Genomic DNA, 228380 nt, shown 5'->3' with positions numbered 1-228380 from the left:
TCCGCTGAGGCACCAGGGCCGGCCTGCGGGCCGGCCCGTCGCCGAAGAATATTGAACACGGAAAGTTGATTTGAAATGAGTGCGGAAACTGAAGAATTGCAGGGGTTCTACGACAAGTCGGTCGCGGCTGCGAAGTCGGGCTACCCGGAAATTGACGCAGATCGGCTGGCAGCCTTCATTGCTGCGCAGCCCGGCATCGAAGGCCCCGTCACGCTCAGCAATTTCATTGTCCCGCAATCATCCGGTGCCAGCAACGGCATTCTGTTGTTCACGGCCGAGTTCGGGCGGAGCGGCGAGCGTCGCCGGGAAGACATGGTCGCGCGTTACGCGCCTGGCACGACCATGATCAAGCAGAAGAGCTTTTCTGACGAGTTCCTGACTCTCGTCGCGGCATACAAGCGCGGTCTGCCCGTGCCCGAGCCGCTATGGCTTGACGCGGACGGTTCGGCTGTCGGCTATCCGTCCTTCGTCATGGCGCGGATCGAGGGCACGCCTCCCGCGTCCGCAATGTACTCCAAGGGGCCGCTCGCCGACGTCAGTCCGGAAGCGCGCAAGGCGATGATGCTTGAAGCCGCTGGCTTTCATGGTCGCCTGCGCCGCGAGGCGATCGGTCGCGAGGAACTGCCGCATCTGCTCGCGCGCGGCAGCGGTGAAACCGATATCGAACGCGAACTCAACTGGTTCCTCGCGGAAGCAAAACTAAGCTCCGAGCCGGACGATCCGAAGCTCGACCCCATCGTCGAGGCTCACCGCTGGATGGTCGCGCACCAGCCAGCCGTTCGCGAGGGAACGCTTGTACAGGGCGATTCCCAGATCGCGAATGTGATGTTTCGCGACGGGCGGCTTGCGGCTGTGCTCGATTGGGAACTCGCCTATCTCGGCCATAATGAGGCCGACCTTGCGCTCATCGTCTTCCTCACCGAGACGATGAAACAGCTCGACAAGCATGTCGACGGGACACCGACCGAGGCAGAATATCTTGCTCGGTTCGAGGAAGAGGCCGGCGCTCCGGCGGAACATTATGACTTTTTCAAACTGTTTCCTCTCTTCAAGACGCAGTGCATCCTGCTATCGGGGCGGAGCTTCCAGCCAGCCTTCGAACAGGTCTGGACCTATTATCTCGCCCACCTTCATGCCGAACTCGCCAACGCGAAACGCATATACGGCGATTGACGCCGCGGATCGGGGCATGGCGGACAGCACCCGGCCCGAGAAGCAACACAATGGACAGGGGCCGCGCAGCTTGCCAGCTGCGCGGCCCCTCTATCATTAGCATCGGGTCCGGCACTTTCGCGCATTCTCAAACGCGATTGCCGGTTGGGCGTCGCCGTGCCGGCGCCTTTTCCGGGCGCCGGCAACCCACGTCGATTCAAATAATATAATCCTCGGCCTTGCTGAGCCCCTCGGCAATCGCAAGAAAACTGACGTCCGCCTGGTTCGGGATATATGAACCCCGGCCAGGGTTCGTGCACATTTCGAGATCGACGAACCCTGTTTTCCCGCCATATTCAAAGGTCGAGATATTGTCCTGCGAGAATGTGCCCATCGCCGGCAGAGGTGTGAGGAACCCCTGAACGACCTTGGATTCGATCCTGAGCTGCTCGCCGGACTCAAGCGTCATGATGCCGATGCTCCCGAGCGGAGTCAGGCCATCATAATCAAAAGTCACGGCAACCCGCAGGTTGGTGATCGCCTCCTGCTTGCCGTTGCGATCGACGAAGCCCATTGTCATCGGGGTCGTTTCGTTGAAATCGAGAAAGAAGCCCGCGAAGCTGAGTTCGGAACCACAGGTGCCGGTGTACATGCGATATCGATGCATCATGGGCGCGCTGTCGCTGCGCTTCCCCCATGACCGGTCGCGATGGGCAAGAGCGTCAATTTCATATTCATTGTCGCCAATTCGGACTTTCCCGCGAATGCGGCCGCCGCATTCGAGGTGACCATCGGAATTGGTAGCTTCTTCGAAATGCTCTGTATTCTTGCCCGACGGCCAGTTGCGCGGTGTATAGAAGCTCTCGTAGAATTCGATATCAGCCGAAGACTCAGGCTCGTCCCAAGTGTAGCGCATCCTGCCGTCGCCGAGAGCCTCGGCCGTGTGGCTGCCAACGACCTGCTTGCGGGACTGGCGCGCGTCCGCACCCAATTGTACCTCGTTGCGCGGGGCGCTGTTGAGGACAAATCGTTCACCGCCCGTCTTGAAGACGAACAGCATCAGCTGGCCCGTGCCCTTGTTCGGCTTCTGGCCGATGCGATGGAAGCCTCCCACGCCCAATTTGACATCATAGAACCAGTAGCAATCGCTCTCCTGCCAGCTAGGTTCGTCGCTGAACTGGTGCGGGCAATCCCAATGATCCGAGAACACGGCTTCCATTACCTCAATCCCTTCTTTTCTGTTTGTAATGACTAAAGATCACGCCCCCGCACCGGCCATACCATTGACCATCGCCATGAAACCTTCGCCCGGCGATGCGTCCGGCATACCGAGTTTGCGCGCCATCAGCATCGTCGCGGGATTGTTTGTCAGCACGTCCGTCCCCGCTGGCATCCGCCCTTCGCCGACGAGGCGATCCGAGAAGCGAATTCCCACGATGTTCATGCGGAACCAGGCGAGCATCGAATAATAGTCCAGATCGGCAACCGGCCGACCGCGTTCGGCTTCGTAATGGGCGATGATCTCGGCGCGGCTTGGCAGACCCTCGAGCCGCGCTACCCCCGACAGCGTCGAGAAATTTTCCTCGGCCTCGAGCCACCACGCGAGATCTGCTTCGCCGGGACCGAGGGAAGCCATTTCGAAGTCGATCAGGGCTGCTACGCTGAGGTCGGGTCCGAACATCATATTGGCAGGTGTCGGATCGCCCCAAAGGACGCTGACATCGGTGTCCCGGGGCTTGTTTGCCATGAGATAGTCGAGGGCGGCGTCGGCAACTTCGAGCCGGCGACCAGCTTTGGCCCAGATATACCAGTCTCTGGTCCAGGCAAGGAACTGATCGATGCCGGGTTCGCCCCGCTGGCGGTCGTCCAGAAAGGAAAAGCCTTGCCGCCAGTCGATCCGGTGGAGCCGCGCCAGCGTTCCGATCGCTCGCAGCCATATCTCGCGTCGCTGTTCGATCGGCAAATCGGCGAGCCACCCTTCGACGTTATAATTCGGCACCTGGTCAACGACCCGTCCTTCGATCGCCTCCATCACGAGGAAGGGGCTCCCGATCGGCGCCGGGTCGGGTTCGACACCGAGCGCGCGCGGGGCAGGAATATGGGGGTGGAGCGCGAGCGCCTCCATCATCCGGTGCGGCAGCCTGATATCGGCGTCAAGGAAAAGGTCCGTCCCAGCGAGTTGTCGCCTGATGACGAGTGCGCGTTCACGATGTTCGCCATCGGCTTCATAAGCCATGGTAGCGAACATCGTTTCAGCGGAGTTACCCGTGCCGCTGGGAAAACGCAGGGGCGACAAGGTCAGGTCGCCCAGTTCGGCGAATTTCTGCCGCAGCCAGGCCTGAAGGCCTGTCCGCATCGCCTCGCGGTCGATCGTCTGCGCGCCGCTCATGGATGATTCAACCCGGCCCGGCTGCGGTAAAGACCGTTGTCGAGTCTGCCGCTCGCCACGAAGGTCGGACGATCGGTTCCATTGCGTGGGTTCAAGATCGTGTCGATGAGGCCACCGCCCGTGCGATTGCCGCAACGTATTGTGCATGGCATCGCCATCTCGAAATGCTTCTGACCAAGTTCAAGCCAGACATTGCCATATCCTTCGGCCTCGAACGTCAGCCGGCCAAATTTTTCCGAAACGGCCACGACGGTTCCGCCCCGATTGGATAGCCCGTCAAATGCCATCAGCACGGACGCATCCTCGATCACGGCGGTGTCCACTTCGCCATCCTTTACGATATAGCCGAAAAGACTTTCGAGCCCGGAGCGCATGCGCCCGCCGCCGAAGCCAAAAGAAAAATCCTCACCAAGCGAGCCCACGAGCCACCAGGCGGCATACATGTCGGCATTGGGGTTATCCATGTGCCGTGGGCCCCAGCTATGGTCGCGATAAGTAAAGCCCGAAATGGCGCGCTCGGGCTCATCGCCGATTCGAACGGACCCCGAAAAAGTGCCGCCGGCCTGGAGATGATTGGCTGCCATCACGCGGCTCGTTTCGTTCCGCATGCCAGTGAGGTCCCAGAAATCATAGGGTGCGTGCACATCGCGGACCTGGATATCGAGATCGACATTCTCGTCGCTGGCACGCCACCGGCTTGAGCGGACGCCGAATGTGGCGGACTGGAAACCATCGGCATGGAACGTGTCGACGGTCCGGTCGGCTTCGCGAAGAGGAAGCCCTTCAGCTGTGCGGGAATAGTTGAGCCCGTTACGCGAGGTCACGCCAAAGCAGGACCGGGTAAGGCCGAGGATCGGTTGATGGCCGATCCGGATGAAGCCGCCGATTTCCTGGGAGGGATCGGCCCAGCCAAGGACAATGCTTTCCTGCCATTGCGGATCTTCCCCAGGATCGTGCGGAAGCTCGACATCATCCGGCAGCGGTGACAGTTTCGAAATTTCCATGGCCTCCTCCCTTCATTGCGCATTGCGCGCGATTCCTCGAAACCCGGGAATCGTTCGTTCATTAATTACGCAGCTAATTATATTTTCTTTCCGCCGTCAACAGGGCTGCTGCTGCGGCGGGTTTAACGGTGCGTTGCGGCGGAGGAGCGGGCAGCGGGCACGCGCCACGAATTTTTTAGGTATTCAATTAATTATCCGTTGACTTTCGCTGCTCAATGGGCCCGATGGTGCTTCGCCCTCGTTGCGGGAGCGTCGTCTGCGGTCACGAAACATGGCACAATCGTTCGAGCACCGCGGATGATCGCCCGAGGATCCCGCCTGGGCGATGGGCGCCAACCTGCGGTCGAGAGCCGGCCGCGCGGCAGAACAGAAACGGGAGAGTCATGTCGGAACTCGATGTCGATCAGATTGGCGCAGCTATCGTCAAGCATCAGCGTGGTGCGCGGTTCGCCGAAACCACTCCCGATCAATGGGGCGACCGGCTCATGCAGTTTATCGGCGCGCAGGCGGGAGTCTCGGACGTCCGAGTCGCCAACGTGCGCGAAGTCGGCACAGCTGCGGGTGGTTCGAACGGAACTCTTCTGTTCGAGGCAAGCTGGACCGAAGACGGCGAGCCGCGCTCGTCGGGTCTCGTCTTGCGTTTCATGCCGACGCGCGGCCTGTTCCACGCCTATGACGTCACCGCGCAGTTCAACCTGCAGCGCGCGCTTGAAGCCACCGATGTGCCGGTTCCGCCACAGATCTGGCTCGATCCGGACGGCAACCTTCTCGGTCGCCCGGGCTATGTGATGGGAATGGTCGAGGGGGCGAGCGCGCCGATGACCTGGATGACTTCGGGCATCATCGCCGACGCTGAGCCGGCAGCGCGGCGCGAGATGCAACTGGGCTATCTCGAAGCGCTCGCGCGCGTGCATGCGCTGGACTGGCGGGCGCTCGGGCTCGAATGGCTGGAAAAGCGCGCGGCGGGTGCGCGTCCGATCGAGCGCGAGGTAAATTGGTATTGGGATTCGCTCGAATATGCCGACTGCAAGCCCTATCTCGAAGCGCTGCGACCGCTCCGGGATTGGCTTGTCGCAAATGAGCCGGCCGACATTGATACGGTCCTGTGTCATGGCGACGCGAACTTCGGCAATTATCTCTATCTCGGGACTGCGGTGTCGGCCGTGGTCGATTGGGAGATGAGCTTTCTCGGGACGCCCGAATGCGATGTCTGTTTCACGCATATGGGCGACCAGATCATCCAGAATGATGTCCCGGCTCTGGAAGGGACGCTGAGTTATCAGCAGCGGATTGCAGAATATGAGCGACTGTCGGGGCGCAAGCTTCGCAACATGCCCTATTTCGAGCTGTTTACGGCCTATCGGCTGGCGGTCATCAACGTGCTGACGTTCCGGCATTTCCCGGAGCCCATATTGCGCCAGTTGTTGCCAGTCATCGAACGCGGGCCGAAGATCGCCGCGGATTTGGCCGCCAGGGTCGGACTGGAGATTTTGCTGCCGCCGTCGGGCACGATCGACTGAAATTTAGGGTCCACTTGTTCGCTCGACCCCGAGCGTCCTCTCCGCACTGCGACGCTCGCGAGATCGCGAGTCCTTGCGGCTGCGGCGACCGCAGCAGTTACATATGCGGTCGCCTGCCTTTTTTAGCGGAGCCAGGAGGGGTCAAATCCCCGCTGGGAAATTCCGTCGTTCGTGTTGGCGAGAAAGAGGTGCGACACCGCCTGATTGCCGCGATGGGCATTATCGATCATGTTGAAATCGCACACGCCCTCCAGGCCTTGCCACCTGGGGATAGACAGAACTTCGATCCCTGCCGGAGAAGAGTTCGGACCGCCATTGTTGAGGTCTGTGGAAGTCACGACGCCATCGACAGCTTCGACGTCGATACGAAGGGTCTGGCCGTTCTCGAGCTGCGCCACAGTCCAGCCGCCGATCGACGAGAGGCCGTCGCCCAGCGTGCAATTGACGGTATGGAAATCCCGGATAGGCTCGCGCTTTCCATCGAGCATCACATAGCCCATCTTGGCGAAGGCGCCATCCTCGGCCTGCATCGTGAGCAGCGAGTAGCTCAGCTTCTCGCCCACCGTGCCGGCATGCCAGCGCGCCGAGCGAAACATCGGTAGCGGGCGCGGTCCGTAGCCATGATCGCGGTAGCCGATGCCATTCTCGATCGTGACCACCCGGTCGCCGATCCGGACGCGGCCTTCCACCCGGCCGGCGCTTTCCGGGTGGCCATGATCGTCGCCTCCCGAAGTCAATGTTCCATGACCCGGTCCTCCGACCACCTCCCATTCCTGCGAAGGATACCAATCATAGATGCGCAGGTCCGCTTCCGCATCGTCGTCGAACGCCTCGAAGCGACAATATTCCATATCGGGAATCGTGAATCGCATCGTTCCGGAACTGGCCATGACATCGGTTCGATCGCCTGCCTCCAGAGGACGGTCGAGCAGGTGGCGACGGAAGCGGGTTCCGTCGGGGAATGCCATCCCCCAATGCGTCTGCGTGGTCTTCTGATTCACATAGGATCCCGTGCGCAGGAAGCCGACGAGGCCAGTGTCCGGATCACGAAACACCAATACCCAGGATTCCTGCCAGAACGGATGATTTCCAGGGTGATGGGGCAAATCAATCGCAGAATACAGGCTCATCGGTCTCTCCACTATTTTTGACCTTCAACATCTCGAGGCCTCAGGATTCGGGATCAAAACCCGATCTTCGCAGGATCGAGCCGGCCGCGGTCCGAGCCTAGAATTACTCGATTAATTAAATGATGACAAGTTTGCATCTCGGCGGTGCGGTCATTCCGCGCGCCAAGGGCTCCAGGTGTGTCAATCGGCGTGCAAACGGGGCTCTGACTCACTTTTGGTGCAATACAGAGGGATGATCGCGAGGTGGCATCAGCCTCGCCCGCAGCAAATCGAGCTTGGCGCGTCCATACATCTGGCGTTTGACGAGCTTCAACTTCGTGATCTGTCCTTCCGTTTGCCCGTTGGACCAGGGCTCCACGATAGCGGCCTTCACGGCATTCCAGTCGTCGCTCAAGCCATTCGCAAACGAACGAAGCGGAGTTTTCCGGGCTTCGTCGATCCATGTGGCGAGCTCGAAGTCTTTCTGTTGCCTGATGATCCGGTGGAATCGGTCGGCAAGATTTCGAACGACGACGAGCGCCGGCACGGCGGCTTCAATCGTCGCGATAAGCGTGGCTTCTGATTTCGAGAGTTGATCGCGGGCCATCGTCATAAGCCGGGCAATCACACGGGCTGATGGAATGACGCGCGACACGTTGTTCGGAGCTGCCTCGTTGCGCCTCCGCCGCGTCGCCCATTCTGCAACGACACGCAGGCTTCCGTTAAAGCCGATGATTTTGAGCCGCCGCCAGAGTTCGGCACCATTCCGGCAACCGGAACGCCATTCGGCATCGAGCGTCCCGAGCCACGGGTCGAGAGAGCTAAGCCGGGTGCGGAACATATCGGATCGTCCGCCACGAGCGACCTGGCGTACGGTCTTGCGGGCATAGCCGGTCGCGCGAACAACCGCCTTGATGGACGCCCCTTTCCCAAGCAGCGAGCGGATCGTATCATCGGCATCCTGACGCCGCTTGAAGCCTTCGTATTGAAGCCGCTCAGCGCAGGTGAGGAGTTCTGGATCGGGTTCGGCGGATTGAAGTGCCTGGCGAATGGCGCGCATAGATTTACGGACAGCGTCGAGGAACGCCTGGCTGGCATTCTCCATCAAATGCCAGCGATCGGCAATCTGCAGGGCGCCAGGCAAGGCCCGCGCGGCCGCATGGCGGTACCCGCCACCGCGATCACGCGAGATAATGCAGATCTCCGGCCGGGCCTTGAGCCACGCTTCCACGGTGGCGACGCCACGATCGGGGAGGAGGTCGATAATCTGTCGGCGCTCCAGATCACAGACGATCGTGCCATATCGCTGTCCGCGCTTCCACGCCCAGTCGTCGATGCCGATGATCGTCGGCTTCACCTGAGCGCCCTTGAAGCGCCGACGCACAGTTCGAAGCAATGTGTCCTTGCTGACCGGCATCAGAAGGCGGCGCGCCAAGCTGGCCGCCGGACGCCCACCCAGCGCCAGCCCAAGGTGATGTACGATAGAATCCAGGCGGGCCGTACGCCGGGCAAATGTTGCAGCCACATCCGGAGGAAAGCGTTCAACGAAGATACGCGTGGCGCACCGAGATGTGGCGCAACGAAAACGCCGGGCGACAAGAGTAATCCGAACCGGCCGGCCATGAGATGGTAGATCGGCGAGTGTACGGTGATATCGACTGTGGACACGCGCAGATGGGCGGCAGCAGTTCGGGCAGATCGAAACTCGAAATCGGGATCGCCCGGTGATCAGTATCTGATTGGCGGCATACTCGACCTTGTCGATCACCAATCCTATTGGCGCAATGGCTTCGCGAAAACCTCTCCCATGCATGGCGATGTCCTCCTTCGGGGAAACTCGCCACTATCAACGCACTTGCACCAAAAGTGAGTCAGAGCCCTTTTTGCACGCCGATCCACACTCCAGGTGGGCAATCTTGCGATGTGGCGCAAAGCGAGGACGGAGCGGCTCGGGGAACCGCTGATACAGAGCATGAGATGTTTTTATCGCCTCAAGCCATTTTCGAGCCTGGTCTACCTGCGAGACTGCGCCGCGGTCTCCAAGTGCAATACTGGCATCGCCGCGCGGCCCAGGCGGTCGCTATGCCATTGTTAAAGCCGGTGCGGCTGGTATGCTTGAGTCCTGTCGGCACGACAGGACCGAATTCAGGAAGCGCTGGGGAGATCGATGAGGGCGCCTGCGATGAAACCAAGAGGCCGACGGGCCAAGACAGCCGAGCCGGAAACCCCGCCGCGCGATCGGCTGGTTGAGGCAACGGCCAATCTCATGGTTGAGCGAGGATCAATTGATGTTTCGCTCGCCGATATTGCACGGCGGGCCGATCTCAATTCTGCTCTGATCAGCTACTATTTCGGCAACAAGGCGGGGCTGATGATGGAGTTGCTTCGCTCGGTTCTGGGCGGCGACATATCAAAGCTCGATGCCTTCTCGCAGCGACAATTGTCGCCTGAAGAGAAGCTGTCGGGCTTCGTTCGCGGGATGATCGACAGCTATTTCACTTACCCGTTCATCAACCCGCTGACCCACCAACTCGTCACCGAAGAGCCCGAAACCTACGGTCCGCTGATCGCGGAGGAGTTCAGCAAGCGGGCGGCAACGATTCTCCGGAACATCCTCGCCGAAGGGCAGGCCTCGGGAGTTTTCGCAAAGGTCGATCCGCTTCATCTTTATTTTCACATCGTCGGTGCCTGCGATCAATTCTTCCATGGCCGTTATCAAATGCAGCATATCTTCGGCATCGGCGCGATCGACGAGCCCATGAAGCAAGGATATTCGAATTATCTCGCCAACGCCGTGGTGAAGAGCCTGCGTCCCGCAACTTAGCCGACTGCCGGTCAGCACTGGCCCGATCGATATCGAAGGCGTCGGCCGTGCCGTACGTCTCCTTTTGCCATGCCCGGAACAGCAAGGCGCAGGAACGCGCCGCGGGAGAAGCTTGCCCCAACCCCTGATGGCGCTCTAAGGTCGAATTATAACTATATGGACGATCGTATATATATTTTGCGTTGACATTAATCCTAATGATGCCACCACTATGAAGCTCGCGAACCTTCGGGGTCGCGAATGCACGGAGGCAATCTCCGGCGGTCAATGGGAGGAGGCTGACAATGCGCTACGGCAAGAGACCGGATGGGCAGATGCATCGATCGGCGCGCGCTATCGCGGATGGCCTCATCCCCTCATCATCGCGTCTCAGGCTCCATCGACGCGGCAGCAGCGCTGCCGACGGCGAGCCGCGAGACGGCTTCCTGGAGGGAATTGGAATGCGGAGCAAGGCACTGGCACTTTGTGCGTCGATCGGCGTGTTGGCATGGGCTGGGGCAGCGCGGGCCCAAACGGCGCCCGAAGCGCCTGCGGCCGACGAATCGTCGCAGCTGGGCGAAATCATCGTCACGGCCCAGAAGCGAAGCGAGTCGCTCCAGCGCACGCCCGTTGCGGTCAGCGCCTTCACATCCGAGACGCTGGAGCAGCAGCAGATCAACGGCGTTCAGCAGTTGCAGTACAATGTTCCGTCGCTGGTGTTCGCCCAGCTTACCGGCTACTCGCAACTTTCGATGCGCGGCATCGGCTCCGACCTGACGGTTACGGCCGGCGAGCCGACGGTCGCGACGTTCCAGGACGGCGTCTACATGGGTCAGCTCTTTGCCCAGAGCGTCCCCAGCTTCGACCTCGAGCGCATCGAAGTTCTGCGTGGCCCGCAAGGTACCCTGTACGGTCGCAATTCGACCGGCGGGACGATCAATTACATCACCAAGCCGCCGTCCTACGACACGGCTGCCAATCTTGCCTTCACTTATGGAAATTACGATCGCGTCGCGGTGGAAGCCGGGGCAACCGGTGCGATCGTGCCGGACAAGGTGGCAGCACGGGTCTCGGTGAAATATGACCGGAGAGACGGCTACCGCTTCAATGTCTTCGACGGCAAGCGGTACGATGCCAACGACCATCTGAGCGGCCAGGCTGCGCTGCTTATCGAGCCGTCGAGCGACATCAAGCTGACCTTGCGCGGCGACATGTCACGGCAGGTTACGTCCGCGGTACAGCAGTTCATCGATGCGCTCCCGACGCCGTCGAGCATCTCACCCGAAACGCCGACCGGAATTTTCTCCCTTCCGGGAACCGCGCTCGCCGGAATTCCCGGCCTCCTGTCGCCCTCGGACCTCGCGCTGCTGGGGAATCGAAGCATCTCCGACCTGTTTGGCCTCTCGGAGCCCGGGCTGCGTGGAGGCGATCCCACCAAATCGACCCGCATTGCCAATGACTTTCCGTCGCGGACCGAAGTCAATCTTCGCGGGGCCAGTGCGACACTCGACTGGGACATCGGGAATGTATCGCTGAAGTCGATCACGGCTTATCGGTTCAGCAAATTGTTCATCCAGACCGACAATGACGGCAGCAGTGCGGCCATTCTCTACGAGGATCCGATCCAGCAAACCTCGAAGCAGTTCACGCAGGAAGTGAATATCTCGGGGAAGGCGTTCGACGACCGGCTGGACTGGCTCGCAGGAGTCTTTTACCTGCACGATCGCGCAAGTCTGAAAGCGGACATCTATCTGCCCTCGCTCGGCGATCTCATCATTGCCTCCGCCAGCCTGGGCACCGCGGCACCGCCACCGGTCTTCGACCTGTCGCAGCCTCTCATCCCCAATCTCCTCCTCCTCGGGTCCGATCCGCTGCTCGGCAATACCCTTTATGGCGGGCAACCGACGCCCGTCGCCTTTCTGGGCTTCGGTGCCGAGCAGAAAAGCTCCTCGCTGGCGGGCTTCGGTCAAGTCACCTACCGGATCGCGGATCGGTTGCGGGTGACCGCGGGCCTTCGCTACACGCGCGATGAAAAGGACGTCTTCCGGCGGCTCCACTCCAACTTCGTACCGACTGCGGCCTTGTGCGAAACCCAGTCGAAGAAGAGCTGGACCGCGTGGACCGGAACGGCCGGGGTGGATTTCGACCTCTCGGATCGCGCGATGCTCTACGGAAAGGTGTCGCGGGGCTACAAGGCCGGGGGGTTCAATCCGGCGGAATGCACGGGGAGTTTCAACCCCGAAATCCTCTGGTCCTACGAAGCCGGGCTCAAGTCGACGCTCGCCGACAATCAGCTGCGCGTCAATTTGGCGGGCTTCTATTATGATTTCAGCGACATCCAGTTCACGACCTATCTCAACAATTCCTCGACGATCAGGAATGCCGCCGATGCGACGCTTTACGGCATCGAGGCCGAGTATATGCTCGCGCCGCGCGGCCTTGCCGGATTCTCGCTCGATGGGTCCGGTTCGTGGATCCACAGCGAATATGGCAGCCAGCTTCTCCAGGACCCGCTCGGCCTTGCGACGCTCGACATCAAAGGGAACCGCCTTATCCGGGCCCCCGAATGGAAGCTCAACTTCGGAGCGCAGCAGCGGATAGAGACCGCGAACGCCGGCGCCTTCACCCTCCGGGGCGAAGCGGCCTACACCAGCCAAATCTTCCATGATGTGTTCAATGGGGAGGCGCCCTTCCAATCGCAAACCCGCGAAGCGCCTTATTGGATCTTGAATGCCCGCCTGAGCTGGTCGTCGCCGGGCGATCGGTTCCAGGCGCAATTGTTCGCCGAGAATATCACGAACAAGCTTTATGCCTACAGCCGCGTCGCAGCGGCAACGGGGGCCTATGTTTCCGGACAATTCTCGCCGCCACGGACCTATGGCATCCGCCTGTCGATGAAGCTCGGCGCGAACTGAGGCGCGCGATGGCGGAGACACCGAAACCGGACGTTATCGCGAGCGTGATGCGGGCGACCAAGCCGGACTTTACCGATATAGACCCGGCGGACATTGCCCGCTTCCTGGCACAGCAGCCGGACATCGCGGGGCCGGTGGAAATCGCCAATGTTCGCGGTGGCGGCGCCAATGCGGGCGCGTCGAGCGGCGTTGTCGTGTTTGATGCAATATTGGAGGGCAAGGTCGAGCCGCTCGTGTTGCGCTATGCGCCGCTCCGCAACGAGGGCCGCATATTCTTCGACTATGGCATCAGGCAGCAATATGAACTGCAGGCGCGTCTGGCCGATGCCGGGCTTGCGGTTCCGCGCGCGCGCTGGATCGATCCCGACGGCGCCGTGCTCGGGCTGCCGGGCTTCATCATGGAGAAGGTCGAAGGCGATGTCGCGCACGCGTCGCCCTTCAGCGCCGGGCTGATCGGCGACGCGGCGCCCGATGTGCGCGAGCGGCGGATCGCATCGATTTTCCGGGCCCTGGGCAGCGTGCATGGCGCCGCCTGGCAGGGCAGCGCGGTCGCGTCCTGCGTTCGGCAGGCTGCGGGCCGGACCCATTTCGAACGCTATATCAACTGGTATTGGGAAACCGTCGAGTGGGTGCAGCCGCCGCATCGCGAGCGGCTCGAGCGGTTGCGGTCCTGGCTGTTTGCGAACCAGCCCGATATTCATCATGATGACCTGGCGCTGATCCATGGCGATCCAAGTCTCGGCAATTACATGCTCGAAGGCGACGAGGTACGCGCGATCATCGACTGGGAACTCGCGGGTATCGTTGCTCCGGCTTACGACATTGCCATGCAATGTATGGCAAATTCCTATTATCGAGCCGTGTCGGCGCCCGAAGTCGCCGCCAGGATTCCCGATGACGCGAGCTGGGTGGCCCATTATGAAAGCGTGACGGGTCGCAGGGTCGAGCATTTCGAGTTTTTCCGCAGGGCGGTGACGCTGCCGCTTCTGGTCGTCCAACTGTCGATGTCGCGCAATTTTCCCGATGGTCTGCGCGATGAATTCCTCGCTGGTATGGAAGCGATTTGGGCGGTTGGGGAGGGCCGTTAAGCCGGAGCCGCCCAAGTCCGTGCTCGGCTCCGGGAATTGCGAGCAAACTTCCGGGCTGGCGTGCTGCGCTGACAACCGATACGGAGACGTGGCCGGCATCCGCCGGAGCGGGCTAACTGGAAACGGGCGATATCCATGAGCAGCGACATCCTCGACGATCTCAATCGGGCGATCATTGCCGCGCTTCAGGAAAATCCGAGCAGAACGAACAAGGACATCGGGGAAACACTCGGCGTTTCCGAACCTACTGTGGCGAACCGGATCCGGGCGCTCGAAGATGCCAATATCCTGCGCGTCATGATGCAGCGCGATATGCACGCTCTGGGTTATTCGGTGTTCGCTTTGGTCGATCTCAATGTTGAAGGCCGCACGCCCGAAAATGTCGCTGAAGACCTCGCCAAGCTCGATGCATGCACCAGTGTTTCGGTGGCGATGAGCAGCCCGGACATCTTCGCCAATATAAATGCGCCCGATGGCGCTGCGCTCCAGCGGATCGTCGACGAGCAGATTGCGAAGATCGAAGGCATCGCCTCCTACGAGGTCAATACGGCGCTGGAGATCGTGAAACTGGATCCCCGCTTTGGCAAGCTGGGATCCGAATGATGCGCCTCGATGATCTGGACCAGCGTATCATTGGCCTCCTCGCCGAAGATGCGCGCATCAGTAACCGCGAAGCGGCGCGCCTGTTGGGTATCTCGGACACTGCGGTCCGTAAACGCCTGAAGAAGCTGTCCGATTCGGGCGCTGCGAAGATCACGGCGGTGGCTGATTCAGCCGCGTTGGGAATGACCACCGCTGTTCTGGTGCGGGTTCAGACATCTCCCGAAACGGCGCGCGACGTGGTCGAGGCGATGGCCAGTTTCGACGAAGTGAGTTTTGCTGCCTTGATGACAGGACGCTTCAATATCGTTCTGCTCGTGGCGGCGCAAAGTCGTCAGGCCGTGGCAGATATTATTCACATGCATTTACGGCGGCGATCCGGCGTACACCGGGTAGAAACGGTCGAGATCGTCTCGGTCGCCAAGCACAATCTCGATATCGCCCTGGTCTCCAGAAAACGCTGACCCCACCCGGCCGAGGTGCCGGGACTCGGGCTCACGGGCTCCGCACTAGCGACCCTGTGGAAGGGGACGGCCTGCGCCCCCTTCCGGAGATTCACTATCATTCTGCGGCGATCGCCATTGGATGCATCAGCTGCTCATCCATGTCGGCACCGCCCGACCCGACCAGTCGGCCCGGTGTCGCACCAGTGCACTCGGTGCCATTGACGAAGGTCGTCTCGCCATTCACCATCACCCGCTCGATGCCCTGGGGCTTGCAGACGCGCCGCCAGTCGCCATCGGGAAGATCATGGGCGATCTCATATTTGAGCCGCGGATAGTCGAGCGCCTCATAGTCGTAGATGAAAAGATCGGCCGCTTGCCCCGCTGCCAGCGTGCCCCGGTTGTGGAGTCCGAGCACTTCTGCCGGAACCGCGCTGAGCTTGTAGTGCATTTCCTCAAGCGTCATCAACCCGGTCTCGCGAACCATCCAGATGATCGCGTCCGTCGAATATTGACCGCCAGCCCAGAATTTCACATGCGCTCCGCCGTCCGAGGTTCCCGGAATGGTGAACGGATGTTTGAGAACCTGTGCGACTTTCTCGTCGTCAAAGCTCATGCCTTCGGCCACGAGGAAATCGCTGTCGGCATTGGTATCGACCACGATATCCATAAACACGTCGATCGTGGGCCGATTGCCAACGGCGGCCGCGATTTCGCCGACCGACTTGCCTTCATACTGGTTCCATGGGGCGACGCCGCAAGCGTCGTTCAGGACATAATGCTCGAGCGGTCCGCCGGCCGGTGCGAGCAGTTCAGGCCTGTACACGTTGCGCAAGCGCGTGCGATAATCCTCGTCCGCCGCTTTTGCGACTTTTGCCGCGCGATCGCCCGCGAAGGTGAATTCGCGGAACTCGGGGATGATGTTCCAGATATCCCAGTCCATCGGTTTGAATTCGTTCCAGCCGCGCGTGGTCAGGGTCTGGGTGAAGATTTCCAGCCCCTCTTCCCGCGCCTTGTCGACCAGAGCGAGGACTTCCTCATGATAAGTGGGCAGAAAGTCGTTGACGATGACGACATTGTGGAGGACGGGCCGGCCCGACACCCGTGCAACCTCTAGCGCGATCTCACCGAAGCGCGCACCCGGGGTATCGACGAGGGCCTGGATCGAGCCTTCGCCGCGCTCGCGAAGCACTTCCGCGAGCGCCAGAATGTCCTCGCGGCTCATCGTGTCGCTCGGCATCGGGGTGCCGTCACAGTCGATGTGGGTGTTATGCTCGCCCTGGTAGGAAAAGCCGAAGCCGATTGCGCCCGCGTCCATGGCGGCGTGCAGTTCCTGCTTCATGCGCTCCCGCTCTTCCGCAGTTGCCGGACGGCTTTTCGCTGCTTCGAGGCCCATCACATAGATTAGGAGCGGATTGAGGGGAACATAGCTGGCGACGTTGACCCCCTTGGGCACCCGCTTGAGATGCTCGATCCATTCGGGGAAGCTGACCCAGTCCCAGCCGAGCGCTGTCCGCATCGCATTTACGGGAACCTGTTCGGTGGTCTCCATCATCTGCATGTAGCGCTCCCGGTCCTGCGGATGGCAGGGGGCAAAGCCAAAACCGCAATTTCCCACGCCGATTGTCGTGGTGCCATGCCAGCCAGAGTTTGTGGCATAGGGATCCCAGTGCAGTTGAGCGTCATAATGCGTATGGGCGTCGATCACCCCCGGCGCGACGATCTTCCCGGTGCCGTCGATGACATCGCTCGCGTCGCCGCTGATCCCGGCGCCAATGTCCGTTATGATCCCGTCTTTGATTCCGATATCGCCCACGAACCGCGGCGAGCCCGTGCCATCGACGATCGTGCCACCTTTGATGAGCGTGTCAAACTTAGGCATCCCATTCTCCCATCTCTCTGTGTTGCTCGACATTATGGTCGGCATTTGGTTCTCAAATTCGACAAAAATGATGCAAGTATCTATATTATGCGATCCACCATTGAGTCAAATATAATGGGAAATGATGTCATGGCCGGTCTGGACTGTCTTGATGGCGTTTCGACCCTCCCTTTGCGCGAAAGGGGCAGGCCGATGCGCCGACGGGATGCTCAAACCGCGGTGTAGCCACCATCGACGATGAACTCGGAACCCGTGATGTAGCGTGCGCCGTCGCTTGCCAAGAACGCGACCAACGGCGCGATGTCATCGACATTGCCCATCCGGCCCACGGGAATCTTGCTGTTCCATGCGGCAACAACCCGCTCCACCGACGCTGGTTCGCCGTTCGCGGCGGTAGGTCTCTCGTGATGGGCGCCGAGCCTGGTTGCCGTCGGACCCGGCAACACTGTATTCACTCTTACGGCACGCTCGGCCAGTTCGACCGCGACAGCCTTGCTCAACATACGGATTGCGCCCTTGCTCGCGCTATAAGCGGCATAACGGTCCCCTGCCACCGTCCCATAGATTGATGAGATATTGACGATGGCGGCGGTTGACGTGCCGTCCGCCTGACGACGCATCGACAAAAGCGGCAGTGCCATCTGCATCCCCATGAACGGACCCTCGACATTGATCCGATATTGCCTTCTCAGATCGTCGAGAGGAGCGGTCGCAAAAGGCGTGTCGAGCATGATGCCGGCGTTGTTCACGAGAATGTCGAGCCGGCCGAGCTTTTCGGCGAAGCCGATCGCCGTCTCCCAATCGGCTTCGCTTGTCACGTCATGCCGGCAGGCGTGCGTTCCCTTGGTGCCATCGCACCACTCAAGGCGAGAGGCATCGATATCGGTCGCAAGTACCTCGGCGCCGGCGGCAAGCAATTGCTTTGCCACGGCAAGGCCTATCCCGCTTCCCGCGCCCGTCACGATCGCAACGCGGCCCTCCAATTCGATCGAATTCACCATCACCTCCATGATCGAAAACTGAGAAGCGCCATCGAGCCAATCGACGGCGTCGCGCAAATTGCGCGCGCGCTTCCGTGCTTCGCCGCCATTCGCGCCTCCGGATTGGCATTGACATGCGCGGCCGTCAAATGCGATTATACAAGCAATTAATTAAATATCGGAGGGCGCGGTGGAGGGTGTCGATCTTGTTTCGCTTGATCGCTGGATGGAAGCCCGGAGCCTTGGAAGTGGCTCGATTTCCGGCGTCCGGCTTCTGGCTGGCGGAACCCAGAATATTCTCCTCCGCTTCCATCGCGGGCCGTCCGAATTTGTTCTCCGCCGGCCGCCGCCGGTCCTGCGCGCGGGATCCAATGAGACGATGCGCCGCGAAATGCGCGTCCTCGAGGCACTGCGCGGTAGCGATGTTCCTCACCCTGGCTTCATCGCCGGATCTAGCGACGAGACGATCCTTGGCGCTGCTTTCTATCTCATGCAGCCGGTCGATGGCTTCAACCCGATGTCCGGGCTCCCCGCCTTGCACGCTCGCGAGCCGCTGCTGCGCCGCCGCATGGGCCTCGCCGTGGTCGGGGCGATCGCCGCACTCGGCGCGCTCGATTATCGGGCGGTCGGCCTCGCGGATTTTGGAAAGCCCGAGAATTTCCTGGAACGCCAGGTGGGGCGTTGGCGCCGCCAGCTTGAAAGCTATGCCGATCTAGCCGGGTGGCCGGGGCCTGGCGCCATCCCGGGGGTGGACGCGGTGGCGGCCTGGCTCGATCGCCATCGCCCAAGCTCATTTCAACCGGGGATCATCCACGGAGATGCGCATCTTGCAAATGTGATGATCCGGCCGGACAGCGGGGAACTCGCAGCCCTCGTTGATTGGGAATTGAGCACGATTGGCGACCCCCTGCTCGACCTCGGCTGGCTGATCGCGACATGGCCGACCGATGGCTCATCCTTCGCCACGGACGCCATGGCAAATCAGCTCACCGATCTTGCATCTCCTGCCGACCTCGCGGCGCATTACGCAGCGTCAAGCGGCCGGGATCTCGCGGCTCTCGACTGGTACATCGTGCTCGCCTGCTACAAGTTGGGCATCATTCTGGAAGGGAGCTTTGCGCGGGCCTGTGCCGGAAAGGCGCCGCGAGAAACCGGCGAACGGCTTCACGCGCACACGCTCGCTCTGTTCGAGCGCGCCCTCAGCATCATTCGTTGAAAAGGAAAGATGATGATCGACGATACCGATTTTAGCGGACGCAATATTCTCGTCGTCGGCGGATCGAGCGGGATCGGCAACGGCATAGCCCAAGGGTTTCGCGCCCGCGGCGCCAATGTTCATATCTGGGGGACGCGCGCCTCTGCGTCCGACTACAGCGCCGATGAAGGGTCCGACCTTGAAGGACTGGGCTATCATTGCGTCGATGTCGGGACGCCCGAGGCTATCGAGACGGCGGAGATTCCCTTCGACACGCTGGACTCCCTCATTTTGTCGCAGGGAACCGTATTATATCGGCGCCAGGAGTTCGAGCGCGAAGGGTGGGATCGTGTCATGGCGGTCAATATCGACAGCCTGATGCATTGCGCGCGCAAGTTCCGGCCACTGCTTTCGGCGTCCGGCGGGTCGATTATTATCGTGAGCTCGACGTCCGGCTTGCGCGGCAATATCGGAAACCCGGCTTATGCCGCGTCCAAAGCGGCCGCGATCAGTCTGACCAAAACGCTGGGCCAGGCTTTTGCCGGTGACGGGATTCGGGTGAATGGTCTCGCTCCGGGGCTCGTCGATACCAAATTGACACGGATCACGACCCAGAATTCCGCTCGTCTCGACGGCGCGCTCGCCACGATCGCGCAGCGACGCATGGGGACGCCCGCCGATATGGCGGGTGCCGCCATATTCCTCGCATCCCCGCTCGCTTCCTACGTCACCGGCCACACGCTGGTCGTCGATGGTGGCCTGACGCTCTGATTTGCCATTCTGACAGGAGATACACATGCAGTTCGAACATAGCGAAAAGGTCCGTGACCTCCTGCAGAGGGTCGAAACGTTCATGGATGCGCATATCTACCCCAATGAGGAAGAGTATTACCACTTCATCCACGACCAGAGGAATCTGTGGCAGGAGTGGCCTGGAATGCCCGCCCTCAAGGCCGAGGCGCGTGCTCAGGGCTTGTGGAACCTCTTCCTCCCACACGAATATGGCCGCTTCTCGCCCGGGCTCAGCAATCTTGAATATGCTCCACTTGCCGAGGTGATGGGCCGATCGCCGTGGTCGAGCCAGGTGTTCAATTGCTCCGCGCCCGACACGGGCAATATGGAAGTGCTCGCGAAATTCGGGACCCCCGATCAGCAGCAGCAGTGGCTTCAGCCCCTGCTCGACGGGGAGATTCGCTCGGCCTATGTGATGACCGAGCCGCAGGTCGCCTCATCCGATGCCACCAATCTTGAGCTGTCCATCAAGCCCGACGGCGACGACTATGTCATCAACGGCCGGAAGTGGTGGATTTCGAATGCGATGCACCCCGATTGCGCGATCTTCATCGTGATGGGAAAGACCGACTTCGATGCTCCCCGCCATGCCCAACATTCGCAGATCCTCGTGCCGCGAGATACGGCAGGGATCACGGTCGTGCGCAACCAGACCGTCTTCGGATCGATGAACTCGCCGGGCGGCGAGTGCGAACTGCGCTTCGACAATGTACGCGTACCGAAGGAAAATCTCATTCTTGGTGAGGGGCGGGGGTTCGAGATCGCGCAAGGGCGTCTCGGGCCGGGACGTATTCACCACTGCATGCGTTCGATCGGCCAGGCGCAGCGCGCGCTCGAGATCATGGCGCGCCGCGCGAACAGCCGCGTCGCTTTTGGAAAGAAGCTCGCCGATCAAAGTAGCATCCGCCAGGACGTCGCACGCAGCTTCTGTGAAATCGAGATGTCGCGCCTGCTCACGCTCAAGGCTGCCGACGCCATGGACCGCTATGGCAACAAGGTTGCCAAGGATCTGATCGCGGCCATCAAGGTGATCGCTCCGCAAATGGCGCAAACCGTCGCGGATCGGGCCATCCAGGTTCATGGCGGAATGGGCGTAAGCGACGACACCCCGATCGCCTACTTCTTCACCCTCAATCGCTATCTGCGCATCGCGGACGGTCCCGACGAGGTGCACATGTCGCAGCTCGGGAAGCAGAAGATCGCCGAATATTCGGCGATGGCGAAGTAGGAGGCCGGCATGAAGGCGCTGCTTTATCACGGGGCAGGGGATATCCGCTACGAAAGCATGGCCGATCCGATGCCGGTCGAGGCGGGCGACGCCATCGTTCGGGTCACCGCCTGCTCGATCTGCGGAAGCGACCTACACATTTATCATGGTCACGGATTTTCCGAGGATCGGGGCTTTTGTGTCGGTCACGAAGCGGTCGGCGAAGTGGTCGAAACCGGACGCGCCGTCTCGCGGCTCCGCGTCGGTGACCGGGTCATGATCCCCGCAGCAGCGGGCTGCGGCGCCTGCCGACCCTGCCTGTCGGGCAATGTGATCGGGTGCGAGAATGGCGCAGCGGCCTGCTACGGGTTGTCCGCCGCGCTTCAAGGTTCGCAGGCCGAGGCCGTTCGCGTCCCCAGCGCGGACGCCAATGCGGTGCTGATCCCGGAAGGGATATCGGAAGAGCAGGCGCTGCTGATGACAGACGCCCTTTCGACCGCCTGGTTCGGTGCGCGCAGCGCCGATATCGCCCCGGGGAGCAGCGTCGCCGTAATTGGTTTGGGGCCGATCGGCCTCATGACGGTCGACTCCGCCTTCGTGCTGGGCGCCCATATCGTATATGCCATCGATCCCGTTCCAGAAAGGCGCGCGCTGGCGGCAGCGGCGGGCGCCGTCGCTCTGCACCCTGACGAAGCCGTCGCCGTGATCCGGGAGGCGACGAAAGGACGTAAACTCGATTCCGTCGTCGAGGTGGTCGGGAGCGACGCGACGGTCGATATGGCATTACGCTTGGTAAGGGCGCGCGGCACCGTCTCGGTAATCGGTGTGCAGCAATCGCGCCGTTTCGCCTTTCCGCTCGAACGCGCGTTCGCGGCAGGGCTCACATTCCGGGTCGGGACCTGCTCGGTCCCCGAAGAATTGCCGACCCTTTTTCCACTTGTCCAGGCGGGGCGTCTCAAGCCGGAAACCTATGTCTCCAATCGGCTGCCGCTGCGAGACGGCGCCGAAGCCTATGCGATGTTCGACCGCCGGGAGGCGGGAACCCTGAAGATCATCCTCGAGCCCTGAAGACGCAACTGGCTGGATCTGAGTCCGGCGCGCCCCTGCTGACCGCACGCGGAAAGGGGGGGCGACACGGCAAAAAATGCGCGCCTCTGCTTGCGGCGCTTCGCCGGCAAAACCGTTCGCATTGACCGCAGAGCTATGCAGTTGATCGGGCGAACGCATTTGTGTATCTAATAATCGAGCAATTAATTAATTGTCGAATCGCTCGCGGAGAGGACGCCATGGCATCGGGATTGTCGGTAGAGTTGCGGGTCGACGGGCCAACCGCACATATCATCCTCAACCGTGAGGACCGGCTCAACGCGATCAACAACGACATGTTTCGGCGGCTTGAAGATCATGTCGCGCGGCTCGCGGGCGAGGCCGAAACTGTTCGCAGCGTCATCGTGCGTGGCGCGGGAAAATGTTTTTCTGCGGGGCATGATCTGCAGGACATCGCGTCTGGCGATGCAGCGCATGATGTCTCTTTTCAATCTTCGGTGCTCGAGCGTCTCGCGAATCTGCCCCAGGCGGTTATCGCGGCGGTGCACGGTCATTGTTACACCGGCGCGCTCGAGTTGGCGCTGGCCAGTGATTTCATTCTCGCCGCCCGGAGCGCGCGGTTCGCGGACACGCACGCCAAATGGGCGCTCACGCCTGTGTGGGGAATGAGCCAGCGGCTGCCCCGTCTGGTGGGCCAGGCCAAGGCGCGCGAGATGATGTTCACCGCACGCACGATCGATGGCCGGGAGGCGGCGGAGATCGGACTGGCGGCGTCCTGCTTCGAGGATACTGAGTTTCTGGAGCGGGTCGATGCGATCGCGTCGATGATCGCTGAAAATTCGGCTTTCAGCATTGCCGCCTATAAGCGACTGCTCGCTGAAACGGACAATGTCCCGCTGCATCTCGGCCTCGCACACGAAGTCCGCAACAGCGCAGGCGTCGGACCCGACATGGGCGAACGTATCGCGGCCTTTTCAAAACGCAAAGCATGACCGCGCCATCTGGAGCGCTGGTCGATCGGGAGTGAGTGACGATGAGCAATGAAACCCAAGACCTGGCCGCGCCAGCCGAAATGGCGGCCCGGCTTGTGAACCCGGCGTCGTTCGGCGACCCCGCGACCCTGCACGCCGACCTTGCCTGGCTTCGTGGCCACCAGCCCGTTTCGCTTGTCGATACCGCCGGTGTCGATCCCTTCTGGCTCGTGAGCCGACATGGCGACATCATGGACATAGAGCGCCAGCCCGACATTTTCCGCAACGGCGATCTTTCGACGGTTCTCATCGGAAGTCCGATGCTCAAGGCGGTGGAGAATGCGACCGGCTGTCCGCACCTCACCCGTAACATGGTCAACATGGACGGAGCAGAGCATCGTGCCTATCGATCGCTGGTCCAATCCTGGTTCATGCCAGGCAATGTCAAGAAGCTCACGGACGACATTCGCGAGATCGCGCGCGCGCATGTCGATCGGATGATGGGGCTCGGCGGCGAATGCGACTTTGTCGCCGATGTGGCCCTGCATTATCCGTTGCACGTCATCATGAGCATCCTTGGCGTTCCCGAAGAGGACGAACAGCGCATGCTGATGCTGACCCAGCAACTTTTCGGCGCCCGCGATCCGGAACTCAGTCGAAAAGCCGATGCCATGGCGGATCCGGATACCGCCATAAAGGTGTTCGGGGCCGTCGTGGCGGACTTCCACGCCTATTTCTCCAATATCACGGCGAGCCGCCGCGCCGAGCCGCGCGACGATCTAGCGACCATCATCGCGAACGCCATGATCGACGGCAAGCCGATCGACGAGCGCGCTGCCAACGACTTTTACATCCTGGTCGCGACCGCCGGGCACGACACCACCTCCGCCTCGACGGCCGGTGCGATCTGGGCCCTCGCGGAGCGGCCCGCCTTGCTCGCCGAGGTGAAGGCCAATCCCGACCTGATCCCGGCTCTCGTCGATGAGGCGATTCGCTGGGTCACGCCGGTGAAGCATTTCATGCGCGCCGTTGCCCGGGATCATGAGGTGAATGGCCACCAGTATAAGGCCGGGGACTGGGTCATGCTGTCCTATATGTCGGCAAACCGTGACGAGGCGGTGTTCGACGATCCGTTCGAGTTCCGGCTCGACCGCCCGGCAAACAAGCAGATCGCATTCGGTTACGGGCCCCATCTATGTGTCGGCCAGCATCTCGCGCGCCTCGAGATGAAGACCCTGTTCGAGGAACTTCTGCCCCGGATCGAATCGCTCGAAATCGCCGGCGAACCGGCCTGGACCCAGGCGACGCTGGTCAGCGGGCCGAAACGCCTTCCGATCCGCTTCACTCAGAGTTGATCGGCGGGTCGACGCGCGGCGGCGTGGCAGAGAGACGACAGCATATTCGCAGGACGGATACGGGAATGGGAATCAGAACACGCATAACCGACTTGCTCGGGATCGAGCATCCGATCGTCCAGGGCGGCATGATGTGGGTGGGAACCGCAGAGATGGCTGCGGCGGTTTCCAATGCCGGTGGCCTCGGAATCATCACCGCGCTCACCCAGCCGTCTCCCGATGCGCTGCGCGCCGAGATCGAGAGATGCCGGGAGCTTACCGACAAGCCATTCGGCGTCAATTTGACGATCCTGCCGTCGATTAATCCCCCGCCCTATGCCGACTATCGCAAGGCGATCATCGACAGCGGCACCAGGATCGTCGAAACCGCAGGCTACAAGCCACAAGAGCATGTCGACGATTTCAAGGCGCATGGCATCATCGTGCTCCATAAGTGCACGGCTGTCCGGCACGCCCTCTCCGCCGAACGCATGGGCGTCGATGCCATTTCGATCGATGGCTTCGAATGCGCCGGGCATCCGGGCGAGGATGATATTCCCGGGCTTATCCTGATTCCCGCCGCTGCCGACAAGATCAAGGTTCCTATGCTCGCATCGGGCGGATTCGGCGATGGGCGCGGGCTGGTGGCAGCCTTGGCGCTCGGCGCTGACGGTATCAACATGGGGACGCGCTTCTGTGCGACCAAGGAAGCCCCCATCCACGACGATATCAAGCGCGCCATGGTCGATAACGACGAGAGGGGGACCGACCTGATCTTCCGCAGCTATCGCAACACCGCGCGCGTCGCAAAGAACAGCGTTTCAGCCGAAGTCATTGCGGCCGAACGGGAAGGAAAGCCCTTCGAAGCGATCGCGCATCTCGTCAAGGGCGCGCGCGGGAAGGAAGGGCTGGACCGCGGCGATCCCGATCATGGGATATGGACGGCTGGCATGGTTCAGGGTCTCATCCATGATATCCCGACGTGTCACGAACTCATCGACCGGATCATGGGCGAGGCCGAGTCGATCATCGCGAAGCGGCTGGCGGCGATGATGCCTGGAGCGCTCACGTCATGAACGTCGATTTCGATCCATCGCTCGAAGCGTTTCGCGAGGAAGTCTGCGCGTTTCTCGATACGGCACCCACCGACGCGATCCGCGAGGCGGGGCGGAAGACCACAAGCGTTTTCGCGCCGTTCGAGGCGACAATGGAATGGCACCGCCTTCTATATGCGCGCGGCTGGGCCGCCCCGGCCTGGCCCGTCGAATATGGCGGGACCGGTTGGTCGCTTGAGCAACGCTATATTTTCTCCGAGGAGCATTGGAAGCGCGATCTGCCGCCGCTCCTGCCCAACGGCCTGATCATGGTCGGCCCCCTGCTCATGGAGCTTGGCACGCCCGAACAAAAGCGCCAGCATCTCCCCGGGATCCTTTCGGGCAAGGATTACTGGACCCAGGGCTATTCCGAACCGAGTGCCGGTTCTGATCTTGCCGCCCTGTCATGCTCGGCCCTGGCCGACGGTGACGATTATATCATCAACGGCCAGAAGACATGGACGACCCTCGCCCACAAGGCCAACAAGATGTTCATGCTCGTGCGCACGAACCGGGACGGCAAGAAGCAGCAGGGCATTACCTTTCTCCTCCTCGACCGGACCGACTATCCCGGCATGCACATCCGTCCCATCATCGGCCTCGATGGTGTGGCCGAGCAATGCGAAGTATTTTTCGATAACGTCCGCGTCCCCCAGGCGGGCCGCGTGGGCGCCGAGAATGAAGGCTGGAGCGTCGCCAAGGCGCTGCTCAAGCATGAGCGGGGCGGCGCTGCGCATAGCCCGGCGATCAGGCGCAAACTCGATGCGATCCGGGCCGCGGCGAGGGATGCAACGGCGTCCTTTGGCGGACCCCTCAGCGAGGATCCGGTATTCCAGCGCGACCTTGGGGAACTCGAAGCCGAAGTCGCGTCCTTCGAGCATGTCGAGAAGCTGGTGCTAAGCGGCCACGCCCTCGCCGACGATCCCGCGATGCCGTCGCTCAACAAGGTGATGAGTTCGGAACTCTCGCAGCTGCTGTCGATCATGATGACGCGTGTTGCCGGGATCGACGCGCTGCCGTTGCAATTGGAAGCCCTTGAGGTCGGGTCCGGCGTTCAACCCCTGGGCGATCCCTTCAGCCTCGTGGCGATGCCCTATTATCTGAATACCCGGGCCGCTTCCATCTATGCCGGCAGCAACGAGGTCCAGCGGGACCTCATCTCCCGCAATCTCCAGACCCTTCGCGCCTGAGGCAGAGGCCATGAATTTCGAATTCTCCGATGAGCAGGTCATGCTCCGCGACAGCCTCTCCCGGCTGCTCGATCAGCGTTACGCCTTTGAATTGCGCCGACGCATCATGGCTGGTCAGGCGGAAACCGGAATCTGGAGCGAACTCGTCGATATGGGGATTGTCGCGATGCCGCTTCCCGAAGCCTGCGGGGGACTGGGCGGTTCGGCCTCCGACATTGTGGCGATATCGGAGCTCTTCGGTCGCCATCTGGTCATCGAGCCTTTGCTTCCCTCGGTGATCCTCACGGGCCGGGCGCTCGCTCGCTTCGATCCCGCGGGACCGGTGCCGCAATGGATTGCCGATATTGGCACCGGAGCTTTGCGCGGCGCCTTCGCCCATGAGGAAGGTAGCGGCACCGGCGCCTCTTCGACGCTGTCGACCAAACTCTATGAAGGTGAGGCCGGTCCGCGCATCCGGGGTAGCAAAAAACTCGTTCTTGGAGGCGGAGAAGCAGGGGTGCTGCTCATCTCGGCGCTCTCGGAGACGAAGGCGGTCTGCCTGGCCGCAGTGCCCGCCGATGCCGAAGGCATCGAAGTGCGGCGATATCGCGCGCTCGATGGCAGGCCCGTTGCGGATATCCTGCTCCATGACGTCGCGGTCGACAGGGCTGCCATCATGGCGGGCGCCGATGCGGAGCTGGAGGCCTTGCTCGCGGATGCCCGGCTCGCACTCGCCGCCGAAGCCGTCGGGGCCATGGCCGTCCTGATGGCAACCACCGCAGACTTCGCGGGCACGCGCGAGCAATTCGGTCGGCCGATCGGAAGCTTTCAAGCGATCGCGCACCGGCTCGCCGATATGAAGATTGCCTATGTCAAGGCGCGAGCGTCGCTTCTCTATATCGCGGCGCTGGCCGACAGCGGACGGGCAACGAGCCGGGATATTTCGGTATTGAAGGCGCAGGTTGGCAGGCTGGGGCGCGAGATCGCGCAGGGGGCCGTACAGATCCACGGCGGCATCGGCATGACCGACGAGCTTCCGGTCGGTCATTATCTCAAACATATTCTCACGATCGACGGTCTGTTCGGCAACACGGACTATCATCTGCGTGAAATCGGCAGGGTAGTCGCCGCTGCGTGAACAGGGGGGAAGCGTCAGCTTCCCGTTTCAGAAGCTATGGAAGGTACCAAAAATGACCAAGAGCTTACGCGCTGACACGATGGCCACCGATAGCGCTGCTCTCGAGCAGTTGCTACAGCGTCAGCGCAAGGCCCATATTGCGGACGGTCAGGCGAGCGCGGATTTGCGAATTGACCGGCTCGATCGCTGTGCTGCCTTGCTTCGCGACTATTCCGCGCGGTTCGAAGAGGCAATCAATGCCGATTTCGGCAACCGGTCGCGCCACGCATCGGCTATCACCGACATCATGAGTCCGCTTGGCGCGCTGCGCGACTGTCGGGCCAATCTGCGCAAATGGATGCGCAGCGAACGACGGCCGGTCGAACCGAGGTTGCTCGGCCTCTTCGGCGCCCGGTCGGAAATCCGGTTCCAGCCCAAAGGCGTGATCGGCATCATCGCGCCGTGGAACTTTCCGGTGGGTCTCGTCTTCTCTCCGCTTGCCGGCGTTCTGGCTGCCGGGAACCGGGCGCTGATCAAGCCGTCGGAATTCACGCCGCGAACGTCGGATCTGCTCCAGCAATCGATCGCCGAATATTTCGCGCCTGACGAGGTCGCGGTCGTGACAGGCGGTGCCGATGTGGGGGCCGCCTTCGCGGCGTTGCCCTTCGATCACCTGATATTCACCGGCGCCGGCTCGGTCGCAAAGCATGTGATGCGCGCTGCCGCGGAGAATCTCGTGCCCCTGACGCTCGAGCTTGGCGGGAAGAGCCCTGTGATCCTCGGTGCGAGCGTGGACATGCCCGTCGCCGCAGCGCGGATCATGGCCGGAAAAACCCTGAACGCCGGTCAAATATGCCTGGCGCCTGATCATATATTCGTGCCTCGTGGGCTACGCGACAGCTTTGTCACCGAGGCACGGCAGGCGACCGAGGCGATGTTCGGCTCCCTCAAGGATAATCCTGACTACACGGCCATGATATCGGACAGGCACTTCGAGCGCGTGCGCGGCTATGTCGCGGACGCGCGTGAGAAGGGTGCCACGATCGTCGAGATCAACCCCGCTGGCGAGACGTTCGAACAGCAGGAGCATCGCCGGATACCTCCGACACTCATTCTCGATGCGACCCGCGACATGGCGGTGATGCAGGACGAGATATTCGGGCCGCTTCTGCCGGTCGTTGCATATGACAGCGCCGAGGAGGTTGTGGCGGAGATCAATGCGCACGACCGGCCGCTTGCGCTTTACTATTTTGGATCGGAAGCGGGCGAACGCGATCGCATCATCGATGCCACGACCTCGGGCGGTGTGTGCGTCAATGACGTGATCATGCATTGCGCGCAGGAAAATCTGCCTTTCGGCGGCATCGGGCCTTCGGGTATGGGTGCCTATCACGGGATCGACGGCTTTCGCGAATTCAGCCATCGCAAGGCGATCCACACTCAGCTCGGCAGGGATCTGGGGCCGATGAAGCTTTTCAGGCCGCCCTATGGCGCCAAGCTTCGCGCCTTCGTCGACAAGCAGATCGGAGCGGGCGCCCGGTAGAAGGAGCTAGCCGTCGAATTTGAACACGCTGTCCGCGCGCGCCAGACCAATCGACTGATCGGGGACGCATTGGTACATGAGATATTCGACGGCCCTCCCGTCCCCCCGACCCTCGGCGACCGCCATCACATGGTTCAGCCAGGAATAGCGCGCGTGGCTGGTTTCGAAGCGGGGCTGCGTCGCAAAATAGGTCTCGCCGAAATCGACCGTCTCGCCGGCCTTGTATTTGGCCGCAGCCTGCGGCGTCGTGTTGGCGACCCCGAAATATTGGACGAAGATGTTCGCCATGTCGTGGGTGACGATGACGAGCCGAACGTCGATGTGAAAGACGCCCTCCTGGTCGATCAACTCGAACTCGCCTCCGACAGGCGCGACCGTGCCCTTGATACGTGGGCCTTCGACGGTGCCGCCGCCCAGCTGCCACACGTTGCGGCGACCCTTTGGTATCGGTCCGATCGGATAGCGGTTGCCCAGATCGACGCGCATGCGCAGCAGGGGTTCAAGGTGCATGCTCTTCTCCATCAAGTTGGAATGCTCGGCTGCTACGGGCTGTCGTTTGGAAGCGGGCAGCGTCGTATCCTAAGACGGGCCGCGATAATAATCAATTGACCAATTAACTTGCCACCTGACGTCCGCTTGCCTATCGATCGGTTTTAGGAAGACGCTGCGCGCGCAAGTGGCGAGCCGGACGTATAAGGATGGGAGACAGCTGAGATGAAAGGGACAGCAGCAGCGCAGACGCCCGTGATCATCGCCGTCGGCGAGATTGTGGATCGCCCGGATGACCCGGGCAAGGCGCTCGAACCTGTGGCGCTGATGGCAGAAGCGCTGCGCCGCGCGGCGGCGGAAACGCCGGCCGTTCTCGGCGCGCTGGACTCGATGGATCTCGTCGGACAGGTCACCTGGCGCTACCGCGACCCCGTAGCTCTTCTTTGCGAGAAGCTCTCGATCGGCCCCGCCCGTGCCCAAAATGCCAGCATGGGCGGCGAAACGCCTATTCGCCTCCTGCACGAGGCAGCACTCCGTATCGCGCGGGGTGACAGCGCCGTTGCCGCGATCGTGGGCGGTGAGGCCGTCAATGCGATGGGCAAGGCGCGCAAGGCCAAGGCGAAGCTCGACTGGACCCCGCTCGCTCCCAAAGAGGAAACCGTCGCGGTCGACTTCGCCTCGCTTCCGATGCGCAAGGCCTCGAAAAAGCTCGGAATGACTGCGCCCGTTCATATCTACCCGCTCTATGAGAACGCCTTCCAGGCCGCCCGCGGGCAGACCCCGGCCGAGGGCCGCGCCGCTGCCGCCGAACTCTGGGCGGACTATGCCAAGGTAGCCGCGTCCAATGAAACCGCATGGTTGCGTTCCGCGCCGGGAGCGGCAGAGATCGGCACGCCTTCGGAGAGCAACCGGCTGGTGGCCTTTCCCTATCCCAAGCTCATGGTCGCGAACCCTTCGGTCAACCAGGCGGCCGCGATCGTCGTGGCAAGCCTCGAATGGGCCCTCGCCAACGGGATTCCCGAAGAGCGGCTGATCTATATCTGGGATGGCGCGGCAGCGCAGGAGCCCGGGGATTATCTGGAACGCGACCGCTATGACCAGTCGACCGCGCAGCGCGTGGTTCTGGAGCAGGCAGTCGAGATCGCTGGCGGCGATGCCTCCGCGATCGATCTGGCGGAACTGTACAGCTGCTTTCCGATTGTGCCCAAGATGGCGCTCAAGACGCTGAAGCTGCGGCCGGACGTCAAGCCGACGGTGACCGGCGGGCTGACCTTCTTTGGCGGCCCGATGAACAATTATATGAGCCACGGCGTCTGCGCGATGGTCCGGGAGCTGCGGGCCGGAAAGGGAACCACAGGCCTTCTCTACGGCCAGGGTGGCGTCGTATCCAAACATCATGCGCTGTTGATCTCGACGCGGCCCCCGGAAAAGACTTTGAGCCCGGACTATTCGGTTCAGGCCAGGGCGGACGCGTTGCGCGGCTCCGTGCCCGAATTTACAGAGACCTATGAGGGCGCTGCCACCGTCGAAACGCACACGATCATTTATACGCCGAAGGGCGAGGTCCTCCACGGCGTCGTGATCGCGCGCACCGCAGATGGCCAGCGAACGATCGCGAAGGTGCGGCGTGACGATGATCGATCGATCTTGGTCCTCTCCTCGCTCGACGCCAATCCCATCGGCACGTCCGGCCATATCCGCACCGATGCCTTTGGCGCCCGGATATGGGAGGCAGGCGAGAAGCGCGACCGGCGCGCGGCACCGCGCCGCTTCTGTCTCGTCGAGCGCGACGGGCCGATCACTCTGGTCACGATCAACCGCCCCGACGCGATGAATGCGTTGACGCCATATGCGAACGAGGAGCTGGCCGAGGTTTTCGACGACTTCCAGGCTGATCCCGATCAGTGGGTGGCCATCCTGACGGGGGCCGGTGACAAGGCCTTTTCGTCGGGTAATGACCTCAAGTTCACCGCGCAGTCGATGGCTGCGGGGTTGCCGCTCGAGACACCGACCAAGGGATTTGCCGGCCTCACCGCGCGCTGGGACAACAACAAGCCCGTCATCGCCGCGGTAAATGGTATTGCCATGGGTGGCGGCTTCGAGATTGCATTGGCCTGCGACCTCATCATCGCGGCCGAAGGCGCCGTTTTCGCTCTTCCCGAGCCCAAGGTTGGCCTCGCCGCTCTTGCGGGGGGGCTCCACCGTCTGCCTCGGCAGATCGGCCTCAAGCAGGCCATGGGCATGATCCTCACCGCCCGCCGCGTATCGGCCGCTGAAGGTCTGTCGCTTGGCTTCGTCAATGAAGTGGTGCCGCAAGACGAACTGCTCGCAGCGGCGCGGCGTTGGGCCGATGACATCGCCGCGTGCAGCCCGATGTCGATCCGGGCTTCGAAGGAGGCCGTCATGAAAGGCTTGGACGAAAGCGACCTCGCGGCCGCCTATGGGAACCAGACGCGATATCCGGCGATCGGAGCGCTCTTCCGGTCGGACGATGTGCGCGAGGGGCCGCTCGCGTTCGCCCAGAAGCGGCCACCGGTCTGGAAGGGCCGATAGGTTTCTCGGGGTCTGCCGGGAAGGAGAGGGGGAATGGGTGTGGCGACAGCTTTTGATCTGACCGGGCGCGTGGCGCTCGTGACCGGCGCTTCGTCCGGACTTGGCGCGGGCTTTGCGCGCGTGCTCGCTGAGGCCGGCGCTAAGGTGGTCCTTGCGGCGCGGCGTGTCGACCGGCTCGAGGCAGAGGTCGATGCGATCAGGGGGCAGGGCGGCGAGGCGCTCGCCGTGGCCCTCGATGTCACGGACGAAGCCTCGACAATAGCGGCCTATGATGCAGCCGAGGCAGCTTTCGGAACTGTCGACACGATTGTCGCCAATGCGGGTATCGCGAGCGATAACGCGGCCCTGCACCTCACCGCCTCGCATGTCGACGATCTGCTCGCTGTCAACGTCCGGGGCGCCTTCCTGACCGCCACCGAAGGAGCGCGGCGGCTCGTGGCAGCGGGAAGCCGCGAGCGCGAGCATGGCCGAGTCGTCATCATCGGCTCCATTACGGCCGAGCGGGCGCTGCCCGCGGCGTCCGTTTACGGCGCGACCAAGGCCGCTGCGCGCCATATGGCCAAGGCATTTGCGCGCGAATGGGCGCGGCGCGGCATCAATGTGAATGTCATCCAGCCTGGCTATTTTGAGTCCGAGATGACGGCGGAGATGGTCGGAAGCGAAGCGGGGCAGGCATATATCGCTTCCTTTCCGCGCGCCCGCTTGCGCCCGGCGAGCGATCTCCACGCGCCGTTGCTGTTTCTCTGCTCGGACGCATCGCTCGGGATAACCGGTACGGTCATCACCGTCGATGATGGACAATCGCTATGAGACATCCTTGCGACTTGCCTCTCCCGCTTTGGCTCCGGAGGTCGTTAAGCATGCGGTCAGCGCAGGAACTGGCCGTCGTCGACCTTGAGGATCGTCCCGGTGACCGCTTCCGAGGCGGGCGACACCAAATAGAGCAAGCTTGAGTCAAGTTGCTCCGGCAAACCCAGCCGCTTGCGCGGAAAGGTGCCGATAAAGGCGTCGCCGGTCCGGGACCGCATCCCGTCCATCATCTCGGAATCGAACGAGCCCGGGGCAATGCAATTGACGTTGATATGAAAGCGCGCCCATTCGATCGCCAGGGCTTCGCTCATCCGCACGACCGCAGCCTTGCTCGTCGCGTAAAGGGCGGCGCCCTGCCTGGGCGCCACAAAGGCCGCTATCGAGGCTATATTGACGATCCGCCCATGTTGCCTGGCCTCGATGAGCCGCGTTGCAACCTCGCGCGCGAAGAGGAAGGGCGCACGCACGTTCACGTCGAGCACGCGATCGATGAGATCGAGCGGCATGCGCGTTGCGAGCTGCGCATCGGGAATGCCGGCGTTGTTGATGAGGATCCCGGTTGGTCCGAACGCCGCCTGCGCCTTGTCGACCGCCTCGACGATTTGCCCCGGGTCAGCGACATCGGCTGCGACGGCGGTCGCTCTGCCGCCCGCCGTCTCTATCTCGGCGACCAGCGCTTCGAGGCGTTCGATACGTCGGCCGACGACCGTAACGGCGGCACCCGCCGCTGCGAGCGTTTTGGCAAAGCGGTAGCCGAGCCCCGACGAGGCCCCGGTGACGATAGCAGACTGGCCCGCGAGAAGCGAGGCATCCTTCGGAGCGGCGGTCATCGCGATGCGGCTCCGGCAGCCTTGTCCCTAGCCCAATATTCGTCGCGGATGAGGCGTTTGTAGAGCTTGCCGGTGTCGAGCCGGGGGAGCGCTTTCGAGAAGTCGATCTGACGAGGTGCCTTGACGTGACTGAGCTTCTCGCGCGCGAGCGCCATGAGTTCGGCCGCAAGCGCGTCACCGGCGTCGGACCAATGGACGGGCTGAACGACCGCGATCACGCGCTCGCCCATCTCTTCGTCCGGTCCGCCGATCACGGCGACGTCCGCGACCTTTGGATGTGTCACCAGCAGATTCTCGATCTCCTGTGGATAGATGTTCACCCCACCCGAGATGATCATGAAGCTCTTGCGGTCGGTGAGATAGAGATAGCCTTCCTCGTCGACCCAGCCGATGTCGCCGAGCGTCGTCCATCCCTCCGCATGCCGCGACTCGTCGGTCTTGGCCGCGTCGTTGTGATACTCGAACCGCGGCCCGCCGCTGAAATAGATCGTGCCTTCCTGCCGAGGCGGAAGCTCCCGCCCTTCTTCGTCGCAAATGTGGAGCTTCGTCGTCAGGGGCCTGCCGACCGAGCCCTTGTGAGCGAGCCACTCCTGAGGCCCGATGAAGGTCCCGCCATTGCCTTCGGATCCACTGTAATATTCATGAATGATCGGACCGAACCAGTCCATCATCGCTTCCTTGACCGGGACCGGGCAGGGGGCGGCGGCGTGGACCACGGTGCTCAGCGACGAGACGTCATGGGCGGCGCGCTCGCCCTCCGGCATCTTGAGCATGCGGATGAAATGGGTCGGCACGAATTGCGCAATCGTCACCTTGTATCGCGCGATGGCGGCGAGCGCCGTCTCGGGTGCAAAGCGCTCCATGAGAACGACGGTGGCGCCAAGGCGCATCATCGCCATCGTCCAGCGGAGCGGTGCCGCATGATAAATGGGTGCAGGGCAGAGATAGATGCTGTCCGCCGACGCGCCGTAGAGTTGCGTCGCCACCATGACGACCGAGTCCGGCTTGTCGATGGCCTCGCCGCAGATCGGGCTCGGCTTGATGCCTTTCGGCCGTCCCGTCGTGCCCGACGAATAGAGCATGTCATAGCCCGCCTGTTCGTCGGCGACCGGGACTGGGGGCATTGCACTGCGCTCGGACTCGAAATCGAGATAGCCTGCGATCCGGCCGCCTGTTGCGAACAGGTCGATATCGAGGTCGCGTCGCGCGATTTCCGCCGCGACCTCGCCTTGCGCGGCCGAAATGATGAAGATCCGGGCGCCGCTGTCGCGCAATATATATTCGACTTCGTCAGCCTGGAGCTTGTTGGAGATGGTGACGAAGTAGAGGCCTGCACGCTGGGCAGCCCAGGCGATCTCGTAAAAAGCGGGCGAATTGGGAAGGCACATCGCGATCGTCGAGCCGGGAGCCAGTCCGAGGGCCCTAAATAGCTGCGCGCCCTGGTTCGAGCGGCGGTCGAGATCGGAATAGCGCAGCGCCTCGCCCGTTTCGGCCATGATCAGGGCGGGCTTGTGGGGCGTCGAGCGGGCATGGATCGAGGGATGCATAGTGTCCGTCCTCTCAGGGGATCATCACGGCCTTCACGCACCGTCCGGCGTGCTGGTCGGCAATGGCTTCGTTGATCTGCGATAGCGGATATCTGCGAACGAGACGGTCGAAAGGCAGCTCTCCCGCCTTGTAGAGCTCGATCATGCGCGGGATGAACATATCGGGTAGGCTATCGCCTTCGATGATGCCCATCACGATATGACCCGCACCGACCAGTTGGTTGATCGAAAGACCCAGCCGATCGTCGGCGGGGCTTGCGATTCCGACAAGTCCGAAGGTCGCGCGCGGCGCCAATGCAGTCATCGCGGATTCGATGACCTCTCGCCGGCCTGTCGTGTCGAACGCATAATCGACCCCGACCGGGACGATTTCGCGGATTGCCGTCGCAAAGTCGGCGGAGGCCGGATCGATGACGTGCGTCGCACCAAGTTCGAGCGCCAGGGCCCGGCGTTCCTCCCGCGGCTCGACAACGAGGATGGTGGCACATTCCTGGACCTTGGCGCCGAGGACCGCACTCAGCCCCACCGCGCCGGCGCCGATCACAAGAAGCGACGAGCCTTTGGGGCAGGCGAGCGAGTTCATCACCGCGCCCACGCCCGTCTGGACACCGCAACCCAGCGGGCCAAGCAACTCGATCGGCAGCGCTGGGTCGACGCGGACGGTGTTGCGTTCATTGGCAAGTGCATAGGATGCGAATGACGACTGGCCGAAGAAGTTCGCACTTGCGGGTTCTTCGCCGACACAGAGCGTCCGGCTTCCGTCCACTCGGCAGCCGCCATAGTTCATTTGTGCGAAGCGAACACAATAGGCCGGCCGGCCCTCATCGCACCGGGGGCATTCGCCGCAGCTGTTGAAGGTCAGTACGACATGATCGCCAGGGCGCACCTTCGACACCCCCTCGCCGACGCGCTCGACGATACCCGACCCTTCATGGCCAAGCACCGCCGGCGCCTTCATGATCTGGAGACTTCCGCCAAAGGCAAGGTCGGTATGGCAGAGGCCGACGCCCGCTATGCGGACCAATATCTCGCCCGGCCGCGGATCTTCGAGCATGATATCCTCGATATCCCACCGGCCTCCCGGGGTGCGGGCTACCGCGGCGACTGCTTGCTTGGCCATGCTCCATCTCCCACGCGCCGTCGCCGTTCGTCCATTGTCGAAAGGGGCGGCGGCGATCATTATTCGCGTGGAATTATCAATTGGCAAAAAAATAATCAATCAACTAATGAAATTCTCTGATGCTCGTGATGGGGCGCTGACGCGAAGAGTGTGAGGGAGACTGACGGTGGCCGGGGACGCGTTTCGTGAGGATATTTTCAAGAACAGGACATTGTTCGTCGCCGGAGGGTCAGGCGGCATCAATCTCGCGATTGCTGGGCGATTCGCCGAACTCGGGGCGAACATAAGCCTCATAAGCCGCGATGCCGAGCGGGTGAGTGCAGCCGCCAGGAGCATTTCCGGGTGGTGCGCGGGCAATGGGGCTCGCCGCCGATGTTCGCGATTTCGAGGCGGTGGACGCAGCCTTCGCTGCGACGGTCGAACGGTTCGGGGAGATCGACTTCGTCGTTTCCGGTGCCGCTGGAAATTTTCTGGCACCGGTGATTGGCATGTCCGCAAACGCGTTCAAGACGGTCATAGACATCGACCTTCTGGGCACTTTCAACGTGATGCGCGCCGCGTTCGACCATTTGCGCAAACCTGGCGCGTCGCTCATCGCGATTACGGCGGGGCAAGCCGTTCGCCCGACGATGTTCCAGGCGCATGCCGGCGCGGCAAAGGCAGGGATCAACAATCTGACCCAGACGCTCGCGATGGAGTGGGGGCCAGCCGGCGTTCGCGTAAACGCCATCGCTCCGGGGCCAATCGGCCATACCGAAGGCATGCGCAGGCTGACCCCATCGGAGGCTGCGACCGCGGCGTTGAAGAAACGGATTCCGCTGCGCGACTATGGCGTCAAGCGCGACATCGCCGATCTCGCGGTATTTCTTTGCACCCCCAATGCAAAATATATCACCGGAGCAATTCTCGATTGTGACGGAGGTTCTGTGCTCGGTGACGCGTCGGCAGACGCCCTCACTGTCCCGCCGCGATAGGCAAGGACCGGTCAGCCTTCGAGGAGGTTGTCCTGTAGCCGGCCAAGATCGCTATCCGAGAGGCCGAGGACGTCCTTCGCGAAGCTGGATATCGAGCCATGCCGCCACTCCAGTTCGCGAAAGGCAGCCTCGATATAGCTGCGATCGGCGCGCATAAGGATTTCGAGCGCATCGGGCGCCAGGCGTTCCATCCACTTTCCTTGCATGCCCGCCGCCGCCGCACTCGCGGTCAGGCGTTTCCAGTCGAGCAGTTCGGCCGTCTTGCAATAGTCCGCGATGATATATTCCCGGCGAATTCCGATGAGATCGAGCAATAGTGCGATGGCGATGCCGGTGCGGTCCTTCCCGGCCGAGCAGTGGATGAGCACCGGCAGGCTGCCTGCGGCGATATGGCGATACAGGCTGGCGAGATGCGTCGCGTGCCTGTCGGCCAGGCTTCGGTAGAAATGCCGCACTGCTTCGGCATAATCATCGGGCTTGAGGTCGCGCGCAAACAACCGCTGATCGCCTGAAAGATCGATATCGCCCTCGTCCCAGACCAAGGTAGTGCGCTTTTCCGCAAAAGCCGGAACGGTCGGATGGAGCGCGCGCTCGCTGGCCAGGCGCAGGTCTGCGATCGTGGAAATCGCGTCGAGCGATTCGTTGCGGATATCGTCGCTCGTCAACTCGTCCAGCCGGGCGGACCGCCATATCAGCCGTCGCTTCAAAACCCTGCCATCGCGGGCCGGATAGCCGCCGACCTCCCGAAAGTTCTGGCCGCCGGCAAGTGCGACCAGCCGGTCCTCTTCGATCACGACAGTCTCGGTCATATGATATCCCACAAAAAGGTGCGCCCGTGCGCCGCGTTTATCAACCAGTCTCGGGTTTCCAATATGTGACGCCATTCCCTTCGACTTTGGCGTCATCGCCCGGTGCCCGGGCTCCATCCCCGCTCATGCCAGACCGGAAGAACCCGCCCCAGCCTTATTATGTGATTGATTAATTGATTGTGCAACCCGGTCGGGGGATGCTAGCTCACCGGATCAGCAATGGAAAAGGTCCGCGGATGACAGGCAAGCCGCTTCGCGTTCAGGTCGAAAGCGCCGAAGACGTAGCCGTCGTGCGCTTCGCCAATCCGCCGCACGGCACCATCTCGAACGGCGGTGCGGCGGACCTTGTCGCGGCGATCAGGCCCCTCCTCGCGGCGGCCGAAACACGAGCGATCATTCTCACAGGCGGTCAGGACGGCATCTTCATCCGCCACGCCGACGTCCGGCAAATTGCAACTTCGCTTGAACGCGTAGGCATGGGAAGCGTCGATCCGCAAGCCTTTGCGACCAGCGCATTCGCCGAACTCGGCGCGATGCTCGACGCCGCCGAAAAGCCGGTGATCGCCGCGATTGACGGCCTGTGCATGGGCGGCGGCTTCGAAATTGCACTCGCCTGCACCATGCGGATCGCATCGCCCGCCGCCACCGCGATCGGCCTTCCCGAAATTCGCCTCGACATCTTCCCCGGCGGAGGGGGAACGCAGCGGCTGTCGCGACTGGTCGGACGCCATCGGGCCCGCCTGTTCATGCTCCGCGGCGACGTCATGACGGCCAGCCAGGCGCTGGCGGCCGGCCTTGTCGATGAAGTGGTCCCCTGTGCGCTCGATCGTGCCCTCGAATTGGCCGGCATGTTCGCCGGCCGTTCGACCGCCGCGGTGTCCGCGATCCTGCGCCTGACGGCCACTGACGAAGACCGGGAGAGGCTGGCCGCGGAAGCTTGCCGGTTTGGCGAGCTTGGCCTCACCGGCGAGGCGCTGCCGGAGGCGCTCTTCCAGTTCGCAGAAGGCGATGTCGGACTTGAAACGATGCGATGAAGGGGCTGTGCGCAGCGTCAGGCGTCAGGCGTCAGGCGTCAGGCGTCAGGCGTCAGGGCTCCGGCGAAACTCTGACGACGAGCTTTCCGTCGTTGCCCCCTGTAAACAGCAGGTCGAGCGCGGCCACCGCCTCCTCGAGCCCGTCGACGACATGATCCTTCCAGGCAAGCCGGCCCTCGGCAATCCACGACGAGAGGTCGGCGAATGCTCCAGGCGCCTGGCGAAGATAATCGATCACGATGAAGCCTCGAACGGTCAGGCGCTGCATGAGGATTCGCCCGAAGTCGCGCGGCCCCGGCATTGGCCCGTCCTCATTGTAGGCGGAGATCATTCCGCACAGCGCCATGCGGCCATCCTTGCGGAGACGCGAGAAAACGGCATCCATGATCGGACCGCCGACATTTTCGAAATTCATGTCGATACCTGTCGGGTACAGCCGGTCGAGCGCGACACCGACATCCTCGTTGCGATAGTCGATCGCCGAATCAAACCCCAGCGTCTCGGTAAGCCAGCCGCATTTTTCCGGGCCGCCGGCAATCCCGACCACTTGCGCGCCCTTGATGCGGCCGATTTGACCGACGATCGAGCCGACGGCACCCGCCGCCGCGGACACCGCCAGGACTTCGCCTTCCCGAGGCTTGCAGATGTCCAGCAGCCCGAAATAGGCCGTCAGTCCCGTCGCCCCGAGGACCGACAAATAGGCCGTCAGCGGAACTCCAGCCTGCGGCGCGATACGACGCGATCCGCGCTCATTCGCTATCGAGTAAAGCTCCCAACCGCCGGTCGATGGCAGGACGAGGTCCCCGACGCGAAAGCGGTCCGAGCGCGAAGCCTCGACGACCCCGATCGTGCCGCCGCGCATGACGTCGCCCACACCGACCGGAGGCAGATATTGGGCGCGATCGCTCATCCAGAGCCGGTTCGTCGGATCAAGCGAAAGATAGAGGTTGCGAACCAATATCTCTCCGTCCGCGAGCGGGCCTATGGGCGTTTCCCGCAGTTCCAGGTCCGCAGCGCCAGGCGCGCCTTGCGGACGGCGCTTCAATATCCATTGGCGGTTCTTCATATCCTATCTCCTTAAGCGCGGGACAGCGACCAGAGCCAATTCCCATCCGGGGCGCGCGGCGACCCTTTCACAAGAAAGTCTGACCATGATTGCCATCAAATTCTGCCTGCGGCGGTTGCCCGCTCTCACATTGTCCGAATTTCAGGACTATTGGCTCAATCAACATGCACCGCTTGTTCGCAGCGTTGCCGAGACGCTTGGCATCCGCCGCTATGTCCAGTCGCACGCCCTTGACGACGACGGGCTTACCCGTGCTTTGGCTGGCCGCGGCTGCGAGCTTCCGCCCTACGACGGTATTGCCGAGCTTTGGTACGATAGCGCGGCTGCCGTGCGAGCGGCGGGTATGACCGAGGCAGGACGCGCCGCAGGCAGGCTGCTGCTCGCCGACGAGAAAAGGTTCATCGACCTTCCCAACTCGCCCATCTTCTGGGTTCAGGGGCACGACATCATCAGCAATGGATAGCGGCGGGCGAATGCGCCGCCCGCCGCTATTTGTCATCGGCTCCAATCCGTCAGCCAAAGCTCCGACGTCAAAGCCTTTCGATGATGATCGCCGGCGCCATGCCGCCGGCGGCGCACATGGTGACCAGGCCATAGCGGCCGCCCGAGCGTTCGAGTTCGTCGAGCGCGGTGCCGATCAGGATCGAGCCGGTCGCGCCGATCGGGTGACCGAGCGCCATCGAACCGCCGTTGATGTTGACCTTTTCACGATCCAGATCCAGGTCGCGGATGAACTTCTCGGCAACGACCGAGAAGGCCTCGTTGATTTCCCAGACGTCGATGTCGTCCTTGGTCAGCCCCGCCTTTTCGAGCACCTTCTTCGCCGCCGGGGCCGGGGCGTTGAGCATCAGCGTCGGGTCGTCGCCGATATTGGCATAAGCGACGATGCGCGCGCGCGGGGTCAGGCCGTTCTTCTCGGCATAGGCTTGCGACGTGAGCAGGATCGCCGCGGCGCCGTCGACGACGCCCGACGAATTGCCCGCATGATGGAAATGCTGGATTTCGAGGTCGGGATAGCGGCGGTTGATCTGCTTGCGGAAGGTCACCCCGCCGCCAAGATCGAAATCGGCCAGGCCGCTGAAGCTGGGCTTCAGCGCGGCAAGCCCTTCGGCGGTCGTTTCGGGGCGCGGAAACTCCTCGCGGTCGAGCGCAACGCTGCCGTCTGGGTTAAGGACGGGGACGACCGACTTGCTGAAACGGCCTTCCTTGATCGCCTTGTCGGCGCGCTGCTGGCTGACGAGCGCGAGCGCATCGAGAGCCTCGCGGCTGATGCCGTCCATCGTCGCGATCGCGTCGCCGCAAATTCCCTGGTGCGATTGCGGGTGGAGCGTGTCGAGCGCTTCATGACCCGATCCCATCATCTGGGGGGCAAGGCCGGCGTTGGCCTGCTCAGCGGCGTGGCTGGCGGTAAAGCTCATCATTTCGGTGCCGCCGGCGATCACGCAATCTTCCATACCCGACATCACCGACGCCGCCGCGAAGTTCACCGAACTGATGCCGCCGCCGCAGAAGCGGTCGAGCGTCGTGCCGCTCGCCTTGATGTCATAGCCCGCCGAAAGCGCCGCCATGCGGCCGAGGTCACCGCCCTGCTTGCCGACCTGGCTCGACGTCGACCAGACGATGTCGTCGACCGTTGATGTGTCGAGATTATTGCGGTCGCGGATCGCAGCGAGCACCGTCGCGGCAAGATGCTGCGGGTGAAGGTGCGAAAGCGCGCCCTTGCCGGGCTTGCCGATCCCGCGCGGGGTGCGGACGGCGTCGATGATATAGGCTTCAGTCATGAAAGCATCCTTGCAAGAAGTTGGTCCGATCCAGAATTAGTCGAGCGATTAATTTAATCCCTCGCTTCGATCAAGCGAATTGGTCGGTGCGGACGGAGGGCTCGGGAGCCCGACCGGCAGCGAGGCTGCATGCAAAAAACGCTTGCCTCGTCGCATAATCAATTGAATGATTAAATAGAGCCAATTGTTTGCGGCCACCTGATGGGAGAAAATCCGGATGAGCTTTTTCGATAGCTTCACGATGACGATCGGCGGCAAGGCCGTCTCGTCGAGCGAGACGATCGATGTCATCAATCCGGCAACCGAGGAGATCGTTGCCAAAGCTCCCGACTGCTCGGAAAAGCAGTTGGATGACGCCGTGGCCGCCGCCCGCGCGGCCTTTCCCGGCTGGCGTGCTACACCGATCGAGGAGCGGCGGCGCGCGGTGGCCAGGATTGGCGAGGTTCTGACCGAGCACCAGGCCGACTTCGCCCGTCTGTTTACGCTTGAGCAGGGACGCCCGCTCGACGGCGCGGCGCAGGAGATCGCCTTCGCCGCCTATTGGGCCAATGAGGTATCGAAGCAGGACATTCCGGTTACCGTCACCGAGGATAGCGCTTCAAAACGGTCCGAAACGCGCCACGTCCCGCTCGGGGTGGTCGCGGGCATCGTACCCTGGAACTTCCCGGTCAATCTCGCCGTATGGAAGATCGCACCGGCGCTGCTTACCGGCAATACCCTGGTGCTCAAGCCTTCGCCCTTTACACCGCTCACGATGCTCAAGTTGGCCGAGCTTCTTCGCGAGCATCTTCCGCCAGGCGTGTTCAACGTGATCAGCGGCGGCGATCGCCTTGGCCCTTGGCTGACCGCGCATGAGGGCATCGACAAGATCAGTTTCACAGGCTCGACCGCGACTGGCAAGCGCGTCATGGAAACCGCGTCCAAAGGCCTCAAGCGGGTGACCCTTGAGCTCGGGGGCAATGATGCGGCAATTGTCATGCCCGATGTGGCGCTGGATGAGGTGGCCGACAAGCTCTTCTTCTCGGCCTTCGCGAACAGCGGCCAGATCTGCATCGCGACGAAGCGGATGTATGTGCACGAAGATGTGTATGACAAGGTGGCGGATGCACTTGTCGCGCGCGCGCGCGCCGCGAAGGTCGGCGACGGGCTCGACCAGGGAAGCAATTTCGGACCGATCCAGAACCGCCCCCAGTTCGAACGTGTCAAGAATCTCATCGAGGACGCCAAGCAGCAGGGGCTGCGCTTCCTTGCCGGCGGCGACGTTCCCGAAGGAACTGGCTTCTTCGTACCACTCGCGATCGTCGACAACCCACCCGAGGATAGCCGCGTGGTGCAGGAGGAGGCTTTTGGCCCGGTCCTCCCGCTGCTGAAGTTCCGCGACATCGACGAGGTGGTCGCTCGTGCCAACGCCTGCGAATATGGTCTCGGCGGCTCGATCTGGTCAGCCGACACGGAGGCCGCAGCGGACATCGCGTCGCGTCTCGAGACGGGAACCGTGTGGATCAACGACACGCTCTACATCATGCCCTGGACGCCCTTCGCGGGTCACAAGCAATCGGGGATCGGCGTCGAGAACGGCAAGGAGGGACTGCTCGAGTTCACGGTGCCCCAGACGATTACGATCGCCAAATAGGTCCAGCGGAGCTTGGCGTCGGTCTCGGCGCGAGGGGGCAGAATCGTGCGGCTGCGGCTGGAGGCGCCACGCCTGGGCCGCGGCGCCTTGCGTCCTTCCCGCGGAGCTCAACCGGGGCGGCGCGCCGTCAGTTCGCGCGCGGGTCGGCCGAGATTCCCCTGATAAGGTTGTTGCAGAGCTCCGATACGTAGCGGCGTTTGAGATCGTCGTTGATCTCCTCAAGGCCGAACACATGTCGCGCCTGGTGGCGTGAATGGAACAGCTGGTCGCAGGCCCCGACGATCATGAAATAGAAGACCAGAGGATCGACCTCGCGGAAGATGCCCTTGGCCCGGCCTTCTTCCAGAATCGCGCGCTGCGCCTTGGCGACCGGCAGGCTGATTTCCTCGGCGATCTGCTTGCCATAATCGCCCGACGGCTCGTTGGCCAGCTCGTGCATCAGCCGGTTGACATAGGGATATTGATAATAGGTGTTGACCATGCCGCTGATGTGGATGCGCAACTTGTCCTGCGGCGAAATATCCATTTTCAGCAGCTGCTGCAGGTCCGCCATTCCCTGACCCAGGCGGCGGCGAAGCAGCGCCATCAGCATGCCCGCCTTGTTGCCGAAATAATATTTGACCAGCGCAGAATTGACCCCGCTCCGCGCAGCAATTTCGCTCAACGAAATATCGGTCGTACCCCGCTCGGCCATCAATTGTCCCGCCGCTTCCAGCAGTCGCTCGCGAGACTCCGCTGTCGACGAACCGCCTTCCGCCTCGATCTGCACCTTCATTCGTCACTCCCTGTGGTCGTCCCGGCACGACCATCCCCTGCAATCGGCCCGCCGCAGCTTGCGGCTAGCCGTTCGGATATGGCGTAAATTAATTGATCGAACAATATATTCACACGCCCTGTGGCGGCGGCGCTGGTCCTATTTGCCAGCCGGTCCAGGCGATAACCTCCACAGCGTTCGCCAGATATAGATGGGCTGCGCGACGCTTGCCTGAAATTATCTATGCGATTAATTGCTGGTCCATCGCAATTGAAAAAGTGAGGAGAGTGAGGCCATGGACCTGAAGTTCAGCCGCGCCGACAGGGCGTTCCAGGCCGAGGTTCGCCGCTTCTTCGAAACCGAGTTCCCGCCTTCTGTCCTGAACAAGGTTCGCACCGGTCAGTTTCTCGGCCGTCAGGATTATGAAGCCGCACAGCAGGCGCTCCAGGCCCGTGGCTGGTTGGCTGCCAGCTGGCCCCGCGAGTTCGGAGGCACGGGATGGACGCCGGTCGAACGCTATCTGTTCGAAGAGGAAATGGAGCTGGCGGGCGCGCCGAACCTGGTTCCGATGGGCCTCATCTATATCGGGCCGATCATCTGTGCGTTCGGCACGCCCGAACAACAGCAGCGCTGGCTGCCCGACATCCTCTCGTCGCGCTCCTTCTGGGCGCAAGGCTATTCGGAACCCGACGCGGGGTCCGACCTCGCCAGTCTCGCCTTTTCGGCGGTACGCGATGGCGACGATTATATTCTGAATGGCTCCAAGATATGGACAAGCGGCGCCCACATCGCGGACTGGATTTTCTGCCTCTGCCGGACCTCGCACGAAGAAAGAAAGCAGGACGGCATATCGCTCATCTGCGCCCCGATGAATTGCGAAGGCATCAGCGTGCGGCCGATCGTTTCGATCGATGGCGCGCATGAGCTGAACCAGGTCTTCTTTACCGACGTCCGTGTTCCCGCCGCAAACCGCATCGGGGAGGAGGGGCGCGCGTGGCATTATGCAAACGTCCTTCTCAAGAATGAGCGCCTCTCTTACGCGCATGTTGGCCGCAAGAAGCGCGACCTTGCGACCCTCCGCACGATGGTCGCGGGCGACCGCGCCTTCGCCCGGCGGCTTGCCGATGCAGAATTTACGGTGATGGTGCTCGAACAGCAGGTTCTGAAGGCACTTGTGCATGGAAGCGATGCCGCCACCGTCGCAAGTCTGAAGATCGGTTGCACGCAGGCCGCGCAGTTGATCACCGAGCTGTATATCGACCGGGCAGGGGAATATGCGGCGCCCTTTTTCGATCGCTCTCGTTCCGACTGGCATGAGGCGACGCCGCTCATTCCCGAGTTTGCCGCGGTCGCCACGGCTTCCTATTTCTTCGAGCGCGCGCAAACGATCTACGGGGGGACCACGGAAATTCAGAAGAATCTGGTCTGGCGCGCCATCGACTCCGCTCGCTGAGCGTCGGTCGCGCTCCGTGCCGTCATGTTTCGGCGCATGTCACGCCGGGAGGCGCGACGGTTCAGCTTGATCGCGCATCATTAATTGGGTAATTAAAATGCTGTGACTTTACGGTATGGCAGCGAGAATAGCATATGATGGGAATGGCGGACGGCAAGGCGATGCTTACGGGCTTGAAGGTCGTCGATCTCACAACCGTCGTCTTCGGACCCTATTGCACCCATATTCTCGCTGAGCTCGGCGCCGACGTCATCAAGGTCGAAGTGCCGGGAAGCGGGGACTCTTTTCGCTGGTCGGGCAAGGCGGCCGCGACCCACGGCATGGCGCCTGCTTTCATGGCAATCAACGGCAGCAAGCAATCGATCGCCCTCGATCTCAAGACCGCTGCCGACCTCGAGACGATGAAGAAGCTTCTGTCGGATGCGGATGTGTTCGTTCTCAATGTCAGAGGCAAAGCCGCCGAACGTCTCGGCTTGGACTATGAAGCGGTAAAGGCGATCAAGCCCGATATCATTTATGCGCATTGCGTCGGCTTCGGTCAGGATGGCCCCTATGCCGATCTACAGGCCTATGACGACGTCATCCAGGCAGCGTCGGGGACGGCAACGCTTCTCCCCCGCGTCGATGGCGATCCGCGCGCGCGCTATCTGCCCTCGCTGATCGCCGACAAGGTCGCCGGTCTTCATGGGGCGCACGCGGTGCTCGCCGCCATTATCCATCACATGCGGACTGGCGAGGGTCAGCTCGTTGAAATTCCGATGTTCGAGGTCTTCACCAATTTCATGCTGCTTGAGCATCTCGGCGGTCTGGCCTTCGACCCTCCCAATGCTCCGGTTGGCTATTTTCGCCAGATCGATCCCGATCGCCAGCCTTTCCCGACCTCCGACGGCTACGTGAGCATCGTCGCTTACACCGACGAAAGCTGGTCGCGGATATTCGAACTGCTTGGCAATCCGGGCTTCCTCGATCAGGACGCGTTCGCAACCCGCAAGGCGCGGGGGCGCAATCTCCCGCTCCTTTACCGCGAAATAGCAAGGTTGACGCCAGGCTTCACGACCGCCGACCTCGTTGCGCGCTGCCATGCCGCGCAAATCCCGGCTCAGCCTGTCCGTGACCTCGCCGACATCATGAATGATCCGCATCTTGCCGCCACCGGCTTCTTCGAAGCCTATGAGCATCCCACCGAAGGACGGTGCTTCCGGATGGGGCATCCTGTCCGCTTTGGCGTATCGCTGGGAGGAGCCGGCAAGGTCGCCCCGGCGATAGGCGAACAGAGCGAAGAAATCCGCCGATCCATCTCCGGATGACCGCTTTTGGTGCGGGCCTCGAATCCCGCATCCGAAGCCAGATTCCGCGCGATGACGGCATTGTGTGAAGCCACCGCCCGAAACAAGGGCGGGGCAAGGAGCAGGAGAGAAGATCATGCGCGCCAGACTGCGCCAAGAGGCTGACTGTATTGCGGTTTACGCCGTCACCTTCCTCGTTTGGGGCGCCATTTTGATGACGATCGCCGCCAAGCTCTGACCTTGCCGCGCAAGGCTCGCACTCCCGGCAAGATCGATGCGGCTTGATCGCGCCGCTGCGCCGGCCAAACCGGCACACCGCCGTGCGATTGGCTCATTGCCCCATGGAGAGTTTGAGCTGGGCTCCGGTAATGCTCGCCGCCTCGTCTGAAAGCAGAAAGGCGACGACGCGAGCGGCCGCCTGGGGCGAAATCCAGTCGCTCAGGTCAGCATCCGGCATGTCCGCCCGGTTCGCCGGCGTACCGATGATGGACGGCAGCACTGCGTTCTTTGCCATCGTCGGTAGTCAGAAAGGACGCGCGCAACTGGCCGTTGTCAAAACGGGCCTGTGCCGAAATCATGCTTCCTTTGATGATCGCAGAGGCGTTTTCGGGACCGAGGTTCGATGCGCGCCTCGGCGTTTGTACGTAACCCTGTGCGGCAAAGATACATCCAGTTCCGGTGCCAGTTGGAGTTGCACATCTCCCGATCAAACGCATGATCGCGGTCACGCCACATTTGCAGGCGTGTGACCGGGTTCCGCTACGTATGTCCAGGCGCAAGCTAAAGGTAGCGGTTCGTGCCCCGATGTGCGTTTCCTTTGCGCGGTCACTCTTTTTTTGAAAACGATGCTCGATTATTTTCAGATTATTAAATAGCGGCCGGAATTTCCGAGGCATAACTTCCCAAGTGCGACTCATTTCGGTCGCGATTTCGGAAGGAAGATGTGATGAAACAGCAGGACAGCAGTGACCTGATCGACCTCGGCGCCGTCGGCGTCGAGACCCGAGGCATCGAACCGGTCGGTCCCCGCGATGAAGATACCAACGAGCACTTCCTGCTCGTCGGCGGCATCACCGCTGAAGACTGACCCTCAGGGCGGCGCGCCGCGCTGCGGCGCGCCGTACCTCTGGCACAGCCATCGCATGGACCCATCTTACGACATCCGGCCAGGGCTGCACTTTTGCCGCTTCGAAAGCGAATATGTGTTTCTGGACTTGCCTGCTGGCCGCTATTTCCTGATCCAGGGGCGGACGTCGCAAGCTTTTGCGCATTTCCTCGACCAGCGCGCCAGCGACGACGAACAGGCTGTTCTGCTTGATCAGCAGCTCATCGGTCCCGCTGGCGGATTGGCTATCGGGAATCTGCCCCTGCCGCCGGCCGTCACAGCGAGCCTCATCGACCAGCCTCTCCCCGATACGCCTTGGCTCGATACCCTCAGGGCGATTGCGGCCCAAAGGCGAGCGCGCTTTGACATTGGCCGTATTCCGGTTTTCGAGATCACGCGGCGGATGGGTGAGCGCCTCGAAAAACATTCTCCCGAGAGTCGGCAAGAGACCTATATTCGTGTCGCCGCCGCGTTTCACCGTGCCCGGCGTTACGCGCTTGCCACGGATCGGTGCCTCGAGCGGGGCATTGCGATGCGCCGGATCCTTGCGCGCGCGAGGTGCGACGCCCGTCTTGTCTTTGGCGTGACATTGCCCTTTGCTGCCCATTGCTGGGTTCAGGCTGGCGAAGCGGTGCTGACCGACCCGCTCGATGTCATCCTTCGCTACAAGCCGATCTTGGCGGTCTGATGACCGGTGGATTTCGCATCGAGATCGCTTTCGCAGAGGATGGTTTGCGTCGTCGCTCGCAAGCTCGCGGTGCGGCTGATTTCAGTTGCGGAAATGTGGCGGTTTGGTCGCGCGAGCCGCTGCAGCACGTGGATGCGCGGAGCATCATCATTGGTCGCCTGTTCGAAAAATTTAGCGCGGTGCCGCCTGCCATTGAGTGCCCCGGCCAAGTCCTCACGGCCGAAAAAGGACGAAAGCTGCTGACGGATTTTTGGGGCGGCTATGTTTTTGTTCATATCGGCCGGAACGGGGCGGTGACGATATTCCGGGACCCGTCCGGCGCGCTGCCCTGCTACGTAAAACGGGAGGCCGACGGAATAAGCATCGCCGGCGATATCACGGAGCTCGCTTCGCCGGGTTCCGGCGCCGTCGATTTGGGCGAAGTCGCGCGCGTGCTTTCAAGCGGCGACGCGCGCGGGCGTCGCACATGTATCGAGGGGATCGAGGAACTGATAGCCGGCGAATGCCTTGCCGTTGCCGATGGCAAGGTGGCACTCGAGAGCTGGTGGACCCCATGGGACCATGTCACGCCGCGCGCGAACAAGGACTTCGAGACTTTCGCTGAGGACCTGCGCAACATCGTTTGCGGGGTCGCGGGGACATGGTCGCGCTGCTTCTCGTCGATATTGCTGGGCGTATCCGGAGGTCTCGACTCATCGATCGTCGCCGCCGGCGCCGCACCTGCCGCGCGCGGGCTGACGTGTCTGACCCTGTTCGGGCCCGATGCCGATGGCGACGAACGACGATATGCGCTGGCCATGGCGACGCATCTCGGGCTCAATATTCGCGAAGTGCAGCGCGAAATTGGCGATATCGACGTCGGCCGCGCCTCCGCGCCCAATCATCCCTGGCCGATCGTGCCGATCGGGCGCCAGACGAACGAGGCGATCCACGAACGGTTAGCCAGAGAAATGCCGGTAGATGCTTATTTTACCGGCAATGGCGGCGACGCTGTTCTGTGCAGCCTGCGGAGCACCATTCCCCTTCTCGATCGCGTCCTGGCGGAGGGCCCGTCCGCACGGCTCGGAACCACGCTGCGCGACATATGCCTGCTGACCGGCGCCGACCGACGCACGGTCCTGCGCCATGCCTGGGATCGCCATCGCCGCCACGGGGGACGGCATCAGATCCGGTTCAACGCAGCGGGGCTGCAGCCGGACGCCGCGAGGGTGGCACGGGCCGCCGGGGCCACGCACCCTTGGCTCCGGCCGCCGCGTGACATTCTGCCCGGAAAGACCGTTCATGCAGCCTATCTGATGCGAACCCAAAAGAGCATCGAGCTCTATCCGCGCGCGGTGTCGCCGCCCCATGTCGCGCCGCTCATATCGCAGCCCCTGATGGAACTCTGTCTGTCGATTCCGACCTGGATGTGGGTATCCGGCGGACGGAATCGCGCGGTCGCGCGCCGCGCCTTCGACAGCGCGCTTACGTCGCTTGTCACCGCCCGCACCAGCAAGGGCGGTCCCGGCGGGTTTGATCTCCTGATATACCGCCGCAACAGGGACCGCCTTCACGACCGCCTCCGCAACGGCCTATTGGCTTCCGAGGGTATTTTCGATCCCGCGCTTCTCGATCGCGCCGAGGATCCCACCTGGCGCGGCGTCGAGCGAATTCAGCGTATCCTCGAATTCGCCGCCGCCGAAAATTGGGTGCGCTGGTGGAGCGGATCCTAACCGGGCCCGTTCGCCGCGCGGCAACGATCGGGCCGATCGCGCGCGAGCTTGCCCCAGCTTTCGGCCTGTTTCGGGAAGGGGCCGTCGGTATCATTTTTGTCCAGAAGCCAATAGTTAAACCAGGCGATATTCTCCCGCATCGCGAGCGACCGGTTCGACGGCCGGTAGAAGACATGGGTTTCGTCAGACGCTGCCGTAGCGCCGGAATAATGACTGATCTGCGTCGGCGCTTTCGCCGCGCGCAACGCTTCGAACAATTCGATCTGCGACGGCGATGCCGAGGCAACCTGCTGTAGCAGGGCTGCGCAAACTCTGTTGGCGTTCAGCGACGGAGCGAAACGGCGATAGCTGATTATGGCGTCGCTCAGCGGTGCGCCGCCATAAACCGCATCATAGCTCGAGCCGGCGGTCGCATATCCCGCCGGTTCGAGATAGCCGCCATCGCCGCTCGATGCGGCGCGAAACAGGGGCGACCGGGTCACCGCGACATTGACCATCTGCGAGCCGCGGCTGTAGCCGGCGATGCCCACCCGATCCCGATCGACGAGACCCTCGATGGCCATTTCGTCGACGGCATCCTCGAAGATGTGGACGCCTTCGATCCACAGCAACCGCTGCAGAGTCTCTGAATCCGGCGGCCCGCTGCCGCGAACCCATGCCTTGCTGGCCGCCATCAGCTCCTCCGATTGCAGGGGGGAGGGGTCATTGATCAGCAGCACCACATAACCTCTCTCGGCGAGCAGCTGGACCGGGTAGTTCCATTGGAAACCGGGCGCGGCGAACCGGTCGTCGGCATCGGACCCATGGGTAACGATGACGGCCGGGTAGGGCTTTCCCTTTTGGTAGCCGCGGGGGAGGACGACAAAGCCGCGGGCTTCATACCCATCGCGGTTGGTCCAGACCCGGGGAAGGATGGTGAGGGGAGCGATCGCGTCATGCTCCGCCGAGACCGACAGGAGCCGGAAGATGCGGCCATCCCTCAGGTCGATTTTCACAAGCCTCGGCGGTGTGGCGATTCCCTCTTCGACGCAGACCGCGAAAAGAAGCGCGTTATCATAGGCGCAGCGAGTGAGGCTGTGTTCGCTCTCCACCCTTCGCACGTCATCGCTCGAGACGACGGCCAGCCCGTAGCGGGCCGCATCGAGATCGCGGGTTCCGAGAACCAGCTTTTTTCCGTCGCGGCTCGCCTGGGGCGCAGCCGCGCGGGGATCGCCTATGGTGAATGCGACCGCACCGTAGCTGTGCCGTTCCCCGTCCGGGCCCGTTTCCACGAGGTCCAGCGTTTTCGCCAGGCCGCTCGTCGCGAGTTCGCCGCCGCGCGGTCCCCTGAGGAGCGCGATTGTCTCCAGATTATGCTCGACACCCAGCGTGCGTATCGTTCCGCTCAGCCGATTCCAGGCGCGCATCTCGAACCGACCGCCTTCCGAGCCATCGGGTGTCTCCACCCGGAATTGAACCTCATCGCCGCGCCAGAGAATCTGCCCCCCGCCACGCGTCGCCATCCGGTCCTTCGATGGCCTGCTCAGCATCAGGGTGGTTTTCCCGTCGGGTCCGCGCAGGAAATAGTCGATCTCGACGTCTATCGTAGACCGGCGCCGGCTTTTCAGAGCGCTGACCTCCGCGTCGAATCGGACGCGAGGCGCGTTCGGCAATGCTCTGAGCTGCGAATACCAGAGCCAGGCGCCGCCGGGGGACCAGTCATAGTCTAGAACGCCTACCGATGACGGGCGCACACCGCCGCCGATCGGAAAAGACATGTCCGCTTTCCCGACAGGAACGGTCGCCGGGTTCACGATCAGCGGCTGCACCATGCCGCCGGGCGTAATCCGATAGAGCTGCAGGCCCGCCCCGAGGTCGAGGAGGGCGCTCCAGTCCGCTGTGCCGGGGATGCGCCGCAGCGACTTGGCGCTGTCGACGGTCACTATGGTTCTTTGCCGGGTGGCAGCGATGTCGAGGATGCGGATATGGGATCGCGGCTTGTCGGCAGCGAGGTCGGCAATCTCGACCGCGTAGATGGCAAGCTTGCCATCTCCCGACAGGGCGATGTCCTTCACCTCCGGGACGGTGAGGATGTCCTCGAGAGTCCAGGGCCTGCCCTTGCTCTCCCCTGCCGGGGCGACAGGGGAGAGCACCGCGACGGCAAGGATCGCCGCGGCCGGGAGGCCGGCTCGGAGGCTATTCCGCATGGACATCCTCCTCACCAGTCGCGGCTGATCGTGATGCCGAGGAAACGCCCCACCGCCGAATAATTTGTCGAATCGAAGGGGGTGTCGCTCGGCGATGCCACTGCCGTCATCTCGGGTTTTGCATTGAAGATATTGAGGGCGTTGACGCTGATCTCGCCCAATGCGCCGATTTTGACACGCGCCGAAAGGTCAAGCGTCGCGACCGACGCCACCTTGACGGGAATTGTGCGGCGCCGATCGGTGACGCCGCCGGTGAAGCTGACGAAGGAGGCGAGAGTGAAGTCCTCATTTCCGAAGGTTGCGCCACCCCGCGCGCGAAAGTGCGGCGAATTGAAGATGGTGCCGGCCAGATCGGTCACCGGAAGGCCCGGCAACAATTGCTGCCGACTGTCGAGCCAGGTGCCGCTTGCGATCAGTGTCAGCATCTGCGCACCGATCGGTGCGCGGTAGCGCAGCGACAGGTCCGCGCCCTGATAGCGCTGCGAGGCGATATTGAGGTCGCGCCCGTCGATCAGCGCGATGACATTGGCCGGGTCATAGGGTCCGGTGGTGGCATTGCCGAGCGGGTCCGAGGCCCCCGCGATCGCGGCGGCCAGCAACGTCGGCGACGGATTGAAGGTGACGAGATCGGCAAACAGCGGATTGGTGAGAACCCCGAGTGGCGATCCGAATGGCGGCGCGACCCGGTCGCGATAGTCGATCCGGAAGAGGCTTGTCACGATCTGCAACCGGCTCGACGGGCGGAAGGTCGCGCTCAATGTCACATTCTCGGATCGCTCGGGGCCGACATCCGGATTGGGACCGCCGAGATAGACATAGGTCGATCCGGCCGGAAACATCGATCCATAGCCGGTCACGGACAGGAGGACCGGCGTATATCCGCTATACTGCTGGTTGAGCGTCGGCATCTTGAACGACTTGCCCCACGAAATGCCGAGGCTGAGCTCCGGGACCGGCGCATAGACGAAGCCGAGCTTGGGCACGACGATGCTCCCGGAATCGGAATAATCCTCGAAGCGCATTGCTGCCGTGATCGAGGCGCGGTGCGCGAAGGGCAGCTTTTGATCGGGACTGGCGAGCGGGACGAAGAGCTCGCCATAGGCATAGCGGTTCTCGCGCGTGGGTGCGAAGGCCCGGCCCGCGATCAGGGCGTTAAGGTGATTGCTGCGCCAGCCGCCGCCTGCCGCGAGGCGGACATCGCCCGCCGGCAGCGCGAAAAGCGGGCCTTCGACCCCCGCCTCGATACTCAGACTGCGATTGTTGAAGATCCGGATCGAAGGGGGCGCAACGCCATTGGTGAAATTCTGCGTGACCCCATAGGTCTTGTCCGTGCCGTAGAAGCCCGAAACGCGCGTGCTCCAGCCGCCGCCAAGATAAGCTTCGAGCGTCGGCGCGACGCCGAAGGTCTCGAACTCATTATGCACCACGATCCCGCGCGTCGTGATCGGCCGGTCGGCGAACAGTCCGCGCACCGAGGTCATGTCGCCGCGCTTGTAGATCAGGTCGGCCTTGATGCCGAGGCCGGGTGCGAGGTCCTGATGGCCGCTGAACAAGGCGCTATGGCGCCGCAGTTCGGGATAGAAAGTAGAGAGCGGATTGCTGGTCACGGCATAGCTGCGGTCCCGCGCCAGGATCGCGCTGTTGTCGAAAAAATCATAGGTGGCGAGAAAGCCCCCGCCCGACCATTTGGCCCCGCCGACGATATTATATTGTTGCTGGAAATTGCCGCCGTCGGTCGACCCGCCGATCCGCGCGCTCGTTGTGATGCCCTCATAATCCTTGCGGAGGAGGATGTTGACGACGCCGGCGACCGCGTCGGCGCCATAAATGGCCGACGCGCCGTCGGTGACGACCTCGATCCGCTCGACCGCTGCCGTCGGGATCGCGCTGATGTCGATCACGCTCTGTGTACCGCTATAGGCAAAACGGTTTCCGTTCAGCAAAGTCAGCGTGGCGCTGGGACCGATACCCCGAAGGTTGAAGGTCGACGCGCCGTTGACGTTGACATTCTGGTTCTGGACTCCTTGCCCCGACCCGATCCCTGGGTTCTGGCCGCCCCCGAAATTCTGCGGCAGGCTGCGCGCAACCTCGCCGAGATCGGCATGGCCGGCGTTGCGGATATCCTCCGCCGTCACTTCGATAACGGGCGCCGGCGCAGGCGCGCCTGCGATGCGCGAGCCGGTGACGATGATGGTTTCCGGCTCGGCCGAAGACGGGATTTCAGCCGAAAAGCCATTGCGGATGATAACCGCGCGGTCGTCGAAGCGTGCGATGAGCCCGCTTCCCGCAAGGAGGGTCTCGACGGCTTCGCGCGGCGTGAACTGGCCCTTCAAGGCAGGAGCGGTCTTCCCTTCAAGGTCGCGCGAAGAGGCATAGAGTTCGATGTCGGCGAGATCGGCGGCTCGGCGCAGAGCCTCGCCCAGATCCTGCGCGGGCATATCGTAAGACTGGCGCTCTTGCTCTGTCGCCATCGCGGCGATTGGCGAACAACAGGCAGCAACACCGGCGAGTAGCGCGGCCAGCGAACGAGACTTGATCAACATAGTCACTCCCCCAAAAATTCCGCCGTGCATCGGGCAAGGCGGTCAGTTGGGGGTGAGTTGACGGGACGAAGGAGGTGCCCTTAGCCAGTCGGTGAAAAAATTATCGGCGGCGGAGGTAGAGTGCGTCCGCTCGGCGCTCGACCCGCAGATCTAAGAGGGTCGCTATGCGCTCCGCGAATGGCTCGGTCTTGCTGATCTGGAAGCGCCCCGATACCTCGCGCGCCGCGATCGCGCTGTCTTCGATCATGATCGGAACCGCGGCGTAGCGATTGGCTTCGGCGACAAGCCGGTCGAGCCGGATCGAGCGATATTCGGCCCAGCCATCGGGCCAGTGTGCCGGAAGGGCCGGCGGAGGTCCGGCTTTTGGCGCCAATGTTCCGTCGGACCGATAGGCCAGCGCCGCGCCTTCGCGAAGCGGCGTGACCTGGTCCGCCACCGCATCGGTGCGGACCTCGGCCGCACCGCGCCGCAGCATTGCGGTGACCGTGCCGGCCTCGTCGAGACTGAGGTCGATCTCGGCATCATTCGCGCTTGCGGTGCCGCGTCCGGCGTCAATGCGCAGGGGGACGTCCTGCCCGGCCACCGAGAGACGAACCCGGCCCCTGACCAGACGCACTCTTCGCGCGTCTGTCCCCACGGCGACGTCGAGCCGGCTGTCGGTGTCGAGCGTCGCGCTCGACCCGTCGGCAAGCCGGAAGGTCCGTATTTCGCCGCGCCGTGTCTCCAGCGGCTCGGCGGCAAAGGCGGCCGAGCTGCCGCCCCGCTGACCGGGAAGCGGAGCGCCCCCGGCACCGATCGCGACGATCAGGAGCGCGAGCGCCGTCGCTGCTGCGCCCCACGGCAGCCACTTTTTGATCCGGCCGCGCCGCGCCTCGGCATGCGCGCTCCCGTGACGCTCCGATGTCTTGAGAATGGCGAGCGCCGCCATGCGCTGCTCGGCGCGCCGATAGGCCTCGCGGTTTTCGGCCGACCCGTTCAGCCAGGCATCGAACTCGCCGCGGAGCGCGGCTGCATCTTCGCCGCGCATCTTGATCAGCCATGCGCGCGCGATCTCGTCGAGCGAATAGTCGCCGTCACCTGCTTTGGTCATTGACCCTCGTCCACCACCTTCGAGATCTGAGCGAGCGCTCTCATCATATGATATTCCACCGTCGCGATGCTGATGCCGAGCGCCTCATGTATCTCGCGATAAGAGAGCTCGTCCACCCGGTGCATGAGGAAGACGCGGCGGGTCTTTGGCGGCAGGGCATCAACGGCCGCTTCATAGAGCCGAAGCAGATCGGCGGCTTCGAGATCCCACTCCTGACCGGCGGGCGTGGCGCCTTCACTCTCATCGCGCAGCGGAAAGAAGGTCGCGCGCGACGATTTCTGGCGCCTGGCGCGATCGATAAGCAGGTTCTGGGCGATACGACGCAGGAAACCGCCCGGATTGGCGAGCTGGTACCGCTGCTCGCTGCCCGCCGCGCGCGCAAAGACTTCCTGAACAAGATCGGGCGCTTCCTCGGCGCCCGCCTTGCGGCGCAGGAAATGAAAGAGCGACGTGCGGTGCGCTCGATAGGCCGCCTCGAGATCCTGGCCGGCCTCTGGCCGCTGTCTGCACTGCGGCGGCCGGTCGGCCGGATGCACATGGCAGGCCGAGGACGGTGAAAAGGGGTGACGCGGCGGCGCACGGTCGCGGCAGGTACAGGAAGACAAGGCGGTAGTCCCGGCCGGCACGAGCGAAAGCGTCCGGCCGCGGCCGGGCTTGCTCTTCCAGTGCTGTGCCGCCGTCTGGCCGCTCGCGCGGGCCATGGTCCGGTTGGGCCGCCGGTCCGGTCAGGGACTGGCGTGATTGATGACTGGCGAAATATTCCGCGAAGGAGCTGCCAGACATGCTCCTCCGCTCTGGAATCATGTCAATTTCGGGCGGTGCTGACAAGCAAAAGGATCGGGCGATGGCTCCGACTGCTCAAACATCGCGCCCCGGATGGTTGCCGAGCGCGCGAGCATAGCGTGCCGATTCGTGCGCTCGCCTTTCATGATAGCCGAGCAGCAGGCCCCGAAGCTCGGCTTGCGGTGCGGCTTCGGCGACCGCGGTCTCGATCCGCTGATATTCGGCTTCGACTTCCGAAAGGATCGCCGCGTCGAATTGCCTCGAAAACTGCAACCGGTCGCCGATCGCCGCGATACTCGCGACGATTTCGCCGTTCGACGATCGTTCGGCGATGGCGAGGAACAGGTCAGCGAACCGGTCGGGATAGGGCTGGTCGGCCGACACCGAGGCTGCAAAGCCTTTGGGCGTGGTCGCGACGGCGGCGAGCAGCAGGATCAGGTGAAGCTCGAGCAGGTCGCGAAACTCTGTCTCGGCAAGATAATGGACGTGAAATCCCTCTCCCGGCCTGAAATCGACCATGCGTTCGCCATCCAGCCGAAAGAGGCTGTCGCGCACCGGTGTGAGGCTGACGCCAAGCTCGTCGGCCACCCGCGCGGCTTCGATCCGCGCGCCTGTGGGCCATATACCCCCCATCAGGCGCCGCTTGATTGCTTCATAGGTCGGCTCGAATACGTGCGCGGGACTCATCGGCCGCTCCTTTCGGTCGCAGCGAAATCGGCGACGGCATCGGCCTGGTCGGGACGCAGCGCGTCGACCGCGCCTATCGGGCCGGACGGTTCGCCTTGCAGGAGGATCGAGGGGCACTGGCCTTCATAGTTGCCGAGGTTGGGGCGGTGCTGCGCACAGCCTGCGAGCGCCGCGAGCTCCGGCGGGAAGTGCCGCGCGACGTCGGGCGGGTAGGTCAGCCACAGATTTTCATAGGGTTTGAGCCAGCCAAGGCTGTAGCTGACGAGCACGCCGCGCCGGACATTCTTGCTACGGTTCGCGCCGGCGCCGTGCGCGGTCGATCCGAGAAAGCAGATCGCCGCGCCGGGTTCGCATTCGGCATATATAGGAGGGCCGGGATCCTCTTTCGCCATGCCGGTGACGCCTTGGCTTTCGGGGAAAATCTGTGTCGCGCCATTCTCCTTCGTGAAGGAGGTCAGCGGCCAGAGGATGTTGACGAGATATTCCTGGGTTCCGTCTGCGCCGCGCCACATGTCCTGGTCGCGGTGCGGGAACTGCCGCACTTCGCCGGGGTGAATCTCGATCGCCTGGGCGAGGTTCAGCTGCATGCGCTCGCATCCCGGCCCGAGGATTGCTTCGACGGCGGAAAGGATGACGGGGTCGAGCACCAGATCGGCCACGTGCCGCGAGCGCCGCAGCAGGCTGCCGAACCGCTTCGTTCGCCGGCCGTAGAAGTCGCCCTCGCAAAAGGGCGTCTCGGCAAAGACCGGATCGAGATCGCTGGCGAGGGCGTGTACGGTCGCGCTCGCCCGCTCATGCAGGATGCAAAAGCCGTTGCCGCGAAGTTCGCCGACGAGGCGGGTGGAAAGGTCGGCCTGGGTGAGATCCGCCGTCATGGTGCAAGTTCCCCACCTTCGAGCTTGAGCCCGAGCGGCGTCCATGTCCCCGTTCGTTGCAGGCCGGGAAGCGTGTCGGCGTCGATCCGGATGCCGAACGCGAGGATCGGGCCGGCGCTGCCCGGGAGAGCGGGACCGAGCGCGCGGCAGGACCAGCCGAAACCGCTGATCTTCGCGAACCAGCGCGCCTCCGCGATCCCGACATATTCGCGGATGCCATTGTGGAGGGCATGGTCCGCAAGCGCGCTGACGAGCTGGTTGCGGGCGTCGAGACGCTCGGCGGCCGATTGCGCGGGGTCGAGGCAGAAGCGGCTGATTTCCCAGACCGCCTCGCCGGATGGCGCGCCGTCGGGGCAGAGATGGGGATAGAGATCGCCGAGGAGATGCGGTGCGGTCGTCGGCAGCAACCGCGCCGATGCCCGGTGGCGCAGATCGTCCGGATCAAGCAGAATCAGATATCGAGCATGCGGATTATCGAACTGGTCGAGCTCGAAACGCCCATCGAGAGCGGGAAGATCCCACTTCAGAAGATCGATGAAAACCTGCTTTCGGGCTGCGAACATGGCGCGCAGCGCCGCGTCGCCGGGCGCAGCCTGCGCCCGCGTGGATTGATCGGTCATAGGTCATCCTTGGTTGCTGGATGCCCGAGTCAGACCATCAATCTCGCGGGTCGGCTATGCCCATTTCTGGGCAAGCCTTTCGCCTTTTGGCGCTCGCCTCAGTCGGGACGCCACCAGTCATAGACGTCTGAAAAGCCGATCAGGCCGTCGTACAGAGCGCAGAGGATCAGCATCGAGCGGCAGTGGACCGAATAGCGGTCGCGGGCCATCTTGAGGTGGCGGACCACCGTTTCCTGGCTGATCCCGAGAATGTCGGCGATTTCGCCCGCCGTCTTGCCGCGCGCCGACCAGAGCACACATTCGCGCTGGCGCTCGGTGAGGACCGATCGCGGCCGCGGGGCTGCCGCACCCATGAAGTCGCGCGCTCTCGCGATCGCAATCGCGCCGATGATTTCGGCGACGTTGAGCATATGGCACGGCAGATCGGTGTGCGGGCCGACCGCGAAGGAGCAGGAGCCCATGGCTTCGCCCGGCAGGTGTCGCGGAACGGTGAAGCCGTCGCCGACACCGCTCGCTCGCGCGACATTCATCAACTGCCGGTCGCTGCGCGAGAGGGGGATATAGTGCTCGACGTTGCGCCACGCGAACCCGGTGACCGCACGTTCACCGGCCCGGCGGATCGGGTCTGTCGCACTGAGGTCGAGGCCGATGTAGATCTTGGCCCAGGCTTCGGGATAATTATGGACGAGCATCGATGCGGCCTCGCCGCCGCGCCGGTCGAAGGCGAGAGCGAAATGGTCGAAACCCATGCGCTCGGCCGCGTTCGCCAGCGCTGCAAAAAGTTGTTCCTGCTGTCCCGCGCCTGAAATTTCGTGGGCGAGCTCCTCCGTCAGATGAAAATGCTTCACATCGATCATCGGCCGCTGACGCGTTCCCGACCCGGCTGTCCGCGGTCCGCTCCCTTGGGTCGCGCGCCAGCGGTTCCTCTCCGCGGCGCACGAGGTTCGACAATGGTCCGACGGGTCCTGACATTGCGCGGCGGGTCGCTGTTTTCGCGGCCTCGGCGCTACAATCGATCGGCGTAGATGGTCTAACATCCAGATAAGCCGCGTAAAGCTTCGAGGCCCGAGAGATGGATCCAGTCTGACACTTCATGTGCCATACTGCCGACCGGGGCGCGCTAGTGAACCGGGTTCAATTACGGGCGACTGCCCGGATCGCGCCGACGATCCCGGCGACGAACGATCCCGCGACGAGCGTCGTCAGCAGCCAGAACTCGATCGCGATGGCGCGGTGCTTCCATTTGGGTTCGCGAGGCATCGGGACGGCATGGCAGCGATGCGCATTGTAGGACAGACGAAAAAGGCCTCGCCTTTCGGCGAGGCCCTCCCGGCTTTCGATGGCAAGGAGCCGCATCGAAAATCGTCCCCCCCTCGAATCGTCTTGGGTCGCAGTCGACGATTCGAAAGTTGGTGGGTGCTAGCCGGTAATCCGGAAGAGTCAACATGCGGTTTACGCTACGCCTTCCATGATAAAATAGCCTATTCTTAGCCCGCTAGAAGAGCGTGGGTGAGCCGGTCGGCGGCTTCCGGCTGAACCAGGGAATGTCGGTGCGTTCTACGGGAAGCCGCTCTGCGGGATATTGGGTGACGAGCATCATGGCGTCTGCGGGTTCCGCGCGCAGCCATCGGTCATGATCGGAGGCCTGCAGGATGACCGGCATCCGGTCGTGGACATCGAAAAGCTCCTTCGTCGCATCGACCATCACCATCGTGTAGCAATCGCCCCATTCGTCGCTCGGGCGCCAGAGACCGGCGCAGGCAGCGAGTGGCTGGTCGGTGGGGCTGATCCATGTCTGCGTCATCCGGCCCTTTTCGCCTTCGGCCTCGGCGAAGGCGGTGAAGGGGATGAGGCAGCGCTGCGCCGGGTTGGTGAACCAGGTACGCCAGAAGCTCATCAGTTTGTCGTCGCGCGCATTGTTTACGGGCTTCGGCTTGCTGGTCGCCTTCATATGCTTGAGCCGGACCGGAAACCCCCAGGTCATCGCCTCGAGCGCGCGCGCGCCGCCATCCTCGCGCACGACGAACCCCTGCCCGCCGGGATAGACGTCGCCGGGCTGCGCGTTGGTGAGCGGGCGGCGCGCACCGAAGGCCGACGCGACCTCGTCGACCGAGGCCTTGAGCGTCACCAGATTGCACATGATCGCGCCTCCTTGCCGTGTTTCCGGTCAGGCCGCTCCTAAGAGCTCGTCGAAATTCTGCTGAATCGGCGGCATGATGCTGAAGCTGTTCTTGGGGAAGGGCTGCAATATGTCCAGCGGCGGCCGCGTCCCCATCAGCCAATCGAACCAGTCCTCGGGGCGCACCACGGCAACATGCCGGTCCTTGTGCGGCGCCAGATCGTCATAGGCCGGAACGGTGAGCGCGGCGAAACTTTCTGGCCAAAGGCGGTGCGCTGGCCGCCAGACCGCCGCGATGCAGAAGAAGGGCTCGTCGGTGATCAGGCTGGCCGCATATATCGTCTTGCCACGCTTCACGAGGCCGAACGCATTGGCGAGCAGCAGGCAGGGCCGGTCGATGATCGCGGTCTCGGACTTGAGCAGCGGAATCTGGAAGATGTCGGCGTCGCGCGAGTGCAGGCCCCAGAGCATTTCCTTCTCGCGCTCGCGCTGGCCGTCCCACACCATCACCCGGTGTATCTTGCCGATGCCGACGAGTGCGTCATCGCTTTCGATATCCATGGGTTTTAATCCTCATGCACGGAAGCGGCTGAGCGCCCGCTTCCATTCGCGTTCGTCGGGCATGGGCAAGGCGATATCGTCGGGACCGGGATCGACCAGCTCGATCCGCACCGGGCGAACGCGCTTGCCGGTCCGGGCGCCGCAGCGAACGCACCAGAATTTCTCACGTGCCTTGCCGAGATCATCGTCCCACATCTTGCACTGGAAGCGCCACCAGATTCCATAGGGGTTGAAGGTCGCGCTGTGTCCGCAGCGGCAGACGGGCTTGATCGCCCGAAACCAGGCGGCCGCCTCGAAGATGTGCGTTGCTCGGGGCTGCCCCTCTTTGGTCCAGCCGCCCACGTCACAGCGAAAGCCCGAGCTGGTCGGGACTCGCGGGCTCCGCGCCCGCGCGAACGCTCTCGACGATTGCGCGGGCAAGTTCGAACGCCGCCTCGACCCGGATATGGCTCGTCGGTGCGGTAATCCCGACGCGCGCCCAGCCGGGGGCGGCAAGAATGGTTTCGGCGACTCGGGCGGTATCGATTTTATCCATGCCGCAAAGAGAACATAGGAAGAACATTTTGGCAAGGCTGCGAGCGATGCACGGTCGGGCAGCGTCGGCGTGCGTCGGCCGTGCGGCGGCGATGCCGCCGCACGCGAGCCCGAGGGGAGCCCGGACGCCGGGACGGATCGGGCGCGGCGAGAGAGGCTCGCCGCCGGTCCGCCGCGGAGAACCGATATGTCTTGTTCTGTCAAACCATCGCGCCAGCGCGGCGCGCGCGCGACCCTCTACGAAGAGATCACCAGCCGGATCATCGCCGAGCTCGAAGCCGGGCGGTTGCCCTGGGTTCAGCCTTGGGATGCGGGCCGGGCCGCGGCCGGTCTCCCCTATAATGTGGTGAGCGACCGGCGCTACAGCGGCATCAACATCCTCACCCTCTGGCATGCGGTTATGAGCCGGGGCTTTCGGGGCCATGGTTTCCTGACTTTTCGTCAAGCGCTCGCGCTGGGGGGCAGTGTCCGCCGCGGCGAGCGCGGGATCGGGGTCATCTATACCCGGCGCGCGGCAGCCGACGCGTCCGAGCCCGGCGGCGGCGGGGCGGGCGAATGCAAGGGCGGCTTTTCTTTCCTGAAGCAGTTCACTGTTTTTTCGGTCGACCAGTGCGATGGCCTGCCCGACAAATATCATGTTGCCGCGCCGCCCGTGCCCGAAGGCTTGATCCTTCCGCAGGCAGCCGAGCTGATTGCAGCCACCGGGGCCGAAGTCCGCATCGGCGGCGCATCGGCCTATTACAGCCCGCGCCACGATTTCGTCGCGGTGCCGCATCCGCAGGATTTCTACGCGCCGGTTGATTGGCACCGGACCGCCTTTCACGAACTCGGTCACTGGACGGGCCATGAGAGCCGCCTGGCCCGCGATCAGAGCGGCAGTTTCGGCTCGAAGCCTTATGGTCATGAAGAACTCATCGCCGAAATGGCGGGCGCGTTCGTCTGCGCCGCGCTCGGTATCAGCCCGAGCGTGCGCCACGCCGACTATATCGGCTCCTGGCTTGCGATCATCCGCGAGGATCATCGCGCAATCCTGCGTACCGCCAGTGCTGCGTCGAAGGCCGCCGACTATCTGCTCGCCTTCCGCGCTGGCCCGCCGGCTCATCGCGCTGCCGCGTCGACAGCCACACCGTCCGTCCTTCCAGACGGGGTCGAGAGCCGCATGGTCAGCGGAAGGATCGCGGCATGAGCCTCCTCACGCCCGACATCGCCGCCCGGCTCACCGCCAACGCCCGCACCCGCATCGACGCGGTCCGGCGCGGCCTGCGCGAGCCCGACCCGAGGCCCGTGGTCCGCTTCTTCAATCCGGTCGGCGCCGCGACCTGGCTGGCCACCGAGTTGGACCCCGACGGCATATTGTTCGGCCTTGCCGATCTCGGCTTCGGTTGCCCCGAACTCGGAAGTTTCTCGCTCGCCGAACTCGAGGCGGTCCGGCTCCCGTTCGGGCTCGGCATCGAGCGCGATCTCCTGTTCGAGGCCCAGCATCCGCTGTCGGTCTACGCCGCGGCGGCCCGCGCCGCGGGTTCGGTCGTGCTGGGCGAGCGGCGCCTCGCTGCCGCGGAGCGCCGCCTCTCGGGGCGCGCGTGACGCGGATGATCTTCGGGTCCGCCGGTGGCGGACCCGCGAGGAAGAGGAAGGCCGGGGCCTCGTGACGGGCTTGACAGCCGAGGGAGTGTCCCGCGGCGGCCCGTCATGGAGAATGGCCATGGCCAGTGCAAAACGAAAGATCACCCTCAGCCCGTCGCGCGATATCCCGTTCGACCGGCTTGTCCTCAGCCAGGCGAACGTCCGGCGCGTAAAGGCGGGCGTGTCGATCGGCGAACTTGCCGACGACATCGCGCGCCGCACCCTGCTGCAGAGCCTCAATGTGCGCCCGCAGCGGACCGATGAAGGCGCGGAGACCGGCTTCTTCGAAATCCCGGCGGGCGGCCGCCGCTATCGCGCGCTCGAACTGCTCGTGAAGCAGAAGCGGCTCGCGAAGGATGCGCCGGTCCCCTGCATCGTCCAGCAGACCGCCGGCATTCTCGCCGAGGAGGACAGCTATGCCGAAAACGCCGTTCGCGAGGCGCTGCATCCGCTCGACCAGTTCCGCGCGATGCAGGCGATGGTGGACAAGGGCGCCGAAGTCGAGGCGATCGCGGCGTATTTTATGACGACGCCCGCCGTCGTTCGCCAGCGTCTCAAGCTCGCCTCGGTCGCCCCGGCGCTGCACGAGCTCTATGCCGAGGATGAAATGACCCTGGATCAGTTGATGGCCTTCACGGTATCGGACGACCATGAGCGGCAGGTCCAGACCTGGGAACTGCTCGCGCACAGCTTCAACAAGTCCCCGGCCTTCATTCGCAGCAAGCTGACCGAGAACAGCGTGCGCGCCGCCGACAAACGCGTTCGCTTCGTGTCCGCCGACGCCTATGTTGCGGCAGGCGGCAGTATCGTGCGCGATCTCTTCGAGGCGGACGATGGCGGCTGGCTGACCGACCCCGCGCTGCTCGACCGGCTCGTGTCCGAAAAGCTCGCGGCCATCGCCGAGCGCATCGGCGGCGAAGGCTGGAAGTGGGTCGAGGCTCTCGTCGATTTTCCCTATGGCGCGACCCGGGGCCTGCGCGCTCTGGGCAGCAGCGAGGTGCCGATGACGGAGGAGGAAGCGGCGCAGGTCGTCGCGCTCGAAGCGGAGGCGGACGCGCTGTCGCACAAATGGGCCGACGAGCCCGACGTTCCCGAGGAGGTGCATGCGCGCCTCGAGGCGATCGAATGCGAGATCGGTGCGCTCGCCGATCGGCCGCAGATCTTCGACGACGCCGAGGTGGCGCTCGCCGGCGCATTCGTCTCGATCGACTATGACGGGACGATCCGGGTCGACCGCGGCTTCGTGCGGGCCGAAGATGAGCCTGCCGCCGAGGAGGAAGAGGTTGCGGATGCGGCCGAGCCGAGCAACGATAACGAGCCCGATCGCGAAGCCGGCGCCGATGCAGGCGGCGAGGAGTGCGATGGGTCGGGCGCGGATGCGGAAGAAGACACGCTGAAACCGCTGCCCGAGCGGATCGTGTCGGACCTGACGGCCTGGCGGACGCTCGCGCTGCAGGATGCCTTTGCGGCCAGCCCGCAGGCCGCCTTCGCCGCGGTGCTCCACGCGCTCGTCCTGTCGATCTTCTACCGGACCAGCCACGAGACCTGCCTCAAGCTGTCGGTATCGACGGTCTATTTCACCAACGAGCCCGCCGGGCTGCGCGACTGCGCCCCCGCCCGGTCGATCGAGGCCCGGCACGCCGCCTGGCGCGAGAAGCTGCCGACCGGGGACGCCGACCTCTGGGACGCCTTGCTTGCCCTCGATGCCAATGAGCAGGCGATGCTGTTCGCGCATTGCGCTTCGCTCGGCGTCAATGCGCAGGCCGAGATCCTGCCCAAATATCCGAACGGGCGCATCTCGGCGCACGGCGTCGAGCGCCGGATCGTCCACAGCCATGTGCTCGCGCGCGTGGTGAACCTCGATGTCGTCGCGGCCGGCTGGCGCCCGACCGCCGACGGTTATTTCCGGGGTGTGACGAAGGCGCGGCTTCTCGCCGACGTCGCCGAAGCGCGCGGGCCCGAGTTCGCCGGCATGATCGACCATCTCAAGAAGCCGGACATGGCCCGCGAAGCCGAAAAGCTGCTCGAGGACTCGGGCTGGGTCCCCGAGCCGATGCGGACCCCCGCCCTCGAAGCGGTTGGCGGTGACGCGGATGCGGGCCACGCCGATGCCGTTCCTGGAACGGACGAGGCGGTGACCGGGACCGAAGCCCTGGGTGGGGAAGGCGACGGTGACGGCGACTGGGATGAGATGCCCGTGGCCGCCGAATGAGCGTTGGGCGGGGCGGCTTCGGTCGTCCCGCCCTTTTTTCGTTCGCGGCGATCGGCGCGTGCCGCGCGTCGCGGCATATTGTTGAAACGGGCGGGCGCTCTGTGCCATCCTCCGCTCTGCCGGCAGGGGCTGCCGGCGCCGTTTGCGAGGATCGGTCGTTGCTGGCGACCGCCGTCCCGCGCTCGTCGCCGGAGAGCCTTATGGACAGCATTTCCGATATCGTCGTCCGCCTTGCCGACAATGCCGAGGCCGTCTGCCGCCGCTATCTTCCGAACGGCCGCCGCGAAGGCCGCTACTGGCTCGTCGGCGATATCCGCGGCACGCCGGGTCGCAGCCTCTATGTGCTCCTGTCCGGTGAGAGCGGTGCGCGCGGTCGGGCCGGCAAATGGACCGATGCCGCGAGCGGCGAGCATGGCGATCTCCTCGACATCATCGCCGCGAGCTGCGACCACGCTTCGATGCGTGATACGCTTACCGAGGCGCGGCGCTTTCTGAGCCTGCCCATGCCGCTGCCGGATAGCGCTGCGCTGCGCGCTCGCAAGGTCCGGCAGGGAACGGAAGCGGCGGCGCGGCGGCTCTGGGCGGCATCGAAAACGGCCGAGGGCACGCTGGCCTCGGCCTATCTGGCGTCGCGCGGCCTTGGCATTGAATCCGCGGCGGGATCGCTGCGCTATCATCCGCGCTGCTATTATCGCGCCTCGCGCGACGATGCTGCCAACGTGCCGTCGGCCTGGCCGGCGATGATCGCCGCGGTGACCGATGATCTGGGCGTCGTCGTCGGTGTCCATCGCACCTGGCTGGCGCCTTCGGGCGGCAAGGCGCTCGTCGCCGATCCGCGCCGCGCCTTGGGCCATCTTCTCGGGCACGGCGTTCGCTTCGGCGCTGCCGGCGAGGTCATGGCTGCCGGCGAGGGTATCGAAACCATCCTGTCGCTGCGCGAAGCGCTGCCCGAAATGCCGATGATCGCGGGGCTGTCGGCGGCACATCTCGCTGCCATCGAATTTCCGGAATCGCTGCGCCGCCTCTATGTCGCCCGCGACAGGGACCCGGCTGGGGCGGCTGCGTTGGCAACGCTCGGCGCACGCGCGGCCTCGGCAGGCGTCGCGGTCCTGCCGCTCGATCCGCGCCACGGCGATTTCAACGAGGACCTCATGGCGGTTGGTATCATGGGCCTTGTTGTCGGCGTGAGGGAGCAACTCGCGCCCGAGGATAGGGGGCTTCTGACATGATCCCGTCCTTGCGGCCGTCTGCCTCGGGGTGGCAACGCCTCTAGGTAGCAACCTTCCTGTGTGTCGCGCGATCGATCGGCCTGCCGGGCGTGAGCCGTCAGCTCGAAGCCGGCTCGCGGAGATGGGGCGGTGCGATATTCCCGATCGGGAATTATATAGGCCCCATTCGCTTTCAAAGTCATAATATTCCCGATCGGTAAAATTACTTGAAGAGACGGTCCTCCTCTGCTACAAAATTCCCGAACGGGAAGATTTATGGATATCGGTAGCATAGGGCAGATGGTGCGCCGCGTGCGCAAGCGGGCAGGGCTCCGCCAAGACGAACTCGCGGGCGCGGCGGGCGTCGGCATCCGCTTCATCGTCGATCTCGAAGCCGGCAAGCCGACTCTCCAGGTCGGCAAGGTGCTGCATGTCCTCGACGCGCTCGGCATCGTCGTTGCGCTGACCACGCGTAGCGAAGGCCTGACGGGATGAGTGTCCTCATCATTTATTGGGATGGCGTGCGGGTCGGCAATCTGGCCCGCAATGGCGAGGGCACCATGTTGTTCCGCTATGACGACGAATGGCTCGCCGATCCGGCGTTTCGCTCCATTTCGGCATCGCTTCCCCGGCAAGAGGGGGCCTTTACCCGCGCCCAAACCCGGCCCTTTTTCGCTGGCCTTCTCCCCGACGAGGGGCAGCGCGAGGCCGCCGCCCGGGCCGCGGGCGTCTCGCGGCAGAATGACTATGCGCTGCTCGACGCCCTTGGCGGCGATGTCGCCGGTGCGCTCGTCATTCTGCCGGAAGCGGAGGCGGTGCCCGCGCCGTCGGCCGCGGCACCCGAAGCTCTCGATCAGGACGCGCTGGCGGCGCTTCTGGAAGAGCTTCCGCGCCGTCCCTTTCTCGTCGGCGACGAGGGCATCCGCATGTCGCTCGCCGGCGCGCAGCCGAAGCTTCCCGTCATATTGGTCGATGGCGCGCCGGCCTTGCCGCCGCCGGGGCAGCCGACGACACATATCGTCAAGCCCGCGATCGCCCGCTTCGAGAATAGCGTCGAAACCGAGGCCTTCGCGATGCGTCTCGCGGCGGCGGTCGATCTTGACGTTGCCCGGGTCGAGCCGCGGCGGGCGGGCGCGATCGCCTACCTCCTCGTCGAACGCTTCGACCGGCGCCTTGAGGGCGGCATCATTCGCCGTATCCACCAGGAAGACTTCTGCCAGGCGCTCGGTATCGCGCCCGAGAATAAATATGCGATCGAGGGCGGGCCGGGCTTTGCCGCCTGCTTCGACCTCGTCCGCCGGACCTGCACGACGCCCGCGCGCGACCTGCTGCGTCTGCTCGACGCCGCCATCTTCAATGCGGTCATCGGCAACGCCGACGCGCATGGCAAGAATTTCAGCCTTCTCTACGCAGATGATGAAGGCGACGCGGCGACGCATCTGGCACCGCTCTACGACCTGATGGTCACCGCTTATTATCCCGAAGTGGCGACCCGCTTCGCCATGCCCATCGGACGCGCGAACCAGCTCGAAAATCTCGATGCGGACGCATGGGCGCGCTTCGCTGCCGACATGCAGCTTGGCGTCCCCTTCGTCCGCCGCCGCGTATACACACTCGCAGGCCGTATACGCGACGCTGCGCCCGCTGTTGCCGCGACCCTTGCCGCTGAGGGCTGCGAAGCGTCGGTGCTGGACAACCTCGCCGCACTCGTCGCCGCGCGCGCCGACAGGATCGGCGGCGCGCTCTAGCCGGGCGCGCGCAGCGAGCTCTTGAAGACGACTTCCGGCTGTCCGGACGATCCACTCCATAGCAGCGAATGCTCGCGCTCATGAGGGTCGACGTCGCTTTGATCATCGGCATCATCGCGCGATCACGGCATCGCCATATAATCGCGATCACCGCGATCACCGCGATCATCGCAATCATCGTCCCGCCATCATGGCCCCTTTTCCGCCGATCACCCGAAGCCTGCCGATCGCCGGGAACGGTGACGGCGCCGCGATCGGGGACATCATGGTAGCGGCATGATCGCCCTGTGCCGGACCGCGCCTTCGGCCTTCGCTGGAGGGCGACTGCGGCACGCGGGGGCGGGCGCCGCAATGTCTTGCCGGGCGGCTATTTTCCGCCGGGGCTCGCGCCCCTTTGCATCGCGAAACAAAATAGCCTTCGGCCGCCATCCTCCGCTGGCGCTTCGGCCGCGCGGGGGCTCGCCCCCTTGCGGTGCGGGCCCGCCCCGCGTGCCGCGAGGCGTCGCCGCGAAGGCCGCGAAAGGCGCGGCCGCAACCGGAGACCAAGCGCCATGACCGACGATGCCGACCATCCCTATCCCGACACGTCCTTCGAACCCGGCGCGAGCGCGCATCTTCTCGAGGAAATGCAGCTCCATGGTTATCGCCCCTTCGAGGACGAACCCGACGGTCGCCCCCTTCCCGACGATCGGCTCGCGAGCGGTGCCGTCGCCGACATCTTCGATGCGCTCGCGGGCTGTCTTGTTGATACACGGATCGAACCCGATCTCGAGGATCTGCTCTGGGGCGTCGTCAATCTCTTCCATGGCGCAGGCACCCGCATCGAACGCGACCTCGACCGCAACGAGGCGGCGCAGCGCGAACTCCAGCGCGGCCAGGACGGCAGCGAAATCCGCTCGGTCGAACTCGAGCGTGCGATCGCCGAAGGCATCACCCTCATCGAGCGGCGCGACGCGATGGAATTTTTCCGCGAATGCGCCGCCGAGCAATATCGCATCCATGCCCGCAAAGCCTGGGTCCCGCGCACCGGTTCGCGCATCCGTCACCAGACGATGACCGCGGCGGTGATCGACAGCCGCGACTTCATGGACAAGAGGCTCCGCGAAAAGGCCAGGGCTTTGATCCCCGAGGGCACGCGCATCGCTTTTTCGGGCGGTCCTTCCTGCAACGATCATCAGCATATCTGGTCGGCGCTCGACCGGGTGCATGCCCGCCATGCCGACATGGTCCTTCTCCACGGCGCGACCCCGACCGGCGCCGAGCGCGCCGCCGCCTGCTGGGCCGACGCGCGCAAGGTTCCGCAGGTCGCGTTCCGCCCCGACTGGAACCGCGACAAAAAGGCCGCGCCCTTCAAGCGCAACGAGCGGCTGATCGACGCCATGCCCGCCGGGCTCATCGTTTTCTCGGGCACCGGCATCCAGGACAATCTCGTCGACAAGGCGCGCGCGTTCGGCATCCCGGTCTGGGATTTCCGTATCCGCGAGGCACCATGAGGTGCCGAATTGGACCTGACCGCGCTTGCCATCGGGCGAGCATGTGACCACAGAAGGAACGAGCGATGCGTACCGATCTCGATCATCTCCCGGCCAACAAGCAGCGCGAGCTCGAGCGCGTGAAGGCGATCATCTTCGAAGAATTCGAGGATGCCTTGGCGCTCGGCACGATGAGCTGGAAGAAGAAGGGCCGGATCGACAAGATCATCCTCTACGGCAGTTATGCGCGCGGCGGCTGGGTCGACGAGCCGCACACCGCCAAGGGCTATCGCTCGGACTTCGATCTCCTCATCATCGTCAACGACAAAAGGCTGACCGACAAGGTCGACTTCTGGGCCAAGCTCGACGACCGGCTGACCCGCGAGCTCGCGATCGACAAGACGCTGCACACGCCGGTGAACTTCATCGTCCACACGCTACAGGAGGTGAACGACGGGCTCGCGCACGGGCGCTATTTCTTCATGGATGTCGCGCGCGACGGGATCGCGCTCTACGAATATGACGACAAGGAATTGCACAAACCGAAGCCGAAGACGCCCGAGCAGGCATTGGCGATGGCACGGGAGTATTTTGAGGAGTGGTTTCCAGCGGCTATGCGTCGCCAGGATTTCGTAAAGTTCGGCATCGAGCGGGGGCATCTGAAAGAGACAGCCTTTGAGCTGCATCAGACGGCGGAAACTTTGTACCACTGTGTTTTGCTGGTCTGCACCTTTTACACACCGCACGTGCACAATCTTGGCTTTTTGCGGACGCAGGCTGAACGCATCGACATGCGTCTCGTCGATGCCTGGCCGCGCGACCTGAAGGCTGACCGGGCGCGGTTCGAAAAGCTGAAGGAAGCCTATGTGAAGGCGCGCTATTCGAAACATTATCGGATCAGCGAGGAAGATTTGCTCTGGCTCGCCGGGCGTGTTGAGGAGCTTGGCCAGGCAGTGCATGCCATTTGCGCGGAACGTATCGCAGAGATGGAAGCTCGTGCCGGCGCGTAGCGGCTTCCGGGCTCTATCTTTTTCCTTTGCGAAATCGCTTTACAGCAGGTCGATATTTTCGCGCAGCATCGAGGCGAGCTTGGGTAGGCCTTTCTTCTGCAGATCGAAGATGAACTCGCTCGGCGTGAAGGGCGGCCGGGCGCAGCAGCGCCGCATCGTCGCAAGCGCGGACAGGGCCTCGGTCGGATAAAGTTCGAATGTGCTCGCGAGGAAATCGTCGGCCGAGACCGCGCTGATCCCATATCCCTTGAGCTTCACGTCCGGGAAATCTTTCAGATTCTCGGTCACGATATGCTCGGCACCGGCTCGGATCGCCGTCGCCAGGACATGACGATCGTCCGCGTCTGGCAGATCGAGACTGTCGATCAGGTCCGCGCCGCCGGTCACGCACCCTTCGGGAAAGGCGATCCGCATCGCCGTGATTTGTGCATCGATGCTGGCCTCATAACCGGGCTTCTGGCCAAGGAGGTTGCGGCGCCATTCGTCGAGGATTGTTGGCGACCAACGCGCGCGAAACAGCCCTGCCTCGGCGAACCGAAGCGGGGCGTCCCTTACCCTGAACGGATAGAGCACATTGGCGTCGAGAACGACGACGAAGCGATCGGCTATGCACCTCAATCCGCATCGAACTCCTGGCCAAGGCGCTGAAGATCGGAAAGTGCGCCGCTTCGCTCCGTATCGCGCTGCGCTCGAAACGCGAGCACGTCGCTCGCCCGCACGCGTCGGTGCGATCCGACCTTGTGGAACGGTATCTTCCCGTCGCTCAGCATCGACACCAAGAAGGGACGCGACACGTTCAACAGGTCGGCCGCTTCCTTCGTCGTCAATTCCGCTCCATATGGAACGAACGTGACCATTTCGCCGCGGGCAACATGTGTCAGCACATCGAGAATCAGTTGTCCGAGGGCCGGCGACAGATCCACCTCGGTCCGGTTCCCGTTTCGTTGTACGGAGAAGGGAAGGCCCTTGGGCGTGAGTGCCTTGGCAAGCGCACGCGCAGCCTCCGAGGCCTGCCGCACTTCCGTTTCGGTAGGGGGCCGCTGGGAAAGCTCCTGATCGCTCGTATCATTCTCCTCGCTGCCGGGGCCGACTATATATATAGCCGGATCAGCAAACGCAATAAGTGAAATATGTGCAATAAACGTAAACGTGTGTGAATGGTTGCTGAAGCGCCTGTTATGGCAGGTCTGGGCCAGTCGATGTCCGAAGCGTGAGGGGGCTGCAAGGGCAAGACGGGGTCGGCTATGCGCCTCATGTCGGCCGATTGGCACCTGCGGCTTACAACCTAAAAGCAGACGTTGCCAGAACGAGACGTAAGCAATGGCTCGCCGGCAAAAATGCCAACGAGCTACGGCGCAGATCGGACGATCGTGGGTAAGATTAGTGGGGCCTCTGATTAAATCCTACCGCCGCCCTGGATCCAAATATTGTTGATGATCGCGGCTCGACCCCTCAATGTGGGCCAAAGCGCCTTTTGGGAGCGCGGGGGAGGGCAATGGTAGCGATCCGCGAGGTAGAAATTCGGAATTTTCGTGGGATATTCTATCTCAAATGGTGGCCGAGGCATGGACTAAACTGCCTCATAGGACCAGGAGACGCCGGGAAGTCGACCATCCTTGACGCGATCGAGCTGACGCTCGGAGCAAGGCAATCCTTCACCTTCTCGGATGCCGATTTCCATCGCTGCAACATCGGCGAGCCGATTGTCATTGATATCACGCTTGGCGCACTGTCCGACGAGCTGAAAAATCTGGAAGCTTATGGGCATTTTCTCCGCGGCTGGAATCCGGTCAACGGTATCTTGGAAGATGAGACCGCTTCTCATCTCGAGACGGTGCTGACGCTGCGCCTAGTGGTTCGCGACGATCTCGAGCCGCAATGGCTCCTGTATTCTGAAGGGGCAGGTGCTGAGGGTCGCGAGCGAAACCTCCAGTGGAAACATCGTCAGCTGGTTTCCCCTGTACGGCTTGGCACGGTTGCGGCACACCATATGGCACTTGGCCCGCGTTCCATCCTCGGGAAACTGTCGGCAGACGCCACACAAGCGGCGGCCGCGCTCGCAGGCGCGTCGAGACAGGCGCGACAAGCTTTCGCCGATCGTGGTTGCGAAGGCGTGGAGCCGATCCTGGAGGCCTCCAAGCGCATTGCGGATACAATGGGGATCCGGGTCGATGAAGTCAGAGCGCTTCTCGATGTTAGGGGCGTCACGCTGTCGGGTGGGGCAATCGCGCTGCATGACGAGGACCATGTCCCGATGAAGAGCCTTGGATCCGGATCGATGCGGCTGCTCGTCGCCGGACTGCAGAAGGAAGTGGGCCGTTCGTCCATCTTCATCATCGACGAAGTCGAGTTCGGCCTCGAGCCGTACCGCATCGTGAGGCTTCTGGATTCCTTGGGCGCGAAAACCGACGACGGGGGTCAGCAGGTCTTTATGACGACGCACTCCCCGATCGTCCTGCGGGAACTTTCCGCGCCCCAACTTTTCGCGGTCCGCACAGAGCGGAAGGTAACGCCCGCAACGACTTTCGACGATCTGATGCTCTCCCCTGAAGCCAAAGTCACGACGAACTTCGTTCGCCACCTCGGCGTGAGCGAACAGGCTCAGAAGACGTTGCGGGCTTGCGCGGAGGCGTTTCTCGCGCCGAGCGTCATCGTATGCGAAGGCAAGACGGAAATCGGCCTGGTGCGCGGGATGGACCTTTGGCTTCAGGACAGCGGCCACAGGAGTCTTCTCGCGCGAGGATGTCATTGGGCCGATGGCGCGGGCTCGTCGATGATCGAGCGGGCACAGCTGTTCGCGTCGATGGGTTACCGCACGGCGCTCTTCATGGATTCCGACGTACCATATGCTGCGGAAACCTATGCAGCCCTGACGCAAGCCGGGGTCGATGTCATTCGCTGGCAGGATGGTTTTTCTACCGAGGCGGCCATCTTTGCCGCGGCGCCCGCGACGAAGATCTCCGATCTGCTCCAGATCGCGGTTGATTGGCGCGGCGAGGATGCGGTGGATGCGAAGATTCAGAAGCTGAGTGGCAATCGCTACACGTTGAATCTTTGCCGCACCGCATTCGCCGAAGACATGCGTGGCATGCTGGGTCAATGTGCTGGCGAAGGAAAATGGTTCAAGGATATTGAGCCAGCGGAGCGGGTTTCGAGAGCCGTCTTTGCGCAGGCTTGGTTCGACACCGGCGCCGCCTACACCGCTCCGGTCACGAGATTGATGCAGTGGGCTGGAGCTTGGGCTGTTCCCGGCGCGCCCACCGCGGCAGGGACGGCTGCCGGCTAGTGGCGGACGTTTCGCTGATCCTTGCGTCGCGCCGCGGCCATGTCGTCGCGCCTGCTGGCTGCGGCAAGACCGAGTTGATCGCACGCTCGGTTGCCTCCCCGGTTGAGAAGCCGACGCTGATACTCACCCATACGACGGCCGGGGTCGCAGCCCTCCGCCAACGGCTGAAGCGCGACGGAGTGCCGGCCAGCCATTACCGGCTCAATACGATCGCGGGCTGGGCGCTCTGGTTGATATCGATGTTCCCCACTCGGGCCGGATTCCGGCAGGACCCGCTCGCGGCACCGAACTACTCCGAGGTTCAGGCGGCGATCGGACGATTATGCCAGTCGGGTCATATCACCAAGGAATTGCAGGCGAGCTACGGGCGCTTGCTTGTCGATGAGTATCAGGATTGTTCGGTCACGCAGCATTCTATTGTGTCCGGCATTGCCAATGCTATCCCCACCGTCATCTTCGGCGACCCGATGCAGGCGATTTTCGGGTTCGGTGGAGATCCTCTCTCCGACTGGCATTCCGAAGTCGTTGCGGCATTCCCCGAGATCGGTCGCCTGTCGACCCCTTGGCGTTGGTCTAACGCTGGCGCTGATGATCTGGGGCAATGGTTGCTCGGGGCTAGAGACGCGCTGTCGCAAGGCTTGTCCATCGATCTTCGGTCATGCCCCAACCGGATATTCTGGCACCCGATCGGGGCGGACATCAATGCGACGATCACCGAACAGGTCCGCGTCCAGTTCGACATCTCGCGCAATAGCCCGAACGAGAGCATCCTAATCGTCGGCGATCCTATCCGAGCAGGATCGCGGCATGACTATGCAAGTCGTGCAGCCGGTGTGAGCGTCGTAGAGCCAGTGGACTTCCGGGATATTGTGAACGCCGCCGAGAATATGGATGGCCTCAGCGGCGACGCGCTGCTGCAAGCCTGCATCGCGTTCCTGATTCAGGTCATGACGAATGTGTATGGTGATCGGCTGCAACAAAGAATTCAGTCGATCCAGGCCGGTCGCAATCGAACGCCGCCGACACCGCAGGAGCTAGCCGCCATCGCGCTGTTCAATCATGGGGGCTATCCGCAAGCGATCGCATTTCTGAAGAGCATGGCTTCCGATCGCGAGCGCCGGGTCTATCGACACAGCGCGTTCAACATCATGATCGAAGCACTGACGATGGCTGCAGGGGGCAGTACTGAACTCCGCTCTGCAATCGCCCTGCTTCGCGAACGGAACCGGCAAGCGGGACGCATCGTACCTTCCAAGGCGGTCGGTTCAACGCTGCTGCTGAAGGGGCTTGAGGCGCAACACGTCGTCATACTCGATGCCGATCAGCCCGGGTCGGCGATGTCCCGGCAACATCTTTATGTTGCTTTGACGCGCGGAGCTCGATCGGTTCACATTTTTTCGCGCCGCCCTACATTGCCTGCATAGACGGTCCGGAGCGCGGAAATGCGGGATCATGCTGGGGGGTTGGAAGAATGACTTGGCCTGCAGCGATTACGTTGGCGATAGCCGTTCTGGGTGCCGTGCTCGGAATGTTGAACACCTGGAACAGCATCAATGACAGGCGGGTCCGGATTCGTGTCGTTCCCAAATGGAGCATAGCGCCGGGCTTCAGCGGAATGGCGATCGAAGTCGTCAATCTGAGCGCCTTCGCCATAACCATTTCGGAGATCGGATTCACGATCGGACGCAGCCGCGGGCCGTTGCCTCGGCGAGCACCGATACCGGGTCAGATGTTCGTCGACGGAACGGACCTGCCAATCAAGCTCGATCGTCACGGCTCCTTTAGCGGCACATTTTACACAAATGGCTTAGAAGACCTCGATATCGGAAAGGCCTATGCCCTGACGACTTCCGGGGTCATCCGCTACGGTAAAAGTCCAGCGCTTAAACAGTGGATTGCAGGCTTAAAAAGAGGCGCCTAGCGCGTGGCAACGGTATGGCGCCGGGTGCTAGGACCCGGCATCCAACTAGAGTTTGAAGCTTCCGCGATCGGCATAGCCATTCGGTTCGATCGTGAGCGCCGCTACTTCGGCAAGCCTGTGTTTGCGGCAAGCGAACTGATGTGCACTCAGTTCACGCCCAACCTGAAGCCACGCGCCATCACGCCGTTCCAGCCAACCTGACGCGAACACCTCCCCAGCCAGGAAGCAGGCATTCGAACTCTGGATCCAGCGCGCGGCGTCTTCGGTTGGCCAAAGTGCTGCGTGCAGGGACAATTCATCGTAGCCGGCGTCGTTGACGGACGCGATCCCCGAGAGGCCGCCGATCGAGAAGGGATATACGAAGCAAACAAGATGACCGCGCTCGTCTCGATCGGCCCCCGGCCAGCGGTTGTCACCCGGACGGATAGTGAAGGCGCGGAGCCTGATCCCTTCGTTGATCGCCGCGATCATCAAGTTGCGCCATGCACGGCGCCGGATCGACTTGCCATATTTAACCCTTTCCCATCCCTTCGACCTTGTGCGAACGATGGGAACAGGCTCCGGATAGCGAAGGTTATCGAAGTTGAGGCTGCGGTCGGCGCTCGTGAACTTGCGATCGGACAACTGAGCCAGCCTGCTCAGGAATTGTCTCTCGTCCGCCATGACATAATCGGGGTCCTGCCGGTCAGTTTGCCGGATCGTTTCTACGAGCGACATGCTCGTCTTGAAACTGAGGGCCGCCGCGAGCGCCTCGGACAAATGCGAGGACTTGTCCTTCGGGAAACGGTGACGGAGCGTTTGCTTGACGCTGTAGACGGCCTCTTCGGTGAGCGGAATCGCTGCCATGGATCAATCCTTCCAACTGGTCGATGGCCACAGTTTAAGCATCGACCTCGATGTGAAGGTCGATCCGGTATCTAGAGATAGTCCGCTTTAACTCTATGGCAGGTCGGGCGGGACGGCCTGCAATGTTTTTCGCTCAGTGTCCGATGATTCGTCAAGGCTTCAGTTAAGCGGAAGGTAGTTTCCAAATCGGCACAAGAGACCGCTGTCGAGCGGATAAAAGGGCGAAGGGCTCAGCGTCAGTCCTTCGGCTGCAAATCTTCCGGAAAGGGCGCGCGGGTAACTAGTGCCCACGAATCGCTATTGCTGAGCGACTGGCGGGCATCTATTTCGATGAGTAGGCTAGCCGTCTTCTCATTGTCTGCCCCGATCGCCGAACTGAGTGCACCAATGCTTCGCCATACATACTGTTCTCCAGATAGCATCGTTCGAAGGCGGGCTTTCCGTTTTCCATCGAGCTTTTCGCTTCTTCGGTTGGAGAGCCAATGGGTAACAATATTGCCAACTATTGTCGAAGCTCCGCCGATTGCTGCACCGACCAGCGCGGCGCCTTCGGCTGTAAGGCTGCTGCAGCTCAAAATATTTCCTCCCCTGGAAAGTCACTACTGGCGACGAAGCCAATAGCTAACGCGTGAGGGCTCCGCCGAGCCATCAATCTTACGGCCGCCCTCCTATGATCATCAAAACCATATTGCCGACGATCTCAAGCGGTTGCTTCTAGTCGAAGCCACTCGGTAGAAATGAATTACAGCTTCCTTAGATTGTTACGTGCAAGCCACCGGTCTCAAGTGGGCTTTCGATCTGCAAACGGTGCACGGTAAGATAGAAAGTTCTCACGGTCATGAATCGCCCCTCCACTCTCTATCGATTTCGGCCGCTGGGGGCATATTCCGAGCGCGAGATGGAGGCGCTTTCCGCAAGCTATCTTTTCGCTCCGCCATTCTCGGCGATGAACGATCCGATGGAGGCATTCTACGAAACCGGAGGTCCGGGAGACCAAATGGTCGACGCTATCTTGGGCGCGAGCGGCAAAGATATCGCTGAAATCTATGCATTGGTTTCGCAGATGATCGAGCGCTTTGCCTTGGTGTCATTTGCCGGGACAGTCGAAGATCTTCCGATGTGGGCTTATTATGGGAGCAACTTTGGCGGCATGTGCCTCGAGTTCGACACCCAGCGCTTGGCAATTGGCGATTTTCACGGCGAAGAGCTCCGCCCGGTAACATATGCCCGCAAAGCGCTTCCACCGTTGACCGTCGCCGATGTCGCTTCGGATGGCGGTCGCGAGGCCGTTCTGGCGCGCATCACTCGTAAGCGGAGCGAATGGTCGCACGAAAAGGAATGGCGGTATGTTGTCGGAGAGGTCGGCCCAAAGCATTATCTCGATGACGCACTCAAGCGCGTCTATATCGGGCCGCGCGCTCAACCGGAGGAAATTGAACGTATCTGTGCCATCCTCGACCAACGACCGGTCGAAGTTTTGCTTGGCCAGACTCGTGGCTTCGATCTGACGTTCGAAACGATCAAGCCGGCGCGGACCTTCGCAGATTGCGAGGGCGTCGGGGGCGATGAGTTTGATCGCGACGAGGCGCTCTATGCGGAAGACGAGCTCAGGGACTTCCTCCGCGTTCCCTTTGAGAATCTCGTCCGGTTGATTGAAGAGGCGGCGCTTCATCCGAACTTCGTGGGATTTGCCTCAATCGACACGTCTACCACGGTAACGGAAGCGATCTATATGACAACGATCTACAAGTTGCGGAACAATCGTGAGGTGTATCACCAGCGCTTCTTTGACCGAAAGCTTCGGCCACTGGCGCCAAGATTGTAAACGCGCGCCTTACGGATCTATCGTATAGCAAGGGCAAGCGCGTGTGCCTATGCTCGGCGTTTGTATATATGTCGTATGCTTCGTGATTCGCTGTTTCACGACCACTGGCCGAACGAAGCGATCTTCTTGCACTCGCCAATCGTCGAGGCTGGCGCTGATTGCAATTCTCTCCGGTCGACAAATTGAGCCCGGCTATACTTGATTGACGGAAACGCTAAGGTCCAGCGATGGTCCTCAGCCGCGACAATCATTATGTGCCCGAGTGGCATCAGCGACATTTTATCGAGCCAAGGCGCGACGAACTTTACTATCTCGACCTCAATCCCGAGAAATTTGTTCGACGCGACGGCAGTATCGTGCTCGGGCGATCACTCTTCCGCGCGCCGGTCTCTCGCTGCTTCGTCCAGCGCGATCTCTATTCCACCTTCTTCGGCGGCGTGATTGACGAGATCGAGCGCAAGCTGTTCGGCGCGATAGATACTCGCGGCTCGAAGGCGATACCGGCCTTCATGGCAACAGAGGAAGCCGAACGGTCCCGTCATTTCGAGACGCTGTTTGAATATATCGACATTCAGAAAATCCGCACGCCGAAAGGATTAGATTGGCTGCGAAGCCAATATCCGGGGCTCGACCAGAATGAGCTGATGATGGAGATGCAGGCCATTCGAATGCTCCACGGCGGCATCTGGGCGAACGGTGTGCGCGAAGTCGTTTCGGCCGAGCAAAGCGCGGTCAAATTCATTCTCACCGATCACCCCGTGACAATCTATAACCACGGTGCGCCGCCCGGCAGTACGCTTACCCGCTATCCCGAAGACCCATCGATCGCGCTCAAGGGGTCACAGACAATCTTTCCGCTGAGCCGGAACTTTTGTCTCATCCTTACCAATCTCGAATATGCCCGGGATCCCGCCTGTCGCGCGCTTGAGAAACGGACTTTCGCGCGCAATTTTCACGACGCCTTGGTGAACACCATGGCCTTGATCCACGAACGCCATCTCATCGAGCCCGATGTCGTGCGGATAAACCGCATTCTGAAGCTCCGCGCCCGCAGGTTTGTCGCGGCCGGGTGTGAGGAGTGGCTCTTTCCCGAGAAGCAGAATGACGAGCCTTGGTCGGCCCTCGGCGAGCCCTTGAAGCCGCCAGCCGACCAGCTTCATGAATTCGGCGGCGAGATATATGTGCGCTACACGGATGGGCGCGTTCATTATCAGGATGAATTCGGCCGCACCGAGAAGGAGCGTAGTTTCCTCCTGAAGCCGCTATCCGACGGCGCGTTGCGGCCAGGTGACGCATGTGGCTGCGGTTCGGGAGAGACATTCCGGGACTGTTGCCGCTCGCGTCCCGAAGCCCTGCGTCCCGCGTGGGATGAACTGAGCATCCGCGAGCGGAACCTCCGCTTCTATCAAGGCATATTGAACATTCTCGGGCTCTCCGAAGGCAAGAGCTGGACCGACGTGCGCCGGACCCTAACTGAGGAGCAAATTCGCCAAGTCTATACGCTGTTCGCCGCGCTCTGGCCGCTCGAAACCGACCTGCTCAAGCTCCTTCCAAAGCCCGACGGTCGCCCCCGCGCGGTATACACGGGGAGCACTCACCCGTTCCTGATCGACGAATTTGCAACGGGCGCGCCACTTTATTTCGGCGAACTGATCATAGAGAATCCTTTTGCGCATCCGGGCGTGCTGGCCAAGGCATATAGTCCGCTCGAGCAGCCCGGAAGCTACCACCATGAGTTCCTAAAATCGGTGGTCTTCATTCTGAACATCATGCCTCTCGTCGATGCCGGCCTCGTCAATCTTATCCCGGATCCGTGCATCTTCGATACGCATTTGCGTCGCCAGATGATGAAAATGGCCGAAGATCGCGCAAGGCTCGTTGGTTTCGAGGTCGACGAGGATCCGCGACTCAAGAAACTGGCGATTGAGGGGCTCAAGCGTGACCTTCTTGCACTTCCCGACGAGGCAATCATTGCCGAATTGCGGCGCGACAAGCCCGGCATTGGGGCCGAGGAAATTTCGGATTTGCTTGTCGGCCGCCGAATATTGCGCGAGCGGGATCCCCTGGCAGTGCTTCAGGATGGCATCGTCGGCGCTTCGGACCGGGGTCAGCTGCACATAATGAAGCTAGCGCCGAACTTCGAGATCGCAATGTATCTGGCTCAGGCGACAGGCGCTGCGATCGTAACCGACAGCCCGCACCGCTGGCAGGAGCTGAAGCTCGCAATCCGTCCGCGGTTCGGTCCCTTGGTTGCAGCTCTTGACGGTCTCGCGGCCGTGATCAGCCGTGAGACTTTTCTCTTCTCGCGCGACCCCGTGATGACTGCAAAAATCGGTATCGCTGGCGCGCATGCAAATTACCCAGCGCTGTTTAAGGATAGCTTTCGTTACCTCGCCAAGCTTCGAGATTCAGATCGAAAGACAAATTGGGAAGCGTCCGCCGCGGCGCGCTTTACGCGCCTCCACCGTAGTCAAGGAGAGCTGGAAAAAGCGGGGGTGCCAATTGGCCGCGCACGGATTAGCTGCGCGTTCCCGGCGCGTGGCATTCAGGACAATACCATCAATCGACTGCTGCTGATGTCGAGCTCAGAACAGCATCTGCCAAGCGTACCCATGGCTTTCTTCATCGAGCCGTTCACAGCCGTAAGACAATAGCGCTATGCCAGCCCGATGGCGAAGGTGGGCACTACTCGTCCAATAGACGCCGTAATATTGCTGGGTTGTGTCTGCTTCTAAAGATCGCTTCCGAAAAGCGGCCTGACCGCTACCGTTGAGAGTTTCGGACGCCGCCAGGCGTCGGAAAGTCTTCGGTGCCCGAACCGCGGTGGTCATGGTCTGAGCTATGGGGAAAGCTGTTTTGCGCCGATGGTGGGGTAGCTAGGTGCCGCCCAAAAGCAGACGCATGTGAGAACGGACCGTCCGAATTTAGATCGCAAAAGCGGACGTTCAAAAGCGGACGGGCCGATTTTGATATGGCGACGTCTGCTTTTGGGCAGCGCCGTCGCGAGCGGGGTCGCTTCCAGGCGCGGGTGCGCGCTGGATCGTGTCTGCGCCAGGCCGTGCCGGGTCACGGCGCAGGTGTCCCGGATGAGACCGCAAGCTGGGGCGGCGCGCGGGGCTGATAGCGGCGCTCGAAGACCTCGATGATGATCATGGTACCGCCGCAGCACGGGCAGGTCGGTCGGGGCTCTGCATCGTCGGTCGGTTCCTCGGACGGGGGAGGCGCGACATCGAGCAGACGTCGCGCGCGTTCGAGATGATCCTTGCGGCGTGCGCTGGCGAGGAGGCCATAGTGGCGGATCCGATGGAACCCGCGCGGCAGGGCGTGGAGGAGGAAGCGGCGGATGAACTCGTCGACGGCGAGGGTCATGACCTGCTGCCGTCCGGCGCCGGCTTTGCGGTAATCCTTGTAGCGGAAGGTGACGCCTTCCTCGTCGAACCGGAGAAGGCGGCTGTTCGAGATCGCGACCCGGTGGGTGTAGCGCGCGAGGTAAGCGAGCACCGCCTCGGGCCCAGCGAACGGCGGCTTGGCATAGACCACCCAGCGCTTCTTCCTGACGGGCGAGAGGTGCCGCAGGAATGCGCGTCGTTCCGCGAGATGCGTGAGGCTGCCAAAGAAGGCGAGCTTGCCGGCGTCGTGCAGCGCGCGCAGCCGGGTGAGGAACAGGCGGCGGAACAGCGCGCCGAGCACGCGGACCGGGAGCAGGAAGGCGGGGCGAGCCGATATCCAGCGCGTTCCATCGCGGGAGATGCCGCCGCCGGGCACGATCATGTGGATGTGGGGATGATGGGTCAGCGCCGAGCCCCATGTGTGGAGGACGGCGGTGATGCCGATCCGGGCGCCGAGGTGCCTGGGGTCGGCGGCGATGGTCAGCATCGTATCGGCGGCGGTCTTGAACAGGAGGTCGTAGACGAGCGCCTTGTTGTGAAAGGCGATCGCGGCGACCTCGGCGGGGAGCGTGAACACGACATGGAAATAGCCGACCGGGAGGAGATCGGCCTGGCGCGCCTCGAGCCAGGTCCGCGCGGCGGCGCCCTGGCACCTTGGGCAGTGCCGGTTGCGGCAGCTGTTATAGGCGATCCGCCAGTGCCCGCAGTCGGTGCAGGCCTCGACATGCCCGCCGAGCGCGGCGGTGCGGCAATGTTCGATCGCCGACATGATCTTGAGCTGGTGCAGGCTCAGATGCCCGGCATGGGCGGCGCGGTAGGTTGGCCCGGCAGCGCGGAAGATGTCGGCGACCTCGAGCGAGGCGCGCATCGGCCTCAGCCGTCGGGCGCCTCTTCGCTCGGCGATGCGAGCGCGAGCCTGTCGAGCGGGCTGACGACCGAGCGAACGGTCTTGGTGGCAACCTGCGTGTAGAAGGCGGTGGTGTTTAGCTTGGCGTGACCGAGCAGCGCCTGGATGACGCGGATATCGACGCCGTCCTCGAGCAGGTGGGTGGCAAAGCTGTGGCGCAGGGTGTGCGGTCCGACGCGCTTGTCGATGTCCGCGGCCTCCGCGGCTTCGACGACGACACGGTAGAGCTGGCGCGTGCTGATCGGCGCCGCGGCGCTCTGTCCGGGGAACAGCCATCCGTCGGGAACGAGGATGCCCTGTTGCCGCCCCGCGCGCCACCAGTCGCGCAGCAGCAGGAGTAGGCCTTCGGGCAGCATAGCGTTGCGGTAGCGGCCGCCTTTGCCGCGCTCGATCCGCAGCAGCATCCGCTTGCTGTCGACATCGCTGACCTTCAGCGCCGATACCTCGGCGACGCGCAAGCCTGCGCCATAGGCGACCGACAGCGCGGCCTGGTGCTTGAGGGAGCGTGTGGCATCGAGCAGCCGCTTCACCTCGGCCATGGTCAGAACGACTGGGATCTTGCGAACCTGCCTGGTCCGGACGAGCTTACGCGCGAGATCGGGGCGGTCGAGCGTATGCGTGAAGAAGAACCTCAGCGCGCCGACGATGCTGTTCATGGTCGGCGCCGGGACGCCCGCCTGTTGCTGCTCGATCTGAAACTGCCGGACATCCTCCGCGCTCGCGGTGTGGGGCGAGCGCCCTAGCCAGGTCGCGAACCGTCCGACGTCGCGAAGATAATTACGCTGCGTCTCCTTCGAGAAGCGGCGCATGGTCATGTCGTCGATCAGCCGCTGGCGCAGCGGGCTGATCGGGCCAATCTGGATAAGCTCGTTCATCGTTCGACTCCTCAGGTAAAGGAGTCGAAAGGGTCTGCCTCTGGCCGCGGACCTTCAATCAGGCGCGGCGCTAGAAGGACCGCCTTGCATCGCCGCTAGCACCAGTCCGCGCAGCGGTTCGTGCACCGGCCATCTGCGTTATCTATCGGGAGCGGATTCCCGGAGAACGAGGTTCACCGGCAGCGTCGACGAATAGGTGCCTTCGCCATCCAGCCGTCGAAACAGATGATCGACTATCGTTGCCGCGATACCGGGGACGTCTTGCCGAACGGTGGTTAGCGCCGGGTGGGATTGCGAGGCGAGATCGCTGTCGTCGAAGCCAACGACCGAGACATCTGCAGGGCAGCGCTTGCCTGCACTCTCAAGCGCGCGGATCGCGGACAGCGCGATGCCGTCAGAGGCCGCAAAGATACCGTCGAATTCCACCCCCCGCGCGAGAAGATCGCGCACCGCGTCATGGGCCGAGGGTCCCGTAAAATGCGCGGGCAGGACGAAGCTCTCGTCGACCGACAGGCCATGATCGCCGATCGCCTGCCGGTAACCGTCCAGCCGGAGGTCGATCTGCGGCAGTTCGGCGGGACCGAGGAACAGGATGCGCCTGCGGCCGGATCGGAGCAAATGGTCCGTGGCAAGCCGGCCGCCCTCGAAATTGTCGGAGCCGACGGAGCAATAGATTTGATCTGGCAGTTCTGAACCGAAGACGACCAGCGGGCGGTAGTCGCGGGCCGCAAGGTTAAGGGCCTGATGCTGGTCGCTCTGCCCGACGATGATGAAGCCGTCGGCGCGCTGCGACTGAACGAGGCGCCCTAGCCAATGCGCGTCGGGCGAGGGCTCGCGCACGAGCAGGATGTCGTAGCGCCGCTGCGAAATCTCGTCGGCGAGATGTCCGAACAGGCGCAGGAAGAAGGGGTCTGAAATCAGCTGCTCGCGCTCGTGGCCAAGCGGGACCGCGACGGCGATCGTCTGCGTCTGGCTCTGGCGCAGGTTCCGCGCGGCGCGGTTCACGACATAGCCATGCTCTCTCGCCAGCGCCTGGATCGTATTTCGCGTCGCCTCGGGAATGGTGGGATGATCGGCAAGCGCCCGCGACACGGTCGACGAGGATACCCCCGCGATCCGCGCAATGTCCGTCATCTTGACTGCCCGGCCCGACTTTGGGCGCACCTTTTCCAGTTCCATTCCACTCGCCCGTCTGCGTTACGCCATCGATTGCACCGCCGATCAGGCCTGCGCAAGGTCCGGCGTCAAATTCGGTGCCGTGTTGTGATCGGCGTTGCGCGCCGCAAGGCTTTCGAGGACCGCCGCATGATGCGACCGATCGATCCTGTATCGCCGAAGAAAGGGGATGGCCGCGAGCACGACCAGCGCGCCGCCGAGGCCCCATAGGAGACCCACCGACGTGGCGATATCCGGCGGGACGATCCCGCTCGCTTTCGCCGGCGCCACGAACCCGATGAGTTGGAGACCGAGTCCGGAAAGGAAGGCACCGAGACCGGTGGCAGCCTTGGCTCCGACCATCAGCGCCGCGGCATAGAGGGCCTCGCGGCGCACGCCGAAGAGGTGATCATGCTCATCGACCGCGTCGGCGATCATCGAGTAGAAGCAGACGAAGCAGAGCGCGCCGCAGCCGCCGAAGAGCAAGCCGCTGATCGCGACGAGAACGACCGCGATCATCGACCCCGCGGGAATGACGCCGGTGACGGCGAGCAGGGTGATGACGATCTGGTAGACGCCGAGCAGCGTGATCGCGCCGACGACGCCGTCGCGCTTTTCGATGCGCCGCAGCAAGAGGCCTGCGGCGAGGGTTCCGAGCAGCATGCCGAGCGGCAGAACGAGCAGCGGCAGCTGCATATAGGCGGTCGGCAGCTCCCAGAAATAGCGGTACGCGTGAAGGTTGAGCGCCGTCGTCGCGCCCTGGCCGACCAGCACCAGCACCGCGCCGCCGAACATCGGCACGAAGGACGGATTGCGAAACAGCTGTGCCATGTCCGACAGGAAGCCGGTGCCCGTCGCCTCGCCGGGCGGCATCGGCAGCCTGCGCACGGTCTTGAAGATCCCCCCCACGCAGACCGACCCGAACCCGCCGATCAGGCAGGCGGTCATGAGCCCGAGCCACTGGTAGGGCGGCCGGGTCTGGAGCGCGCCGTCTTCGGCGAACAGGAAGCCGAAGGCGGGGAGAAGCGCGGCCGCGGTGCCCAGCACGATGAACAGGGCCCGGTAGGTGCTGATAATCGAGCGCTCGCCATAATCGTCGCTGAGTTCGGCGGTCAGCGCCGAATGAGGGAGCGCGAAAACCGACAGGCCGACACGCAGGACGATGTTGAGCGCCAGCACATAAGCGAAGAGGGCGCCGCCGGCGAGATTGGCGGGGAGCGTGAACAGCAGCGCCGAGGCGATCATCATGGGCGGAAGCGCGATCGTCATGAAGGGGAGGCGGCGGCCCCAGCGCGACCGCCAATTGTCCGAGAGCCGCCCGATGAACGGATCGAGCAACCCGTCGACGCCAAGCGAGATCAGGAAAATGCTGCCGGCGGCAGCCCCCGACATCCCGCATACGGCGGTGAGATAGAAGAGGAGGAAGGTGTTGACGATCGCCTGGACGATGGCGTCGACGGCTTGACCGCTCCCGTAATAAAGCTTCGTCGAAGTGCCGACTTTGGCGCCTTTCGGAAGGTCGGTCGGTCCTGTCATGCGTGCTCTCCACCTACATTCGTTGCCGCCGGGTAACAGAGAGTTGACAACTGCGCAATCGATTGCGTAAACCGCACGCAATCGATTGCGTATTCCATCGCGGATTCGCAGCTTATGGGGAGAGGACCTATGACACGCCGCCTGACCGCCGCCGCCTTTACCGGCATTGCACATATCGCATTGATCACTCCGGTGATGGCGCAAGATGCAGCTTCCACGACGGAAAGCAGTGACAGCGACATCGTCGTGACGGCGTCGCGCCAGGGCTCGCAGTCGCTGATCGACACGCCGCTCGCGATCCAGGCCTTCAGCGGCGAGCAGCTCGAAGAGCGCGGAATCCGCGAGACGACCGATCTTGTGAACTCGATCCCGGGTGCTTCGCCGGGCGAACAGGTCGGCTCGGTGATCAAGACCTTCTCGCTGCGCGGCGTGGGAGCCGCGGGCGGCATCGGCGACTCGCCGATCGGCTACTATATCGACGACGTTCCCTTCGCGATTCCCAATTCGCCGATCGCGCCGCCGCTCCGCTTCATCGATATCGACCGCATCGAGGTCCTGCGCGGGCCGCAGGGTACACTCTATGGGCAGGGTTCGGCAGGGGGCACGATCATCTACCATACGCGCGAGCCCGATCTCGACAATTTCGAGATGCGCGGCGAGGCGACGATCGCGAAGATGGATGATGCGAGCGCGCTGAACTACGGGGTGTCGGCAGCGATCTCGGTGCCGCTGATCAAGGATCGGCTCGCGATCCGCATCAGCGGCGGCTATGACAAGCGTGCCGGCTATGTCGATATCTTCAGCGAGACGCCGGCGACCGGTGGGCCGTCGTTCAAGAATGCCAACGACGTCACCAACCGCGACGTGCGGGCGGTCCTGCTCTGGCAGCCGACCGACGCGCTGCGCATCCGGGCGCAGGCCGCGCACTGGGAACCGCGCCAGAATTATACGCAGAGCATCAACCAGCTTGAGCCTGCCCAGCAGTGGTTCAGCGGAACCACGCGCGGATATGAGAACGGGAATTTCGATCTCTACAGCGTGTCGGTCGAATATGACGCCGGCGCCGCGATCCTCAGCAGTTCGACCAGCTATCTCGATGCCGAATATGGCTATCTGACCGGACAGACCTTCGGACCGCTCGGCACCGGCGCGCTCTTCAACGGTTATGATGCGCGCAGCTTCGCGCAGGAAATCCAGCTTCGCTCGAACGGCGATGGTCCGTTCCACTGGCTGGTCGGCGGTTTCTACCAGAATGCTAAGGCGCTCTTCAGCTTCGATGCCAACTTGACCGCGCTCACCATCAGTGGGTTCAACGATACGCGGACCCGCAACTATTCCGCTTTCGGCGAAATCAGCTACGATCTGTTCGGCGGCAAGCTCGTGCCGCTGGTCGGCATCCGCTATTACAAGGACAATCGACGCTTCGATGCGGACTCGATCCTGACCGGCACGGGCTCGGGGCAAACCAAACCCGACAAGGTGACGTGGCGCGCGAACCTTTCCTGGTTCCCGACCGACGATCTGACCGCCTTCGTGACGGTCAGCACGGGATTCCGGAGCGGCATTACCCAGACGCCGTTCCAGGCCTCGCTGGTCGAGGCCTCGGGAATTCCGTCCTCGATCGCGCTCGCTCCCGATACGCTCACCAACTATGAGGCGGGCATCAAGGCGAAGCTCGCCGACGGCCGCGTCCAGCTCGGGCTCAACGTCTACCGCATCGACTTCAAGGATCTGCAATTCGGTCTCACGCCGTTCGGCGTTTCCGCGTTCGCGAACGTCGGCAAAGCCCGCACGACGGGGGTCGATCTCGAAGCGCGGTGGCGCACCCCGATCGATGGCCTCAATCTCGGCGCGGTCGCCAACTGGAACGACAGCGAATTCCGCGACATCTATCCCGCCGTCACCGCCTCGCTTCCCAACGTCGCCAATGGCGAGCGCCTCTCGAGCACAGCGAAGTATAATTATCGTCTCGATGCCGATTTCGAGCGGCCGCTCGGCAGCGGCGACCTGCGCTTCTTCCTCAACGGTGCGGCCAGCCGCACCAGCAGCCGGGTCATGTACGACGGCTATGTCGTCCGGCCCTACTCGCTCTACAATGCCAGTGCGGGAATCCGCACGGACCGCTGGGAACTTTCGATCTTCGGCGAGAATCTCGCCGACGAACGCGGTCCGTCTTTCGTTCGCAACAGTCTGCTGCTCGCCGGACCTTATCCGCGCACCATCGGCCTGCGCTTGCGCACCACCATCGATTGATCAGGAGGGGCGAGCGCAGCGGCGCTCGCCCCCTCATTTGATTCCGATGTTCGACGGCGCGTCCGTCCGGTTTTCGAATATTTGAGAGTGAAATTATCATGATGGTTCCGGCTCGCTGGACGGGTGATCATATCGAGGCGATCGACGCAGCGCCCGTTCTGCGGGCGCCGCTGCTCAGCGAGGAAGATTTCGCACCGATCGCTCCCGATCTCGGCGTCTGGGACGCCTGGCCTGTGCAGGACGAGGCCGGAAAGCCGATCATCCTGGCCGGTGGCAGGCAGCTGTGGATGGCACTCGGCGCGCCGCGCTTCGCCGACCCGGACGAGCGCCACGGGCATGCACGCATCCACCTGCTGCTGCACAGCGCGGAAGGATGGCGGCACCTCGGGCCGGCCATGCCAGACGGCTTTTCACCCGGTAGCCGCGAATGGTCGGGGTCGGCCGTCGCTTCCGCGGACCTTGCGACCGTCGCCCTATATTTTACCGCTACCGGGCGTCGCGGCGAGCAGATTTTGACCTTCGAGCAGCGTTTATTTTCAGCGTTGGCGACGCTCGACCTGTCGGGCGAGGCACCCAGGCTTGGCGATTGGCGCGAGCTGGAAGAAATCGTCCCGATCGACCTCGAGCATTATATGTCCACCTGCGGCGGCCCGAGCGAGGTCGGGAAGATCAAGGCGTTCCGCGATCCGGCCTTCTTCCGTGATCCGGCGGGAGGCGATGATTATCTGCTGTTCGCGGGATCGCAGGCGCGCTCGCGGTCCGAATATAACGGCGTCATCGGAATTGTTCGCCGACAATGCGGCGAGCAGGGCTGGACCCTCCTTCCGCCGATCGTCAGCGCAGACACGCTCAACAACGAACTCGAGCGACCGCACATCATTTTCCACGCCGGCCTTTATTATCTCTTCTGGTCGACGCAGCGTCATGTTTTTGCGCCGTCGGGGCCTGCCGGCCCGACCGGGCTCTACGCAATGGTATCCCCCGCGCTCTTCGAGGGCTGGCGCCCGGTCAATGGTAGCGGGCTGGTGTTCGCCAATCCCGAAGCCGCGCCGGCGCAGGCCTATAGCTGGTTCGTACTGCCCGACTTGTCCGTCACGAGCTTTGTCGATGACTGGAGCGGCGGCGATGACCGGAACTTCGGCGGCGCGTTTGCGCCGTTCGTTCATCTGTGGCTGGCAGGCGACAAGGCAGGGATCGCGCGATAGCTATGGTCCCTATGAAGACAATCGCCGGCATCGAACTGGGGGGGACGAAAGCGCTGGCTGTCCTTGCCCGCGGGAGCGAGATTCTGGCGAGCGCGCGATTTGCGACGACGACGCCAAATGAAACGCTCGGCGCCCTCGTCGACACGCTCGAAGGGTGGAAGCGGCGCGAAGGATTTGCCGCGCTCGGAATAGCTTCTTTCGGTCCGCTGCGGCTTGATCCGGGTGCAACGGATTTTGGCACAATGCTCGCCACGCCCAAGGCAGGCTGGAGCGGAGCCGATATCGCGGGTGCGCTGGGCGCGGTCGCGGATTGCCCGTGGCGTATCGATACCGACGTCAATGCCGCGGCCCTTGCCGAATGGCGCTGGGGCGCTGGACAGGGCCTCGACAGCCTCTGCTATCTGACGCTCGGCACCGGCGTCGGCGGGGGCTTGCTGCTCGGAGGGCGCCCCGTGCACGGGGCGCTCCATCCCGAGATCGGGCATCTCCGATTGCGGCGCGCAAACGGCGACGAGTTTTCGGGTAGCTGCCCGTTTCATGGCGACTGCATCGAGGGCCTGTTGTCGGGTCCTGCGCTGCAGGCGCGGTTCGGCAGGGCGGGCGAGGAAATACGGGCAGATGATCCGCGCTGGTCGTTTGTCGCGCACGACCTGGCCCAGCTGATCGGTGCTCTTCTGCTGGTAACGAGCCCGCAGAAAATCCTGATAGGCGGCGGGATCGGCATGGGCCGCTCCTTTCTGCTCGAACGCGCCTGGCAGCATGTCGTCGCGGACCTGGCTGGCTATCTTCCCTTCGTCCCGGGCGACGCGGCCGAAGATCTGGTCACGCTTCCGGCGCTCGGAGACCGGGCCGGGCCGCTTGGCGCCGTCGCGCTCGGCGAAGCCGTGTTGATCGATGCCCGAACCAAGGAGGGAAAATTTTGACCAACCGTTCCCAAATTCAGGGCACCGTCGATCCGCAATTCGCGGCGTGCCGCGACGCATTCGAAGCGAACTTCCAGGAGGGCGGCGAACGCGGGGCCGCCTGCGCCATCTATCGTGACGGCCAGCCGGTGCTCGATCTCTGGGGCGGCTCGGCAGATGCCAGCGATCAAACCCCCTGGTATCGCAATACCGCCGTCCCCGTTTTCTCGGTCACCAAGGGAATATCGGCACTGTGCGTCCTGTCGCAGGTCTCGAACGGCAGGATCGATCTCGATCTGCCGCTCGCGCACTACTGGCCCGAGTTCGCGGCGCACGGCAAGGGCGATATCAGTGTCCGCAAGGCGCTCGCACATCAGGCTGGCGTTCCCCTGATAAGCGGACCGATCACGATCGCAGGCCTGGCCGATATAGCCGCGATGGCAGCAAGGCTTGCGGCGGAAGCTCCGCTGTTCGAACCGGGCACGGCACACGCCTATCATGCGATCACCGTGGGCTGGATCACGTCGGAACTGATGCGGCGGGTGACCGGCCAGACCATCGGAGAATGGTTCCGCGCCAATCTTGCTGGGCCGTTGGAACTCAACATACAGATTGGCCGCAGCGGCGACGCGCAGTCGCCCATTGCCGCCGTCGAGGTTCCGGCCGAATATGACACGCCCGAACTTGACCCGTCATCGATCGCAGCGCGCGCGATATCGCTGAATGGCCTTTTCCCCGCGCGGATGAGCGGTCTCGCCGACGCCATGAACGATCCCGCCGTGCAGCGCGTCGAACTGGCGGGCGCAAATGGTGTCGCCGACGCGCGCTCGCTCGCGCGGCTCTATTCGAAGGCGATCGGTAGCGTCGGTCAGGCTCCGCTTGTTTCGGAGGATTGCCTTCGCGACGCCTGTCGTACCGTGTCTTCGGGAACGCCTTTCGGTCAGGACTTCGCCGGTCCGACCTGGGGCGCGGGCCTCATGCTGCCATGGGCGATCCAGCCGATGCTCGGCGAGGGATCGTTCGGCCATGACGGGGCGGGGGGCTCGCTCGCCTTTGCCCACCCATCCTCGGGTGTCAGCTTTGCCTATGTCCGCAACCGCACCGGCCAACCCGGCGTCAGGGACCCACAAGTGTACCGCGTCGTCGATGCGCTGGCGCGCATCCTCGGCCTTTCCATTCCAACTTATTGACGGAGTTTATCGTGGCGCTCGACCCAGTATTGCAGCAACTTGTCGACCAACTGCCTTCCGTGCCGCCGGGGCCCGTCGACTATCCGACGCTTCGGGCGCAGGCTGCCGCGATGATCCCGATGATCGTTGGGCCGGGCGGCCGCATAGACGTTGCTTCGATCGAAGACCGGCAGATCGAAACGCGCGACGCCAAGGTCCCACTCCGGATTTACCGTCCATCGACCGAGCCGACGGGGACGCTGCACTATATTCACGGCGGCGGCTGGGCCATCGGCGACCTCGACACCGTCGATCATACCATCCGCCGGCTATGCCGGGATCTCTCGATGGTGGTGGTGGCCAGCAGCTATCGTCTCGCCCCCGAGCATCCCTTCCCGGCGGGATTTGACGACAGCCTCGCGGCCGCGCGCTGGATTGCCGCCAATCGGTCGTCCCTCGGCGGTGATAGTCTGCCTGCGATCATCGGCGGCGATAGCGCCGGCGGCAATCTAGCGGCCGCAATCTGCATCGCTATGCGCGACGAGCCCCAAGAGGGACGGCCCTTTGATGCACAGCTCCTGCTCTACCCGGCCGTCGACCTCGACGCCGGCGAGAATGACTATCCGTCCCGCGTTCGCGACGCTGATCCGACGCTCCGCCGCGCGAGTCTGACGGTGTGTGTCGCCGATTATGCGCAGGGCGCCGACACCGCCGATCCGCGCCTTTCGCCTCTCAAGGCAGACGATCTCTCGCGCTTGCCGCGTGCGTTGACGGTCGTCCTATCGGTCGATCCGCTGCGCGACGAGGCCGTTGCCTACGCCGGACGCCTGCGAGATGCGGGGGTTCGCTCCGAACTCCTGGAGTTCGATCATCTGACGCATGGTTTCGTGCATTTTGCCGGGATCATACCGGCTGCCGCCGAGGCGACCGATGAGGTCGTCGCGCGGCTGCAAGCTTTGCTGGCGAATGGGTAGACTGCGGCTGGCCGCGATCAGGTTGAGGACATGCTAGATGACAATCCCGGGTTTGATGCAGAACCTGCCGCTCAACATTTCGCAGATATTGCGCTTTGCAGCGACAGCGCACGGCGATCGCGAGATCGTATCGAAGGACTGCGACGGCAAGCTCTTTCGTTACGATTATGCGGGTGCGCTCTCGCGAGCGGCGGCGGGGGCCGAGTGGCTCATGAGCCTCGGGCTCGAACCGGGGGACCGGATCAGCTCGCTCGCTTGGAATACGCACCGGCATTTCGAACTGTTTTTTGCTGCGCCCGGGAAGGGGCTTGTTCTCCACACCGCCAATCCGAGGCTCCCGGACGAACATATCGCATTTACGATCAACCATGCCGAAAGCCGGGTGCTTCTCTATGACGCCAATCTGCACGAGATCGTCGAGCGGCTGAAACCCGCGCTCCATACGATCGAGCATTTCGTGATGCTGACCGGGGATGACTATGATCGGCGCATCGCTGAATTTTCCGGGACAACCCTTTGGCCCGACCTCGAGGAGAACAGCGGGGCCTTTCTCTGCTACACATCGGGCACCACCGGCGATCCGAAGGGCGTGCTCTACTCGCACCGCTCGGTGGTGCTGCACGCGCTTGTCGCCGGCCTGTCGGGCGCGCTCGGTTTCTCTGCCTTCGACGTGATCTTGCCGTGCCAGTCGCTCTATCACGCGACGGCCTGGGGCCTCCCATTCGCGGGAGCGATTAACGGAGCGAAGTTCGTATTTCCGTGCGACAAATTCGACGGAGCGAGCCTGCAAGAGCTGATCAAGTCCGAGGGCGTCACCTTCTCGGGCGGCGTGCCGACAATCTGGACCATGTATCTCGATCACCTCGCCCGCACGGGCGAGGACACGGGGACGCTCGAGCGTCTCGTGATTGGCGGGTCGGCCGTGCCGCGCGCGATGGCGGAGACGTTCGAGACCCAATATGGCGTCAAGGTTCGCCAGATCTGGGGCATGACCGAGATGTCGCCGCTCGGCGTGCTCGCAACGCCGACGCCCAAGGTTGCAGCGCTAGGCCATGATGAAATGAACGACATCATCTGGACGCGGCAAGGCCGGCTCCAGTTCGGCGTCGAGCTCAAGATTGTCGACGATGATGATCAGGACTTGCCGCACGACGGTGTCGCGGCAGGCAACGTGCTCGTCCGTGGGCCTTGGGTTCTGGAACGGTATTACCGGCAGTCGGTCAGTGCGCTCGACGCCGACGGATGGTTCGATACCGGCGACATCGCCACTGTAGATGCGAATGGCTTTATGCGCATCACCGACCGGAAGAAGGACGTCATCAAATCGGGCGGCGAATGGATCAGTTCGATTGACATCGAAAATGTCGCCGTCGCTTGCCCCGGCGTCAAAATCGCGGCCGTTGTCGGCGTGTTTCATCCCAAGTGGGAGGAACGGCCGCTCCTCGTCATCGAGCGCATGCCCGAATCCGTCTTGGATGAGGAGGCTGTTCGGGCCTGGCTCGAGCCCAGGCTTGTGCGCTGGTGGCTGCCCGACCGGGTCATTTTCGACGACATTCCGCTCACCGCTACGGGCAAAATCGACAAGAAGGCTTTGCGCGGACGTTACGCGGAGTGTCTTTCGGTCGCTCCGCTATCAGCAGCCTAGGCGCGTCCGAGGTCGCCGTCGCACGTGTCGCGCCGCCCTATGACGAACGAACATCCGGTATTGGCGAAATAACCGAGCATGCCCCGCGGTCTGAAACGATCGATTGTTGGAGCGGCGTTGTTACTCGCGCTGGGCGCGACGGCGGTCCTTGGGATCATGATGTATCAAGGCCATCGCAAGCCGGTCGGAAACCCTGAATATGTCGCCTTGGGAAGTTCGTTCGCCGCGGGACTCGGTCTGGGCGAGTTGGCGCCGGGCGCTCCGTTAGCATGCCAGCGGAGTGTCAACGGCTATCCCCAACAGCTTGCGCGGTCTGCCGGTCTATCGCTCGTCGACATGAGCTGTTCGGGCGCGACCGTCAAACATCTGGTGGGTGGCGGACAGTTTTTCCAAGGCCCGCAGATCGCGCCGATCAACGCAAACACCCGGCTGGTAACCCTCACCGTCGGCGGAAACGACATTGGCTACATCGGAAGTCTCGGCTCGGCCGGCTACCGCAATCGCGGCGGTATCATGCGCTGGCTCACAGCCATGTCGGGTGGCGAAACATACCCCGAGCAACAAGATTTCATTGCCGTGCAAAACGAAATCGTGGCGACCATTGCGGCGATACGCCGGCGGTCGCCCAAAGCGCTGGCCGTTGTGGTCACCTATCCACCGGTTTTGCCTGAAAATGGCACGTGCGACGCACTGCACCTCACGCAGCAGCAAGTCAGGTCGTCGCTCGGAGTGGCCGCGAGATTGGCAGAAGCGACGAGGAAAACCGCTCACCAGAGCGGCGCAGTGTTGGTTGACATGGCGACGATCGGAAGCGGCCATGATGCATGCTCAGCGCAACCTTGGACCTACGATCTCGCCCCGCCGGAAGGCGCATCCTTTCATCCGACCAGGGCTGGAGCAGCGGCGACGGCGGAGCAGATAGAGCATATACTGACATCGCGTATGTAGTCAGGACAGTGCGCCGCAAGAGCGTCGTTCAACCGCTAGATGCCGACTAATTCCTGTCCGAAAAAGCGTTTTGCGGATGTCGGTTACACAGGACCGCTTGCATTATTCATTGCCATCATTTGTCGATGTTGTGCGTCAGCTAAGCCAAGCTTCCTCTTCAAAGCAGACCGTCTCCTTCCGGCCACTAGCAGTCGCACGCTCGTGGCTTTCGCGAATCCCGATACATCTCTACGGCACACGCATGGCTACAAGATCAACAACGGCAGAACGTGTCGAGGCGCTGGTCCGGCGCATGGACGGAACGCCACTCTGCGACGAATGCATCGCGGATCGGCTCGATCTCTCGTCCGTTGCGCAGGCCGGCACCGCAACGCAGGCTGCCGGCGGTGCTCGCGGCTTCGAATTGTTGAAAGCCCCATGCGGCCTGTGCGGCGAACCGCGACACGTCATTCGCTCCAAGAGTTGAACGCCGGGCAGTTGCCGCTGCCGGATCGAGCGCGGCTCGATTGGGCGTGCTCTGGCGCCGGCACGCGGCGCCAGGGGCCGCGCGATGTTCTGGCCGCGCAGCGCACTTGGCTCGCCATCCTTGCCGGGCGGCGGCTGGCCCCCAAGCCCGCGCGCACGCCGCCCGGCGGCGGGCTCGCCAAGAGCGCGTTTCTTGTGGGCGCTTCGCGCCATCCTTTGGCGCTTGGGTCGGTTTGGGCGTTTGAATCGGTCGATCCTCAGCGTTAGGGCGGGTTGATGTTCGCTCTGTTCCTGCTCGCCTCGGTCGTTCCGTCCGGCCAGTCCTTCACATGTACTCCGCTCGCAGTGTGGGACGGCGACGGGCCGATCTGGTGCGCCGAAGGGCCGCATGTCCGTCTCTCGGGCGTCGCGGCGCGCGAGATGGATGGCAGCTGCAGCGCAGGCCATCCCTGTCCCGATGCCGACCCCATAGCGGCGCGCGATCATCTCGCCCGTCTGCTGGGGGAGCCGCAGGGGCGGAACCGGACGGGCCATATTCTTGTTCGCGGGCCGGCCATGCGCTGTGTGTCGCGCGGCGGGGCCGGCGGCACCCGTACCGCCGCCTTCTGCACGTCGCCCCGCTCGGGCGATGTCTCCTGCGCGATGGTCCGCAGCGGTCTCACGGCGCAGTGGGCCAAATATTGGGGCTCGCATCGCTGCGACTGATCGAACGGAATCGGGAGCGGTAGTTGGGAGTGGCCCGCCAATTCTGTCGGTGCCCGTCCCTCGATGGCCGTGAGGGCATTTGTCTCCGTCGCTCGAGGCCTGTCCCTTCCTGTCGCCCTTCTGCGGGCCCGGCTCGCCTCTGGCCGTCAACCCCATGCGGGGTTCGCCCTCGCGTGCCGCTCGGTGACGGCAGCTCGCGGTCCCTTCTTCCGGCGCCATCGGGAAAGTCCCCGAGCAACCGAAGGAGAAAGTTCATGCCCACCATCGCCAATCTCAACGTCAAGGCCGACGGCAGCTTCGAAGGTACGCTGGCCACCCTCAACGTCACCGCGCCGATCGCGATCGTGCCGAATGGCCGCAAGATCAAGGAAAACGAGCCTGATTATCGCATCCTCAGCCGCAAGAACGGATTCGAACTGGGCGCCGGTTGGAAGCGCTTCTCGCAGAGCAACGGCGCCGAATATGTGTCGGTGACGATGTCGGCCCCCGAATTCGGGACCATCTACGGCAATGTCGCCAACGCCCCTGGCGACGACCCGATGAAAAAGGTCATCATCTGGAACCCGCCGGCCTGACGGGATCCCCGGCTCCGCCTTCGGGCGGAGCCGATCGCTGCAAGACATCGAAGGGCGGTCCGACGGGCCGTCCTTTTTGTGCTGCCATAAGGCGGGGGGTACCGGGCTTCCTTCCCGTGTATTCGTTCCTGCGCTTTTCGTTCCGGTCGGTTGGAACAGGACGGACGGTGCGCCGCGCTATGGCGCCATTGGAAGCTCGGTGGGGCCGGGACGGGGCCGTGCGGCTGGGGCGGGGAAGGCGTGGGGCTCTGCCGCATGGGAGCGGGCCATTCCCGCTCTCGATTGCCGCTGATCCCTTGGCCGAGGCCAGGCCTCCTTCAATCAACCCGCTTCGGGGTCCCCACGCTTCGCTCGGGCCGCGGCTGCGCTCGCGGTGATTGCGGCCTGTCCCCGTCCGGCGGGGCGCCTGTCGAGCGGGAATGGCCCGCTCCCAAGGACAGGAGTTGATCCCATGCCGCTTACCACCGCCCAATCGCTCGGCTGGAACCTCGCCCGGACGATGATGACCGTAATCATCCTCGTCGAGACCGGCGCCGGCTATTCGGTCATGCCGCTCGACGAGTTCGACGGCGACCCCGAAACGATCGTCTGCGAATATGACCCGTTCGCCCGCTAACCTCCGGGGATTACGTCCAACTTGGTTCCGGTTCGGGTTCAACCCCGAGCCGGCCTTTGCTATGTCCTTATTGCAGGTTGCGCTGAGGAGGTGGTGGCGGGCGCGTCCGGATGGAGGACGGTCATGACTCTGATGCTGATCCTGGGCGGCGTAGCCATAGTCTACGCCCTGCTCCTGCTCCTTCGCTGTGCGAAATACGCGTTGCCGCTCTTTACCGGCCTCGCGCTTGCCTTCTATCTGCGCGATCATGGCTTTGGCTGAATGACGATATTGGCCGCGGGATTGCTGGCGGGGTTTTCGGTCCATGCGTTCGGTCGGTACGTCGCTGGCAGTAGTGCGCCCTTCGCTGTTCGCTTCTGCGTCGTCCTGCTGTTCGCCGGCACGGCCGCGGCTGCAGGATATCAGGCGGGCGGCGCGCTTGCGGAGCTGGCCGACCTCGAGCCATGGGCTGATCGCGGCATTTCCGTCCTTGTCGCCATCCTCACCGGGCTCGCCAGTTGGCGCGATCTGGTGCTGCCGGGGAATGGCATCGCGCGAGCGGAGTTGCAGGCCTAGGTCTTCATTGCCCTTCGCTATCGCCGACTTGCTTGTCGACCGGGCGACACATCCCTCCGCCGAGCCGCATCATCACGGCCTCTCGAAATGCGCCATCTGTCGGCGGGCCGCTTCGCTGATCCGGCCTCGCGCAACCGCGCCGGTCGCGACTTTCTTCCCCCGGCGTGCCGCCGTTCCTCGCGAAACAAGAAAGACGCGCCGGCGCGGTCCTCCGCTTCGCTGCGGGCCTGCGGCTGCCCGCCCGGCCCCCCGCCGACGGTCGATGCGCATCGAGGCCGCGATGGTGCGGCCCGAGCCAAGGAAGGAATGCATCATGGCCAGGATCGGCACGTTCAAGAAAGTCTCCGGCGAATATCGGGGTCAGATCACCACCCTGTCGGTGCAGGCGAAATCGGTTCGCATCACGCCCGAGAAAGACCCCAGCGGCAATGCTCCGAGCCACCGTGTCTTCATCGGCGATGTCGAGGTCGGTGCGGCCTGGGAGAAGCTGACGCAGGATCAGCGCCCCTACCTCTCGGTCAAGCTCGACGATCCGAGCTTCACCGCGCCGATCTTCGCACAGCTCTTCGCGGGCGAAGATGGCGAGCACGACCTCGTCTGGAGCCGCCAGACGCGGCGCGGCGACTGAGCCGCAGGACCCGCCCGGCGCCGCCGGGCGGGATACCCATTTATGGGGATGGGGATTCCCGCCTCTTGGAATTGGCGGTCGTGGCTCGCTCGCCAATTCTGCTGCCTCGGACGGAGGCGGTCATGGCGCGGAAAGGGAGGCAAGACGATGACCGGCGGCCGCGCCTCGACTTTCCCGGCTACGCGCAGGAATTTCTGCGTCGCAGCCCGGATTATCGCCGCGACTATGAGAGCGTGATGACGGACCCTGACGCGGGTCCGGCGTTGCAGGAGGTGATGGCCCGGCGATGGGCCCTCTGCTTTCCCGGTCGACCCGCGCCTGCCGGCGCTCGAGGCACCGGCCTTTTGGGAGGCGGCCGCCTGTCCCTATGTCGTCATCGTCGATGCCGCGCATTCCGCCCTCCCAGATGCGCCGGTCTTCGGCTGCGGACTGGGTTCGTGCATCGTCGAGCGGCGTGTCGCTCACCGGGCCGTGGCGGGCGGGCGCCATTACATTCTCGCGCATGAGGGCGCGCTTCACCGGATCTGGCTGCGCGGCGATCCGGAACGCGCTTCTTTCGCCGCCGTCATCCCGCTCGATGGCATGACCGGGACGCGGCTCCGAGCGGTTCAGGATCTCGATCGATGGCTGCGCGGGGCGGCTCCTTCACCCTCCGCAGCGTCGCCGACTTTCTACCAGGCGCAGCGGCTCGACCTGCTGCTCGCGATACTCGACCTCCGCGAAGGCGCCCGCGTCACGAGCCATGAGGTCGCCTGCCGCCTCGTCTATCCGCGCATGACCATCGGCCGCGGCGCGGCCTGGAAAGCCTCGCCCGAACGGCGCCGGACCCAGCGCCTGATCCGCGAAGCCGAGGCGCTGGCCGCCGGCGGCTACCGCGCGCTGCTCGCGGGTATGCCGGGGCGACAAAAACAACGTCGGAATTGAGCCGCTCCCCTGTGCGTCCTGCGCCGCGCCATGACGCGACATCGCCCGCCGACCCGCTCTCGAAGGTCCGGCGGCTGGAAGGAGCACCCCATGACGACCGGTCACCCGCCACGCTTTCTCACCACGCCCGAGGCGGCAAGGCGCGTCGGCCTTTCGCACCGGACGCTCGAGAAGCATCGCGTCTATGGAACGGGGCCAGTCTATCGCAAGCTCGGGGGCCGCGTCGTCTACGCGATCGACGAACTCGACGCCTGGGTCGAGCTCGGCCGCCGCACCTCAACGTCCGATCCCGGCAGCGGCATCGTGCGTCCCGCGCGGCGAGAGCCGCGCTGATGCGCCGCATCGATTTCGATGCGGCGCTCGGGTCGCCGGGGCTTTCGCCGCGCAGCGGTCGCGCGATTGCGGCGCCGCCGCAGGGTGCGTCGACCGAGGTCGAACTGACTTGGATCGAAGGCCGGCACGAACAATGGATCCGCTTCGGCCGCGTTGCTGCCGAGCGCATCCTGAGCCGCCGGACACGCGTCGCGGCCTTCCGTCCCGGCGCGGTCTTCGCTTTCGTCCGCTGGACGTCGAACGACTTCGGCACCATCCATTCGAACATCGCCATCGCCCTCGCCGTCGCGCCGGGCGAGTCCCATTCGACGCTGCCGTTCGTCAGACCCGGCGCCGAGATACTGGCGCGGATCGACGGCTGGCCGAAGGTCCAGAAGGCGCTCGAGGCGATCGATGCGGTCGAGGCCGTCGGCATCGACGCCTGCGATGCGGCGCCCGACCATTGGCGCCACATCGGCAACCGGATTGCAGCCGGCCTGCCGTTCCGGCCCTATTCGCTCGAACGCCACACGGCGTGGCTGCGCCGCCGGGCGGTCGAATCATGAACCGGCGAATCCTGTCCTTCACGGCGGCGACCGTCTCGCTTTTCGGCACGCTCTTCGTCGCGGTCGAATGGGCGAAGCCCGCGCCGCGCCTGCTCTGGAATGCGAGCGCCAGCGCGCCAATCGGCCTCTACCGGATCGACGCGGATGCCGCGCCGCGGGTCGGCGAACTCGTCGCCATCGACCCGCCGCCGGCGCTCGCTGGCTTCCTCGGCGCGCGCGGCTATCTGCCGCGCGGCGTGCCGCTCCTGAAGCGCGTCGCCGCTCTTCCCGGCGCGCTCGTCTGCCGTTCGGGCACCTTCGTCACCGTCGACGGAGCGGGGGCTGCCCGCGCGCTGGCGCGCGACCGCGCGAACCGCTCGCTGCCCGTCTGGACCGGCTGCCGGACCGTCGGGCGCGGCGAGATCTTTCTCCTCAACGCGGCGCCCGACAGCCTCGACGGCCGCTATTTCGGGCCGCTGCCCGCTGCCGGGCTGATCGGCACCGCGCATCCGCTTTTCACCCGCTCGAAAGCTGCCGCGCCGCTTCGCAGGCGCGGTGGAGACACCTCTGACGATTCTGCCAACGGCAAAAGGGAGCGCGAAAAATGATCATCGGAACGCTGACCGGAAGCGCTTCGCACGGGTTCTCGGGGATGATCGAGACCGTCGCGTACCAAGCTCATATCACCCTTGAGAGCCTGCCCGACTTCGGCGGCGAAGACGATCCCGATTGGCGCATCCTGGTCGGCAATCCGGCCAACGAAGCCGAAATTGGCGCGGGTTGGAACCGCACTCTCGCGGGCCATCCCTACATCGAGATCATGATCGACGACCCGGGCCTCCCGGCTCCGCTCTACGCTCATCTGACCCAGAGACTTCCCGATAAGCGCAAATATTCGATCCGGTGGATCCGCGGCGATGACGGCGAGTGAGCGCATGCGCCGCCTGCGCGGCAATCGACCCGCATGGCATTGCGCTGCGCTTGTCGGCGCCTTCGTCGTGCAGCCCTTATGCACGCCGGCTGTCGCCGCGGTGCAGCCGGGCGAGCATCCCTATGCCGCGCCGGTCGCCGAAGCGGCGCAGCGTTTCGCCATTCCCGAACTCTGGATCTGGCGCGTGATGCACGCCGAAAGCCGGGGCAGGGCGGGCGCGGTTTCGCATGCGGGAGCGATGGGGCTGATGCAGATCATGCCCGGAACCTGGGCGTCGCTGACCGCCCGCCACCGGCTCGGCCCGGACCCCTTCGACCCCCGCGCGAACATCCTTGCGGGTGCGGCCTATCTGCGCGCGATGTGGGACCGCTATGGCGACATCGCGCTGATGCTCGCCGCCTATAATGCAGGACCTGGGCGCGCCGATGCCTATGCATCGGGCCGCCGCGGCTTGCCCGCCGAAACCGTCGCCTATGTCGCGAAGATCGCCCCCGAACTACATGGCGCCGACAGCGTCAACGGCGTTGGAAATGCCGCCGCGGCGCCAAGGCCTTCGCATGGCTGGCGGGATGCGGCGATCTTCGCCGGGCGCCGCGACGACCTCGAGGGTGCGCATTCCGCATCGGCGCCCGAAGCCGCCGCGCCGTCTTCCGCGCCGGCTGCGTCGCTCTTCATTTCGCTCTCCACCGCGCGGGACCGCTGATGTCTCGCCGGTGGATCAGCCTTGCTGGATGCCGCGGTTCGGGAGCAGCAGGATCTTGCTGGAAGGGAAATGGGGGATCGCAAGATAAAAGACGTGCCAGCTTCGTGCACGCGATGGTCGGTTTTCTGCGGATTTGCGCGTATGGCACTGCCGAAATCTGCCATATCTTCGGGTTGAACTCGCCCTCTTTCGCTGCGTTTTCGTATGGCACCACCCCCGATGCGCGGTGACGACCATGATTTCCGGATCAGGCCGGGCCGGATCCGCGATCGCGGATCCGGGTCGGCAGGCAAGGGCAAGCGGCTCGCCGCACAGGTGCGCAAGGCGGCCGCCCGATCGGGCTATACCCGCTCGCGGCCCGGGCGCGGCGCCGGCGGCGGGACCGGCACGCATGGAAGGGGCCGGCGCGCCATGGCGGCGATGCGGCATCAGCCCGGTGCCCGGCGCGTAACGGTCATGGCGCGTGTCGTCCGCCACCAGGGCGCGCGGTTTCGGGCCGCACCGATGGCGCGCCATATCTCCTATCTTGAGCGCGAGGGCGTGACCCGCGATGGGCGCGACGCGAGCATGTTCGATGCAGGCGGCGACGCGGTCGATCGCGACGCCTTCGCCGCGCGCTGCGAGGACGACCGGCATCACTTCCGGCTGATCGTCAGCCCGGAGGATGCCGCCGATCTCGGCGATCTCCGTACTTTCACGCGCGACCTCATGACGGACATGGAACGCGATCTCCACACCCGCCTCGACTGGGTCGCGGTCGATCATTGGAACACCGACAATCCGCATATCCATATCCTCGTGCGCGGCGTTGCTGACGATGGCGCGGATCTGGTTATCGACCGCGGCTATATCGCTTCAGGCATCCGTGGCCGCGCCGAATCTCTTGCAACGCTCGAGCTCGGTCCGCGCAGTGAGCTCGACATGCAGAGCGCGCTCGCGCGTGAAGTCGATGCCGAACGCTGGACGAGCCTCGATGTCCGGCTGCAGAGGCTCGCCGACGAAGCGGGCGGGGTTATCGATCTGCGGCCCGCAGCGAACGAAGACCGGCACATGCACGGCCTGCTGGTCGGCCGCGCCGCACGGCTCGAGCAGATGGGTCTCGCCGAGCGGCAGGGCGCCGGCCTTTGGGCGCTCGGGGCCGGCGCCGAGCCGGCGCTGCGCGAGGTCGCGGTGCGCGGCGATATCATCAAGACGATGCACCGCGCGCTGTCGCGCGGCGGGCGCCGCTTCGATCCCGCCGCGCTCGCGCTTCACGACGGCGCGCCCGAGACCGCGATCGTGGGCCGCCTTGTCGAGCGGGGGTTGCATGACGAACTTGCCGGCAGCGCCTATGCGATCGTCGACGGCGCCGACGGGCGAACCCATCACATCCGCTTCAACGACATGGAGATGACCGGTGATGCCAGGCCGGGCTCGATCGTCGAGCTCCGCAGTTGGGAGGATGGCAAGGGGCGCGCGCATATGTCGCTTGCGACGCGCTCGGACCTCCCGCTCGCGTCGCAGGTCACCGCGCCCGGCGCGACCTGGCTCGACCGCCAACTCGTCGCCCGTGAACCGGTCGCGTGCGGGAATGGCTTCGGTCTCGAAATCCGCCAGGCGATGGAGAAGCGGGCGCGCTATCTCGTCGAGCAGGGATTGGCGTCGCGCGCCGGGGACCGGCTGACCCTGTCATCCGGGCTCATCGACAAGCTCGCTTCGCGCGAACTGGAAGCCGCGACCGCATCGATTGCCGAGCGGACCGGCCTTGCCCACAAATCGTCGGCTGCCGGCGACTATGTGAGCGGCGTCTACCGCGAGCGCGTGACGCTCGCATCGGGGCGCTTCGCCATGATCGACGACGGGCTGGGTTTCCAGCTCGTCCCCTGGCGCCCCGCGCTCGACCGCCATCTCGGCCAGCACATCACCGGCACCATGTCCCCCGGCGGCTCGGTCGATTGGGCGCTGGGCCGGGGCATCGGCATCTAGAAAGGCATTTTGCAATGAACGACAAGATCCTCTGGGGACAGATTACTGCGGTCGGTTCGATCGTGATCTTCGCGGTCTGGGCAGCAACGCAGTGGACCGCGGGCGCGCTTGGATTTCAGCCGGCGCTCGGCGCGCCCTGGTTCCGCATCGGTGACTATCCGGTCTATCCGCCGCCCGCCTTCTTCTGGTGGTGGTTTGCCTATGATGCCTATGCGCCGCCGATTTTCTACCGCGGCGCCATGATCGCGGCGTCGGGCGGCTTCGCCTCGATCATTGTCGCGATTTCCATGTCGGTGTGGAGGGCCCGTGAGCGGCAGCGCGCCGAGACCTATGGTTCAGCGCGCTGGGCCGAGGCTGGCGATATCCGCCGCGCAGGCATGCTCGACGAGGCTGGGGTCATCTTGGGGCGCTTTGGTCGGAGCTATCTTCGCCATGACGGCGCCGAACATATCCTATGCTTCGCGCCGACACGGTCGGGCAAGGGCGTCGGGCTTGTCGTGCCGACGCTGCTCACCTGGCCGGGCAGCTGCATCGTGCATGACATCAAGGGCGAGAATTGGCAGCTGACGTCGGGGTTCCGGGCCCAGCATGGGCGCGTCCTGCTCTTCGATCCCACCAATATCGCGTCGGCCGCTTACAATCCTCTCCTCGAAGTGCGGCGCGGCGCGTGGGAGGTGCGCGACGTCCAGAATGTCGCCGACGTACTTGTCGATCCGGAAGGCAGCCTCGAGAAGCGCAACCATTGGGAGAAAACGAGCCACTCGCTTCTCGTCGGAGCCATCCTGCATGTTCTTTATGCCGAAGAGGATAAATCGCTCGCAGGCGTCGCGGCCTTCCTCTCCGATCCGCGGCGCGGTATCGCCTCGACCCTGCGCATCATGCAGTCGACGGCACATCTCGGCGAGAAGGGTATCCATCCCGTCGTCGCGGCGGCGGCGCAGGATCTGCTCAACAAGTCGGCCAATGAGCGGTCGGGCGTCCTTTCGACCGCCATGTCCTTTCTAGGGCTTTACCGCGACCCCGTCATCGCTGCGGTGACGCGGCGGTCGGACTGGCGCATCGCCGACCTTGTGGCGGGGGAGACGGCGACCTCGCTCTATCTCGTCGTGCCGCCCGGCGACATCAGCCGCACCAAGCCGCTCATTCGACTGATCCTCAATCAGATCGGGCGGCGGCTCACCGAGGAACTTAATCCGCGTGCGCGGTCGCAGCGCCTTCTTCTCATGCTCGATGAATTTCCGGCGCTGGGGCGGCTCGATTTCTTCGAGAGCGCGCTCGCCTTCATGGCCGGCTATGGGATCAAGGCGTTTCTGATCGCCCAGTCCTTGAATCAGATCGAGAAGGCTTACGGCCAGAACAACGCCATCCTCGACAATTGTCACGTCCGAGTCAGCTTCGCGACAAACGACGAGCGGACGGCCAAGCGGATCTCGGACGCGCTCGGCACCGCCACCGAAATGCGCGCAATGAAAAATTATGCCGGGCACCGGCTATCGCCCTGGCTTGGCCATCTGATGGTCTCGCGGACCGAGACGGCCCGCGCCTTGCTGACGCCCGGCGAGGTCATGCAACTGCCGCCCGATCAGGAAATCGTCATGGTCGCCGGCGTCGCGCCGATCCGGGCGAGCAAGGCCAAATACTATGCCGACCCCCGATTGATGGCGCGGATCCTGCCGCCGCCCGCGCCGCCGCAAGTCGGCGAAAGCCGTCCCGACGACTGGAGCGCGTTGGAACGACCGAAAGACCTGTCCGGCGGGAAGGTCGAGATCGCAGTTCATGATGAGATCCCCGATGCGAGCGACGGCGAGGAGGACGATAGCGACGCCAACAGCGGTATCCGGCAGGAGCCGGCGATGGCCGACCATGAGAATATCGTATCTGAGGCTCGCCCGGATGTCAGCGAGTTCGATTTCGCAACCGAGGAACGAGAGGATGACCCCGTCCGCGAGCGCAAGGCGATCGACGGTGCGATGCGCCGCGGCGCCCGCCTGGCGTCGCAGGATCCGGACGACGGGATCGAACTATGAGGAAGTCGTCGGTCAAGCGGACCTTCCGGATCGATAGCGTGCTGGCGCGCCAGCTCGACGAACGCGCGAGCAGCCGCCGCATCACGCGCACCGACATCGTCGAGGCCGCGCTCGCATCTTTGCTCACTCCCGATCATGAGGAGCGACTTGAGGCCGTGCTGACGCGGCGGCTCGATCGGCTGTCGCGGCAACTCGACCGGCTCGAATGGCATGTCGAATTGTCGAACGAAGGCTTCGCGCTGTTCGTCCGCTCCTGGCTGATCAACAATCCCCCGCTCCCTGACGCGGCACTCCGGGCGGCGCAAGTGACTGGCAAGAAACGGTGGGAGGCCTTTGTCGATTCGCTGAGCCGCCGGATGGAGCTCGGGCCGAAGCTTGGTGACGAATTGTCCCGCGACGTGGACGGCGATCATTCGTCGCCCGCCGCGAAATAGGCCAGGAGGCGTTGCGCGAGATCGGGGGCCAGCCGGATGAAATTGCGTCTTCCGTCGTGGCGATCCGGCTCCCGCGCCAACAGTCCCTCGTCGCAAAGGCGCTGCAGCAGCCTGAGGGCCGTCGTTCTCGGAAGGCCCGACGCGATACAAAGCGAGCTGGTCGATACTGATTTCGCCGCTGCCTCATGGATGAAGAGATCGATGAGCATATCCCAAGCCGGTTCGCCGAACAGGCCTTTCGCGCCGACAAGTTGTCGGCGCAGAAGGCGCCGCCGCCATACGCGCTGCGCGTTGGCGAGCGCCAACTCGGCATCGGGTGAGTTCCGCCAATCGGCAATTCTGTCGCGAAGTAGCGTGCCGGGCGAAGACGTCGAACCAGAGGTGGATCGCCCCCGGAGGATCATCCGATGCCCCCGGAGCGCGACAATGATATGTTCCAGCACCTCGACGTCGAGCGCTTGTCCTATCGTAGCCAGGCGCTCGGTCGCCTCGATATCGCACCGGCTGGGCGCTGGATCGCCGCTCGGATGGTTATGGACGAGAATAATCGCGGCAGCGCCGAGTTCGATCGCCCGCCGAAATATCGTGCGGGGATAGATTGCGAGATGGCCAAGCGTTCCGCGCTGCAATTGTTCATCGGCGATCAGGCGGTGCGACGGGTCGAGGAACAGCACGCGCAGCGCCTCATCGGGAAGCCCCCCCATCGATGCCCTGAGATAACGCAGCAATTTGGGATTGTCGGGGTCGATGCCGCGACCGCGCAGCTCTTCGCGCATGGCCCCCAATGTCGCGCGCTGCGCGGCGACGAGCATCGCGCCGACCGGGCTGTCCTTGCCGAGCGTTCGCGCCAGCGCTTCGGGGGACTGGGCGAAAAGGCGTGCGAGTGTCCGATGTTCCGCGAGCAGTCGCTCGGCTAGGGACTCGCAATGCTCGGGATCGATGGCCGCGACGAGATCTGCCAGCATGGCTCGTTGGCGCCGCGCGCCAGCCGACGCTGGTGGCGCCAGGTTGCGAGGATGAGGATCGCCGGCACCGGCCAGGACGTCGCCACCTGCATCGCGAGATAGGCTGCCGGATGCAGCGCCACGTCGAGAATCCGGCTCGAGTGCGCAAGGAGCGGGACCATGTGCAAGACGGCGATGCACATGGGCCAGAAGCGATGCGCAAACAGCGCGAGCGTGACGGTGGATGCGGCTCCAAACAGGTCGATCGCGAGATGACCGGTGTCGAGTGAAGCGAAGGTCGGCGGAACGAACAGGTGGAGCAATTGATCCAAGCCCACCATCGTTGCTGCGATCGCCGCCATCGTCCGTTCCGGCCCGCCGCCCTTCCAGGCGGCATAGCCGACAGCAACAGCCAAGAAAGCGAGAAACAAGGCGATGCGCATGCCCTGAAACTTTCACGGCTGTCGCTCCCGGTCAACCGGCGTCAGGCTGCGGCCGCCCGCACGCTCGTTCCCGCCTCCGCGATCGACGGGCATTCATGGAGGTCATAACCCGCCGTCTCGCGCCCGATATCGGCGAGTTCGCCATGAACCCGCAGAATATCGCCGCTGACATCGACCAGCGCCATTTGCGCCTTCATCAATCGGCGGATCGTTGCCTGCCCTCTGGTCGCCGGCACCCCGGCGGTGTCGCGCCGCGCGGTGACGACGCTGGTCATCAGCGAAGACACTGCGATGAGTGCATCGTCGATTCTGACTTCGGCGGCGGGTACGTCGCGGATCAGACGGGCTGCCGTGATTGTAAGTGCTTGGGACATGACTTCTCCTCTGCCGGAAGCATCGCTCCGGCCTATTGGTGACAGACAGGATGAAAGGATCAGCCGGAAATCAGACGGGTGAGCGTTTCACCGATCGTCACCCCCGCCAGCGTCAGCAGGATCAATCCGGCGAACATCGCCGCCATGATCCAGACTTTGCTCGAACGCGCGTGATCGCGCCTCCAGAGACCCTTGAACGGCGGGTCGACCGCATTGGGATGCTTGGCGAGCGATGCATGATCGTTCAGCGCCAATGCGGCCGGCTCTCCGTCCGGGAAATCGGATGGCATCAGTCTGGCCTGCGGCGGTAGTATGATCGGATCCCATGGTATTCGGTCATAGGTCCGTTTGAGACGCGCATAGCGGACGGCCGCCTCGGCTCTACTGTCCGCTCCCAGAATATCGCGCGCGGTCGTGAGCCTGAGATCGACGGCCTGTTTCGAGATGTCGAGCCGCCGCGCAATCTGCTTTGAGGTCTGATGCTCAAGCACAAGATCGAGACAAGCGCGCTGCTTGTCCGTGAGCCGCGCCCAGCACAATTCATCCTCTGACGGCTGCGACCCCGAATCAGTCATTGTTACACTGTTGTCAAAATCGGGCGTTTCACAAGTTCCACCATGATTTTTATCCGTTCCGATGCGGATCGACCTACGCCACGGCCTGTCTTTCTACGAGACGGTACGACGGCGCGAAAACCTTGTTGAATTTGGGTTTTCTCTGCGTCTCTTACTCATCCCCGTCGAGCCGGGCATCATCGCCAAGGCTCATGAAACGGGGTTCCCGATGGGCGCAGAACCAATCCGGCTGGAGGCACGTCACCGCAGCGCGCGCATGCTGCGCACCGCGATGGGCGGTGCGATCGCGGATTGGCTCGCCGACCGCGAGGTCATCGAAATCATGCTCAATCCCGACGGTCGGCTGTGGGTCGACCGCCTCGGCCAAGGGATCGAGGACAGCGGTGAAACACTGAGCGCCGCCGATGGCGAGCGCATCATTCGTCTCGTCGCGCATCATGTCGGCGCCGAAGTGCATGGCAGCGCGCCGCGCGTATCGGCCGAGCTGCCCGAAGGAGGCGAGCGTTTCGAGGGATTGTTGCCGCCGGTCGTTGCCGCGCCGACCTTTGCGATCCGCAAACCGGCAATCGCGGTCTTCACGCTCGGCGATTATGTGAACTCGGGCATCATGTCGGCGGATGCTGCGGACATACTTCGCTGCGGCGTGCGTGACCGGCTCAACATCCTCGTTGCGGGCGGCACCGGGACCGGCAAGACGACGCTGACCAACGCGTTGCTCGCCGAGATTGCGGGCAGCCGCGACCGGATCGTGTTGATCGAGGACACGCGCGAACTGCAGTGCGCGGCGCCCAATCTCGTCGCGATGCGCACCAAGGACGGTGTCGCATCGCTGTCCGATCTCGTCCGCTCTTCGCTGCGCCTCCGGCCCGACCGCATTCCGATCGGCGAGGTGCGCGGCGCCGAAGCGCTGGATCTCCTGAAAGCATGGGGCACCGGTCATCCCGGCGGTGTCGGAACGATCCATGCCGGAAGTGCACTTGGCGCGCTCCGCCGCATGGAGCAGCTCATCCAGGAAGCCGTGATCACGGTCCCGCGTGCTCTGCTCGCCGAAACAATCAATCTGGTCGCCGTGCTCGTCCGCGACGGAACGGGCCGGCGCCTCGCCGAACTCGCCCGCATCGACGGGTTCGACCGGCTGAACCTCGAATATCGGCTGACCCCGCTCATCACCCCTGAAGGAGAAAATCGATGATCCATGCCCTCCGGCATGGCGCGCGCCGCGCCATGCTCTGCTCCACCGCGCTCTTCGTCGCGCTTGCGGTGTCGGTTCCCGCCCATGCCGGCGGCTCGTCGATGCCGTGGGAAGCGCCGCTCCAGTCGATCCTCGAAAGCATCGAGGGACCGGTGGCGAAGATCGTCGCGGTGATCATCATCATCGTCACGGGGCTCAGCCTAGCGTTTGGCGACACCTCGGGCGGCTTCCGCCGGCTCGTCCAGATCGTCTTCGGCCTGTCGATCGCCTTCGCTGCCTCGAGTTTCTTCCTGTCCTTCTTCTCCTTCGGCGGCGGAGCGCTCGTCTGATGAGCCGGGAAGGGGAAGTGCCGGGCTTCTTTGCGCCGGTCCACCGGGCGCTGGCCGAGCCCATCCTGCTCGGCGGCGCGCCGCGTAGCCTCGCGATCGTCAATGGCACGCTTGCCGGGGCAATTGGTCTCGGCCTGCGCCTCTGGCTCGCCGGGCTCGCGATCTGGGCGATCGGCCACGCCCTCTCGGTCTGGGCCGCGCGCCATGACCCGCAGTTTGTTGACGTCGCCCGGCGTCACCTCAAATATCCCGTCTGGATGCGCTCATGATGAATCTCTCCGAATATCGCACGAAATCCGCCCGCCTCGCCGATTTTCTCCCTTGGGTCTGCCTGGTGGCGGAGGGCGTGGTGCTGAACAAGGACGGCGCGTTCCAGCGCACGGCGCGCTTCCGCGGCCCCGACCTCGACAGCGCCACGCCCGCCGAACTCGTGGCGGTCACCGCGCGCCTCAACAGCGCGCTGCGGCGCCTCGGGTCGGGCTGGGCAGTCTTCGTCGAAGCCCAGCGTGTGCCCGCGGTGACCTATCCGGTGTCCGAGTTCCCCGATGCGGTGTCCGAGCTGGTCGATGTCGAACGCCGCGAGCAGTTCCGCGAGGAAGGCGCCCATTTCGAGAGCTTCTATTATCTGACCCTCTTGTGGATGCCGCCGGCAGAGGAAGCGGCGCGCGCCGAGTACTGGCTCTATGAGGGCCGCTCGAAGACCGGCGTCGACCCCAAGGAATTGCTGAAAAGCTTCGTCGATCGCACGGGGCGCATGCTCCATCTCGTCGAGGGCTTCATGCCCGAGGCCGAATGGCTGGATGACGGCGAGACATTAACCTACCTCCACAGCTGTGTCTCGACCAAGGTCCAGCACGTCCGGGTGCCCGAGACGCCTGCCTATCTCGACGCGCTGCTCGCCGACGAAGCGCTCGTCGGCGGGCTCGAGCCGCGGCTCGGCGATCATCATCTGCGCACCCTCACCATCACCGGCTTCCCGAGCGTCACCTTCCCGGGCCTGCTCGACGAATTGAACCGCCAAGCGTTCGCCTATCGCTGGTCCTCGCGCGCCATCATGCTCGACAAGACCGACGCGACCAAGCTGCTGACCAAGATCCGGCGGCAATGGTTCGCCAAGCGCAAGTCGGTCGCCGCGATCCTCAAGGAGGTGATGACCAACGAGGCCTCTGTCCTGATGGACAGCGATGCCTCGAACAAGGCGGCCGACGCCGACATGGCACTGCAGGAGCTTGGCGCCGACGAGGCGGGCATCGCCTATGTCACCGCGACGATCACCGTCTGGGATCGCGATCCGGCGCTCGCGGCCGAGAAGCTGCGCCTCGTCGAGAAAATCGTTCAGAGCCGCGACTTCACCTGCACGGTGGAAGGCGTCAATGCGCTCGAGGCCTGGTTCGGGAGCCTCCCCGGCCATGTCTATGCCAATGTTCGCCAGCCCCCGATTTCCACCCTTAATCTTGCCCATCTCATTCCCTTGTCGGCGGTGTGGGCGGGGGCGGAACGGGACGAGCATTTCGGTGATGCCCCCTTGCTTTACGGCAAGACCGAAGGCTCGACCCCGTTCCGCTTTTCGCTGCACGTCGGCGACGTCGGTCATTGCCTCGTCGTCGGCCCGACGGGTGCGGGCAAGTCGGTCCTGCTCGCGCTGATGGCGCTCCAGTTCCGCCGCTACGAGGGCAACCAGATATTCGCCTTCGATTATGGCGGTTCGATCCGCGCCGCGGCGATTGCCATGCGCGGCGATTGGCAGGATCTTGGCGGCGCGCTGCACGATGCCGGCAGCGCCGGGTCGGTCGCTCTGCAACCGCTGGCGCGCATCGACGAGGCCGCGGAGCGCGCCTGGGCAGCCGAATGGCTCGCCGCCTTGCTCGCGGGCGAAGGGGTCGACGTCGATCCGGCCGCGAAGGAGCATCTCTGGTCGGCGCTCACGTCGCTCGCGACGGCGCCAATCCGCGAGCGCACGCTGACCGGTCTTGCCGTCCTGCTCCAATCGCAAGAGCTGAAGCTCGCGCTTTCGCCCTATCTCGTGGGCGGTCCCTGGGGACGGCTGCTCGACGCCGAGGCCGAGCATCTTGGCGATGCGCGTGTTCAGGCGCTCGAAACCGAAGGGCTGGTCGGCGCCTCGTCGGCGGCCTCGGTCCTCGCCTATCTGTTCCACCGCATCGAGGGCCGCCTCGACGGCTCACCGACGCTGATCATCATCGACGAAGGCTGGCTCGTGCTCGACAGCCCCGCCTTCGCGGCGCAGCTGCGCGAGTGGCTGAAGACGCTCCGCAAGAAAAATGCGAGCGTGATCTTCGCGACGCAAAGCCTCGCCGATATCGAGGGCTCGCGCATTGCGCCGGCGATCATCGAGAGCTGCCCGACACGCATTTTCCTGCCCAACGAACGCGCCGCCGAGCCTCAGATCGCGCGGGTCTATGAACGCTTCGGGCTCAACGATCGCCAGATCGAGATATTGAGCCGCGCAACGCCGAAGCGCGACTATTATTGCCAGTCGCGACGCGGCAACCGGCTGTTCGAACTCGGCCTCGGCGACATCGCACTCGCTTTCACCGCCGCCTCTTCAAAGACCGATCAGATCAAGATCGGCGAGTTGATCGAGACGCGCGGCCATGCCGATTTCGCCGAATTCTGGCTCCGCCACCGCGGACTTCATTGGGCCGCCGATCTGCTTGCGAACCTCGAAACCCCCGACCAGCCGAAGGAGTGATTGCCATGAAATGTGTGAAGAACCGCGTGCTGCTTGCTGCCCTGCTCACCGGAACGACCTTGATCGCGAGCGGGGTAACCGTCCCCGCCGCGGCGCAGATCGGCGGTATCGTCCACGATCCGCGCAATTATGCACAGAATATCCTGACCGCCGCGCGCACCCTCGAGCAGATCAATAATCAGATCAGCATGTTGCAGAATCAGGCGACGTCGCTGGCGAACGAGGCGCGCAATCTGACGGGCCTGCCCGTCTCGACGCTGCAGGAATTGCAGGGCCAGGTCGATCGCACCCGCCAATTGCTGAGCGATGCGCAGCGCGTGGCTTATGACGTCGGCGATATCCAGACCGCCTTCAATGCCCGCTACAAGGGCGCAGCCTTGTCGGGGCCGCAGGCCGCGATGGTCGCCAACGCCGAGGCGCGTTGGAACGACAGCGTCGGCGCGTTCCAGGATGCGATGAAGGTGCAGGCTGGCGTCGTCACCAACATCGGCGGCACGCGCCAGTCGATCGGAACCCTCGTCTCGGCGAGCCAGTCGGCGACCGGCGCCTTGCAGGCGGCGCAGGCGGGCAACCAGATCCTCGCCGTCCAGTCGCAGCAGCTCTCCGACCTTACCGCCGCGCTCGCCGCGCAGGGCCGCGCGCAGATGCTCGACGCTGCGCGCAGCGCCGCCGCCGAGGCCGAAGGCCGCGAGCGCTTCCGCCGCTTCCGCAAAGGCAATTGAGATGGGCCGGGCGGCGAAGATAGCGGCGGTCGCGGTGCTGGGCGGCCTGCTCATGACGCTGGCAATTCTGCATGCGTCTTCGCCGCCTACGCCTCGTGGGCCCGTCCCCCCGATCTCCAGGGCGGGCGCACACCCGGCAGCCGCCGACGTGGCGGAGCGCTGCCGCACGGTCACGGTCGCCGATGCGGACTGTGAAGCGGCTTGGGACGCCAAGCGCCGCCATTTCTTTGGCCAGAAGGACTAATCGCCATGGAAGATACCGGCGTCATCGACCAGTTTCTGTCAGTCTTTTCGACCTATATCGACAGCGGCTTCGGCCTGCTTGGCGGCGAGGTCGGCTTCCTGTCCTCGACGCTCATCGTGGTCGATGTGACGATTGCCGCGCTCTTCTGGGCGTGGGGCACCGACGAGGACATCATCCAGCGGCTCGTCAAGAAGACGCTCTATATCGGCGTCTTCGCCTTCATCATCGGCAACTTCCAGGCGCTTGCCGTCATCATGCTCGAAAGCTTCGCTGGCCTCGGCCTCAAGGCGAGCGGCGGCGCGATGGCGATCGGCGACTTCATGCGTCCGGGCGTGGTCGCCGCGACCGGCATAGATGCGGCGCAGCCCCTGCTCGATGCGTCGGCGGACCTCGTCGGCCCGGTCGGTCTCTTCACCAACTTCGTGCAGATCATGATCCTGCTGATCGCCTGGGTGATCGTCGTCCTCGCCTTCTTCATCCTCGCGGTGCAGGTTTTCGTCACCATTTTGGAATTCAAGCTGGTGACGCTCGCGGGCTTCGTGTTGCTGCCGTTCGCCTTCTTCGGCCGCACCGCCTTCATGGCCGAACGCGTGCTTGGCCACATCATATCCTCGGGCATCAAGGTGCTCGTCCTCGCGGTGATCACCGGCATCGGGGTGACCCTGTTCGACCGCTTCATGCAAGCCGGCCTCGGTCCGGAGCCTGACATCGAACAGGTCATGGCGATCGCGCTCGGCGCACTGACGCTGCTCGGCCTCGGCATCTTCGGCCCCTCGATCGCCAACGGCATTGTCGCCGGCGGTCCGCAACTCGGAGCAGGGGCCGCCGCCGGCACCGCAGTCGCCGCAGGCGCAACGCTTGCCGCCGGGGCGGCTGGCGCGACCCTGGCCACCGGCGCGGCTGCAGCGGCGGCGCGCGGCACCGCTGCTGCTGGTGCCCGCGGAGCGGGGAGCGCGTCGACAGCTTATGCGGCGGGCGCGGCCGGGAAGAGCGGAGCGAAGGCCATCGGCGGGGGACTTGCGAATGTGGCACGTACGGCAGCCAGCGGCGCAGCTTCACCTATTCGCAGCATGGCCGAACGGGTTCGCGCGAATTTCGCGGCGGGCCGCGACGGTCCGACCGATAGCGCGGCGCCAGCGCAAGCCGCGAGCGCGCCTCCGGCCTGGGCGGCTGCAATGCGTAGGCGCCAGACCATGACGCATGGCGCGACCATCGGCGCGCAGACTCTCAAGAGCGGCGACAGCCACGGGGCCGGCTCGGCGCCGAACATCACCGAAAAGGACTGATCCCATGTTCAAAAGACCCACCAATCATTATGGCCGCGCGCCCGAGCCGGTCACGCCTTACCAGCGCGCCGCGCAAGTGTGGGACGATCGGATCGGTTCGGCGCGCGTCCAGGCAAAGAACTGGCGGCTCGCCTTCTTCGGCTCGCTCATCATCTCCGGTGGTCTTGCCGGCGGCCTCGTCTGGCAGTCCGCCCGCGGGACGATCACGCCCTGGGTCGTCGAGGTCGACAAGCTCGGTGAAGCGCGCGCGGTCGCGCCCGCCGACGGCGATTATCAGCCGACCGATCCGCAGGTCGCGTTCCATCTCGCGCGCTTCATCGAACATGTTCGTAGCATTCCCGCCGATCCGGTCGTGCTGCGGGCCGACTGGCTCAGCGCTTATGATTTTACGACCGCGACCGGAGCGCAGGCGCTCAATGATTATGCCCGCACCAACGATCCCTTTGCCGAGGTCGGCAAGGTCCAGGTCGCAGTCGACGTGTCGAGCGTCATTCGGGCTTCGAAGGACAGCTTCCGCATCGCTTGGAGCGAGCGCCGCTATCAGGATGGCAGTCTCGTCGAGCACTCGCGCTGGTCGGCGATCGTGACCGTCGCGATTCGGCCGCCGCGCACGCCCGACGCGCTTCGCCGCAACCCGATCGGGCTTTTTGTCAATGCTATCAACTGGTCGAAGGAACTCAGCCAATGAGGAAATTTCATTCGTTTTCCGTCGCGGTCGCGGCCGCCTTCTTGCTGACGGCGTGGCCGGCCAAAGCGGGCGATGCCGCCGGTCCCCGCCAGCGGGTCGGCCGCGCTAACGCCGAAGCGCGCGTGCAGCCCGACCGCCAAGGCTATCGCAATGCGATCCAGCAATATCCTTGGTCGGAAGGAGCGTTGTTTCAGGTCTACACTGCGCCCGGCCAGGTCACCGATATCGTGCTGCAGGAAGGCGAGCAGCTTGTCGGCCCGGGACCGGTGGCTTCGGGAGACACGGTGCGCTGGATCATCGGCGACACGGTGAGCGGCGCCGGAGCCAAGCGCCGGGTTCATATCCTCGTGAAGCCAACGCGGACCGACATCACCACCAATATGATCATCAACACCGACCGGCGCACCTATCATGTCGAACTCCGCGCGACGGCCGCCGCCTATATGGCGTCAGTCTCCTGGACCTATCCCGCCGATGATCTCATCGCCTTGCAGGCCGCAGCAGCGGAAGCGGCCAGAGCTGCGCCCGTGGCCGGAGGCATCGATTTGGCGGCGCTTAATTTTCGCTATCGCATCGCGGGCGACAAGGTCGCCTGGCGGCCCGTGCGCGCGTTCGACGACACGCGCCAGCTGTTTATCGAGTTCGGCGAGGGCGTTGCAACAGGCGACATGCCGCCGCTTTTCGTGATCGGCGGGAGTGGCGAGGCGGAGCTTGTGAACTACCGGGTACAGGGGCGCTACATGATCGTCGACCGCCTTTTAGAGCGCGGCGAACTCCGGCTGGGCGCCGGCAAGCAGGCGCGTGTCGTCCGCATCGAGCGTGAAATGCCGCGCCGCCGGGTGCGGTCGTGACCGGGCCGGAAAGCGAGGCGGTGGCGCCAGCCGACGCGCCGGAAGCGGGCGAGCGCACGGCGCCCGGCCCGGAGCTCGATCCTTTTCGGCTACGCGGCGACACGCCGCGGGTCATGCGGCTTTCGCGCAAGACGCTCGCGATGATCGGCGCTGCCGGCTGCACCGCGATCGGCGGCGCTCTGCTCTGGGCGCTGCAACCCGTAGCCCCGAAGACCGCCGAGAACCTCTACACGCCCGATGGAGCGAACCGCGCCGAAGTCGTCACCGGTGCGCCCGCCGACTATGGCAAGGTGCCGAAGCTCGGACCGCCGCTACCCGGCGATCTCGGGCGGCCGATCGTCTCGGCGCAGCAGAACGGCGAAACGATTCCGGTGCCGCCGATGGGAAATCCGCCCGCCGACGAGGCGCGCGATCGGGCGCGGCTGGAGCGCGAGGCCGCCACGGCGAGCCGGATATTCCTTGGAGGAGGGGCCTCGGGCGCGCCGGTGGCGGACGCGCAGCGTGGATCGATCGAACCGTCCGCCGCGACCATGTCGGCACCCGAAGGTGGCGCGCGGACTCCGGCGGCGGCGCGGCGCGCCTTTCTCGCGGGCGGCTCCGCCGAACCGTTCGAGAGTGCCGAGCGCGTTCATGCGCCTGCTTCGCCATACATCCTCCAGGCGGGAAGTCTCATTCCGGCCGCACTGATCACTGGGATCAGGTCCGACCTTCCCGGACAGGTCACGGCGCAGGTGACCCAGAATGTCTATGATAGCCCGACGGGTCGCATTCTCCTCATTCCGCAGGGTGCCCGGCTGATCGGCGACTATGAGAGCGAAATATCCGTGGGGCAGGAGCGCGTCTTGCTGGCCTGGAACCGGTTGATCCTGCCCGGTGGCCGATCGATCCGGCTCGATCGTCAGCCCGGCGCCGATGCGCGGGGCATGGCGGGGCTTGCCGATCGCACCGACCATCATTGGGGGTCGATGCTGCGCGCGGCGCTCGTCTCTACGTTGCTCGGCGTCGGAGCCGAACTTGGCTCGGACGGGGATGATGCGCTCGTGCGGGCGCTTCGCGACGGGCCGCAGGATACAGTCAACCAGTCGGGACGGCGGCTCGTCGAGCGTCAGATGAACATCTCGCCAACCCTCACGATCCGCCCCGGCTTCGCTTTGCGGGTCCTTGTCACACGCGATCTGATACTCGAACCGCCGGCAGGTGCGGCCCCATGAGCAAGCTGCGCCTAGGCCCCATCGCCGACGACAAGCCCGTGAAGCTGTCGATCGAATTGCCGGGATCCCTCCATCGCGAATTGCTAGTCTATGCCGAGGTGCATGCGAAGGCCAATGGCCTCTCGGCGCCTATGGCGCCGGAAAAGATCGCGGTGCCGATGATCGAGCGCTTTATCGCGACCGATCGTGGATTTGCGACGGAACGGCGGCGGCGCTGAGTGTCTGCGGCGTCATCCTCACGTCGGTCAGGCGTGATCACCCATATGTGTTCGTTCAAACCGCTGGCGGCGGTGCGCCAAAGAAAAGACGCCCGCGCGATCGAAACCGTGCGGGCGTCAGATGAAGATCTCTGTTTCCTGAAAGGAAGAGCTCTTCTGGGTCGCACCGCGCGGATAGCGTCGCGAGCCGACCGATAATTGTACGGCAGCGCCAAAAGATACCCTGGAGCTCAAACCGTTGTCGGCTTTCGGTTAGTTTCAGTCAGAAACCCGGCGATCTCCGATCGGCCAAGACCAGCGATTCCCCTGAGTAGCGAACATTCCGGGGAGAGGGGGTCATTTCTTGCCCTATTTGCTCAAAGAATTCCTGTGTCCTTTAGCCAATCTTCCACGAGCGTCGGCCATCGCTCAACGGGATGACGCAGCGGGCGCATGGCGAAGGCGTGCCCTCCCTTGGCAAAGAGATGGACTTCCGCTGGAACACCTGCCTCGTCCAGCGCTCGCGCATAGACTATGCTATTGCAAATCGGATCGACGGGATCGTCCCAAGCCTGAAGAAGAAATGTTGGCGGGGTCATCTTGGTAACTTTGATACCAGGATCAAGCGAGCCCCCCGATCTGCACAGGTGGCCTGGGAACATTGCGATGGCAAAATCGGGCCGGCTGCTCACTTTGTCTATTTCGTCGACCGGCTCATAAGCAGGTTCGAATATATTGCTGGTCTGCGCGACCAGATACCCTCCGGCTGAGAAGCCTATGACACCGATCTTGCGGGGGTTGATCTTGAGCTCGCTGGCGCGCGAGCGCACCAGGCGTATCGCACGCTGGGCGACCTGCAACGCAAGGAGGTGCTTGGGCGTCACTGCACAATGGCAGTCTTCATCATAATGGTGGCCGCTTTTGGGAACATGGTATTTGACGAGCACGCAAGTGGTGCCTCTTGAAGTCAGCCAGTCGCGAACTTCACTACCTTCCAGATCGATCGCGAGCTTGGAGAATCCTCCGCCGGGAAAAACCAGCATCGCTGTGCCATTGCCTGGTTGTTGGGCGGGAAACACCGTGAGAGTGGGCACAGTGACGTTGAAGGCGCCGGTAACCGGACGTCCGGCGAAGCGTTTCGGATTCGTTGCCGTTTCGCTATACTCTGGAGGAAGTTTGACATCCTCCATGTTCGGCGCCGCTCCAGGCCACGGTGGCGTCTGCTGATGGCCCGCTGGGGTTGCCACACGCCCTCCTCCCTGCCCTCAACGCTTGCCGTCTCGGGCATCTTTGTCGGGCCCTTAGCGTCAGGATCACGCGTCTCGGCCTCGCTGCAGCCAACAACGAAGCCTTGAAAGCACAAAAGGCCTGCTGGAATCACGCTTCGCTGCAATGAAATTCCGAACCGCCCCACATTCCGCATTTTCCTGCTTCCTCACCTCGGATCGCCACCGGAAAAATTTCTCCTGACGACATCCAACCCTTAATTGACCGGGTGACCAAAGGATGATTTCTCGGGCCAGCGTCCAATTTTTTTACGGACATGCCGTGGGTCGGCGATCAATCTCGCTAAACACGCGCCGCGCCTTTGAAGCCGCAGCGCGGTTGTCTGAACAACCTGAATAGGTCGATCGGGCAAGCACTGCTCGCGTCTCAGGCAGGGTGCGATACGGCGCGTCTGGGAGCTTCATCTCTTACCCCGAGCGATCGAAATCCTGCCCCAGCTGCGCGCCGAAGCCGACCTGATCTACGCGCGGCTGCTCCATATGATTTCACCGACTGAAATACGCGCGGTCCGCGCATTGCTGACGAAAATGTCAGGCAATCTCGAAAGCGGATCGGAAGACATGCCTCCTCGATAGAAGCACTGAAAGATTTGAAATGGCCGACGCCATTCATCGTCAGCAAGCCGATTTCCCCAATTGGCGCCGCTCGCGTTTGCGGCGGCGCACCGCCGCCGTTCTGCCCCCTCTGCACCAAATCGCCAGCACTGACGACTAACGAATTGCGAATATGGCGGCAGGGAGCCCTACCTACCTCTTGTCGTGTCAGCAAAATCGTCCGACCGAGCCGGCGATCTTTCGGCGGTGAGGGCCCTTCCTCGAGGCAGACCGCTCTTGGCTTCGCATGCCAACGCCAATTGACCGACGAGCCATTTTGTGCAACGTGTTGTCTACTAGGAAACGAATCTCTGCTTGGAGACCGACGTGGCTCAACCCGAGCGCTTCATGCGAGGACAGAGTGCCGGTGGCTGCGCTTGTGGCGACGGGCCGGTCTTTGAAGTGAGGCTGGGCGCCGACGGTCAGCCTCTGGCATTCGCCGACGCCTATCCCAACGCGCTTCCAATCCTGAAGAGGCTCGCACGCGGTCGGGTACCGAACAAGCTAGTGCTTCCCCTTTCGGCGGATCGCCCGACACGACACGTCTGATATCGGGGCAGCGGGGACTACCAGATCGCTCTCGACGGGCTCGCCGAAGCCGGCCGCTCTTTGCCTCGGGCCCTGCGCGTTGAAGGATCGAACGTTCGCGACGAGCGGGCGATAACAACCCTATGCTGCCGGATGCCGCTCAGCACATCGCCCCGGTCATGACGACACCCCTCTCGGGACTCGCGATAAGGCTTGCTTCGAATCAAAACAAACAGTACAGACTGACTGATTAGTGGATTTGAGGTGGCAAATGCTGGAGCAGCTACGGTTCGTACGGATCCCGGTTCAGTCGCTTAGCGAAGCCACGCGGCTCGCCGTTGATACCGTCGGCCTGCAGCACAGCGAACGGTTGCCGGAAGCCGAACGGTTCCGTTCTGACTCTCGGTCCTATTGCCTGGAGTTCGACGGTTCCGGGAGCAGCCTCCGGCCCAGCGTGGCGGTGTCGCTGAGAACCGTCGAGCAGCTGCAGGAAGTCTCCGGGAAACTCAGGGAGCGAAATTGGGATGTCGAGGCGATCCCTCACGATCTGTGTCGAAGCCGCCGCTATCACGCGGGGCTCGCCTGTCGCGACCTAAGCGGCAATCTCATCGAGCTGGTCGTTCGGGCCGAGGAGAGCGGCGAGCGATATTTTCCATCGCGCGATGCGGGAATTGTCGGCCTGTCACACGTGATCCTCGGCAGCCGGGACCCGGCGTCTGACGCCGCTGTGTGGGTGGACATCCTCGGAGCGCGGATCACCGATCGGGTGGGCGACGCAATCTACCTCGGCTGGGACGATCAGCATCACAGGATCATGATTGTGCCGAGCAAGCGCGAGAGCTTCCTCGTCGTGGGGTTTGAGGTCGAGAGCATCGACGCCGTGATGCAGTCGAAATATTTTCTCCTTGACCGGCAGGTCGGCATTGTCCGCGGCCCAGGCAAGGAACCCGCGAGCGGTGAAGTGTTTCTGACCTTCAGCGGGCCCTCGCCCGACAGCTATTTCACCTATTCGACCCGATCGGATCCGTCGCCCGTCGGACGCCGGCCACGGCAGTTTGCCGATTCTCCCGCCTCGCTATGCAGTTGGGGTTCGACCTCCAACCTCGAAGAATTGGGAGGAACGTTGCCATGACCATCAACATCATTGACATCGCTTATACTCGTCTCAAGACACCAGATGTCGCGGCCGCTACCGATTTCGCCACGCGAATACTTGGCCTGGAGCCTGTCGATCGCGCGGTTGATCGCCTGTCGTTTCGCTCCGACAGTCGCATGAGCACGCTGAGCTACGAGATCGGCGACCCGTCCGAAACGATTGTCGGCTTCGAATTGGCGAATGGGGAGGATCTCCTCAATGCGGCGAAAACGCTCGAAGCATTGGGGTATGAGGTGCGTCACGGATCGCATGAGGAACGCGAGCAGCGTCACGTTTCCGAATTCATAGCATTTCGTGACCCCAGTGGGGGTCGCATCGAATTCGCGGTTTCGCCGCAGATCGGTGGCAATGGCGCGCAGCTGTCTCGCGACGCGGGAATTACGGGTTTCAGTCATGTTGGTCTGTTCAGTCGGGATCCCGGTCGCGATGAGCATTTCTGGACGCAAATTTGCAATGCACGCGTCAGTGACCGGGTAGGCGAGCTCCCGCTGCTCCGTCTGAGCCAGATTCACCACAGCATCGCGCTCGTCCCCGCAGACCGGTGCGGTATCCAGCACATCAACCACCAGGTTCAGTCGATCGACGATGTGCAGCGCAGCTACGCGCTGCTTAGCCAGCATAAGGTTCCCATCGTCTTCGGGCCCGGCCGGCATCCGACTTCGGGCGCGCGGTTCGTATATTTCGAGGGTCCCGACGGGATGGTCTTTGAATATTCCGTCGGCGTGCGCGAGGTCGACGAAGAGACCTACAGGGAACGCCAGTTCGGCTTTGAACCGAAGAGCTTCTGCATGTGGGGCGCAACCCCGAAAATCAAGGAGTTGTCCACATAGACTTGGGCCCCGGTGGGCAGCGGGCATGGGATGAATGTGACCGCATCGCGAGGTGACGCGGGCGGCGAAATAGCAAAGAGAAAGGATGGGAGATGACGGTTCCGGAGGCTTATCTTCAAGACATTGTCTGGCCGGCAAATTTTAACGAAATCCCCAAGGAGATTTTCGTCCGGCAAGACCTCTACCAAGCCGAGATCGACCGGATTTTCCGTGGAGCCGAGTGGCATCCCGTTGCGCACGAAAGCGAAGTGCCGCACCCGGGGGACTTCAAAACCTGCAATCTTGCGGACGTCCCCCTGCTCATCATCCGCGGCGACGACGGACGGGTCAGGGCATCTTCAACGCCTGCTCACATCGCAGCACCCAGATCGAGGTAAAGCCTTCGGGCAATCGAGCCGAATTTGAATGCCCCTATCATCGGTGGCTGTTCAACAAAGAGGGCGAGTTGGTCGGCTGCCCCAATCAGCGCGAATTCATCCCCGGTTTCGACAAGAAAGACTATCCGCTGACCCAGCCGCGGCAGGAATCGGTCGGCGGCCTCCTGTTCGTGACGCTGTCGCCGGACACCGAAAGCCTCGACGACTTCCTGCAGGAAGCGAAAGGGTCGTTGCTGGACATCATGGCCGGTGACGGACGCCTCAAGCTGATTGGCTATCATCGGGTCCGGTATCTGACCAACTGGAAAGCCTATAGCGACAACGACGGCTATCATCCGCCGCTCCTGCACCAGGCGTTCACGATGCTCAACTGGCAGGGCGGCGCAGGCCGCCAGTATGCGACCACCGGACGTGGCCATTATTGCATCGAAACCGAGTTGACCGTTCCCCAGCCCACGAGCGTAATCCGCGATGCTTCGGTCATCGAGTTTCGCGACGAGGGGCGGCCAAAAAATGCCAGCGTGCTCGCTCTCTTTCCGATGCTCGTCGCCTCAAATTACCTGAACGTCATCAGCATCCGTTTCGCTACGCCTGTCGCAATCGACGAGGTGGAAGTCACCTACGCCTATTTCGCGCATCAGGACGACGATGAGGCGATGGTTTTGCACCGAATAAGGCAAAGCTCCAACGCGATCGGCCCGTCCGGCCTGATCAGTATGGAAGACGCCTCGGTTTTCCACCGGGTCCAGATCGGCAATCGCACCCCCGGCAAGGCCATCTTCCAAAAAGGCGTCACCGATCCATCCCGGCTCGGGTTCGAATTCCGTCAGAACGACGAGAGCGGCAATCTTCCGCACTGGGAATATTATCGCGCCGCCATGGGCTTCCGGAGGAGGGAGGCATGACGCGCTTGACGCTCGACGAGCTCGCGCGGCTCGATGAACTCCAGTCGGCATATATGTCGGCACTGGACGGGAAGAAAATGCGGTCGTGGCTCGACACGTTCGAAGATGATCCGAGCGCGAGTTACATCTGCATCGCGCGCAACGATGTAGAGAGCGGCCTGCGCGTGGCGATGATGCTCGACGACTGCCGCGACAGGTTAATCGATCGCTGCACCTTCATCGAAGACATATGGGCGGGTACATTCCAGGACTATCGTACCCGGCATTTCGTTCAGCGCGTGCACGCCGGCCGCCGCGCGGATGGTCTCGTCGACATGGTCTCGAACTTCTCCGTGATCTTTACCCCCGACGATACCGGGCTGCCGCAGCAGCTGGCCGCCGGGACCTACGAGGACATTATTCGAATGGAAGACGATCAATGTCGCTTTCTGTCGCGGAACGCGGTGACCGACAACGCGGTCGTGCCGCGGTATCTGGTGTTTCCTTTGTGAGTGGTGACAGAATAACCTTATAAATCAATGACTAAATAATCGGGAGGGAGACCGAAAATGAAAGGCCTTTTTGCATCCAAAGCGCTGCTGATGATGACGGCAGCCGTGACCGCCGCGCCATCCATGGCGCAAACGGCGCCCGTTGGCGGTTTGTCCGCGCCCAGCCCGTCGGCCCCAGCCGAGGATCAGGATCAAACCTCGACGCAGAGCGGCCTCGTAGATATCGTCGTGACCGCGACGCGCCGGGAACAGAAGTTGCAGGATGTGCCGGTCGCGGTGACCGCCGTGACTTCGGAATCGCTTGGCCGTTCGGGTGCGGCCGACATCCGGAATCTCACTCAGGTCGTGCCCGGCTTCTTCGGTGGCCGCGCTGCGGGCGTGTTCCTGCCCGTTATCCGCGGGGTGGGGTCGAGCAGTATTTCGGTCGGGGACGAGTCAAACGTCGCAACCTATGTCGATGGAATCTACCAGGGAGACCCATTTTCCACCTGGACCGATCTCGTCAAGGTCGACCGCGTCGAGGTCCTGCGCGGGCCGCAGGGGACAATATTCGGTCGGAACGCGACGGGCGGGTTGATCAATGTCATTACGCCTGATCCCAGTTTCGACTTCAGCGGCATGGTTTCGGCGCGCGCGGCCGCCCTCGAGACGGGCGACGGAGACTATAATGTGCGCGGCTATCTGACTGGTGGCCTGTCCGATACGATTGCAGCCGATATCGCCGGAATTTACCGCAAAACGGACAGTTTTGTCGACGATCTCGTGCGCGGTGGGAAAGCTGGCGGCTATCAGGTTGTCGATGTCCGCAGCAAGCTGATGTACCGCGGCGAGAACGGAACCAAGATCGTCCTCACGGGAGAATATTTCGATCGCAAGGGCTCGGAGAATGTCTACCAGCCCTATGAGAATAACACGGCAGGTCGAGCCTTTCCCGGCGCGATCCTCCCGTTGAAACCCTGGCAGCTGTCCGCCGATCTGCGCCCCTCGCTCGCCACCCGGCGATACAGTGTCGCCTTGCAGACACGCTTCGATCTAGGCGGGGTCAATCTGGAGACGACCGGGGCATATGCCTCCAACCGAACCTCTCAGGCGACGGATTCGGATTCGTCGAATATCTTGCTCGCGACTTTTGTGGCCCCCAAAATCGCTTCGGAATATTATAGTCAGGAAGTGCGCCTGCTCTCGTCCGGCTCCGGGCCGCTTCAATGGATCGCTGGTTTATATGCCTTCCACCTCTCCGGCGACGCCAACTTCATTCTGAGCAGTCGCGCTGATCCGAGCCAGCCACTGCTCGTGCGCACATTCGACCCCGTCCTGAAGACGACCTCCTATGCCGGATTCGCCGAGGCGACGCTTGAGGTCGTCCCGCGCCTGTTCGTGACGGGCGGCATTCGCTACACCCATGAGAAAAGAAGTTTCGATCAGATCGTAAACGGCGTCGCCCTTTTTCCGCAGACAGCGGAAAAATCCTTTAACAGGGTCACGTATAAAGGCACGGTCCGGTTCGAAATCGGACCGGACACGAATATCTACGCGACCTACAGCACCGGCTTCAAAAGCGGTGTGTTCAACATGACTGGCGTGTCGCCTCTCGCGGTCGATCCCGAGACGCTCAAAGCCCTCGAAGGCGGTATCAAGTCTGACATCACGCCCTGGCTGCGCGCCAATCTCGCCTTGTATCGTTATGATTATAAGGATTTGCAGGTCACTGCCCGCGATCCGTTGGGTCCCGGTTATGTCCTGCAGAACGCCGCGAACGCCACTCTTTACGGCGGCGAACTCGAAACCACTTTGGCGCCAACCGATCATTTCCGGGTCAACGCGGCGGTCGCCTACGCCCATGCGGAATATGACGATTTTCCGCTCGCGCAAGTTTTCATTCCCCGGCCAACGGGAGGCAATATCGTGTCGCAAGCGGATGTGTCGGGCAACCGCCTACCGCGGGCACCTCGCTGGACCTTTAACATCGCTCCAAGTCTCGACGTACCGCTCGCATCGGGAATGTTGAACATCAACGGCACCCTGTTCCGCAGTTCGGTCGTCTATTTCGACTTCCTGAATTCCGTGAAGCAGGATCCCTATACGGCGATCAACAGCGAAATTTCGTGGCGAACGGATGACGAAAAGTTTCGGTTCTCGATCTGGGCGACGAATTTGACCAATGAGAAGATCATCCAGGAAGTTCGGCCCGGCGCGCTTGGCACCGATCTCAGGTACGAGCTCCCCCGGCGTATCGGCGCCGGCGTCGAAGTGAAATTCTGATGCGATCGCCGGTCATAGGCTGGCTCGCCCCTCCAGTATTGAGAGCATAGATGGCAATTCCAGATCAGTACGACCTTTACTATGATGGCGGGTGGCATGCACCGACGGCGGGCGGGTACAGCCCCTCGCACAATCCGGCCAACGGCTCGCTCATCGCACATGTCGCGCAGGCAGAAAGCGAGGATGTCGACCGGGCAGTCCTCGCTGCCGCCGTCGGATCGAGGGTCTGGCGCGATGTGCCACCCCTCGAACGTGCCCGGCTGCTGCGCGAAGTAGCGGCAGTCATTCGCCAGAATGCAAAGGAATTGGCGCAACTCGATGCTCTCGATTGCGGCAACCCAGTCCGCGAACTGGCGGCCGACTCCCATGTGGCAGCCGCGCTCATCGACTATTTCGCCGGGCTGGTGACGGAGATGAAAGGTGCTTCGGTCCCCGTCGGACCCGATGCGGTCAACTTCTCCGTCAGGCAGCCATTTGGCGTCGTCGCCCGCATTCTGGCCTTCAATCATCCGTTTCTGTTCTGCGCCGGCAAGGTTGCCGCTCCCCTCGCTGCCGGCAATGCGGTAATCGTCAAGCCATCCGAACAGGCTCCCCTTTCAGCACTCCGCTTCGCCGAGCTGATCGACGGTTTGTTGCCGTCGGGTACGTTCAGCGTCCTTACGGGAGGAGCCGAAACGGGGGCGGCGTTAGCGGCCCACCCCAAGGTGGCGATGATCAGCCTGGTGGGGAGCGCGGCTGCAGGTCGCGCTCTAATGCGCGAGGCCAGTCCCACGCTCAAGCCAGTCTTGCTCGAACTTGGCGGCAAAAATGCCCTGATCGCCTATGGCGATGCCGATCCCGCCGAAGTAGCAAAAGCCTTAATCCAGGGGATGAATTTTGCGTGGTGCGGTCAATCGTGCGGGTCGACGAGCCGGGCACTCATACATGAGGATATCTACGACGCGGTTCTGGCTCGCATCGAGGAGGAAGCCCGGCGGTTTCAGCCGGGCGATCCGTCCAACGAGGCGACTTCGATGGGCGCGATCATTAGCGCGAAACAGCATGAGCGCATAGTCGGATTCATCGATAGCGCCCAGGCGGAAGGCGCTCGCCTGATATGCGGCGGGGGGCCACCAGCCGACCAAGCTCTTGCGCGCGGCCTGTACATCGAGCCGACGGTGTTTGCCGACGTTACCCCTGACATGCGCTTGGCCCGCGAAGAGGTTTTCGGGCCGGTGCTCGGAATCCTGCGATGGTCCGACGAGCCGACGATGATCGAGGTCGTCAACGAACTGGAGTATGGATTGACCTGCTCCATCTGGACACGAGATCTCGAACGCGCGCACCGCACCGCCATGGCCGTCGACGTAGGCTATGTCTGGATCAACGAGACCTCACGCCACATTCTTGGAGCCCCTTTCGGCGGAATGAAACAGTCGGGCATCGGCCGTGAGGAATGCCTCGGCGAACTGCTGGCGTTCACCCAGGAGAAAAATATCTTCATCTCGTTGGGATCAGGCAACCGGTGACGGGCGGGGGCGCGCCTCCTGTGCTGCAACCGGCGCTCGGCACAGCACGCACGCCGCCTGGCGAGGGCGAAGCCGCGCTGGCTGTGGCGGGGGCGGCTTTCCGCCGCCGCATCGCCATGTTTTTCCTGACCTTTGCTCTCACACTCAACTTTGTTGACCGGCAGATCGTCAACATTCTAGCCGAACCGATCCGGGAAGAGTTGCAGCTGGCGGACTGGCAAATCGGGCTGATGTCGGGCCTTGCCTTTGCCTTGCTTTATAGCGTCGCCGGAATCCCGCTCGCGCGCTGGGCGGATCGCGGCAACCGGCCAAAGATCATGGCATTTTCCGTTCTCGTCTGGAGCGGGTTCACCATCGCCTGCAGCCTCGCGCGAAGCTTTCCCCAACTTTTGGTGGGGCGTGTCGGAGTGGGGATTGGCGAGGCCGGCCTGACACCTGCCGCAAATTCGCTCATCGTCGATTATTACCCACCCGAGCGGCGCGCGTCGGCGCTTTCGCTCTACTATCTTGGCGTGCCGTTGGGAACGTTGGCGGGGATGGCATTGGGAGGGCTGGTTGCCGATGCCTATGGCTGGCGCACCGCCTTTCTGGTGGCCGGCATACCAGGTGTCGTCCTTGCCCCCTTTTTGCTGCTGGTTTTGCGCGAACCGCGCAAGGCGCACGCCGCTCTGTTGCGAACGGCGCCGCCGGGCGCTCTCGCGGCGGTAAAGACGCTTTGGGCGGTTCGCACCTACCGGCTCATCGTGATCGCGACTGCGCTGCAAGCCGCGGTAGGATATGGCTTCGGACCTTTCATCGCATCTTTTTTTATCCGCAATCATGGCCCGGAGATCGTCGCCATGGCCACCCAGGCCGGGATGGGGGTTTCGGGGTTCCTGGGCCTGACGCTCGGTCTTTCCACAGGTCTCGCAGGCGCCGCCGGCGTGTGGCTCGGTGGGTTGCTGGCCGATCGGTTCGGCCGGAGCGACGTCCGAGCCTATGTAACCATCCCTGCGTTTGCGTCGCTGGCGGCCCTTCCCTGTTATGCCGTCATCTTCAGCATCGACAGTGGCGCGCTGGCGCTTGCGGGCCTTGCGCTTCCCAACATGCTAGGGGCCATGTGGATGGGCCCGGTCCACAGTACCCAGCAAAGCGTCTCACCGCCGGAGATCCGTGGCGGCGCGACCGCCCTCTTCCTTCTGGTCTTGAACCTGGTCGGCGTGGGTTTGGGACCGCTGTTCGTCGGGACGGCCAGCGACGCGATCTCGTGGCAGTTCGATCAAGATTCCGGCAGGAGTTTGCGTGCCGCCCTCATCCTTACAAGCCTGGTCGCACCATTCTCCGCATTTCTTTTCTGGCGCGCGCGGTCGTCGATCGGGCGCGACATGACCAGGTGGAAGGCCGTCAATCCAGTGTGACACAAATTGTTCATCATCATTGTCTGGAGAATGAAATTGTCAGCGGAAAATCATCTAGCAATGGGCGCCGGCGGCACCTTGCCGGCCGGCAAGGGCGATCGCGCGCCGTCAGGACCGCACCGCATGCCGGACCGCCTCGACATACGCGGCCGCGACTATGACGCGGCAGGCCTGCGATCGCTTGTGGCACCGGGCTGGATTCATTCGGCGGTGTATACCGACGCGAAGATTTTCAATCTTGAACTCGAGCGGATTTTCCACACCGGTTGGCTGTTCATCGGCCATGAGAGCGAGATTGCAAAAACGGGCGAGTTCAAGCGTCGGCAGATGGGCCGTCAACCGGTCATTTTTGTTCGCGGCCAGGATGGCGAGATCCGCGTTTTCCTGAACCGCTGCCGACACAGGGGCGCAATCGTCTGCGAGGTGGACGAAGGCAGGGACAGCTTTTTCCGCTGCTGGTATCACGGCTGGACCTATTCCAATGCTGGCGAACTGGTCAGCGTTTCCGGGCCCGACGGCTATGGGCCGAGTTTCGACGCCAGCGAAAACGGTCTCACGCCGGTGCCGCGGGTCGAAAATTATCGCGGCTTCATATTCGCGGCTTTGAGCGAAAAGGTCCTTCCGCTCGAGGACTATCTCGGCAACGCAGCCAAGGTGATCGACATCCTGGTCGACGCGGCGCCGGGCGGAGAGTTGAGCGTGCGAGCCGGATCGAACCGGACGATCTATAAAGGAAATTGGAAGCAGGTCGGGATGGATGGATATCATCCGTTGTTCGTCCATGCCTCGGTGCTGGCGACATGGGAACGACACACCGATTCGGGTCACAGCCTCGGTGCCACGCACAGTGCGAACCCCTTCGACTTCGACGGAATCTCGGAAACGCGCGACTTCGGTCATGGCCACACGATGCTCGATTTCCGTAAGCATCGGCTCAAGCACTCGGGAAAATATCGCGCGCTTCTGGAAAACACGCCGGGAGGGGCAGACTATATCGACGCGCTCTATGCAGAGCATGATGTTGCCTGGGCGGACATGCTGCTTGCCATGGCGGGCGATCCTCACGTCGGCGTTTTTCCAAACCTGCAACTGATCAACAACCAGATCCGGATCGTTAATCCCCTGTCTGTCGACGAGACCGAGGTCGTGATGTTCCCTGTGCTGTTCTCCAACGTCAGCACCGAAATCAATGCGCTGCGACTTCGCCAGCATGAATCCTTTTATGGACCCGCAGGATCCGGATCGACAGACGACGCCGAGATTTTCGAGCGGGTGCAACTCGGCCTGGAGGCTAATCTCGATCCGTGGATCAATATATCGCGCGGGATGGAGCGCGAGTGGGTTGATGAAGATGGGACGATCGTCGGACATGTTTCCGACGAGGTTCCGCAGCGCGCTCAGATCCGGCAATGGCTGGCGATGATGGCCGAAGAATCGCCCGATGGGAGGCGTTAGGATGAACATGGTAGCAGCAGATCTTTGCGATATCACCGTCTTCTCGGAATTGAAGGAGAGCCGGGCAATCCTGCCCGGGAGCGACATTTTCGGCAAAATCGAAGCATTTTTGTATTTTGAGGCCGAGTTGATGGACAGCCACGCCTATGACGATTGGCTCGCGCTCTGGGAGCCGGGCGGACTCTACTGGGTTCCCTCCAATCAGGCCGACCTCGACCCGGATCGGTCCGTCTCGATCATCTACGAGCATTATGACCAGATCTCGGATCGAATATTCCGCCTGAAGGATAAGCGGATGCATTCGCAAAGTCCGAAGTCGCGTCTGATCCGCATCGTCTCGAACATTACGGTCACCGCATCCGGCGGATCCGATGTCCTTGTCAGTTCAAACTTCATCCTGGGCGAGGCGCGCTCCGGTCAGCATCAATCCTTGTTCGCGCGCGCGACCCACCTCCTGAAACAGGGGGCCGATGGCTTCAAAATCTTGGGCAAGAAGGTCTATCTGATCAACAATGATGCGCCCATGCGCAATGTGACCTTCCTGCTATGAGAGGTGCAGGCGAAGGAGCGGGCAAGCCGCGCCGTGAGCAGCCACTCATCGCTACCGTCATTGGCGATCCGGCGGGTATCGGTCCAGAGGTCTGTGTCAAGGCACTCGCCGCCGGCAACCACGCGGCGCGGCACCTATTGATCGGAAGCATCGACGCTGTCCGGTTCGCGGCCGCGGCGAGCGGGATTAGCCCTCCCATCTACCAGGTGGAAACGCCGGATGAGGTGTCCGATGCGGTTGGCGAAATCGCCGTTCTCGACCACGGCTCGCTGGCGAGGGGGGCATGGGATATCGGACAGTCGGGCGCCGCTTCGGGCCGGGCGGTGATAGAATGGATCCGCTTGGCCGAGCAATTGGCTCGCAATGGAGAGATCGATGGCTGGATCATGGCCCCGGTCGACTCGCAATCACTCAAGGCGTCTGGCGAAATATCGTCCATCGACGATCTTCAGCCGGCTGGAACCTATCTATTGCGAGTCAGCCCCTCGTTGCGGATCGTTCCAATCACCGAGCATATCAGCATCGCCGAGGTCCCGGGCACTGTCTCTGCCGCGGCGGTGTCGTCGCTGATCGGTCTCGTTGACGAGACTTTCAGGCGTTGGGGCGTCAATGCCCCCAGGATCGGCGTCGCCGGCCTGAATCCGCACGCGATGGGAACTGAAGAAGTGCGCGAGATCGCGCCGGCGGTCGAACGGGAGCGCGCGGCGGGGCGCCGCGTCGAGGGGCCGGTGTCGCCCGATTCGATATTTCGTCTTGCCATGGAGGGACGATACGACGTTGTTGTCTCAATGTATCATGACCAGGGCCAGATTGCGCTCAAGACGGCTGCCTTCGAAGGCGCGTGCACCATCTATATCGGCCTCGATTATGTTCATCTGACCGTACCGCACGGATCTGCCATGGAAATTGCGGGACAGGGCATCGCCCAGCACGCCAGCATGGCCTCCGCGATGAAGATGGCCGAATCACTCTGCTTCGGGAGAGGGTTTTATGCCGGCGACGATTGACCCCGGACTTCAGATGCAGGTGCGCATGGCGGCGCGCGGCCTGGCGCACGCCGGGCTCGTGCACGCGTTCGGCCATTGCAGTGCGCGCATCGATGCGCGGCACTTTCTTGTCTGTGCCGCAATGCCCATGGGGCTTATCAAGGACGAACCCGGTACTATTGTCTCGGTCGATGGCGCCCTTCCCCAAAAAGTGCTTGGCGAAGTGCGCGCGCACCAGGCGATTTATGCCGCGCGGTCCGATGTCGGCGGCATTTGTCGCATCATGCCCGCCGCCACCATGTCGTTGTCGACGCTCGGGATCACACCGGCGGCGCGGCACGGCCTAGGCGCCTATTTCGCTCCCCGGCCGCCGCTTTGGGACGATCCCAGGCTCCTGCGCGACGACGCTTCAGCGAGAAATCTTGCAATTGCCCTTGGCGAGGCTCGTGCGATCGTCATGCGAGGAAATGGAGCGATTACGGTCGGGCAAGATCTGAAGGAAGCTGCGACTTTTGCCTTCTTCCTCGAAGACGCCGCGCGGGTAGAGCGCGACGTGCGCTCGATGGGGTTCGGCCCTCAACACGGGCTTCTCGATGAAGACGAGATACGCGCGCGCCAGACCCTGGCCGGCGGCGTCGTTGAGCGGATGTGGAGTTGGCTGACGGCGATGGACGTGACCGAAGGTCGAGGAGCAAGCGGCGGATGACGTCAGGCGCGGTGCTCGCATATGCGCCGTTGCCTCGCCCGAATACCAGCAAGAAAGAGGAAACGATATGACCGACATGACCAAGACAGACACCTTCGCGGGGCGCGTCGCGCTCATCACGGGCGCGGGACAAGGAATCGGGCGGGTTTTCGCCAAAGGCTTCGCGCGCGCCGGTGCGAAAATCGCCATCGTCGAACTGAACGAAGACAGCGGACGGTCGGTAGCGGCCGAGGTCGAAGCGGCATGTGGCGCCGGCACCGTTATCGCCATTCGGGCCGATGTGGCCGATCCGGCAGCCGTCGACGCCGCCATAGCGGAGACATTGGAGGCCTTTGGCCGCATTGACATCGCCATCAACAATGCGGCGATCTTCTCGACGCTGAAAATGCGGCCCTTCGAGGAAATCCCGTTTGACGAGTGGAGACAGGTCATGCGCGTGAACGTCGATGGCGTAATGCTGGTGTCCAAGGCGTGCGCGCCGGTAATGCGAGGTAATCGTCATGGGCGCATCATCAACATCTCGTCCGGGGTGGTGACTATGGGCCGACCGCACTATTTACATTATGTGGCTTCCAAAGCGGCGGTGGTCGGTATGACGCGCGCCATGGCGCGTGAACTCGGCGCCGACGGGATCACGGTGAATGCGCTGCTTCCGGGCGCAACCTTCACGGAGATCGAGCGCGAGACGGTGACGCCCGCGCAAAAGACCCAGATATTGAACATGCAGTGCATCAAGCGCCACGAGACCGCAGACGACTTGCTCGCCGCAGCGCTTTACCTCGCGTCCGACGGCGCAGAATTTGTGACGGGCCAGTCGATAGCCGTCGATGGCGGTACGACGTTTCGCTGAACAGGCCCGCAACGAGGCGGGCGGAATGGCCAGCCGGGTGCGGACGGCATCTTGTTGCATCTCGCAGCTATGACTTTGACAAGCCCGATAGGAAAGCTATGCCATCTGTACGTTCGGCCGCATGAGGGTCTCGGCAAGAGGTGTAGCAGACGCAGTGGCGGACATTTCCCCAGCTCACGACAATTCGCACAAGCCACAAGGCGAACGCAGTAGAAAGATGCGGGCTCGAATCCTTTCGGCCGCTATCAATCTGTTGCGCGAGAAAGGTTATTCGGCGTTTCGCGTCGCAGACGTTGCCGAAAGCGCAGGCGTCTCTCGCGGAGCGCAGCTTCACCATTTTCCGACAAAGGACCAACTAGTCGCCGCCTGCCTGGAGCAGGTTTTTTCGGCAGCCCTGGAGAAGGCGACCGCTGCCGCGGGTAAGGCTATCGAAGATGACGGCCTCCTCGAGGCTGCATGCGACGATGCAGAGGCATTCTTCTACGGTGAAGATTTTTTGATCGCGCTCGACCTCGTCATCTCGGGAAACAAGCTTCGGGCCCTCGCCGACGATGTTCGCGGTATGTCGCAGCAACGACGCGTCGGGGCCGAGCAAGTCTGGGTCAGCCGTTTTGCCAAGACCGGCCTGTCTCCGTCTGACGCCGAAGACATATTGTGGCTGCTGTGGAGCGTGCTCCGCGGATTGGCGGTGCGAGCCCAAATCGGAAAGGACCCCGAGCGGGCAAGGCGCGTCACCGAGCTGACAATTGCCTTGCTGTCCGGCTATGCGCAGTCGCTGCGGGAGCGGAACGACGGGACGGGCGGCCCAGACGCTATTGGTTGAAGCTTGCGATGACAAGCTTCTCGCCGCGCAGTGATCGCTGCCCAACCATGGGGTCCCGTTCCCTCAAGCCGCGTAGACATTACCAGAGCGTTCGCGCAGTTGCTTCTTGTCGATTTTCCCTGTTGCCGTAAGTGGCACCGCGCCGACGAGGATGCGATCGGGCAGCTGCCATTTCGCGAATTCCGCGGATAGGGTTGATAGAATTTCCTTTTCGTCGGGAAGGATTCCATCATGAGGCTCGACGATCAAGAGCGGGCGCTCTTCCCATTTAGGGTGCGGAATGCCGACGACCGCGGCGATTTTGACCCCGCTGCACCCAGCGGCAACATTCTCAAGGTCGATTGAGCTGATCCACTCTCCTCCCGACTTGATGACATCTTTGGTGCGGTCTGTGATTCGCATGAACCCCTGGGCGTCGAGTGTCGCAACGTCGCCGGTATCGAACCACCCGCCGACATCGGTGCAATCCGCCGGCTGACGAAAATAGCGCTGAACCACCCACGGACCCCGCACCTGTAGCGCGCCTGCCGTCGCCCCATCGTGGGGGCAGGGGCGCCCGTCTTCGCCCAAGATGCGCATCTCGACGCCGAACTGGAGCCGTCCCTGCCGCGTCCACAATATATCCTGCATCGCTGCCTCGCCGAGGTCCGCGACGGCCGGCGTCGGTGTTGCGATCACACCGAGCGGGCAGGTCTCGGTCATTCCCCAGAGCTGAAGGACATCGACATCATGGTCGGCCTTGAAGCTTTCTGCCATCGCGCGAGGTACGGCGGAGCCCCCGATCATAATCCGCTTGAGCGTTCCCGTGTCGCCGCCGGTTGCCTCGAGGTGGGCGAGATACATGGTCCAGATCGTGGGCACCCCACCGGTAAAAGAAACCGCCTCCCCTCGGATTAGGGCCTGGAGGCTAGGACCGTCCATGCGGTCGCCAGGAAGAACGAGCTTGGCGCCGCAGAGCGGCGCCACGAACGGAAGGCCCCAGGCGGTGGCGTGATAGAGCGAGGAGCAAGGCATCACGCAATCGAACGACGTGAGGCCGAACGCGCTCGCCAAGCCCGCTCCCATCGCATGCAGAACGACTGCCCGGTGGCTGTAGAGCACCCCCTTGGGATCGCCTGTAGTCCCCGAGGTGTAACAAAGAAACGCCCCGGAATTTTCATCGATTTCGGACCAGGTGATCGAGACCGGTGCCGCCGCGAGCAAGGCCTCATAGGCCAGCGCCTCGAACCTCTCGCCGATGCCGACGCCCTCGTCGGAAAGTACGATGAATTTTTCGATGTGCGGGAGGTTGGGCGCAATCCGCTCGACGAGCGCGGCGAGGTTGGGCTCGAACGCCAATATGCGACTCTCGGCATGGTTCAAGGTGAAGATCAGCTGATCGTCGGGGAGCCGGGGGTTGGCCGTGTGAAGCACTGCCCCAAGGCCCGGGACCGCGTAGAAGAGTTCCAGATGCCGGTGCGTGTTCCAGGCGAGCGACGATACCCGGTCACCGCTCCCAATCCCGGCAAGGGTGAACATGTTGGCAGCCTGCGCTACGCGGCGGGCGAGCGCTGCATAATCATAACGCCACAACCGATCGCTGCCGATCTCGCGCGACACCACTTCCCGGGTTGCGTGCGCGGCGGCGGCATATGTCAGGATCGTGCCGATCGCCAGCTGCGCAGGCTGCATTTGTCCCGTGATCGTCATCCATCCATCCTTCGACCAGTTTCGGTTGAACGGCCCGTCTTTGCGCGACAGCAAACAAAGTCCGCCAGCACAAGCCACCGAGGCTCATGCTGGCGGACACGGCGGCAGCCCGGCCGCACGCGATCCTTGGGAACAAGCCCTTGGACCGCGTTTGGGCGCGTCAGAACCGGAGTTCGGCGCTGACGCCCACTTTTCTTGGTTGTTCGTAAAAGCCGTCAGTCGCCTGCGCCCCGACACGAATGGTCTGGAAGACCTTTTCGTTGGTGAGGTTGGTCGCCCAGAGGCTGAACTTCCAGCGATCACCGGTTGGGGCAAAGGATATCGACGCATTGGTAAGGGTATAGCTCGGCTGGGAGAAAATATTCTGGAAGTCATAATAGAGCCGGGTCGAGTAGAAGGTGTTGACCGAGACCCCAAGGCGCCCTGCATCGAGCTCATGGCCCCAATCGACCCCCAGGTTGAACGTCCACTTCGGGGCGCGGGTCATCACGTTACCCGACGCGTCCGCCGGGGCAACAGTGTTGCCTCCGTCGGGGCGCGGGAAAAAGCTCTGCGCGAGCGTAAAATCACGATAGCGCGCGTGGCTGTAGGCCGCCGAGCCGCGGATGTTGAGATCGTCAATCGGTTGGATAATCGCCTCGAACTCGCCACCATAGATTTTGGCGCTCGCTGCGTTCTGCAGGACGTAGCTCGGACCCGACGCGTCTTTCGCCTGAACTTGCAGATCGTCGTAGGTGTAATGGTAAACAGCCAAGTTTGTTCGTAGCCAATCGACGGGATCAACCTTGATGCCTGCTTCCCATGCCTTGATATTTTCCGGGTTGACCGGGTTCGGCGACGTACTGGCCATATTGTAGACGCCGCTCTTGAACGCGGTGCCATAGCTTGCGTAAATGCTACCGTCGGGTGCGAACTGGTAGCGGATCGCGCCGCGGTAGTTGAACTTGTTGAAGGACTTTGCGGTCTTTGGAACGACCAGGTTTCCGTTCACGACCTGTTCGAAGGTCCGCCGTTCGGTCGTATAGCGCGCTCCCACCGTGACGAACAAATTGTCGACGATCTCATATGTCCCTTCGGCGAAGCCCGCGAACGAGCGACCCGACAGTGCAGGATCGAGATTTAGCGTGGTCGGAGGGACGCCGGGTCCCGGCGACGTGACGAGATCCAACCCAGAATGGCCGCCGAACTGGTAGAAATAGCCGCCCAGGAGCCACTGGAATCGGCCGGGGTCGGCAGACGTGAACTTGATTTCCTGGCTCCCCGATTCCGTCGCAAATGTTGCAGGGAAATTACCGAGGAAGATGTTCGAGGCATCCGAATCGGTTTCCTGGTACCAGCGCAGATTCATGAAGCCGCTCGTCGCCTCGAGGTTGAAGCCGTCGAACTCGAGTTTTACATGCAGCGCCGCACTCCAGCGCCGTAAGTCCAACGTCGGAATGCTGGTCAATGACGCCTGCCAGGCGTCGGTCGGGAGAATGACGCCCGGGAAGCGACGGCCCGCCGTATTCCCATTGACCGGCTGGGGCGAATTGGTCGTGCTGTTCTGGTCGAAGAATTCGCCGGTCAGGATGACCTTGGCATTGTCGGAAGGCTGCCACAGCAGCTTGCTGCGAAAGTTGATCACTTGCTGGTCGCCGAGCGTGCCGCCGCGCACCAGATCGTCGATATAGCCGTCATTCTTGCGATAGAGGGCGGCAAAGTCGGCAGCCAATTTATCGCTAAGGCCGCCGGTGATATAGAAGCGGGCGTCATAATCGCCCGCGTCCCTGCGCATGCGGCCGTAACGCAGCGACGCCTTGCCGCGCAGGTCGAAACTGGGGTCAGGGGTAATCACGTTGATGAGGCCGCCGGTGGCGTTGCGGCCAAATGTCGTGCCTTGCGGTCCGCGCAGCACTTCCACGCGCTCGACCTCGACGAGATCGATCCAGTTGGCAGCCGACTCTGGCTGGTAAACGCCATCGACATAGGTCGCGATGTTTGGCTCGTCGCCGATCGAGATGCCGGTCGAACCGACACCGCGAATGACGGGCTGGAACACGCCCATGTTGCGGCTTCCGATGAATCCGGGAACCACCTGAGTCAACGAGCGCACCGTCGAAACATCTGCAGCCGAGAGCGAATCGCCGGTGATCGCCGTGACGGCGACAGCAACGTCCTGAAGTCGTTCCTCGCGGCGCGTAGCCGTCACGATGATGTCGGAGATGCCCGAACTCGACTGCGCCTCGGGCTCGGGTTCGGCAGCCGGGACCGTGTCCTGGGCTTGGCCGGCCGCGCTCCAGGCCAGTGCGAAAAGTGCGATACCGCCTGCGAGGGCGCGCCCGCTATTATTTCTGTTGGTCGTCATGTCCATTCTCCCTCTCCCTGATTCTTTTTTCAATTCGTCCGCACATGCTCTTCAAGAAAATCCAGCCGATCGTTTCCCCAGAATATCTGGTCGTCGACAAACATAAGGGGCGCGCCGAATACGCCACGGGCGTAAGCTTTCGACCGCGCTTCGCGATAGTCGCGCTTGCCCTCTTCCGAGTCAGCAAAGGCGAGGGCGGCATCGGCTTCGAGACCCGCCGATGCCGCCGAGGCGCGCAATTCGTCCCGGTCTCGCGGATCGATTCCGAGGCCCCAGATGCGCCGATAGGCATCCCGCACGAAGCCTTCGGCGGCACCATGACGGGCCGCGAAGATTGCGACTGTGTTCCAGGCTCCGCACTCGAAGCTCGCTGGAAAGGTAAGCGGCACGTCGTACCGCCGAGCCCAACGCTGCAGATCCGCGGTCAGAACCTTTATCTTCGCCGGCACCTCGCGGTTGGACGGGCCGTAATTGCCCGCCGCAATCTTTGCTTCGGGGATGTCGATGGGATGATAGGCAAGCGCCCGGCCGTGCCGGCGCGCAATCTCCGGCAGTCGCAACTGTGCGAGATAGCTGAACGGGCTGATGAAATCGAAGTAGAAATCGATGGTGGCGGTCATGAGACCCTCTCTTCGATGCCCACCATCTCGCGGTAATTTTGCCAGAAGCCGATGATGGCCCCTTCCGTGACAAGATGATCCGCGTCATCGGCGCCGCCGCCGCCCATCGCGATATAGGATCTTGCCTTTCTGTCCGAGCTGACCGCCTGCTGCACGATCTCGACCGCCTCGCCATCCTCCATCGAGATCATGCCCGCCGGTCCGATGAGATTCGATTGCTTGAGGCGGATCGCGTCCATCTCCGCATCATCGTCCGCATAGCCAAATTGGGTCCACACGAGTTCGAACGAATTCGGTCCGTGGGTGACGATCTGGCGAACCGCGAGCGTGTTCGAGATCTGCTGCAAAATCAGGTTGGGATAAAGGGCCAGGATGACGAGGGTGATGCCGTCCGGAAACTCACTCCGGCCCGCGAGCAGCGAAGGATCCTGGAGCGAGAAGCTCGTGTCGAAGCTGCGCGAGTCCTGATAGACTTCGCTATCGCGCGCCGCGTCGTTGCTGCCTGCCTTCGAATAAAGAAACGAATGCCGCTTGCTCTCGTCCATCAGGCATTCGCCCGTTTGCGTCGAACGATAGAGGCCGAAAGTATTGTGAAACAGATGGAGGAGGCTTGCGTGATAGGGGTCGCGCGTATTTTCGGCGTATAGCTTCCAGTTGCCGTGGATGAACTGGCGTTGATTGCCCAATATCTTGATCGGGCGGCACATGATCCGCTCGACATGCTTGGTGATGAGCGGACCGAGATAGTCCGTGAGTGGCTCCACCTCTTGCGAAAATGTCGCGAAAACCAGCCCATTCAACGCTTCGACGCGCAGCTTGACCAGGCCATGTTGCTTGAGATCGAAATCCGCCGGCATCCCCCCCTTGCCCTTGATCCCGCGGCGGAACGGGACGCCCATGAGGTCTCCGTTCAATTCATAAGCCCATTGATGATAAACGCATTCGAGATGCGGCACATTGCCCTGGCGTGCGCGGCATACCGTAGCGCCGCGATGCGCGCAGCGGTTCACAACGACATGCAGGCTCTGGTCCTTGTCCCGCGTCACAACGACCGGCGTGTCGCCGATAAAGGTCGACTTGAAATCACCGGGGTTCGGGACTTCGGCCTCGAGCGCAACGAAGTTCCAGGTGGGGCCGCGGAAGAGATGCTCCTGTTCGGCCTTGTAAAAGGCATCATCCGTGAACACGGAATAAGGTATCCGGCAGCCAACGGGCTCCTCGGTGTCGGTCGACACTTTACCTGCGGCCGTATCTTTAACATTGAGCATATCGCAACCTCGAAAAGGGCTAAATGGGGCGGACCATCAAAGTGTCGATCAGGTCCGTGTCGAAAATCGCCTTCTTTGACCGAAAAAGAAATTTCCCGGATGAAAACACTATCTCATCGACATATTTACCAGCATTATACACAAATGATCGGCCGGTGTTTCTTGTCTGGAGCACCAGATAGTTTGTATGGGCCACAATCGCATCTGAACGAACCTCGTGAATTCGGCTGGTGCTGATGATGTGTCGATAGTGATGGACCGGAAAAATGTTGGCGCGCCGGAGCGAGACGATGCGGTCTACAAGCATGCCCCTGCTGTCACAGAAGATCGTCGCAACCGGCAATCCGCGGTCGGCATTCTCTCGCGGCAATACGGAATAATGGCAGTCCTCGACGAACAGATCGGGCCACGCTTCGAGCTGATCGTCGTCAATCAGCTCGGCGTGCAGGGCAATAAGGTCCGTCACTTCCCGGAGGAGCTCGGTGCGAGGCAGAGTGGAAAGGTCCATAGCCTCAGCTCTCCGGCGCACCGGGAGCGTCGATCGTCACCCAGCCGTCCTCGATCGTCACTTCATAGGTCTTGAGCGGGATCTGGCAGGGATAAGTTGTCGCGGCTCCGCTCGGAATGTCGAAGGCACCGCCATGATAGGGGCATTCGATCGTCGCACCATCCTGATAGCCATCGGTAAGCTGCGCGTTGCCGTGGGTACATGTGTTGGCCGTGACATAATACTGGCCGTCGACATTATACACTGCGAGCGGCGGATAGGTGCCTGCCGGTATCGCAACCGGTTCGCCATCCTGGGGGTCGCCGATCGGGCAGAGGCGAAGTCTCTCCATTGCAATCACATCCATCTATTAAAAATTTCCTTGGGTGGTCAGCCGAGGGGGATGTCCATTCCGTAACCCTCGGCTTCATTTCCATGGCCGAAGAGGTCGCGCAGATAATGTTCCTGCTGCGGACCCGCCTTTTTCGCTCCCCAGCCAAATTCCCACAGCCACCCCGACGGATTTGCGCAGTAGAATGTCAGCGCTTCGTCGTTCGCGTGCTTTCCGAGCTGGAGTGCGACATCGATCTCTCGTTCGCGCACCGAGTCGTGGGCAAGGCCGAGATCATCGAGCTCGCTGTACTCGAGCATCAAATGGTTGATCCGCTTGTCCATCGGACCGAGGCCGAAAGCCACGGAATGTTGCCGGTCGTTGCAATGCATGAAATAGGGGGCGGCGACCTCACCGTTCGGCAAAGCGAGGTGGTACTCGACCGAGCCCCGCAGCCCGAGCAGCTGATAGAAGCGAACCGCCGCGGCGACGTCATCCTGACGCAGGATGCAATGGCCGATCCCTTCGGCACCGGTAACGAAACGACCGAACATCGGGCGGCCGGGATGAAACGGGCGGTAATTGTCGACCTGGGGGCCGAAGAAGATTTCGGTGGGATTACCGCCCGGATCCTTGAGCTTGGCCAAGCCGAGGACCCGGCGCTCGCGCGCCGCTTCGTCGCTCGCTATTTCGACTTCGATATTCTGGACTGTCAGCTTCTCGACAATTTCGTCGAACTCTACCGGACCCGCAACGCGCCAGCCAAGATAGGCAAGATCGTCACCGCCATCAGCATGCAGCGTGATGCGGTGATGCCATTTGTCCATTCGCAGATACGCGCGGTCGCCTTCGCCTTCATCGACATATTCCATGCCGCCGACGCCGCATGCGAAGCTCTGCCATGCATCCAGATCAGATACCGACAAGCCTAGATAACCCAGCTCGGTCACGCCCGCCATATTTCGCACTCCCAAATCTCAAGCCATTTTTGGCTTTTATACGCCTGAACCAGCCTGTGTTGACGTGTCGCACATGATGCAACGCGATTCGAATAGTGCAATTCAGATCATTGTGCAACCCATTGCACAATGAGCCACGCATGCTATGTTGGGTCAATCGGGATCGGAAGAGTCCAAAGAGTTGAGCCGAAAATCGTTGATCCAATAGTTGACCTTCGAATCTCGGTGGCCGGAAATGGAGGAGAGGATGTTGCAACCTGACGGAAACGGCGCAGCCGTGGCAGAGCTTGAATCACTGCGTTCGCGTATCGATGCATGGCTCGTAAAAGACGAGGGAAGCGGCCGCTTTCAGATCGACCGGGAGGCCTTTACCGACGCGGACGTGTTCGCTCTCGAGCTGAAATATATCTTCGAGCGCAACTGGGTCTTCATTGCGCACGAGAGCCAAGTCGCAAAGCCGAACGACTTTCTCACGACTTTTATCGGCCGCCAGCCCGTCATCCTGACCCGCGACCGGGCCGGGGAATTGCATTGTCTGATCAATGCCTGCGCGCACCGCGGCGCGCGCGTTTGCCGCGAGAAGAGCGGAAACCGCCGCAACTTCACCTGCCCCTTCCACGGTTGGACCTATAATCCCGCGGGCCAACTCCTCGACGTGACAGATGAGGCTGGGGGTGGCTACGCGCCGGGCTTCAAGCGGGAAGACTATGGTCTAGAACATGTTGCGCGCATCGAGATTTACCGGGGCTTCATTTTCGCCAGTCTCAACCCCGAGGTCGTTCCTCTTCAGGACTATCTCGCGGGCGCGAAGACATTCATCGATCTCATGGTTGACCAGTCGGTCGAAGAGAAGCTCGAAGTACTTCCAGGCGCTACGCGCTACCGCTATCGAGGGAACTGGAAGCTGCAGGTCGAAAATGGCCTCGACGGCTATCATATCGGCACGGTGCACGCGAATTACTTCATGACGGTCGCACGCCGGGTCGACGGGACATCGAAGAACGATACCAGGGCGTTCGATTTCGGTCGCTGGGCTCAGCTCGAGGGCGGCTCTTTCTCCTTCGACAACGGCCATTGCGTGCTCTGGAATGACTATGCAAACTATCAGGACCGGCCGAATTACGAAATCCTGGACTGGTTGAAGCGCGAGCGCGGCGAAGAGCGCGCTACCTGGATGAACGGCCGGATACGCAATCTGGAGCTGTTCCCTAACGTCTTCCTCATGGACCAGACGAGCACCCAGATCCGTATCATCCGGCCCATCTCGGTGGATGAGACCGAGGTGACAACCTACTGCATAGCTCCGGTGGGTGAGAGTGACGACGCCCGCGCCTTGCGCATCCGCCAGTATGAAGATTTCTTCAATGCAAGCGGCATGGCTACGCCGGACGACCTGACCGAGTTCAACAATTGTCAGGTCGGTTTCGGTGGCGGGGCTGGCCGGATGAACGACATGTCGCGGGGATCGACACGGTGGGTGCAAGGCGTCAGCAGCCACGGCGAAGCCCTGGGCGTCGACGCCATCCTTAGCGGCACGGCGGTGGCCGACGAAGGGCTCTACGTCGCGATCCACGACGAATGGATATTGCGCATGCGCGGAGCCATTGCGAGCGAAGAGGCCGAGCGCGCGTTACCCGCGAAGCCGGAGATGGCGAAATGAGCAGCGAAGTTGCGCAATGGACCGCGATCCAGCGATTTCTCGGGCGCGAAGCGGCCGCTCTCGATGCCAAGGATTGGGATAGCTGGATCGATCTATATCATCCCGATGCCGAATATTGGGTCCCCGCGTGGGATGACAGCGGCCGATTGACCGAGGACCCAAGGCGCGAGATTTCGCTGATCTATTATCCGACCCGGGCAGGGCTCGAGGACCGCGTCTATCGCATTCGGACGGGCCGGTCGTCGGCCAGTTCGCCGGCCCCGCGCACTTCCCATATCTTTAGCCTGCTCGCGGTCGACCATGAGGACGACATCATTCGGGCGCGGACGAATTGGTCGGTGACCTCGGTCTTGGAGGATCGGCCGACCGTCTACAGTGGGTCGGCCATTTACGATCTCGAACCGATGGGCGACGCCTTTGTGATAAAACGCAAATATACCGTCGTCATCAACGACCTCGCGCAGACGATGCTCGATGTCTACAGCATTTGAGGTCGGCGTAGCGTCGCAGCAGGCCGGATCCCGGCCCTGCATCGGTACCATGGTCGGCGAGCCGGCAGGCATCGGACCCGAGGTTACCGTTCGCGCCTGGGCGTCAGGCCGCGTGCATGAGGTGTCGGTTCCCCTATTAGTGGGGTCGGCGGCCTCGGTCGAACGAGCGCTTGACCTGACTAAAGTGTCGGCCCGCCTGCGTGTCATGCGTTCGCTCGAGCCGCTCAGCGACGACCCGGCAGTCATCGATATCCTGGATACAGGTGCGCTGGACGACCGCGCGCTCCCCTTCGCGAAAGATACGCTCGAATCGGGCATTGCGACCGCCAAATGGCTAGCCGAACTCGATGCGCTCGCGCGCGACGGGGTCTTCGCCGGCACAGTGATGGGTCCGATCAGCACCGGATCGCTTAAACTGGCGGGAAAGCTGGATATGGTGATCAGCCCGACGCCGGGCGAGAGTTATCTGCTCCTCCTCACCGGACCGCTCCGTGTCGCCCACCTCACCGATCATATGTCGATTCGGGCGGTCTGCGACCTCATCACGCCCGAGTTGATCGATACCGCCCTACAGCAAATCGACGCGGCGCTTCGAAGCTGGGGCGTCGCCAACCCCAGGATCGTGGTCGCGGGTCTCAATCCTCATGCCATCGGCGATGAGGAAGATCGTGCCATCGGTCCAGGAGTCGCGCGCGCGCGCGCGCGCGGCATCAATGTCGATGGACCATCCGCGCCCGATACCGTCTTTCGCCAATGTATCGAAGGCCGATACGATCTCGTGCTAGCGATGTTTCACGACCAAGGCCACATAGCCGTCAAGACATGGGGATTCTCGGGAAACTGCGTGATCATGATGGGGCCGCCCTATCTCCATATGTCGGTCGCACACGGCACGGCATATGACATTGTGGGAACGGGCAAAGCCGATCCATCGATGATGCTGAGTGCCATGCGGACTTGTGGGGTGCTGACCGCGGGAAAGGGCTTTTCCGAGGTTGATCGCTGACGCGCCGGCCCAACTCCGGCGTGAAGCACGGCCATTCGCGCGCTGTGCTCCAAGTCGTCCATAAGGAAATGAGATGCTCCTTTACTATGCGCCTGGCCTTTGCTCGCTGGCACCGCACATCGCGCTGCGCCGGATAGGGGCAGCGTTCGATATTGAAAAAGTCGACATGCCCACGCGCAGAACCGAGCATGGGGCCGACTTCCGGTCGATAAAGCCTTCGGGAAAAATCCCTGCTCTCCTTCTGGATTCGGGCGAGCTTCTCACAGAGACGATAGCGATCCTTCTCTATGTTGCCGACTTGGCACCGCGCGCGGGGCTCGCCCCGCCGGCCGGAACAATCGCTCGCTACACGCTGACGGACAGCCTGAGCTTCATCGCCTCCGAGCTGCACAAGAGCTTCGTGCCGCTCTTCTCCAAAACCGCGGGGCCGGAGATCCGCGCTGAGGCAAAGCGGGACGTCATGCACCATCTCCAAGCGCTCGACCTGGAATTGACCGACAAGGATTATTGCTTCGGGGACGCCTTCACCGTGGCCGACGCCTATCTCTATTGCATCCTCGGGTGGCCCTCTCGAGTGGAGATCGGTCTCGCGGGCTTCCCCGCTTTGACGCGCTACCGCGCCCGCATGGAAGAGGAGCCCGGTGTCCTCGAAGCCGTGCGAGCCGAGAGCCTGAAGTGACCGCATCAGAGGCGCCGGTTTCATTTACCGGTTGCAAACGCGTTTCTCATGGTGCAAACCATTGTCCCAAGAGGGCTGCGACATGATGGCCCGTGGAACGGAGATTGAGTGATGCTTGAAGCCGTTTGGGGGCAGGTCGCCCGACATGATGATTACAAGGTTGCTGGCCAATGAGTTCGGCGCCCGACATGGTCCGGCCCGAAATCGGCAAGACATTCGTCGCTGACGGGATCAAAACCAACTATCATGACACCGGCGAGGGCAGGCCGGTCCTCCTCGTCCACGGTTCGGGCCCCGGGGTCACGGCATGGGCGAACTGGCGGCTTAATATGCCCGAGATTGCTAAGGAATTCCGGGTCATTGCTCCCGACATGATTGGCTTCGGCTACAGCGACTCGGTGGGTCGGATCACCGACAAGGCCATCTGGACCAATCAACTGGTCCGTCTTCTCGACGACCTGGAAATCGACCAGGTCTCGATGGTCGGAAATTCCTTCGGCGGCGGCGTGACGCTCGCCTTCATGATCGCCCATCCCGACAGGGTCGATCGTGCCGTTTTGATGGGAGCGGCTGGACTTGAATTCCCGCTCACGCCGGCGCTCGATTTCGTCTGGGGTTATGAGCCGTCCCGCGAAATGATGCATGAGTCGCTGAAGATGCTCGCATGGGACCAGAGCCGGCTGACCGACGATCTGATCGACTCCCGTTATCACGCGAGCATCCGCCCAGGAGCGCATGAGCCCTATCATGCGACGTTCGGCGGTTCCGACCGGCAGGCCAATATTGCTATGCTGTCGAGCCGCGAGGAAGATATCGCCGCGCTTCCCCATGAAGTGCTCGTCCTGCACGGCAAGGCCGACCAAGTCATTCCGCAAGAGGTGTCGCTGCGCCTCGGAAACCTGATCACACACTCAGACGTCCGCTTCTTTGGAGAGTGTGGCCATTGGGTACAGATCGAGCGGATGGCCAGTTTCAATCGCGCCGTGATCGAATTTTTCAGTCACGGCCTAAAATTTTAAATTTCCCGGGAGAGCGGTGATGGCAATTACAGGCGTGATGCGACCAGGCTTTGTCCAGATGCGCGTCCTCGATCTCGAGGAGGCCATCCCCCATTATCGCGACCGGATCGGGCTGGAACTCGTCGGTCGTTCGGGTGACCGGGCATTTTTCCGCGGGTTCGACGAATTCGATCGACACAGCGTCATCCTGCGCGAGGCGGATATGCCCGGTCTTGATCGGATCGGCTTCAAGGTTTGCCGCGACAGCGACCTCGAAATATTCGCAGACCGTTTGCAAGCCACCGGCGTCGACGTCGAATGGATCGCCGCGGGCGAGGAAGAGGGCGTCGGACGCAAGCTGCGCTTCGCGGTTCCTACCGGGCATATCTTCGACCTTTACGCCGACATGGAATTATCGGCAGACGGTCCTCCCACAAAGAACCCGGACGTCTGGCACAGTGAGCCGCGCGGCATGCGCGCTATGCGATATGATCACTCGGCGCTCAACGGCATCGATGTCGCGGGATCGGCGCGAATCTTCGTCGAAGCGCTCGATTTTTCCGTTACCGAGGAACTCGTCGACGAAGCGAGCGGCACTCGGCTCGGCATCTTCCTGAGCTGTAGCAATAAGGCTCACGATATCGCGTTCCTTGCAGGCCCCGAGGATGCGAAAATCCACCATACATCGTTCCGCCTGGAATCCTGGAACGACGTCGGAAATGCTGCCGATATCATCAGTCGCTATGATATCTCACTCGATATCGGCCCGACGCGCCACGGTATCACGCGTGGTCAGACCATATATTTCTTCGACCCTTCGGGAAATCGGAACGAGACCTTTGCCGGCGGATATGATTATTACCCCGATAATCCTCGCCGGTCGTGGGGCGTCGAACAGGCGGGCAAGGCGATTTTCTATTATGAAAAGGCGCTCAACGACCGCTTCATGACCGTCAATACCTGACTTCCTGCGATGGTCGAAAACTACCACACGATTGCACACGGGTCCGCCTTGGAGGCGGTCGCCGCTGCCGTAGGGCATGGCACCGCCGGCGGAACGCCCGTGGTCGCTGCGGTCGTGGGCGCGTCGGGGGAACTGGTCGCGTTCCTGAAAGGCGGCGCGGCTCCCTTTCACTCCGAAAAGATAGCTCAGGACAAAGCCTTCACGGCCGCAAGTTTCAAAGTGCCGACGGCAGCGGTCTACGAACTGGTCTCGGGCTCCGAAGCCTTATGCAACGGCATCGCGCGTCAGCCGCGGGTCGTGATGTTCGGCGGCGGTGTCCCGATCATAGTCGATGGGGATTGCATCGGGGGAATTGGAGTCTCGGGCGGCTCCGAGGAGTTCGACATCGCCTGCGCCCGGGCAGCCGCCGCCTCGATTGGTGCGAAGGAGTTCTGAATGGTACAGGTTCAACAGCTTGCGGTCGAACCGGAAGAGAGAAACCGACCTGTCGCTGCGGATATCTTGAACTTTATCGACGGACGGTTCGTAAAGGGCGGCTCGGGGGCGACGTTCCCCAACATCGACCCCGCCACCGGTCGGGAGACGGGGCGCGTTCATGAGGCGACCCGTGAGGATGTGGATCGCGCTGTAGCGGCGGCCAAGCGTGCGCTCACAGGACCTTGGGGCAAAATGACAACAGCCGAGCGCATTCGGCTCATCGCTGCTGTTGCGGATGAGATCGAACGGCGCTCGGAAGACTTTCTCGATGCAGAAGTGGCCGATACGGGCAAGCCGAGAGCGGTCGCGGCGCACATCGATGTTCCGCGCGGCGCGTCGAACTTCCGGATGTTCGCCGACATCGTCACGACCCTCCCGACAGAATCGTTCGGTACCCCGACGCCTGACGGGAGCGGTGCGATCAATTACGCTGTGCGCAAACCGAAGGGTGTCATCGCGGTCGTCTGCCCGTGGAATTTCCCGCTCTTGCTGATGACCTGGAAAGTCGGCCCGGCGCTGGCCTGCGGGAACACCGTGATCGTCAAGCCGTCCGAAGAGACGCCGCGGACGGCAGCCCTTCTCGGCGAAGTGATGGACGCGGTCGGAATGCCCGCGGGCGTCTACAATGTCGTCCATGGCTTCGGCCCCGGCGCAGCAGGCGAGTTCCTCACCGCCCATCCGGACGTCGATGCCATCACCTTCACAGGCGAAACCGGCACCGGGCAAGCCATCATGAAGCAGGCTGCCGTCGGCGTTCGCGACATCAGCTTCGAACTCGGCGGCAAAAATCCAGCGATCGTCTTCGCCGATGCCGATCTTGAGAAAGCAGCCGAAGGCATTTCGCGCGCCGCCTTTCTGAATAGCGGGCAAGTGTGCCTGGGGACCGAGCGTGTCTACGTCGAGCAATCCGTCTTCGAACCTTTCGTAGCCAAGCTTGCCGCTGCCGCTCGCGCACTGAAACCCGGGGACAAGGGTGATCCGCATTACCTCGGGCCGATGATCAGCGAAGAACATCGGCAGAAAGTGCTCGGATATTATGAGCGGGCGATCGCCGAAGGGGCAATCGCCGTTACGGGCGGCGGGGTACCCAACGTCGATGCCGCGGCGGCGGGCGGGTTCTGGGTCGAACCCACAATCTGGACCGGCCTCGCTCATGATTCGACCGTCATGCGGGAGGAGATTTTCGGTCCTTGCTGCGGGATCATTCCCTTCGACACCGAAGACGACGCGATAAGTTGGGCGAACGACACGGATTATGGCCTGTGCGCTACCGTCTGGACAGAAAATCTCTCTCGAGCTCATCGCGTCGCGGCGGCAATGTCCGTCGGCGTGTGCTGGGTGAACTGCTGGTTCCTGCGCGACCTGCGCACGGCATTCGGCGGTTCGGGGCAATCGGGTATAGGCCGCGAGGGCGGAGCGCACAGCCTCGAATTCTACACCGAGCTCGAAAACATCTGCGTGAAGATATGATCATGTCCGAACAAAATACACTTGACCCTGACATCATTGAAGAAGCAGCGATCGCCCTCCGAACGGCGGCCGAAAGGCGCTCGCCGATCCCCCCGCTTCGCGAAAGCCTCAGCGGCGGTGGCGTCGCGGCGGCCTATGCGGTGCAGGAATTGAACACCCGCCACGCACTCTCCTCGGGGCGCCGTCTCGTCGGACGCAAGATCGGGCTTACCTCGCGGGCGGTCCAGAAGCAGCTCGGCGTGGACCAGCCCGACTATGGCATGCTCTTCGCTGATATGGATGTGCCCGAGGGCGAGCCGATCGGGCTCGGGCGGGTCATCCAGCCAAAGGTCGAAGCGGAAATCGCGATCGTGGTCGGGCGCGACCTCCTTCAGCCCGACCTTACGATCGCCGAACTGATCCGGGCGGTCGAATATGTCGTGCCCGCGATCGAGGTCGTGGACAGCCGCATCGCCAATTGGGACATCCGGATCTTGGACACCATCGCCGATAATGCTTCGAGCGGTCTGTTCGTGCTTGGCGCCGTTCCGCGCAAGCTCGACGGGCTCGACCTACGCGCGTGCGGGATGGTGATGGAATGCCGCGGCGAGCCTGTTTCTGTCGGCGCGGGCGTCGCCTGTCTTGGCAGCCCGATCAGTGCCTCCTTGTGGCTGGCGCGCGTCATGGCACGCGAAGGCCGTCCGCTTCTTGCCGGAGATGTTCTTCTGTCGGGCGCTCTCGGACCCATGGCAACCGTCGCGGCCGGCGACGTCGTCGAGGCCAGAATCAATGGAGTCGGGACCGTCAAAGCGGCGTTTGCAAGCTGAGGCGATCAACCGGAAAGGGATAAAGAGATGGCGAAGACGAAATGCGCGATCATCGGATCGGGCAACATCGGCACCGATCTCATGGTCAAGATATTGCTGGGCTCGAGCGAACTCGAACTTGCCGTTGTGGTAGGAATAGATCCCGCCTCCGAAGGCCTTGCGATGGCGCGCGCGCGCGGCGTAACCACGACCCACGAAGGTATCGATGGACTGCGCGCGCTTACGAATTACCCTGACATCGAGCTCGTTTTCGACGCGACCTCAGCCTATGCGCATGTCGAACATGCCAAGGCCCTCGCAGCGGATGGAAAGCTTGTCGTCGATCTGACGCCCGCCGCGCTCGGCCCTTTCGTGGTACCGCCGGTCAACGCAGCGGTCTCCTCGGGCGCTCGCAATATCAATATGGTCACGTGCGGCGGACAGGCGACGATCCCGATTGTCGCTGCGGTGTCGAGCGTCACGCCGGTCCATTATGCGGAAATCGTCGCGTCGGTTTCGTCCCGGTCGGCCGGACCCGGTACAAGGGCCAATATCGACGAGTTCACGCGCACCACGGCCAAGGGCATCGAGGTTGTTGGGGGAGCGGCCAAAGGCCGCGCGATCATCATTCTCAATCCGGCCGACCCGCCGATGATCATGCGCGACACGATCTTCACCCTGACCGACTTGGTTGACGAGAGCTTGGTCTGCGATGCCGTCAAGGCGATGGTCGCCGAGGTCCAGCGTTATGTGCCAGGGTATCGATTGAAGCAGGACATTCAGTTCGAACGGTTCGGATCGAACCGGCCGCTAAAGATCCCGGGCTATGGCGAATTCGAAGGAATGAAGACCAGCGTCTTCCTCGAGGTCGAAGGCGCCGGCGACTATTTGCCAAAATATGCCGGCAACCTCGATATCATGACCGCTGCGGCAAAGGCTGCCGCCGAAGTCCTCGTGCGTCAGACGGGGAGAATCGCAGCATGACCTTCGATCCATCCAGCCAGTCGCTATACATCCAGGATGTAACGCTCCGCGACGGGATGCATGCCATCCTTCACATGTATGGCACCGACAGCGTACGAGCCATTGCAAAGGCGCTCGACGCAGCCGGGGTCGATGCCATCGAAGTCTCGCATGGCGACGGCCTCAACGGGACATCCTTTAATTACGGGTTTGGGGCCCACACCGATTGGGAGTGGATCGAGGCAGCGGCTGATGTCATCGAACATGCGGTGCTGACGACGCTTCTGGTTCCGGGCATCGGAACGGTCGAGGAACTGAGGCGCGCGCACAGTCTCGGCGTCCGCTCGGTGCGCGTTGCTACCCATTGCACCGAAGCCGACGTTGCAAAGCAGCATATCGGGATTGCGCGGGACCTCGGCATGGACGTCTCTGGCTTCCTGATGATGAGCCATATGATCGATCCCGAAGCGCTCGCGCAGCAAGCCTTGCTCATGGAGGGATATGGCGCCCATTGCATCTATGTAACCGACAGCGGCGGAGCCCTCGACATGGACGGCGTCCGGACCCGCTTCGAAGCTTACGATCGGGTCCTCAAGCCCGAAACGCAGCGCGGGATGCATGCGCATCACAATCTCTCGCTCGGCGTCGCAAACTCGATCGTCGCGGCGCAGGCCGGCGCGGTGCGCATCGACGCCAGTCTCGCCGGCATGGGTGCCGGGGCGGGCAATGCCCCCCTCGAGGTTTTCATCGCCGCCGCCGATCGCAAGGGCTGGAAGCACGGGTGCGACGTGATGGGCTTGATGGACGCCGCGGAAGATATTGTGCGGCCACTGCAGGACCGCCCGGTGCGCGTCGATCGCGAGACTCTCAGCTTGGGCTATGCAGGCGTTTATTCCAGTTTCCTGCGCCATGCCGAAAAGGCGGCCGAACAATATGGTCTCGATACCCGCCAGATCCTGGTCGAGCTCGGCAGGCGGCGGATGGTCGGCGGCCAGGAAGATATGATCGTCGATGTCGCCCTCGACCTCGTTCGGGACCAGGAACTGGCGGTGTCGCAATGAGCGATTTGGCAAGTCTGGCCGAAATCCTGGACCGGGCCGCGCACGAACGCGTGGCTACGCCGCAGTTGACCCATGCCCGACCCGAGCTGACGGTTGAGGACGCTTATGAAATCCAGCGACTGTCCATCGATCGTCGCCTCCAGCGCGGCGAGCGGCGTGTCGGCGTCAAAATGGGTCTCACGAGCCGGGCCAAGATGCAACAAGTGGGCGTCGACCAGATGGCTTGGGGCCGACTCACCGACAAGATGCTGATCGAGGAAGGGGGCAGCCTTGCGCTCGCTAACTTCGTCCACCCACGCATCGAGCCGGAAATCGCCTTCCTGATGTCGGCGCCCCTCGCCGGTAGGGTTACGATGGCCCAGGCGCTCGCCGCGGTTGCCGCGGTGGCGCCTGCGATGGAGGTGATCGACAGCCGATACGAGAATTTCAAGTTCGCGCTCGCCGATGTCATCGCTGACAACAGTTCTTCCTCGGGCTTTGTCGTCGGAAGCTGGAACGACCCGCACCAGGATATCTCGAATCTCGGGGTCATTCTCGAAATCGACGGCGAAGTCGTCGAAGTGGGGTCCAGCGCCGCCATATTGGGGCATCCGCTACGATCGCTCGTTGCGGCCGCGCGCATGGTGTCGGAGGGCGGCGAGCGCATCGAGGCCGGGGATATCGTCCTGGCGGGCGGGATCACAGCTGCTCCGACCCTTGCCAAGGGTCAGTCGATCCGCACGACTGTCCAGAATCTCGGATCAGTTTCGATCAGGGTTGATGCCTGATGCCGATTATCGAGGTCACCTTGCTCGAGGGACGAACGCCGGAGGCGAAGGAAGCTCTCGTCGCGGCGCTGACCGACGCCGCCGTATCCGCCGTCGGGGCGCCGATCGAGTCGGTTCGCGTCATCCTGCGTGAGGTTCCCGCAGCACATTTCGCAGTTGGCGGCCAGTCGTTCGCCGCGCGGCGCGCGCGCGAGTCCGGGGGATAGTCGCTATGCGCCCGCATCTCGTGGAAATCGTGGGAGGCAGCGCCTTTCCATGCCCGGACGGGGAGCGCGTGCTCGTTGCCATGGAGCGCAGCGGAGCGAGCGACATCGGCGTCGGATGCCGGGGCGGCGGCTGCGGAATCTGCCGGGTACGGGTTATCGAAGGCGCGCATCGGCTCGGCAAGATGAGCAAGGCGCATGTATCGGACGCGGAGCTCCAGGCGGGTTATGCCCTTGCTTGCCGGCTCTATCCTCTCGGTCGTCTGACGATCGAAGTTGTGGAATAAGGTGGAGAAGCGACATGTCGACAAATCTGAAGGCGATTGAAAGCAACTATGGCATTCGCGACGAATATGGCCATCTGATTGGCGGAGAATGGGTCGGGGGCGCCAGCGGCAAGACAATCGCGCTGCTCAACCCTGCTACGGGTGAGACGCTCGCCCGAATTCAAGCTGGGAACGCCGCCGATGTTGGTCGGGCCGTGGCGGCGGCAAAAGCGGCCTTTCCCGCATGGTCCCAGAGCAGCGCGGCGGAGCGGCAGGACCTTCTTTACGAAATTGCGCGCCGCCTCAAGGCGCGCCTTGAAGAATATGCCGTCCTCGAAACGCTGAACAACGGTAAGCCCATCCGCGAGTCGCTGTATTTCGACCTGCCCAACGCGATCGGCCAGTTCGAACTCTTCGCGGGTGCCGCCTACGGCCTGCATGGCCAGACGCTGGACTTTCCCGATGCGATCGGCATCGTGCACCGCGAGCCGCTGGGCGTCTGCGCCCAGATCATACCGTGGAATGTTCCCCTGCTCATGATGGCGTGCAAAATCGCGCCGGCTCTGGCGGCGGGCAATACGGTGGTATTGAAGCCGGCCGAAACGGTATGCCTCTCGGTGCTCGAATTTTTCGTGGAGATGGCCGATATTCTGCCGCCGGGTGTGGTGAATGTCGTCACGGGTTATGGGGCCGACGTCGGAGAGGCGCTCGTAACCCATCCCGACGTGCGCAAAGTCGCTTTCACGGGATCGGTCGCGACCGCGCGCCGCGTGATCCAATATGCCTCGGCGAATATCGTTCCGCAGACGCTCGAACTCGGCGGAAAATCGGCGCACATCATTTGTGCCGATGCCGATATCGACGCGGCTGTCGAGAGCGCAACGATGTCGACCGTCCTTAACAAGGGCGAGGTGTGCCTCGCCGGGTCGCGCCTCTTCCTTCACGAGGCAATAGAGGAAGAGTTTCTCGAGAAATTTCGTGATGCGCTCGGCAACATCAGGCAGGGCGATCCGCTGGACCCTGCCACGCAGCTCGGAGCGCAGGCTTCGACTATGCAAATGGAGAAGATCGAATCCTACCTCGCGCTCGCGATCGAGGAAGGGGCGACGGTCTTTGCCGGCGGCGCGCGTTCGGCGGATGCCGGGCTCGCGAAAGGGCATTTCGTCCAGCCGACAATCTTCACCAAGGTCGCAAACGACATGCGAATTGCGCAAGAAGAGATCTTCGGTCCTGTTACCACAGTGCAAAGCTGGCGCGACGAGGACGAGATGATGGCGCGTGCCAATGACACGAGCTTCGGCCTCGCCGGCGGCGTGTGGACCCGCGACCTCGCGCGCGCGCATCGCATTGCAAGGAAGCTTGAAACCGGGACGGTATGGATCAACCGATATTATAACCTCAAACCAAACATGCCGCTCGGCGGATACAAGCAGAGCGGGTTTGGCCGGGAGTTTAGTCACGAGGTGCTCAACCACTATACCCAGACGAAGTCGGTGATCGTGAACCTCGACGAGGGCAAGCTTGGAATGTTCGATCAATAGGGTGACCAATAGTGATCAATAGCATTGCGGTCGTCGGCGCAAACATGGCCGGCGCAAGGGCGGCGGAATCACTGCGCAGCGCAGGTTATGACGGCCATATTCATCTCATCGGCGAGGAGCCGTGGCGCCCTTACGAACGGCCGCCGCTTTCGAAGGAGTTTCTGTGGGAAGGCGGAACGCCTTCTGAAAGCTTCTATCTTCATGACGAGCATTGGTACGCCGCGAACAAGGTCGAGCTTCGCCTGGGCGTGCGAGCAACGGCGATCGACCTGCGCGCCGGCGCGCTGAGACTCGCGTCCGGCGAAGCGGTTCAGGCGGACCGCATTCTCCTGGCAACGGGCGGCGCCGCTCGCCGCCTGCCTTTGCTAGGCGCCGAGGCTGCCAATGTGCACCATCTTCGCACCCTCGGCGACGCCGCCGGCCTTGCCGCCGATCTGCGGCCCGGCGCGCAGATCGTGATCATCGGAATGGGCGTCATCGGCGCCGAGGTTGCTGCCAGTGCGAGGCGCATGGGCTGCGATGTTACCGCTGTTGAGCCGTTCGCTTCGCCGATGATCCGGGCACTCGGGGACCATTTTGGAGCTTGGCTCGGCGAGCATCACCGGATGCAGGGCGTTCGTGCGCTCTACGGCCGATCGGTCAAAGGTCTTCGCCTGAGCGGCGCAAAAGTCTGCGCCGTCGAGCTCGATGATGGCGAAGAACTTGCCTGCGACGCAGTTGTCGTGGGCATCGGGATCGTCCCGGCCGTCGAACTGGCGGCGGATGCCGGCCTGATCGTCGGCAATGGGATCGTTGTCGACGCGCAATGCCGTACCAGCAATCCCGTCATCTTCGCCGCGGGCGACGTCGCCGAGCAACCCGACTTCTTCGGCGGCCGCGTGCGAATGGAAACATATCAGAATGCAGCCGAGCAGGGTGCTGCAGCCGCCGCCGCCATGCTCGGTCAACCCGTCGAATATTGCCGCCCGTGCTGGTTCTGGAGCGACCAATATGAGCTGAACATACAAGTGACCGGGCGCATCGACGCGCAGCAGCAGCTCATCATGCGCGGGAGGGTGGAGGATGATGCCTTTTGCGCATTCTTCCTCTCAGGAGATCTCGTCATGGGCGCGCTGACCGCGAACCGCTCTGCGGATATGGGAGTCGCCAAGCGCCTTGTCGAACGCCGCGCGCGCGTCGTGCAGGCGGAGTTGGCCGATATCGATGTCCCGCTGCGCGATATATTGAAGAAGTCTCCTTCCTAGGTCCCCGAACTTCAGCCGATCCCGCCTCCGGCAACATAGAGCGTCTGTCCGGTAATGTAGGAGGCCTCGGGGGCGCCGAGAAAACAGATGGCGGCAGCTATCTCGTCGACCTCGCCAAAGCGCGCCATCGGGGTATCGCGCAGCGTCTGCCTTACGACAGCCTCGAACCCTGCCTTGTCTGCCTCGGTGGGCTCGGCCGGATTTCTGGGGGTAACTCTCGTGATGTTCACGCCGCCTGGCGCCACGCAATTGACCCGAATGGGCCTGTCTTCGAGATCCTGGGCGAGCGCCACGGTCAGCGCAGCAACGCCGCCCTTCGCCGCGGCATAGGGCAAGCGGTTGATCCCGCGCGTCGCGACCGAACCCACGTTGACGATCGCACCCTGTCCCGCCGCCAGGAAATACGGCAGCACGGCATGACAGCACCAGATCGTAGGCCAGAGCGAACGGTTGATCTCAGCCTCTATCTCCTCCGCGGAATAGTCCCAGAAGGGCTTGGCCCAGATCGTGCCGCCGACATTATGGACCGCGACATCGACCCGCCCATGCCGCTCGATCACATTCCGGTATAGCGAGCAGGCGCCGTCTCTTTTCTCAAGGTCGTGAATTTCGCCATGGGCGTCGAGCCGGTCGGAACGAAGGCCCGCAACGGCCGCCATCGTGGCGTCCTCGGCGCGGTCTGCGATGGTCACTGTCGCGCCTTCCCGGGCCATTTGGGCCGCAACCGCCAATCCGATGCCCTGAGCGCCGCCCGTGACAACGGCGATCTTGTCGGCATATCGCCCGGAGGAAATCATCGTGAGCTCTCCACTATTGCACAAAGAAAATTGTTAAATAGCAACTAGTTAGGATTATTACGCGTAGGTTGATTCGGGAATTACATGTCACAGCTTGCAAACACAAGGAGTAATGCATTACACTATGAACAACGAAGGGGCCGTGATTCTGCAGGTCCAAAAGGAGAGGGATGATGCGCAGCCGGCTGCTCCGACCCGATGATATCAAAGGCGCCTGGGCCATCGTGCCGACGCCCGCTACCGAAAACGCCTCGGACTGGCGCGCTCAGAATACGGTCGACCTGGATGAAGCCGCGCGGGTGGTGAACGGGCTGATCGATGCTGGAATTGACGGCATTCTCAGCATGGGAACTCTGGGAGAGGCGGCAACGCTCACCCACGGTGAAAAGCTCGATTATATGCGAGCGATTGTCGATGCGGCCGGCGGCCGCGTTCCCGTGTTCGTGGGCACGACCTGCCTTAACACGCGCGATACGATCGCCCTGACCCGGGAAGCGCTTGCGCTTGGCGCCGACGGGACCATGCTTGGCATTCCAATGTGGTGCGCGCCCGCGCTCGACGTTTCCGTGCAATTCTATCGCGACGTCGCCGAGGCGGTCCCCGAAATGAATATCGCCATTTACGCCAACCCCGAAGCGTTTAAGTTCGATTTTCCGCGGGCATTCTGGGCGCAGGTCGCGGAAATTCCCCAGGTCGTAACCGCGAAATATATCGGAATCGGTACACTGCTGGCCGATCTTGCGGCCGTGAAGGGCAATATCAAGCTACTCCCCATCGATTTCGATTATTATGCGGCGGCGCGGATGGTCGACGAGATCGATGCCTTCTGGTCCAGTGGCGCCGTTTGCCATCCGCTCGTGACGACGAGTTTGCGCGATATTGTCGCGAAGGCGAGGGCAAGCGGCGACTGGGCGGCCGCGCGGGCGCTGCAGGCGCGTCTGGGCCCCACCGCCGCGCCCCTGTTCCCGAATGGGAGCTTCAAGGAATTTTCAACTTATAACATCGGCCTCGAGAAGGCCCGAATGGACGCTGCAGGGTGGATGAAAGCGGGACCAGTTCGGCCGCCGTATCATCTCGTACCCGAGCCGTTTCTGGCCGGGGCGCGCAAATCCGGCACGATGTGGGCCGACCTGGGACGCGAGCTGGAACGCGAGCAATCCACGCCATTATCATTGGAGGCAATCCCATGACGAAGCTAGATTTAGACTGGCCTCACAATTTCAATGAGATTCCGAAGGAAGTTTTCGTACGCAAGGACGTTTACGACACCGAACTGCAGCGCATTTTTCATGGCGAGGAGTGGCATCCGGTTTGCCATGAGAGCGAGATCCCGGAACGGGGGGATTTCAAGACGTTTCGTCTCGCCGGTATTCCCCTGCTGATCGCGCGCGGCGATGATGGTGTCGTTCGCGCCTTCTTCAACGCCTGCTCGCACCGCGGGAACCAGCTCGAAACCGCTCCAATGGGGAACAAGCAGGAATTCGAATGCCCATATCATCGCTGGCTGTTCAGCACGCGGGGGGACCTGGTAGGGTGTCCGAACCAGCGCGAGTTCGTGCCTGGCTTCAACCGCTCCGACTATCCCTTGGCCCAACCCCGGATGGAGAGCGTCTACGGCGTCGTGTTCGTTACCATGTCCGCTCGAACCGAACCCCTTCTCGAATGCCTCGGATCGATCGTGGAAACGCTCCGCGAGCTCGTGGGGGGGGACGGCCGCCTCAAGCTGCTCGGCTACCAGAAGGTCCGGTACAACACGAACTGGAAGTCCTATACCGACAATGACGGCTATCATGCACCGCTCCTGCACCAGGCCTTCAATCTCCTGAACTGGCAGGGCGGTAAGGGGCGCCAGTTCACCAGTACGAAACGGGGCCATATAGGCTTTGAATCCGAGCTGTCGGTTGCCCGCGGCGATACGATGCTCGAAGATCCGTCGATCATCGAGTTCAAGGGGCAGGACCCCTCCGTCGGATCCCGGATCGTCAGCCTCTTTCCGACCTTCGTTGCAACGAAGCATCTGGACGTTATCAACCTGCGGTTCGCGACGCCCATCGATCATGAGCGGGTCGAAGTGCATTACGCTTATTTTGCGCATGCCGATGACGATGAGGAGATGGTGCGGCACCGCTTGCGCCAAAGTTCGAACCTCTTGGGTCCGAGCGGCCTGATCAGCATGGAAGACGCGTCGATTTTTCACCGGATTCATATCGGGAATCACACGCCGGGCGCGGCCATCTTTCAAAAAGGTGTCCGTGACAAAGAGAAGATCGAGGACGAGTTCCTTCAGAACGACGAGAGCGGAAATCTTCCGAGATGGGAATATTATCGGGAAATAATGGGTTTCGAAAGGCGCGCAGCATGACCTTGGCGCCCGAAAACTTTAATCGCGCGCTCGACGACTTGCTCGTCGCGGACGCGGACGCACTCGACAGCAAGGATATGCAGCGCTGGCTATCCAACTATGTGGAAGAGGACGACGCATCCTATATCTGTCTGTCGCGTGAAAATGAGGAACAGGGGCTCGCGCTGGGCTTCATGTACGACGACTGCCACGCGCGCCTGCTCGACCGAGTGACCTATATCACGAAGATATGGGCCGGGACATTTCAGGACTATCGAACTCGGCGTTTCGTTCAGCGCGTCGCGGCGGACCGAATTGATGATAACACCTGGAAAGCGCGGTCCAACTTCAGCGTGTTCATGACGCCCGAAGACAGCGGCGTGTCCGAAGTCCTCGCGACAGGGCAATATGAGGATCTCGTTCGGGAAGGCGAGGATGGAGATCTGAAGCTCCTTTCCCGCCGTACCCTCCTCGATACGACGGTACTACCCCGCTATCTGGTCTATCCGATCTAGCCACACCGGGGAGGGATGGTGAGAGCCAGCGCCCTGGTGGATATGTACGTTATCGGGGTGACAACGGCCCTCAGGCCGTCGTCCAGTCGCGTGCGCCAAAATGGCGTTCGAGCATCGGGCGCATGATGTCCCATCGCTCGAGCTGGCTCCAGTGTCCCGACCTGTCGAGAACATAAAGTTCGGCATGCTGGAGATGTTCAAGCAGATAGAGGCTCGTATCGAGAGGTACGATCCGGTCCTGCCTGCCGTGAAAAATCAGCACGTCGTGCGGAAGCTTGCCCAAGATCGACGGCGGCATTGCAAGCGTTTCGATCCCGACCTTCATCGAATCGATCATCTTCGACGCGATGGACATGACAGCGGGATCGGTCGCAATTTGATAGCGCGACGATACGATCTCTTCCATTCCTTCGAACTTGTCCGCGTCATAGGCGAAGCTGTGCATCAGCTGGCGATATCGCGCTGGGCGCGGATCGGAATAAAAGGAGAGCAGCCGAACCAACTCGGGCGTCCGCGGCGCCGGGGCACCGATCGACCCCATGAGGATGACCTTATCGAATCGTTCGGGCGTTTCGCTCAGAAGCTGCAGTGTCAGCGCGCCGCCCATCGAATTTCCGACGATATGGGCGCTGTCGATCTCAAGCGCGTCGATCAGTCCGAGGCATTGTTCGACGCGGACACCGATCCACGCCATGACATTGTCCGGGAACGGATCCGGTATGGTGGACTGGCCAAATCCGATCAGATCGGGTGCGATCACGAAGAAATTTTCGGCGAGATCGGGCATTAGGTGGCGCCAGTTTGATGCGGCGTGCGCACCCGGCCCGGCGCCATGCAGAAGTAATATGGCAGGATTCTTGGGATCGCCGGCGATCATCGTGTGCGACGTAAGCCCGCGTCCTTCGATTTTCTCTTCCCGGATGACATCCGAACCCATGAAATCTCTCCCTTCCGTCTTATCGATGGCATTCCATCCGACCTGGACATTGCACAATGGCTATCGTGTTGTCCATTGTAAACTCTAGCGACCTGCCGACTGGACTCTCATATCTCATTGTGCAATGCATTTGCCAGATAAGCAATTGTGGGACGGGGAGTAGCTGAGATGGACGACGAGACTGTTGCATCGCTCGCGCGTGAACTGGATGTCGCCGAGGCGAGCCAAACACCCGTCCGGCAGTTGTCGCTTCGCTTCCCTCAGATGACGATAGAAGATGGATATCGCATCGCCCGCACGTGGGTTGAGCTCAAGAAGGCGGCGGGACGTCGGTCCATTGGCCGCAAGATTGGTCTGACATCGCGTGCGATGCAGGCGTCTGCTGGTATCACCGAGCCCGACTATGGCACGTTGCTCGATGACATGGCGTTCGAGGAGGGGAGCGAAATTCCCATCGATCGCTTCATCAATCCGAAGGTCGAAGTCGAATTGGCCTTCATCCTCTCCCGGCCGCTGGGTGGTCCCGATGTGACGACACGGGCTGTTCTCGCTGCCACTGAATATGTAGTGCCCTCCGTGGAGATCATCGACAGCCGGGTTCAGCCGATCGACGCGGAGACCGGAAGCGCTCGTAAAATCCAGGATACGATTGCCGACAACGCGGCAAATGCCGGGATCGTCCTCGGCGGTCGGCCCATCCGGCCGGACGCCATCGACCTGCGATGGGCCGGCGCCATATTGTCTCGCAATGCCGTCATCGAGGAAACAGGAATTGCGGCTGGCGTGCTAAACCATCCAGCGCGAGGGGTCGCGTGGTTGGCAAATCGCTTGTCGCAGTGGGGAGAAGAGTTACAGGCGGGCGAAATCCTGCTGGGCGGTTCTTTTACCCGCCCGGTCCCTGTGTCGCGCGGCGACGTGATATCTGCGGATTATGGCAGGCTTGGCTCGATCGCGATGCGGTTTGTCTGACATGTCGTCAGCAAATCCTCCCAACCATTTCAAAGTCGCGCTCGCCGAAGGGCGGACGCAGATGGGATTCTGGCTGGCGCTGGCGAATGCCGATATCGCCGAAATCTGCGCCGGACTGGGGTTCGATTGGCTCCTCGTCGATGCCGAGCATGGACCGCAAACCCTGCCCGGGATAATCGAGCAATTGCGGGCAATAGCGTCCTGCCCGCGCTGCGCCGCCGTCGTGCGCGTGCCTTCATCAGATCCCGTCGCGATCCGTCAGATCCTCGACTTGGGAGCGACGACCCTCATGGTTCCGATGGTCGAAACGGCTGAGCAGGCCGTCCGGTTGGTCGAAGCATGCCGCTACCCCCCATCGGGCAGCCGAGGCATCGGCGGTGCAAGGGCATCGCGTTGGGGCGGCATTGCGAGCCATGTCGCCGATGCCAACGCGCGGCTTTGTCTGATCGCGCAAATCGAGACGATGCAGGGTGTCGAGAATATCGAAGCAATCGCCGGCGTCGACGGGATCGACGCGCTGTTCATCGGTCCGGCCGATCTGGCAGCGTCGGCCGGGCTCTTGGGAAGCGCCAACCGGGAGCGGGTGCGCGAGCTCACGCTGGGCGCGTTGTCTCGCATCCTTGCCGCGGGAAAGCCAGCGGGAATTCTGTCGCGCGATCTCGCGCTTCTCGATGCACATCTCGCCGGCGGCGCAAGCTTCGTCGCTGTCGGAATAGATGCGTTCGTCCTCGCCGATGCGGCACGCGGGCTGCTCGATCAATTCCGCCAGTGACCGCGATCCGCGCGCCGGTTTTGGCCTTGCACAATAAGCAACGGATTGTATGCTGTGTCCAAATAGGAAATCGGGAGCGGGCTATGCTAGTGCCGAATCGACCGGATGAAGGCGGCCTCCGTCGGCTGGCGCGATGACGTTGCGGAAGATCGTGATCGCGGTCACTGGCGCCACGGGGGCAATCTACGGCCTGCGTCTGCTGGAGATGCTACGTGAAGATCCGAGCTGCGAAACGCACCTCGTGGTCTCCCAGGCAGCCGTGCTCAACATCCGCGAGGAACTGCCGCTAACGCTGAAAAAATTTGAAGCGTCGGCTGACGTGGTTCATAACATACGGAATGTCGGCGCCAGTATCGCGAGCGGATCGTTTCTCTGTGACGGCATGATCGTCGCGCCGTGCTCCATGCGCACCCTTGCGGCGATCGCCAATGGGCTCTCCGACAATCTGATCACCCGAGCTGCCGACGTCATGCTCAAGGAACGTCGTCCATTAACGCTCATGGTGCGAGAGACGCCCCTGAACCTTGCCCATCTTCGAAACATGGCAGCCTGTACCGAAATGGGGGCGATAATTTTCCCACCCGTCCCGGCGTTCTACGCTCGGCCATCGTCGATCGACGAAATCGTCGACCATAGCTGCATCCGGGTCCTCGACCAGTTCGGCATCCATCGGGCCGCCGATCGCCGATGGACCGGACTGAAGGGCGCAGAAGTGATGCCTCTGGCGCAGGCGGATAAATCGGAAAGGACAATTTGATGGCGGCAGTGCTGATGCGCCGGGAGCTATTGGGCGCCGGGGTTTTTTGCGCGGGTCTGGTTGGAGCCTCCCGCTTCCGGTCAGGAAGTGCGGCGGACGAAGAGGCCGTTCTCGTCGTCAGCCAGCCAAGGGTTGAGGAAAGCGAGCGTTTTGCCGCGTCCCTCATATCGTCTTCGAAAAAGTCTCTCGCGCTGGATGTCGGAAGCGGGCTGGATGAGTTGCTTGGCGACTGGCCCCGCGGCGCGCAGGTGATTGCAGGCCTGACCTCCGACCCCGCTGCAATGATTGCGGCCCAGTTGCTCATCGAGAGTGGAGCGGAGCCTTTGCTTCGATGGGAACATTCCTATGAGGCGGGCCGCTGGACACACCGCATCGGCGCCGCCCCCGGCTTGGGCGCGCTCCCGCAATATACTTGGCCCGCCGTCGTTGCGCAGAAAGTTCGCGATGAGCTGGACGGCCACAAATCATCACCGCGCCGGGCCGCGTGCATTTCGGGGGAATGTGCACTCGCCTCGAATAGCCCCGGCCTACTTGTGACCTGGGCCTTTCGGCTTGCCGGAGAAACGCGGTGAGGCCGCCGCTGCCCGAGGGAATTGCGGCGGCCGACTTTTCACGGGCCCTCGATGAACTCGCAGGCGTCGTCGGCAAAACCTGGGTTTTCGTCGACGAGCTTCCGCTGTCGACTTACCGCGACGCGTATTCGCCGCTTGCCGATGGCACTCTGCTTCCTTCTGCCGCCGTCGCTCCGGAAAGCGTCGAACAGGTGCAGCGGATCCTTGCCATCGCCAACAGCTTCCGACTGCCGATCTGGACCATCGGGACTGGACGGAACTTCGCATATGGCGGGCCGGCACCCCGAAGATCCGGATATCTTGTCCTCGATCTGAAACGGATGAACCGGATCATCGAAGTCAACGAAAAATATGGATATGCGCTGGTCGAGCCGGGCGTTTCCTACATGCAGCTTTATCGCCACCTGCAGCGGATCGGCAGCAAATTGTGGATCGATCCGGCAGCGCCCGCCTGGGGCGGCGTCATGGGGAACGCGCTCGAGCATGGCGCCGGCTACACGCCCTATGGCGATCACTTCATCATGCAATGCGGGATGGAAGTTGTGCTTGCCGATGGCCAGGTCGTTCGCACGGGCCAGGGAGGCATCTCTAACAGCAAGCATTGGCAGATCAGCAAACATGGGCTCGGACCGCAGTTCGATGGCATGTTCACCCAGTCGAATTTCGGCGTCGTCACCAAACTCGGCATCTGGCTGATGCCGGAGCCCCCCGGTTACAAGCCGTTCATGATCACCTTTCCACGCGAAGAGGATCTCGAGCAGATTTTCGAGATCACGCGCCCGCTCAAGGTGAATCAGGTGATCCCCAACGCAGCGGTCGCGGTCGACCTATTGTGGGAGGCCTCGGCGAAGACCACGCGGCGACATTATTATGACGGCAAGGGGCCGCTCCCGCCGTCGATCCGGGCGAAGATCGCCGCGGACCTCAATCTCGGGATGTGGAATTATTACGGCGCTCTCTACGGACCACCGCCCATGATCGAGAATAATTGGAAATTGATCGAGGAGGCATTCAGCAACATTCCGGGCGCCAAGTTCCACTTCACGCGCGAGAATGATCCTGCGTGGGATTATCGCGTAAAGCTCATGCGCGGCGAACCCAATATGACCGAGTTCAGCATCATGAACTGGATCGGCGGAGGGGGACACGTCAACTTTTCCCCGATTTCCGCCCCCGACGGGGCGGAGGCGTTGGCCCAATATAATCTGATCAAGAAACGCTGCCACGAGTTCGGCTTCGACTACATCGGGGAGTTTCTGGTGGGCTGGCGGGACATGCATCACATTTTGATGATCATGTACAATCGGGCCGATGAAACGATGCGCAAGAGCGCCCACGATCTCTTCAGTCTCCTGGTGGACGAGGCCGCGGCGGCAGGGTTCGGCGAATATCGTACCCATCTCGCCTTCATGGACCAGATTGCTGGAACCTATCGTCACAACGACGGGGCGCTTTGGGATCTCCATCACCGCCTGAAGGACGCTCTCGATCCCAACGGCATCCTTTCGCCCGGAAAGCAGGGCATATGGCCGAAGTCGGCACGTCCTGATGCCACACGACCCACGCTCCCAGGAGATTCATGATGCGTAAGAACGAAGTGAGGGGGCTTGACCACTGGATCGGCGGGTCACCGGTTGCCCCTGGCGACGGCGCTTATTTCGAAAGCCTGAACCCGATTGACGACAGTCTCTATTCCCGGGCGGCTGCCGGGACTCCGGCCGACGTCGATCGAGCCGTTGAGGCGGCCGACACGGCCTTTCGCCGGAACCGCGACCTTTCCGCAGGCGCGCGCGAGGCATGGATGATAAAGGCTTCGGCTCTCATGGAGCGTGACGCATCGCAATTTGCCGACACGCTCGTTGATGAAATCGGCTCGCCGATCGCCAAGGCCGGTTTCGAGACCCGGTTCGCCACGAGCTTCTTGCGCGCCGCCGCAGGCGTTCCCCGTCGCATTCGCGGCGAAACTATTCCATCCGATGCGCCCGGCCGCGTCAGCATGAGTTTTCGCGAACCGGTGGGAGTCGTTGCCGGCATTACGCCGTTCAACGTCCCGCTGATCAAGGGAATCAAGCAGTCGGCCATGGCGCTCGCGACGGGCAATGCCTTCGTCCTGCTTCCGTCGGAAGCGGCACCGCGCGTGGCCGATCAACTCGCGCGCCTCTGGGAGGACGCAGGCGTGCCCGAAGGCCTGTTCAACATTGTATATGGGGACGGCGCCAAAATCGGCGATGCGCTTACTGGCCATCCCAAGGTTCGCGCGATCACCTTCACGGGCTCGTCCCGGGTCGGGCGGCATATCGCTCGCATCGCAGCTGAAGGCTTCAAGAAATATACCCTCGAACTCGGCGGGAAGAGTCCTCTCGTCGTCTGCGCCGACGCCGACATCGACAAGGCCGTGGCGGCCGCGATCTTCAGCATCTTCATGTATCAGGGCCAGGTGTGCATGGGGGCGTCGCGTATCTATGTCGAACGTCCGATCTTCGACCGGTTCTCCAAGGCTTTCGCTGCTGCAGCTGCGAAACTCTCATCCGGCGATCTGCGCGATCCCGCAACGATGCTGGGTCCTATCATTTCCGAGCGGCAGCGCGCGCGCGTGCGGCGTCATATCGATGACGCCCGCGGCAAGGGAGCCGAAATACTCGCCGGGGGCGAATGGACGGGCCATGTGTGCCATGCGACCATCCTCTCCGGTGTCCAGCCCGGGATGGAGGTCGCGGCCCAGGAGACCTTCGGGCCGGTCACGTCGCTCTATCCGTTCGATGACCTCAATGAAGCCCTCCGGCTTGCCAACGACACCGAATATGGCCTGAGCGCCGCGATCTTCACGCGCGACATCGACAAGGCGCTTCGGTTCGCTCGCGAAGTCGAGTCCGGGATGGTCCATGTCAATGCGCCCACGTTGCACGACGAGCCTCACGTGCCGTTCGGCGGTTCCAAGGCTTCCGGATTTGGCCGCGAGGGCACCGAGGCCGATCTCGAAATCATGACCGAGTGGAAATGGGTGAGCATCCAGACCGACGCGGTCGCTGGGGGAGCACACTGATGTCTCAAGACAAGTCGGCCGTCCGCGCCAACCTCGCCGATCGCGCAAGAGGCGTCGGATCGCTGCGCGATTTTCTGGAGCTCCTCGAAGAATATGGGCAGGCCATTACCTGGACGGACCGGATCATGCCCGAGCCCGACCTGCGCAACATTGCCGTGGCCGCCTCGCGCGATGTCAATCATGCTCCTGCGATCCTGTTCGACAATATAGCGGGCTACCCCGGGAAACGCACGGTTGTCGGGGTGCACGGCTCTTGGGATAATATCGCGCTGCTCCTGGGTCAGCCGAAAGGCACCACAATCCGGGATATGTTCTTCGACATAGCCGGGCGCTGGGGCGATGCCTCTGCCCAGATCAGCCGCGTTCCCGAGGGGCAGGCGCCTGTCCATGAGTGCCGGCACGAGGAGAATATCAATCTCTACGACCTGCTGCCCGTGTATCGCATCAACGAGTTTGACGGGGGTTTCTATTTGGCCAAGGCGTCGGTGGCTTCGCGCGATCCGTTGGATCCGGAAAATTTCGGCAAGCAGAATGTCGGCATCTACAGGCTTCAGATCCAGGGTCCCGATCGCTTCAGCCTGATGACGATCCCGTCGCATGACATGGGACGCCAGATCCTCGCAGCGGAACGCGAAGGCCTGCCGCTCAAGATCGCCGTCATGCTCGGCAACCATCCCGGCGTCGCGTTGTTCGCAGCAACACCAATCGGCTACGACGAGTCCGAATATGCTTATGCCTCGGCGATGATGGGAGCGCCGATCCGGCTGACGAATTCCGGCAACGGTATCGACATCCTCGCGGATAGCGAGATCGTCATCGAAGCCGAGCTCCAGCTTGGTGAGCGCGTCTTCGAAGGGCCGTTCGGTGAATTCCCAGGATCCTACAGCGGCGTGCGACGCGCCCCTGTCTTCAAGGTGACCGCCGTCTCGCACCGAAAGAACCCCATATTCGAGAATATCTACATCGGTCGTGGCTGGACGGAGCACGACACGCTGATCGGTCTTCATACGTCGGCGCCCATCTATGCACAGTTGCGCCAGACCTTTCCCGAAGTCACCGCGGTGAATGCGCTGTACCAGCACGGACTGACAGCGATCATCGCGGTCAAGAACCGGATGGCGGGCTTCGCAAAATCCGTGGCGCTCCGCGCGCTTGGTACGCCCCATGGCCTCATGTATCTGAAAAATCTGATCATGGTCGATGGCGATATCGATCCCTTCGATCTCAACCAGGTCATGTGGGCCCTGTCGACCCGGACGCGCGCGGAGGACATCATCGTCCTGCCGAACATGGCGATGGTCCCGATCGACCCCGCTGCCGTGACGCCGGGGAAGGGGCACCATCTGATTATCGACGCAACAAGCTATCTCCCGCCCGATCCGGTTGGCGAGGCACATCTGGTCACCCCGCCCACCGGCCAGACTATCGATGACCTCGGCAAACGGATCCAGGCGATGCAACGAGGCGAGACGCTATGACTGCACCCCATTGCCCGCGATGTGGCTCCGACGCTTCGATCCCTGATTTCCGCGGCGTCGATGGCGAGAAAACGATTTGGACAATCCATCGCTGCACGGCCTGCTGTTTCTCTTGGCGCGACAGCGAGCCGGCGAGTGCGATCGACCCGCGTGTGCGCGCCGAGGAGTTCGCGATCGATGTTTCGGAGCCGGATCTTTTTCCGATCGTCCTGCAACCTTCGACCATGCGGAAATAGGGGGTGATCAAGATGGACGCAAATCGCCAAGCCGCCGCGCTCGACGCGCTAGAGGCACTGGTGGGTGCCGATGGGGTAACGCGCGATCCGGCGGCGCTCGCACCCTTCCATTCCGGAGTCGCCCTGCCCCTGGGTATCATCGCGCCGCGCGACACCGAGCAACTTGCCAAGGTCCTCGCGGTGGCGAGCGACGCCGGAGCGGCGCTTCAACCTGTGTGCCGCGCGGTCGCAGGTCAGGAGGTGGCGGCACGCGACAAGATCATATTGCTCGATCTTGGCCGCATGAATGAGATTCTCGAGATCAATGAGAACTTGGCTTACTGCCTCGTCGAGCCAGGCGTCACCTTTCGGCAACTCTCCGAACAGATAGGCGAGCGGGGGCTCAAGCTCTGGGTCGATTGCCCGGGTGAGCCCGACGAATCGGTGGCGAGCGCCTTTCTGAAGCGGCGCGTGGGCTATACCCCATATGCCGATCATTATCTTATGCAATGCGGGCTGGAGTTGATGCTGGCCGACGGCCGCAGTGTCCGGACAGGGATGGGTGCTATGCCCAAGAGTACCTGCTGGCAGCTCTTCAAATTTGGTTACGGGCCCTGGATCGACGGGCTCTTCACACAATCCGATCTTGGCGTCGTGACCAAGCTCGGCCTCTGGCTCATGCCCCAGCCCCCGGCAGCGCAATCCTTTGCTGTCACGGTGCCGGACGAAGACGATCTTGGCAAACTTCTCGATGTACTGGGCCCGCTCAAGACCAATATGGTCGTCCCCAATGGCGTGGCGGTGGCAAATGCGCTGCACGAAGCAGCGCGTTCGGGCAAGGTACGCCGCGACTTCGGCGGCGCCGGCCCAATGTCCGCCGGCGAGGTTCGAAAAGCCGGGGAGTCGATCGGGCTTGGCTACTGGACTCTTTACGGCTCGCTTTACGGGCTCCCCGACAATGTTCGCATCGCTTGGTCGATGGTCCAGGACGCGTTCGCATCGATCAAAGGCTCGCGGGTGCTGGCCGCTCCCGCAGCCGGGATGGAAGGACTGTGGGCGTGGCGAAAAGGCATGATGCTTGGTTCGGTCGGTAATGCACTTGGCCGCCCTTCGGCCTGGGCCGGAGGATCCTCTCTCGACATCGGCCCCATCAGCCCGGTTGATGGCAAGGAAGGGCTTCGCCTTTATGACTTGTCGCGCGATATTTCCGGCCGGCACGGTTTCGATTTTGTCGGAGAAACGAATGCCGTCTGGCGCTCTGCCCAGCATCGGCAGTATTTGTGCTTCGATGGCAGTCCCGCGGGCAGTAAACGGGCGAGAGACTGCGCTATCGAGCTGATCGATGCGCAGGCAGGTGCCGGATTTGGACAGACGCACGTCGAGCCGGCGCTCGCCGCCTCTGCTAGGGCGACCTATGAAAGCGGCGCGATAACTCAACTGCACGCGCGCGTGAAACGCGCGCTCGATCCCGCGAACCTCTTTCTGTCGGCCTGACCTCAAACAAGGGAATCGAAAGCATGAAGATGGGATTGCTGGCGGTCGCTCTGCTGATGCTAACCGCTTGTTCGAAATCGTCAGATGCGGACAAACCGGACGGTGCAGAATTATATGCCCTGAACTGCGCGGGTTGTCACGACCCGGGCCCGGGTCATCCCGCCACTATGCTGCTTGAAGAGATGGAGCGACCCGTTGCGCCCCTCATTGGCCGCAAGGACCTCGACAAGGACTATGTCCACTCGGTCGTCCGAAACGGGCTGATCGAAATGCCGCCATTCCGCCCAACCGAGCTGACAGACGCCGATGTGGATCTTGTATTCACCTACATCAAGACGGCAAAGGGTCCTTCGAACGCTCCTTGACGACGAGGCGCGCAAGGCTTTGCAAGGCATCGGCAGCGTCAGTCTCGTTAACGATCCGCGTATAGGCCGTCAGACTGAGGTTTGCGGCGTTCAATAGGTCAGCGCAGCTCTCAGCTCCTAGCGCACTCGCCGCGCTGATTAGCAGGTGCTGCGCCAGCCGTTCCCCTTCGAGTTCGGCCATCTTTATGAGGCGCCGGACACGCTGCGCCTTGGCAGCCGAGGCCCCGCTGGTGCTGGCGGGAGCTTTCAGCCACCGGCGGGCCTGACGCAGTGGCCCGATGACTTCTGAATTTGTCGCCTCAATTTCTGCGAGGAGAAAACGCAATTCCGTCTCGCTAAGCACGATCGACCGCAGCTGCGCTAACCAGCAGCACAGAAGCAGGAGGTTGACATCGAAGCCATGGTCGTCCTGCAAGCTGAGGCAAATATCCGCTACACCGGGCTGCGCATAAGCTGATACCGAGAAACGCCAGAAGGTGTCGGGATCGAGTGGCTTCACGTCCTGCCCCCGAAATCCCCTCGCATGCCAGCGCCCGGGAGGCTCCCGTTTATGGCGATCGCACCAAGCGGGTCAGGAATCCCCACGCATCTCCTCCGGCTGCCAGCCCATTGCGTTGCTGGCTTTGAGAGCGGCGGCCTGGACTTTGTCGATATTGCTCTGGCAAAAGAATTTTTCGTCGGTCATCCGGCCAAGTACGCCAATCACCGCGATCAGCTTTTCCTGCATGTCGAAAACCGGGACTGAAATGGCAGCGAGCCCCGGTACCACTTGGCCGTCCACCTTGGCGTAGCCTTGCCTCCGGATCTCCGTCAGCATAGCTTGCAGCTCGATTTCATCGATGGACGTCCGCGCAGCGCGCTCACGTTCAAGCAGCCGCTTATAGGCAGGGAGTGGCTGGAAAGCCATGAAAACGAGCCCTGCAGACGAATGCTGAATGGGAAGGACCGATCCGACGTGCAAAGACGTCGCAATTGGAACGCCGCCATCGAGCCAACGGATGATCGTCGGCCCATAGTCACCCCATATCGAGAGCAGACCAGTGGTCCCGAGATCATCCGCAAGCTGCCGCAGATAGGCGGTGGTGATGCGAATAACGTCGAGCCTCGACAAGGCCGAGAGTCCGACCTTGAGGGCGGTTGGACCGAGAGAATAGCGACCGTCCGCAGGCTCCTGCTGGACCAGCCCAGTATTAATGTAGGCCTGGAGATATCGGTGCGCCTGGCTGCGCGACATCTCGGCTCCCGCGGCGATATCGCGAAGGGGTGCGCAGCCGCCGGGACAAGATATCAGCGCTTCGAGCACGCGGACCCCAGTCTCTACCGACTGGATACTCTTGCGAGGCTTTTGCGCAACATCGCGCGGCGATTTGGAAGAGGCCGACATATCGGAGTGATCGTCTTCAAGCTCTGTCACTCTCACGCTTTTTGCCTGACGTTCCAAACTTCTTCCATTCTCTTATTTTGTCCCTTTTGCAGGGATACGAGGGTTCTAGGAAGCGACAACAGATACAATTCATATCTCAAGATGCAAAGTCGTTTCTTGTGCAACTGCCCGCGCGGCATTCCTATGCAATGGCAGATTGCGCCCTGTTGCCAGCCATTCGCGCGTATCCGCTCTCCTGTCGTGTGCCAGTGTCCGCCGGCAAATCGAACGTGAAAATTAGCGCGGCGAGGATGCAGCCTCGACGGCCACAGTTTCGACGCGGCCTGCTGCTGGCGGCTCGTCCTCGCGGCGTGTCGCCATGAACACCCCTGCACCGACAAGTGCCGCGCCCGCAATGTGAAAGGGAGCGAGATGTTCTCCAAGCAGGAGAATTGCAAGCGCAACCCCAAAGACTGGGGGCAGATTCATATAGATACTCGCGCGAGCGACACCGATCAAATCCACTGAACGGTTGAAAAAGAAATATGCAAGGAGCGAAGGGAAAATTCCGACATAAAGGATGGCGAGCGGAACCTCAATCCTCGCCGCCATATAATGGCCGTGCGCAATCTCCAGAAGATACGGGATGGCAATGCTTGCGGCCCCGACCGCGAACAGCGTTACGAGAAAGCTGAGCTGATGTATGGCGGGTTTCTTCCGCAAAAGGGTCGAGTAGAGCGAGTAGAGAAAAACGCCGAAAAGGGCGGCGGCATCTCCGCGGTTGAACGTCATGGCCAGAATATTGGCTAGGCTTCCTTGCGCGACGATGACGAGCAAACCGGCCAGTGATACGAGCGTGCCTGCCAACTGACCGATCGTAATTCGGTCTCGAAAGATCACTGTCGAAAGCAGGAGTATCATCGAAGGCATGGCGCCCTGCATCATCAGGTTATTCGTCGCCGTTGTATATTGAAGGCCCCAATAAACCACGAGGGCGAACGCTCCGATTCCAAGCGTTCCGAGAAACGACAGCATTTTCCAATTCTGCAGAATTGCGCGACGATCCGCGACAAGATGCGGCCAAGCGAAAAGTAAGCCTACCCCCATTGCTACGACCCATCGCCAAAAGGCCATGCCGAGGGGGGTAACGAGGTGGTGAACTGCGCGCGCAACAATGGGGTTGAGGGCCCAAAAAAGCGAGGCTGCACAAAGCAATAAGCCGGCAGAACCCCAGGCTCGCTGAAATATTGGAAATCGATGCGTCAATGGATGCCCCTTTTGGTCAATTTGCCGATCTGGTGCGCCGCCCTGCGCTTCTTCTGGCTCGCAAAATTTGGCTTGAACCATGATCCGATCTGCGTCATCGCGTTGCACATAGTGCATCACATTTTTCTAAATGCAATAAGGAAGCGCATAAGGTGGCGCTCGCTGGAGGGGCACCATGACCCGAATGTTAGAAGGAATTCTGATTCTTGACCTCAGTCGGGTCCTTGCTGGACCTTGGGCAACGCAGCTCATGGCCGATTTGGGCGCCACAGTTATCAAGGTCGAACGCCCGCTCGAAGGGGACGACACGCGTCGTTGGGGGCCGCCTTGGCTTTATGCCGGCGGAGAGGCAACGTCTGCCTATTATCTGTGCGCAAATCGGGGAAAGGAAGCGATTGCCGTCGATTTCACCGACGCCGAGGGACAGCAGATTATTCGAGATTTGGCGGCCGGTTGCGACGTTGTCGTTGAGAATTTCAAGGTCGGGACGCTCAAGCGCTACGGGCTCGACGCTGCGAGGCTGCGAGAGGCCAACCCGGCCCTGGTCTATTGTTCCGTGACGGGCTTTGGCCAAGACGGCCCCTATAGCGGCCGGCCCGGTTATGATTTTATCGCGCAGGGCATGGGCGGATTAATGAGCGTCACGGGTTCGCAGGAAAGTGGCCCGATGAAGACGGGCGTTGCCCTGTCTGACATCATGACGGGTCTCTACTCGGCGATCGCAATCCTGGCAGCTCTTGTCCGGCGGGGAAATACCGGCGAGGGCGCTCATCTCGACGTGTCGTTGCTCGATGTCACCGTTGCCACCCTTGCAAATCAAGCCTTCAACTTTTTCGCCACGGGGGAGAATCCGCCCCGTTATGGCAACGCTCACCCCAACATCGTGCCATACCAGTCTTTCCCGACAGCCGACCGCGGGATCAATCTCGCAATCGGAAACGACTCTCAGTTTCGTCGGCTGTGCGACGCAATTGGGCGGAGTGACCTTGCTGACGACCCACGCTTTGGCACCAATGGTTCGCGGGCCGGAAACAAACAGGCGCTGGAAGATGAGTTGGCGCCGATCTTTGTAGGCGCGGGCGCAGCTTCATGGATAGAACGGCTCGACGCCGCCGATGTCCCGGCTGGTCCGATCAATGAAATTTCGGACGTCTTTAAGGACGCTCATGTTCTGCACCGTGGAATGAAGATTTCGCTCAACCACAAGGAATTGGGTGATCTTCCAGGCATAGCCAGCCCCATCAAAGTCGATGGCGAGCGCGCGGTTGCCTCCACACCACCACCGCTCTTGGGCGAGAATACTGACTCCGTTCTGCGGAGAGAGCTCGGACTGGGCGACTTAGAAGTAGCGGGGCTAAAGACAAGAGGAGTAATAGGGTGATCCTCATCGACCGCACCGAGCGACGATGGAGCCTCCGATCATGCCCTTCCTCACCATGCTCTCGTGACTATTAGTTAGGCGGCGGCGCGATGTTTTCGCAGGCCCGCCAACACCGACGAGGCGACCGCGCCGATGTGTGATTCTGCCAGCCCGCGCGCGCGGGCAGGGGATTTGGAAGCGATCGCCTCAATGATTTCATCATGTTCACGTGCGGTATCGGCCATGAAATGATTGAAACCACCGGCTTGGTTGATGAAGAAATCAGACATGTCAAAATTGCTGTTCTGCCGCGCGTCGACAAAGGGCGACTGAGCCATATCGTGGATGAGCTGATGGAAGGCACGGTTGAGTTCGCAATAAATTACCGCGCTGCGCGGCTCGTCAAAGTCGATCGTGAGAATACGTGCTTGCAGCGCGCGCAAATCGCGCGTTTGCGAATCGGTCCGACGCGCTGCCGCCAGTTCCGTCAGCAGTCCCTCGAGCCTTTCAAACATGATATAGAAATCTGCGATCTCGTAATAGCTTGGATTTATCACCTCGCAACCGACCTGCGGAATTATGCGAACAAATCCTTCCGAACTCAAACGGTTGAGCGCGGCCATGATCGGCTGGCGGCTCGCTCCGGTATCGCTCACAAGATCCTTGACCGACACCCGCTGGCCAAAATTATATTGCGCGCCAACCATTCGGCTAACGAGAAGATCGTAAATTTCATCCTTCTTGTTCACTCGAATTGTCTCCAACTTTGGCGCTGCTACGCACGCCGCGAATATCCCCCTTGATCAGCAAGAACGCAAGAGTCAGTCGTTGGCGAACGGATCCGGCTGCAAGAGCTGTTCGCAACGGAAATCGACAGATTCACTCTGCATATTTTGTTCGGCGCAATCGATCGTGGACAGCAAGTCTCTTTATAAGCGCTTACCATGCGCGATCAGGCGCCATATTCGCCAAACGAATGATCGTTGCCAGATGATCGTTCCAACTCTTCATTGCTTCGCGCTTCTCGTCCTTCCAGTCGTGGCGCTGGTAGATACCGGCGACGCCCGCGCGGGAACCTCCGACGTGGTTGAGCACAGCTTCGGTCACTTCAAATCGAACGCCTAGCCGTTGAAACCCGGTTGCAAGAGTTCGTCTCAAGTCATGCAGTCGCCAGTCCGGTAACGGTTCGCGGCCGTCTTGCGACATAAGCAGGTCGAGCTTGATCTTGCCTTTGCTATATCCGGTGAACCTTCCGCCCCTGGAGGTCGTGAACATCCTGCCGCTACGCGGCCAGATAGTCGACCCGGCAACCTCGTCGAGGATCGCAACTGCAAGTTCGTTGAGCGGAATTCGGTTGGGCTCGCCATTCTTTGCCCGTTCGCCGGGCAGGGTCCATAGGAGATCTTTACGGTTGAGTTCCTCCCAACGCAGCGACGAAACCTCCTCTCGTCGCTGACCGGTGACGATCAGAAGGCGGATGATGGGTCCGAAACAGGAATGCGTGTTTGGCGCCGTCATCCAGATGCGGCCAAGCTCCTCGTCTGAAAGCCAGCGATCGCGAGGTTTGACCGGGGGCGGGGTTTCCATGCCTTCCATCGGACTCCGATCGATATCTCCCCGGCTGACGGCCCAGCGCAAAAGGCGGCGCAAAACAGCGAAGACGTTGCGGATATTTGCGATCTGCGCGCGCGGCATGCGGTCGAAGACGGCAACGATGTCGATTCGCGTAAGATTGGGAAGGGGCTTTGATCCCAAGACAGGCTTTACATGCAGCTCGAGGCTGCGCTTGACGAGGCGCCTCCAGCCTTCTCCAACGCAGGCATCAGCGAAGCGATCAGAGTAATTATCGAAGGCTAGATCGACCGACTCTCGCCGTCGTTGCCGCTCTGCTTCGCCTGGATCGGTCCCTTGGGCGATCAGAATAGCCAGTCGCTCCGCTTCGGCTCTGGCGGTGGCTGGCGTCCATGGCGAGCCATGGCTGCCTATCGTGTAGCGACGCGTCTTAGATTCGCGACCGCCCATTCGGAATTGCAACACGTAAGACACGGCGCCAGCTTTGGTTCGCTTTGCGCCAAAACCCTTTATGCTATCATCCCAAAGAATGTCATGTTGCCCGCTCGAAATGAGAGCATCGACCGACCGTTTTGTGATCTTTCCGCTTGCCATAAATTGGTCTCCCAATACGGCGTTTCCAGCAATCACCCGGCAATCACCGTGGCGGAAATTGCCGCGTAATTGGGGAAAAGATAGCATAGGGAGTGGCTATAAAAAACTAGCCTTTTCAACCCTATAGCACTCCTATATACGCCTCCAGCGAAAATACCAGACCTCGTGCCCCTGCGCGCGCGCTTTGGCTTCGTAGCGGGTTTCGGGCCAGCCGCCGGGGCGGACGAGGAAATCCTTTGCGTCCCGCGCCTGCCATTCGAACTGATGGCGATGGCGGCGCATCACCATCAGGGCATGGGCCAGATAGACCGGGTGGTCGGTGCCGAAGCGGAATTCGCCGCCGGGCTTCAGCTTGGCGGCGATCAGGTCGATCGGGCCGTCGTTCATCATCCGCCGTTTCGCGTGGCGCGCCTTCGGCCAGGGATCGGGGTGGAGCAAATAGGCGAAACTCAGCGCGCCGTCGGCTATGCGGCGCAGCACTTCGAGCGCGTCGCCATGATGGATACGGATATTGGCGAGCGGCAGATGCGCGCGTCCTTTTTCCGCAAGATGGGGGTCGCCCGAGACATGGACGAGCGCTTGCGCGACGCCGTTGAGAAAGGGTTCGGCGCCGATGAAGCCGTGATCGGGCAGCATGTCGGCGCGCCCCGCCATATGTTCGCCGCCGCCGAAGCCGATTTCGAAATGCAGCGGCCGGTCATGGCCGAACAGCCGTTCGGCCGTCACGTCGCCCTCGGTCGGCACCGCGATCTGCGGCAACAGAGTATCGACGAGATCCTGCTGACCCGCGCGCAGGGGCTTGCCCTTGGCGCGGCCGTAGAGGCGGTTGAGAGTGGTTGGATCGCCCGATTTATAAGCCGTCATGGCGCGCGCGTTAGCGCGGCGCGGCGGGGGCGGCAAGCACCCCCGCGGCTCCTTTTATCGGGCGATCGCCGCCTTCAGCCTGTCGGTGAGGTCGGTGCGTTCCCACGGGAAAGCCTCGCCGGTCGCCTGACGGCCGAAATGACCATAAGCGGCGGTCTGCTTGTAGATCGGCTTGTTGAGGCCGAGGTGGGTGCGGATGCCCTTTGGCGTCAGGCGGACGAGCTGCGGGATCGCCTGCTCGAGCGCGGCTTCGGTCACGCCCTCGGCGGCGGTGCCGTGCAGGTCGATATAGATCGACAGCGGCTCGGCGACGCCGATCGCGTAGCTCAGCTGGATCGTGCAGCGGCGCGCGAGACCGGCGGCGACGATATTCTTGGCGAGGTAGCGCGTGACATAGGCGGCCGAGCGGTCGACCTTGGTCGGATCCTTGCCGCTGAAGGCGCCGCCGCCGTGCGGGCTGGCACCGCCATAGGTGTCGACGATGATCTTGCGGCCGGTCACCCCGGCGTCGCCGTCGGGGCCGCCGATCTCGAAGCGGCCGGTGGGGTTGATATGATAGACGGTGTTCGCGGTGAGCAGCTCGGCGGGGAGCACGTCGGCGATCACGCCGAGCACATATTTGCGCAGCTCCTGATATTTCGCTTCGTCGCCTTCGCCGCCGTGGAAGAAATAGCCCGGCGCGTGCTGGGTCGACACGACGATCGCGGTCGCTTCGACCGGGCGTTCGTTGGCGTAGCGCAGCGTGACCTGGCTCTTGGCATCGGGTTCGAGGAAGGGGGCGATTCCCGCCTTGCGGTCGGCGGCCATACGCTCGAGGATCTTGTGGCTATAGTCGAGTGTCGCGGGCATCAGGTCGGGGGTTTCGTCCGACGCATAGCCAAACATGATGCCCTGGTCGCCCGCGCCTTCGTCCTTGTCCGCGCTTTCGTCGACGCCCTGCGCGATATGCGCCGACTGGCCGTGGAGGTTGTTCTCGAACCGGAACTGGTTCCAGTGGAAACCGGCCTGTTCATAGCCGATGTCCTTGACGGTATTGCGCACCGTCGCCTCGATCTCCGCGAGCGCGCCGGGCGCCCATTCGCCATCTTCGAACACGCCTTTGCAGCGGATTTCGCCCGCGAGCACGACGAGCTGCGTTGTGGTCAACGTTTCGCACGCGACGCGGGCTTCCGCATCCTTCGACAGAAACAGGTCGACGATCGAATCCGAAATCTGGTCGGCGACCTTGTCGGGATGACCTTCGGAAACGCTTTCGGAGGTGAAGAGGAAGCTGTTGCGCATGAGGGGAGCCTTTTGTGGAGTCGAATATAAAGGATGCTTTATGTCGCGCGCCTGTTAGCGTCCACGCCGCCGAAAGGCAATGGCGGCGGCGAGCAACAGCAATGCAAATCCGACAGGCAGAGCGTTGCCATATCGCGCGAACAGCGTCGGGGCGTGCGGCTTGGGAATGAAGGTGTCGATGCGGCCTGCCGTGTGCATCGGCAGCGAGTCGAGAACACGGCCATCGGCATCGATCACCGCGCTGATCCCGGTTGGCGTCGCGCGGATGACGGGCAATCCTTCCTCGATCGCGCGCAGCCGCGCCTGCGCCAGATGCTGCGGCGGACCCCAGCCCCCGAACCAGGCATCGTTCGAGGGGTTGAAAATGAAATCGGGGCGATGGGTGCGGTCGACGACCTGCCCCGAAAAGATGATCTCATAACAGATTTGCAGCCCGGCCTTGCCGAAGCGGCCTAGGTCGAGTGTGTGCGGGCCGGGGCCGGGCCAGAAATCAATGTCGCCGGGGGCCAGGCGCGACAGGCCGATCGCCGAGAGCAACGGCCGCATCGGCAGATATTCGCCATAAGGGACAAGATGCGCCTTGTCGTAGCGCGGGCCGAGCGTGCCGTCGGCGTGGACCGTCATCACCGCGTTGCGCGCGCCGACGACGCTGCCGTCGCGGGCGAGTTCGAGCTTCAGCGCGCCGAGCAGCATGACGTCGCCCGCGTTCATCAGGCTGGTCAGCCGCCCGCGCGCTTCGGCGGGCGAGCGGTCGTAATAGACCGACGGATAGCCGGTCTCGAGATAATCGGGGATCGCCGCCTCGGGCCACAGGATCAGGCGCGGGGTGTCGGACTTTGGTGCGGTCAGCCGCGCGAGCTTGGCGAAATTGGCGTCGGCCTTGTCTCCTTCCCATTTGTCCTGCTGGCCGACATTGGGCTGGACGACGGTGATGGGGGTGCCGTCATTTTCGGTTGGATTGGCCGGAATGAGTGACGGAAATAGAAAAACGGCCATCAAAGGCAGCACGAAAATCACAAGGAAGCTCAGTCCGACCCAGGTCCCGGATTTGGGTTGATGCCAGTTTTTCCGGTTTGCCAACCACAGAAGCGTGAAGCCTGTCCAGGCCGCCAGAATAACGATGATTGCAGACAATCCGTAGGTGCCAATGGTTGGCAGAGCGAGATTCGGAATCATCGTGGATGACAGGATCGCGGCGAGCGGATTCCACGCAAAGCCGGTAAACACCCAGCTTCGCAGCCATTCGGTCAGCGTCCACAGCGCGGCGAAGGAGAGGATGAAGGAGAACGTCGCCCCCGCGAAGGGGGGGGGCGTTGGCGTCATGTCTCCAGCGGCCGTGTCGGGAGGCACGTGACTCCCGGCACTCTTCGCGGGGGCGACACGGCCGGACAACAGCCACGCGCCCCACGCCGCCAGCGCCGGATAGACCGCAAGATAGAGCGACAGCAGCACCACCGCGACCCACCCCAGCCACGCCGGCATCGCCGCCTGATAGGTAAAGGCGGTCGCGATCCAGTTCAGCCCGATGGTGAAATGCCCGACCCCGAACGCCCAGCCCACGCCGAGCGCGCGCCAGCCCCTGGGGCCGCGCGCGACGAGCGCCATCCAGCCAGCGAAGGCGAGCAGAGTCAGCGGCCAGAGGTTCAGCGGCGCGAAACCGGTCGCCGACACGGCGCCGAGCAACAGGGCCAGGAGCTTCGGCCAGCGATCGGCGAAAGCGATGATGCGGTGGGATATCGCGGTCACGCGCGCTGCTTTAGCCGCGCCGCGGTGCCGCGACAATGATGCTTGCGCATTTGGGGGCTTGATGTCCGATTGGTCCAAGAGCCGTCCTACTCTTCCTCGTCACCCCCGACTTGATCCGGGGTTCCGCTGCGGGGGAGAAAGCTGCCGGCGCGCCGAAAAGCGGGATCCCGGGTCAAGCCCGGGATGACGAAGGGCGGGAAATGTCCGCTCCCACCCCAAAGCAGGCATCGGCTTCAAATAGGCCTTTCCTACATTATCCGGCTGTGCCAGCCTTATCTTGCTCTTTCATTTGGTGGATAAAGGCGATGGCCGTCCAGCTTGCGGGTGCGGACCACGGCGAGCCGTGCCGGGCGCGTTCAGCACGCCTCAAAGCCCGGATCGGGGGTGCAAGAGGCTGAACTTTCCTGAACTTTGGAAATGACCAGGCGGTCCTCGCGCCGACCAGCCCCCGAATCCAAGCCGCGATGACGACAGAAAGCAGGGCGATTGCCACCCCGAAGCCACCCCGGACACCGCCTTCTACAGCATATATTTCATCCGGATCGTCTGCCGCACCTCGCCCGCGACCACGAAGCTCGCCGCCTGGAACTTCGGCGGCCCCATGCGGATCGCCGGATTGCGCGAAAAGCCGAAGCCTTCCCTCGGCAGGAAGATCGCGAGGTCCATCTTGTTGTTGCCGTTCTCGTCATGGACGACCGCGATCGCATAGGTGCCGGCGGCGGGGGCGTGGATCAGGAAATCGCCCGTGTCGGCGGCCTTCACCGCCATGCGGACCGACCCCTTGTCCTTGCTGCAGTCGGGAAAGGCCTTGGGATTGGCGGTCAGGCAGACGAGGATCTGCCCCTTCATGTTGCGCAGCCCGGTGATGCTGACCTCAACCGTCGGAGTGGGCGTCGGCGCGCTCGCGGCGACCAGCAGCGGCAAAAGAACCAAGCCCGATATCGGTGCCGCACGCCTTGTCCCAGAAGCGGAAATAGAGGCCATAATTCCCCCGATAGGCGGCATGATGCGCCTCGTGATGCGTCGCGGTTATCAGCCATCGCCCCGCCGGTCCATGGACCAGCGCGCGCGGGAACATCTCCCACCCCATATGATTGCCGACGCCCATCACCGTCATGATGGCGAGCACCAGCCCCAACGCCGCGACATGGATCGGGATCAGAAAGACCAGCGCCGGAATGACGATCGCGCCGCTGATCGCCTCGACGGGGTGAAAGCTCATCGCCGCCCACGCCGTCGGCGGCCGACTTTGGTGATGAACCGCGTGGGCGATGCGGAACAGCCACGGCCGGTGCATCAGCCGATGCGTCCAATAGAACCACATATCGTGGATCAGCAGATAGGCGAAGAGACTGACCGGCAGATACCAGAGCGGAAAGGCATGAAGGTCGGTATAGATGCGCGTCCAGCCGCGTGCCTGCCATCCCCAGGCGACGACGCCCGCGGGCACGCCATAGATGGCGGCGCTCGCGAGGCTCCAGCCGATCTCGCGCCGCATCTGCCCTTCGAGCCCGCGATAGAGGCCGGGATGCCGGACCCGCGTCGCGAAGGCGAAGGCACCGCTGCTGATGAGATAGCGACCCCCGACGATCGCCGTCATCGCGAGCGCCGCCAGCGCGATGGCCGCCGCCGCGCTCATTCGGCGGGCGGACTGGCTGCGCCCGCGCCGAGCGCGCGCTGCATATAGACGGTGTCGAGCCAGCGGCCATGCTTCCACCCCGTCGCGTCGAGGCGCCCGGCATGGGCAAAGCCGTAGCGCGCGTGGAGCGCGATCGACGCGGGCTCGGCGCCGCCGATCACCGCGACCATCGTGCGAAAGCCTGCCGCCTCGGCGGCGACCAGCAATGCTTCGAGCAGTGCGCGGCCGATGCCGCGACCCTGCCAGGTGGGATCGATATAGATGCTGTCCTCGCACGCCCAGGCATAGGCGGCGCGCGGCCGGAACTGGCTGGCATAGGCATAGCCTGCGAGCGAGCCGTCCGCGCCGCGCGCGACGAGGAATGGCCAGCCCTTCGCCCGATGCTCCGAGATCAATCCCGCGGTGGCGAGCACGCTGCGCGCCTCGATGTCATAGGTCGCAGTGCCGTGCGCGACATGATGGGCGTAGATGACAGCGATCGGCCTCGCATCGTCAGGTGTCGCGGATTCGATGAAGGGGACAGCGGCGTGCATGCCGAAAGCGATAGCCGCTGCGCGCCTTGGTCGCTAGGTCTGCTGCATGGCTGCGCCCGATAGTGACTCCTGCGACATCGCCATCGTCGGCGGCGGGCTTGCGGGCGGTCTCGCCATGCTGGCGCTGGCGCGGCGGCGGCTGGACCTCGACGTTCGGCTGATCGAGCCGGGCGCGGTCGGTGGCAACCATATCTGGTCCTTTTTCGATGCCGATATCGATGCCGATGACCGCTGGCTGGTCGAGCCGCTGATCGGCCACCGCTGGGACGGCTATGACGTCGCGTTTCCCGCCTATTGGCGCGGCGTGCCGATGGCCTATAACAGCATCACCGGCGAAGCGGTCGCCGAGGCGGTCGCCGCGGTGCTTCCCGCCGGTCGGCTGATCGCCAAATCGGCAATCCTGCTCGCGCCGGGATCGGTCGGCTTCGACGACGGCACCCGGCTGGTCGCGCGCCACGTCATCGATGCGCGCGGGGTCGGCGACCTCACCGGCATCGAGTGCGGCTGGCAGAAATTCGTCGGGCAGGCACTACGGATCGAGGGCGGCCACGGCCTCGCGCGGCCGGTCGTGATGGATGCGACGGTCGAGCAGATCGGCGGCTACCGCTTCGTCTATTGCCTGCCGTTCGACGCGGAGACAGTCTTCGTCGAGGACACTTATTACAGCGACGATGCCGCGCTCGACGTCGCGGCGGTGCGCGAGCGGATCGCGGCCTATGCCGCGGCGCAGGGCTGGAACGTCACCGAAGTCGAACGCGAAGAAACGGGTTGGCTGCCCGTGGTCATGGCGGGCGATTTCGATGCGGTCTGGCCCGAGGAGGATGGCGTCGCGCGCATCGGTGTCCGCGCGGGGCTCTTTCACGCGACGACGGGCTATTCCTTGCCCGATGCCGTTTGCACCGCGGCTGCGCTGCCATGGATGGTCGATCGGCCCGATTTGGGTGCCGCGCTGCGAAAGGGGGCGGCCAGGGCGTGGCGGCGCCAGCGCTTCTATCGCATGCTCGACGCGATGCTGTTCCGCGCTGCCGCGCCCGAAGAACGCTATCGCATCTTTGAACGCTTCTACCGTCTCTCCCCCGGCCTGATCGCGCGTTTCTATGCCGGCGCGTCGACGGCGAGGGACAAGCTGCGCATATTGTCGGGCAAACCGCCGGTGCCGATCGGCAGAGCGCTCGCCGCGCTCGCACGGTTCGACTGGCGATGAGCCGCCGCGCGATCGTCATCGGCGCGGGGTTCGGCGGGCTGGCGCTCGCGATCCGGCTCCAGTCGGCGGGGGTTGCGACGACACTGGTCGAGGCGCGCGACAAGCCCGGCGGGAGGGCCTATCACTGGGTGAAGGACGGCTTCACTTTCGACGCGGGGCCGACGGTGATTACCGATCCGCCCTGTCTCGAAGAATTGTGGGCGCTGAGCGGGCAGGATATGGCGCGCGACGTCGATCTCGTCCCGGTGACGCCCTTCTACCGGCTCGACTGGCGCGACGGGTCGCGCTTCGACTATTCGAACGACGAGGCCGCGCTGCGCGCCGAAATCGCGAAGCTCAATCCGGCGGATGTCGAGGGGTACGGCCGCTTTCTCGATTATTCGAGGGGAGTCTACGAACAGGGCTATGTGAAGCTGGGTTCGGTCGCTTTCCTCGATTTCGCGTCGATGATCCGCGCCGCCCCGGCGTTGATGCAATATCAGGCGTGGCGCAGCGTCTATTCGGTGGTGTCCTCCTATGTGAAGGACGAGCGGCTGCGGCAGGCGCTGTCGTTCCACAGCTTGCTTGTCGGCGGCAATCCGATGACGACGAGCGCGATCTATGCGCTGATCCACACGATCGAGAAGCAGGGCGGCGTCTGGTGGGCGCGCGGCGGGACGAACGCGCTGGTCGGCGGCATGGTGCGATTGTTCGAACGGCTCGGCGGGGCGCTGCGCCTCGGCGATCCGGTGATGGCGATCGAAACCACGGGCGACCGCGCGACCGGCGTCCGGGCGCGAAGCGGCTGGCGCGGCGAGGCCGACATGGTGGCGTGCAACGGCGACCTGATGCACAGCTATCGCGACCTGCTCGGCGCGCATCCGCGCGGGAAGAGACGCGCGCGCAGCCTGGCCCGCAAACGCTGGTCGCCGTCGCTGTTCGTCGTCCATTTCGGGGTGAAGGGGGACTATCCGGGCATCGCGCACCACAGCATCTTGTTCGGGCCGCGTTATAAGGGGTTGCTCGGCGACATTTACGGCGGCGTCGTGCCCGATGATTTCTCGCTCTACCTCCATCATCCCAGCATCACCGACCCCGGCATGGCGCCGCCGGGCCACGCGACCTTTTACGCGCTCGCGCCGGTGGCGCATCTTGGAAAGACCAAGACCGACTGGGACGGCGCATTCGGCAATCGCTTCGCCGATGCGATCCTGAACGAGGTCGAGCGGCGCATCCTGCCGAGGCTCGGCGCCAATCTCGTCACCCGCTTCCACTATACCCCCGTCGACTTCGGTCGCGATCTGTCGGCGCATCTGGGCAGTGCGTTCAGCCTTGAGCCCGTGCTTTGGCAGAGCGCCTGGTTTCGCGCGCATAACCGTGATGATGCGATTTCGAACCTTTACTTCGTCGGCGCGGGAACGCATCCGGGGGCGGGGATTCCGGGGGTCGTTGGCAGCGCCAAGGCAACCGCCGCGTTGATGCTGAATATATAGTTCCGTTCGCATCGAGCGAGGTCGCGATGCCTATCGGGCTTGGTGCCAGACTGATGGGTGTCTCGACTTCGCTCGATGCGAACGGGTAAGGGAAGAGTTATGAAACGCCTTGCCGTCTACTGCGGGTCCGCGACCCCCCAAGATCCAATCTATATTGAGACCGCGCGCCATGTCGGGCGCACACTCGCCACACGCGGCATCGGCGTCGTCTATGGCGGCGGGCGGCTCGGGCTGATGGGCGCGGTTGCCGACAGCGCCCTGGACGCGGGCGGCGAGGTGATCGGGGTGATCCCCGACGCGCTCGTCGGGACCGAAGTCGCGCATCGCGGCTGCACCGAACTCCACGTCGTGTCGGGCATGCACGAGCGCAAGACGATGTTCACCGATCTTTCCGACGGCTTCCTGACCATTCCCGGCGGTGTCGGCACGATGGACGAATTGTGGGAGGCGATCAGCTGGGCGCAGCTTGGTTATCATGCGAAGCCGGTGGGCCTGCTCAACGCGGCGGGCTTCTACAATGATCTGATCGCCTTCAACCGCCGTATGATCGAGGTCGGCTTCATCCGCCCCGCGCACGCCGGGATCATGATCGTCGATGCCGGCATCGACGAATTACTCGACAAGATGGCGGCCTATCAGCCGCACGAGCCGATCTTCGCGATGAAGGCCGACGATCTGTAATGCCCGACGCGGGGGGCTATGACGCACAGGCCCTCCACGGCTTCGCGCATGACAGCATCATGCGCGGATCGAAAAGCTTCGCGTTCGCCAGCCAGCTTTTCGACCGCCTGACGCGCGAGCGCGTCTGGCTGCTCTACGCCTGGTGCCGCGCCGCCGACGATCTGGTCGACGGGCAGGATCATGGCGGCGACATGACCCCCGGCAATGACGCGAAGGCGGCGGTCGAAAGAATCCGTGCGCGCACCGACGCCGCTTATGCGGGGCAGCCGACCGGCGATCCCGCTTTCGACGGGCTCGGCTATCTGCTCACCGAAGTGACGATCCCGCGCGCGATCATCGACGACATCATCGCGGGCTTCGATCTCGACGCCGAAGACTGGCGGCCGCGCAGCGAGGCGGATCTGCTGCGCTATGGCTATCACGTCGCGGGCGCGGTCGGGGTCGCGATGGCGCTCGTCATGGGGATCGATCCGAACGACGAAACGACGCTCGACCGCGCCTGTGACCTCGGCATTTCCTTTCAGCTCGCCAATATCGCGCGCGACATTGCCGAGGATGCCGCCGCCGACCGCTGCTATTTGCCGATCGAATGGATGGTCGAACTCGACATTCCGCCGGGGCAGCACATGCACCCCGCCTTTCGCCCGCGCCTCGCGGTAATGGCGAAATGGCTGTCGGAGATGGCGGAGGAATATGAAGCGTCGGCGCGCTGGGGCGCGCGCAAGCTGCCGCCGCGCAGCCGCTGGGCGGTGCTTGCCGCGGCGGGCATTTATGGCGACATCGCGCGCGAGGTAAGGGCACGCGGCGACCATGCCTGGGACCACCGCGCCGCGACCTCGCTTTTCGCCAAGCTCGGCTGGGTCGTGCGCGCCGGCTGGTCGGTGCTGCGCCGCCCGCCGCAGCGCCGGATCAGCCGCGACGGCCTGTGGACGCGGCCGCGGGTAGGGGGCGGCGAATGAGCCAGCTCGAAGGACTGGCGGCGGTGCTGGTACTGGTCAATGTCGCGCTCGTCGCGCTGCGCAGCGTCTGGAACTATCCCTTCGCGCTCGTCGCGGTGACGCTCTACGCTTTCGTCTTCTATGAGGCGAAGCTGTATAGCGACATGCTGCTCCAGGGCTTTTTCTTCGTGCTCAACCTCTATGGGCTCGTCGCCTGGGTTCGGGCGCGCGAGGAGAGCGGTATCCCCGTCGGCTGGATGAGCGACCGCGCGCGCTGGGTCTGGGGCGGCGTCACCGTCGCCGCATGGGCCGTATGGAGCATGGCGATGCACCGCTATACCGACGCCGCGGCGCCGTGGATCGACGGAGCGATCGCGATGATCAGCATCACCGCACAATGGCTGCTCGCGCGGCGGCGGGTCGAAAGCTGGTTCCTCTGGATCCTCGTCGACCTGATCGCGGTGCCGCTGTTTGCATGGCGCGGGCTTTATGCGACGAGCGCCGTCTATGTCGTGTTGCTCGGCCTGTCGATCGACGGCCTCGTCCAGTGGCGTCGCACCGCTGCGGCTGGCGCGGCGGCATGACGCGCCGTATCTGCCTCCACGGCGCTGAAAGCACCGGCAAGTCGACCCTCGCGCCGCGGCTCGCCTCCCGCCTTGGCGCGCGCGTCGTCCCCGAATATGGCCGCACCTATGCCGAGGCGAACGGCACCGAGTTCGACGAGGCCGCGTTGCTCGCGATCTTCCACGGCCATCTCGCGGCGACCGAGACGGCGTTAGCGCAAAAGCCCGAATGGCTGGTTTCGGACACCGACCCGCTGATGACGCAGGCCTGGGCGACCATGCTGCTGGGGCGGCGCCTGCCCGAGATCGACCGGTGGGCGGACACCGCCGACCTTTACCTCGTCCCCGCGATGGACCTGCCGTGGCGGGAAGACGGCACCCGCCTGTTCGGTAGCGATTCGGCAAGGCGCCAGTTCATGGATGTCGCGATCGGCGAACTCGACCGGCGGAAGCTGCCGTGGGCCTGGGTCGAAGGCGACGGCGACGCGCGGTTGGAGAATGCGCTGGCGGCGGTGAAGGCGGCGGGGCTGGGTTCCTGAGAGGATTCGCGCAGAGGCGCAAAGATCGCAGAGAGAGAAAGAAGGATTTCACGCGGAGACGCGGAGACGCGGAGAGAATGATCTGGGCCGACAGGCCCCTTTTCGTTCACGGCATGGCGTTCCCCGCCGCGGAACTGAAAAGGCCGCTTCGCGGCATACACAATTTCTCCGCGCCTCCGCGTGAACCGAAATCTCTGCGGTCTCTGCGCTTCCGCGCGAAAAAATATCAGCCCGTCGGCCGGTCCACATAAGCATCGCGCAATTCGCGCTTCAGCACCTTGCCGATCGCGCTGCGCGGGAGTTCGTCGACGACGGTGATGCCGCTCAGTCGCTGGGTCTTGCCGACCTTGGCGTTGCAGTCGGCGCGAACGCTTTCCGCATCCGCCGCCTCTTTCAGCACCACGAACGCCACCGGCGTCTCGCCCCATTCCTCGCTCGGCATGCCGACGACGGTGGCTTCGACAACGCGATCGTCGGCGGTCAATATCGCCTCGAGATCGCTCGGAAAGATGTTGAAACCGCCCGAGATGATCATGTCCTTGGCGCGGTCCATCAGGGTCAGGAAGCCGTCCTCGTCAATGCGACCGATGTCGCCGTGGCGATAGAAGAGATGACCCTCGGCATCGTGCCAGTGCATCGCCTTGGTCGCATCGGGGCGGTTGTTGTAGCCGGTCATCATCGCCGGTGAGCGGCCGACGATTTCGCCGACCGCCCCTTGCGGCAGCACCTTGCCCTCTTCGTCGATCACCATGGCGACGTGCCCCGGCGCGGGCCTGCCGACGGTGTGGAGCTTGTCGGGGAATTGGTGCGCCTCGAGGATGAAGGTCGCGCCGCCTTCGGTCATGCCATAGATTTCGACGAGCCCGCCGGGCCAGCGCTTCAGCACATCGGCTTTCAGCGCGGCGGGGAAGGGCGCCGAGGTGCAATATTTCATCACGAAGCTCGAAAGGTCGAACGCATCGAAATCATCGAGCATCATGATCCGCCGATATTGCACCGGCACCAGCATCGTGTTGGTCGCGCGCTCGCGCGCGGCGAGCTCCAGGAACCCGCGCGCGTCGAATTTCTTCATCAGCACGACCTGCCCGCCCGATCCGACGGTCGGCATGAAGCTTGCCATCGTCGTGTTCGAATAGAGGGGGGTCGACAGGATCGTCACCGCCCGCGGCCCATAGGCGGGGGCGCCGCGCTGGATATGCTGCCAGCGCATCGCATGGCTGTGGACGATGCCTTTCGGCGTGCCGGTGGTGCCCGACGAATAGATGATGTTGAATCCGTCGAGCGGATCGATCGCGACCGGCTCGGGCGCCGTGCCCGTGGGCGCCATCCAGTCCGCCAGCGCCACGCCCACGCCGCTGCCGTCCATCGCGATGCGGTCGCTCGCGGCGACACTTTGTCCTTCGAGGCTCGCGGCTGCCGCGCTGTCGAGGAACAGGTGGCGCGCACCGGTATCGGCGATCATCGCTGCCATCTGCTCACCCGTCGCGCTGTTGGTGATGAGTCCCGCGACCCCGCCGGCGCGGAGCGTGCCGAGGATCACCGCCATCTGCTCGACGCTGTTCAGTCCGGCGATCGCGGTGCGGTCGCCCTTGGCGAAGCCGTCGGCCTGCAACCGCGCCGCGATTCGGTCGATCGTTGCGTCCAGTTCGGACCAGCTCAGCCGCCGGACCGGGTCGGCAGCGGCTATGGCGTCGGGACGTTCCGCCGCATAAGCGCGGACAAGGTCGGGCAGGGTCGCGAAGGCGGCTTCGAGCAAGGTGGCACTGGTCATGACCAAGGGGTAGCACAGCGGAGGCGCGGCGCAATGCCGGGCGTGGCGGATCGGGGGAACGCGAATGAAGGTGATCGGCGCGGCGGCGGAGGAGGACAGGGTGCCGCTGGTCGCCGTCTATCATCCGCTGCGGGACCGGGCCTTGTGCGCTTGTGTAATGGCGGCGGGCCATGCTGCGCATATCCTGCCCGCGCCGGTCGGCGGGCTTCGGCCCTGGCTCGATTGCTGCTTCGACCTTCTGGTGATCAATCCCTTTCTCGGCTGGCAGGAGCCGTTCGAGTTCGTCCGGCTCGCGCGCAGCATCGCGGGGCGCCGGCCGCTCCTTATCCTGTCGGACCGCGATTCGCTGGACGACCGGATGATCGCGCTGACCGGCGGCGCCGACGATGCGATCGGCTGGACGCATAATCTGCCCGAACTGCTCGCGCGCATCGGCAGCCTCATCCGCCGCAGCAGGCTCGCCGCGGGTCAACTCGGCGAGGGCGAGCTCAGGATCGACCTGATCGACCGGCGCGTCGAGCGCGCCGGTCGACTGATTCGTCTGCCGCTGCGCGAATTCGACCTGCTCGCCAACCTCGCGCGTGTGCCCGACCGCCCGCTGTCGCGCTCGGCGCTGTTGAAAGCGGTCTGGCGGATCGATTTCGACCCCGGAACCAACCGGGTCGAGGTGCATATGTCGCGGCTTCGCGCCAAGGTGGACCGGGACTTTGCGTGGCCGATGCTGCGAACGGTGAAAGGGCTCGGCTATGCGCTGCGGTCGCGCCCGGATTAGTGGGAAGGACTAACGACACTAATCCCGAGGCTGCGCCGCTTCTCCCTGCCTTCGTCATTCCCGCGAAAGCGGGAACCCAGCGAAGCGAAGAATTAGCGCGGCAGCGCTCTATCCTGATGGCGCACCTGGGTCCCCGCTTTCGCGGGAATGACGAAGTTGGGATAGGAGCGCACCAATCTTGCGCCATGATTTGACGCATCTTGACCGCACGCGGCGGCGGCGGCTCCGGCTTGCTTGACCGAAAGTTTCTGTTTGCTACGGGTCTGGGTCATAAAGATACCAACGAGCCCTTGGAGAGATCGCCCGATGCACCCCTCAGTCCATGCCAGCACCACCCCCGACAAAGCCGCGGTCGTCGTCGCCGAAACGGGCGAGACGATCAGCTACGCCGAACTCGACGCGGCCTCGAACCGCGCCGCGCAGCTGTTTCGCGCGCACGGGCTCGGTCATGAGGATGTCGTCGCCTTCATGCTCGACAATACGCCTTATTATTACGGGCTGACGTGGGGCGCGCAGCGTGCGGGGCTGCGCTATGTCTGCATCTCGTCACGGCTGACCCAGGACGAGACCGACTATATCCTCGAAAATTCGGGGGCGAAGTTGCTCATCGCCTCGGCCAGCCTCGCAGCGGCGGCGCAGCAGCTCACGACGCGGATCGAACGCTATTCGATGGGCGGCGATATTGCGGGCTGGCCGAAGATCGAGAATGAGCTGGCAACGATGCCGGCCGAGCGTGTCGCCGACGAGCGTGCCGGGGTCGACATGCTCTATTCGTCGGGAACGACCGGTCGACCGAAGGGCGTGAAGGTTCCGCTGCCCGAAGAACCGGCGATCGATGCGCCGAACAGCCTCGTCCTGCTTGCGGCGGCGGCGTTCGGACTCAGCGCCGACAGCATCTACCTGTCGCCCGCGCCGCTTTATCACGCTGCGCCGCTGCGCTGGTCGATGACGGTTCACCGCGTCGGCGGCACCGTCGTGCTGATGAAGAAATTCGACCCCGAGGGCGCGCTCGCCGCGATCCAGCATTATCGCTGCAATGCCGCGCAATTCGTGCCGACGCATTTCGTGCGGATGCTCAAGCTTCCCGACGCGATTCGCGCGCAATATGACGTGACCTCGATGAAGAGCGCGATCCACGCCGCGGCGCCGTGTCCGGTGCCGGTGAAGCAGGCGATGATCGACTGGTGGGGGCCGGTGCTGCTCGAATATTATGCGGGGTCCGAAGGCAATGGCATGACCTTCGCGAGCAGCCAGGACTGGCTGGCGCACAAGGGCACGGTGGGTCGGGCGCTGAACGGCCTCGTCCATATCGTCGGCGAGGATAATGAGACCGAAGTGCCGGTCGGCGAAGAGGGTGCGGTTTTCTTCGAAAGCGAAAGTGTCTTTGAATATCACGATGATCCGGAAAAGACGGCCTCCAGCCGCAATAGCAAAGGCTGGTCCACCCTTGGCGATGTGGGCAAAGTCGATGAAGAGGGCTTCCTCTACCTGACCGACCGCAAGAGCTTCATGATCATTTCGGGCGGGGTGAACATCTATCCGCAGGAGATCGAGAATCATCTCGTCACCCACCCGAAGGTCGCCGACGTCGCGGTCGTCGGCGGCCCGCACGAGGAGATGGGCGAGGAAGTGATCGCGGTGATCCAGCCCGTCGACATGGCCGACGCGACCGATGCTTTCCGTGATGAACTGATGCGCTATGCGCGCGAGAAATTGTCGGGCGTGAAAGTTCCGCGCCGGATCGATTTCCTGGACGCCCTGCCGCGCCACGACACCGGGAAGCTCTACAAGCGACTGCTGCGCGACCGCTATTGGGAGAAGGCGAAAGCCGAAACCGGGGCAGGGGTCTGACGCATGGCCGCGCGCGTCGAATTCTTCTTCGATCTGTCGAGTCCGTGGACCTGCCTGGCCTTTCACAACCTGCCCGGCGTGCTCGAACGCACGGGGGCCAGCGCGACCTGGCGCCCGATCCTCGTCGGCGGGGTGTTCAACGCGGTGAATCCCGCCGTCTATGCCGCGCGCGAGCAGGTAGGCAACCGGCGGATGGAGCATGGCTGGAAGGTGCTGAAGGATTGGGCGCGGCTCGCAGGGGTGCCGATGAATTTCCCGTCGCAGTGGCACCCGGCGAAGAGCATCCATGCCATGCGTTTCTGCTGCGCGATCGAGGAGGATCAGGACGGGCTCGTCCGCTTTGCCGGCGCGGCGTTCGCGAGCTATTTCGACCGGCAGGAGAATCTCGACGATCCCGAGGTCCTCGAAGCGGTGGCGAACGCCGCCGGGCTCGACGGCGCGGCGATCCGCGCCGCGGCGGCGGACGACGCGGTAAAGGCGCGGCTGCGCGCGAATACCGAAGAGGTGATCGCGCGCGGCGGTTATGGGTCGCCGACGATTTTCGTCGACACCGCCGACATGTATTTCGGCAACGACCAGCTACCGCTCGTCGAAGCGGCGCTCAAAAGGATGTCAGAATGAAGGACCGTATCTCGATCACCATGCTGGCGGACGGCATCGCCGACGTCCGGCTGATCCGCGCCGACAAGATGAACGCGCTCGATACCGCGATGTGGTCGGCGCTGGCCGAGGCGATCGACGAACTGAAGGCGAAACCGGGCCTGCGCGTCGTCGTGCTGTCGGGCGAGGGCCGCGCCTTTTGCGCCGGGCTCGACCTGTCGAGTCTCAGCGCCGAGCGCGATCCGGGCACGAGCAGCGCCGGCGGAACGCTGTCGGACCGCACCAAGGGTATCGCGAACAACGCGCAATATGCCGCCTGGGGCTGGCGCGAGCTGCCGGTGCCGGTGATCGCCGCGGTGCACGGTGTCGCTTTCGGCGCGGGCAGTCAGATCATGGCCGGTGCCGACATCCGCATCGTCCATCCCGACACGCGCCTTGCGATCATGGAGATGCGCTGGGGCCTCGTCCCCGATGTCGCAGGCATGGCGCTGTGGCGCACGCAGGTCGCCGACGATGTGCTGCGCGAGATGATCTATACCAACCGCGAATTTACGGGGTCGGAGGCGAAACTGCTCGGCTTCGCGACCCATGTGTCGGACGATCCGCTTGCGAAGGCGATGGAATTGGCCGCAGTGATCGCGAACAAGAATCCGCACGCGATCCGCGGCGCCAAGCGGCTCTGCAACATGCTCACCGATGCGAGCGACGCCGAGATTCTTCAGGCTGAAAGCGACGAACAGGTGAAGATCATCCGCGCGCCCAACCAGATGGAGGCGGTGATGGCGCATATGGAGAAACGAAAGCCCAATTTCGCCGACTGAGCGTGATGATATGAAAGTAAAAGCTGCGCGCTCCCGCGAAGAAGGGAGCCAATCACCGGTCGGTGCTATTTTGAACCGGCAGGAGATGGGCCCCGCCTTCGCGGGGACACACCGCGCTTTCCCCGTATTTCAAAGCAAACGCAAAAACCGCGCTGCATGGTGCCAGTCGGCTTCACGCCGCGCGCGCGCCTTTTGCGCTTCGCTGTCGGCACCCCAGCGGCGTTCCTGATAGCGTTCGTCGAGGCTGACCGCGTCCCAGAGCTGGTCGGCGGCAAAGGCTTCCTCGGCCAGCGCCAGCCCGGCGACGAGCGAGCCGCCGATGGTGACGAGCGGCGTGAGCGCGGCGAGGCGGAAGGGATCGTGCGCCAAAAGGGCCGTTCGCAGTATCGCGATCGTAGGCGGCGGCTGGTCGATCGGCAGCACTCCCTGGGTGATCGCGAATTCGACGCCATGGCGCGCCTCTGCCCAGGCCAGCAGCGGGTTCCACGCAGCGGCCTGTTCGGCCTGTAACGCCGGGTCGCGGTCGTCGCGGTAGCAGAGGAGGTCGCTCGCCGCATAGGCCGCGATCGGCTCGGCGAAGGCGGCTGGGTCGGGGTTCGCGAGATCGATCGCGGCGTTGGCGATGCCGGTCAGCGGCATCGACGCGGGGGCGATATCCTCGCCCTGCGCCTCCCATTCGGCGGCGATGGCCTCGGCCAGCGCTTCGCTTTCGACGACCAGGGGCGCTCGCTTGGGGGTATTCACCGCCCGCGCGTCGAGCGCGATGCCCCAGCCGCCGTGCTGCCGAACGGCGTCGGCCCGTTTCCAGAAGCGCTTCACGGGTTCGGGGGCGAGCGCCAGCGGCGCGCGAGGATGCGCGGCATGACCGCGAAATCGAAGACACCTGCCAGTACCACCGCGACGCCGATCCAGCGGTCGGCCGGCGGTCCCACGACCGTCCAGGCGCCGCGGATCAGGACGAAGCCCGCGAAAATGAAGACCACGCCCATCAGCCGCATCGCGGACAGCGCGAAGAAGCGTCTTCGGGCCAAAGAATCATTGGTCTGCTTCATGCGTTTTCTCTCTCGCCGCCGACTTGGCGCATCAGGTGCACTGGCGCGCCGCCCGACGTGCATCAGCGAGCCTTTGGCAGGCCGGGCTTTTTGGGTGCGGGGCGCTTGGCCGCGGGGCGCTTGGCGACGGGCTTGGCGGTGGGTTTGCCGGGGCTGGTCTTTGCCTTGGGTTTGCCGACATGATCGGTCGGTTTGCTCGTCGCGGTGCGTCCGCGCCGTTCCCCACGCCGCGCCTTGCGGATCTGCTTGCTGTGCGCTTTGGCTGCCGCCTTTACCACGGCTTTCGGCGGCGGGCCCTTGGCGACATCGTCGGTCCCGACATCGCCGAGCAGCGGGTCGAAGCCAAGCGCGTCGAGACTCGCGGCGAAATGTTCGGGCAGCGCCGCCGACATGTCGATGGCGCCGCCGTCGGGATGGTCGATGCGCAGACGGCGGCTGTGCAGGTGCAGCTTGCGGCTGATCGCTCCGGTCAGGAACGCGCCCTTGCCGCCATATTTGCCGTCGCCGACGATCGGATGGCCGATCGCCGCCATATGGACGCGCAGCTGGTGGGTGCGGCCGGTCAGCGGCTGCAACTCGACCCAAGCGGCGCTGTTCCCGGCGCGTTCGATGATGCGGTAGCGGGTCTTCGCAACAAGGCCCTTTTCATCGACGTGCATCTTTTCGCCGCCCGATCCGGGTTGTTTGGCGAGCGGCAGGTCGATCTCGCCCTGCGCGATGTCGGGAACGCCGACGATGATCGCCCAATAGGTCTTGCGCGCGCTGCGGTTGGAAAAAGCCTTGGCGAACCATGCCGCCGCGCGCGGTGTGCGCGCGATCAGCAGCGCGCCCGACGTATCCTTGTCGAGCCGGTGGACGAGCTTGGGCCGCACCGGCGCGTCATATTTGAGCGCATCGAGCAGCCCGTCGACATGGCTCTCGGTCTTGGTGCCGCCCTGCGTGGCGAGACCGGGCAGCTTGTTCAGCACGAGCGCGCTCGCGTCGCGGTGGATCACCATCGATTCGGCGAGTTCGACATCGGCGTCGGTCAGCGGGCGGCCCTTGCGCGCGGGACGCTGAACCGCCTCGACCGGCGGCGTCGGCATGACGAGAATCTGCCCGGTTTCGATGCGATCCGACACATCGGCCTTCTTGCCGTCCAGCGTCAACTGTCCCGACCGCGCCCAGCGCGCGAGCAGCGCGTGCGGGGTTCCCGGCCGGTGGCGCTTGAACCAGCGGTCGAGGCGGATGCCGTCGTCTTCCTCGGCGATGAGGGCTCTGTCCATGTTTTTGACGTCCATGCTCATGCCGGTAACTGCCGCATCGCGAGCATGCCGAGGCCGCACAAGGCGATGCCGACGACCACCGAGGCAAGTACATAGGCGGTCGCCTGCGCGACCTGTCCGCGCTCGAACAATGTCCAGAATTCCATGCTGAACGACGAAAAGGTCGTGAAGCCGCCAAGGATGCCGACGCCGAAGAACAGCCGCGTCGTGTCGCTGCCGCCGCTGCGTGCGAGCCAGCCGATGAGCAGGCCCATCAGCAGGCTGCCGGCGATGTTGATCGACAGCGTCCACCAGGGAAAGCCGGGGCCGAGCCGCGCGAGCATGACCTGGCCGACCAAATGTCGCGCCCCGGCGCCGACTGCACCGCCGACCATGACTGGGAAAAGTCCGTTCATGCTGCCCGCCCTAGCCGCAAAAGCGCGGCGCGGAAAGCATGAGCCTGTCATGCGTCGGGTGACGCCGTGATGGCGGCGGGGCGGCTCTGCGCCGCGCGCCAGTCGGCGGGCCGGGCGAAACGGCCCTGCCAGATGCCGCGCCGTTTCGCCTGCGCTTCGGCTTCTTCGATCCGATAGGCGTCGCTCGTCGCGACGGCCCAGCCCTGGCGCACCATTTCGGCGCCAAGATCGATCCCGCCGGGGTCGGGCTGCGTCCGACATGATGCCAGGGTGCGGCCATAGCGGTCCTTTGCCGCATATTCGCAATGAAGCGGGCCGCGCCCCGCAAGCCGTTCGAGCGCGCTGCGTGCCTCGTGCCCGCACGGCCAGCGGCTGCCGTCGGCGCGGGCGCAATCCTGCCGATATTCGACCGCGTCGATCCCGGTCAGGCGGATCGCAATTGCATCCTGTTCCTGCCGCACGGTCAGGCTGTCGCCGTCGATCACATGGAGGAGCGGCGCGATGGTGATGGTGGCGGGTAGCCCGAACCAGGCGGTGATCGCGAGACCCGCCAGCAGGACCAGCGCGACGAGCGAACGCAAGCGGCGGCGCCAGCGCAGGCGGGTGACGATCGACAGCGGCATGTCTGCCGACTGACCCGCAGCCGCGCGATTGGCAAGCGTAAATAAGGGATTGACGGTAAGAACAAAAAGGGTCCAAAATGGACCGGTCCCGTTTGCTCATCGGTGTATGGACGCCCACACGTCGCCTTGCCAGGTCCAAATTGGCGGCAAATGCGAACGAACAAAAGGTGAATATTGCCGAAATGACGACATAAGGACACCGGGACGGAGCGAGGGCAGAGGGGACTTAGCATGGGACAGGCGATTCGGATTCGATCCGGGGCAGCGGGCTTTCCGCCGCCGGGATTCGGCGATGGCGCGGTATCGTCGCTGTTGCTGGTGGGGCCGCGGACGCGGGGCGACGAACTGGCGGCGCTGGAAGGCGTGCGCGTGTCGCTCGCCGCCCCCGCCGAGGCGGCCAACCATCTGCGCGCGATGCCGATCGCCGACATCCTCTGGCTGGCGTCGGCGGACATCCTCGAGGCCGATCGCTTCGTCGGCCTGTGCCAAGCGGCGGCTGCAAAATCATGCCATCTGGTGTGCGAAACGCCGCTCGATGCGCTCGACCGGCTGACAGCGGCGGTGCCGGGCGCGCTCCGTGTCGAATGGCTGGTCGATGCCGATGCGACCGACCGGCGCGTCGCGCTGGCGGCCGCGCGGCGCGAATGGCATCAGGCGGTGCATGAGGTTACGCGCGATCCCGCGATGGAGCGCATCGACCGGCTGCAGGAGGAGGTGGCGCGCATCTCGCGCCTGCTCGGCGACCTTGCGGGGCAGCAACGCGGCGGGCTTTCCGGAACACCGGCGGCCTATGCGCCCGCCAATGAGGGTTTCGGCGATTATGCGGGGCAGGTTCGCGCGCCGACGCGCGATTTCGCGGCGATGCCGCGCAGCTTCGTGCCCGAGGAGCGCACGGTCGATCGCCAGCGCGCGAAGGCGGTGCGGCGGATGCTGCGCCAGCGGCGGATGCGCGAGCAATATTTCCCCGCCGACCTCTTCGCCGATCCGGCGTGGGACATGCTGCTCGACCTCTATGCGGCGCGGCTGGAACGGCAACCGGTATCGGTGTCGAGCCTGTGCATCGCCGCCGCGGTTCCCGCGACGACAGCACTGCGCTGGATCAAGACGATGACCGATGCGGGCCTGTTCCTGCGCGAAGCCGATCCGCTCGACGGTCGCCGCATCTTCATCGCGCTGTCGGAAGCCGCGTCGGACGCGATGATGCGCTATTTCGAGGCTTTGGAGGAATAGGCGGCGCTTGCCAGCGCGGGCGGCTTATGGCAGGGGCGCGCTTCCCGCTCGTGGCGATATCGAGGGGCGCTTAGCTCAGTTGGTAGAGCATCTCGTTTACACCGAGAGGGTCGGCGGTTCGAGCCCGTCAGCGCCCACCATCATCCCCCGGTCTGCTGCGCGCCGCGTGCACGCCGGATGCTCCACAGGGTGATCAGCCCGACGGCGACCCAGATGACGTTGAGCGCGGCATTGGGCAGCGCGCCGTGATAGCCCGAATTGACGATGAAACCGGCGGCGCCAAGGACATTCATCCCCTGATAGACGCGGCCGCGGGCTTCGATCTTGCCGAACGACAGCAGGGCATAGGCGGCGAGGATCAGCACCGCCGCCGACCAGCCGATCACCTCGATCGCGATCCGTAGCGCGTCCATGGCTCGCTCCCTTCGCTCTCAGCGCTCAGCGCATCGCGCGTTTCGATATCGTCGATCGCCGCCTCATCGGGGACGCAGGCCGAGGGCGACAAGGGGAAACCCGCTCATCGCCCTCGCTCGGTCTCAGGCGGCGAGCTTGCGCAGCACATAGTGCAGGATGCCACCGTTCATATAATATTCGACCTCGTTCGCCGTATCGATGCGGCAGAGCGTATCGAAGCTGAAGGTCGAGCCGTCGGGGCGGGTGACATTGACGGTCACCGTCTGGCGCGGCTTGATGTCGGCGACGCCGGTGATGGTGAAGCTGTCGTCGCCGGTCAGGCCCAGCGTCTCGCGGCTCTGGCCTTCGAGGAACTGGAGCGGGAGCACGCCCATGCCGACGAGGTTCGAGCGGTGGATGCGCTCGAAACTTTCGACGATCACCGCGCGGACGCCGAGCAAATTGGTGCCCTTCGCCGCCCAGTCGCGCGACGAGCCGGTGCCATATTCCTTGCCCGCGACGACGACGAGCGGGGTGCCGTCGGCCTTGTGGCGCATCGCGGCGTCGTAGATCGGCATGACCTCCTGACCATAGCGCGACATGCCGCCCTCGATGCCGGGGACCATCTCGTTCTTGATGCGGATGTTGGCGAAAGTGCCGCGCATCATCACTTCGTGGTGGCCGCGGCGCGAGCCGTAGCTGTTGAAGTCGGACTTGCTAACCTGATGATCCATAAGCCATTTTCCGGCCGGGCTGTCCGCCTTGATGCTGCCCGCGGGGCTGATGTGGTCGGTGGTGATGCTGTCGCCGAGGATCGCGAGCGGCTTCGCGCCGACGATGTCGCTGACCGGCGCGGGGGTCATCGTCATCCCTTCGAAATAAGGCGGGTTGGCGACATAGGTCGAGCCCGCGCGCCACTGATAGGTGTCGCTGCCCTCGACCTCGATCTTCTGCCAATGCTGGTCGCCGGTATAGACATGGGCATAGCGCGCCTCGAACATATCGCGGCTCACCGCGCCGGCGACGACGCCCGCGACTTCCTCATTGGTCGGCCAGATGTCCTTGAGGAACACATCCTTGCCCTGCTGGTCCTGGCCGATCGGGGTGGTGGTGAAATCCTCGATCACCGTGCCCTTCAGCGCATAGGCGACGACGAGCGGCGGCGAGGCGAGGAAGTTGGCGCGCACGTCGGGCGACACGCGGCCTTCGAAGTTGCGGTTGCCCGAAATCACCGCCGCGGCGACGAGGCCATTTTCGTTGATCGCCTTGCTGATCGGCTCGGCGAGCGGACCCGAGTTGCCGATGCAGGTCGTGCAGCCATAGCCGACGAGGTTAAAGCCGATATTGTCGAGATGCTCCTGCAACCCGGCCTTGATCAGATAGTCGGTGACGACCTGCGACCCCGGGGCGAGGCTGGTCTTGACCCACGGCTTGGGCTTCAGGCCCAAGGCGTCGGCCTTTTTCGCGACGAGCCCCGCGGCGATGAGCACGCCGGGGTTCGAGGTGTTGGTGCAGCTCGTGATCGCGGCGATGGTGACGTCACCGTCGCCGATGTCGAAATCCTTGCCCTCGACCGGGACGCGCATCCCCGCCCTTTTATAGGTGTTGGTCATGTCGGCGTTGAACACGTCATCGACGTCGGGAAGCGAGACGCGGTCCTGCGGACGCTTTGGCCCGGCGAGCGACGGGACGACGGTCGCAAGGTCGAGTTCGAGCGTGTCGGTGAACACCGGGTCGGCGGCGCCGTCGACGATCCACAGGCCCTGCGCCTTGGCATAAGCCTCGACCAGCGCGATATTTTCTTCGCTGCGGCCGGTCAGCCGCATATAGGCGATCGTCTTGTCGTCGATGCCGAAGAAGCCGCAGGTCGCTCCATATTCGGGCGCCATATTGGCGAGCGTCGCGCGGTCGGCGAGGCTCAGCGACGCAAGACCGGGGCCGAAATATTCGACGAAGCAGCCGACGACACCCTTGGCGCGCAGCATCTGCGTCGCGGTGAGCACGAGGTCGGTCGCGGTGACGCCTTCCTTCAGCTTGCCGGTGAATTTGAAGCCGACAACTTCGGGGATCAGCATCGACACCGGCTGGCCGAGCATCGCGGCCTCGGCCTCGATCCCGCCGACGCCCCAGCCGAGCACGCCGAGCCCGTTGATCATCGTCGTGTGGCTGTCGGTGCCGACGCAGGTGTCGGGATAGGCGACCATGTTGCCGTCGGCATCCTCGCTCGACCACACCGCCTGCGCGATATGTTCGAGGTTGACCTGGTGGCAGATGCCGGTGCCCGGGGGCACCGCCTTGAAGTTCGACAGACTTTTCGACCCCCATTTCAGGAAGTCATAGCGTTCGCCATTGCGATAATATTCGATCTCGACATTCTGCTCGAACGCTTTCGGCGTGCCGAATTCGTCGACCATGACCGAATGGTCGATGACGAGGTGGACGGGGACGAGCGGGTTGATCCGCGTCGTATCGCCGCCGAGGGTGGCGATCGCATCGCGCATCGCGGCCAGATCGACGACGCACGGCACGCCGGTGAAATCCTGAAGCAGCACGCGCGCCGGGCGATACTGGATCTCGCGGTTCGAATGCGGGTTCTTCTGCCAGTCGACGAGCGCCTGGGCGTCATCCTTCGACACGGTGAAGCCGCCATCTTCGAAGCGCAGCAGGTTTTCGAGCAGCACCTTCATGCTGAACGGCAGCCGCGACACGTCGCCGAGCTTTGCCGCGGCCTTGTCGAGCGAATAATAGGCATAAGTCTTGCCGCCGACGCTCAGCGTCGAACGGGTGCCCAGCGTGTCGTTGCCCGTGGTGGTCATAAAGCAAGCAGTCCCCATGTTGGCGCGGCGGGGAATGACGGCCGGAAGCCCGATCGGGAGAGTGGGGCAAGCGGAGTCGCGCGCGCGGTTTATGTTGGCGCCGCCTTACGCCGGGGGTGGGGAAATGCAAGGGGGCGAGGGTGGTTGGTTCGCGCGGAGACGCGGAGGCGCGGAGGAAATCCGCCGCGTTCACCCGCTTCGTCACCCCGGATCAAGTCCGGGGCTCGCTACCCCTCCCGCAAGCGGGAGGGGAGCAAAGTGGGGCGGGAGGGGCTTAAGAATGCCAATCCCTTCATGCCCGGCCTTCGCCTTCGCGAGGATGGATGGACGGTGGCGCGGACGCGGACCTTCCTTGCCTTGCTCGCGCAGACCGGGTGCGTCGCCGATGCGGCGCGGGTGGCGGGGGTCAGTACGACATCGGTCAATCGTTCGCGCAAGCTGTTCGCGCCGTTCGACCGGGCGTGCGCCGAGGCGCTCGCCAACGCGCTGCGCGGGCTGGAGGCGGTGGCCTATCAGCGCGCGGTCGAGGGGCGCGAAACGGTGGTGATCCGCGAGGGCCGCGAGGTCGAGCGGCGGATCGTGCCGTCGGATGCGATGCTCGCGCTGCTGCTGAAGCGCGGCGACCTGTCGGGGGCGCTTGGGCGGGCGCTGAGCCCGGCGGAGGCCGAAGCCTTTGTGCTGCCCGAGACGGTGCGGCACCGCTTTATCGACCGCGCCGAATATGAAAGCGGGATCGTGTTCCAGGACGGGGTGAAGCAAAAGCACCATGTCGCGACGCAGGAAGAAACCGACGCGGTGCTGATCGAGCGGATTGGGATGCTCCAACATTATCACCGCTTCCGCCGCCTCGATCATCCGCCGTGCGCCACCTGCGGGCAGATGGTGCCGTTGACCGAGGAGGAACTCGCCGAGCTCGACCGGGCGGAGGCGGCGGGTGAGTTGGCGGAGTTCTTGCCGCCCGCTGGCTGACGCGGCGGCGTTCCGCCGCGCGGGCGCGCTCAGGCGGTGGCCCCGAGCCGGATCGGGGCGGGGCGGAAGGCGTGGACGCGGTCGCGGCCGGCGCGCTTTGCCTCGTAGAGCGCCTGGTCGGCGTCGCGCAGCAGCGCCGACAGCGCGGTGCCGGGTGCGCCGACGGCCAGGCCGATGCTGGTCGTCGGGCGCAGGCTGGCGGGGATGCGGTCGGCGCAGGCGGTGTGAAGCCCGGTGCGGACGCGCTCGGCAAGCTGGCGCGCGCCATCGATCGCGAAGCCGGGAAGGAGCAGCGCGAATTCCTCGCCGCCGATGCGGCCCGCGACCATCTCTGCCGGGCCGACGGCGCGGACATGGGCGCCAAAGGCGGCGATGATCGCGTCGCCGACCGCGTGACCGTGAGTGTCGTTGACCGACTTGAAGCGATCGAGGTCGGCGATCAGCAGCGCGGCGGGCTGGCCGGCGTCGGCGCAGCGGCGCAGCGCGGCACCCGCCTTCGCCTCGAACCCGCGGCGGTTGAGCAGGCCCGAAAGCGGGTCGCCATCGGCTTCCGCGCGAAGCTCGGCGACCATGTCGATCGCGACCGCGACCATCAGGCTGATCGCCGAGACGATCGACACCATCGCCTGGCTGAACTGCACCGTGGTCCAATAGAGCGATTGCTGGAAGCCGACATAATTGTCGACCCCGCCGCTGACGCTGAGGATGACGATGGGGCGGAAGAGCAGGTTGGCGGCCGAGAGCGCCGCGACCCAGAACAGCACGCGGTCGATCAGATAGGGCCGCTCGATCGGCCACAGCGCGCGCACCACCATCAGCGCGATCACCCCCGCGCCGACGCTGATCGCATAGATGCGCGCCGGGATGCTCGGCTGGCCGAGCAGGAACCAGGTGAAGACCGCGGTCGACAGCGCCGCGACGACCGCCATCGCGCGCCAGGGAATCGGCAGGCCATAGCGCCCGATGATCGCGGCGGCGAACAGCGCGCCGGTGGCGAGGAAGCCGATGTTGGCGGGAAGCCGCTGCAACTCCATCGGCATCACCGGGGCGACATCCTGGAACAGGAAGGCGATGGCGGTGGCGAGATAGGCGCCCGCGGCATAGGCGATATAGCGCTCGCGCCGCTGCAGCCACATCAGGAAAAAGGCCGCCGCGAACGCCAGGCCGATGCCTGGGTTGAGGAGTGAAATGAAGAGCTGTCCCGTCAACGCATCCTGCCTCGGTCTCCGCGCGATCCTAGGCGGGGCCTATATAACAAGTGGTTACGGCAAGATGGAAGGTCAATGACCGTGTGTGAGGGTGAAGAGGGACCTAGGCCGTGCCGCGAACCGCGAGGCGCACGGGAATGCGCGTGCCGCTGTGCGTGAAATCATCATCCTCGAGCGCCATTGCGACGAGCGCTTCGCCCGCGGCGTCGAGGTCGGGCTCGATCGTGGTCAGCGCGGGGTCGGCCATATTGCCGGCGCGGATGCCGTCGAAGCCGATCAACGCGATGTCCTGCGGCACGCGGCGCCCGGCTTCCTTGAGGCCCTGGAGCACGCCCAAGGCGAGCATGTCGCTCGCCGCGAAAATCGCATCGACATCGGGGTGTGCGGCGAGCAGCGCGTGCGCGGCGGCGACCCCCTGGGCGTGGCGATCGGCGGCGGCGGGGGGCTCGACGAGAATCGGCGGGATGCCGTGCGCGGCGAGCGCGGCGGTGAAGCCTTCGCGACGCTCGTCGAACTGGCGCTGCGGCGAACGCTGCGGGCCGACGAAGGCGATACGCCTCCGTCCGCTGGCGACGAGATGGTCGGCGGCGAGACCGCCGCCGGTGCCATTGTCGCTGCGCATCCAGTGAAAGGGGTCGCCGGGGCTGCCCCAGCAGACGAAGCCGAGGCCGGTGGCCTGCGCCGCGGCGAAATAATCCCACGCGGCGCGGTTGCTCGTCGTGCCGATGACGATCATCGCGTCGGCAAGCCCCGAGGCGACGAAGTCGGCGCGGAAATTGGCGGCGCTTTCCTGGAATGAAACGAGCAGGTTGAACCCGCGCGCCGAGGTCGCGGCGGCGATGCTGCCGAGCAGCGCGAAATAAAAGGGGTTGATCGCGCTGCGATCCTCGCCGGGGCGGCAGACGGTGACGAGCGCGAGCGTCTCGCTGCTCTTGAGGCGGAGCGACGAGGCGTGGCGGTCGACGACATAGCCAAGTTCGCGCGCCGCGGCGGCGACGCGGGCGCGGGTCTCGGCATTGACGCCGGGGCTGTTCCTGAGCGCGCGCGAGACGGTCGATTGCGACACGCCGGCGCGCTCGGCGACGTCGAACGATGTCGGGCGCGGCGTCTTCATCGGCAATTCTTCTCCCCCTCTGCGCCGTCTGTCGCGGCGAGGGCGGGGCTTGTCAATGCGGGGCGCAGCCGCGTTTCCTTTCTTCGTCACCCTGACCCTGAAACAAGGTCAGCATGACGAGATCAATGAAGGTGGACGCTTCAAAGCCCGTCGAGTGCGAGGAGAGCGAAGCTCGCGAGCCAATGTTCGCCCATATAGTCGCCGGTGACGTGGGGGAGGGCGGCGTCGAGGTGGCGCTGGGCCGCGGCCTCGGCGACCGGGTGGACGGGGTGCGCGGGGCCGAGCGCCGCGGCGATGGCGCGCCAGCACCAGGCGCGGCTGAGAGCCAGGCCGTCGAGATGCGCGATCTTGCCGTCGCTGCGGTCGGAGACGGTGGCGGGGGTGAAGAGCGTCGCGGGATGCCCGGCGGCGGCGCGGGGGAGGAAGGCGTCGAACCAGGCGGCGAAATCCGCGCCGAGGACGGCGGCCATCAGATGCGCTTCGGTGAGGGCGGAGGAGAGGAATTCGTCGCCGCCGGGCTCCCACGCCTGGCAATCGCGGTCGCCGCCGAACCAGTCGCGGGCGCGGGCGTCGATCAGCGCGGCGAGGGCCGGGTCGCGGGGTTCGGCCCAGTGGCGCGCGAGAAGGAGGGCGAAGGCGATGTTGAAATGGGTACCGACGCGCAAGGGGTAGGTGAGCTTGGGCAGGAAGCCATGGAAGCGCGCGGCGAAAGCGGCGGCAAGCGGTTCGAGCGCGGCGGCCCAGGGGGCGTCGTGGCGCGCCGCCTCGGCATGGAGCGCGAGCAGCCATGCCCAGCCATAGGGGCGCTCGAAACCGGCCGCCATCGGGCGATCGAGGAAGGCGCGTTCGCCCGCGATCTTGTCGGGCACCAGCATCGCGTCGGCGCGGGCGCGGATCTCGGCGGCGACGGGTAGGTCGGGGAAGCGGCGCGCGAGGCGGAGAATCTGCCACCAGCCATGGACGCAGCTATGCCAGTCGAAGCTGCCGTGAAAGATCGGGTGATGCTCGCGCGGCGGCTTCGCATCCTCGGGGCCGTTCAGGACGAGGTCCATCTTGTACGGATATTCGCGGCCGAGGTGGGCGAGAGTCGCGGTCGCGAAGCGGGTGGCGTGGGCGGGGGTGAGGTGAGTCATTAGGGGAATTCTACTATCCGTTCGTGCTGAGCTTGTCGAAGCACCGTTCTTTTCTTGCGACGTTGCAGAAGGAAGAACGGCCCCCTTCGACTGCCTTGCAGGCGCTCAGGACAGGCTTCGACAAGCTCAGGGCGAACGGAATTGGGGTGAGCGCTAAAAGGCAAAGAGCCAGAGGAAGACGATGTTGACCGTCAGCAGGGGCAGTGCGGTGCCGATCTGCGCCTTGATCACGCCATAGGGGTTTTTGAGGTCGAGCAGCGCGGCGGGGACGAGATTGAAGTTCGCCGCCATCGGGGTCATCAGCGTGCCGCAGAAGCCCGCGAGCATGCCGATCGCCGCGACGACCGCGGGGTCGCCGTGATAATGTTTGATGAGCAGAGGCAGGCCGACCGCCGCCATCATCACCGGGAAAGCGGCGAAGGCGTTGCCCATCACCATGGTGAAAAAGGCCATGCCGAGCCCGAAGGCGAGCACCGCGCCGAACAGGCTGCCTTGCGGAATGGCGCTGCCGATCAGGGTGCCGACGACCTCGCCGACCCCGGCGAGCGCGAAGACCGCGCCGAGGCTGGCGAGCATCTGCGGCAGGATCGCCGCCCAGCCGACCGCGTCGAGCAGGCGGCGCCCCTGCTGCGCGGGAAGGAGGAGCGGAGGTTTGAGGCGCGCCATGCCGACGCCAAGCGCGATCAGCACGCCGATGCCGAGCGAGATGAGCGTCGCCTGCTTGGGATCGGCGAGGCCGGGGACATATTTGAAGAGGAAGGTGCCCGCGAGCGCGACCGCGGGGATGATCAGCGCGACGAGGAGCAGGAAATGGCCGTGGGCCGCGGCGCGTGCGGCCTGGACGTCGGGCGCGACGTCGCCGCCTGGGGCGCGGCCGATCTGACCGGCGCCCGCGATGGCGACGAGCGCGAGGACGAGCAGGCCGTTGCCGAAATCGCCGAGCCGGTCGCCGCCGAGCATCGACAGCGCGAGCAGGCCCCAGAAGGCGGCGTTGCCGAAACGCTTTGGGTTGGTGCGGTCCGCTATGCCAAGGATCGCGAAGAGCGCGAAAGCGAGCCCGGCGAGGACATAGACGAAGCCGAGGGTGATCATGCGCCCGCTCCCCGGCTTTTCATCCGCCGTTCGAGGCGGCGGAGGCGGAAGGCGTGGATCAGGAACGCGGCGATCGCGGTCGGGATCGCCCAGAGCGAGAGGTGCAGCGGCTCGATCACATAGCCATAGGTTTCGAGCAGCCCCTTCATCAGCAGGATCGAACCGATCGCGAGGAAGATATCCTCGCCGAAGAACAGCCCGACATTGTCGGTCGCGGCGGCGAAAGCCTTGACCTCCTCGCGCTGGTCGTCGGTGAGCGCGGGGTTCGCGGCCTCGGCGGCGGCTTCGGCCATCGGCGCGACGAGCGGGCGCACCGTCTGCGGATGCCCCGCGACCGAGGTGAGGCCGACCGCCGCCATCGCCTGGCGCAGGATGAGGTAGGAGGTGAGGAGGCGCCCGAGCGTCGCGCCCTTCATGCGATCGATCAGGCTGCGCGCATGCTGTTGAAGCCCATAGGCTTCGAGCAGGCCGATGACGGGAAGCACGATCCAGACGATCGACACATAGCGCGTGTCGTTGAACGCCTTGCCGAACGCCGCGATGATCGCGGTCACGTCGAGCCCCGCCGCAAGTCCGGTCGCGAGCGCCGAGGCCATGATGACGAGCAGCGGATTGAAGCGGAGCAGGAAGCCCGCGATGATGATGACGATGCCGATCAGGACGAGCATCAGGAGCGCACCTGTGTGGTGAGCGAGGAAATGGGTTCACGCGGAGACGCGGAGACGCGGAGAAAGAGAAATTCGCGCAGAGCGCGCAGAGGACGCAGAGAGTAAAGGCCATGTGTCCCCGCGAAGGCGGGGATCCATCTCCGGTGAGCGCGATGTGGAACCGGCGGGAGATGTGTTCCCGCCTTCGCGGGAACACACAGGATATTTGAATATCTCTCTGCGTCTCTGCGCGAATCATATTCTCCGCGTCTCCGCGTCTCCGCGTGAACCCTTTTCATTCGCGCTCGCCTCCCACTTTCCCGTAGCCGCCGCCGCCGGGCGTTTCGATCACGAAGGCATCGCCGGCGTCGAGGTTGGCGCTGCCGGTCGCGCCGAGCGTTTCCACCGAGCCGTCGGCGCGCTCGATCCAGTTGCGGCCCGGCGCGGCGTCGCGGCCGCCCGCGAGACCGGCGGGGGGGATCTTGCGGCGATTGGCGAGGATGTTCGCCGTCATGGCTTCGCGAAAGCGGATGCGGCGGATGGCGCCGTCGCCGCCGCGCCATTCGCCCGCGCCGCCCGAACCCTTGCGGATCGAAAACTCCTCGACGATGACGGGGAAGCGCGTCTCCATCACTTCGGGGTCGGTCATGCGGCTGTTGGTCATATGGGTCTGGATCACGCTGGTGCCGTCGAAGCCGGGGCCGGCGCCCGAACCGCCCGCGATCGTTTCATAATATTGGCAGGCGTCGTTCCCGAAGGTGAAATTGTTCATCGTTCCCTGCGCGGGAGCCATCGCGCCGAAAGCGGCGAACAGCGCGTCGGTGATGACCTGGCTGGTCTCGACATTGCCCGCGACGACGGCGGCGGGATAGCGGGGGCTGAGCATCGAATCGTCGGGGACGATCAAAGTGACCGGGGCGAGGCAGCCTTCGTTCATCGGGATCGGGTCGTCGAGCATGGTGCGCAGGAAATAGAGGACGGCGGCGCGGACGACGGGAAGCGGCGCGTTGAAATTGTCGGGCAGCGTCGGCGACGAGCCAGTGAAATCGATGGTGACGTGGCGCGCCTCGCGATCGACCCGGATCGCCACCGCGACCGCGGCGCCATTGTCCATCGCGTAGCGGAAGCTGCCGTCGGAGAGGCGCGCGATGAGCTGGCGGACGGCGGCCTCGGCCTGATGCTGGCCGTGCGCCATGTAGGCAGCGACCGTGGCGACGCCGTGCGTGGCCGAAAGATCGGCGAGCGCGCCGGCGCCGCGCTGGCAGGCGGCGACCTGGGCTTTCAAATCGGCGATGTTGAGCGCCGGGTTGCGCGCGGGCCAGTCGCCGGCGGTCAGGTGCGCGTGGACGGCGGCATCGAGGAAGTTGCCGTCGTCGACGATGAGCCGGTTGTCGAAGAGGATACCTTCTTCGTCGATGCTCTTGCTGTCGGGAGGCATCGAGCCGGGGGCGATGCCGCCGAGGTCGGCGTGGTGGCCGCGCGCGGCGACGAAGAAGGCGGGGACGTCGCGCCCATCGCCTTCTTTGGCGACGAACACCGGCATGATGACGGTGATGTCGGGCAGGTGGGTGCCGCCGTCATAGGGGGCGTTGAGGGCGTAGGCGTCGCCGCGCCTGATACCGCGAGCATCGCTGGATCGCTGGCGGAGAACCGTGCGGACGCTTTCGCCCATCGAGCCGAGATGGACGGGCATGTGCGGGGCGTTGGCGACGAGGCGGCCTTCGCCGTCGAAGATCGCGCAGGAGAAATCGAGCCGCTCGCGGATGTTGATCGACGAGGCGCTGTGCTGAAGCGCGCCGCCCATTTCCTCGGCGATCGCCATGAACAGGCTGTTGAAGATTTCGAGGCGGATGGGGTCGGGTTGGCTTTCCTCGCCCCTCCTCTTCAGAGGAGGGGTAGCGAGACTTGGCTCGGCGGAGCCGGGTCTAGTCGCAGCGGGGTGGTGCGAGCCGTCTTGCGCGCTGTCGCGCGCCACCACCCGGTGTCGGGTGAACAGTCCCCCGGACTGTTCAGGTCGGTCCGGGGGACCGACCGACCCGACACCCCCCTCCTCTGAAGAGGAGGGGCTTTTTTGGAGCCGCAGCGTTCCTTCCTGTTCGACCGTCGCGGTCCAGCCGGGTTCGACCACGGTGGTCGAGAGTGGGTCGATGATGATCGCCGGTCCCGTGATGGTGCGGCCGGGCGCGAGGGCGCCGCGCTGGTGGAGCGGGACGTCGCGCGCCGCGCCGGCGAGCCAGGCGGTGACGATCTCGGGCGCGGTCTCGGCGGTGGGCGCGGGCGGGGGCAGGGTCGGCGCCGCGCCGCCCGCCTCGGTCAGTTCGACGCGGATGCGGTCGACGACGAGGTCGGCGTGCGGCGCATAGCCGAAACGTTGGCGGAAGGCGGCGGCGAAGGCCTCTCTGACTTCGGCGGGAGCGGCGAGCGGGAGTTCGATCGCATTGTCGCTGTCGGCGAGGCGGACGAAAAGCAGCGTTTCGTGGGCGGTTTCGGCATCGGGGGCGAGGTCGGCGCGGGCCTGGTCGGAAAGCTCGGCTTCGGCGGCGGCGAGCGTGGCGGCGCAATTTTCGTCGAGGGTCAGCGCCAGCGTGCGCTCGCGGATCGCCGAGGCGCGGGCGAGGCCCATGCCATAGGCCGAGAGCACGCCCGCGAGCGGATGGAGCAGGATTTCGTCGATTCCGAGCGCGTCGGCGACGAGGCAGACATGCTGACCCGCCGCGCCGCCGAAACCGACGAGGCTGTAATCCTGCGTCAAATCGTGGCCGCGCGCGATGGTGATGCGCTTGATCGCGTTCGCCATCTGCTGGACCGCGATGCTGAGCAGGCCTTCGGCAAGGGCTTCGGGAGAGAGGCCGCCGACGGCGGCGGCCATGGCGGCGAATTTTTGGGCGACGACATCGCGGTCGAGCGGCTGGTCGCCATTCGGGCCGAAGAGGCGGGGGAAATGACCGGGCTGGATCTTGCCGAGCAGGACATTGCAGTCGGTGACGGTGAGCGGGCCGCCGTTGCCATAGGCGGCGGGACCGGGGTTGGCGCCGGCGCTTTCGGGGCCGACGGTAAGGCGCGCGCCGTCCCAGCGGCAGATCGAGCCGCCGCCCGCGGCGACGGTGTGGATGCGCAGCATCGGCGCGCGGATGCGGGTGCCCGCGACGATGGTTTCGTTATCGCGCTCCAATCGTCCGGCATAATGGCTGACGTCGGTCGAGGTGCCGCCCATGTCGAAGCCGATCAGGCGGGTTAGCCCAAGCGGCGCGGCGCTGCCGACCATGCCGACGATACCCCCGGCGGGGCCGGAAAGGATCGCGTCGCGGCCGTGGAAGGCGCCGGCGGACGCGAGACCGCCCGAGCTTTTCATGAATTGCGGGTCCGCATCCTCGCCGAGCTGGGCGGTGAACTGGCGGACATAATGGTGGAGGACGGGCGACAGATAGGCGTCGGCGAGCGTCGTGTCGCCGCGCCCGATCAGCTTGATGAGGGCGCTGACGTCGTGGCTGGTCGAGATTTGGGTGAAGCCGGTTTCGCGCGCGAGGACGGCGAGGCGGCGTTCGTGCGCCGGATAGCGATAGCCGTGCATCAGCACGATCGCGATGCTGGAGAGGCCGCGGCGCCGCGCGGATTGCAGCGCGGCGCGCGCGGCGCCTTCGTCGAGCGGCAGCAGCACATCGCCGTCGGGACCGACGCGCTCGGCGATCTCGGCGACTGCGGCATGCGGCGGCGCGACGCGGTCGAGGCGGCGCGCGAACAGGTCGGGGCGGTCCTGATAGCCGATGGTCAGCGCGTCGCCGAAGCCGCGCGTGATCGCCAGCAGCGTCGGCTCGCCCTTGCGTTCGAGGAGCGCGTTGGTCGCGACGGTCGATCCCATGCGGATCGCGAGCGGAGGAAGCGCGCCCGCGCCCGCGCCGGTGAGGTCGCGGATCGCACTCGCCGCGGCGTCGCCGGGCCTGGCCGGGTCTTCGCTGAGATATTTAGCGGTGACGACCGCGCCATCCGGTACGCGCGCGACGACATCGGTGAAGGTGCCGCCGCGGTCGATCCAGATGTGCCAGCGATCGTCAGCCTGCCGCGTCATGGTCCGGCCAGCGAATGAGGATGCTGAGGGTGTTTTGCGCGGCGGAGCGCTGCCAGCTGCCCTTGAGCTGGCGTTCGATCAGGGTGCGGATGAACTGGGTGCCGAAGCTTTCGGTCGCGATGTCGGGGGTGGCGGCGAGGCCGCTTTCGGCCCAGCGAAGCTCGACATCCCCCGCGTCGCGCCGCCAGCCGACCGACAAATGGCCGGTGCCCGACAGCGCGCCATATTTGGTGCTGTTGGTCACCAGCTCGTGGATCGCGAGCGCCATCGCCTGCGCGCCGTCTTCACCGAGCCGGACGTCCGGACCCTCGATATCGCGGATGACATGCCCGGTGAGGTCGAGTTCGCGGGCAATGATCCGGTCGAGCTCGACGCGGTCGACCAAGCCGGTCACCAGCATCTGCTTGGCGTCGGACAGCGCGCGGAGCCGACCGTCGAATTTCGTCTCGAACTCGTCGAGGTTGGCCGAATCGCGCAGCGTGATGCGGGCGAGCGCGCCGATGCGGGCAAAGGCGTTCTTCATCCGGTGCGCCATTTCGCCCATCATCAATTCGCGGTCCTCGGCATGGCGCGCCTGTTCGGCGGCGAGCGCCTGCGCGGCCCCGACGCGGCGCTGCTGAACGCGGTGCAGCTGCGTCGCGAGGATCGCCAGCGCGAGGCCGAACAGGAAGATGCCGAGCGGCCGGCCCAGCCGTTCGAGGAGGCGGCCATAGGAGATTCGCATCGTCCATTCGCGGTCGGCGATATGCAGTTTCTCCTCATGCGCATCCCAGCCCATCGTCCCCTGATGAAAGACCCGGGGGGCGGAGGGGCCGTCGCCCGCATAGATTTCGATGCCCTTGATCGTCTTGAGCTGCGATCCGAACACCGCGCGCACCATGTCGTGGATGCGGAAGGGCGCATAGACGAAGGCTTCGACCGGGCGGGTTCCGCCGACGGTCGCGGCCTCGGCCGCCTCCGCCCCGCCGTTGGCATAGACCGGCAGATAGATGAGGAAGCCTGGCTGCTTGACCTTTGCGGCGCGTTCCTGCGTGAGTTCGACGACGCCGCTCGCGGCGGGGCGGCCGGTCTGCCACGCGCGCCGCATCGCCGCGCGGCGCACGGGCTCGCTATACATGTCGAAACCCAGTGCGACATAGCGGCGCGGCGTATAGGGTTCGACGAGAATGACGGGAAAGCCGACCGGCTGGTCGGTCACCGGCCAGACCTTGATCGGCTCGCCGTAATTTTCGAGCAATCGCGCCTCGATCGCCGCCGGGGTGCCCTGCCGCATCGCGGCGGCGATGCCGACCCCCTCCATCCCCGGCGTCCGGACCTGCGGCCGGAGCGCCCGCAGATAGGCGCGAATTCCGGGGCCGCTCGCCGCGCTGTCCGACTGATAGAGCGCCCGCACGCCTTCGAGCACCGCGACATGATCGCGCAGCCGCATGTTGACCTGCGTCGCCACATTCGCCGCCTGATCGGCTTCGTCGGCCTGATTGTAAAGAAAGCTGGCGACGGCAGCGGCGGCCGTCGCGAGCAGGATGACGAGACCGACAAAGCGGGCAAGCAGCGCCACAAGCCGATCTGCCCAGGACGAAGGGCGCATTTTCAGTATCCTGCCTGATAACTGCCGGGGCGGCGTCCCCCTCCGGCGCCGACTTTATTCACGGGAAGGGACCGATAGCAAGATGATTTCGCCGCCGTTCCGGCTTCGTCGCCCCCGCCTCCGCCATCGCGAATAAAGGCCTTGCCAAGTATGCGCTACAAATGTAGCACGCTACAAATGTAGCGCATGAGGTGATTCGAAAATGCTGTCGAGCCTGCCCCCGCGAGAACGCGAGATTGTCGATATTCTGTATGAACGCGGCGCCGCGACGGTGACCGAGATCGGCGAATCACTGCCCGATCATCTGTCGGGATCGGCGATCCGCGCGATGCTGAAGCGGCTCGAGGCGAAGGGCTTTGTGGCGCGCGAGGCGTCCGAGCGCGGTTTCGTCTATGCGCCGAGCGTGTCGGACAAGACCGCGCGCAAGTCGGCGCTGAGCCAGGTCGTGCGCGTCTTTTTCAACGGATCGGCGCCGAGCGCCGCCGCGGCGCTGCTCGGCATGCAGGACGGAATGAGCCATTCGGAACTCGATGAGCTTGAAAAGATGATCGCGAAAGCGCGCGAAGGGAGAGACCAGTGATGATCACCACCCCCATGTTGCTGGGCCTTGCCTGGAAATCGGCCGCGGTCGCGGGCCTGATCCTGATCCTGTTGCGGCTCGCCCGCCGTCGTTCGGCGGGCGAGCGCTCGATGATCGCGCATGCGGGACTGGTCGCGCTGCTCGCGCTTCCCGCCGCGATGCTCCTGCTGCCGGCCTGGGCGCCGCTCCCCGAAAGCTGGACTGCCGCGGCCGCGTCGGCACCGCTTGCCGCCGCGCCCGTCGCCGGCGCCGCAGCCCCGGCCGTTTCGGTTGCGGCCGAAACGGCGCGCTTCACGCTGCCGGGGGTCGGCGATCTTGCGCCCTTTCTCTATGCGATCCCATTGGCACTGCTGTCTGGAATGATGCTGCTCGCGGTGGTGCGGCTGTTCGCGATGCGCGGCCGGGCCGAGGTGCTGACCCAGGGGTCGTGGCTGTCGGCGCTCGCCGAGGCGCAGCGGCGCATGGGCTTCAAGCACGGCACCGCGCTGCTCGTCAGCAAGGAATTGCGGTCGCCGATCAGTTGGGGCGTGCTGCGCCCGACGATCGTGCTGAGCCCGGTCACGGTCGATGCGGTCGATGAAGCCGAGGCGATCATCGCGCACGAACTGGCGCATGTCGCGCGGCTCGACTGGGCGAAGCTGCTCGGCGCGCGGGTCGCCTGCGCGGTCTTCTGGTTCAACCCGCTGGTGTGGATGCTCGCGCGCGAAAGCCATCAATTGCGCGAGGAAGCCGCCGACGATGCGGTGCTGATGGCCGACATCGACGGCCCCGATTACGCCACGCTGCTGGTCGGCGCCGCGCGGCACGACAATCAGGGGGCGCTGCTCGCCGCGCATGGCGTGGCGCCGGGCAAGGGCAGCCTCAAGCGCCGGATCACCCGCGTGCTCGACGGCAGCCTGAAGCGCGGCCCCGCGAGCGCAAGCTGGATGCTGATGAGCCTGGTGCTGCTCGCCGGGGTTACCGCGCCGCTCGCCGCCTTTTCGGCGACCGCGGATCATTCCGGCCGGACGGCGAAGGACGTCCGGGTTCCCTCTCTTGCCTCCGCCCCGGCCGCGATCCAGTCCACCGCGGCCGTGGGTGGAAACCAGGGCGGCGAAACGGCACCTGCCGCCGCGACCCGGAAGCCGCTGACCGCCGACCAGCTCGTCAGCATGCGCGCGGTCGGCGTGACCCCCGAATATGTTGCCGAGATGCGCGAACATGGCGGCTCGATGGACCCCGACGACATCATCGCGGCGAAGGCGACGGGGGTCGACCCCGCCTATGTCCGCGCGATGCGCGGCGTCTTTCCGGGCGCCGACATGGACGATCTGATCGGCGCCTCGGCGCTGCATATCGACCCCGGCTATGCGCGCGAGATGAAGGCGCAATTCCCGGGCTTGTCGATCGACGATCTGGTCGGAATGCGGGCGGTGGGGGTTACCGGCGATTATATCCGCAGGATGCGCGGCGCCGGCTATGCGCTGAAGACCCCCGACGACGCGATCGAACTGCGCGCGACCGGAATGACGGGGCGGGCGACGGCGAAGGCGACGACCCGCCGCGAGGACCGGGCGACGGTCGAGATCGGTCGCGGCGTGCTGGAAGCGCGCAGCGCCGATGGCCGCGTCGCTCGCATCGCCTTCCCCGAGCCGCCCGCGCCCCCGGCGGCGCCCGAGAACTGACGCCCGGACGTTCGTCCAACCACAGCTTCCGTTGATCGAACCCCGCTTTTGAAACGCCGCTGCGGCGGCGAGCGATGACGCTCGCCTGGCGCGCGGAGGGAGGAGCCTGCCATGAAGATCCTGATTCTTGCCGCCGGAGCCGCGCTGTTGTCGATGACAGCTTCTGCCGCGCCGAGCCCTGCCGCCGACGCGATGGTCGTCAGCGATATCGCGTGGGCGGTGACGCCGCCGGCCGATGGCGCGCCGCATCTGCGCGCATCCGCCATCGCTCGTCGAGCAGCGACGTGTCGCTGAACGGGCGCGCCGAATTCGGTGCGGCGCGCGATGCGCTGCAAGGCGGTGCGGGGCCGGTATCCTTCACCGTGCTGCACGCGGCCGGGACGCTCGCCTGTTCGGGCCGCCTGACGGGGGCCTTCGCGGGCGAGGGGCGCTGCCGCTTTTCCGCCGATCCACGGTTCGAGGCCGCGCTCGCCGAGCGGGGGCTGGCGCCGGATCATCGCGCCGACCTGATCGCGATGCTGCTCGTCGATGCGACGGTCGACCTGGCCGACGGGCTGACCCGCGAAGGCGTGAAGCCCAAGGATAACGGCGACCTGATCGCCGCCGCCGCGCTGGATGTCACGCCCGCCTATGTCCACGATCTCAAGTCCGACGCGATGGTCCTGACCGATATCGACGATGCGATCGCGTGCAAGGCGCTCGATGTCGATGGACCCTATGTGCGCGGGCTCGCCGCGGCGGGCTATCGCAACCTGGCCGCCAGGGATGTCGTCGCGATGAAGGCGATGGACGTGTCGCCCGACTATGCGCGGGCGATGAACCGCGCGCGGGGGAGCGGCCAGTGAAATTTGCCGCCAGCCTTGCGGCGATCGCCGCCGCGCTCTCTGCCCTGCCCGCCCTCGCGCAGGCGGCGGCGCCCACCGGCGACACGCCGCCGCCCGCGCCGACGGAAAGCGCCGCGAGCGCGAACAGCGCGGCGCGGCAGGTCTTCACCCCCGCCGATTTCGCGCGCTACGCACCCAAGAACGCCAATGACATGCTGGCGCAGGTTCCCGGCTTTTCGATCCGCGACAGCGAGAATCTGCGCGGACTGGGGCAGGCGACGGGCAATGTCCTGTTCAACGGCGAGCGGCCGTCGAACAAGGCCGACGACATGTACACCCAGCTTTCGCGCATTCCCGCGGGCAATGTCGAGCGGATCGAGATCGTCGATGGCGCGTCGCTCGATATCCCCGGATTGTCGGGGCAGGTTGCGAACATCGTCTATCGCGCCGACAGTTTTTCGGGGCAATTTTCGTGGAAGCCCGAATTCCGTGCGCATTACACCGACCCGCTGTTCACGCGCGGCGATGTGTCGGTGCGCGGGCGGACGGGCGAGGTCGAATATGAGGCGGGGCTCAACAATAATGATTCGGCGCGCAGCGGCGCGGGCGGCCCGACGCTGATCTATGACGGCGCGGGCGACATCATCGAGCGGCGCAAGGATATCTGGAACACCCATTATGACACGCCCAAGCTGTCGGGGCGCATCAGCTGGGATCCACCGGGCGATACGGTCGCCAATCTGGGCGGCCATATTCAGCGCAAAATCGATCGCTATTATGAGGATGGTCTGCGCACCGGCCCCGGCCTTTCCGATCGCCTTCGCACCGTATATGAAAAGGCCGATAGCTGGAATTACGAGGTGAGCGGCGACTATCAGTTCGCCCTCGGCCCCGGCAAGCTGAAGGCCATCGGGCTGCGCCGGTTCAGCCACGAACCCTATTTGCAGGAAATCGTCACGACGCCCGACGACGGCGCGCCCGCGACCGGCGACCGCTTTGCGCAGACCGGCGACCTGGGCGAGACGATCGCGCGCGGGGAATATCAGTGGAAGATGTTCGGCGGCGACTGGCAATTGTCGGGCGAGGCGGCGTTCAACACGCTGGACAATGTCGCGTCGATCGCTTCGCTCGACCCGTCGGGCGCGTGGATCGACCAGCCCTTCGACGGCGGCACCGGCGGGGTGAGCGAAGACCGCTATGAAGGATTGCTGAGCTTTGGGCGCAAGCTCACCAACAGTTTCAGCTTCCAGCTCACCGCCGGGGCCGAGCATTCGACGATCACGCAGACCGGGGCGAACGGCCTGACGCGCAGTTTTTTCCGGCCGAAGGGATCGCTGACGCTCGCCTGGGCGCCGTCGGCCGATTTCGACGCGTCGCTCAAGATCCGGCGGCGGGTGCTCCAGCTCAGCTTCTATGATTTTCTGGCGCGCGCCTTCCTCAACGACGGCAATGAGAATCAGAGCAACAATGACCTGCGGCCCCAGCAGGACTGGAGCTATGAGCTTGAGATCAACAAGAAGCTGGGGGCGTGGGGGTCGACCAAGCTCTATTTCGTCTATCGCGATGTCGAGGACCGGGTCGATGTGATCCCGATCGGCGACGAGGGCGAAGCGGTCGGCAATATCGCCAAGGCGAAAGCCGGCGCGGTCGAATGGACGTCGACGATCAACTTCGACCCGGCCGGGCTGAAGGGCGTCAAGATCGACACCAGCCTGTTGTTCCAGACATCGTCGCTGCGCGATCCCTTCACCGGCGAGAAAAGGCAGTGGAGCGGCTTTACCGACACGTCGATGAGCATCGACCTGCGCCACGACATAGCGCACAGCGACTGGGCATGGGGCGCGCATGCCGACTATTCGCACAACCAGGCCAATTATCGCCGCAACCAGACCGACAAGGTCTGGGAAGGCCCGGTCTGGGCATCGGTGTTCGTCGAGCACAAGAATGTCATGGGGCTGACCGTCCGCGCGTCGGTCAACAATATCCTCAACGCCCGCTCGAAGCGCGACCGGACGGTGTATGACGGGCTGCGCGGGGCGAGCGACATCGCCTTTGTCGAGGAGCGCGACCGGCTGATCGGTCCGATCTTTGCCCTTTCGGTGCGCGGGAAGTTTTGAAATCGGCTAGGACGGCGCGATGACGAGCCGCCGCACCAAAATCTATTTCGATGGCGGATGCCGACCGAATCCCGGGCCGATGGAAATCGCGGTGGTGACCGGCGGTGTCGCGGCGATCGACCGCGACATCGGGGTTGGAAGCAGTCTCGATGCCGAATGGCTGGCGCTGATCGCGGCGCTGCGGCTGGCGCGGGTGCGGGGGCTTTCGGATTTCGTGTTGCTGGGTGACGCGGCGACGGTGATCGCGCAGGCGATGGGGACGGTGCGCGCGCGCGGGGTTGCGGCGGAGCATCTGGCGGTGTTTCGCGACCTCGCGGGCGATGGTCCGCCGCCGCGGGTTCGTCATATCGGGCGGGCGCAAAATCTGGCGGGGATCGCGCTGGCGAAGCGGCATCCGCGCTGAACGGGCGCGTCAGGCGTAGGCGTCGATCGCGACGAGATGGTTCGCCTTGTCGGCGTCGCTCAGGAACGAGCCGGTGAAGCTGTTGCGCGCGAGGGCCAGAAGCTCGGCCTTCGACAGGTCGAGCGCGTCGGCGACGGCCTGATAGTTCGCGCCGACATAGCCGCCGAAATAGCTGGGATCGTCGCTGTTCACCGTCGCCGCCAGCCCGGCGTCGAGCATGATCTTCAGCGGATGGTCGGCCATGTCGCCGACCACGCAGAGCTTGAGGTTCGAGAGCGGGCAGACGGTGAGCGTCATGCCCTCGCTGGCGAGGCGCGCGACGAGGGCGGGGTCCTCGAGGCTGCGGTTGCCGTGGTCGATGCGGTCTACGTGCAAGAGGTCGAGCGCCTCGCGGACATAGGCGGGCGGGCCTTCCTCGCCCGCGTGGGCGACGAGCTTGAGCCCGAGGGCGCGGGCGCGGGCGAAGACGCGGGCGAATTTCGAGGGGGGATGGCCGACTTCGGAGGAGTCGAGCCCGATGCCGTCGATGCGGCCGAGAAAGGGCAGCGCTTCGTCGAGGGTCGCGTCGGCGTCGGCTTCGCTGAGGTGGCGGAGGAAGCAGAGGATGAGCTTCGACGTCAGTCCATATTCCCTCCGCGCCTCGTCGAGCGCGCGGGTGATGCCGGCGATCACCGTGGCGAAGGCGACCCCGCGCGTCGTGTGACCCTGCGGATCGAAGAAGATTTCGACGTGGCGGACATTGTCGGCGTGGGCGCGGGCGAGATAGGCGGCAGTGAGGTCGTGGAAATCCTGCTCGGTGTGGAGGACGCCCATCCCCTGATAATAGATGTCGAGGAAATCCTGGAGGTTCGAGAAGGCATAGGCGGCGCGCACCTCCTCGACCGAGGCGAAGGGAATGGCGACGGCGTTGCGCTGGGCCAGCGCGAACATCAATTCGGGTTCGAGCGAACCCTCGATATGGAGGTGAAGCTCGGCCTTGGGGAGGCCGGCGATGAACGCCGCGCGGTCGGCGGCGGAGGCGAAACCGTCAGCCATGGGCATGGCCCTCCTCTTCGCGCAGGATGATCGCGGCCTCGGGCTTGTGGCGGCGAATTTCCTCGACCGTCAGGCCGTCGATCTCGTGCGGGAAGATCAGCCAGCGGTCGGTTTCGTGGACGAAGAAATCGGGCCTCAGGTCGGTGACGTTGCGACCGGGCTTGAACCAGACGGTCGCGATGCGGATGTCGCGCGGCATATTGTGGCGGCAGCGCGCCTTCAATTCGGAGAGGAAAGCGCGGATGCTGCGCCCCGAATCGAACACGTCGTCGATGATCAGCAGGCGGTCCTCGGGGTCTAGGGTGTCGATGAGATAGCCGAGCGCGAAGACCCGGACCTGCGGGTCCTGATCGTCGATGCCTTTGTAGGAAGAGGTGCGGATCGCGATATGGTCGCAGTGGAGGCCATGATAGTCGAGCAGTTCCTGCACCGCGATCCCCACCGGCGCGCCGCCACGCCAGATGCCGACCAGATGCGTCGGCCGGAACCCGCGATCGATGACCTGCATGCCGAGCCGCAGCGAGTCGGCGAGAAGCTCGTTCGCGCTGATGTAGATTTTATCGTCGCTCATGCGCCGGACCTAATCCGGCCCTCGTCATTTGTCATGTCGTTCCTCGTCGTCCGGTGCGAGGGTGCGCGGATGGTGTGGCGGCAGGCCATGGACCCCCGATCACGTCCGAGGCGACGAGAAAGAGGGGGCGGCGATTGGTCGCCGACGGCCTATTTTCGCGCCGCGGCGCTCTGGTCGCGGATCGCCTTGAATTCGCTGTCGGGCTTCCACTGGGGCCATTTCGCCGAGCGCGCCAGTTCGTCGCCGATCTGGTAAAATATCTGAATATCCTGAACCGCACCATTGAGGTTCCAACTCGCGTCCCAGGCATCGCACGCCTGATGATAGCATTTGCCGGTATAGGCATCGACCCACGCCTGACCCGCCGCCTTGCCGCCGTTCACAAGGTCGGAGGCGCCCGCGATACCCATCATCAAGAGGACGGGAACGCCGCGCTTCGCCATGCTGAAATGGTCGGCGCGGAAGAAGAGGCCTCGTTCGGGGAGGCTTTCGACCGACACGGTGCGGCCCTGGGTGGCGGCGACGCGGGCAAGGTCGTCCTCGAGGCTGCCCTGGCCCTTGCCGACGAGGATGACGTCCTTTGCGCGGCCCGCGGTCTGGAGGATGTCGAGAACAAGGTTGGCGACGGTCTTGTCGAGCGGATAGACGGGCGCCTCGGCATAGGCTTCGGATCCGAGCAGGCCGCGTTCCTCGGCGGTCCAGAAGGCGAAGACGATGGTCCGGTCGGGCGGCGGCGCGGCCTTGAACAGCCGCGCCATCTCGAACAATCCGGCGACCCCGAGCGCGTCGTCGTTGGCGCCAGCGCGATAGATGCGGCCCTGTTCGTCGGGCTTGCCCGCGCCATAGGCGTCCCAGTGCGCGCCATAGATCACGACCTCGTCGGGGCGTTTGGCGCCGGGGATTTTGGCGAGGACATTCTGGCTCTGCACCACTTCGTGCGTCACCGGGATCGCGGCGTCGAAGCTGGTGCCGAGATCGACTGGGCGGAAATCGGCGCGGCGCGCGGCGACGCGGAGCTTTGCCAGATTCTGTCCGGCATCCGCGAACAGCTTCGTCGCGGTGTCGCCCGCAATCCAGCCCTGGAGCGCGAGGCTGGTTCTCTTTTCGGGCGGGACGACGAGGCTGTAATTTTCGCCGCCGGGGCTTTTCACGACGTTCCAGCCGTAGCCGGCCCCGTCGGTATCGTGGACGATCAGCGCGCCGATCGCGCCGCGCCGCGCCGCTTCCTCGAACTTGTAGGTCCAGCGGCCGTAATAGGTCATCGTGCGGGCGCCGAACTTGCCGAAGCTGTCGTCGCCCTTCGTCGCGACGAAATCGGGATCGTTGACGAGAAAGACCGCGACCTTGCCCTTGAGGTCGACGCCCTTGAAATCGTCCCAGCCGCGTTCGGGGGCGTGGACGCCGTAGCCGACGAAGACCATCGGCGCGCCGGCGATCGCGGCGACGTCGTTCGGTTGCTGGCTCGACACATAAATGTCGGTGCCGAGACGAAGCGGCGTCGCGCTGCCCCGGCGGTCGAAGGCGAGCGTGGTCGGCGTGCCGAGCGCGGTGTGGAGCAAAGGCACCGGCTGGGTCCAGCCGCCGCCCGGTCCGGCGGGTTCGAGGCCGAGCGCCTGGAGCCGGCCGATCAGATAGCCGACGGTGCGTTCCTCGCCGACCGTCCCCGGCGCGCGGCCCTGGAACTGGTCCGAGGCGAGGGTGCGGACGGTTTCGGTGAGGTTGGCGGCGCTGATGTCCTGCGCGGCGGCGGGCGCGGCGAGGAGGGTGGCGGCGGCGAGAAGCGCGGGGCGCAGAGTCATGGCTGGGGGGTTTCCGAAGCTGGGGAGGAAGGCGTGGATGCGGGGGTGGCGGCGGGCTCGGGGGTCCAGCCCGTCCGGTATTTTTCGAACCAGGCGAGAATCGCCGAGGCCTTGGCCGCCGCCTGCGACGGGCGCGCGGCGATGCCGCCGTGGCTGGCGCCGGGCACCTTGACCAGCGCGGTCGGCACCCCGCGCAGGCGCAGCGCGGTATAATATTGCTCCGACTCGCTGACCGGGGTGCGATAATCCTCGCTGCCGACGACGACCATCGTCGGCGTCTTGACGTTGCCGACCAGCGACAGCGGCGAATGGTTCCAATAGGTGGCCTGATTTTCCCACGGCATCGCGCCCATCCAGTAACGGCCGAAGAAGGCGGGGCCGTCGGCGGTGAGCGCCTGCGTCGTCCAGTTGATCACGGGTTTCTGGGCGACCGCGGCCTTGAAACGGTCGGTCTTGCCGACGATCCAGCTCGTCAGCACGCCGCCGCCCGAGCCGCCGGTGACGAACAGCGCGTCGGGATCGGCGATGCCGAGGTCGATCGCGCGGTCGACGATGCTCATCAGGTCGAAATAGTCGTTGCCGGGATAATTTTTGTCGATCGCGTTCGCGAACGCCTCGCCATAGCTGGTCGAGCCGCGCGGGTTCGCCGAGAGCACCGCATAGCCCGCAGCGGCGTAAAGCTGGTTGTCGGCGGCGAAATGCGGGCCATAGGCGGCGAAGGGGCCGCCGTGGATCTCGAGGATCAGCGGCACGCGCCGCCCTTCGCGATAGCCCGGCGGCAGCGTCAGCCAGCCGTCGATCGACAGGCCGTCGAAGCTCGACGCCGCGCTGATCTTGCGCACCTCGCCCAGCGCCTTCGTCGCCGCGAGGGTGCGATTGAGGTCGGTGAGGGTGCGCGTCCTGCCACCCGCCGCGAGCGCGACCTCGGCCGGGCGCGCGGGCGTGCCCGCGGTGAAGGCGATCGCGTCATTGTCGGCGACCGAGAAGCTGCCGCCCGAATAGGGGCGGTCGAAATCACTGTTCGCAAGGCCGGTCGCGATCGCGCGCACCGATCCGTCGAGGCCGATGCGCGCGACCCTGGTTTCGCCGCGCTCGTCATATTGGACATAGAGGCCGCGCCCGTCGGCGTCCCAGGCGGCCCGGTCGACGCTGTAATCCCAGGCGGCGGCGAGGCGGCGGCTGCCCGACCCGTCGCGGTTCATCACGTAAAGGCCGGTGTTTTCATAGGCGCGCAGCCGGTCGTCGAAGCCGACATAGGCGATCATCCGGCCGTCGGGCGAGACGAGCGGGTTCGCGTCGGGGCCCTTGCGCGTCGTGAGCTGGGTGACCGCGCCGTCGGCGACGTCGAGGGCGTAGATATTGCTTTCGAGCGGGTCGCTCTGCCAGTCGGAGCGGCGGTCGGCGCTGAAATAGAGCGTCGTTCCGTCGCGCGACCAGCTCAGCGGGCCGCCGTCATGATAGGGGCCGAAGGTGAGCTGGCGCGGCGCGCCGCCGGTCGCGGACACGACGAAGATCTTTTCGAACCCCGGCTCGATCAGGCCCTGGCCGTCGGCGCGGTAGGTGAGGAGGTCGTGCACTTCGAGCGGCGCGGCCCATTTCGCGCCCTCGGGCTTGTTCGCGGGGGCCTTGCCGAAGCTCGGCGCTTCGTCCTTGACGAGCATCGTATAGGCGATCGAGCGGCCATCGGGCGACCAGGCGATGCTCGACGGGCTGGTCGGCAGGCCGGTCAGCTTCGCCGCCTCGCCGCCGTCCATCCAGCGCACCCAGAGCTGGGCGCCGCCGCCCGCGGTCGAGACATAGGCGAGGCGCTTGCCGTCGGGCGACCAGCGCGGCGAGAAGGCGTCGCCGGTGCGGCCGGCGACCGGGGTCTCGGCGCCGGTCTGGGTGTCGAGCAGCCAGATGCTGCTGACCGCGCGGTCGGACATGATGTCGTTGGCGCGGCGGACATAGGCGATATGGCGCCCGTCGGGGCTGATCTGCGGGTCGGCGGCGGCGGCGAGGTCGAAGAGGTCCGCGCCGGTGAAGCGATGCTCGGGCCCCGTGCGTGCGCTGCCGATGGCGGGAGAGGCGGCGGGCGCCGCTTCGGTCGTGGCGGACGCTGCCGCCGGTTCGGGGGGCGGGCTTTCCTGAGCGAGAAGGGGCTGAACGGTGAGCGGGAGAAGGCTCGCGCCGAGCAAGGCGAGTTTACGCATCGAAATGGGTGCCCCTTTTGTGGTGAATGGTTGAAGGTGTAACCATGTCGGGGCGCCGGTCAACCGAACGACGGAGATGTGAGGTAAATATGACGGCGGCCTCCATCGCCGTCACCCCGGACTTGATCCGGGGTGACGAAGGGAAGGCGGTCATCAGTCATTCGATATAAATAACCATATGGGTTATTTTCTATTGACATCGTCACGCTGATATGGCACAAGTATCGCATCATGAAGAATTGCGATTCGGGCCGGCGCCCTTCCGATGCGGGAGCGGCGTTCCGGCCTTTTTATTTTGGCGATTATGGAGCTTGCAAACACACCCTCGCTACCATCGTCATGCTGAAACAGGTTCAGGTGACGAAAGAGCAAATGAGATCGGCCGACAGCCGTGTGTTTGCAAACGACATGGCGCCTTTATTTTGAGGCGAGGCGGATATGGACAAGGGACGCGAGGACGAGATTGTGCCGCAACATCATCGGCCGGTGCAGGCCAAGACGGGCAAGCCGGGCGGCTGGACCAGGGCGAAGCGCGAGGCGTTTCTGGTCGAGCTGGCGGCGAGCTGCAACATCGTGCGCGCGGCGGCGCTGGTCGGGATGGGGCAGAGCGGCGCCTATCGCCTGCGCAAACGCGAACCGGATTTTGCGGCGCAATGGCAGGCGGCGCTGGAAATCGGTTATGAACG

General features: G+C 63.6%; 221 protein-coding genes, 1 tRNA gene and 3 pseudogenes (2 of these 225 cut by a window edge). 142 read left to right on the top strand and 83 right to left on the bottom strand.

The genetic code is table 11. The annotated features are described in order from the left end of the window. Both CVO77_RS08570 and CVO77_RS08565 read left to right on the top strand, forming a co-directional pair. On the top strand, positions 1-8 hold the end of the coding sequence (locus CVO77_RS08570) for a TonB-dependent receptor (RefSeq protein WP_146130837.1). The gene continues 2233 nt to the left of window position 1, outside the view; only the last 8 of its 2241 coding nucleotides appear in the window; the start codon falls outside the window, past its left edge; its stop codon occupies positions 6-8. 67 nt (positions 9-75) lie between these two features. Then, complete coding sequence (locus CVO77_RS08565) at positions 76-1173, top strand: phosphotransferase family protein (RefSeq protein WP_105998676.1); 1098 nt, start codon at positions 76-78, stop codon at positions 1171-1173. 196 nt (positions 1174-1369) lie between these two features. Here CVO77_RS08565 and CVO77_RS08560 read toward each other — a convergent pair whose 3' ends face one another. The 3 genes from CVO77_RS08560 to CVO77_RS21605 all read right to left on the bottom strand — a co-directional run bounded on the left by CVO77_RS08560 (position 1370) and on the right by CVO77_RS21605 (position 4545). Next, on the bottom strand, positions 1370-2371 hold the full coding sequence (locus CVO77_RS08560; protein ID WP_105998675.1) for a DUF7064 domain-containing protein: 1002 nt from the start codon (positions 2369-2371) through the stop codon (positions 1370-1372). A gap of 39 nt (positions 2372-2410) precedes the next feature. Beyond that, entirely contained in the window at positions 2411-3388 is a 978-nt protein-coding gene (locus CVO77_RS08555; RefSeq protein ID WP_242446179.1) for a phosphotransferase family protein, read from the bottom strand. Positions 3389-3537: 149 nt separating this feature from the next. Continuing rightward, the gene (locus CVO77_RS21605; RefSeq protein ID WP_242446151.1) at positions 3538-4545 is read right to left on the bottom strand and encodes a DUF7065 domain-containing protein; all 1008 of its coding nucleotides are present in this window, start codon (positions 4543-4545) and stop codon (positions 3538-3540) included. Between the two features lie 383 nt (positions 4546-4928). On the opposite strand from CVO77_RS21605, the gene CVO77_RS08545 reads away from it, so the two are divergent. Then, complete coding sequence (locus CVO77_RS08545) at positions 4929-6065, top strand: phosphotransferase family protein (protein ID WP_054586672.1); 1137 nt, start codon at positions 4929-4931, stop codon at positions 6063-6065. A 122-nt stretch (positions 6066-6187) separates the two neighbouring features. Here CVO77_RS08545 and CVO77_RS08540 read toward each other — a convergent pair whose 3' ends face one another. Then, the gene (locus CVO77_RS08540; protein ID WP_058801215.1) at positions 6188-7195 is read right to left on the bottom strand and encodes a DUF7064 domain-containing protein; all 1008 of its coding nucleotides are present in this window, start codon (positions 7193-7195) and stop codon (positions 6188-6190) included. Positions 7196-7403: 208 nt separating this feature from the next. Further along, positions 7404-8987, bottom strand: coding sequence for an ISL3 family transposase (locus CVO77_RS08535; RefSeq protein ID WP_105998671.1), 1584 nt, complete (start codon positions 8985-8987; stop codon positions 7404-7406). A gap of 369 nt (positions 8988-9356) precedes the next feature. Between CVO77_RS08535 and CVO77_RS08530 the strand changes: the two genes are divergently transcribed. The 5 genes from CVO77_RS08530 to CVO77_RS08510 all read left to right on the top strand — a co-directional run bounded on the left by CVO77_RS08530 (position 9357) and on the right by CVO77_RS08510 (position 15044). Next, on the top strand, positions 9357-9998 hold the full coding sequence (locus tag CVO77_RS08530) for a TetR family transcriptional regulator (RefSeq protein WP_158213701.1): 642 nt from the start codon (positions 9357-9359) through the stop codon (positions 9996-9998). Between the two features lie 284 nt (positions 9999-10282). After that, a complete protein-coding gene (locus tag CVO77_RS08525) occupies positions 10283-12892 on the top strand; it encodes a TonB-dependent receptor (protein ID WP_105998670.1) in 2610 nt (869 codons plus the stop codon). Positions 12893-12900: 8 nt separating this feature from the next. Continuing rightward, positions 12901-13980, top strand: coding sequence for a phosphotransferase family protein (locus CVO77_RS08520; RefSeq protein WP_088473819.1), 1080 nt, complete (start codon positions 12901-12903; stop codon positions 13978-13980). 135 nt (positions 13981-14115) lie between these two features. After that, positions 14116-14583, top strand: coding sequence for an Lrp/AsnC family transcriptional regulator (locus tag CVO77_RS08515; RefSeq protein WP_088473820.1), 468 nt, complete (start codon positions 14116-14118; stop codon positions 14581-14583). After that, a complete protein-coding gene (locus CVO77_RS08510; protein WP_054586678.1) occupies positions 14580-15044 on the top strand; it encodes an Lrp/AsnC family transcriptional regulator in 465 nt (154 codons plus the stop codon). The genes CVO77_RS08515 and CVO77_RS08510 overlap by 4 nt, the downstream gene beginning before the upstream one ends. 97 nt (positions 15045-15141) lie before the next feature. On the opposite strand, the gene CVO77_RS08505 is transcribed toward CVO77_RS08510, so the two are convergent. Both CVO77_RS08505 and CVO77_RS08500 read right to left on the bottom strand, forming a co-directional pair. Beyond that, positions 15142-16905, bottom strand: coding sequence for an N-acyl-D-amino-acid deacylase family protein (locus CVO77_RS08505; protein WP_054586679.1), 1764 nt, complete (start codon positions 16903-16905; stop codon positions 15142-15144). A gap of 209 nt (positions 16906-17114) precedes the next feature. Next, complete coding sequence (locus CVO77_RS08500; RefSeq protein ID WP_197709676.1) at positions 17115-17963, bottom strand: SDR family NAD(P)-dependent oxidoreductase; 849 nt, start codon at positions 17961-17963, stop codon at positions 17115-17117. A gap of 112 nt (positions 17964-18075) precedes the next feature. Between CVO77_RS08500 and CVO77_RS08495 the strand changes: the two genes are divergently transcribed. The 10 genes from CVO77_RS08495 to CVO77_RS08450 all read left to right on the top strand — a co-directional run bounded on the left by CVO77_RS08495 (position 18076) and on the right by CVO77_RS08450 (position 29354). After that, a complete protein-coding gene (locus CVO77_RS08495; RefSeq protein ID WP_242446150.1) occupies positions 18076-19101 on the top strand; it encodes a phosphotransferase family protein in 1026 nt (341 codons plus the stop codon). 12 nt (positions 19102-19113) lie between these two features. Then, positions 19114-19851, top strand: a complete 738-nt coding sequence (locus CVO77_RS08490) for an SDR family NAD(P)-dependent oxidoreductase (RefSeq protein WP_054590045.1) — start codon at positions 19114-19116, stop codon at positions 19849-19851. A 25-nt stretch (positions 19852-19876) separates the two neighbouring features. Next, positions 19877-21100, top strand: coding sequence for an acyl-CoA dehydrogenase family protein (locus CVO77_RS08485; protein WP_088473821.1), 1224 nt, complete (start codon positions 19877-19879; stop codon positions 21098-21100). A 69-nt stretch (positions 21101-21169) separates the two neighbouring features. Next, positions 21170-22147, top strand: a complete 978-nt coding sequence (locus tag CVO77_RS08480) for an alcohol dehydrogenase catalytic domain-containing protein (RefSeq protein ID WP_242446149.1) — start codon at positions 21170-21172, stop codon at positions 22145-22147. A 161-nt stretch (positions 22148-22308) separates the two neighbouring features. Beyond that, positions 22309-23118 (top strand): enoyl-CoA hydratase/isomerase family protein, encoded by an 810-nt coding sequence (locus tag CVO77_RS08475; protein ID WP_234715710.1) that lies wholly within the window; start codon positions 22309-22311, stop codon positions 23116-23118. A gap of 41 nt (positions 23119-23159) precedes the next feature. Further along, entirely contained in the window at positions 23160-24452 is a 1293-nt protein-coding gene (locus CVO77_RS08470; protein ID WP_054586684.1) for a cytochrome P450, read from the top strand. A 65-nt stretch (positions 24453-24517) separates the two neighbouring features. Next, positions 24518-25507: an NAD(P)H-dependent flavin oxidoreductase gene (locus CVO77_RS08465; RefSeq protein WP_105998669.1), complete on the top strand. Its 990-nt coding sequence runs from the start codon at positions 24518-24520 to the stop codon at positions 25505-25507. After that, the gene (locus CVO77_RS08460) at positions 25504-26715 is read left to right on the top strand and encodes an acyl-CoA dehydrogenase family protein (protein WP_105998668.1); all 1212 of its coding nucleotides are present in this window, start codon (positions 25504-25506) and stop codon (positions 26713-26715) included. The genes CVO77_RS08465 and CVO77_RS08460 overlap by 4 nt, the downstream gene beginning before the upstream one ends. Before the next feature lie 10 nt (positions 26716-26725). After that, a complete protein-coding gene (locus CVO77_RS08455; RefSeq protein WP_158258025.1) occupies positions 26726-27832 on the top strand; it encodes an acyl-CoA dehydrogenase family protein in 1107 nt (368 codons plus the stop codon). Positions 27833-27884: 52 nt separating this feature from the next. Further along, positions 27885-29354 (top strand): coniferyl aldehyde dehydrogenase, encoded by a 1470-nt coding sequence (locus tag CVO77_RS08450; RefSeq protein WP_054586688.1) that lies wholly within the window; start codon positions 27885-27887, stop codon positions 29352-29354. Positions 29355-29360: 6 nt separating this feature from the next. Here the strand turns inward: CVO77_RS08450 and CVO77_RS08445 are convergent, their stop codons facing one another. Beyond that, on the bottom strand, positions 29361-29864 hold the full coding sequence (locus tag CVO77_RS08445) for a DUF3237 domain-containing protein (RefSeq protein ID WP_054586689.1): 504 nt from the start codon (positions 29862-29864) through the stop codon (positions 29361-29363). A 204-nt stretch (positions 29865-30068) separates the two neighbouring features. Between CVO77_RS08445 and CVO77_RS08440 the strand changes: the two genes are divergently transcribed. Together CVO77_RS08440 and CVO77_RS08435 are read left to right on the top strand one after the other, a co-directional pair. Then, entirely contained in the window at positions 30069-32396 is a 2328-nt protein-coding gene (locus CVO77_RS08440) for an enoyl-CoA hydratase-related protein (protein ID WP_058537082.1), read from the top strand. A gap of 33 nt (positions 32397-32429) precedes the next feature. Beyond that, positions 32430-33206 (top strand): SDR family NAD(P)-dependent oxidoreductase, encoded by a 777-nt coding sequence (locus tag CVO77_RS08435; protein WP_054586691.1) that lies wholly within the window; start codon positions 32430-32432, stop codon positions 33204-33206. Positions 33207-33262: 56 nt separating this feature from the next. Here CVO77_RS08435 and CVO77_RS08430 read toward each other — a convergent pair whose 3' ends face one another. The 3 genes from CVO77_RS08430 to CVO77_RS08420 are packed head-to-tail and all read right to left on the bottom strand — an operon-like array spanning position 33263 to position 36703. Beyond that, positions 33263-34036, bottom strand: a complete 774-nt coding sequence (locus tag CVO77_RS08430) for an SDR family NAD(P)-dependent oxidoreductase (protein ID WP_058537081.1) — start codon at positions 34034-34036, stop codon at positions 33263-33265. Next, the gene (locus CVO77_RS08425) at positions 34033-35583 is read right to left on the bottom strand and encodes an acyl-CoA synthetase (protein ID WP_058537080.1); all 1551 of its coding nucleotides are present in this window, start codon (positions 35581-35583) and stop codon (positions 34033-34035) included. The genes CVO77_RS08430 and CVO77_RS08425 overlap by 4 nt, the downstream gene beginning before the upstream one ends. A 13-nt stretch (positions 35584-35596) precedes the next feature. Further along, positions 35597-36703 carry an NAD(P)-dependent alcohol dehydrogenase gene (locus tag CVO77_RS08420; RefSeq protein ID WP_058537079.1) on the bottom strand — a complete coding sequence of 369 codons (1107 nt, stop codon included), beginning with the start codon at positions 36701-36703 and terminating at the stop codon, positions 35597-35599. 356 nt (positions 36704-37059) lie between these two features. Between CVO77_RS08420 and CVO77_RS08415 the strand changes: the two genes are divergently transcribed. Further along, on the top strand, positions 37060-37677 hold the full coding sequence (locus CVO77_RS08415) for an SDR family oxidoreductase (protein WP_476712789.1): 618 nt from the start codon (positions 37060-37062) through the stop codon (positions 37675-37677). Between the two features lie 11 nt (positions 37678-37688). Here CVO77_RS08415 and CVO77_RS08410 read toward each other — a convergent pair whose 3' ends face one another. Further along, positions 37689-38486 carry a tyrosine-protein phosphatase gene (locus CVO77_RS08410; protein WP_054586696.1) on the bottom strand — a complete coding sequence of 266 codons (798 nt, stop codon included), beginning with the start codon at positions 38484-38486 and terminating at the stop codon, positions 37689-37691. A gap of 236 nt (positions 38487-38722) precedes the next feature. Here CVO77_RS08410 and CVO77_RS08405 point away from each other — a divergent pair, with 236 nt between their 5' ends. Then, positions 38723-39520, top strand: coding sequence for an enoyl-CoA hydratase/isomerase family protein (locus tag CVO77_RS08405; protein ID WP_158213704.1), 798 nt, complete (start codon positions 38723-38725; stop codon positions 39518-39520). Between the two features lie 52 nt (positions 39521-39572). Here the strand turns inward: CVO77_RS08405 and CVO77_RS08400 are convergent, their stop codons facing one another. Further along, positions 39573-40586, bottom strand: coding sequence for an NADP-dependent oxidoreductase (locus tag CVO77_RS08400; protein ID WP_088473835.1), 1014 nt, complete (start codon positions 40584-40586; stop codon positions 39573-39575). A gap of 85 nt (positions 40587-40671) precedes the next feature. On the opposite strand from CVO77_RS08400, the gene CVO77_RS08395 reads away from it, so the two are divergent. After that, on the top strand, positions 40672-41049 hold the full coding sequence (locus CVO77_RS08395; RefSeq protein WP_054586699.1) for an EthD domain-containing protein: 378 nt from the start codon (positions 40672-40674) through the stop codon (positions 41047-41049). A 67-nt stretch (positions 41050-41116) separates the two neighbouring features. On the opposite strand, the gene CVO77_RS08390 is transcribed toward CVO77_RS08395, so the two are convergent. Beyond that, a complete protein-coding gene (locus CVO77_RS08390) occupies positions 41117-42367 on the bottom strand; it encodes an acetyl-CoA C-acetyltransferase (RefSeq protein ID WP_088473836.1) in 1251 nt (416 codons plus the stop codon). A gap of 217 nt (positions 42368-42584) precedes the next feature. Here CVO77_RS08390 and CVO77_RS08385 point away from each other — a divergent pair, with 217 nt between their 5' ends. Next, entirely contained in the window at positions 42585-44000 is a 1416-nt protein-coding gene (locus tag CVO77_RS08385) for an aldehyde dehydrogenase family protein (RefSeq protein ID WP_088473837.1), read from the top strand. 127 nt (positions 44001-44127) lie between these two features. Here the strand turns inward: CVO77_RS08385 and CVO77_RS08380 are convergent, their stop codons facing one another. Then, the gene (locus CVO77_RS08380) at positions 44128-44775 is read right to left on the bottom strand and encodes a TetR family transcriptional regulator (RefSeq protein WP_054586702.1); all 648 of its coding nucleotides are present in this window, start codon (positions 44773-44775) and stop codon (positions 44128-44130) included. A gap of 274 nt (positions 44776-45049) precedes the next feature. On the opposite strand from CVO77_RS08380, the gene CVO77_RS08375 reads away from it, so the two are divergent. Then, entirely contained in the window at positions 45050-46207 is a 1158-nt protein-coding gene (locus tag CVO77_RS08375; protein WP_088473838.1) for an acyl-CoA dehydrogenase family protein, read from the top strand. Between the two features lie 134 nt (positions 46208-46341). Then, the gene (locus CVO77_RS08370; protein ID WP_231732804.1) at positions 46342-47514 is read left to right on the top strand and encodes a CaiB/BaiF CoA transferase family protein; all 1173 of its coding nucleotides are present in this window, start codon (positions 46342-46344) and stop codon (positions 47512-47514) included. Positions 47515-47824: 310 nt separating this feature from the next. Here CVO77_RS08370 and CVO77_RS08365 read toward each other — a convergent pair. After that, positions 47825-47998: pseudogene (locus CVO77_RS08365) on the bottom strand (NAD-dependent oxidoreductase); the annotation flags it as partial. Between the two features lie 441 nt (positions 47999-48439). Here CVO77_RS08365 and CVO77_RS21260 point away from each other — a divergent pair. From CVO77_RS21260 to CVO77_RS08355, 3 genes are read left to right on the top strand one after another with little or no spacing between them, the layout of a single operon-like run. Next, positions 48440-48580: a hypothetical protein gene (locus CVO77_RS21260; RefSeq protein WP_158213705.1), complete on the top strand. Its 141-nt coding sequence runs from the start codon at positions 48440-48442 to the stop codon at positions 48578-48580. A 55-nt stretch (positions 48581-48635) separates the two neighbouring features. Then, positions 48636-49286, top strand: coding sequence for a lasso peptide biosynthesis B2 protein (locus CVO77_RS08360; RefSeq protein WP_054586704.1), 651 nt, complete (start codon positions 48636-48638; stop codon positions 49284-49286). After that, a complete protein-coding gene (locus CVO77_RS08355; RefSeq protein WP_054586705.1) occupies positions 49286-50998 on the top strand; it encodes an asparagine synthase-related protein in 1713 nt (570 codons plus the stop codon). Before CVO77_RS08360 ends, CVO77_RS08355 begins: the two co-directional genes overlap by 1 nt. Here the strand turns inward: CVO77_RS08355 and CVO77_RS08350 are convergent. The 13 genes from CVO77_RS08350 to CVO77_RS08290 all read right to left on the bottom strand — a co-directional run bounded on the left by CVO77_RS08350 (position 50995) and on the right by CVO77_RS08290 (position 62997). After that, positions 50995-53184: a prolyl oligopeptidase family serine peptidase gene (locus CVO77_RS08350; protein ID WP_158213707.1), complete on the bottom strand. Its 2190-nt coding sequence runs from the start codon at positions 53182-53184 to the stop codon at positions 50995-50997. The genes CVO77_RS08355 and CVO77_RS08350 overlap by 4 nt on opposite strands. 11 nt (positions 53185-53195) lie before the next feature. Further along, positions 53196-55727 (bottom strand): TonB-dependent receptor, encoded by a 2532-nt coding sequence (locus tag CVO77_RS08345; protein WP_054586707.1) that lies wholly within the window; start codon positions 55725-55727, stop codon positions 53196-53198. A 100-nt stretch (positions 55728-55827) separates the two neighbouring features. After that, positions 55828-56817 carry a FecR family protein gene (locus tag CVO77_RS08340; RefSeq protein ID WP_088473840.1) on the bottom strand — a complete coding sequence of 330 codons (990 nt, stop codon included), beginning with the start codon at positions 56815-56817 and terminating at the stop codon, positions 55828-55830. After that, the gene (locus CVO77_RS08335; RefSeq protein WP_105998665.1) at positions 56814-57518 is read right to left on the bottom strand and encodes an RNA polymerase sigma factor; all 705 of its coding nucleotides are present in this window, start codon (positions 57516-57518) and stop codon (positions 56814-56816) included. Before CVO77_RS08335 ends, CVO77_RS08340 begins: the two co-directional genes overlap by 4 nt. Before the next feature lie 157 nt (positions 57519-57675). Further along, positions 57676-58287 carry a GntR family transcriptional regulator gene (locus CVO77_RS08330; protein ID WP_054586709.1) on the bottom strand — a complete coding sequence of 204 codons (612 nt, stop codon included), beginning with the start codon at positions 58285-58287 and terminating at the stop codon, positions 57676-57678. Then, complete coding sequence (locus CVO77_RS08325) at positions 58284-59162, bottom strand: phytanoyl-CoA dioxygenase family protein (RefSeq protein ID WP_088473842.1); 879 nt, start codon at positions 59160-59162, stop codon at positions 58284-58286. The genes CVO77_RS08330 and CVO77_RS08325 overlap by 4 nt, the downstream gene beginning before the upstream one ends. After that, positions 59159-59782: an acyl-homoserine-lactone synthase gene (locus tag CVO77_RS08320; RefSeq protein WP_054586711.1), complete on the bottom strand. Its 624-nt coding sequence runs from the start codon at positions 59780-59782 to the stop codon at positions 59159-59161. Before CVO77_RS08320 ends, CVO77_RS08325 begins: the two co-directional genes overlap by 4 nt. A 98-nt stretch (positions 59783-59880) precedes the next feature. Then, positions 59881-60639, bottom strand: coding sequence for a helix-turn-helix transcriptional regulator (locus CVO77_RS08315; RefSeq protein WP_084758121.1), 759 nt, complete (start codon positions 60637-60639; stop codon positions 59881-59883). Between the two features lie 277 nt (positions 60640-60916). Then, positions 60917-61042 (bottom strand): hypothetical protein, encoded by a 126-nt coding sequence (locus CVO77_RS21800; RefSeq protein WP_275541966.1) that lies wholly within the window; start codon positions 61040-61042, stop codon positions 60917-60919. Positions 61043-61277: 235 nt separating this feature from the next. Then, entirely contained in the window at positions 61278-61922 is a 645-nt protein-coding gene (locus tag CVO77_RS08305) for an SOS response-associated peptidase (RefSeq protein WP_088473844.1), read from the bottom strand. Between the two features lie 27 nt (positions 61923-61949). Then, positions 61950-62462 carry an SOS response-associated peptidase family protein gene (locus CVO77_RS08300; protein ID WP_054586714.1) on the bottom strand — a complete coding sequence of 171 codons (513 nt, stop codon included), beginning with the start codon at positions 62460-62462 and terminating at the stop codon, positions 61950-61952. A gap of 12 nt (positions 62463-62474) precedes the next feature. Further along, positions 62475-62804, bottom strand: coding sequence for a hypothetical protein (locus tag CVO77_RS08295; protein WP_054586715.1), 330 nt, complete (start codon positions 62802-62804; stop codon positions 62475-62477). 1 nt (position 62805) lies between these two features. Further along, positions 62806-62997 (bottom strand): DUF6771 family protein, encoded by a 192-nt coding sequence (locus tag CVO77_RS08290; RefSeq protein WP_054586716.1) that lies wholly within the window; start codon positions 62995-62997, stop codon positions 62806-62808. A gap of 186 nt (positions 62998-63183) precedes the next feature. Here CVO77_RS08290 and CVO77_RS08285 point away from each other — a divergent pair, with 186 nt between their 5' ends. The 8 genes from CVO77_RS08285 (at position 63184) to CVO77_RS08245 (ending at position 72269) form a co-directional block, all read left to right on the top strand. Continuing rightward, positions 63184-64182, top strand: coding sequence for an ArdC family protein (locus tag CVO77_RS08285; protein WP_088473845.1), 999 nt, complete (start codon positions 63184-63186; stop codon positions 64180-64182). After that, positions 64179-64580, top strand: coding sequence for a DUF2958 domain-containing protein (locus tag CVO77_RS08280; protein WP_054586717.1), 402 nt, complete (start codon positions 64179-64181; stop codon positions 64578-64580). Before CVO77_RS08285 ends, CVO77_RS08280 begins: the two co-directional genes overlap by 4 nt. A gap of 118 nt (positions 64581-64698) precedes the next feature. Continuing rightward, a complete protein-coding gene (locus CVO77_RS08275; RefSeq protein WP_084758123.1) occupies positions 64699-66831 on the top strand; it encodes a ParB/RepB/Spo0J family partition protein in 2133 nt (710 codons plus the stop codon). A gap of 200 nt (positions 66832-67031) precedes the next feature. After that, entirely contained in the window at positions 67032-68060 is a 1029-nt protein-coding gene (locus tag CVO77_RS08270) for a DUF7146 domain-containing protein (protein WP_088473846.1), read from the top strand. Positions 68061-68315: 255 nt separating this feature from the next. Then, positions 68316-68534, top strand: coding sequence for a type II toxin-antitoxin system Y4mF family antitoxin (locus CVO77_RS08265; RefSeq protein WP_054586719.1), 219 nt, complete (start codon positions 68316-68318; stop codon positions 68532-68534). Beyond that, positions 68531-69787 (top strand): type II toxin-antitoxin system HipA family toxin, encoded by a 1257-nt coding sequence (locus CVO77_RS08260; protein WP_054586720.1) that lies wholly within the window; start codon positions 68531-68533, stop codon positions 69785-69787. Before CVO77_RS08265 ends, CVO77_RS08260 begins: the two co-directional genes overlap by 4 nt. Positions 69788-70338: 551 nt before the next feature. Further along, positions 70339-71280 carry a DUF2493 domain-containing protein gene (locus tag CVO77_RS08250; protein ID WP_054586722.1) on the top strand — a complete coding sequence of 314 codons (942 nt, stop codon included), beginning with the start codon at positions 70339-70341 and terminating at the stop codon, positions 71278-71280. A gap of 65 nt (positions 71281-71345) precedes the next feature. Continuing rightward, the gene (locus tag CVO77_RS08245; RefSeq protein WP_088473847.1) at positions 71346-72269 is read left to right on the top strand and encodes a nucleotidyltransferase and HEPN domain-containing protein; all 924 of its coding nucleotides are present in this window, start codon (positions 71346-71348) and stop codon (positions 72267-72269) included. A gap of 39 nt (positions 72270-72308) precedes the next feature. On the opposite strand, the gene CVO77_RS08240 is transcribed toward CVO77_RS08245, so the two are convergent. Together CVO77_RS08240 and CVO77_RS21470 are read right to left on the bottom strand one after the other, a co-directional pair. Beyond that, positions 72309-72887: a PIN domain-containing protein gene (locus CVO77_RS08240; RefSeq protein ID WP_088473848.1), complete on the bottom strand. Its 579-nt coding sequence runs from the start codon at positions 72885-72887 to the stop codon at positions 72309-72311. Further along, positions 72884-73192 (bottom strand): helix-turn-helix domain-containing protein, encoded by a 309-nt coding sequence (locus tag CVO77_RS21470; RefSeq protein ID WP_237246023.1) that lies wholly within the window; start codon positions 73190-73192, stop codon positions 72884-72886. The genes CVO77_RS08240 and CVO77_RS21470 overlap by 4 nt, the downstream gene beginning before the upstream one ends. Before the next feature lie 572 nt (positions 73193-73764). Between CVO77_RS21470 and CVO77_RS08230 the strand changes: the two genes are divergently transcribed. From CVO77_RS08230 to CVO77_RS08220, 3 genes are all read left to right on the top strand, one after another. After that, entirely contained in the window at positions 73765-75555 is a 1791-nt protein-coding gene (locus CVO77_RS08230; protein ID WP_088473849.1) for an ATP-dependent nuclease, read from the top strand. Beyond that, positions 75555-76979: a UvrD-helicase domain-containing protein gene (locus tag CVO77_RS08225; protein ID WP_088473850.1), complete on the top strand. Its 1425-nt coding sequence runs from the start codon at positions 75555-75557 to the stop codon at positions 76977-76979. Before CVO77_RS08230 ends, CVO77_RS08225 begins: the two co-directional genes overlap by 1 nt. A 104-nt stretch (positions 76980-77083) precedes the next feature. After that, a complete protein-coding gene (locus CVO77_RS08220; protein ID WP_158258024.1) occupies positions 77084-77476 on the top strand; it encodes a hypothetical protein in 393 nt (130 codons plus the stop codon). Between the two features lie 45 nt (positions 77477-77521). On the opposite strand, the gene CVO77_RS08215 is transcribed toward CVO77_RS08220, so the two are convergent. Both CVO77_RS08215 and CVO77_RS20990 read right to left on the bottom strand, forming a co-directional pair. Further along, positions 77522-78322 carry a hypothetical protein gene (locus CVO77_RS08215; protein WP_088473852.1) on the bottom strand — a complete coding sequence of 267 codons (801 nt, stop codon included), beginning with the start codon at positions 78320-78322 and terminating at the stop codon, positions 77522-77524. 236 nt (positions 78323-78558) lie between these two features. Continuing rightward, positions 78559-78897, bottom strand: a complete 339-nt coding sequence (locus tag CVO77_RS20990; RefSeq protein ID WP_146130835.1) for a hypothetical protein — start codon at positions 78895-78897, stop codon at positions 78559-78561. A 263-nt stretch (positions 78898-79160) separates the two neighbouring features. On the opposite strand from CVO77_RS20990, the gene CVO77_RS08210 reads away from it, so the two are divergent. Both CVO77_RS08210 and CVO77_RS08205 read left to right on the top strand, forming a co-directional pair. Beyond that, the gene (locus tag CVO77_RS08210; RefSeq protein WP_197709674.1) at positions 79161-80147 is read left to right on the top strand and encodes a DUF2971 domain-containing protein; all 987 of its coding nucleotides are present in this window, start codon (positions 79161-79163) and stop codon (positions 80145-80147) included. A gap of 227 nt (positions 80148-80374) precedes the next feature. Continuing rightward, positions 80375-82801, top strand: a complete 2427-nt coding sequence (locus CVO77_RS08205; protein ID WP_088472285.1) for a DUF4238 domain-containing protein — start codon at positions 80375-80377, stop codon at positions 82799-82801. A gap of 412 nt (positions 82802-83213) precedes the next feature. Here CVO77_RS08205 and CVO77_RS08200 read toward each other — a convergent pair whose 3' ends face one another. The 5 genes and pseudogenes from CVO77_RS08200 to CVO77_RS08185 form a co-directional block, all read right to left on the bottom strand. Beyond that, positions 83214-84404: an IS91 family transposase gene (locus tag CVO77_RS08200; RefSeq protein WP_105998664.1), complete on the bottom strand. Its 1191-nt coding sequence runs from the start codon at positions 84402-84404 to the stop codon at positions 83214-83216. Positions 84405-84409: 5 nt separating this feature from the next. Next, positions 84410-85318, bottom strand: a complete 909-nt coding sequence (locus CVO77_RS08195) for a tyrosine-type recombinase/integrase (protein ID WP_105998663.1) — start codon at positions 85316-85318, stop codon at positions 84410-84412. 138 nt (positions 85319-85456) lie between these two features. After that, complete coding sequence (locus CVO77_RS08190; protein WP_420822543.1) at positions 85457-86323, bottom strand: substrate-binding domain-containing protein; 867 nt, start codon at positions 86321-86323, stop codon at positions 85457-85459. A gap of 6 nt (positions 86324-86329) precedes the next feature. Next, positions 86330-86452: pseudogene (locus tag CVO77_RS21915) on the bottom strand (helix-turn-helix domain-containing protein); the annotation flags it as partial. An 87-nt stretch (positions 86453-86539) separates the two neighbouring features. Further along, the gene (locus CVO77_RS08185) at positions 86540-88090 is read right to left on the bottom strand and encodes an MFS transporter (protein ID WP_158258023.1); all 1551 of its coding nucleotides are present in this window, start codon (positions 88088-88090) and stop codon (positions 86540-86542) included. A gap of 48 nt (positions 88091-88138) precedes the next feature. Between CVO77_RS08185 and CVO77_RS08180 the strand changes: the two genes are divergently transcribed. The 7 genes from CVO77_RS08180 (at position 88139) to CVO77_RS08150 (ending at position 97105) form a co-directional block, all read left to right on the top strand. Then, on the top strand, positions 88139-90262 hold the full coding sequence (locus CVO77_RS08180) for a TonB-dependent receptor (RefSeq protein ID WP_054586758.1): 2124 nt from the start codon (positions 88139-88141) through the stop codon (positions 90260-90262). Positions 90263-90360: 98 nt separating this feature from the next. Next, positions 90361-91467 (top strand): glycoside hydrolase family 68 protein, encoded by a 1107-nt coding sequence (locus CVO77_RS08175; protein WP_234715714.1) that lies wholly within the window; start codon positions 90361-90363, stop codon positions 91465-91467. 11 nt (positions 91468-91478) lie between these two features. Next, positions 91479-92390, top strand: coding sequence for an ROK family protein (locus CVO77_RS08170; protein WP_231732801.1), 912 nt, complete (start codon positions 91479-91481; stop codon positions 92388-92390). After that, on the top strand, positions 92387-93559 hold the full coding sequence (locus tag CVO77_RS08165) for a serine hydrolase domain-containing protein (protein WP_054586760.1): 1173 nt from the start codon (positions 92387-92389) through the stop codon (positions 93557-93559). Before CVO77_RS08170 ends, CVO77_RS08165 begins: the two co-directional genes overlap by 4 nt. A gap of 11 nt (positions 93560-93570) precedes the next feature. Further along, positions 93571-94512: an alpha/beta hydrolase gene (locus tag CVO77_RS08160; RefSeq protein WP_058814412.1), complete on the top strand. Its 942-nt coding sequence runs from the start codon at positions 93571-93573 to the stop codon at positions 94510-94512. 37 nt (positions 94513-94549) lie between these two features. Beyond that, positions 94550-96157, top strand: coding sequence for a long-chain fatty acid--CoA ligase (locus CVO77_RS08155; RefSeq protein ID WP_197709673.1), 1608 nt, complete (start codon positions 94550-94552; stop codon positions 96155-96157). Positions 96158-96235: 78 nt separating this feature from the next. After that, positions 96236-97105, top strand: coding sequence for an SGNH/GDSL hydrolase family protein (locus CVO77_RS08150; RefSeq protein ID WP_088472283.1), 870 nt, complete (start codon positions 96236-96238; stop codon positions 97103-97105). A gap of 253 nt (positions 97106-97358) precedes the next feature. On the opposite strand, the gene CVO77_RS08145 is transcribed toward CVO77_RS08150, so the two are convergent. Beyond that, positions 97359-97550 (bottom strand): hypothetical protein, encoded by a 192-nt coding sequence (locus CVO77_RS08145; RefSeq protein WP_054586765.1) that lies wholly within the window; start codon positions 97548-97550, stop codon positions 97359-97361. A 293-nt stretch (positions 97551-97843) separates the two neighbouring features. Between CVO77_RS08145 and CVO77_RS08135 the strand changes: the two genes are divergently transcribed. The 16 genes from CVO77_RS08135 (at position 97844) to CVO77_RS08075 (ending at position 108490) form a co-directional block, all read left to right on the top strand. Beyond that, the gene (locus CVO77_RS08135) at positions 97844-98275 is read left to right on the top strand and encodes a hypothetical protein (protein WP_054586767.1); all 432 of its coding nucleotides are present in this window, start codon (positions 97844-97846) and stop codon (positions 98273-98275) included. Positions 98276-98529: 254 nt separating this feature from the next. Then, the gene (locus CVO77_RS08130) at positions 98530-98850 is read left to right on the top strand and encodes a DUF736 domain-containing protein (RefSeq protein ID WP_088472282.1); all 321 of its coding nucleotides are present in this window, start codon (positions 98530-98532) and stop codon (positions 98848-98850) included. Positions 98851-99301: 451 nt separating this feature from the next. Continuing rightward, the gene (locus CVO77_RS21405) at positions 99302-99466 is read left to right on the top strand and encodes a hypothetical protein (protein ID WP_164499240.1); all 165 of its coding nucleotides are present in this window, start codon (positions 99302-99304) and stop codon (positions 99464-99466) included. Between the two features lie 123 nt (positions 99467-99589). Continuing rightward, positions 99590-99727 (top strand): hypothetical protein, encoded by a 138-nt coding sequence (locus tag CVO77_RS21255; RefSeq protein ID WP_158213641.1) that lies wholly within the window; start codon positions 99590-99592, stop codon positions 99725-99727. After that, entirely contained in the window at positions 99728-100021 is a 294-nt protein-coding gene (locus CVO77_RS08125) for a hypothetical protein (protein WP_054586769.1), read from the top strand. A gap of 313 nt (positions 100022-100334) precedes the next feature. Beyond that, positions 100335-100649, top strand: a complete 315-nt coding sequence (locus CVO77_RS08120) for a DUF736 domain-containing protein (RefSeq protein ID WP_054590053.1) — start codon at positions 100335-100337, stop codon at positions 100647-100649. A gap of 122 nt (positions 100650-100771) precedes the next feature. Continuing rightward, positions 100772-101155, top strand: coding sequence for a transcriptional regulator domain-containing protein (locus tag CVO77_RS21910; protein WP_419722551.1), 384 nt, complete (start codon positions 100772-100774; stop codon positions 101153-101155). Beyond that, on the top strand, positions 101121-101573 hold the full coding sequence (locus CVO77_RS08115; protein ID WP_237245894.1) for a DNA -binding domain-containing protein: 453 nt from the start codon (positions 101121-101123) through the stop codon (positions 101571-101573). Before CVO77_RS21910 ends, CVO77_RS08115 begins: the two co-directional genes overlap by 35 nt. Before the next feature lie 90 nt (positions 101574-101663). Beyond that, positions 101664-101906: a helix-turn-helix transcriptional regulator gene (locus tag CVO77_RS08110; RefSeq protein ID WP_054586770.1), complete on the top strand. Its 243-nt coding sequence runs from the start codon at positions 101664-101666 to the stop codon at positions 101904-101906. Continuing rightward, positions 101906-102451 carry a DUF2840 domain-containing protein gene (locus CVO77_RS08105; RefSeq protein ID WP_088472279.1) on the top strand — a complete coding sequence of 182 codons (546 nt, stop codon included), beginning with the start codon at positions 101906-101908 and terminating at the stop codon, positions 102449-102451. The genes CVO77_RS08110 and CVO77_RS08105 overlap by 1 nt, the downstream gene beginning before the upstream one ends. Continuing rightward, positions 102448-103038 (top strand): S26 family signal peptidase, encoded by a 591-nt coding sequence (locus CVO77_RS08100; protein WP_088472278.1) that lies wholly within the window; start codon positions 102448-102450, stop codon positions 103036-103038. Before CVO77_RS08105 ends, CVO77_RS08100 begins: the two co-directional genes overlap by 4 nt. Further along, positions 103035-103361, top strand: a complete 327-nt coding sequence (locus CVO77_RS08095) for a DUF736 domain-containing protein (protein ID WP_054586773.1) — start codon at positions 103035-103037, stop codon at positions 103359-103361. Before CVO77_RS08100 ends, CVO77_RS08095 begins: the two co-directional genes overlap by 4 nt. Beyond that, a complete protein-coding gene (locus CVO77_RS08090) occupies positions 103348-104064 on the top strand; it encodes a lytic transglycosylase domain-containing protein (protein WP_084758130.1) in 717 nt (238 codons plus the stop codon). The genes CVO77_RS08095 and CVO77_RS08090 overlap by 14 nt, the downstream gene beginning before the upstream one ends. Before the next feature lie 219 nt (positions 104065-104283). Then, positions 104284-106029, top strand: coding sequence for a relaxase/mobilization nuclease domain-containing protein (locus CVO77_RS08085; RefSeq protein ID WP_105998661.1), 1746 nt, complete (start codon positions 104284-104286; stop codon positions 106027-106029). Positions 106030-106043: 14 nt separating this feature from the next. Continuing rightward, positions 106044-108056, top strand: coding sequence for a conjugal transfer protein TraG (locus tag CVO77_RS08080; protein WP_037557577.1), 2013 nt, complete (start codon positions 106044-106046; stop codon positions 108054-108056). Beyond that, positions 108053-108490 carry a hypothetical protein gene (locus tag CVO77_RS08075; RefSeq protein WP_037557578.1) on the top strand — a complete coding sequence of 146 codons (438 nt, stop codon included), beginning with the start codon at positions 108053-108055 and terminating at the stop codon, positions 108488-108490. The genes CVO77_RS08080 and CVO77_RS08075 overlap by 4 nt, the downstream gene beginning before the upstream one ends. Here the strand turns inward: CVO77_RS08075 and CVO77_RS08070 are convergent. From CVO77_RS08070 to CVO77_RS08055, 4 genes are read right to left on the bottom strand one after another with little or no spacing between them, the layout of a single operon-like run. Then, the gene (locus tag CVO77_RS08070) at positions 108466-109455 is read right to left on the bottom strand and encodes a JAB domain-containing protein (RefSeq protein ID WP_105998660.1); all 990 of its coding nucleotides are present in this window, start codon (positions 109453-109455) and stop codon (positions 108466-108468) included. The two genes, CVO77_RS08075 and CVO77_RS08070, sit on opposite strands and share 25 nt — an antisense overlap. After that, complete coding sequence (locus CVO77_RS08065; protein WP_037557579.1) at positions 109404-109877, bottom strand: hypothetical protein; 474 nt, start codon at positions 109875-109877, stop codon at positions 109404-109406. Before CVO77_RS08065 ends, CVO77_RS08070 begins: the two co-directional genes overlap by 52 nt. A 41-nt stretch (positions 109878-109918) precedes the next feature. Next, on the bottom strand, positions 109919-110251 hold the full coding sequence (locus tag CVO77_RS08060; RefSeq protein WP_037557580.1) for a hypothetical protein: 333 nt from the start codon (positions 110249-110251) through the stop codon (positions 109919-109921). Positions 110252-110310: 59 nt separating this feature from the next. Next, positions 110311-110790: a helix-turn-helix domain-containing protein gene (locus tag CVO77_RS08055; RefSeq protein ID WP_242446147.1), complete on the bottom strand. Its 480-nt coding sequence runs from the start codon at positions 110788-110790 to the stop codon at positions 110311-110313. Between the two features lie 244 nt (positions 110791-111034). On the opposite strand from CVO77_RS08055, the gene trbB reads away from it, so the two are divergent. From trbB to CVO77_RS08000, 11 genes are read left to right on the top strand one after another with little or no spacing between them, the layout of a single operon-like run. Next, on the top strand, positions 111035-112018 hold the full coding sequence (gene trbB, locus CVO77_RS08050; protein WP_037557689.1) for a P-type conjugative transfer ATPase TrbB: 984 nt from the start codon (positions 111035-111037) through the stop codon (positions 112016-112018). Next, on the top strand, positions 112015-112347 hold the full coding sequence (locus tag CVO77_RS08045; RefSeq protein WP_105998658.1) for a TrbC/VirB2 family type IV secretion system protein: 333 nt from the start codon (positions 112015-112017) through the stop codon (positions 112345-112347). The genes trbB and CVO77_RS08045 overlap by 4 nt, the downstream gene beginning before the upstream one ends. Then, a complete protein-coding gene (locus tag CVO77_RS08040) occupies positions 112347-112616 on the top strand; it encodes a VirB3 family type IV secretion system protein (protein WP_105998657.1) in 270 nt (89 codons plus the stop codon). Before CVO77_RS08045 ends, CVO77_RS08040 begins: the two co-directional genes overlap by 1 nt. Then, entirely contained in the window at positions 112613-115057 is a 2445-nt protein-coding gene (gene trbE / locus CVO77_RS08035; protein ID WP_105998656.1) for a conjugal transfer protein TrbE, read from the top strand. The genes CVO77_RS08040 and trbE overlap by 4 nt, the downstream gene beginning before the upstream one ends. Positions 115058-115062: 5 nt before the next feature. Continuing rightward, positions 115063-115779, top strand: coding sequence for a P-type conjugative transfer protein TrbJ (trbJ, locus tag CVO77_RS08030; RefSeq protein WP_105998655.1), 717 nt, complete (start codon positions 115063-115065; stop codon positions 115777-115779). A gap of 1 nt (position 115780) precedes the next feature. Further along, positions 115781-116023, top strand: coding sequence for a putative entry exclusion protein TrbK-alt (gene trbK-alt, locus CVO77_RS21905; RefSeq protein WP_105998654.1), 243 nt, complete (start codon positions 115781-115783; stop codon positions 116021-116023). Between the two features lie 5 nt (positions 116024-116028). Next, positions 116029-117309, top strand: coding sequence for a P-type conjugative transfer protein TrbL (gene trbL / locus CVO77_RS08020; protein WP_105998653.1), 1281 nt, complete (start codon positions 116029-116031; stop codon positions 117307-117309). A gap of 4 nt (positions 117310-117313) precedes the next feature. Continuing rightward, on the top strand, positions 117314-117997 hold the full coding sequence (gene trbF / locus CVO77_RS08015; RefSeq protein ID WP_105998652.1) for a conjugal transfer protein TrbF: 684 nt from the start codon (positions 117314-117316) through the stop codon (positions 117995-117997). Then, positions 117994-118848, top strand: a complete 855-nt coding sequence (gene trbG, locus CVO77_RS08010) for a P-type conjugative transfer protein TrbG (protein WP_105998651.1) — start codon at positions 117994-117996, stop codon at positions 118846-118848. Before trbF ends, trbG begins: the two co-directional genes overlap by 4 nt. Further along, positions 118845-120059, top strand: a complete 1215-nt coding sequence (locus CVO77_RS08005) for a TraB/TrbI/VirB10 family type IV secretion system protein (protein WP_242446145.1) — start codon at positions 118845-118847, stop codon at positions 120057-120059. The genes trbG and CVO77_RS08005 overlap by 4 nt, the downstream gene beginning before the upstream one ends. Continuing rightward, positions 120056-120277 (top strand): DUF2274 domain-containing protein, encoded by a 222-nt coding sequence (locus tag CVO77_RS08000; RefSeq protein ID WP_105998650.1) that lies wholly within the window; start codon positions 120056-120058, stop codon positions 120275-120277. The genes CVO77_RS08005 and CVO77_RS08000 overlap by 4 nt, the downstream gene beginning before the upstream one ends. A gap of 356 nt (positions 120278-120633) precedes the next feature. Here the strand turns inward: CVO77_RS08000 and CVO77_RS07995 are convergent, their stop codons facing one another. Beyond that, positions 120634-121446, bottom strand: coding sequence for an alpha/beta hydrolase (locus CVO77_RS07995; protein WP_037557590.1), 813 nt, complete (start codon positions 121444-121446; stop codon positions 120634-120636). 1489 nt (positions 121447-122935) lie between these two features. On the opposite strand from CVO77_RS07995, the gene CVO77_RS07990 reads away from it, so the two are divergent. From CVO77_RS07990 to CVO77_RS07930, 15 genes and pseudogenes are all read left to right on the top strand, one after another. Further along, on the top strand, positions 122936-123796 hold the full coding sequence (locus tag CVO77_RS07990) for a VOC family protein (protein WP_052182489.1): 861 nt from the start codon (positions 122936-122938) through the stop codon (positions 123794-123796). Next, on the top strand, positions 123793-124650 hold the full coding sequence (locus tag CVO77_RS07985) for a VOC family protein (protein WP_105998649.1): 858 nt from the start codon (positions 123793-123795) through the stop codon (positions 124648-124650). The genes CVO77_RS07990 and CVO77_RS07985 overlap by 4 nt, the downstream gene beginning before the upstream one ends. Before the next feature lie 92 nt (positions 124651-124742). Next, positions 124743-125027 carry a hypothetical protein gene (locus CVO77_RS21600; RefSeq protein ID WP_476712791.1) on the top strand — a complete coding sequence of 95 codons (285 nt, stop codon included), beginning with the start codon at positions 124743-124745 and terminating at the stop codon, positions 125025-125027. After that, a pseudogene (locus CVO77_RS21985) lies at positions 125018-125062 on the top strand (hypothetical protein); the annotation flags it as partial. The gene CVO77_RS21600 and the pseudogene CVO77_RS21985, both read left to right, overlap by 10 nt. 33 nt (positions 125063-125095) lie before the next feature. Further along, complete coding sequence (locus CVO77_RS07980) at positions 125096-125932, top strand: SRPBCC family protein (protein WP_242446178.1); 837 nt, start codon at positions 125096-125098, stop codon at positions 125930-125932. Further along, on the top strand, positions 125929-126423 hold the full coding sequence (locus tag CVO77_RS07975) for an aromatic-ring-hydroxylating dioxygenase subunit beta (protein WP_105998648.1): 495 nt from the start codon (positions 125929-125931) through the stop codon (positions 126421-126423). The genes CVO77_RS07980 and CVO77_RS07975 overlap by 4 nt, the downstream gene beginning before the upstream one ends. A 57-nt stretch (positions 126424-126480) precedes the next feature. Beyond that, positions 126481-128685 carry a TonB-dependent receptor gene (locus CVO77_RS07970; protein WP_242446144.1) on the top strand — a complete coding sequence of 735 codons (2205 nt, stop codon included), beginning with the start codon at positions 126481-126483 and terminating at the stop codon, positions 128683-128685. 50 nt (positions 128686-128735) lie between these two features. Continuing rightward, positions 128736-130193: an aldehyde dehydrogenase family protein gene (locus CVO77_RS07965; RefSeq protein WP_105998647.1), complete on the top strand. Its 1458-nt coding sequence runs from the start codon at positions 128736-128738 to the stop codon at positions 130191-130193. A gap of 20 nt (positions 130194-130213) precedes the next feature. Then, positions 130214-131590 carry a spinster family MFS transporter gene (locus tag CVO77_RS07960; protein WP_197411507.1) on the top strand — a complete coding sequence of 459 codons (1377 nt, stop codon included), beginning with the start codon at positions 130214-130216 and terminating at the stop codon, positions 131588-131590. A 6-nt stretch (positions 131591-131596) separates the two neighbouring features. Next, on the top strand, positions 131597-133045 hold the full coding sequence (locus CVO77_RS07955; protein ID WP_197709672.1) for an aromatic ring-hydroxylating oxygenase subunit alpha: 1449 nt from the start codon (positions 131597-131599) through the stop codon (positions 133043-133045). Position 133046: 1 nt separating this feature from the next. Next, the gene (locus CVO77_RS07950; RefSeq protein ID WP_158258022.1) at positions 133047-133595 is read left to right on the top strand and encodes an aromatic-ring-hydroxylating dioxygenase subunit beta; all 549 of its coding nucleotides are present in this window, start codon (positions 133047-133049) and stop codon (positions 133593-133595) included. Next, positions 133592-134602 (top strand): PdxA family dehydrogenase, encoded by a 1011-nt coding sequence (locus CVO77_RS07945; RefSeq protein WP_105998645.1) that lies wholly within the window; start codon positions 133592-133594, stop codon positions 134600-134602. Before CVO77_RS07950 ends, CVO77_RS07945 begins: the two co-directional genes overlap by 4 nt. Beyond that, positions 134586-135287 (top strand): class II aldolase/adducin family protein, encoded by a 702-nt coding sequence (locus CVO77_RS07940; protein ID WP_037557627.1) that lies wholly within the window; start codon positions 134586-134588, stop codon positions 135285-135287. The genes CVO77_RS07945 and CVO77_RS07940 overlap by 17 nt, the downstream gene beginning before the upstream one ends. 67 nt (positions 135288-135354) lie before the next feature. After that, a complete protein-coding gene (locus tag CVO77_RS07935) occupies positions 135355-136137 on the top strand; it encodes an SDR family NAD(P)-dependent oxidoreductase (protein WP_197709671.1) in 783 nt (260 codons plus the stop codon). 154 nt (positions 136138-136291) lie between these two features. Next, positions 136292-136960, top strand: coding sequence for a TetR/AcrR family transcriptional regulator (locus CVO77_RS07930; RefSeq protein ID WP_158258021.1), 669 nt, complete (start codon positions 136292-136294; stop codon positions 136958-136960). 63 nt (positions 136961-137023) lie between these two features. On the opposite strand, the gene CVO77_RS07925 is transcribed toward CVO77_RS07930, so the two are convergent. The 7 genes from CVO77_RS07925 to bphC all read right to left on the bottom strand — a co-directional run bounded on the left by CVO77_RS07925 (position 137024) and on the right by bphC (position 144658). Beyond that, complete coding sequence (locus CVO77_RS07925) at positions 137024-138649, bottom strand: long-chain fatty acid--CoA ligase (RefSeq protein WP_192878889.1); 1626 nt, start codon at positions 138647-138649, stop codon at positions 137024-137026. 160 nt (positions 138650-138809) lie between these two features. After that, positions 138810-140999, bottom strand: a complete 2190-nt coding sequence (locus CVO77_RS07920) for a TonB-dependent receptor (protein ID WP_242446143.1) — start codon at positions 140997-140999, stop codon at positions 138810-138812. Between the two features lie 23 nt (positions 141000-141022). Further along, positions 141023-141613 (bottom strand): 2-hydroxychromene-2-carboxylate isomerase, encoded by a 591-nt coding sequence (locus CVO77_RS07915; RefSeq protein ID WP_105998642.1) that lies wholly within the window; start codon positions 141611-141613, stop codon positions 141023-141025. Further along, the gene (locus CVO77_RS07910) at positions 141610-142800 is read right to left on the bottom strand and encodes an aromatic ring-hydroxylating dioxygenase subunit alpha (RefSeq protein WP_310088074.1); all 1191 of its coding nucleotides are present in this window, start codon (positions 142798-142800) and stop codon (positions 141610-141612) included. The genes CVO77_RS07915 and CVO77_RS07910 overlap by 4 nt, the downstream gene beginning before the upstream one ends. Before the next feature lie 100 nt (positions 142801-142900). Next, positions 142901-143389 carry an aromatic-ring-hydroxylating dioxygenase subunit beta gene (locus tag CVO77_RS07905; protein ID WP_105998640.1) on the bottom strand — a complete coding sequence of 163 codons (489 nt, stop codon included), beginning with the start codon at positions 143387-143389 and terminating at the stop codon, positions 142901-142903. A gap of 4 nt (positions 143390-143393) precedes the next feature. Then, a complete protein-coding gene (locus CVO77_RS07900) occupies positions 143394-143735 on the bottom strand; it encodes a non-heme iron oxygenase ferredoxin subunit (protein WP_242446142.1) in 342 nt (113 codons plus the stop codon). A gap of 23 nt (positions 143736-143758) precedes the next feature. Continuing rightward, a complete protein-coding gene (gene bphC, locus CVO77_RS07895; RefSeq protein WP_105998639.1) occupies positions 143759-144658 on the bottom strand; it encodes a biphenyl-2,3-diol 1,2-dioxygenase in 900 nt (299 codons plus the stop codon). Positions 144659-144905: 247 nt separating this feature from the next. Between bphC and CVO77_RS07890 the strand changes: the two genes are divergently transcribed. From CVO77_RS07890 to CVO77_RS07815, 16 genes are all read left to right on the top strand, one after another. Beyond that, entirely contained in the window at positions 144906-146318 is a 1413-nt protein-coding gene (locus tag CVO77_RS07890) for an SRPBCC family protein (RefSeq protein ID WP_105998638.1), read from the top strand. Next, the gene (locus CVO77_RS07885; protein ID WP_105998637.1) at positions 146315-146809 is read left to right on the top strand and encodes an aromatic-ring-hydroxylating dioxygenase subunit beta; all 495 of its coding nucleotides are present in this window, start codon (positions 146315-146317) and stop codon (positions 146807-146809) included. The genes CVO77_RS07890 and CVO77_RS07885 overlap by 4 nt, the downstream gene beginning before the upstream one ends. A gap of 49 nt (positions 146810-146858) precedes the next feature. Next, positions 146859-147815, top strand: a complete 957-nt coding sequence (locus tag CVO77_RS07880; RefSeq protein ID WP_037557633.1) for a PdxA family dehydrogenase — start codon at positions 146859-146861, stop codon at positions 147813-147815. Between the two features lie 73 nt (positions 147816-147888). Next, the gene (gene gstA / locus CVO77_RS07875; protein ID WP_105998636.1) at positions 147889-148494 is read left to right on the top strand and encodes a glutathione transferase GstA; all 606 of its coding nucleotides are present in this window, start codon (positions 147889-147891) and stop codon (positions 148492-148494) included. Positions 148495-148664: 170 nt separating this feature from the next. Beyond that, positions 148665-149513, top strand: coding sequence for an alpha/beta fold hydrolase (locus tag CVO77_RS07870; protein ID WP_037557636.1), 849 nt, complete (start codon positions 148665-148667; stop codon positions 149511-149513). Between the two features lie 19 nt (positions 149514-149532). Then, positions 149533-150456 carry a catechol 2,3-dioxygenase gene (locus CVO77_RS07865; protein WP_105998635.1) on the top strand — a complete coding sequence of 308 codons (924 nt, stop codon included), beginning with the start codon at positions 149533-149535 and terminating at the stop codon, positions 150454-150456. A 9-nt stretch (positions 150457-150465) separates the two neighbouring features. Next, a complete protein-coding gene (locus tag CVO77_RS07860; protein WP_105998634.1) occupies positions 150466-150891 on the top strand; it encodes a GlcG/HbpS family heme-binding protein in 426 nt (141 codons plus the stop codon). Beyond that, positions 150892-152403 carry a 2-hydroxymuconic semialdehyde dehydrogenase gene (locus tag CVO77_RS07855; protein ID WP_105998633.1) on the top strand — a complete coding sequence of 504 codons (1512 nt, stop codon included), beginning with the start codon at positions 150892-150894 and terminating at the stop codon, positions 152401-152403. A gap of 2 nt (positions 152404-152405) precedes the next feature. Further along, on the top strand, positions 152406-153209 hold the full coding sequence (locus tag CVO77_RS07850; RefSeq protein ID WP_106000727.1) for a 2-keto-4-pentenoate hydratase: 804 nt from the start codon (positions 152406-152408) through the stop codon (positions 153207-153209). A 27-nt stretch (positions 153210-153236) separates the two neighbouring features. Continuing rightward, complete coding sequence (locus tag CVO77_RS07845; RefSeq protein ID WP_105998632.1) at positions 153237-154172, top strand: acetaldehyde dehydrogenase (acetylating); 936 nt, start codon at positions 153237-153239, stop codon at positions 154170-154172. Further along, the gene (gene dmpG / locus CVO77_RS07840) at positions 154169-155212 is read left to right on the top strand and encodes a 4-hydroxy-2-oxovalerate aldolase (protein WP_037557643.1); all 1044 of its coding nucleotides are present in this window, start codon (positions 154169-154171) and stop codon (positions 155210-155212) included. The genes CVO77_RS07845 and dmpG overlap by 4 nt, the downstream gene beginning before the upstream one ends. Further along, positions 155209-155979 carry a 2-keto-4-pentenoate hydratase gene (locus CVO77_RS07835; protein ID WP_037557645.1) on the top strand — a complete coding sequence of 257 codons (771 nt, stop codon included), beginning with the start codon at positions 155209-155211 and terminating at the stop codon, positions 155977-155979. Before dmpG ends, CVO77_RS07835 begins: the two co-directional genes overlap by 4 nt. Next, complete coding sequence (locus tag CVO77_RS07830; protein ID WP_037557646.1) at positions 155979-156185, top strand: 2-hydroxymuconate tautomerase; 207 nt, start codon at positions 155979-155981, stop codon at positions 156183-156185. The genes CVO77_RS07835 and CVO77_RS07830 overlap by 1 nt, the downstream gene beginning before the upstream one ends. A 5-nt stretch (positions 156186-156190) precedes the next feature. Then, the gene (locus CVO77_RS07825) at positions 156191-156469 is read left to right on the top strand and encodes a 2Fe-2S iron-sulfur cluster binding domain-containing protein (RefSeq protein ID WP_037557647.1); all 279 of its coding nucleotides are present in this window, start codon (positions 156191-156193) and stop codon (positions 156467-156469) included. 14 nt (positions 156470-156483) lie between these two features. Then, on the top strand, positions 156484-157989 hold the full coding sequence (locus CVO77_RS07820) for an aldehyde dehydrogenase family protein (RefSeq protein ID WP_105998631.1): 1506 nt from the start codon (positions 156484-156486) through the stop codon (positions 157987-157989). An 11-nt stretch (positions 157990-158000) separates the two neighbouring features. Next, positions 158001-159233 carry an NAD(P)/FAD-dependent oxidoreductase gene (locus tag CVO77_RS07815; RefSeq protein WP_242446141.1) on the top strand — a complete coding sequence of 411 codons (1233 nt, stop codon included), beginning with the start codon at positions 158001-158003 and terminating at the stop codon, positions 159231-159233. Between the two features lie 11 nt (positions 159234-159244). Here CVO77_RS07815 and CVO77_RS07810 read toward each other — a convergent pair whose 3' ends face one another. Continuing rightward, positions 159245-160030, bottom strand: coding sequence for a 1,6-dihydroxycyclohexa-2,4-diene-1-carboxylate dehydrogenase (locus CVO77_RS07810; protein WP_105998630.1), 786 nt, complete (start codon positions 160028-160030; stop codon positions 159245-159247). A gap of 173 nt (positions 160031-160203) precedes the next feature. Between CVO77_RS07810 and CVO77_RS07805 the strand changes: the two genes are divergently transcribed. From CVO77_RS07805 to CVO77_RS07795, 3 genes are read left to right on the top strand one after another with little or no spacing between them, the layout of a single operon-like run. Then, positions 160204-161220: a dihydrodipicolinate synthase family protein gene (locus tag CVO77_RS07805; protein WP_106000725.1), complete on the top strand. Its 1017-nt coding sequence runs from the start codon at positions 160204-160206 to the stop codon at positions 161218-161220. After that, the gene (locus CVO77_RS07800) at positions 161217-162392 is read left to right on the top strand and encodes an aromatic ring-hydroxylating oxygenase subunit alpha (RefSeq protein ID WP_105998629.1); all 1176 of its coding nucleotides are present in this window, start codon (positions 161217-161219) and stop codon (positions 162390-162392) included. Before CVO77_RS07805 ends, CVO77_RS07800 begins: the two co-directional genes overlap by 4 nt. Next, positions 162389-162886 carry an aromatic-ring-hydroxylating dioxygenase subunit beta gene (locus tag CVO77_RS07795; protein WP_105998628.1) on the top strand — a complete coding sequence of 166 codons (498 nt, stop codon included), beginning with the start codon at positions 162389-162391 and terminating at the stop codon, positions 162884-162886. Before CVO77_RS07800 ends, CVO77_RS07795 begins: the two co-directional genes overlap by 4 nt. A 70-nt stretch (positions 162887-162956) precedes the next feature. On the opposite strand, the gene CVO77_RS07790 is transcribed toward CVO77_RS07795, so the two are convergent. Continuing rightward, positions 162957-163823, bottom strand: coding sequence for an alpha/beta fold hydrolase (locus tag CVO77_RS07790; RefSeq protein ID WP_106000724.1), 867 nt, complete (start codon positions 163821-163823; stop codon positions 162957-162959). Positions 163824-163991: 168 nt separating this feature from the next. Here CVO77_RS07790 and hpaH point away from each other — a divergent pair, with 168 nt between their 5' ends. From hpaH to CVO77_RS07740, 10 genes are all read left to right on the top strand, one after another. Next, positions 163992-164792: a 2-oxo-hept-4-ene-1,7-dioate hydratase gene (hpaH, locus tag CVO77_RS07785; RefSeq protein ID WP_105998627.1), complete on the top strand. Its 801-nt coding sequence runs from the start codon at positions 163992-163994 to the stop codon at positions 164790-164792. Between the two features lies 1 nt (position 164793). Next, positions 164794-165564, top strand: a complete 771-nt coding sequence (locus tag CVO77_RS07780; RefSeq protein WP_105998626.1) for an HpcH/HpaI aldolase family protein — start codon at positions 164794-164796, stop codon at positions 165562-165564. A gap of 133 nt (positions 165565-165697) precedes the next feature. Next, complete coding sequence (locus tag CVO77_RS07775) at positions 165698-166321, top strand: UbiX family flavin prenyltransferase (protein ID WP_242446140.1); 624 nt, start codon at positions 165698-165700, stop codon at positions 166319-166321. After that, a complete protein-coding gene (locus CVO77_RS07770; RefSeq protein ID WP_052182497.1) occupies positions 166321-166893 on the top strand; it encodes a hypothetical protein in 573 nt (190 codons plus the stop codon). The genes CVO77_RS07775 and CVO77_RS07770 overlap by 1 nt, the downstream gene beginning before the upstream one ends. Continuing rightward, positions 166890-168476 carry an FAD-binding oxidoreductase gene (locus CVO77_RS07765; protein WP_105998624.1) on the top strand — a complete coding sequence of 529 codons (1587 nt, stop codon included), beginning with the start codon at positions 166890-166892 and terminating at the stop codon, positions 168474-168476. The genes CVO77_RS07770 and CVO77_RS07765 overlap by 4 nt, the downstream gene beginning before the upstream one ends. Continuing rightward, entirely contained in the window at positions 168476-169936 is a 1461-nt protein-coding gene (locus CVO77_RS07760) for an aldehyde dehydrogenase family protein (RefSeq protein ID WP_242446139.1), read from the top strand. Before CVO77_RS07765 ends, CVO77_RS07760 begins: the two co-directional genes overlap by 1 nt. After that, positions 169936-171414, top strand: a complete 1479-nt coding sequence (locus tag CVO77_RS07755; protein ID WP_105998623.1) for a non-oxidative hydroxyarylic acid decarboxylases subunit C — start codon at positions 169936-169938, stop codon at positions 171412-171414. The genes CVO77_RS07760 and CVO77_RS07755 overlap by 1 nt, the downstream gene beginning before the upstream one ends. After that, on the top strand, positions 171411-171650 hold the full coding sequence (locus CVO77_RS07750) for a non-oxidative hydroxyarylic acid decarboxylases subunit D (protein ID WP_037557656.1): 240 nt from the start codon (positions 171411-171413) through the stop codon (positions 171648-171650). Before CVO77_RS07755 ends, CVO77_RS07750 begins: the two co-directional genes overlap by 4 nt. A gap of 12 nt (positions 171651-171662) precedes the next feature. Continuing rightward, positions 171663-173123, top strand: a complete 1461-nt coding sequence (locus tag CVO77_RS07745; protein ID WP_106000722.1) for an FAD-binding oxidoreductase — start codon at positions 171663-171665, stop codon at positions 173121-173123. A gap of 23 nt (positions 173124-173146) precedes the next feature. Then, positions 173147-173488, top strand: a complete 342-nt coding sequence (locus CVO77_RS07740; protein ID WP_037557657.1) for a c-type cytochrome — start codon at positions 173147-173149, stop codon at positions 173486-173488. Here CVO77_RS07740 and CVO77_RS07735 read toward each other — a convergent pair. The 3 genes from CVO77_RS07735 to CVO77_RS07725 all read right to left on the bottom strand — a co-directional run bounded on the left by CVO77_RS07735 (position 173454) and on the right by CVO77_RS07725 (position 176234). Next, a complete protein-coding gene (locus CVO77_RS07735; RefSeq protein WP_105998622.1) occupies positions 173454-173987 on the bottom strand; it encodes a TIGR02444 family protein in 534 nt (177 codons plus the stop codon). The two genes, CVO77_RS07740 and CVO77_RS07735, sit on opposite strands and share 35 nt — an antisense overlap. Positions 173988-174059: 72 nt before the next feature. Then, the gene (locus CVO77_RS07730) at positions 174060-174902 is read right to left on the bottom strand and encodes an IclR family transcriptional regulator (RefSeq protein WP_105998621.1); all 843 of its coding nucleotides are present in this window, start codon (positions 174900-174902) and stop codon (positions 174060-174062) included. 246 nt (positions 174903-175148) lie between these two features. Beyond that, positions 175149-176234, bottom strand: a complete 1086-nt coding sequence (locus CVO77_RS07725; protein ID WP_242446138.1) for a DMT family transporter — start codon at positions 176232-176234, stop codon at positions 175149-175151. A gap of 58 nt (positions 176235-176292) precedes the next feature. Between CVO77_RS07725 and CVO77_RS07720 the strand changes: the two genes are divergently transcribed. Beyond that, complete coding sequence (locus CVO77_RS07720) at positions 176293-177498, top strand: CaiB/BaiF CoA transferase family protein (protein WP_105998620.1); 1206 nt, start codon at positions 176293-176295, stop codon at positions 177496-177498. A gap of 74 nt (positions 177499-177572) precedes the next feature. Here CVO77_RS07720 and CVO77_RS07715 read toward each other — a convergent pair whose 3' ends face one another. The 8 genes from CVO77_RS07715 to CVO77_RS07680 all read right to left on the bottom strand — a co-directional run bounded on the left by CVO77_RS07715 (position 177573) and on the right by CVO77_RS07680 (position 185706). Then, on the bottom strand, positions 177573-178226 hold the full coding sequence (locus tag CVO77_RS07715) for a GntR family transcriptional regulator (RefSeq protein WP_146130834.1): 654 nt from the start codon (positions 178224-178226) through the stop codon (positions 177573-177575). 190 nt (positions 178227-178416) lie between these two features. Then, positions 178417-179730, bottom strand: coding sequence for a tyrosine-type recombinase/integrase (locus CVO77_RS07710; protein ID WP_242446137.1), 1314 nt, complete (start codon positions 179728-179730; stop codon positions 178417-178419). A 45-nt stretch (positions 179731-179775) separates the two neighbouring features. Then, positions 179776-180507 (bottom strand): tRNA (guanine(46)-N(7))-methyltransferase TrmB, encoded by a 732-nt coding sequence (trmB, locus tag CVO77_RS07705; RefSeq protein ID WP_105998618.1) that lies wholly within the window; start codon positions 180505-180507, stop codon positions 179776-179778. Between the two features lie 54 nt (positions 180508-180561). Next, a complete protein-coding gene (gene metK, locus CVO77_RS07700) occupies positions 180562-181788 on the bottom strand; it encodes a methionine adenosyltransferase (RefSeq protein ID WP_105998617.1) in 1227 nt (408 codons plus the stop codon). Positions 181789-181842: 54 nt separating this feature from the next. Beyond that, positions 181843-183534 (bottom strand): apolipoprotein N-acyltransferase, encoded by a 1692-nt coding sequence (gene lnt, locus CVO77_RS07695; RefSeq protein ID WP_105998616.1) that lies wholly within the window; start codon positions 183532-183534, stop codon positions 181843-181845. A 519-nt stretch (positions 183535-184053) separates the two neighbouring features. Next, on the bottom strand, positions 184054-184467 hold the full coding sequence (locus CVO77_RS07690) for a DUF2141 domain-containing protein (RefSeq protein ID WP_338061539.1): 414 nt from the start codon (positions 184465-184467) through the stop codon (positions 184054-184056). Next, positions 184409-185173: a sterol desaturase family protein gene (locus tag CVO77_RS07685; RefSeq protein WP_105998614.1), complete on the bottom strand. Its 765-nt coding sequence runs from the start codon at positions 185171-185173 to the stop codon at positions 184409-184411. The genes CVO77_RS07690 and CVO77_RS07685 overlap by 59 nt, the downstream gene beginning before the upstream one ends. Further along, positions 185170-185706 (bottom strand): GNAT family N-acetyltransferase, encoded by a 537-nt coding sequence (locus tag CVO77_RS07680; RefSeq protein ID WP_105998613.1) that lies wholly within the window; start codon positions 185704-185706, stop codon positions 185170-185172. Before CVO77_RS07680 ends, CVO77_RS07685 begins: the two co-directional genes overlap by 4 nt. Before the next feature lie 46 nt (positions 185707-185752). Here CVO77_RS07680 and crtY point away from each other — a divergent pair, with 46 nt between their 5' ends. The 6 genes from crtY to CVO77_RS07645 all read left to right on the top strand — a co-directional run bounded on the left by crtY (position 185753) and on the right by CVO77_RS07645 (position 191103). Next, a complete protein-coding gene (gene crtY, locus CVO77_RS07675) occupies positions 185753-186910 on the top strand; it encodes a lycopene beta-cyclase CrtY (protein WP_105998612.1) in 1158 nt (385 codons plus the stop codon). Then, a complete protein-coding gene (locus CVO77_RS07670; RefSeq protein ID WP_105998611.1) occupies positions 186907-188382 on the top strand; it encodes a phytoene desaturase in 1476 nt (491 codons plus the stop codon). The genes crtY and CVO77_RS07670 overlap by 4 nt, the downstream gene beginning before the upstream one ends. A 99-nt stretch (positions 188383-188481) precedes the next feature. Then, positions 188482-189063: an LOG family protein gene (locus CVO77_RS07660; protein ID WP_105998610.1), complete on the top strand. Its 582-nt coding sequence runs from the start codon at positions 188482-188484 to the stop codon at positions 189061-189063. Continuing rightward, on the top strand, positions 189063-190022 hold the full coding sequence (locus tag CVO77_RS07655; protein ID WP_105998609.1) for a phytoene/squalene synthase family protein: 960 nt from the start codon (positions 189063-189065) through the stop codon (positions 190020-190022). The genes CVO77_RS07660 and CVO77_RS07655 overlap by 1 nt, the downstream gene beginning before the upstream one ends. After that, entirely contained in the window at positions 190019-190585 is a 567-nt protein-coding gene (pnuC, locus tag CVO77_RS07650) for a nicotinamide riboside transporter PnuC (protein WP_105998608.1), read from the top strand. The genes CVO77_RS07655 and pnuC overlap by 4 nt, the downstream gene beginning before the upstream one ends. Continuing rightward, on the top strand, positions 190582-191103 hold the full coding sequence (locus CVO77_RS07645; protein WP_106000718.1) for an AAA family ATPase: 522 nt from the start codon (positions 190582-190584) through the stop codon (positions 191101-191103). The genes pnuC and CVO77_RS07645 overlap by 4 nt, the downstream gene beginning before the upstream one ends. Before the next feature lie 226 nt (positions 191104-191329). Here CVO77_RS07645 and CVO77_RS07640 read toward each other — a convergent pair whose 3' ends face one another. After that, positions 191330-192874, bottom strand: coding sequence for a class I adenylate-forming enzyme family protein (locus tag CVO77_RS07640; RefSeq protein ID WP_105998607.1), 1545 nt, complete (start codon positions 192872-192874; stop codon positions 191330-191332). A 64-nt stretch (positions 192875-192938) separates the two neighbouring features. Here CVO77_RS07640 and CVO77_RS21595 point away from each other — a divergent pair, with 64 nt between their 5' ends. The 4 genes from CVO77_RS21595 to CVO77_RS07620 all read left to right on the top strand — a co-directional run bounded on the left by CVO77_RS21595 (position 192939) and on the right by CVO77_RS07620 (position 196918). Next, positions 192939-193646, top strand: a complete 708-nt coding sequence (locus CVO77_RS21595; protein WP_242446136.1) for a response regulator transcription factor — start codon at positions 192939-192941, stop codon at positions 193644-193646. Positions 193647-193952: 306 nt separating this feature from the next. After that, positions 193953-195497: an acyl-CoA synthetase gene (locus tag CVO77_RS07630; protein ID WP_105998606.1), complete on the top strand. Its 1545-nt coding sequence runs from the start codon at positions 193953-193955 to the stop codon at positions 195495-195497. Between the two features lie 3 nt (positions 195498-195500). Then, positions 195501-196118 (top strand): 2-hydroxychromene-2-carboxylate isomerase, encoded by a 618-nt coding sequence (locus CVO77_RS07625; RefSeq protein ID WP_105998605.1) that lies wholly within the window; start codon positions 195501-195503, stop codon positions 196116-196118. Next, entirely contained in the window at positions 196115-196918 is an 804-nt protein-coding gene (locus CVO77_RS07620; RefSeq protein WP_105998604.1) for a crotonase/enoyl-CoA hydratase family protein, read from the top strand. Before CVO77_RS07625 ends, CVO77_RS07620 begins: the two co-directional genes overlap by 4 nt. A gap of 129 nt (positions 196919-197047) precedes the next feature. Here CVO77_RS07620 and CVO77_RS07615 read toward each other — a convergent pair whose 3' ends face one another. The 5 genes from CVO77_RS07615 to CVO77_RS07595 all read right to left on the bottom strand — a co-directional run bounded on the left by CVO77_RS07615 (position 197048) and on the right by CVO77_RS07595 (position 200253). Continuing rightward, positions 197048-197737 carry an ATP12 family chaperone protein gene (locus CVO77_RS07615; protein WP_105998603.1) on the bottom strand — a complete coding sequence of 230 codons (690 nt, stop codon included), beginning with the start codon at positions 197735-197737 and terminating at the stop codon, positions 197048-197050. Continuing rightward, positions 197734-197970, bottom strand: coding sequence for a hypothetical protein (locus CVO77_RS07610; RefSeq protein ID WP_105998602.1), 237 nt, complete (start codon positions 197968-197970; stop codon positions 197734-197736). Before CVO77_RS07610 ends, CVO77_RS07615 begins: the two co-directional genes overlap by 4 nt. Before the next feature lie 62 nt (positions 197971-198032). Further along, entirely contained in the window at positions 198033-199235 is a 1203-nt protein-coding gene (locus CVO77_RS07605; protein ID WP_420822535.1) for an RluA family pseudouridine synthase, read from the bottom strand. A 17-nt stretch (positions 199236-199252) separates the two neighbouring features. After that, complete coding sequence (crcB, locus tag CVO77_RS07600; RefSeq protein WP_105998600.1) at positions 199253-199630, bottom strand: fluoride efflux transporter CrcB; 378 nt, start codon at positions 199628-199630, stop codon at positions 199253-199255. A 47-nt stretch (positions 199631-199677) separates the two neighbouring features. Next, the gene (locus tag CVO77_RS07595) at positions 199678-200253 is read right to left on the bottom strand and encodes a thermonuclease family protein (RefSeq protein WP_105998599.1); all 576 of its coding nucleotides are present in this window, start codon (positions 200251-200253) and stop codon (positions 199678-199680) included. A gap of 231 nt (positions 200254-200484) precedes the next feature. Between CVO77_RS07595 and CVO77_RS07590 the strand changes: the two genes are divergently transcribed. Further along, the gene (locus CVO77_RS07590) at positions 200485-201483 is read left to right on the top strand and encodes a MarR family winged helix-turn-helix transcriptional regulator (RefSeq protein ID WP_192878887.1); all 999 of its coding nucleotides are present in this window, start codon (positions 200485-200487) and stop codon (positions 201481-201483) included. Positions 201484-201547: 64 nt separating this feature from the next. Continuing rightward, positions 201548-201623: transfer RNA gene (locus tag CVO77_RS07585), tRNA-Val, on the top strand. Here CVO77_RS07585 and CVO77_RS07580 read toward each other — a convergent pair. Then, entirely contained in the window at positions 201624-201896 is a 273-nt protein-coding gene (locus CVO77_RS07580) for a CBU_0592 family membrane protein (protein ID WP_105998598.1), read from the bottom strand. It abuts the tRNA gene before it with no gap. A 123-nt stretch (positions 201897-202019) separates the two neighbouring features. Continuing rightward, on the bottom strand, positions 202020-204692 hold the full coding sequence (gene acnA, locus CVO77_RS07575) for an aconitate hydratase AcnA (RefSeq protein WP_105998597.1): 2673 nt from the start codon (positions 204690-204692) through the stop codon (positions 202020-202022). Between the two features lie 294 nt (positions 204693-204986). Here acnA and CVO77_RS07570 point away from each other — a divergent pair, with 294 nt between their 5' ends. Continuing rightward, the gene (locus tag CVO77_RS07570) at positions 204987-205661 is read left to right on the top strand and encodes a hypothetical protein (RefSeq protein ID WP_105998596.1); all 675 of its coding nucleotides are present in this window, start codon (positions 204987-204989) and stop codon (positions 205659-205661) included. A gap of 29 nt (positions 205662-205690) precedes the next feature. Here the strand turns inward: CVO77_RS07570 and CVO77_RS07565 are convergent, their stop codons facing one another. The 7 genes from CVO77_RS07565 to CVO77_RS07530 all read right to left on the bottom strand — a co-directional run bounded on the left by CVO77_RS07565 (position 205691) and on the right by CVO77_RS07530 (position 216509). After that, a complete protein-coding gene (locus CVO77_RS07565) occupies positions 205691-206869 on the bottom strand; it encodes a GGDEF domain-containing protein (protein WP_105998595.1) in 1179 nt (392 codons plus the stop codon). A gap of 103 nt (positions 206870-206972) precedes the next feature. After that, the gene (locus CVO77_RS07560) at positions 206973-207983 is read right to left on the bottom strand and encodes a LacI family DNA-binding transcriptional regulator (protein ID WP_105998594.1); all 1011 of its coding nucleotides are present in this window, start codon (positions 207981-207983) and stop codon (positions 206973-206975) included. 140 nt (positions 207984-208123) lie between these two features. Continuing rightward, positions 208124-209116 (bottom strand): DUF2891 domain-containing protein, encoded by a 993-nt coding sequence (locus CVO77_RS07555; protein WP_105998593.1) that lies wholly within the window; start codon positions 209114-209116, stop codon positions 208124-208126. A gap of 153 nt (positions 209117-209269) precedes the next feature. After that, positions 209270-210208: a DUF979 domain-containing protein gene (locus CVO77_RS07550; protein WP_105998592.1), complete on the bottom strand. Its 939-nt coding sequence runs from the start codon at positions 210206-210208 to the stop codon at positions 209270-209272. Beyond that, complete coding sequence (locus tag CVO77_RS07545; RefSeq protein ID WP_105998591.1) at positions 210205-210876, bottom strand: DUF969 domain-containing protein; 672 nt, start codon at positions 210874-210876, stop codon at positions 210205-210207. The genes CVO77_RS07550 and CVO77_RS07545 overlap by 4 nt, the downstream gene beginning before the upstream one ends. Before the next feature lie 274 nt (positions 210877-211150). Next, entirely contained in the window at positions 211151-214921 is a 3771-nt protein-coding gene (locus tag CVO77_RS21590) for a hydantoinase B/oxoprolinase family protein (RefSeq protein ID WP_242446135.1), read from the bottom strand. Then, positions 214905-216509 carry a CHASE domain-containing protein gene (locus tag CVO77_RS07530; RefSeq protein ID WP_105998590.1) on the bottom strand — a complete coding sequence of 535 codons (1605 nt, stop codon included), beginning with the start codon at positions 216507-216509 and terminating at the stop codon, positions 214905-214907. The genes CVO77_RS21590 and CVO77_RS07530 overlap by 17 nt, the downstream gene beginning before the upstream one ends. Positions 216510-216711: 202 nt before the next feature. Here CVO77_RS07530 and CVO77_RS07525 point away from each other — a divergent pair, with 202 nt between their 5' ends. From CVO77_RS07525 to CVO77_RS07500, 6 genes are all read left to right on the top strand, one after another. Then, positions 216712-217089 carry a BlaI/MecI/CopY family transcriptional regulator gene (locus tag CVO77_RS07525; protein ID WP_105998589.1) on the top strand — a complete coding sequence of 126 codons (378 nt, stop codon included), beginning with the start codon at positions 216712-216714 and terminating at the stop codon, positions 217087-217089. Beyond that, complete coding sequence (locus CVO77_RS07520; protein ID WP_105998588.1) at positions 217089-218753, top strand: M56 family metallopeptidase; 1665 nt, start codon at positions 217089-217091, stop codon at positions 218751-218753. The genes CVO77_RS07525 and CVO77_RS07520 overlap by 1 nt, the downstream gene beginning before the upstream one ends. Before the next feature lie 111 nt (positions 218754-218864). Further along, entirely contained in the window at positions 218865-219047 is a 183-nt protein-coding gene (locus CVO77_RS07515; protein ID WP_105998587.1) for a hypothetical protein, read from the top strand. Beyond that, on the top strand, positions 219038-219598 hold the full coding sequence (locus CVO77_RS07510; protein ID WP_105998586.1) for a hypothetical protein: 561 nt from the start codon (positions 219038-219040) through the stop codon (positions 219596-219598). Before CVO77_RS07515 ends, CVO77_RS07510 begins: the two co-directional genes overlap by 10 nt. After that, complete coding sequence (locus tag CVO77_RS07505; RefSeq protein WP_105998585.1) at positions 219595-221694, top strand: TonB-dependent receptor plug domain-containing protein; 2100 nt, start codon at positions 219595-219597, stop codon at positions 221692-221694. Before CVO77_RS07510 ends, CVO77_RS07505 begins: the two co-directional genes overlap by 4 nt. Before the next feature lie 19 nt (positions 221695-221713). After that, positions 221714-222097 carry a reverse transcriptase-like protein gene (locus CVO77_RS07500; protein WP_105998584.1) on the top strand — a complete coding sequence of 128 codons (384 nt, stop codon included), beginning with the start codon at positions 221714-221716 and terminating at the stop codon, positions 222095-222097. A gap of 9 nt (positions 222098-222106) precedes the next feature. On the opposite strand, the gene CVO77_RS07495 is transcribed toward CVO77_RS07500, so the two are convergent. The 4 genes from CVO77_RS07495 to CVO77_RS07480 form a co-directional block, all read right to left on the bottom strand. Further along, a complete protein-coding gene (locus CVO77_RS07495) occupies positions 222107-223132 on the bottom strand; it encodes an adenosine deaminase (protein WP_105998583.1) in 1026 nt (341 codons plus the stop codon). Further along, entirely contained in the window at positions 223125-223703 is a 579-nt protein-coding gene (locus CVO77_RS07490) for a phosphoribosyltransferase (protein WP_105998582.1), read from the bottom strand. Before CVO77_RS07490 ends, CVO77_RS07495 begins: the two co-directional genes overlap by 8 nt. A 149-nt stretch (positions 223704-223852) precedes the next feature. Next, positions 223853-225502 (bottom strand): M28 family metallopeptidase, encoded by a 1650-nt coding sequence (locus CVO77_RS07485; RefSeq protein ID WP_105998581.1) that lies wholly within the window; start codon positions 225500-225502, stop codon positions 223853-223855. Then, positions 225499-227694, bottom strand: coding sequence for a S9 family peptidase (locus CVO77_RS07480; RefSeq protein WP_105998580.1), 2196 nt, complete (start codon positions 227692-227694; stop codon positions 225499-225501). The genes CVO77_RS07485 and CVO77_RS07480 overlap by 4 nt, the downstream gene beginning before the upstream one ends. Positions 227695-227925: 231 nt before the next feature. On the opposite strand from CVO77_RS07480, the gene CVO77_RS07475 reads away from it, so the two are divergent. Continuing rightward, positions 227926-228120 carry a hypothetical protein gene (locus CVO77_RS07475; protein ID WP_105998579.1) on the top strand — a complete coding sequence of 65 codons (195 nt, stop codon included), beginning with the start codon at positions 227926-227928 and terminating at the stop codon, positions 228118-228120. A gap of 12 nt (positions 228121-228132) precedes the next feature. Beyond that, positions 228133-228380: the start of a hypothetical protein gene (locus CVO77_RS07470; protein ID WP_105998578.1), read on the top strand. The gene runs 316 nt beyond the window's last position; only the first 248 of its 564 coding nucleotides appear in the window; the start codon lies at positions 228133-228135; its stop codon lies beyond the right edge, outside the window.

The organism is Sphingopyxis lindanitolerans (genome assembly GCF_002993885.1).
In the GTDB taxonomy this organism is placed as follows: Bacteria; Pseudomonadota; Alphaproteobacteria; order Sphingomonadales; family Sphingomonadaceae; genus Sphingopyxis; species Sphingopyxis lindanitolerans.
The sequence above is the reverse complement of the archived record's forward strand: the minus strand, read 5'-3'. Positions and strand labels throughout refer to the sequence as shown.

Coding starts and splice junctions, on each gene's coding strand:
- CVO77_RS07725 (WP_242446138.1), bottom strand. CDS start 176,234: ATGCACTATGTGCAACGCGATGACGCAGATCGGATCATGGTTCAAGCC.
- CVO77_RS21405 (WP_164499240.1), top strand. CDS start 99,302: ATGCCGCTTACCACCGCCCAATCGCTCGGCTGGAACCTCGCCCGGACG.
- CVO77_RS08130 (WP_088472282.1), top strand. CDS start 98,530: ATGCCCACCATCGCCAATCTCAACGTCAAGGCCGACGGCAGCTTCGAA.
- CVO77_RS07885 (WP_105998637.1), top strand. CDS start 146,315: ATGAGCAGCGAAGTTGCGCAATGGACCGCGATCCAGCGATTTCTCGGG.
- CVO77_RS07870 (WP_037557636.1), top strand. CDS start 148,665: ATGAGTTCGGCGCCCGACATGGTCCGGCCCGAAATCGGCAAGACATTC.
- trbF (WP_105998652.1), top strand. CDS start 117,314: ATGTTCAAAAGACCCACCAATCATTATGGCCGCGCGCCCGAGCCGGTC.
- CVO77_RS08065 (WP_037557579.1), bottom strand. CDS start 109,877: ATGCGCATCGCCTTGTTTCTCGCTTTCTTGGCTGTTGCTGTCGGCTAT.
- CVO77_RS08385 (WP_088473837.1), top strand. CDS start 42,585: ATGAGCTTTTTCGATAGCTTCACGATGACGATCGGCGGCAAGGCCGTC.
- CVO77_RS07620 (WP_105998604.1), top strand. CDS start 196,115: ATGAAGGACCGTATCTCGATCACCATGCTGGCGGACGGCATCGCCGAC.
- CVO77_RS07530 (WP_105998590.1), bottom strand. CDS start 216,509: ATGCGCCCTTCGTCCTGGGCAGATCGGCTTGTGGCGCTGCTTGCCCGC.
- CVO77_RS07645 (WP_106000718.1), top strand. CDS start 190,582: ATGACGCGCCGTATCTGCCTCCACGGCGCTGAAAGCACCGGCAAGTCG.
- CVO77_RS08245 (WP_088473847.1), top strand. CDS start 71,346: ATGCGTACCGATCTCGATCATCTCCCGGCCAACAAGCAGCGCGAGCTC.
- CVO77_RS07795 (WP_105998628.1), top strand. CDS start 162,389: ATGACCTTGGCGCCCGAAAACTTTAATCGCGCGCTCGACGACTTGCTC.
- CVO77_RS08155 (WP_197709673.1), top strand. CDS start 94,550: ATGACAATCCCGGGTTTGATGCAGAACCTGCCGCTCAACATTTCGCAG.
- CVO77_RS21260 (WP_158213705.1), top strand. CDS start 48,440: ATGAAACAGCAGGACAGCAGTGACCTGATCGACCTCGGCGCCGTCGGC.
- hpaH (WP_105998627.1), top strand. CDS start 163,992: ATGGACGACGAGACTGTTGCATCGCTCGCGCGTGAACTGGATGTCGCC.
- CVO77_RS21255 (WP_158213641.1), top strand. CDS start 99,590: ATGACTCTGATGCTGATCCTGGGCGGCGTAGCCATAGTCTACGCCCTG.
- CVO77_RS08215 (WP_088473852.1), bottom strand. CDS start 78,322: ATGGCAGCGATTCCGCTCACCGAAGAGGCCGTCTACAGCGTCAAGCAA.
- CVO77_RS08440 (WP_058537082.1), top strand. CDS start 30,069: ATGAAAGGGACAGCAGCAGCGCAGACGCCCGTGATCATCGCCGTCGGC.
- CVO77_RS07625 (WP_105998605.1), top strand. CDS start 195,501: ATGGCCGCGCGCGTCGAATTCTTCTTCGATCTGTCGAGTCCGTGGACC.
- CVO77_RS07480 (WP_105998580.1), bottom strand. CDS start 227,694: ATGCGTAAACTCGCCTTGCTCGGCGCGAGCCTTCTCCCGCTCACCGTT.
- CVO77_RS21590 (WP_242446135.1), bottom strand. CDS start 214,921: ATGACGCGGCAGGCTGACGATCGCTGGCACATCTGGATCGACCGCGGC.
- pnuC (WP_105998608.1), top strand. CDS start 190,019: ATGAGCCAGCTCGAAGGACTGGCGGCGGTGCTGGTACTGGTCAATGTC.
- CVO77_RS08230 (WP_088473849.1), top strand. CDS start 73,765: ATGGTAGCGATCCGCGAGGTAGAAATTCGGAATTTTCGTGGGATATTC.
- CVO77_RS08045 (WP_105998658.1), top strand. CDS start 112,015: ATGATCCATGCCCTCCGGCATGGCGCGCGCCGCGCCATGCTCTGCTCC.
- gstA (WP_105998636.1), top strand. CDS start 147,889: ATGCTCCTTTACTATGCGCCTGGCCTTTGCTCGCTGGCACCGCACATC.
- CVO77_RS08415 (WP_476712789.1), top strand. CDS start 37,060: ATGGGGCTCGCCGCCGATGTTCGCGATTTCGAGGCGGTGGACGCAGCC.
- CVO77_RS07940 (WP_037557627.1), top strand. CDS start 134,586: ATGCCGGCGACGATTGACCCCGGACTTCAGATGCAGGTGCGCATGGCG.
- CVO77_RS08325 (WP_088473842.1), bottom strand. CDS start 59,162: ATGACGGCGGATCTCACCCAGGCCGACCTTTCCACCCGCCTCGTCGGC.
- CVO77_RS07800 (WP_105998629.1), top strand. CDS start 161,217: ATGACGAAGCTAGATTTAGACTGGCCTCACAATTTCAATGAGATTCCG.
- CVO77_RS08330 (WP_054586709.1), bottom strand. CDS start 58,287: ATGAGTCCCGCGCACGTATTCGAGCCGACCTATGAAGCAATCAAGCGG.
- CVO77_RS08430 (WP_058537081.1), bottom strand. CDS start 34,036: ATGACCGCCGCTCCGAAGGATGCCTCGCTTCTCGCGGGCCAGTCTGCT.
- CVO77_RS08195 (WP_105998663.1), bottom strand. CDS start 85,318: ATGAACGAGCTTATCCAGATTGGCCCGATCAGCCCGCTGCGCCAGCGG.
- CVO77_RS08270 (WP_088473846.1), top strand. CDS start 67,032: ATGGACAGCATTTCCGATATCGTCGTCCGCCTTGCCGACAATGCCGAG.
- CVO77_RS08280 (WP_054586717.1), top strand. CDS start 64,179: ATGAGCCTCCTCACGCCCGACATCGCCGCCCGGCTCACCGCCAACGCC.
- CVO77_RS08465 (WP_105998669.1), top strand. CDS start 24,518: ATGGGAATCAGAACACGCATAACCGACTTGCTCGGGATCGAGCATCCG.
- CVO77_RS08320 (WP_054586711.1), bottom strand. CDS start 59,782: ATGACCGATCAATCCACGCGGGCGCAGGCTGCGCCCGGCGACGCGGCG.
- trbB (WP_037557689.1), top strand. CDS start 111,035: ATGGGCGCAGAACCAATCCGGCTGGAGGCACGTCACCGCAGCGCGCGC.
- CVO77_RS07970 (WP_242446144.1), top strand. CDS start 126,481: ATGAAAGGCCTTTTTGCATCCAAAGCGCTGCTGATGATGACGGCAGCC.
- CVO77_RS08540 (WP_058801215.1), bottom strand. CDS start 7,195: ATGAGCCTGTATTCTGCGATTGATTTGCCCCATCACCCTGGAAATCAT.
- CVO77_RS07560 (WP_105998594.1), bottom strand. CDS start 207,983: ATGAAGACGCCGCGCCCGACATCGTTCGACGTCGCCGAGCGCGCCGGC.
- crcB (WP_105998600.1), bottom strand. CDS start 199,630: ATGAACGGACTTTTCCCAGTCATGGTCGGCGGTGCAGTCGGCGCCGGG.
- CVO77_RS08070 (WP_105998660.1), bottom strand. CDS start 109,455: ATGCTGGCAGATCTCGTCGCGGCCATCGATCCCGAGCATTGCGAGTCC.
- CVO77_RS07685 (WP_105998614.1), bottom strand. CDS start 185,173: ATGAGCGCGGCGGCGGCCATCGCGCTGGCGGCGCTCGCGATGACGGCG.
- CVO77_RS07985 (WP_105998649.1), top strand. CDS start 123,793: ATGACCATCAACATCATTGACATCGCTTATACTCGTCTCAAGACACCA.
- CVO77_RS07805 (WP_106000725.1), top strand. CDS start 160,204: ATGCGCAGCCGGCTGCTCCGACCCGATGATATCAAAGGCGCCTGGGCC.
- CVO77_RS21600 (WP_476712791.1), top strand. CDS start 124,743: ATGACGGTTCCGGAGGCTTATCTTCAAGACATTGTCTGGCCGGCAAAT.
- CVO77_RS07945 (WP_105998645.1), top strand. CDS start 133,592: ATGAGAGGTGCAGGCGAAGGAGCGGGCAAGCCGCGCCGTGAGCAGCCA.
- CVO77_RS08530 (WP_158213701.1), top strand. CDS start 9,357: ATGAAACCAAGAGGCCGACGGGCCAAGACAGCCGAGCCGGAAACCCCG.
- dmpG (WP_037557643.1), top strand. CDS start 154,169: ATGACCTTCGATCCATCCAGCCAGTCGCTATACATCCAGGATGTAACG.
- CVO77_RS08390 (WP_088473836.1), bottom strand. CDS start 42,367: ATGACTGAAGCCTATATCATCGACGCCGTCCGCACCCCGCGCGGGATC.
- CVO77_RS07580 (WP_105998598.1), bottom strand. CDS start 201,896: ATGGACGCGCTACGGATCGCGATCGAGGTGATCGGCTGGTCGGCGGCG.
- CVO77_RS07920 (WP_242446143.1), bottom strand. CDS start 140,999: ATGGACATGACGACCAACAGAAATAATAGCGGGCGCGCCCTCGCAGGC.
- CVO77_RS07760 (WP_242446139.1), top strand. CDS start 168,476: ATGCGTAAGAACGAAGTGAGGGGGCTTGACCACTGGATCGGCGGGTCA.
- CVO77_RS07835 (WP_037557645.1), top strand. CDS start 155,209: ATGAGCGATTTGGCAAGTCTGGCCGAAATCCTGGACCGGGCCGCGCAC.
- CVO77_RS08315 (WP_084758121.1), bottom strand. CDS start 60,639: ATGATCGATGTGAAGCATTTTCATCTGACGGAGGAGCTCGCCCACGAA.
- CVO77_RS08445 (WP_054586689.1), bottom strand. CDS start 29,864: ATGCACCTTGAACCCCTGCTGCGCATGCGCGTCGATCTGGGCAACCGC.
- CVO77_RS08490 (WP_054590045.1), top strand. CDS start 19,114: ATGATCGACGATACCGATTTTAGCGGACGCAATATTCTCGTCGTCGGC.
- CVO77_RS07590 (WP_192878887.1), top strand. CDS start 200,485: ATGGGACAGGCGATTCGGATTCGATCCGGGGCAGCGGGCTTTCCGCCG.
- CVO77_RS08425 (WP_058537080.1), bottom strand. CDS start 35,583: ATGCATCCCTCGATCCATGCCCGCTCGACGCCCCACAAGCCCGCCCTG.
- CVO77_RS07640 (WP_105998607.1), bottom strand. CDS start 192,874: ATGACCAGTGCCACCTTGCTCGAAGCCGCCTTCGCGACCCTGCCCGAC.
- CVO77_RS07950 (WP_158258022.1), top strand. CDS start 133,047: ATGAACATGGTAGCAGCAGATCTTTGCGATATCACCGTCTTCTCGGAA.
- CVO77_RS07900 (WP_242446142.1), bottom strand. CDS start 143,735: ATGGATGTGATTGCAATGGAGAGACTTCGCCTCTGCCCGATCGGCGAC.
- CVO77_RS08200 (WP_105998664.1), bottom strand. CDS start 84,404: ATGCGCGCCTCGCTCGAGGTCGCCGACATCTTCCGCGCTGCCGGGCCA.
- CVO77_RS07845 (WP_105998632.1), top strand. CDS start 153,237: ATGGCGAAGACGAAATGCGCGATCATCGGATCGGGCAACATCGGCACC.
- CVO77_RS08335 (WP_105998665.1), bottom strand. CDS start 57,518: ATGGCCCGCGCGAGCGGCCAGACGGCGGCACAGCACTGGAAGAGCAAG.
- CVO77_RS08555 (WP_242446179.1), bottom strand. CDS start 3,388: ATGGCTTATGAAGCCGATGGCGAACATCGTGAACGCGCACTCGTCATC.
- CVO77_RS08265 (WP_054586719.1), top strand. CDS start 68,316: ATGGATATCGGTAGCATAGGGCAGATGGTGCGCCGCGTGCGCAAGCGG.
- CVO77_RS08150 (WP_088472283.1), top strand. CDS start 96,236: ATGCCCCGCGGTCTGAAACGATCGATTGTTGGAGCGGCGTTGTTACTC.
- CVO77_RS08395 (WP_054586699.1), top strand. CDS start 40,672: ATGATTGCCATCAAATTCTGCCTGCGGCGGTTGCCCGCTCTCACATTG.
- acnA (WP_105998597.1), bottom strand. CDS start 204,692: ATGACCACCACGGGCAACGACACGCTGGGCACCCGTTCGACGCTGAGC.
- CVO77_RS07905 (WP_105998640.1), bottom strand. CDS start 143,389: ATGGACCTTTCCACTCTGCCTCGCACCGAGCTCCTCCGGGAAGTGACG.
- CVO77_RS08505 (WP_054586679.1), bottom strand. CDS start 16,905: ATGCCTAAGTTTGACACGCTCATCAAAGGTGGCACGATCGTCGATGGC.
- CVO77_RS07660 (WP_105998610.1), top strand. CDS start 188,482: ATGAAACGCCTTGCCGTCTACTGCGGGTCCGCGACCCCCCAAGATCCA.
- CVO77_RS08455 (WP_158258025.1), top strand. CDS start 26,726: ATGAATTTCGAATTCTCCGATGAGCAGGTCATGCTCCGCGACAGCCTC.
- CVO77_RS08480 (WP_242446149.1), top strand. CDS start 21,170: ATGCCGGTCGAGGCGGGCGACGCCATCGTTCGGGTCACCGCCTGCTCG.
- CVO77_RS07880 (WP_037557633.1), top strand. CDS start 146,859: ATGGTCGGCGAGCCGGCAGGCATCGGACCCGAGGTTACCGTTCGCGCC.
- CVO77_RS08410 (WP_054586696.1), bottom strand. CDS start 38,486: ATGACCGAGACTGTCGTGATCGAAGAGGACCGGCTGGTCGCACTTGCC.
- CVO77_RS07475 (WP_105998579.1), top strand. CDS start 227,926: ATGAAGAATTGCGATTCGGGCCGGCGCCCTTCCGATGCGGGAGCGGCG.
- CVO77_RS21595 (WP_242446136.1), top strand. CDS start 192,939: ATGAAGGTGATCGGCGCGGCGGCGGAGGAGGACAGGGTGCCGCTGGTC.
- CVO77_RS08210 (WP_197709674.1), top strand. CDS start 79,161: ATGAATCGCCCCTCCACTCTCTATCGATTTCGGCCGCTGGGGGCATAT.
- CVO77_RS08000 (WP_105998650.1), top strand. CDS start 120,056: ATGAGCAAGCTGCGCCTAGGCCCCATCGCCGACGACAAGCCCGTGAAG.
- CVO77_RS08510 (WP_054586678.1), top strand. CDS start 14,580: ATGATGCGCCTCGATGATCTGGACCAGCGTATCATTGGCCTCCTCGCC.
- CVO77_RS07965 (WP_105998647.1), top strand. CDS start 128,736: ATGGCAATTCCAGATCAGTACGACCTTTACTATGATGGCGGGTGGCAT.
- CVO77_RS07500 (WP_105998584.1), top strand. CDS start 221,714: ATGACGAGCCGCCGCACCAAAATCTATTTCGATGGCGGATGCCGACCG.
- CVO77_RS08100 (WP_088472278.1), top strand. CDS start 102,448: ATGAACCGGCGAATCCTGTCCTTCACGGCGGCGACCGTCTCGCTTTTC.
- CVO77_RS07915 (WP_105998642.1), bottom strand. CDS start 141,613: ATGACCGCCACCATCGATTTCTACTTCGATTTCATCAGCCCGTTCAGC.
- CVO77_RS08300 (WP_054586714.1), bottom strand. CDS start 62,462: ATGGATATCGAAAGCGATGACGCACTCGTCGGCATCGGCAAGATACAC.
- CVO77_RS07680 (WP_105998613.1), bottom strand. CDS start 185,706: ATGCACGCCGCTGTCCCCTTCATCGAATCCGCGACACCTGACGATGCG.
- CVO77_RS08125 (WP_054586769.1), top strand. CDS start 99,728: ATGACGATATTGGCCGCGGGATTGCTGGCGGGGTTTTCGGTCCATGCG.
- bphC (WP_105998639.1), bottom strand. CDS start 144,658: ATGGCGGGCGTGACCGAGCTGGGTTATCTAGGCTTGTCGGTATCTGAT.
- CVO77_RS08350 (WP_158213707.1), bottom strand. CDS start 53,184: ATGCGGAATAGCCTCCGAGCCGGCCTCCCGGCCGCGGCGATCCTTGCC.
- CVO77_RS08375 (WP_088473838.1), top strand. CDS start 45,050: ATGGACCTGAAGTTCAGCCGCGCCGACAGGGCGTTCCAGGCCGAGGTT.
- CVO77_RS08170 (WP_231732801.1), top strand. CDS start 91,479: ATGAAGACAATCGCCGGCATCGAACTGGGGGGGACGAAAGCGCTGGCT.
- CVO77_RS07595 (WP_105998599.1), bottom strand. CDS start 200,253: ATGCCGCTGTCGATCGTCACCCGCCTGCGCTGGCGCCGCCGCTTGCGT.
- CVO77_RS08435 (WP_054586691.1), top strand. CDS start 32,430: ATGGGTGTGGCGACAGCTTTTGATCTGACCGGGCGCGTGGCGCTCGTG.
- trmB (WP_105998618.1), bottom strand. CDS start 180,507: ATGACGGCTTATAAATCGGGCGATCCAACCACTCTCAACCGCCTCTAC.
- CVO77_RS07515 (WP_105998587.1), top strand. CDS start 218,865: ATGAAGATCCTGATTCTTGCCGCCGGAGCCGCGCTGTTGTCGATGACA.
- CVO77_RS07860 (WP_105998634.1), top strand. CDS start 150,466: ATGGTCGAAAACTACCACACGATTGCACACGGGTCCGCCTTGGAGGCG.
- CVO77_RS08060 (WP_037557580.1), bottom strand. CDS start 110,251: ATGTCCCAAGCACTTACAATCACGGCAGCCCGTCTGATCCGCGACGTA.
- CVO77_RS07550 (WP_105998592.1), bottom strand. CDS start 210,208: ATGATCACCCTCGGCTTCGTCTATGTCCTCGCCGGGCTCGCTTTCGCG.
- trbG (WP_105998651.1), top strand. CDS start 117,994: ATGAGGAAATTTCATTCGTTTTCCGTCGCGGTCGCGGCCGCCTTCTTG.
- CVO77_RS07555 (WP_105998593.1), bottom strand. CDS start 209,116: ATGACTCACCTCACCCCCGCCCACGCCACCCGCTTCGCGACCGCGACT.
- CVO77_RS07820 (WP_105998631.1), top strand. CDS start 156,484: ATGTCGACAAATCTGAAGGCGATTGAAAGCAACTATGGCATTCGCGAC.
- CVO77_RS07520 (WP_105998588.1), top strand. CDS start 217,089: ATGATCACCACCCCCATGTTGCTGGGCCTTGCCTGGAAATCGGCCGCG.
- CVO77_RS07790 (WP_106000724.1), bottom strand. CDS start 163,823: ATGGGTTCGGATGTCATCCGGGAAGAGAAAATCGAAGGACGCGGGCTT.
- CVO77_RS08105 (WP_088472279.1), top strand. CDS start 101,906: ATGCGCCGCATCGATTTCGATGCGGCGCTCGGGTCGCCGGGGCTTTCG.
- CVO77_RS08110 (WP_054586770.1), top strand. CDS start 101,664: ATGACGACCGGTCACCCGCCACGCTTTCTCACCACGCCCGAGGCGGCA.
- CVO77_RS07610 (WP_105998602.1), bottom strand. CDS start 197,970: ATGAAGCAGACCAATGATTCTTTGGCCCGAAGACGCTTCTTCGCGCTG.
- CVO77_RS08250 (WP_054586722.1), top strand. CDS start 70,339: ATGACCGACGATGCCGACCATCCCTATCCCGACACGTCCTTCGAACCC.
- CVO77_RS07890 (WP_105998638.1), top strand. CDS start 144,906: ATGTTGCAACCTGACGGAAACGGCGCAGCCGTGGCAGAGCTTGAATCA.
- CVO77_RS08380 (WP_054586702.1), bottom strand. CDS start 44,775: ATGAAGGTGCAGATCGAGGCGGAAGGCGGTTCGTCGACAGCGGAGTCT.
- CVO77_RS08180 (WP_054586758.1), top strand. CDS start 88,139: ATGACACGCCGCCTGACCGCCGCCGCCTTTACCGGCATTGCACATATC.
- trbL (WP_105998653.1), top strand. CDS start 116,029: ATGGAAGATACCGGCGTCATCGACCAGTTTCTGTCAGTCTTTTCGACC.
- trbK-alt (WP_105998654.1), top strand. CDS start 115,781: ATGGGCCGGGCGGCGAAGATAGCGGCGGTCGCGGTGCTGGGCGGCCTG.
- CVO77_RS21800 (WP_275541966.1), bottom strand. CDS start 61,042: ATGCCTCGCGAACCCAAATGGAAGCACCGCGCCATCGCGATCGAGTTC.
- CVO77_RS08305 (WP_088473844.1), bottom strand. CDS start 61,922: ATGTGCAATCTGGTGACGCTCAAGGCCTCGGTCGACGAGGTCGCGTCG.
- CVO77_RS07740 (WP_037557657.1), top strand. CDS start 173,147: ATGAAGATGGGATTGCTGGCGGTCGCTCTGCTGATGCTAACCGCTTGT.
- CVO77_RS07745 (WP_106000722.1), top strand. CDS start 171,663: ATGGACGCAAATCGCCAAGCCGCCGCGCTCGACGCGCTAGAGGCACTG.
- CVO77_RS08560 (WP_105998675.1), bottom strand. CDS start 2,371: ATGGAAGCCGTGTTCTCGGATCATTGGGATTGCCCGCACCAGTTCAGC.
- CVO77_RS08515 (WP_088473820.1), top strand. CDS start 14,116: ATGAGCAGCGACATCCTCGACGATCTCAATCGGGCGATCATTGCCGCG.
- CVO77_RS07990 (WP_052182489.1), top strand. CDS start 122,936: ATGCTGGAGCAGCTACGGTTCGTACGGATCCCGGTTCAGTCGCTTAGC.
- CVO77_RS08175 (WP_234715714.1), top strand. CDS start 90,361: ATGATGGTTCCGGCTCGCTGGACGGGTGATCATATCGAGGCGATCGAC.
- CVO77_RS07855 (WP_105998633.1), top strand. CDS start 150,892: ATGGTACAGGTTCAACAGCTTGCGGTCGAACCGGAAGAGAGAAACCGA.
- CVO77_RS07525 (WP_105998589.1), top strand. CDS start 216,712: ATGCTGTCGAGCCTGCCCCCGCGAGAACGCGAGATTGTCGATATTCTG.
- metK (WP_105998617.1), bottom strand. CDS start 181,788: ATGCGCAACAGCTTCCTCTTCACCTCCGAAAGCGTTTCCGAAGGTCAT.
- CVO77_RS07850 (WP_106000727.1), top strand. CDS start 152,406: ATGTCCGAACAAAATACACTTGACCCTGACATCATTGAAGAAGCAGCG.
- CVO77_RS07670 (WP_105998611.1), top strand. CDS start 186,907: ATGAGCCGCCGCGCGATCGTCATCGGCGCGGGGTTCGGCGGGCTGGCG.
- CVO77_RS07710 (WP_242446137.1), bottom strand. CDS start 179,730: ATGCTATCTTTTCCCCAATTACGCGGCAATTTCCGCCACGGTGATTGC.
- CVO77_RS07865 (WP_105998635.1), top strand. CDS start 149,533: ATGGCAATTACAGGCGTGATGCGACCAGGCTTTGTCCAGATGCGCGTC.
- trbJ (WP_105998655.1), top strand. CDS start 115,063: ATGAAATGTGTGAAGAACCGCGTGCTGCTTGCTGCCCTGCTCACCGGA.
- CVO77_RS08360 (WP_054586704.1), top strand. CDS start 48,636: ATGGACCCATCTTACGACATCCGGCCAGGGCTGCACTTTTGCCGCTTC.
- CVO77_RS07975 (WP_105998648.1), top strand. CDS start 125,929: ATGACGCGCTTGACGCTCGACGAGCTCGCGCGGCTCGATGAACTCCAG.
- CVO77_RS08260 (WP_054586720.1), top strand. CDS start 68,531: ATGAGTGTCCTCATCATTTATTGGGATGGCGTGCGGGTCGGCAATCTG.
- CVO77_RS07935 (WP_197709671.1), top strand. CDS start 135,355: ATGACCGACATGACCAAGACAGACACCTTCGCGGGGCGCGTCGCGCTC.
- CVO77_RS07750 (WP_037557656.1), top strand. CDS start 171,411: ATGACTGCACCCCATTGCCCGCGATGTGGCTCCGACGCTTCGATCCCT.
- CVO77_RS07630 (WP_105998606.1), top strand. CDS start 193,953: ATGCACCCCTCAGTCCATGCCAGCACCACCCCCGACAAAGCCGCGGTC.
- CVO77_RS07490 (WP_105998582.1), bottom strand. CDS start 223,703: ATGAGCGACGATAAAATCTACATCAGCGCGAACGAGCTTCTCGCCGAC.
- CVO77_RS07485 (WP_105998581.1), bottom strand. CDS start 225,502: ATGACTCTGCGCCCCGCGCTTCTCGCCGCCGCCACCCTCCTCGCCGCG.
- CVO77_RS08525 (WP_105998670.1), top strand. CDS start 10,283: ATGCGCTACGGCAAGAGACCGGATGGGCAGATGCATCGATCGGCGCGC.
- CVO77_RS07770 (WP_052182497.1), top strand. CDS start 166,321: ATGGCGGCAGTGCTGATGCGCCGGGAGCTATTGGGCGCCGGGGTTTTT.
- CVO77_RS08285 (WP_088473845.1), top strand. CDS start 63,184: ATGTCTTGTTCTGTCAAACCATCGCGCCAGCGCGGCGCGCGCGCGACC.
- CVO77_RS08450 (WP_054586688.1), top strand. CDS start 27,885: ATGACCAAGAGCTTACGCGCTGACACGATGGCCACCGATAGCGCTGCT.
- CVO77_RS08095 (WP_054586773.1), top strand. CDS start 103,035: ATGATCATCGGAACGCTGACCGGAAGCGCTTCGCACGGGTTCTCGGGG.
- CVO77_RS08120 (WP_054590053.1), top strand. CDS start 100,335: ATGGCCAGGATCGGCACGTTCAAGAAAGTCTCCGGCGAATATCGGGGT.
- CVO77_RS07780 (WP_105998626.1), top strand. CDS start 164,794: ATGTCGTCAGCAAATCCTCCCAACCATTTCAAAGTCGCGCTCGCCGAA.
- CVO77_RS08275 (WP_084758123.1), top strand. CDS start 64,699: ATGGCCAGTGCAAAACGAAAGATCACCCTCAGCCCGTCGCGCGATATC.
- CVO77_RS08040 (WP_105998657.1), top strand. CDS start 112,347: ATGAGCCGGGAAGGGGAAGTGCCGGGCTTCTTTGCGCCGGTCCACCGG.
- CVO77_RS08565 (WP_105998676.1), top strand. CDS start 76: ATGAGTGCGGAAACTGAAGAATTGCAGGGGTTCTACGACAAGTCGGTC.
- CVO77_RS08400 (WP_088473835.1), bottom strand. CDS start 40,586: ATGAAGAACCGCCAATGGATATTGAAGCGCCGTCCGCAAGGCGCGCCT.
- CVO77_RS07825 (WP_037557647.1), top strand. CDS start 156,191: ATGCGCCCGCATCTCGTGGAAATCGTGGGAGGCAGCGCCTTTCCATGC.
- CVO77_RS07545 (WP_105998591.1), bottom strand. CDS start 210,876: ATGCTCGTCCTGATCGGCATCGTCATCATCATCGCGGGCTTCCTGCTC.
- CVO77_RS08290 (WP_054586716.1), bottom strand. CDS start 62,997: ATGGATAAAATCGATACCGCCCGAGTCGCCGAAACCATTCTTGCCGCC.
- CVO77_RS08355 (WP_054586705.1), top strand. CDS start 49,286: ATGACCGGTGGATTTCGCATCGAGATCGCTTTCGCAGAGGATGGTTTG.
- CVO77_RS07755 (WP_105998623.1), top strand. CDS start 169,936: ATGTCTCAAGACAAGTCGGCCGTCCGCGCCAACCTCGCCGATCGCGCA.
- CVO77_RS07605 (WP_420822535.1), bottom strand. CDS start 199,235: ATGGACAGAGCCCTCATCGCCGAGGAAGACGACGGCATCCGCCTCGAC.
- CVO77_RS07925 (WP_192878889.1), bottom strand. CDS start 138,649: ATGACGATCACGGGACAAATGCAGCCTGCGCAGCTGGCGATCGGCACG.
- CVO77_RS07495 (WP_105998583.1), bottom strand. CDS start 223,132: ATGGCTGACGGTTTCGCCTCCGCCGCCGACCGCGCGGCGTTCATCGCC.
- CVO77_RS08090 (WP_084758130.1), top strand. CDS start 103,348: ATGACGGCGAGTGAGCGCATGCGCCGCCTGCGCGGCAATCGACCCGCA.
- CVO77_RS07775 (WP_242446140.1), top strand. CDS start 165,698: ATGACGTTGCGGAAGATCGTGATCGCGGTCACTGGCGCCACGGGGGCA.
- CVO77_RS08075 (WP_037557578.1), top strand. CDS start 108,053: ATGAGGAAGTCGTCGGTCAAGCGGACCTTCCGGATCGATAGCGTGCTG.
- CVO77_RS08405 (WP_158213704.1), top strand. CDS start 38,723: ATGACAGGCAAGCCGCTTCGCGTTCAGGTCGAAAGCGCCGAAGACGTA.
- CVO77_RS08220 (WP_158258024.1), top strand. CDS start 77,084: ATGTTGAACACCTGGAACAGCATCAATGACAGGCGGGTCCGGATTCGT.
- CVO77_RS08205 (WP_088472285.1), top strand. CDS start 80,375: ATGGTCCTCAGCCGCGACAATCATTATGTGCCCGAGTGGCATCAGCGA.
- CVO77_RS21910 (WP_419722551.1), top strand. CDS start 100,772: ATGGCGCGGAAAGGGAGGCAAGACGATGACCGGCGGCCGCGCCTCGAC.
- CVO77_RS21605 (WP_242446151.1), bottom strand. CDS start 4,545: ATGGAAATTTCGAAACTGTCACCGCTGCCGGATGATGTCGAGCTTCCG.
- CVO77_RS08485 (WP_088473821.1), top strand. CDS start 19,877: ATGCAGTTCGAACATAGCGAAAAGGTCCGTGACCTCCTGCAGAGGGTC.
- CVO77_RS07720 (WP_105998620.1), top strand. CDS start 176,293: ATGACCCGAATGTTAGAAGGAATTCTGATTCTTGACCTCAGTCGGGTC.
- CVO77_RS08420 (WP_058537079.1), bottom strand. CDS start 36,703: ATGGCCAAGCAAGCAGTCGCCGCGGTAGCCCGCACCCCGGGAGGCCGG.
- CVO77_RS08460 (WP_105998668.1), top strand. CDS start 25,504: ATGAACGTCGATTTCGATCCATCGCTCGAAGCGTTTCGCGAGGAAGTC.
- CVO77_RS07655 (WP_105998609.1), top strand. CDS start 189,063: ATGCCCGACGCGGGGGGCTATGACGCACAGGCCCTCCACGGCTTCGCG.
- CVO77_RS08370 (WP_231732804.1), top strand. CDS start 46,342: ATGATGGGAATGGCGGACGGCAAGGCGATGCTTACGGGCTTGAAGGTC.
- CVO77_RS08545 (WP_054586672.1), top strand. CDS start 4,929: ATGTCGGAACTCGATGTCGATCAGATTGGCGCAGCTATCGTCAAGCAT.
- CVO77_RS07570 (WP_105998596.1), top strand. CDS start 204,987: ATGCCCGGCCTTCGCCTTCGCGAGGATGGATGGACGGTGGCGCGGACG.
- CVO77_RS07830 (WP_037557646.1), top strand. CDS start 155,979: ATGCCGATTATCGAGGTCACCTTGCTCGAGGGACGAACGCCGGAGGCG.
- crtY (WP_105998612.1), top strand. CDS start 185,753: ATGGCTGCGCCCGATAGTGACTCCTGCGACATCGCCATCGTCGGCGGC.
- CVO77_RS08535 (WP_105998671.1), bottom strand. CDS start 8,987: ATGCATGGGAGAGGTTTTCGCGAAGCCATTGCGCCAATAGGATTGGTG.
- CVO77_RS08520 (WP_088473819.1), top strand. CDS start 12,901: ATGGCGGAGACACCGAAACCGGACGTTATCGCGAGCGTGATGCGGGCG.
- CVO77_RS08470 (WP_054586684.1), top strand. CDS start 23,160: ATGAGCAATGAAACCCAAGACCTGGCCGCGCCAGCCGAAATGGCGGCC.
- CVO77_RS08345 (WP_054586707.1), bottom strand. CDS start 55,727: ATGTTGATCAAGTCTCGTTCGCTGGCCGCGCTACTCGCCGGTGTTGCT.
- CVO77_RS08085 (WP_105998661.1), top strand. CDS start 104,284: ATGCGCGGTGACGACCATGATTTCCGGATCAGGCCGGGCCGGATCCGC.
- CVO77_RS07810 (WP_105998630.1), bottom strand. CDS start 160,030: ATGATTTCCTCCGGGCGATATGCCGACAAGATCGCCGTTGTCACGGGC.
- CVO77_RS08340 (WP_088473840.1), bottom strand. CDS start 56,817: ATGACCAAAGCAGGTGACGGCGACTATTCGCTCGACGAGATCGCGCGC.
- CVO77_RS07995 (WP_037557590.1), bottom strand. CDS start 121,446: ATGGAGGATGTCAAACTTCCTCCAGAGTATAGCGAAACGGCAACGAAT.
- CVO77_RS08080 (WP_037557577.1), top strand. CDS start 106,044: ATGAACGACAAGATCCTCTGGGGACAGATTACTGCGGTCGGTTCGATC.
- trbE (WP_105998656.1), top strand. CDS start 112,613: ATGATGAATCTCTCCGAATATCGCACGAAATCCGCCCGCCTCGCCGAT.